Source organism: Helicobacter marmotae, assembly GCF_003364255.1.
Classification (GTDB): Bacteria; Campylobacterota; Campylobacteria; order Campylobacterales; family Helicobacteraceae; genus Helicobacter_C; species Helicobacter_C marmotae.
Genome location: NZ_NXLR01000002.1, coordinates 1 through 206006, shown reverse-complemented (window position 1 = coordinate 206006; position 206006 = coordinate 1). Strand labels below are relative to the sequence as shown.

At 39.9% G+C, this 206006-nt stretch carries 208 protein-coding genes, 5 tRNA genes and 3 pseudogenes; 105 read left to right on the top strand and 111 right to left on the bottom strand.

What is annotated here, in order from left to right; all coding sequences use genetic code 11:
- The coding region (locus CQA63_RS02320) for a glycosyl transferase (protein ID WP_244916260.1) at window positions 1–805 on the top strand (805 nt) is incomplete at its 5' end.
- Between the two features lie 53 nt (window positions 806–858).
- On the opposite strand, the gene hemC is transcribed toward CQA63_RS02320, so the two are convergent.
- The 27 genes from hemC to CQA63_RS09695 all read right to left on the bottom strand — a co-directional run bounded on the left by hemC (window position 859) and on the right by CQA63_RS09695 (window position 27946).
- The gene (gene hemC / locus CQA63_RS02315; protein ID WP_104700667.1) at window positions 859–1812 is read right to left on the bottom strand and encodes a hydroxymethylbilane synthase; all 954 of its coding nucleotides are present in this window, start codon (window positions 1810–1812) and stop codon (window positions 859–861) included.
- A gap of 11 nt (window positions 1813–1823) precedes the next feature.
- Complete coding sequence (locus CQA63_RS02310) at window positions 1824–3581, bottom strand: proline--tRNA ligase (RefSeq protein WP_104700666.1); 1758 nt, start codon at window positions 3579–3581, stop codon at window positions 1824–1826.
- Window positions 3582–3590: 9 nt separating this feature from the next.
- Window positions 3591–4931: a glutamyl-tRNA reductase gene (gene hemA, locus CQA63_RS02305; RefSeq protein ID WP_104700665.1), complete on the bottom strand. Its 1341-nt coding sequence runs from the start codon at window positions 4929–4931 to the stop codon at window positions 3591–3593.
- Window position 4932: 1 nt separating this feature from the next.
- The gene (locus CQA63_RS02300) at window positions 4933–5826 is read right to left on the bottom strand and encodes a polyprenyl synthetase family protein (RefSeq protein ID WP_411710163.1); all 894 of its coding nucleotides are present in this window, start codon (window positions 5824–5826) and stop codon (window positions 4933–4935) included.
- A gap of 26 nt (window positions 5827–5852) precedes the next feature.
- Entirely contained in the window at window positions 5853–6263 is a 411-nt protein-coding gene (locus CQA63_RS02295; protein ID WP_104700664.1) for a hypothetical protein, read from the bottom strand.
- A 19-nt stretch (window positions 6264–6282) separates the two neighbouring features.
- On the bottom strand, window positions 6283–6546 hold the full coding sequence (locus CQA63_RS02290) for a DUF2018 family protein (RefSeq protein WP_104700663.1): 264 nt from the start codon (window positions 6544–6546) through the stop codon (window positions 6283–6285).
- Between the two features lie 3 nt (window positions 6547–6549).
- Entirely contained in the window at window positions 6550–7860 is a 1311-nt protein-coding gene (gene hisD / locus CQA63_RS02285) for a histidinol dehydrogenase (protein ID WP_104700662.1), read from the bottom strand.
- Window positions 7861–7983: 123 nt separating this feature from the next.
- Entirely contained in the window at window positions 7984–8907 is a 924-nt protein-coding gene (locus CQA63_RS02280) for a class II fructose-bisphosphate aldolase (protein WP_104700661.1), read from the bottom strand.
- Window positions 8908–8916: 9 nt separating this feature from the next.
- Window positions 8917–9756, bottom strand: a complete 840-nt coding sequence (locus CQA63_RS02275; RefSeq protein ID WP_104700660.1) for a peptidylprolyl isomerase — start codon at window positions 9754–9756, stop codon at window positions 8917–8919.
- Window positions 9757–9846: 90 nt separating this feature from the next.
- Window positions 9847–10521, bottom strand: a complete 675-nt coding sequence (locus tag CQA63_RS02270; RefSeq protein ID WP_104700659.1) for a uroporphyrinogen-III synthase — start codon at window positions 10519–10521, stop codon at window positions 9847–9849.
- Window positions 10522–10537: 16 nt separating this feature from the next.
- Complete coding sequence (locus CQA63_RS02265; RefSeq protein ID WP_104700658.1) at window positions 10538–11053, bottom strand: HdeD family acid-resistance protein; 516 nt, start codon at window positions 11051–11053, stop codon at window positions 10538–10540.
- Window positions 11054–11055: 2 nt separating this feature from the next.
- On the bottom strand, window positions 11056–12225 hold the full coding sequence (locus CQA63_RS02260) for a peptidoglycan glycosyltransferase FtsW (protein ID WP_104700657.1): 1170 nt from the start codon (window positions 12223–12225) through the stop codon (window positions 11056–11058).
- A gap of 86 nt (window positions 12226–12311) precedes the next feature.
- Window positions 12312–13421, bottom strand: coding sequence for a phosphonoacetaldehyde reductase (locus CQA63_RS02255; protein ID WP_104700656.1), 1110 nt, complete (start codon window positions 13419–13421; stop codon window positions 12312–12314).
- On the bottom strand, window positions 13414–14727 hold the full coding sequence (locus CQA63_RS02250) for a thiamine pyrophosphate-dependent enzyme (protein ID WP_104700655.1): 1314 nt from the start codon (window positions 14725–14727) through the stop codon (window positions 13414–13416). Before CQA63_RS02250 ends, CQA63_RS02255 begins: the two co-directional genes overlap by 8 nt.
- Before the next feature lie 10 nt (window positions 14728–14737).
- Window positions 14738–15343, bottom strand: coding sequence for a TylF/MycF family methyltransferase (locus CQA63_RS02245; protein WP_244916259.1), 606 nt, complete (start codon window positions 15341–15343; stop codon window positions 14738–14740).
- Window positions 15344–15441: 98 nt separating this feature from the next.
- Complete coding sequence (locus tag CQA63_RS10160; protein ID WP_244916258.1) at window positions 15442–15603, bottom strand: nucleoside-diphosphate sugar epimerase/dehydratase; 162 nt, start codon at window positions 15601–15603, stop codon at window positions 15442–15444.
- A 109-nt stretch (window positions 15604–15712) separates the two neighbouring features.
- Entirely contained in the window at window positions 15713–17038 is a 1326-nt protein-coding gene (gene aepX, locus CQA63_RS02240; RefSeq protein WP_104700669.1) for a phosphoenolpyruvate mutase, read from the bottom strand.
- An 89-nt stretch (window positions 17039–17127) separates the two neighbouring features.
- Window positions 17128–17886, bottom strand: a complete 759-nt coding sequence (locus CQA63_RS02235) for a phosphocholine cytidylyltransferase family protein (RefSeq protein WP_104700653.1) — start codon at window positions 17884–17886, stop codon at window positions 17128–17130.
- Window positions 17883–18746, bottom strand: coding sequence for a formyl transferase (locus CQA63_RS02230; protein ID WP_104700652.1), 864 nt, complete (start codon window positions 18744–18746; stop codon window positions 17883–17885). The genes CQA63_RS02235 and CQA63_RS02230 overlap by 4 nt, the downstream gene beginning before the upstream one ends.
- Window positions 18746–19189, bottom strand: a complete 444-nt coding sequence (locus CQA63_RS02225) for a hypothetical protein (protein ID WP_104700651.1) — start codon at window positions 19187–19189, stop codon at window positions 18746–18748. The genes CQA63_RS02230 and CQA63_RS02225 overlap by 1 nt, the downstream gene beginning before the upstream one ends.
- Window positions 19189–19800, bottom strand: coding sequence for a gamma-glutamyl-gamma-aminobutyrate hydrolase family protein (locus CQA63_RS02220; protein WP_104700650.1), 612 nt, complete (start codon window positions 19798–19800; stop codon window positions 19189–19191). The genes CQA63_RS02225 and CQA63_RS02220 overlap by 1 nt, the downstream gene beginning before the upstream one ends.
- The gene (locus CQA63_RS02215) at window positions 19797–22667 is read right to left on the bottom strand and encodes an adenylyl-sulfate kinase (RefSeq protein WP_104700649.1); all 2871 of its coding nucleotides are present in this window, start codon (window positions 22665–22667) and stop codon (window positions 19797–19799) included. The genes CQA63_RS02220 and CQA63_RS02215 overlap by 4 nt, the downstream gene beginning before the upstream one ends.
- Window positions 22668–22715: 48 nt before the next feature.
- On the bottom strand, window positions 22716–23447 hold the full coding sequence (locus CQA63_RS02210; protein ID WP_104700648.1) for a class I SAM-dependent methyltransferase: 732 nt from the start codon (window positions 23445–23447) through the stop codon (window positions 22716–22718).
- A 16-nt stretch (window positions 23448–23463) separates the two neighbouring features.
- Complete coding sequence (locus CQA63_RS10155) at window positions 23464–23994, bottom strand: hypothetical protein (RefSeq protein ID WP_158655523.1); 531 nt, start codon at window positions 23992–23994, stop codon at window positions 23464–23466.
- A complete protein-coding gene (locus tag CQA63_RS02205) occupies window positions 23991–26096 on the bottom strand; it encodes a YidC/Oxa1 family membrane protein insertase (protein WP_244916257.1) in 2106 nt (701 codons plus the stop codon). Before CQA63_RS02205 ends, CQA63_RS10155 begins: the two co-directional genes overlap by 4 nt.
- Complete coding sequence (locus CQA63_RS02200; RefSeq protein WP_233706530.1) at window positions 26090–27511, bottom strand: CDP-glycerol glycerophosphotransferase family protein; 1422 nt, start codon at window positions 27509–27511, stop codon at window positions 26090–26092. Before CQA63_RS02200 ends, CQA63_RS02205 begins: the two co-directional genes overlap by 7 nt.
- Before the next feature lie 273 nt (window positions 27512–27784).
- The gene (locus CQA63_RS09695; protein WP_170128356.1) at window positions 27785–27946 is read right to left on the bottom strand and encodes a hypothetical protein; all 162 of its coding nucleotides are present in this window, start codon (window positions 27944–27946) and stop codon (window positions 27785–27787) included.
- Between the two features lie 17 nt (window positions 27947–27963).
- Here CQA63_RS09695 and CQA63_RS02195 point away from each other — a divergent pair, with 17 nt between their 5' ends.
- Window positions 27964–28473 (top strand): DUF4149 domain-containing protein, encoded by a 510-nt coding sequence (locus tag CQA63_RS02195; RefSeq protein ID WP_104699088.1) that lies wholly within the window; start codon window positions 27964–27966, stop codon window positions 28471–28473.
- Here the strand turns inward: CQA63_RS02195 and CQA63_RS02190 are convergent.
- Window positions 28470–29228: a class I SAM-dependent methyltransferase gene (locus tag CQA63_RS02190; RefSeq protein WP_104699087.1), complete on the bottom strand. Its 759-nt coding sequence runs from the start codon at window positions 29226–29228 to the stop codon at window positions 28470–28472. The two genes, CQA63_RS02195 and CQA63_RS02190, sit on opposite strands and share 4 nt — an antisense overlap.
- A 258-nt stretch (window positions 29229–29486) precedes the next feature.
- Between CQA63_RS02190 and CQA63_RS02185 the strand changes: the two genes are divergently transcribed.
- Window positions 29487–30974 (top strand): glycosyltransferase family 39 protein, encoded by a 1488-nt coding sequence (locus CQA63_RS02185; protein WP_115511815.1) that lies wholly within the window; start codon window positions 29487–29489, stop codon window positions 30972–30974.
- Here CQA63_RS02185 and gltS read toward each other — a convergent pair.
- Entirely contained in the window at window positions 30934–32172 is a 1239-nt protein-coding gene (gene gltS / locus CQA63_RS02180) for a sodium/glutamate symporter (protein WP_267891909.1), read from the bottom strand. The genes CQA63_RS02185 and gltS overlap by 41 nt on opposite strands.
- A gap of 689 nt (window positions 32173–32861) precedes the next feature.
- Between gltS and CQA63_RS02175 the strand changes: the two genes are divergently transcribed.
- Window positions 32862–32937, top strand: a tRNA-Val gene (locus CQA63_RS02175).
- Between the two features lie 15 nt (window positions 32938–32952).
- Here the strand turns inward: CQA63_RS02175 and CQA63_RS02170 are convergent.
- From CQA63_RS02170 to CQA63_RS02145, 6 genes are read right to left on the bottom strand one after another with little or no spacing between them, the layout of a single operon-like run.
- Window positions 32953–34878, bottom strand: a complete 1926-nt coding sequence (locus tag CQA63_RS02170) for a DUF1561 family protein (protein WP_104699083.1) — start codon at window positions 34876–34878, stop codon at window positions 32953–32955.
- Window positions 34879–34913: 35 nt separating this feature from the next.
- Window positions 34914–35498, bottom strand: a complete 585-nt coding sequence (locus CQA63_RS02165) for a pyridoxamine 5'-phosphate oxidase family protein (protein WP_104699082.1) — start codon at window positions 35496–35498, stop codon at window positions 34914–34916.
- Between the two features lie 4 nt (window positions 35499–35502).
- Window positions 35503–36525 carry a uroporphyrinogen decarboxylase gene (hemE, locus tag CQA63_RS02160; protein ID WP_104699081.1) on the bottom strand — a complete coding sequence of 341 codons (1023 nt, stop codon included), beginning with the start codon at window positions 36523–36525 and terminating at the stop codon, window positions 35503–35505.
- Window positions 36526–36546: 21 nt separating this feature from the next.
- Window positions 36547–37572: an aspartate-semialdehyde dehydrogenase gene (locus CQA63_RS02155; RefSeq protein ID WP_104699080.1), complete on the bottom strand. Its 1026-nt coding sequence runs from the start codon at window positions 37570–37572 to the stop codon at window positions 36547–36549.
- Between the two features lie 59 nt (window positions 37573–37631).
- A complete protein-coding gene (locus CQA63_RS02150) occupies window positions 37632–38225 on the bottom strand; it encodes a YigZ family protein (protein ID WP_104699079.1) in 594 nt (197 codons plus the stop codon).
- Window positions 38226–38252: 27 nt separating this feature from the next.
- Complete coding sequence (locus CQA63_RS02145; RefSeq protein WP_233706526.1) at window positions 38253–38711, bottom strand: META domain-containing protein; 459 nt, start codon at window positions 38709–38711, stop codon at window positions 38253–38255.
- A 132-nt stretch (window positions 38712–38843) separates the two neighbouring features.
- On the opposite strand from CQA63_RS02145, the gene CQA63_RS02140 reads away from it, so the two are divergent.
- Entirely contained in the window at window positions 38844–39635 is a 792-nt protein-coding gene (locus tag CQA63_RS02140) for a histidinol-phosphatase (RefSeq protein WP_104699078.1), read from the top strand.
- Here CQA63_RS02140 and CQA63_RS02135 read toward each other — a convergent pair.
- On the bottom strand, window positions 39632–40204 hold the full coding sequence (locus tag CQA63_RS02135; RefSeq protein WP_104699077.1) for an adenylate kinase: 573 nt from the start codon (window positions 40202–40204) through the stop codon (window positions 39632–39634). The genes CQA63_RS02140 and CQA63_RS02135 overlap by 4 nt on opposite strands.
- A 209-nt stretch (window positions 40205–40413) precedes the next feature.
- Between CQA63_RS02135 and CQA63_RS02130 the strand changes: the two genes are divergently transcribed.
- From CQA63_RS02130 to CQA63_RS02110, 5 genes and pseudogenes are all read left to right on the top strand, one after another.
- The gene (locus CQA63_RS02130) at window positions 40414–41802 is read left to right on the top strand and encodes a DUF3373 family protein (RefSeq protein ID WP_104699076.1); all 1389 of its coding nucleotides are present in this window, start codon (window positions 40414–40416) and stop codon (window positions 41800–41802) included.
- 16 nt (window positions 41803–41818) lie between these two features.
- Window positions 41819–42052 carry a hypothetical protein gene (locus tag CQA63_RS02125; RefSeq protein WP_104699075.1) on the top strand — a complete coding sequence of 78 codons (234 nt, stop codon included), beginning with the start codon at window positions 41819–41821 and terminating at the stop codon, window positions 42050–42052.
- Between the two features lie 1322 nt (window positions 42053–43374).
- A pseudogene (locus tag CQA63_RS10540) lies at window positions 43375–43698 on the top strand (methyl-accepting chemotaxis protein); the annotation flags it as partial.
- A gap of 165 nt (window positions 43699–43863) precedes the next feature.
- Window positions 43864–44595 carry a DUF3943 domain-containing protein gene (locus CQA63_RS02115; RefSeq protein WP_104699073.1) on the top strand — a complete coding sequence of 244 codons (732 nt, stop codon included), beginning with the start codon at window positions 43864–43866 and terminating at the stop codon, window positions 44593–44595.
- A complete protein-coding gene (locus tag CQA63_RS02110; protein WP_104699072.1) occupies window positions 44595–45080 on the top strand; it encodes a methylated-DNA--[protein]-cysteine S-methyltransferase in 486 nt (161 codons plus the stop codon). The genes CQA63_RS02115 and CQA63_RS02110 overlap by 1 nt, the downstream gene beginning before the upstream one ends.
- Before the next feature lie 177 nt (window positions 45081–45257).
- On the opposite strand, the gene CQA63_RS09690 is transcribed toward CQA63_RS02110, so the two are convergent.
- Window positions 45258–45431, bottom strand: coding sequence for a hypothetical protein (locus CQA63_RS09690; protein WP_170128355.1), 174 nt, complete (start codon window positions 45429–45431; stop codon window positions 45258–45260).
- A 113-nt stretch (window positions 45432–45544) separates the two neighbouring features.
- Between CQA63_RS09690 and CQA63_RS10350 the strand changes: the two genes are divergently transcribed.
- Window positions 45545–45676 carry a hypothetical protein gene (locus tag CQA63_RS10350; RefSeq protein WP_280524186.1) on the top strand — a complete coding sequence of 44 codons (132 nt, stop codon included), beginning with the start codon at window positions 45545–45547 and terminating at the stop codon, window positions 45674–45676.
- 52 nt (window positions 45677–45728) lie between these two features.
- Window positions 45729–45872 carry a hypothetical protein gene (locus CQA63_RS09685; RefSeq protein ID WP_170128354.1) on the top strand — a complete coding sequence of 48 codons (144 nt, stop codon included), beginning with the start codon at window positions 45729–45731 and terminating at the stop codon, window positions 45870–45872.
- Window positions 45873–46032: 160 nt separating this feature from the next.
- Here CQA63_RS09685 and CQA63_RS02105 read toward each other — a convergent pair whose 3' ends face one another.
- From CQA63_RS02105 to CQA63_RS02090, 4 genes are all read right to left on the bottom strand, one after another.
- Window positions 46033–46500: a hypothetical protein gene (locus CQA63_RS02105; protein ID WP_104700629.1), complete on the bottom strand. Its 468-nt coding sequence runs from the start codon at window positions 46498–46500 to the stop codon at window positions 46033–46035.
- Between the two features lie 64 nt (window positions 46501–46564).
- On the bottom strand, window positions 46565–47980 hold the full coding sequence (locus CQA63_RS02100; protein WP_104700630.1) for a UDP-N-acetylmuramoyl-L-alanyl-D-glutamate--2,6-diaminopimelate ligase: 1416 nt from the start codon (window positions 47978–47980) through the stop codon (window positions 46565–46567).
- Window positions 47952–48584, bottom strand: a complete 633-nt coding sequence (locus tag CQA63_RS02095) for a hypothetical protein (RefSeq protein ID WP_104700631.1) — start codon at window positions 48582–48584, stop codon at window positions 47952–47954. The genes CQA63_RS02100 and CQA63_RS02095 overlap by 29 nt, the downstream gene beginning before the upstream one ends.
- 15 nt (window positions 48585–48599) lie before the next feature.
- Window positions 48600–48872 carry a NifU family protein gene (locus tag CQA63_RS02090; protein ID WP_104700632.1) on the bottom strand — a complete coding sequence of 91 codons (273 nt, stop codon included), beginning with the start codon at window positions 48870–48872 and terminating at the stop codon, window positions 48600–48602.
- A gap of 208 nt (window positions 48873–49080) precedes the next feature.
- On the opposite strand from CQA63_RS02090, the gene CQA63_RS02085 reads away from it, so the two are divergent.
- The 5 genes from CQA63_RS02085 to CQA63_RS02065 are packed head-to-tail and all read left to right on the top strand — an operon-like array spanning window position 49081 to window position 55017.
- Window positions 49081–50082, top strand: a complete 1002-nt coding sequence (locus tag CQA63_RS02085; RefSeq protein ID WP_104700633.1) for a DctP family TRAP transporter solute-binding subunit — start codon at window positions 49081–49083, stop codon at window positions 50080–50082.
- 36 nt (window positions 50083–50118) lie between these two features.
- A complete protein-coding gene (locus CQA63_RS02080) occupies window positions 50119–50736 on the top strand; it encodes a TRAP transporter small permease (protein WP_104700634.1) in 618 nt (205 codons plus the stop codon).
- 10 nt (window positions 50737–50746) lie between these two features.
- A complete protein-coding gene (locus CQA63_RS02075) occupies window positions 50747–52021 on the top strand; it encodes a TRAP transporter large permease (protein WP_104700635.1) in 1275 nt (424 codons plus the stop codon).
- Window positions 52022–52046: 25 nt separating this feature from the next.
- Window positions 52047–53636 (top strand): inorganic phosphate transporter, encoded by a 1590-nt coding sequence (locus CQA63_RS02070; RefSeq protein ID WP_104700636.1) that lies wholly within the window; start codon window positions 52047–52049, stop codon window positions 53634–53636.
- A 58-nt stretch (window positions 53637–53694) separates the two neighbouring features.
- Entirely contained in the window at window positions 53695–55017 is a 1323-nt protein-coding gene (locus tag CQA63_RS02065; protein ID WP_104700637.1) for a hemolysin family protein, read from the top strand.
- 508 nt (window positions 55018–55525) lie between these two features.
- Here the strand turns inward: CQA63_RS02065 and CQA63_RS02055 are convergent.
- The 4 genes from CQA63_RS02055 to obgE form a co-directional block, all read right to left on the bottom strand.
- The gene (locus tag CQA63_RS02055; RefSeq protein WP_104700639.1) at window positions 55526–56083 is read right to left on the bottom strand and encodes a bacteriohemerythrin; all 558 of its coding nucleotides are present in this window, start codon (window positions 56081–56083) and stop codon (window positions 55526–55528) included.
- A 293-nt stretch (window positions 56084–56376) separates the two neighbouring features.
- Complete coding sequence (locus CQA63_RS09390; protein ID WP_147288713.1) at window positions 56377–56664, bottom strand: hypothetical protein; 288 nt, start codon at window positions 56662–56664, stop codon at window positions 56377–56379.
- A gap of 42 nt (window positions 56665–56706) precedes the next feature.
- Complete coding sequence (locus CQA63_RS02050; protein ID WP_104700646.1) at window positions 56707–57318, bottom strand: ribonuclease HII; 612 nt, start codon at window positions 57316–57318, stop codon at window positions 56707–56709.
- A gap of 4 nt (window positions 57319–57322) precedes the next feature.
- Window positions 57323–58354 (bottom strand): GTPase ObgE, encoded by a 1032-nt coding sequence (gene obgE / locus CQA63_RS02045; RefSeq protein ID WP_104700647.1) that lies wholly within the window; start codon window positions 58352–58354, stop codon window positions 57323–57325.
- Window positions 58355–58824: 470 nt separating this feature from the next.
- Between obgE and CQA63_RS02040 the strand changes: the two genes are divergently transcribed.
- From CQA63_RS02040 to CQA63_RS01960, 17 genes are all read left to right on the top strand, one after another.
- Window positions 58825–60000, top strand: coding sequence for a LegC family aminotransferase (locus CQA63_RS02040; RefSeq protein WP_104700640.1), 1176 nt, complete (start codon window positions 58825–58827; stop codon window positions 59998–60000).
- On the top strand, window positions 59997–60761 hold the full coding sequence (locus CQA63_RS02035) for an acetyltransferase (protein WP_104700641.1): 765 nt from the start codon (window positions 59997–59999) through the stop codon (window positions 60759–60761). Before CQA63_RS02040 ends, CQA63_RS02035 begins: the two co-directional genes overlap by 4 nt.
- The gene (locus tag CQA63_RS02030) at window positions 60761–62764 is read left to right on the top strand and encodes a formyltransferase family protein (RefSeq protein ID WP_104700642.1); all 2004 of its coding nucleotides are present in this window, start codon (window positions 60761–60763) and stop codon (window positions 62762–62764) included. The genes CQA63_RS02035 and CQA63_RS02030 overlap by 1 nt, the downstream gene beginning before the upstream one ends.
- On the top strand, window positions 62752–63795 hold the full coding sequence (locus CQA63_RS02025) for a methionyl-tRNA formyltransferase (RefSeq protein WP_115511814.1): 1044 nt from the start codon (window positions 62752–62754) through the stop codon (window positions 63793–63795). Before CQA63_RS02030 ends, CQA63_RS02025 begins: the two co-directional genes overlap by 13 nt.
- A 94-nt stretch (window positions 63796–63889) precedes the next feature.
- A complete protein-coding gene (locus CQA63_RS02020; RefSeq protein WP_104700644.1) occupies window positions 63890–64123 on the top strand; it encodes an acyl carrier protein in 234 nt (77 codons plus the stop codon).
- Window positions 64120–64491, top strand: coding sequence for a VOC family protein (locus tag CQA63_RS02015; protein ID WP_233706674.1), 372 nt, complete (start codon window positions 64120–64122; stop codon window positions 64489–64491). The genes CQA63_RS02020 and CQA63_RS02015 overlap by 4 nt, the downstream gene beginning before the upstream one ends.
- Before the next feature lie 120 nt (window positions 64492–64611).
- Complete coding sequence (locus tag CQA63_RS02010) at window positions 64612–66276, top strand: HAD-IIIC family phosphatase (protein WP_104700645.1); 1665 nt, start codon at window positions 64612–64614, stop codon at window positions 66274–66276.
- Window positions 66273–68411, top strand: a complete 2139-nt coding sequence (locus tag CQA63_RS10035; protein WP_211305730.1) for an acyltransferase — start codon at window positions 66273–66275, stop codon at window positions 68409–68411. Before CQA63_RS02010 ends, CQA63_RS10035 begins: the two co-directional genes overlap by 4 nt.
- The gene (locus CQA63_RS02000; protein WP_104700732.1) at window positions 68408–69523 is read left to right on the top strand and encodes a 3-oxoacyl-[acyl-carrier-protein] synthase III C-terminal domain-containing protein; all 1116 of its coding nucleotides are present in this window, start codon (window positions 68408–68410) and stop codon (window positions 69521–69523) included. Before CQA63_RS10035 ends, CQA63_RS02000 begins: the two co-directional genes overlap by 4 nt.
- On the top strand, window positions 69510–70166 hold the full coding sequence (locus tag CQA63_RS01995; protein ID WP_115511813.1) for a hypothetical protein: 657 nt from the start codon (window positions 69510–69512) through the stop codon (window positions 70164–70166). Before CQA63_RS02000 ends, CQA63_RS01995 begins: the two co-directional genes overlap by 14 nt.
- 36 nt (window positions 70167–70202) lie before the next feature.
- On the top strand, window positions 70203–70430 hold the full coding sequence (locus tag CQA63_RS01990; RefSeq protein ID WP_104699415.1) for an acyl carrier protein: 228 nt from the start codon (window positions 70203–70205) through the stop codon (window positions 70428–70430).
- Complete coding sequence (locus CQA63_RS01985) at window positions 70430–71215, top strand: SDR family NAD(P)-dependent oxidoreductase (RefSeq protein WP_233706553.1); 786 nt, start codon at window positions 70430–70432, stop codon at window positions 71213–71215. Before CQA63_RS01990 ends, CQA63_RS01985 begins: the two co-directional genes overlap by 1 nt.
- The gene (locus CQA63_RS01980) at window positions 71212–71820 is read left to right on the top strand and encodes an acyltransferase (RefSeq protein WP_233706554.1); all 609 of its coding nucleotides are present in this window, start codon (window positions 71212–71214) and stop codon (window positions 71818–71820) included. The genes CQA63_RS01985 and CQA63_RS01980 overlap by 4 nt, the downstream gene beginning before the upstream one ends.
- Window positions 71821–71968: 148 nt before the next feature.
- Window positions 71969–72859: a class I SAM-dependent methyltransferase gene (locus tag CQA63_RS01975; protein ID WP_104699416.1), complete on the top strand. Its 891-nt coding sequence runs from the start codon at window positions 71969–71971 to the stop codon at window positions 72857–72859.
- A gap of 4 nt (window positions 72860–72863) precedes the next feature.
- Window positions 72864–73091 carry an FkbM family methyltransferase gene (locus CQA63_RS01970; RefSeq protein WP_199770682.1) on the top strand — a complete coding sequence of 76 codons (228 nt, stop codon included), beginning with the start codon at window positions 72864–72866 and terminating at the stop codon, window positions 73089–73091.
- A 57-nt stretch (window positions 73092–73148) separates the two neighbouring features.
- A complete protein-coding gene (neuB, locus tag CQA63_RS01965; protein ID WP_104699418.1) occupies window positions 73149–74156 on the top strand; it encodes an N-acetylneuraminate synthase in 1008 nt (335 codons plus the stop codon).
- A 121-nt stretch (window positions 74157–74277) separates the two neighbouring features.
- Window positions 74278–75801 (top strand): hypothetical protein, encoded by a 1524-nt coding sequence (locus CQA63_RS01960; RefSeq protein WP_244916256.1) that lies wholly within the window; start codon window positions 74278–74280, stop codon window positions 75799–75801.
- A 54-nt stretch (window positions 75802–75855) separates the two neighbouring features.
- On the opposite strand, the gene CQA63_RS09680 is transcribed toward CQA63_RS01960, so the two are convergent.
- Window positions 75856–75993, bottom strand: coding sequence for a hypothetical protein (locus CQA63_RS09680; protein WP_158655435.1), 138 nt, complete (start codon window positions 75991–75993; stop codon window positions 75856–75858).
- 150 nt (window positions 75994–76143) lie between these two features.
- On the opposite strand from CQA63_RS09680, the gene neuC (CQA63_RS01955) reads away from it, so the two are divergent.
- Window positions 76144–77307: a UDP-N-acetylglucosamine 2-epimerase gene (gene neuC, locus CQA63_RS01955; protein ID WP_104699419.1), complete on the top strand. Its 1164-nt coding sequence runs from the start codon at window positions 76144–76146 to the stop codon at window positions 77305–77307.
- A gap of 288 nt (window positions 77308–77595) precedes the next feature.
- On the top strand, window positions 77596–77733 hold the full coding sequence (locus CQA63_RS09675) for a hypothetical protein (RefSeq protein WP_170128353.1): 138 nt from the start codon (window positions 77596–77598) through the stop codon (window positions 77731–77733).
- On the opposite strand, the gene CQA63_RS01950 is transcribed toward CQA63_RS09675, so the two are convergent.
- The 7 genes from CQA63_RS01950 to CQA63_RS01920 all read right to left on the bottom strand — a co-directional run bounded on the left by CQA63_RS01950 (window position 77730) and on the right by CQA63_RS01920 (window position 84877).
- Entirely contained in the window at window positions 77730–79031 is a 1302-nt protein-coding gene (locus tag CQA63_RS01950) for a ComEC/Rec2 family competence protein (protein WP_233706556.1), read from the bottom strand. The two genes, CQA63_RS09675 and CQA63_RS01950, sit on opposite strands and share 4 nt — an antisense overlap.
- A 6-nt stretch (window positions 79032–79037) precedes the next feature.
- A complete protein-coding gene (locus CQA63_RS01945; protein ID WP_104699420.1) occupies window positions 79038–80507 on the bottom strand; it encodes a replicative DNA helicase in 1470 nt (489 codons plus the stop codon).
- Window positions 80508–80549: 42 nt separating this feature from the next.
- Entirely contained in the window at window positions 80550–81812 is a 1263-nt protein-coding gene (locus CQA63_RS01940; protein WP_104699480.1) for a sensor histidine kinase, read from the bottom strand.
- 7 nt (window positions 81813–81819) lie between these two features.
- Window positions 81820–82518, bottom strand: coding sequence for a response regulator transcription factor (locus tag CQA63_RS01935; RefSeq protein ID WP_104699421.1), 699 nt, complete (start codon window positions 82516–82518; stop codon window positions 81820–81822).
- A 47-nt stretch (window positions 82519–82565) separates the two neighbouring features.
- Window positions 82566–83000, bottom strand: coding sequence for a DUF1104 domain-containing protein (locus CQA63_RS01930; RefSeq protein ID WP_104699422.1), 435 nt, complete (start codon window positions 82998–83000; stop codon window positions 82566–82568).
- A gap of 313 nt (window positions 83001–83313) precedes the next feature.
- Window positions 83314–84108: a bifunctional hydroxymethylpyrimidine kinase/phosphomethylpyrimidine kinase gene (thiD, locus tag CQA63_RS01925; protein WP_411710122.1), complete on the bottom strand. Its 795-nt coding sequence runs from the start codon at window positions 84106–84108 to the stop codon at window positions 83314–83316.
- An 85-nt stretch (window positions 84109–84193) separates the two neighbouring features.
- Window positions 84194–84877 (bottom strand): DedA family protein, encoded by a 684-nt coding sequence (locus CQA63_RS01920; RefSeq protein ID WP_104699424.1) that lies wholly within the window; start codon window positions 84875–84877, stop codon window positions 84194–84196.
- Window positions 84878–84996: 119 nt separating this feature from the next.
- On the opposite strand from CQA63_RS01920, the gene CQA63_RS01915 reads away from it, so the two are divergent.
- The 10 genes from CQA63_RS01915 to CQA63_RS10345 all read left to right on the top strand — a co-directional run bounded on the left by CQA63_RS01915 (window position 84997) and on the right by CQA63_RS10345 (window position 92550).
- Window positions 84997–85641 carry a carbonic anhydrase gene (locus tag CQA63_RS01915; RefSeq protein WP_104699425.1) on the top strand — a complete coding sequence of 215 codons (645 nt, stop codon included), beginning with the start codon at window positions 84997–84999 and terminating at the stop codon, window positions 85639–85641.
- Window positions 85642–85657: 16 nt separating this feature from the next.
- The gene (gene kdsA / locus CQA63_RS01910; protein ID WP_104699426.1) at window positions 85658–86452 is read left to right on the top strand and encodes a 3-deoxy-8-phosphooctulonate synthase; all 795 of its coding nucleotides are present in this window, start codon (window positions 85658–85660) and stop codon (window positions 86450–86452) included.
- A gap of 36 nt (window positions 86453–86488) precedes the next feature.
- Window positions 86489–86959, top strand: a complete 471-nt coding sequence (gene ribH / locus CQA63_RS01905) for a 6,7-dimethyl-8-ribityllumazine synthase (RefSeq protein WP_104699427.1) — start codon at window positions 86489–86491, stop codon at window positions 86957–86959.
- Between the two features lies 1 nt (window position 86960).
- The gene (nusB, locus tag CQA63_RS01900; protein ID WP_104699428.1) at window positions 86961–87401 is read left to right on the top strand and encodes a transcription antitermination factor NusB; all 441 of its coding nucleotides are present in this window, start codon (window positions 86961–86963) and stop codon (window positions 87399–87401) included.
- The gene (gene pyrF, locus CQA63_RS01895) at window positions 87398–88102 is read left to right on the top strand and encodes an orotidine-5'-phosphate decarboxylase (RefSeq protein WP_104699429.1); all 705 of its coding nucleotides are present in this window, start codon (window positions 87398–87400) and stop codon (window positions 88100–88102) included. The genes nusB and pyrF overlap by 4 nt, the downstream gene beginning before the upstream one ends.
- On the top strand, window positions 88095–89990 hold the full coding sequence (locus CQA63_RS01890) for an Eco57I restriction-modification methylase domain-containing protein (RefSeq protein ID WP_104699430.1): 1896 nt from the start codon (window positions 88095–88097) through the stop codon (window positions 89988–89990). Before pyrF ends, CQA63_RS01890 begins: the two co-directional genes overlap by 8 nt.
- A 17-nt stretch (window positions 89991–90007) precedes the next feature.
- A complete protein-coding gene (panC, locus tag CQA63_RS01885; RefSeq protein ID WP_104699431.1) occupies window positions 90008–90832 on the top strand; it encodes a pantoate--beta-alanine ligase in 825 nt (274 codons plus the stop codon).
- A 13-nt stretch (window positions 90833–90845) separates the two neighbouring features.
- A complete protein-coding gene (locus tag CQA63_RS01880; RefSeq protein ID WP_104699432.1) occupies window positions 90846–92099 on the top strand; it encodes an Opr family porin in 1254 nt (417 codons plus the stop codon).
- Window positions 92100–92225: 126 nt separating this feature from the next.
- The gene (locus tag CQA63_RS09670; RefSeq protein WP_170128352.1) at window positions 92226–92399 is read left to right on the top strand and encodes a hypothetical protein; all 174 of its coding nucleotides are present in this window, start codon (window positions 92226–92228) and stop codon (window positions 92397–92399) included.
- 16 nt (window positions 92400–92415) lie between these two features.
- Entirely contained in the window at window positions 92416–92550 is a 135-nt protein-coding gene (locus CQA63_RS10345; RefSeq protein ID WP_280524185.1) for a hypothetical protein, read from the top strand.
- Window positions 92551–92642: 92 nt separating this feature from the next.
- On the opposite strand, the gene CQA63_RS01875 is transcribed toward CQA63_RS10345, so the two are convergent.
- Both CQA63_RS01875 and CQA63_RS01870 read right to left on the bottom strand, forming a co-directional pair.
- Window positions 92643–92900 carry a hypothetical protein gene (locus tag CQA63_RS01875; protein ID WP_104699433.1) on the bottom strand — a complete coding sequence of 86 codons (258 nt, stop codon included), beginning with the start codon at window positions 92898–92900 and terminating at the stop codon, window positions 92643–92645.
- Window positions 92897–93364: a Panacea domain-containing protein gene (locus tag CQA63_RS01870; protein ID WP_104699434.1), complete on the bottom strand. Its 468-nt coding sequence runs from the start codon at window positions 93362–93364 to the stop codon at window positions 92897–92899. Before CQA63_RS01870 ends, CQA63_RS01875 begins: the two co-directional genes overlap by 4 nt.
- Before the next feature lie 321 nt (window positions 93365–93685).
- Between CQA63_RS01870 and CQA63_RS01865 the strand changes: the two genes are divergently transcribed.
- From CQA63_RS01865 to CQA63_RS01855, 3 genes are all read left to right on the top strand, one after another.
- Window positions 93686–93763: transfer RNA gene (locus CQA63_RS01865), tRNA-Pro, on the top strand.
- 20 nt (window positions 93764–93783) lie between these two features.
- Window positions 93784–93860 (top strand) — tRNA-His (locus tag CQA63_RS01860).
- A 14-nt stretch (window positions 93861–93874) separates the two neighbouring features.
- Window positions 93875–93951 (top strand) — tRNA-Arg (locus CQA63_RS01855).
- 80 nt (window positions 93952–94031) lie between these two features.
- Here the strand turns inward: CQA63_RS01855 and feoB are convergent.
- Both feoB and CQA63_RS09665 read right to left on the bottom strand, forming a co-directional pair.
- Window positions 94032–96200: a ferrous iron transport protein B gene (feoB, locus tag CQA63_RS01850; RefSeq protein ID WP_104699435.1), complete on the bottom strand. Its 2169-nt coding sequence runs from the start codon at window positions 96198–96200 to the stop codon at window positions 94032–94034.
- 36 nt (window positions 96201–96236) lie between these two features.
- Window positions 96237–96401 (bottom strand): hypothetical protein, encoded by a 165-nt coding sequence (locus tag CQA63_RS09665; protein WP_170128351.1) that lies wholly within the window; start codon window positions 96399–96401, stop codon window positions 96237–96239.
- Window positions 96402–96871: 470 nt separating this feature from the next.
- Between CQA63_RS09665 and CQA63_RS01845 the strand changes: the two genes are divergently transcribed.
- Window positions 96872–97324: an ankyrin repeat domain-containing protein gene (locus CQA63_RS01845; protein ID WP_104699436.1), complete on the top strand. Its 453-nt coding sequence runs from the start codon at window positions 96872–96874 to the stop codon at window positions 97322–97324.
- Window positions 97325–97363: 39 nt separating this feature from the next.
- On the opposite strand, the gene CQA63_RS01840 is transcribed toward CQA63_RS01845, so the two are convergent.
- Window positions 97364–98800 carry a catalase gene (locus CQA63_RS01840; RefSeq protein ID WP_104699437.1) on the bottom strand — a complete coding sequence of 479 codons (1437 nt, stop codon included), beginning with the start codon at window positions 98798–98800 and terminating at the stop codon, window positions 97364–97366.
- Window positions 98801–98968: 168 nt separating this feature from the next.
- Between CQA63_RS01840 and ribA the strand changes: the two genes are divergently transcribed.
- The 9 genes from ribA to CQA63_RS01795 all read left to right on the top strand — a co-directional run bounded on the left by ribA (window position 98969) and on the right by CQA63_RS01795 (window position 105909).
- Window positions 98969–99553, top strand: coding sequence for a GTP cyclohydrolase II (gene ribA, locus CQA63_RS01835; protein WP_104699438.1), 585 nt, complete (start codon window positions 98969–98971; stop codon window positions 99551–99553).
- A 39-nt stretch (window positions 99554–99592) separates the two neighbouring features.
- Window positions 99593–100831, top strand: a complete 1239-nt coding sequence (locus tag CQA63_RS01830) for a molybdopterin molybdotransferase MoeA (RefSeq protein ID WP_104699439.1) — start codon at window positions 99593–99595, stop codon at window positions 100829–100831.
- A gap of 68 nt (window positions 100832–100899) precedes the next feature.
- The gene (locus CQA63_RS01825; protein WP_104699440.1) at window positions 100900–101124 is read left to right on the top strand and encodes a MoaD/ThiS family protein; all 225 of its coding nucleotides are present in this window, start codon (window positions 100900–100902) and stop codon (window positions 101122–101124) included.
- The gene (locus CQA63_RS01820; RefSeq protein ID WP_104699441.1) at window positions 101124–101585 is read left to right on the top strand and encodes a molybdopterin synthase catalytic subunit; all 462 of its coding nucleotides are present in this window, start codon (window positions 101124–101126) and stop codon (window positions 101583–101585) included. The genes CQA63_RS01825 and CQA63_RS01820 overlap by 1 nt, the downstream gene beginning before the upstream one ends.
- 10 nt (window positions 101586–101595) lie before the next feature.
- On the top strand, window positions 101596–102144 hold the full coding sequence (mobB, locus tag CQA63_RS01815) for a molybdopterin-guanine dinucleotide biosynthesis protein B (RefSeq protein WP_104699442.1): 549 nt from the start codon (window positions 101596–101598) through the stop codon (window positions 102142–102144).
- An 8-nt stretch (window positions 102145–102152) separates the two neighbouring features.
- The gene (gene mog / locus CQA63_RS01810; RefSeq protein WP_104699481.1) at window positions 102153–102683 is read left to right on the top strand and encodes a molybdopterin adenylyltransferase; all 531 of its coding nucleotides are present in this window, start codon (window positions 102153–102155) and stop codon (window positions 102681–102683) included.
- 13 nt (window positions 102684–102696) lie between these two features.
- Window positions 102697–103173 carry a cyclic pyranopterin monophosphate synthase MoaC gene (gene moaC, locus CQA63_RS01805; protein ID WP_104699443.1) on the top strand — a complete coding sequence of 159 codons (477 nt, stop codon included), beginning with the start codon at window positions 102697–102699 and terminating at the stop codon, window positions 103171–103173.
- Window positions 103151–104629, top strand: coding sequence for a DNA recombination protein RmuC (locus CQA63_RS01800; protein WP_233706557.1), 1479 nt, complete (start codon window positions 103151–103153; stop codon window positions 104627–104629). The genes moaC and CQA63_RS01800 overlap by 23 nt, the downstream gene beginning before the upstream one ends.
- Before the next feature lie 896 nt (window positions 104630–105525).
- Window positions 105526–105909, top strand: coding sequence for a DUF1104 domain-containing protein (locus CQA63_RS01795; RefSeq protein WP_104699444.1), 384 nt, complete (start codon window positions 105526–105528; stop codon window positions 105907–105909).
- A 10-nt stretch (window positions 105910–105919) separates the two neighbouring features.
- On the opposite strand, the gene CQA63_RS01790 is transcribed toward CQA63_RS01795, so the two are convergent.
- The 5 genes from CQA63_RS01790 to CQA63_RS09385 form a co-directional block, all read right to left on the bottom strand.
- Entirely contained in the window at window positions 105920–109021 is a 3102-nt protein-coding gene (locus tag CQA63_RS01790; RefSeq protein ID WP_104699445.1) for an efflux RND transporter permease subunit, read from the bottom strand.
- Entirely contained in the window at window positions 109015–110028 is a 1014-nt protein-coding gene (locus CQA63_RS01785) for an efflux RND transporter periplasmic adaptor subunit (protein WP_104699446.1), read from the bottom strand. Before CQA63_RS01785 ends, CQA63_RS01790 begins: the two co-directional genes overlap by 7 nt.
- A gap of 12 nt (window positions 110029–110040) precedes the next feature.
- Window positions 110041–111258, bottom strand: coding sequence for a TolC family protein (locus tag CQA63_RS01780; protein ID WP_104699447.1), 1218 nt, complete (start codon window positions 111256–111258; stop codon window positions 110041–110043).
- A gap of 58 nt (window positions 111259–111316) precedes the next feature.
- A complete protein-coding gene (locus CQA63_RS01775) occupies window positions 111317–111700 on the bottom strand; it encodes a FixH family protein (RefSeq protein ID WP_233706558.1) in 384 nt (127 codons plus the stop codon).
- Between the two features lie 524 nt (window positions 111701–112224).
- Window positions 112225–112602 carry a hypothetical protein gene (locus CQA63_RS09385; protein WP_147288712.1) on the bottom strand — a complete coding sequence of 126 codons (378 nt, stop codon included), beginning with the start codon at window positions 112600–112602 and terminating at the stop codon, window positions 112225–112227.
- 126 nt (window positions 112603–112728) lie between these two features.
- Here CQA63_RS09385 and CQA63_RS10340 point away from each other — a divergent pair, with 126 nt between their 5' ends.
- The 13 genes from CQA63_RS10340 to CQA63_RS01715 all read left to right on the top strand — a co-directional run bounded on the left by CQA63_RS10340 (window position 112729) and on the right by CQA63_RS01715 (window position 127959).
- Window positions 112729–112857, top strand: a complete 129-nt coding sequence (locus CQA63_RS10340) for a hypothetical protein (protein WP_267891916.1) — start codon at window positions 112729–112731, stop codon at window positions 112855–112857.
- Between the two features lie 26 nt (window positions 112858–112883).
- Window positions 112884–115409, top strand: a complete 2526-nt coding sequence (locus CQA63_RS01770; RefSeq protein ID WP_158655436.1) for a TonB-dependent receptor plug domain-containing protein — start codon at window positions 112884–112886, stop codon at window positions 115407–115409.
- Window positions 115410–115547: 138 nt separating this feature from the next.
- On the top strand, window positions 115548–115868 hold the full coding sequence (gene trxA / locus CQA63_RS01765) for a thioredoxin (protein ID WP_104699449.1): 321 nt from the start codon (window positions 115548–115550) through the stop codon (window positions 115866–115868).
- A 47-nt stretch (window positions 115869–115915) separates the two neighbouring features.
- The gene (locus CQA63_RS01760) at window positions 115916–117481 is read left to right on the top strand and encodes a phosphoethanolamine transferase (RefSeq protein WP_104699450.1); all 1566 of its coding nucleotides are present in this window, start codon (window positions 115916–115918) and stop codon (window positions 117479–117481) included.
- Between the two features lie 183 nt (window positions 117482–117664).
- The gene (locus CQA63_RS01755) at window positions 117665–118825 is read left to right on the top strand and encodes a hydrogenase small subunit (protein ID WP_104699451.1); all 1161 of its coding nucleotides are present in this window, start codon (window positions 117665–117667) and stop codon (window positions 118823–118825) included.
- A gap of 12 nt (window positions 118826–118837) precedes the next feature.
- Window positions 118838–120568, top strand: coding sequence for a nickel-dependent hydrogenase large subunit (locus tag CQA63_RS01750; protein ID WP_104699452.1), 1731 nt, complete (start codon window positions 118838–118840; stop codon window positions 120566–120568).
- 10 nt (window positions 120569–120578) lie between these two features.
- Window positions 120579–121337, top strand: coding sequence for a Ni/Fe-hydrogenase, b-type cytochrome subunit (cybH, locus tag CQA63_RS01745; protein ID WP_104699453.1), 759 nt, complete (start codon window positions 120579–120581; stop codon window positions 121335–121337).
- A complete protein-coding gene (locus tag CQA63_RS01740) occupies window positions 121338–121877 on the top strand; it encodes a HyaD/HybD family hydrogenase maturation endopeptidase (RefSeq protein ID WP_104699454.1) in 540 nt (179 codons plus the stop codon). It abuts the gene before it with no gap.
- On the top strand, window positions 121874–123628 hold the full coding sequence (locus CQA63_RS01735) for a hypothetical protein (RefSeq protein WP_104699455.1): 1755 nt from the start codon (window positions 121874–121876) through the stop codon (window positions 123626–123628). The genes CQA63_RS01740 and CQA63_RS01735 overlap by 4 nt, the downstream gene beginning before the upstream one ends.
- Before the next feature lie 58 nt (window positions 123629–123686).
- Entirely contained in the window at window positions 123687–124454 is a 768-nt protein-coding gene (locus CQA63_RS01730) for an SIMPL domain-containing protein (RefSeq protein WP_104699456.1), read from the top strand.
- A gap of 8 nt (window positions 124455–124462) precedes the next feature.
- Window positions 124463–125614, top strand: a complete 1152-nt coding sequence (locus CQA63_RS01725; protein WP_104699457.1) for a trans-sulfuration enzyme family protein — start codon at window positions 124463–124465, stop codon at window positions 125612–125614.
- A gap of 1 nt (window position 125615) precedes the next feature.
- Entirely contained in the window at window positions 125616–126542 is a 927-nt protein-coding gene (locus tag CQA63_RS01720) for a PLP-dependent cysteine synthase family protein (RefSeq protein ID WP_104699458.1), read from the top strand.
- Window positions 126543–127461: 919 nt separating this feature from the next.
- Window positions 127462–127959, top strand: a complete 498-nt coding sequence (locus CQA63_RS01715; RefSeq protein ID WP_233706563.1) for a PAS domain-containing protein — start codon at window positions 127462–127464, stop codon at window positions 127957–127959.
- A 3-nt stretch (window positions 127960–127962) separates the two neighbouring features.
- On the opposite strand, the gene CQA63_RS01710 is transcribed toward CQA63_RS01715, so the two are convergent.
- The 16 genes from CQA63_RS01710 to CQA63_RS01635 all read right to left on the bottom strand — a co-directional run bounded on the left by CQA63_RS01710 (window position 127963) and on the right by CQA63_RS01635 (window position 144518).
- On the bottom strand, window positions 127963–128811 hold the full coding sequence (locus tag CQA63_RS01710) for an ankyrin repeat domain-containing protein (protein WP_233706559.1): 849 nt from the start codon (window positions 128809–128811) through the stop codon (window positions 127963–127965).
- A 12-nt stretch (window positions 128812–128823) separates the two neighbouring features.
- Entirely contained in the window at window positions 128824–129324 is a 501-nt protein-coding gene (locus CQA63_RS01705) for an HIT family protein (RefSeq protein WP_104699460.1), read from the bottom strand.
- Window positions 129325–129341: 17 nt separating this feature from the next.
- Window positions 129342–130823, bottom strand: coding sequence for a Mur ligase family protein (locus tag CQA63_RS01700; protein WP_104699461.1), 1482 nt, complete (start codon window positions 130821–130823; stop codon window positions 129342–129344).
- A gap of 15 nt (window positions 130824–130838) precedes the next feature.
- The gene (locus CQA63_RS01695; protein ID WP_104699462.1) at window positions 130839–131129 is read right to left on the bottom strand and encodes an acylphosphatase; all 291 of its coding nucleotides are present in this window, start codon (window positions 131127–131129) and stop codon (window positions 130839–130841) included.
- The gene (locus tag CQA63_RS01690) at window positions 131126–131863 is read right to left on the bottom strand and encodes an alpha/beta fold hydrolase (protein WP_104699463.1); all 738 of its coding nucleotides are present in this window, start codon (window positions 131861–131863) and stop codon (window positions 131126–131128) included. Before CQA63_RS01690 ends, CQA63_RS01695 begins: the two co-directional genes overlap by 4 nt.
- Before the next feature lie 4 nt (window positions 131864–131867).
- The gene (locus CQA63_RS01685) at window positions 131868–132920 is read right to left on the bottom strand and encodes a D-alanine--D-alanine ligase (protein ID WP_104699464.1); all 1053 of its coding nucleotides are present in this window, start codon (window positions 132918–132920) and stop codon (window positions 131868–131870) included.
- Window positions 132917–135757, bottom strand: a complete 2841-nt coding sequence (gene uvrA, locus CQA63_RS01680) for an excinuclease ABC subunit UvrA (RefSeq protein ID WP_104699465.1) — start codon at window positions 135755–135757, stop codon at window positions 132917–132919. Before uvrA ends, CQA63_RS01685 begins: the two co-directional genes overlap by 4 nt.
- Window positions 135758–135793: 36 nt before the next feature.
- Window positions 135794–136072 (bottom strand): putative Se/S carrier-like protein, encoded by a 279-nt coding sequence (locus CQA63_RS01675; RefSeq protein ID WP_104699466.1) that lies wholly within the window; start codon window positions 136070–136072, stop codon window positions 135794–135796.
- Between the two features lie 14 nt (window positions 136073–136086).
- Complete coding sequence (gene serA, locus CQA63_RS01670) at window positions 136087–137667, bottom strand: phosphoglycerate dehydrogenase (protein WP_104699467.1); 1581 nt, start codon at window positions 137665–137667, stop codon at window positions 136087–136089.
- A 20-nt stretch (window positions 137668–137687) separates the two neighbouring features.
- Window positions 137688–138152 (bottom strand): hypothetical protein, encoded by a 465-nt coding sequence (locus CQA63_RS01665; protein ID WP_115511812.1) that lies wholly within the window; start codon window positions 138150–138152, stop codon window positions 137688–137690.
- A gap of 16 nt (window positions 138153–138168) precedes the next feature.
- A complete protein-coding gene (locus tag CQA63_RS01660; RefSeq protein WP_104699469.1) occupies window positions 138169–139824 on the bottom strand; it encodes a 30S ribosomal protein S1 in 1656 nt (551 codons plus the stop codon).
- Window positions 139825–139918: 94 nt separating this feature from the next.
- Window positions 139919–140740, bottom strand: a complete 822-nt coding sequence (locus tag CQA63_RS01655) for a 4-hydroxy-3-methylbut-2-enyl diphosphate reductase (RefSeq protein ID WP_104699470.1) — start codon at window positions 140738–140740, stop codon at window positions 139919–139921.
- Window positions 140730–142034, bottom strand: a complete 1305-nt coding sequence (gene aroA, locus CQA63_RS01650) for a 3-phosphoshikimate 1-carboxyvinyltransferase (RefSeq protein ID WP_104699471.1) — start codon at window positions 142032–142034, stop codon at window positions 140730–140732. Before aroA ends, CQA63_RS01655 begins: the two co-directional genes overlap by 11 nt.
- A 42-nt stretch (window positions 142035–142076) precedes the next feature.
- Window positions 142077–143129 carry a sensor histidine kinase gene (locus tag CQA63_RS01645; RefSeq protein WP_104699472.1) on the bottom strand — a complete coding sequence of 351 codons (1053 nt, stop codon included), beginning with the start codon at window positions 143127–143129 and terminating at the stop codon, window positions 142077–142079.
- Window positions 143119–143457 carry a rod-binding protein gene (locus CQA63_RS01640; protein ID WP_104699473.1) on the bottom strand — a complete coding sequence of 113 codons (339 nt, stop codon included), beginning with the start codon at window positions 143455–143457 and terminating at the stop codon, window positions 143119–143121. Before CQA63_RS01640 ends, CQA63_RS01645 begins: the two co-directional genes overlap by 11 nt.
- 29 nt (window positions 143458–143486) lie before the next feature.
- On the bottom strand, window positions 143487–144518 hold the full coding sequence (locus CQA63_RS01635; RefSeq protein WP_411710125.1) for a flagellar basal body P-ring protein FlgI: 1032 nt from the start codon (window positions 144516–144518) through the stop codon (window positions 143487–143489).
- Window positions 144519–144671: 153 nt separating this feature from the next.
- Between CQA63_RS01635 and CQA63_RS01630 the strand changes: the two genes are divergently transcribed.
- From CQA63_RS01630 to CQA63_RS01590, 10 genes are all read left to right on the top strand, one after another.
- Window positions 144672–144749, top strand: a tRNA-Pro gene (locus CQA63_RS01630).
- Window positions 144750–144915: 166 nt separating this feature from the next.
- Complete coding sequence (locus CQA63_RS01625; RefSeq protein ID WP_233706560.1) at window positions 144916–145584, top strand: formyltransferase family protein; 669 nt, start codon at window positions 144916–144918, stop codon at window positions 145582–145584.
- Window positions 145577–145855: a DNA-3-methyladenine glycosylase gene (locus CQA63_RS10150; RefSeq protein WP_233706561.1), complete on the top strand. Its 279-nt coding sequence runs from the start codon at window positions 145577–145579 to the stop codon at window positions 145853–145855. Before CQA63_RS01625 ends, CQA63_RS10150 begins: the two co-directional genes overlap by 8 nt.
- 43 nt (window positions 145856–145898) lie before the next feature.
- Entirely contained in the window at window positions 145899–146630 is a 732-nt protein-coding gene (locus CQA63_RS01620) for a TylF/MycF/NovP-related O-methyltransferase (RefSeq protein ID WP_115511811.1), read from the top strand.
- 127 nt (window positions 146631–146757) lie between these two features.
- Window positions 146758–147867: a class I SAM-dependent methyltransferase gene (locus tag CQA63_RS01610; RefSeq protein WP_244916255.1), complete on the top strand. Its 1110-nt coding sequence runs from the start codon at window positions 146758–146760 to the stop codon at window positions 147865–147867.
- Window positions 147864–148358, top strand: coding sequence for an ATP-grasp domain-containing protein (locus CQA63_RS09660; RefSeq protein WP_170128349.1), 495 nt, complete (start codon window positions 147864–147866; stop codon window positions 148356–148358). The genes CQA63_RS01610 and CQA63_RS09660 overlap by 4 nt, the downstream gene beginning before the upstream one ends.
- Window positions 148355–148786 carry an ATP-grasp domain-containing protein gene (locus CQA63_RS09655; protein ID WP_170128357.1) on the top strand — a complete coding sequence of 144 codons (432 nt, stop codon included), beginning with the start codon at window positions 148355–148357 and terminating at the stop codon, window positions 148784–148786. The genes CQA63_RS09660 and CQA63_RS09655 overlap by 4 nt, the downstream gene beginning before the upstream one ends.
- 31 nt (window positions 148787–148817) lie before the next feature.
- A complete protein-coding gene (locus CQA63_RS01600) occupies window positions 148818–149789 on the top strand; it encodes an NAD-dependent epimerase/dehydratase family protein (RefSeq protein ID WP_104700745.1) in 972 nt (323 codons plus the stop codon).
- The gene (locus CQA63_RS01595) at window positions 149786–150934 is read left to right on the top strand and encodes a DegT/DnrJ/EryC1/StrS family aminotransferase (RefSeq protein WP_104700746.1); all 1149 of its coding nucleotides are present in this window, start codon (window positions 149786–149788) and stop codon (window positions 150932–150934) included. The genes CQA63_RS01600 and CQA63_RS01595 overlap by 4 nt, the downstream gene beginning before the upstream one ends.
- Window positions 150921–151973: an ATP-grasp domain-containing protein gene (locus CQA63_RS01590; protein ID WP_104700747.1), complete on the top strand. Its 1053-nt coding sequence runs from the start codon at window positions 150921–150923 to the stop codon at window positions 151971–151973. Before CQA63_RS01595 ends, CQA63_RS01590 begins: the two co-directional genes overlap by 14 nt.
- Window positions 151974–152010: 37 nt before the next feature.
- On the opposite strand, the gene CQA63_RS09650 is transcribed toward CQA63_RS01590, so the two are convergent.
- Complete coding sequence (locus CQA63_RS09650) at window positions 152011–152172, bottom strand: hypothetical protein (RefSeq protein ID WP_158655534.1); 162 nt, start codon at window positions 152170–152172, stop codon at window positions 152011–152013.
- A gap of 124 nt (window positions 152173–152296) precedes the next feature.
- On the opposite strand from CQA63_RS09650, the gene CQA63_RS01585 reads away from it, so the two are divergent.
- Genes CQA63_RS01585 through neuC (CQA63_RS01570) form a run of 4 tightly spaced genes read left to right on the top strand, consistent with a single transcriptional unit; the run spans window position 152297 to window position 156023 of the window.
- Window positions 152297–152944, top strand: coding sequence for an HAD family hydrolase (locus CQA63_RS01585; RefSeq protein ID WP_104700748.1), 648 nt, complete (start codon window positions 152297–152299; stop codon window positions 152942–152944).
- A complete protein-coding gene (neuC, locus tag CQA63_RS01580; protein WP_104700749.1) occupies window positions 152941–154110 on the top strand; it encodes a UDP-N-acetylglucosamine 2-epimerase in 1170 nt (389 codons plus the stop codon). Before CQA63_RS01585 ends, neuC (CQA63_RS01580) begins: the two co-directional genes overlap by 4 nt.
- Window positions 154088–154840 carry a PIG-L deacetylase family protein gene (locus tag CQA63_RS01575; RefSeq protein ID WP_104700750.1) on the top strand — a complete coding sequence of 251 codons (753 nt, stop codon included), beginning with the start codon at window positions 154088–154090 and terminating at the stop codon, window positions 154838–154840. The genes neuC (CQA63_RS01580) and CQA63_RS01575 overlap by 23 nt, the downstream gene beginning before the upstream one ends.
- Window positions 154788–156023, top strand: coding sequence for a UDP-N-acetylglucosamine 2-epimerase (gene neuC, locus CQA63_RS01570; protein WP_104700751.1), 1236 nt, complete (start codon window positions 154788–154790; stop codon window positions 156021–156023). Before CQA63_RS01575 ends, neuC (CQA63_RS01570) begins: the two co-directional genes overlap by 53 nt.
- A 7-nt stretch (window positions 156024–156030) precedes the next feature.
- On the opposite strand, the gene CQA63_RS09380 is transcribed toward neuC (CQA63_RS01570), so the two are convergent.
- From CQA63_RS09380 to CQA63_RS01545, 4 genes and pseudogenes are all read right to left on the bottom strand, one after another.
- A complete protein-coding gene (locus CQA63_RS09380; protein WP_147288711.1) occupies window positions 156031–156279 on the bottom strand; it encodes a hypothetical protein in 249 nt (82 codons plus the stop codon).
- A gap of 417 nt (window positions 156280–156696) precedes the next feature.
- On the bottom strand, window positions 156697–157434 hold the full coding sequence (locus CQA63_RS01560) for a class I SAM-dependent methyltransferase (RefSeq protein ID WP_115511809.1): 738 nt from the start codon (window positions 157432–157434) through the stop codon (window positions 156697–156699).
- A 1-nt stretch (window position 157435) separates the two neighbouring features.
- A complete protein-coding gene (locus CQA63_RS01555; RefSeq protein ID WP_233706614.1) occupies window positions 157436–158056 on the bottom strand; it encodes a class I SAM-dependent methyltransferase in 621 nt (206 codons plus the stop codon).
- Between the two features lie 406 nt (window positions 158057–158462).
- Window positions 158463–159576: pseudogene (locus CQA63_RS01545) on the bottom strand (N-acetyl sugar amidotransferase).
- A 204-nt stretch (window positions 159577–159780) separates the two neighbouring features.
- On the opposite strand from CQA63_RS01545, the gene CQA63_RS01540 reads away from it, so the two are divergent.
- Window positions 159781–160842: a nucleotidyltransferase family protein gene (locus CQA63_RS01540; RefSeq protein WP_104700030.1), complete on the top strand. Its 1062-nt coding sequence runs from the start codon at window positions 159781–159783 to the stop codon at window positions 160840–160842.
- 305 nt (window positions 160843–161147) lie between these two features.
- Here CQA63_RS01540 and CQA63_RS01535 read toward each other — a convergent pair whose 3' ends face one another.
- The 12 genes from CQA63_RS01535 to CQA63_RS01475 form a co-directional block, all read right to left on the bottom strand.
- The gene (locus CQA63_RS01535) at window positions 161148–162239 is read right to left on the bottom strand and encodes a DegT/DnrJ/EryC1/StrS family aminotransferase (protein WP_104700031.1); all 1092 of its coding nucleotides are present in this window, start codon (window positions 162237–162239) and stop codon (window positions 161148–161150) included.
- A 60-nt stretch (window positions 162240–162299) separates the two neighbouring features.
- Window positions 162300–163367, bottom strand: a complete 1068-nt coding sequence (locus tag CQA63_RS01530; protein WP_104700032.1) for a glycosyltransferase family 2 protein — start codon at window positions 163365–163367, stop codon at window positions 162300–162302.
- A gap of 116 nt (window positions 163368–163483) precedes the next feature.
- On the bottom strand, window positions 163484–164422 hold the full coding sequence (locus CQA63_RS01525) for a glycosyltransferase family 2 protein (protein WP_170128348.1): 939 nt from the start codon (window positions 164420–164422) through the stop codon (window positions 163484–163486).
- On the bottom strand, window positions 164409–165086 hold the full coding sequence (locus tag CQA63_RS01520) for a hypothetical protein (protein ID WP_233706615.1): 678 nt from the start codon (window positions 165084–165086) through the stop codon (window positions 164409–164411). The genes CQA63_RS01525 and CQA63_RS01520 overlap by 14 nt, the downstream gene beginning before the upstream one ends.
- Window positions 165087–165110: 24 nt before the next feature.
- Window positions 165111–165761, bottom strand: coding sequence for a GNAT family N-acetyltransferase (locus tag CQA63_RS01515; protein WP_233706616.1), 651 nt, complete (start codon window positions 165759–165761; stop codon window positions 165111–165113).
- A gap of 84 nt (window positions 165762–165845) precedes the next feature.
- Entirely contained in the window at window positions 165846–166313 is a 468-nt protein-coding gene (locus CQA63_RS01510; protein WP_115511807.1) for an acyltransferase, read from the bottom strand.
- On the bottom strand, window positions 166310–166705 hold the full coding sequence (locus tag CQA63_RS01505) for a sugar 3,4-ketoisomerase (RefSeq protein ID WP_104700035.1): 396 nt from the start codon (window positions 166703–166705) through the stop codon (window positions 166310–166312). Before CQA63_RS01505 ends, CQA63_RS01510 begins: the two co-directional genes overlap by 4 nt.
- On the bottom strand, window positions 166702–167721 hold the full coding sequence (gene rfbB, locus CQA63_RS01500) for a dTDP-glucose 4,6-dehydratase (RefSeq protein WP_104700036.1): 1020 nt from the start codon (window positions 167719–167721) through the stop codon (window positions 166702–166704). The genes CQA63_RS01505 and rfbB overlap by 4 nt, the downstream gene beginning before the upstream one ends.
- A 317-nt stretch (window positions 167722–168038) precedes the next feature.
- Entirely contained in the window at window positions 168039–168293 is a 255-nt protein-coding gene (locus CQA63_RS01495; RefSeq protein WP_104700037.1) for a type II toxin-antitoxin system RelE family toxin, read from the bottom strand.
- Window positions 168293–168511 (bottom strand): DUF6290 family protein, encoded by a 219-nt coding sequence (locus CQA63_RS01490; RefSeq protein ID WP_104700038.1) that lies wholly within the window; start codon window positions 168509–168511, stop codon window positions 168293–168295. The genes CQA63_RS01495 and CQA63_RS01490 overlap by 1 nt, the downstream gene beginning before the upstream one ends.
- A 331-nt stretch (window positions 168512–168842) precedes the next feature.
- Window positions 168843–170282 (bottom strand): L-aspartate oxidase, encoded by a 1440-nt coding sequence (gene nadB / locus CQA63_RS01480; RefSeq protein WP_104700040.1) that lies wholly within the window; start codon window positions 170280–170282, stop codon window positions 168843–168845.
- Window positions 170283–170284: 2 nt separating this feature from the next.
- Complete coding sequence (locus CQA63_RS01475; protein WP_104700041.1) at window positions 170285–170515, bottom strand: hypothetical protein; 231 nt, start codon at window positions 170513–170515, stop codon at window positions 170285–170287.
- Between CQA63_RS01475 and CQA63_RS01470 the strand changes: the two genes are divergently transcribed.
- The 9 genes from CQA63_RS01470 (at window position 170492) to CQA63_RS10480 (ending at window position 179488) form a co-directional block, all read left to right on the top strand.
- Window positions 170492–170962 carry a hypothetical protein gene (locus CQA63_RS01470; protein ID WP_104700042.1) on the top strand — a complete coding sequence of 157 codons (471 nt, stop codon included), beginning with the start codon at window positions 170492–170494 and terminating at the stop codon, window positions 170960–170962. The genes CQA63_RS01475 and CQA63_RS01470 overlap by 24 nt on opposite strands.
- The gene (gene uvrC, locus CQA63_RS01465; RefSeq protein ID WP_104700043.1) at window positions 170952–172790 is read left to right on the top strand and encodes an excinuclease ABC subunit UvrC; all 1839 of its coding nucleotides are present in this window, start codon (window positions 170952–170954) and stop codon (window positions 172788–172790) included. The genes CQA63_RS01470 and uvrC overlap by 11 nt, the downstream gene beginning before the upstream one ends.
- The gene (locus CQA63_RS01460) at window positions 172787–174241 is read left to right on the top strand and encodes a coiled-coil domain-containing protein (RefSeq protein ID WP_104700044.1); all 1455 of its coding nucleotides are present in this window, start codon (window positions 172787–172789) and stop codon (window positions 174239–174241) included. Before uvrC ends, CQA63_RS01460 begins: the two co-directional genes overlap by 4 nt.
- Window positions 174238–175698 (top strand): sensor histidine kinase, encoded by a 1461-nt coding sequence (locus tag CQA63_RS01455; protein WP_104700045.1) that lies wholly within the window; start codon window positions 174238–174240, stop codon window positions 175696–175698. Before CQA63_RS01460 ends, CQA63_RS01455 begins: the two co-directional genes overlap by 4 nt.
- Entirely contained in the window at window positions 175688–176362 is a 675-nt protein-coding gene (locus CQA63_RS01450; protein ID WP_104700046.1) for a response regulator, read from the top strand. The genes CQA63_RS01455 and CQA63_RS01450 overlap by 11 nt, the downstream gene beginning before the upstream one ends.
- Window positions 176363–176522: 160 nt before the next feature.
- Complete coding sequence (rho, locus tag CQA63_RS01445) at window positions 176523–177815, top strand: transcription termination factor Rho (protein WP_104700047.1); 1293 nt, start codon at window positions 176523–176525, stop codon at window positions 177813–177815.
- Window positions 177816–177824: 9 nt separating this feature from the next.
- Window positions 177825–178568, top strand: a complete 744-nt coding sequence (gene murI, locus CQA63_RS01440; protein ID WP_104700048.1) for a glutamate racemase — start codon at window positions 177825–177827, stop codon at window positions 178566–178568.
- A 33-nt stretch (window positions 178569–178601) separates the two neighbouring features.
- Window positions 178602–179216 (top strand): radical SAM protein, encoded by a 615-nt coding sequence (locus tag CQA63_RS01435; protein WP_233706618.1) that lies wholly within the window; start codon window positions 178602–178604, stop codon window positions 179214–179216.
- Complete coding sequence (locus tag CQA63_RS10480) at window positions 179213–179488, top strand: SPASM domain-containing protein (RefSeq protein ID WP_342352868.1); 276 nt, start codon at window positions 179213–179215, stop codon at window positions 179486–179488. The genes CQA63_RS01435 and CQA63_RS10480 overlap by 4 nt, the downstream gene beginning before the upstream one ends.
- Here the strand turns inward: CQA63_RS10480 and CQA63_RS09375 are convergent.
- The 3 genes from CQA63_RS09375 to CQA63_RS01425 form a co-directional block, all read right to left on the bottom strand.
- Complete coding sequence (locus CQA63_RS09375; protein ID WP_147288710.1) at window positions 179483–179767, bottom strand: hypothetical protein; 285 nt, start codon at window positions 179765–179767, stop codon at window positions 179483–179485. The two genes, CQA63_RS10480 and CQA63_RS09375, sit on opposite strands and share 6 nt — an antisense overlap.
- A gap of 564 nt (window positions 179768–180331) precedes the next feature.
- Window positions 180332–180943, bottom strand: coding sequence for a tetratricopeptide repeat protein (locus CQA63_RS01430; protein ID WP_104700049.1), 612 nt, complete (start codon window positions 180941–180943; stop codon window positions 180332–180334).
- Complete coding sequence (locus CQA63_RS01425; RefSeq protein ID WP_104700050.1) at window positions 180940–181569, bottom strand: tetratricopeptide repeat protein; 630 nt, start codon at window positions 181567–181569, stop codon at window positions 180940–180942. Before CQA63_RS01425 ends, CQA63_RS01430 begins: the two co-directional genes overlap by 4 nt.
- A 228-nt stretch (window positions 181570–181797) precedes the next feature.
- On the opposite strand from CQA63_RS01425, the gene traF reads away from it, so the two are divergent.
- The 3 genes from traF to CQA63_RS09370 all read left to right on the top strand — a co-directional run bounded on the left by traF (window position 181798) and on the right by CQA63_RS09370 (window position 184419).
- Window positions 181798–183531 (top strand): conjugal transfer protein TraF, encoded by a 1734-nt coding sequence (traF, locus tag CQA63_RS01420; RefSeq protein ID WP_199770697.1) that lies wholly within the window; start codon window positions 181798–181800, stop codon window positions 183529–183531.
- Window positions 183532–183632: 101 nt separating this feature from the next.
- Complete coding sequence (locus tag CQA63_RS01415) at window positions 183633–184262, top strand: hypothetical protein (RefSeq protein WP_147288709.1); 630 nt, start codon at window positions 183633–183635, stop codon at window positions 184260–184262.
- Entirely contained in the window at window positions 184234–184419 is a 186-nt protein-coding gene (locus CQA63_RS09370; protein ID WP_147288708.1) for a hypothetical protein, read from the top strand. Before CQA63_RS01415 ends, CQA63_RS09370 begins: the two co-directional genes overlap by 29 nt.
- Before the next feature lie 160 nt (window positions 184420–184579).
- Here the strand turns inward: CQA63_RS09370 and CQA63_RS01410 are convergent, their stop codons facing one another.
- Genes CQA63_RS01410 through lolA form a run of 3 tightly spaced genes read right to left on the bottom strand, consistent with a single transcriptional unit; the run spans window position 184580 to window position 188232 of the window.
- On the bottom strand, window positions 184580–186181 hold the full coding sequence (locus CQA63_RS01410) for a bifunctional anthranilate synthase component II/anthranilate phosphoribosyltransferase (RefSeq protein ID WP_104700052.1): 1602 nt from the start codon (window positions 186179–186181) through the stop codon (window positions 184580–184582).
- Entirely contained in the window at window positions 186181–187680 is a 1500-nt protein-coding gene (locus CQA63_RS01405) for an anthranilate synthase component I family protein (protein WP_104700053.1), read from the bottom strand. The genes CQA63_RS01410 and CQA63_RS01405 overlap by 1 nt, the downstream gene beginning before the upstream one ends.
- Before the next feature lie 15 nt (window positions 187681–187695).
- The gene (lolA, locus tag CQA63_RS01400; protein ID WP_104700054.1) at window positions 187696–188232 is read right to left on the bottom strand and encodes a LolA-like outer membrane lipoprotein chaperone; all 537 of its coding nucleotides are present in this window, start codon (window positions 188230–188232) and stop codon (window positions 187696–187698) included.
- Window positions 188233–188334: 102 nt separating this feature from the next.
- Here lolA and secA point away from each other — a divergent pair, with 102 nt between their 5' ends.
- The 3 genes from secA to CQA63_RS01385 all read left to right on the top strand — a co-directional run bounded on the left by secA (window position 188335) and on the right by CQA63_RS01385 (window position 192520).
- A complete protein-coding gene (gene secA / locus CQA63_RS01395) occupies window positions 188335–190881 on the top strand; it encodes a preprotein translocase subunit SecA (RefSeq protein ID WP_104700055.1) in 2547 nt (848 codons plus the stop codon).
- Window positions 190881–192152, top strand: a complete 1272-nt coding sequence (locus CQA63_RS01390) for an ABC transporter permease (RefSeq protein WP_104700056.1) — start codon at window positions 190881–190883, stop codon at window positions 192150–192152. The genes secA and CQA63_RS01390 overlap by 1 nt, the downstream gene beginning before the upstream one ends.
- A 98-nt stretch (window positions 192153–192250) precedes the next feature.
- Complete coding sequence (locus CQA63_RS01385; RefSeq protein WP_104700057.1) at window positions 192251–192520, top strand: RNA recognition motif domain-containing protein; 270 nt, start codon at window positions 192251–192253, stop codon at window positions 192518–192520.
- Here the strand turns inward: CQA63_RS01385 and hypE are convergent.
- The 8 genes and pseudogenes from hypE to hypF form a co-directional block, all read right to left on the bottom strand.
- Window positions 192500–193507, bottom strand: coding sequence for a hydrogenase expression/formation protein HypE (gene hypE, locus CQA63_RS01380; protein ID WP_104700058.1), 1008 nt, complete (start codon window positions 193505–193507; stop codon window positions 192500–192502). The genes CQA63_RS01385 and hypE overlap by 21 nt on opposite strands.
- Window positions 193488–195191 carry an AAA domain-containing protein gene (locus CQA63_RS01375; protein WP_104700059.1) on the bottom strand — a complete coding sequence of 568 codons (1704 nt, stop codon included), beginning with the start codon at window positions 195189–195191 and terminating at the stop codon, window positions 193488–193490. The genes hypE and CQA63_RS01375 overlap by 20 nt, the downstream gene beginning before the upstream one ends.
- Window positions 195191–196321 carry a hydrogenase formation protein HypD gene (gene hypD, locus CQA63_RS09645; protein ID WP_104700060.1) on the bottom strand — a complete coding sequence of 377 codons (1131 nt, stop codon included), beginning with the start codon at window positions 196319–196321 and terminating at the stop codon, window positions 195191–195193. Before hypD ends, CQA63_RS01375 begins: the two co-directional genes overlap by 1 nt.
- A gap of 249 nt (window positions 196322–196570) precedes the next feature.
- A pseudogene (locus CQA63_RS10140) lies at window positions 196571–197083 on the bottom strand (glycosyltransferase family 25 protein); the annotation flags it as partial.
- Window positions 197083–197352, bottom strand: coding sequence for a HypC/HybG/HupF family hydrogenase formation chaperone (locus tag CQA63_RS01365; RefSeq protein ID WP_104700062.1), 270 nt, complete (start codon window positions 197350–197352; stop codon window positions 197083–197085). The pseudogene CQA63_RS10140 and the gene CQA63_RS01365, both read right to left, overlap by 1 nt.
- A gap of 9 nt (window positions 197353–197361) precedes the next feature.
- Entirely contained in the window at window positions 197362–198102 is a 741-nt protein-coding gene (gene hypB / locus CQA63_RS01360) for a hydrogenase nickel incorporation protein HypB (protein WP_104700107.1), read from the bottom strand.
- Window positions 198103–198122: 20 nt separating this feature from the next.
- Complete coding sequence (locus CQA63_RS01355; RefSeq protein ID WP_104700063.1) at window positions 198123–198476, bottom strand: hypothetical protein; 354 nt, start codon at window positions 198474–198476, stop codon at window positions 198123–198125.
- Window positions 198473–200839, bottom strand: a complete 2367-nt coding sequence (hypF, locus tag CQA63_RS01350) for a carbamoyltransferase HypF (protein WP_104700064.1) — start codon at window positions 200837–200839, stop codon at window positions 198473–198475. Before hypF ends, CQA63_RS01355 begins: the two co-directional genes overlap by 4 nt.
- A 124-nt stretch (window positions 200840–200963) precedes the next feature.
- Here hypF and CQA63_RS01345 point away from each other — a divergent pair, with 124 nt between their 5' ends.
- Genes CQA63_RS01345 through CQA63_RS01335 form a run of 3 tightly spaced genes read left to right on the top strand, consistent with a single transcriptional unit; the run spans window position 200964 to window position 204174 of the window.
- A complete protein-coding gene (locus CQA63_RS01345; RefSeq protein ID WP_104700065.1) occupies window positions 200964–202175 on the top strand; it encodes a phosphoglycerate kinase in 1212 nt (403 codons plus the stop codon).
- A 5-nt stretch (window positions 202176–202180) separates the two neighbouring features.
- Window positions 202181–203320 (top strand): MFS transporter, encoded by a 1140-nt coding sequence (locus CQA63_RS01340; protein WP_104700066.1) that lies wholly within the window; start codon window positions 202181–202183, stop codon window positions 203318–203320.
- Window positions 203321–203358: 38 nt separating this feature from the next.
- Window positions 203359–204174, top strand: a complete 816-nt coding sequence (locus tag CQA63_RS01335; protein WP_233706619.1) for a ferritin-like domain-containing protein — start codon at window positions 203359–203361, stop codon at window positions 204172–204174.
- On the opposite strand, the gene CQA63_RS09635 is transcribed toward CQA63_RS01335, so the two are convergent.
- A partial coding sequence (locus tag CQA63_RS09635; RefSeq protein WP_244916254.1) for an LTA synthase family protein occupies window positions 204175–206006 on the bottom strand: 1832 nt, incomplete at its 5' end.

Here is a 206006-nt window from a genome sequence, read left to right as displayed (position 1 = left end):
TGATATGCTAAGTCTTGATTGTATAGAGCAATGTGTAGAACATATTGGGGAGTGTGATATTCTTTGGCATGATTATACTTGTATTTATGAAGATAATATAGCACCGCAAAACACAAGCCTGCTTGAAAATTTAGGATTAAAGCAGAATGATGTAAAAGCACCATTAAAAGCACTAGATTTATGGAAGCATACAGATAGTTTCTCGTGTGTATGTATGGGAGTTTTTCATATATCGCTTTTTGAAAAACTCCGTTTTACTCCTACTATTCAAAGTGAAGATGCCCTCTTTGGTATGCTTGTGTTTGCTAAAGCCAAGAGTATTGAGTTTCTCAACAAACCTTTATATATTTATAGAATGCGCGCAAACTCTACAAGCGACCACACTTTAAGCCAAGCCACCCCGCTACGACCAACACCAGCCTACCTAAGTGACATCGCCTATACATTCTATAATAGCTACAAAATCAAACATTATCACTTCGCCTATTCTTGTGCCTACATTTGTCTAGGACTTTTAGAGTTTATATCTATACTTCATACTTGCCAAAACGAAAGCCCAGCCTACAAAGGCGCATTGAAAACTAAACTCATAGCCTTTTTACAATTAAGGGCAATGTATGCCTTTGGTGGAGTGAGCTTTGAATCTGATCCTAAAAATATACGAGCTTTACTCAAGCCCTTAGAACCTTATATGCAAAAATGCTCTTTTTCCATCAAGCTAGCCTACTATATGCCAAGATTGTATAGAATCTTGCGTTACTTAAAGCAGAGGTGTAAGGCTTTCTTACCTATTTCAAAGACTTAAGCGAAACTATCAAACTTTAATAGCCTATATTTTGTGGCAAAAGTCCCCTCTCCCTAGCGAAAAGCCATATCCTGTGCTCTATTCAAAAGCTCTTTTGCCCCCTTGTTAATAAAACTCTGGGCGAGGCTTTGGGCGAGGCTTTGGGCAGCATTTATATTATCTAGCGCTTCTCCAGCTAAGCATTCTTGCACACTCTCTTGTATATATTCACTTCCATCGGGTAAGCCCACAATAGCTTGCAAGCTAAGCTTTTTATCATTATATTGGGCATGCACGCCTATAGGGACTTGACAGCCCCCGTTGAGCGCTTGTACAAACGCCCTCTCAGCACTCACGCAAAGTGCAGTTGGCTCATGGGTAAGGCTAGCAATCTTATCAAAATAAATATGATCCTTGCACATTTCAATGCCCAATGCCCCCTGCCCCATTGCGGGTATCATAAATGCTAAAGGGGTGATATATTTCACATCTGTTGTATCTAAGCCAAGTCGCTTTATGCCAGCTTGAGCTAAAATAATTGCATCAAACTCCCCTTCTTTAAGCCTTTTTAAACGCGTTTGCACATTACCCCTTAAACTTAACGTATCCAAATCAGGGCGAAGCTTTTTAATCTGCATAGAGCGGCGAAGCGAGGTAGTCCCTACCTTAGCCCCTTTGGGCAAGCTATCAAAATCAGCATAAGCCATACTAAGAAAACTATCTCTACAATCCTCGCGTTCAGTAATAGCAGCTAAAGCTAAATTTCCCACAAAATCCACAGGCACATCTTTTAAGCTATGAACGGCTAAATCAATCTCTTTACCTAAAAGCTTTTCCTCTAACTCCTTGGTGAATAGCCCCTTGCCGCCGATTTTAGCTAATGGCACATCAAGGATTTTATCACCTTGTGTTTTAATAATGCTAATGCTTGATTCTATATGGCACTCATACTTTAGGCGTGCTTGAATATACCGCGCTTGCCACAATGCCAGCGCACTCCCGCGTGTGCCAATCACCAAGCTACTCATATTCTCTCCTTTTAATCCAATGCCTGCATAATGGCTTGAGATAAATGTCTATCTGCCTTAAGCTCTCTTTTTTGTAAGCCTTCGCGTAAAATAAACTCTACCTTGCCCTCACTCAAAGCCTTACCCACAATCAACGCAGAGTAAAAGCCCAAAAGCTCAAAATCTTTCATCTTTACGCCAAAGCGCTCATCACGTTCATCTAAAAGTACATCAACGCCTTGAGATTTAAGCTCTTCATATAATGTAAGGGCAAATTCATATTGTGTGCTATCTTTGGTATTTGAAATAATAATAGCTATGTCAAAAACACTCACTTCCTTACTCCACACACAGCCAAGCTCATCGCTTTTTTGCTCTAAAATCGCAGGGAGAATGCGTGAGATTCCAAAGCCATAGCAGCCCATAATCAACGCCTCTGCTTTACCCTCTTTATTGAGAAAGTGCGCATTTAGGGCTTGAGAGTATTTCGTGCCGAGTTTAAAAATATGCCCCACTTCTATACCTGCGCTATAGCATAGCCTTTGAGCACATTTGGGGCAGCAATCTCCCTCTTTAACAGCTGCTATATCAACATACTCCAAGCCTTCAAATGTGCCCAAATCCACACCCACTAAATGCCAATCTTTTTCATTTGCCCCACATATCAGCTCATTAGCGTCTTTTAAGCTTAAGTCAAAATAAATATGTTCTGATTGTGTAATATGTCTCAAACCATAAGGTCCTATAAAGCCAGCTTCAAGCCCAGCGGCTTTTATCTCCTCTATGCTTGCATCTTCTAAGGATAAAAATGTATCTTTTGCATTAAGGATATTTAACATTTTGGTATCTTCGCCCTCATCATCTCCACGAACGAAAAAGTAAGCCAATTCCGCGCTATTATCCGCTCGCACCGCCTTTTTGACAATGGCTTTAAGTATCCAAAATGTATCCACTTTGAAAAACTCACTTAAAGATTCTATAGTTTTCACTTCAGGGGTAAAAAAGCGAGCAAAAGCCGCCTTAGGAGGATTGCTATCATATTTTACTTCATTTGTTCTAGGTGCAGTGCGGGGCATTCTTTGAGCGATTTCAATATTTGCCCCATAATCGCAAGATTCACATACGACAATAGTATCCTCTCCGCAAGGGGCTAGCACCATAAATTCCTTGCTTCCGCTCCCGCCAATAGCACCAGAATCTGCCTCTACTACCTTAAACTCCACACCCATACGTTCTAAAATCCGCTTATATGTGAGCTCCATAGTTTGAAATTCTCTATCTAAATCCTCCCAAGAGCTATGGAAGCTATAGCCATCTTTCATAATAAACTCTCTTCCGCGCAAAAGCCCAAAGCGTGGGCGCAGCTCATCGCGGAATTTCGTGTGAATCTGATAGAGATGTACAGGGAGTTGTTTATAGCTTCTAATACTATTTTTAGCAATAGAAGTTACCATTTCTTCATGCGTGGGTCCTAGCACAAACTCATTATCTTTCCTATCCTTAAAGCGCAAGAGCTCTCTGCCATATTGCTCATATCGCCCAGATTCCCTCCACAGCTCTGATGGGGTAACAAATCCCATAAGAATTTCTTGAGCCCCACTTGCATTCATCTCTTCTCTCACAATATCTGAAACTTTTCTCAAAAGCTTTTCCCCTAGGGGCAGAAAATTATAAATACCACTTCCAATCTGCTGGATAAACCCGCCCCTCAAAAGGTATTGATGACTTTTCAAAGTAGCGTCTTTTGGCGTATCTTTGAGTGTGCTCACAAAAAGTTGAGAAAATTTCATAACATTCCTTTAAAAAGTAGTATCCCTCTCACATTTATAGCTATTTAGCATAACAATTTCATCATCAATATCAAACATACTTTTCATCGCCTCAATGATAGGATCGCCCTGATGGCTTTCACTCGCTTGCCTTAATCGCATAGTGGGCTGGTGCAAGAATGTATTAAAAGCCCCATGGAGAATCTTCTCCACATTATGGCGATATTCTGCTGGTAAAAATCCTTTTTTAATCGCCCGCTCAAGCTCTTTATGGGCAGATTCTTTAGCTAAAGCACGCATATGCTTAATCACAGGCTCAACACTCAAAGTTTGTAGCCAAGTAAAGAAATTACAAGTAAAAGCCTCTATAATTTTCTTCCCTGCTTTGGCACTCTCCTCCCTTGCTTGTTTATGCTCTTGCACAACTTCTTGTAAATCATCTACGCAAAATACCTCTATATTGTGATATGAGACAGATTGCATATCTCCTGATTCTATATCCCTAGGTAGGGCTAAATCAAACCAATAACGTTTGCTAGCAAGGGTATTTGGCATATCTTGGGTGATAACATAACCCTGTGCGCTTGTGGCGCTAAAAAGCAAGCTAAATTCATCTAAAAGTACCCTTAAATCCTCATAAGGGCGCACCACAATCTTATCTCCCCCTAATTCTAAGGCTAAGTTTTGTGCATTTGCATAAGTGCGACTAAGGAGCGTGATATGTGCTTTTAAATTTAATAAATGCTTGCATACTAAACGTCCCATTTCCCCACTGCCAATGACCAAAACAGGTAACGATTCTAAACTTTGATTATTTGCAGCCAATTTTTGAGCTGCCATAGAAACCGCTGTAGAGGCTACAGAAACGCTATGGGCTGATATTTCTGTTTGTTTGCGCACACTTGCGGCACATTTAAAAGCAAAGTGCATAAGACGAGTCATATCCTTCCCGCATAAAGAATGCTCAAAAGCCAGCTTATAAGCGCTTTTAAGCTGCCCTGTGATTTGCGTTTCTCCTATCACTAAGCTATCAAGGCTTGAAGCCACGCCAAATATATGATAGACCGCATATTCATTCAAACGTACAAGTGCTACTTGCTCTAATGTTTGAATTGCTATGCCACTCTTTTTAGAAAAACATTCATATATATGCTTTTTTGCGACTTTTGTATCATACACACTCAGATAAAGCTCTATGCGATTGCAAGTGCATAATAAAACACTCTCACAAATCACATCGCAGGCATTGACTTCTTGCAAAAATGGCACTATTTGCTCTTCTGGGATACTCAAAGACTCGCGCAAGGAAATATCTACATTTTTATGTGAAAAGCCAACCACCATATATTGCATTTGCATTTTCTCTTGCATACTAACTCCTACGATCAAGCATTTGCGTAATCATATCACGCAGGGTTTGATTATCTTGGCTAGCAATGGCTTGCAAGGCTTTATCAGCAAAGTTTTTAGCACATTGGAGGCTTTTAGCGATAATATCATTATCTTGCATTTGCGTTTTTATCCACTCCTCTTCTTTAGGGCTAAGATTCTTTGCATAATACGAGAGGAGCATTTCTTGTTTATCCTTTTGTAGGCATTCATATAGGTCCATATAAGGGAGTGTAGTCTTGCCCTCTCTAAAATCACTCATCGAGGGCTTACCCAAAGTGGAGGAATCTTGAGTAATATCTAAAATATCATCAATAATTTGAAAGGCAATACCCAAATTTTCTCCATACGTGCTATATATGTCCTTATCTAAACCCTTCAAAATCGCTCCAGATTCTGCCGCGGCAACTATAAGGGCAGCGGTTTTAAGCGAACACATATTGATATAAGCCTCCCTATTAGTATGAAAGCCATTTGAAAGCCTCACATCTTCAATCTCTCCTATTGAGAGGCGCGTTACCGCAAGGGATACACTTTGTGCGATATTCATATCGAGCTTACTTAACTCATAAAATGCCTTAGAATACAGCACATCACCTAGCATAATCGCATTTTTATTCCCAAAACGTGCATTAATAGACAAATCTCCCCTTCTTGTGCTCGCATTATCTATCACATCATCATGTAATAAAGAGGCATTTTGTATCATCTCAATTAAAGCACACACGCGCAACGCCTCTTCACTCACGCCACTAATAGCTAATAAAAGCTTAGAACGAAGCATTTTCCCATATTGCAAATGCTTGCATAAGGCGCTAATATGCTCATTTTGGCACTCTAAAATAAAGGTATTGATATAAGTTTTAATTTGCCCTATTGCGTGCTCCATATTCATATCCATGCTCATGATTGCACTCCTTGCAAAAGCCCCTCATCAAGCACCGCTACACCCGAGCCCTCAATATAAAGATTTAAATGCGCACTCTCTCCTTCAAAAGATTTAAAATACATCGTAAAATATGCTTGATTGCTTTGTTCTGCCCCTCCGAGCGCGATTTTATAGCAGTTGCGTTGATAATCTCTATATAAAAGGAATTGATGATTGAATTTATCATAGTTTAAATGCAGCACGAGGGCTTGGTTTTTAAACAAAGTCCAGCGGAAGCGGAGCTCTTTTTCTACATTGCCTACTTTGAAATGAGCCTTATAGACTTGCTCCTTTTTAAGCTCTACACTCTTCTCCCATAAATGCAAAGGCATCGCAGCAGAGAGTATTTCAAAGCAAAGTAAAAATGGGAAAAAGATTTTACTCAATATTTCACTCCTTAATATTTCACTCATGGTTACTCAATATATTTGCCATTGATTCTATAGCAAGGGCGTTTTTTGCCTCTTGTAAAATATGCAGTATCTCCTCATCAAAACGAGATTGCTCAAAAGCTAATTGCGCATCAACGCCACTTTTTTGCAAAAGTGCTTCATATACCACAATACGTTCAAGCAACGATTCAAGCTCCAGGGCTACAAGCGTGGGGGAGGCATTATGTATAACTTCATACCATTTCTCTAAAGGTGTGCCCTCAAAAAATGCGTCCATTTCTTACTCCTTATTGATTTTCATAGAATCTAATCTTGCTAAAACTGCCTGCGCATGGGCGTCAAGTGATTCGCATTGGGCTAGGGCTACACATGAGCTACCCACTTGTTTTAGAGCCTGCGCAGAAAAGGCGATAATAGAGCTTTTTTTCACAAAATGCTCCACGCTCAAAGGGGAAAAAAACCTAGCACTCCCCCCGGTTGGAAGCGTATGATTAGGACCAGCAAGATAATCTCCTATAGGCTCGCTTGAATACTCTCCTAAAAATATAGCCCCTGCGTGTTTGATATAAGGTAGCACTTCTGCGGGATTGAGAGTGAAAACCTCTAAATGCTCTGGAGCTAGGGCATTAGCAATATCTATACTCTCTTGCAAATTACGCGTATGTATCATCACTGCGCGATTTGCTATGCTTTTTTGCGCTATGGCGACTCTTGGCATAGAGGGGAGAATGTGCTCAATGTGAGATTTTACAGATTCTATAAGGGCACTATCATCACTTATTAAAATCGAGCTTGCCATTTCATCGTGTTCAGCTTGAGAAAGCAAGTCATAAGCGATATATTTTGCATTGGCGTGCTTATCAGCGATAATACCAATCTCACTTGGACCGGCTATCATATCAATATTCACCTCGCCAAATACATGCTTTTTCGCACAAGCGACAAAAATATTCCCCGGACCACTAATAGCATCAACCTTTTTAATCTCCTTTATGCCATAAGCCATAAGCCCTATAGCACTTGCCCCGCCGACTTTATATATCTCTGTAATACCGCATAAATGCAGTGCCCCAAGCAAAAGGGGATTAGGATTATTATGGGGTGTGGGAGAGCAAACTACAATTTCTTTTACCCCTGCTACAATCGCTGGAATGGCATTCATAAGAAGTGAGCTTGGATAGGCAGCCTTACCCCCGGGGATATAAAGCCCTGCACGTTCAATGGGAGTAACCTTGACTCCAAGGATATTGCCATTATCTTCACAATCAATCCAACTCTGTGGCTTTTGCTTTTGATGGAAAGCATAGATTCTATCGTATGCAAGTTTGAGGGCATTTTTCAGATCGCTTGATAGCTCATTATAAGCCTTTAGGCACATACTCGGGGTAATACATATATCCTCAAAACTATTTGCCTGCCAAGAATCAAAGCGAGCAATATGTGATTTGAGGGCTTCTAAGCCATTTGTGGCTATCTCATTAAGCAAGCCCTCTACAATTGAAGAGACTTCTTTCATATCCATTTTACCACGAGCTAAAACTGCTTTAAACTCACTCTCAAAGGATTTAGAAGTAACATCAAGGATTTTCATCATCTCCCCCATAATTATAAGATAAGTGGGAATTATATATGGCTACTCTAAATAGTTAAGAATCTTTATTTAGAGATAAACTTCAGTAGTAACTCCCATTATAAGGGGAGTGAGGGATAGAGGCTATATCTTTTGAGCACTTCCAAGTATGCCCATACGCTCTACCATAACTTGCACGACACTCTCCATAGCGGGAGTAAAAAATTTACGCAAGTCAAATTGCGTATTATCTGCATTGGCGACCTTACGCACTTGAGCGATAAAAGCTATACGCAAATCTGTATCGATATTGACTTTATTAATACCGCCCTTAATGGCTTCTTTTAAGAAATCAAAAGGCACACCTTTACTTCCTTTCAAATCTCCACCGCTGGCTAAAAATGCTTCTCGCACATATTCAGGGATAGCACTTGCCCCATGGAGTACAAGAGGGATATTTGTGCGTCTTTTTACTTCTTGAAGACGTTCAAAATCAAGCTTTGGCTCGCCTTTAAATTTAAAAGCCCCATGACTTGTGCCTATTGCAGGAGCGAGATAATCTACTTTTGTGGTTTTTACAAACTCCTCTGCTTCATCGGGGTTAATTAACACAGCGTCCTTTTCACTTACAGAAATATTATCCTCAATGCCCATAAGCCTCCCCAACTCCGCTTCTACGCTGACACCTTTAGAATGTGCGTATTCTACAACTTCTTGAGTAAGGGCAAGATTCTCATTAAAGGGGTGATGTGAAGCGTCTATCATCACAGAAGTAAAGCCCGCATCAATAGCATTTTTACATGATTGAAAACTCGTGCCATGGTCTAAATGCAAGGCAACAGGAATATGCGGATAACGTTTAGAGAGAATATGAACCATTCCAACTGCCATATCAATGCCCATATATTTAATCGCACCTTCACTTGCTTGGACAATAATAGGCGAGTTTGCTTGATTAGCCGCTATAAATATAGCATTAAGCATTTCAAAATTCACAAAATTAAATGCCCCAACGCCATAGCCTTCTTTATGCGCTTTAAGTAATATTTCACTCCCCGTGATAAGCATGCTTTCTCCCTATTTTGTAATTTCGATTTTAGCTTTTTGACGTAATTCTTGAATCTTTTGCATCATACCGCCTTGGATACTCTGCATTCTTAATTCATTTTCAATGCTTTTTTTGGCTTCATTATAAGGGATAATTTTAGGCTCACTCTTGCGTTCAAGATAAATCACGTGATAACCAAAAGAAGTATGCACAGGCTCTTTAGTATAAGTACCCGGTTTTAGCTCAAAAGCCGCTTTTGAAAAATCTGGGTTCATCATAGAACGTTGAAACACACCTAAATCACCGCCATTTTTTTGCTGTTTTGAAGCTGGATCTATGGATTTTTCATTAGCAAGTTGAATAAAACGTGCCTCTACCTTGCCTTTTGCAGCCTTATCAAGCTCTTTGATGATATTTTTTGCCTCTGCTTCATTATCTACAAGGATATGCCTTGCCTTGCCTTCTTGATTAATAAAAAGCCCCTCATTTTCTTGATAAATCTTGCGGATTTGTGCGTCATTAATGCTAGGGACTTGAATCTTGTCAGCTTGCTTTTTTGTCCATAAATCAATAAGGAGATTGTCTTTAATATTATTAACAATATCTGTGTATTCCTTAGAGTTTTCAAGCTTTTCTTGCTTGGCGGCTTTGAGGATAAGTTGGCGGTTAATAAGCTCATTAATGAGCGCATCTTTTTCCTGCTCACTTAGCTTAGCATAATCAAAATTAGGGATACTTTGCTTGAGTATCTCCATATCTTTATCTGTAATTGCTTTGCCATCAACTGTTGCATAGGTTTTTGCAGACAGCAATGACGCACAAACAAGTAAAACCCCCGCACACAAGTGCTTATTAAAATGTAACCTCATTGTTTCACTCCCTGTTTTAAGATCGATCTTTAAGATAGCCACGATTGTAACACTCAAAGCTAAATAGAGCGTAAGATTAAAGAAAGTTTATCACTTTAGCTCCTCTCTACAAGAGAGCTCTTTAGCAAATGCAATAGAAGCTCCAAAACTTGCATGAGGGCTAAGGATGGCGCAAATATGCTTATCAAAATGTGAAAATGTAGTACGCCCTAAAGCTAGGGCTTTATAGTGGCTATCCCAACCAAAATTCTCTACAAAGCTATGATAGGCACTTGGAGAGGGGAAAATAATAATGCTATGAGGTTTAGGTTTTAAGGATGATGGGAGCTTTTGATAGATATTTTCATACGCAAAGACTTGCTCAAATGAAATGCCATATGCTTTAAATATATTATCTAGCCCGGAGACAATCTTTTTAGCTCGCAAATAAAGCACATTACGTCCTTTTAATAGCGGGCAAATCTCTTCTCCAAATGCCCTCCCCTCCCCACTTTTACCGACAAACTCCACGCAAGCACCATATCCCTTAAGCACTTCCTCACTTTTAGGGCTAATAACAAAGCTTGGTATATGCTTCCAAGCACTTAAATGGGGGGAAGATTCACTTGACTTAGCAAGCGAATGTATCGCATAAGATGAAGTAAAGACAAGGGCATCAATGCCAAGAAGATTATGGGTAATAGGCAAAAACTCTATGCTATTAGTTAAAAGGCATTTGACCCCTTGTATTTCACGAGTTCCTGTGAGGATTACCTCATATCCCATAAATTGTCTTTAGGATTTATCTTAGATTTCTTGTGAGATTCCAAAAATACAGCCCTGCAAGACCGCTAAGAATAAGCACTATGCCTAAAATAAAGCTAATAAATGTAGCAAGCACTGCAGGGAAAAATACAAATAAAACCCCTAGCACGATATAAACCCCTCCCATAATCATAATGCCTGCTTTGAAGTTAGATTCCACAAAGGGGGCGATTTTGTAAGCATGAATACACCATAGCACACCCTTAAAAATCAACCATAAGGCAATAAGCAAGGGGATAAAGTTTTGAGCAATCTCCTCCCCACCAAAAAGCAATACAAGGGCAAAAATACACGAGAGAATGCCATCAAATAAAATCATTCCATAGCGGGCTTGAAGAAAGTAGATAATCTCACCAATACCGCTAAAAAGCATAATAAAGCCAACCAAATAAGCAAGCCATTGCATCGTATCAAGGGGGTTAGCAATACACACAATTCCCAAAATAATTAAAGAAATAGCTAAAGCCAGCCATAATACACGATTAAAGCGCATTTTTACTCCTTTTTGTCAGTCATATTTTTAGAAATAGCCAAAACTAAGCCAATAGCTATACAATTGGCAATGAGCGAACTGCCTCCATAACTTAAAAATGGTACTGCAATACCTTTAACAGGCGTAATACCAGAAATGCCAAAGGCATTAATAATTAATGAAAATCCCAGCAAAAGTGCCACACCCACGCAAAAAAGATAATGCGTCTTATCAGTAGTGCGATTAGCAATGCGAAAAATGCGCAAAAGCACGTAGCCAAAGAGCCCTATAATCCCAAATAATCCTATAAAGCCCAACTCTTCTGTAATGCCAGCTAAGATAATATCTGTATGCACATCGCTTAAAAACCCAAGCTTGATAAAGCCCTCCCCAAGCCCAGAGCCAAAGAATCCTCCGCTTGAGATAGCATTAGCAGCATGATAAATTTGATAGGGCTCAGGCAAGCCACTCACGCGGAGATTTTCAGCCCAGCCCTGCGGTAAAAGAGCCAATACAGAATCTTGTGCGCTTGCCCACCACGACTTGATACGTAAGATTCTATGCGGGCTTGTGATAATAGCTAAAAATGCCGTGCCAATCGTGCATAAAAAGATCACACCAAGCAAGCGCAAACTCCCTCCGGCAAAAAGTAGCATTACACCTAAGGTTAATGCCAAAAGCACTACCTGACCTAAATCATTTTGTAGCACAGCAATAAGCACGACTGCTACAATAAAAAGCACAAGATAGGGTATGAAAATTTTAATCTCATCTTTAATGGATAAATGCACATTACTTACAAATTTACGTGAAAAGCTCCACGCAAGAAAATACACAAAACCAATTTTAAAAAGCTCTGAAGGGGCTAAAGAAATCAAAGGCAGCCTAATCCAACGTTTCGCACCCCCTGCGGAGCTAATAAAGCTTTGAGGAAGAAAGTGCATACCCACCATAAGGATAATAGAAACAATAAAAATCAACAAACCAATGCGTTTAAAATACATATCTACATCAATGCGTGAAATAAGCCAAATAAGCAAAATTCCAAGAGAGGCGGCGATAAATTGACGGATAAAGAAATGAAAGGGAGAATAGTTATAAAAGCTCACAATATAAGCTGATAGAGAATATGACATCACTATGCCAATACAAATTAATAATATAACGGCATAAAAAAGCTTAGAATCTACCATAAAACCCACTTTATATAAAAAAGATTGAACAAACAAAAGCGCGATATTATCAAAACATAAGCAATATGCAAATGATTATATGTGCCCTAGCGCACATAATCTAAAAACTCCTTTTTAATCGCAGGTATGTCCAAAAGGGCATTTTGCGCCCTTGCATTGAGAGTTTTAAAGATCTCCTCTACACAATAGGCATCTAAGCCATAATCTTTGGGATTAGAAGAGATATTAAGTTTGGCAAAAAGCGTATCTATGGGTTGGGCAAAGACCTTTAGAGTGTCATTTATTTCTTTATCTGTGATATGTCGAAGCAATATAGGCAGAGAAAAACTGCAAGCTATGCCATGTGGGATATTAAAGCGCATAGTGATAGGATAGCTAATAGCATGTGCTAGTGCGGTTTGCGTTTGTGAAAATGCCAAACCTGCATAAATACTTGCTAGCATAACGCATTTGCGTGCATAAGTGTAATATGGGGCATTAATTGAGAGCGGGAGGGAGGAGATAATAAGCTCTATAGCCTTAAGGGCGTGCTGTATGGATATAGGGGAGGCATTTTTATTCCACATTGATTCTAAGGCATGAGAGAGTGTATCTAGCCCAGAAGCTAAAGCTATGGAAGTAGGCATATAAGAAAAAAGCTTTTGGTCATAAAAAGCAACTTTTGCATACAAAGCTTCATGCATAAGGGAATATTTTATATTTGCTGCCTTATCCCAAATAGTCGCCCATTTGGTAAGCTCACTACTTGTGCCCGCAGTAGTAGGGAAGCAAAAAATAGGCTTAGATTCTAAATGTGCTATATGTGAAATGGGCTTTAGCTCCCCTCCTTCTTTGTTTTCTTGCAAGCAAAGTTCGCCATTATGCGCACTTACCTCACAAGAGAGAGATAAAAACTTCGCACTATCAAGCACACTGCCTCCACCAAGGGCTATAATAGCCTCAAATCTGTTCCCTTGCTGCTTATGAATATGCTGCATAAATGAAAGCTCGGGATTAGGAGGGATATTCTCCACTATATGGCTTAGCCTATCACCCAAGGCTGTTTGTATTTGCTTAACGATATGGCGCTTTACCCAGCCTTTAGAGGTAACAAGCAAATATCGTTGATATGGCAAGCCCTTTATATACTCTAAGGCATCTTCTAAAGACATATCAAAATGTATTTTCACCGGATTAAAATATGTAAATTCATTCATCTTCTTCCTTTTGCTTTGCTATATAGTGCATAAGTCTTGCCCTCACTTCCTTTGGGGTAATCTTAGGACGACCTAAATTTGCCTTACTCCCCTTAGCAATGCGCAGATAGATAAAATAAGCCCCCTTCTCTTTAGAGCTTAAAAAGTAAGAAAGCGCCTTTTTAAAGCTCTGTAAATCATACGTTCTAAACACATGCCTATAGCCACAACTAAGTGCTATTGAAACAAAATCTACAAAGGGAGAGAGATTAAACTGCCCGCCTGTGCTATCGTGGCTTTGATTATCAAGCAAAATATGGCAGAAATTATCCCTATCCTTGCTGTAGTAGGCATTTGTACTTAAAGTCCCTAGCCGCATAAGCAAGGCAGAATCCCCATCAATAGCAATGACCTTTTGCTTTGTTTTTAGGCTTAAACCCAAGCTTAAGGCGCTCACACAGCCCATGGAGCCCACCATATAAAGCTGATTTGGAGTATCATTAATCTCATAAAGCTCCCTTCCGCATTTGCCTGTAGTGGCGCATAAAAGCGCCTTGTGCTTAAAACCTAAAGACTGGATAATCTCCAAAGCCTCTTGCCGAGTGCTATAGCTTAGAGGCTTTGGAGTACTCTCCTCTGTGTGCATATCATGCAAAATTCCTTTATCTTTATTGTGAAATGTATAATTTAATGGATTGTAAAGTAAATCCACTTTTTGAAATGTTTTATCCCGCACGATAAAAAACACACTCTTCCCGCCATCCAAAATCTCTAATGCCCTTAAAACCTGCTCTTTTGCGGCACTCAAATCTGCCTCCAAAAACATATAGCTTATCTCGCAGGTTTGCAAAAGCTTATCAGTAATCACGCCTAAAAGCTCATGCTGAGGCTCATCTGTGTTTTTACCATTCTCATCTCTCTCCCCGCGTAAAGACACAAAGCCCAAAATAGGAATATCAAAGGTATGATTGAGGCTTGTTAGAGGGCTTAGAGCATTGCTTAAGCCGCTATTTTGCATCAACACCACGCCATAGCCTAATTCAGCTTTTGACGATAAGGGCGGGGGCTGTGATGTATCACTGCAGCCATTACCCTCTATGTCAATTTGTCTTTTGGAGATAAATGGCGGAGTTTGTTTAGAATCTTTAGCGCACAAACTTATGCCGCTTGCTATAGCCACCGCGTCGCCCTCATTATTTGCCATAATAAAGGCATTTTCATTAATCGCATAATTTATTAAAGGCGCAAGATATGAGCAAGGCACGCCCACAAAATCCTTTAATCCCACACTTTGTAAAAACTTCCCAAATGCTTGTGTATCTAGCATAATGCTCCTTTTATGTTTTAATAATCGCTATGCTCAAATTATCTCCAATGGGGATTTTATAAATACTTCCCTCTTTCTTAGAGATAAATTCCAAAACCGCCTCTTTCACGCCCACATAACCTGCTGAAAAATACTCATGGACTAAAATCACACCACCCCTCACCATACGCGGGTAGAAAAACTCCAGCCCCGCTAAAATAGGCTCATACAAATCTGCATCAAGATTCACAAAGCAAAAATGCTCTTCCTCCACTCCCTTACTACTCTCTGGGAACCAACCTTTTTTCACTACACATTGCTCCCTATAAGGCATTTTACCTAGCACTAAATCTATACTCGTGTTTGCAAAATGCCTTTTACCTAAAGCCTTAGCCATTTGTGAGTCATTACTTATATCTTGTGCCCAAAAGCCCTCAAAAGTATCAAAAAGATATAGCTTTTTATGCGGGAAAGAGCTATTAATATATCTAGCAAAGTCACCTCTATACACGCCTAACTCTGCACATGCCCCGTCTAAATTGCCACACTCTTTTGCAAAATCCTCTAAAAATGCCACCCTTGCACGTACGCTTAACTCAATATAGCTTACATCAATCTTTTCTTTTGCTATGCCCATTTCTTGGAGTTGGCTACTTATTTCATAATACCCCGTAAAGGTGCCTACAATGACTTTATCAAAAGCTATTTCTTTTAGCTTATTAGAGGGATATATTTTTACCCCCCCCCCCCGGGGCTTGCTTTATCTAAAAGCACACTCTCCCCTGCTTTTTGCGGGTCATTATCTATAAAAGCCACAATCTTATTTGCTGCATTTTTTACTAAATCTTGGGCGATTAATCTCCCACAATTTCCAGCTCCAAAAATCACTATTTGCATATTTGCTCCTTTGTAATAATGTATATTCTATCCACGAAATGAATAGGAGACACATTATTAGCGCTTGGATTAGCACTTAAGCATTTCTAGTGCTAGAAATGCCTTATACTCAAATTGTACCGGGTATTAAAGAGAGTATATCTTTCACACTCATACAAGAAGATTCTATTTCCTTGCTTCTATCATACTCTAAGATACCTTGAGCGACTTTCTGCATAGCCACAAATGAAGCACGTAGTAGATGATTGGCATAAATGACAATATTTGCCCCCGCTTCTGCTAACTCCTCTGCCCTAATAGCATTAAAACTTGTAGGCACGACCACTATAGGCGTTTTGCTATCCTTAGCGCGAAAAGCCTTTATAAATTCAAGCACTTCATCAGGGCTCTTCTGCCTTGAGTGTATCATTATCCCATCAGCCCCCGCCTCCACATACGCAAAAGCCCGCTTAAGCGCGTCTGCTTGCCCTTTTTCAAGGATTAAAGATTCTATCCGAGCGATAATCATAAAGTCTTTGGTGATTTGTGCCCTCTTACCCGCAGTGATTTTGTCGCAAAATTCTTGTATATCTTCTTGTGTTTGCTCTACTTCATTGCCTAGAAGTGAATTTTTCTTTAGCCCCGTTTTATCTTCAATAATCACCGCACTCACCCCCGTGCGCTCTAGGCTTCTCACACTAAAGACAAAATGCTCTAGCTTCCCGCCTGTATCTGCGTCATAAATGAGCGGTTTGGAGGTTACTTCAAAGATTTCATTAATCGTATTTAAGCGGCTACTTAACTCCACTGCTTCAATATCTGGCTTACCCCGAGATGTAGAATCTGTCAGCGAAGAGCTCCAAAAGCCATCAAACTCTACGGTTTGTCCATTATGAGTAACACTTGTATTTTGCGCAATGAGTGCAGATATAGCAGAATGTGTCTCTAAGATTCGCAAAGGTTTCTTAGCCTCTAAAAGGCGAGCAAGTAAAGAAAGCCTTGCATTTGTGCTAATGCCAATGGCTCTAGCGTCCGCATTAAGCTGTGTAGAGCTAATACCCGGCGTGTATTGTGGCTCGATAAGCTCCCCGCAAGCAAGCTCTTGCAAGGTATCAATCACATTTTGCCTTGTTTTGGTCTGTGTGCCACTTTTCCAATCATCTCCATGCACCACATAGCGAGGCAGCAGAGCGCGGATATTCCCCTCATAGCTTAACGTCTCTTGGGGAATTACTCTATCTATTAAGCTTAAATTCTCCACAACTGCCTTTCTTTGCTCATAATTCATATAAGGCAGGCGTTTATAGGAGGCTATAGCCTTATCTGTAAGCAGCCCTAGCACGACTTCAGCCTTTGGCAGGCTAGAATCAGTATTTGCCTTATCTAGGGCATTAGCATAATCGCGTGCGATTTTTAGGATATTAATATGCCCGGGGTGGATTAAATCCGCCGCCATGGCGACATATACAATATTTGACTTAGGCTTTAAGTGGGTATTTAACGGGGGGGGGGGATAAGAAATACTATTTTGCATATTTGCTCCTTTTATAAAGTATGAATATCTGCGAGATTGGGATAGAGTGCTTCATATAGGGCTACATCGCTTTGGTTATCGCACTCTCCCCAGATTCCACTATAGGGCACGCATGTAATAGCAAAGCCATATTTAAGGCATTCCTGCAAAAGGCTTGTGCTATCAATTTTGGCTATATCTATACCCTTTAACGTATCTATCAGGCTAAAAAGCTCCTTTAAGCCCTTATTTGTGAATTTCAAAAGCCCCATATATTGCCCCTCTATAAGGCGAATATCCTCTACTTTATTGCCAATTTCTTCTAAAATGCCATTTTTCACTCTAAAACTTTCTGCATCGCTTAGAGGGTTCGCAAAACGAGCGCGCCAGAGTGCTAGCCATTGCGTATCATATAAAATGCTTATATCAGCACTATTTTGGGAGAGAGATAAGATAGCGCTACTTTGGTAGAAAATATCGCTATAGCTAATAATGCACTCCTGTGCGGTAAGCAAATATGGCTTGGCACAAAGCAAGGAATACACCATATTCGTATCTGCCCATTGTGGATTCTCATAAGTGTGCAAATGATACTTTTGCACAAAGGGCTCTAGGCTTTTGGCACAATAGCCTCGCACAATACCTATGTCTTTAACCCCCGCTTGGAGCAAAGATTCGATTTGGTATTGCAAAAGTGGCTTATTATAAAGCTCTACTAAACACTTAGGCTTACTATCTGTTAGGCTTCCCATACGGCTTCCGCGCCCAGCAGCGAGAATAAGGGCTTTCATACTTCCTCCTTAAATACACCCAAAAGTGCAAAATGCTTAAGGAGGGGGTGGATTCTATAATACGTGTTATCTGCTTGTGTTATGTCATGCTTTTTGGGGCTAAATGCACCACTCTTTTGCTGTGAGTGCAAGGCTTTAATGAGAGCAAGAGAGCGGATATAAGGCTCAATGGTGGTATCAATATCACTATTTTTTAACCTACAAATAGCAGCTTTATCTAAGCTCACTTCTGCGAGAATATCCCCACCATCAAGCTTATGGCTTAAAAACATCGCACTTGCACAGATTTCCCCATCTTCTAAAAGTGAGTAATAGCAAGTCGTAGAGCCCTTGTAATGAGGCAATTTCCCCGCATGAACATGGATAAAAAACTTACCTTTCTCAAAATAATTATGCTCTAAAATCCCCCCGCCATAGCCTGAATAAATAATATAAGTTTGGCTTAAGCCCATAATCAAGCTAAAAACTGCCTTATCATTAATATCTTTACTTGGGATATGATATATCAAGCAGCCTAAGCCCTCAAGCTCACGCCAAACCTCTGCTAGTGTGCTAGAATCCTCTGCCAAAAACACAACCACACGAGGTAATATACCCTCTTGCAATAAGGCTTGAAGATAGATGTGAGATCTAGCGGTGGGGGCATAAATCATCGCCATATCTTCAAGGAAAGTAATATTTGAAGCACGAGTGAAAGGAAGTGGCGTGCATAAAGGCTCAAAATCGCTTAAAGAGTGAATGAGCTCTTTAAAATCTGCATGCAAATTTTGAGCAGCTTTCTTCTTATAAAGCCCGGCTTTATTTGCTATATACAGCGCGCCTTCTAGCTCCATATCAATACTTTTAGCTAAAAAGGGCATTATACCCCCCCCCCACGTGCGGTATTTGCAAGGGATAATAAAGTATCATTACATTTTAAAAGAGTGTTTAAATAAAGCAAATTCAAACTTTCCATAAAAGCCTCGCCTAAAGCATATGCAAAGCCCACATAAAGCCCCATATCTAAAAATGAACTCTCTTTATTAGGCTTTAAAATAAGCTCTTTTGAGAAGCGAGAAAAGCCCTTATCATAGGACTCATATAGCCTTTTATTGACTTCAAAAGTCTTAATAAGTAGCTTCAGATAGCCCCTATCTTGGCATTTATCATAAAGGCTATTGTTGTAAAGATTTTGAGTAGCCTTATACTCCCCACTAAGCGTGCGAGAAGTTAAATAATCCCTTAAAAAGCCCACCCCATAAAAAGCACTATAGTTATAATGCTGAATCTCTAAGAGATTGTTCTTGGTTATATATGGATACATTATGCCTCCTTCAATTTAGAATCTTGGATATTATGCTTATGCACGCTTTGTGTGATAAATTGCTTAAGAAGTGCCCTATCAGATTCTCTTCTCTCTTCCCTCTCTGGGTGCCACATCACACCAAGGATTTGGCTACTCATAAACGCCTCTATTTCATCATCTACATAGGCTAGTACCTCACAATCTTTAGGGGCTTGGGTAATACAAAAATGATGATAGCTATGCACGTCATGCGTAAGTCTCCCCTGCAAAGTATGGATAGCTTTAATCTTATGTTTGCTTGCTTTAAGCGGGATATTAAAATAATGCGCCACAAGCTGCGCCCCGCGACAAATAGCAAAAACCTTTTTATGTGCTTTAAGCGCATAATCAAGCAGGGCTAATTCAAAATGATCTCGCTTAGGATATGCCCCAATATCATTCCCCCCACTTAGCACGAGCATATCCACTCCCTCAAAAAGCAAAGGGATATGTGCTATTTGTGTGAAAGAGACGGCATAAGAGAGAATCTCACATTCTAATAAAAACTCCTGTAATGCACTATCTAGGCATTCCCACAGCTCCCCATAAGGCTTATAAGCATAGATTCTTTGTGTAGTAATTGCCCTCATATCACCACCACCTTAGAATTAGCACAATCAATCTCTAACATATAGCTTTGGGCATAGAGTGCGAACTTCTCCCCACAGCCAATAACCGCAGGGATACCTAACTCATTAGCACGGATTGCCATATGTGAGTTCGCCCCGCCAAATTCCGTAATAAGCCCAGCAATATGGTGTGAAAAAATCCAATCAAACCCCGGATCAGCACGCGAAATACAAACAATCTTATCCTCTAAATCCACATTTGGATTAGAATCTAGCATTACCACAGGGGCTTGGATACGTTTTTGAGTAATGAAATTGGGGATAGATTGATTGATACAAAAGCACTCTACATCTTTGGCATTCTGTATTAAAGGCGGGAGGATAAGGGCTTGCTGAAGCATATAGGAGCTTTTGCCAGATTGAATGGATTCTAAAAGCAGGCGCTCAAGATTGCTTGAAGTGCTATATGCCTTAAAAAATGTATCCACATCACAATAGCTCATATCTTCTGGGCTAAGAGAATACTCTGCACCAAGGGAGGCTATCAAACTTAAAGCAGAACTTAGATTTTTACTAAATTCAAATTTTGAATACTCCCTCATAGTAATGCCCATAGCAATAAAGTCAAAAAACCCGAGCACATCACAGCAAAGATTATGGGCTTTTAAAAGCTTATCAATAGAGCGCATTTGCTCCAAACTAAGGGCAAAAGTGTTTTTCACACTCTGCAATGGCGGCTTTTGCTTAAAGTAAAATTCAAAACACTCATCATATCTTGGAGAGAGAATATCATACGTCCCAGGGCGCAAATGCCCATATTTAGCCAGAAAGTCCTGCTTACTTAATGTATGCAAATCATCTGTAAGAGACGTCGTAACGCAATGGAGAGATTGTATAAAGCTATCTTTTTGGGCTTTGTCTAAAATACCCTCCTTGATTAAGGCATTTAAAAATCCCATAGCCATAAAGCCCACACGAGCTAGCCCCACAAAGGGCTTTGTGCCATAGTTTTTACAATCTTGCAATAACCAATAAATCTTCTCCACCAAAGGCGCAGGAAAGCCTAGAATCTGCTCTCTTTTAGCAGAGAGAATGCTAAGTTTCTCTATATCTTGGGTGTAAATTTTATGCTCTAAAATATGATTGGTGAGATGTTTTAAGGCGTGTGAAATTTCATCAACTTGGGTGTTATTAAAGCCATATTCTAAGAGTTTATTTAAGGCTTTAGGTGTGTGAAAATAATAACTATCATAGAGGATTTCAAACTCTACTTTATCGTGCCAATGGGGATTTGAAGCTAGCATATCTAAATAAAATTCAACCAACATCTCACTGGTGTTTTCACTCAAATCTTTAGGCAAAAATGAATTAAAGCTTGCCCTTACATCAACATAAGGCTTGCCATGCAAATTATAAATTAAGGGATTAGAACTCACATCTTTATACCCATAGCGTGCCCTTTGTGTCGCATAGATAGAATCTGTAATCAACCGCCCATAGAGAGAAAACGCCAAAGGGCGAGGGTGCAAGCCAATAATTTCAGCTGGATTCCAATCTGGCATAATGCCTAGCATACCCCTAGAGCCATAGAGTGAGGGGTGAGGCTTAAGAATCTCATAAATTTTATTTTGCACTAAGGTAAGTTGGGTGCTGGCATTTGGGTAATCTCTATGGACTTTCAGCACTAAAGGGCGCACTTGCAGACAATATATATCCTCCCCACTTAGGGCAAACTCAACATCCAAAGGGGTATTGGGGATAAGCCCCTCTAGCTCCTTTAGGAGATGGACAATCTTTAGCAAATAAGGATTTCTCAAGGTCTTAAAACTATGGGCTACATAGAATGTCTGGCTTACTCCGCTCCCCTCTGTAACCTCATGTGTGGAGCTACTTGAATACTCTATCACATAATAAGGTGCATTGCTCTTTGGATGGGTATTAAACGCCACGCCCGCACAGATTATATCCTTTAGCATAGGCTGAATGAGCACAAGCTCATCATCACTTACATTATTAATAATTCTTTGAATCTCTTCTTGCGTGCTTGCTTTATATGTTTTAAGCGCCTTAGCATAAGAGTAAAATACATTTTCTATAGCCTCGCTTAAGCCCTCCAAACTCACATCAAGCACACTCTCAAACGCCCCTGCATTGGAGGTATGGGCATTGTCTTCATTTTTTGAAGATGAGCGCACAATAAAGCTTGTATATGCGCTAGAAACTAAGTTTTCTAATAATGGCTTTATGCCTTGTGTATAGTAGTCTTTTTTGCTTATTGTCCATATGGGCAAAATGCGCGCACCCTTTAAAAGCGGAGTGAGATTTAGCAGAGTTTGGGCTTTTGTGCTAAGGATGGGGCTTGGGGACTTAGATACTAAAGTGTGCTTTTTAGCAAAGATATAAGATTCTATACTCTTGGCAATATCTTTTGGGCTATGGGTGGGGTCATAAGGGAGGCACAGGGCGTGAGTTGGAATATCCACCTCTAAATCAAGCCCGCCTACATTTTGAACAAGCCCTTGTGCAAAACGTGTATAAATCCCCGCAGAATCGCGCTCCTTTAATACAGATAAAGGCACATCAAGGAAAATCTCATAATAATCCTCTAAATGTGTGAGGTTGTATTGGCACACTTCTTTAAGCATACCATTTGCGGCAATGATAATAGCCTTATGAGACTGCTCACTAAGCGTTTTGGCAAGCTGGGCATAGCGAATCCCTAAGGCTATACGAGAAGCCCTATCATAGCCACTTTCCTCAAAAATCTCACGCAAATGATTGCCATCAAGCACGAGAGAAGATAAACCCTTTTTGCTAAAAAGATCTTTGAGTGCATGGGCAGCGCTACTTTTCCCCGCGCCATTTAGACCCATAATCCATACTATCATCTCTACAGACCTCTAAGGCTATAAAGATGATAGTGTGGAGAAGTGGCTTTAGGAGTTTGTGCGCACCTTTTTAGCAAAAATGCGGATAAAATAATCATCATCTTTGCCAAATGGGGCAAAGCCTCTATCCTCATCCGCACTAAGAATCTTAAAGCAATAAGTAGGAGCATTATATACCCCCCCCCCCTGCGCATTATCGCAGGCTGGGCGATACCTTAGATTCTCTATGAAGTTTAGAGTATCCTCAAAATTAAGAAATCTCCGATAGTGATTATCATAAATAAACGCCCCGCTTTCATCTAAGATGGCTTCACCCTTGCCATAAAGGGCATTTTTCTCACCCCTTACTTCAATGGCTAAAATACCCTCTTGTGCGCAAAGACTTAAGCTATCTTGCAAGACCTTATCTTGGCTTTTTTTATCTATAGAATGGAGGGTAAAACGAGAATAGATACAATTATACTCTTTAGGGATATGCAAATCCTCTAAATGCGTAAAATCCCCCGCTACAAATTGCGGCGGGGTATAATCTAAAGAGCTTGCCTCATAAGAAGAGGCATAAGTATTAAGATATGCAATCTCTTCTTGCACTTGATCAATAGCCACGACCTCGACTCCATGTCTAGCAAAGTACATACTATCGCGCCCATTCCCACAGCCAAGCTCTAAGAGTCTGTGCCCCTTAGTTAAATAATGCTCCATAACAAAGGTAGCAAAAAGTGAGGCTTGGGCATTGAATCTGTGGCTCGCATAGTAATCACGCCAATAGTTTTTATCCATTCTCTCTCCTTGTAGCTTACTTTATTTGAGTAAAGTCAAAATGCCCTTGCTTTGCTTCTTCTGTAATATCCTGCCAATTCTTAGCATCATAGATATTATCATGGACAAGATAGAGTTTATCAAGCACGAGATTATCTTCTTTGATTTTATAGTTATAATCAGGCTTTGAATGGATTAAAGATCTATGGATTAAAGGTGTTTTAAGAATATTTTTGGGCACATGCGGGCAGCCCTCTTTAAGATTATCGCACACGATGCTAGCGGTATCAAAATCTGCCATTAATCTTGAATCGCGCTTCAAGCTACCCTTAGCATGAAAATCTTTAAACATAAAGAGTATATCTCCTCCATAATAAGGCACAGAAAGTGGGAATCCTATGCTATCAGCCCCGCTATGATCGCTAACTACAATAATCTGGGTATTATCATATATATCATTATCCTTTAGCCATTGTATATAATCTGCAAGATATGAAAGCGCGCAGGCTTCAGAATCGTAGTGTTGATAAAAATATCTCTTCACAGCTAAATCATCAGGATAGCTCATAGAGATACCCCCCCCCCCCCCAGAGGATCTTCCTGTGAATCTTGCCATGCACTGCCTTTGGCGAAAAATTCACATTTATTATTAGCAAAAGATAATGCAAATGGTGGGTGGGTCATCAAAGTGTGGAAAAATTTAAAAGTTGGCTTGCTTGCATTGGTATCTCCTAAATGTGTCAGGGCATATAAACGCGAAGCATAGGCGAGGGCGAGTTTTGTATTGGTGGCGTGTGAGCCAAAGCCATCACTTTTAAAAAGCCAAAAACCATTATTATATATCCGCGGGCGGAAGAAAAGCTCCGGAGAGAAGCGAAATAGCCCAAAACTAGAGAGTTGGATTATCTCATAATGCTTCTCCTCATGCAAAGCCTCAATTAAAGAATCTTGCAAAGAAAGCTCATTGATAAAAAAATGCGCAAACTCATCTTGATTTTCATGGATTTCTACCTTCTCTCCTGTAAGCTGCTTGATTGATTTAGCATTATGATTCATAGCTAGTGGCACCATATATAAAGAAACATCATATCCATTCTCCGCAAAACTCAAAGGGACATTGCTAAAAGCATTTACCATATGCTCCCATAGCGCACCCTCTCTTTGGGCGATATTATAATTTGCATAATATCGCCCTCCTAAAATAGCTGGCACACTCCAAGAAGTCGCATCTCCGCTTGCTAGAGCATTATCAAAAAGCACAAAGCCATCTAAAGAGGTTTTAAACTCAGGGAATTGCGCCAAAAGAGAGGGCATATGCGAGCCACTAAAGGCATCTAACATAAAAATAACGATATTTTTATCATTTTTCGCATAGGATATAGCCTCGCCTTGATATGTGAGATTCTGCTCTGTCTTACTCTCTGTGCCAATAGCATACAACGACACGCTACTTAGCACGATTAAAGATACACTTAGCACACCCATAATGGGCTTTAACCTTTTACCCATAAAAAAGACAAAGCCTACACTCCCTATAAAAGTAAGGAAAGCATAAAGGTATTTTTGCACTCTTAATTCTGCATTGGCAAAACTTAGTTTTTGGAGTATGAAGTTATCCATAGCTCCATAATCCCCCACAAGCACAAACGTATATACCACCCCAATACATAAAATCACACTTAAACCATAACTCATAAGCTTAAGCATAGAAAACTTAAATATAAAAGCCTTATATAAAAAGCTAGAAAGATATATCAGCAAAGATGAAGAGAGAAGAAATATCCCAAAAAGCGCACAAAGGGTATGTAGAGTCTGGGTAGCATCAAATTGTGATACATCACTGCTATACACTGCAAAAGGTGTAAAAACACATATCATAAAGCATATATTGATAATAGCAAGCATAGAGATATGCTGGTAAATTTTGGAATCACTAGTAACCTTGCCTCTATTGTCATTCTGAAGTGAAGTTAAAGAATGAGAAGTGGGGGTTTGGGAGAAAAAGGTATTTTTACACACGCTTTTGCATAAGCTAAAAAGCACATTAGTCGTCCAATACAGCACAAGCACACTCGGCGCACTATAAAGCAAGATAAGGAAAATAATAGCTATACATACCCCTTGTATGCGCCCTGCCCTATCTTTAAAACTATAAAACACATTCACAAGCGTTAAAAGGGTCATAGCAACTGGAAGCAAATGCACAAAAGCAAGTTTGCTTGATATATGCCCTAAAGAATCAGGCTTGCTTAAGTCTTGGATATATAAAAAACTCACACCTTGGAAGTAATCTACATGGCTTACAAGCAAATATATAGCGATAAAAAATGGTATCTGCAATGCCAAACCGCCAAGAGTACCTAAAGCATAAATAGGGTGAAAATGCCTTTGCTTATAGAGTGTGCGGACATAGGAGTTTAGCTCTGCACCTTTAAAAACCCTCTTAAACTCAGCAATCTTGCTATCACAACTCTTTTTAAGGGCATTAAACTTTTGGGCTTTTTTATCAAAAAAAAGTGAAAGTTTTAATAAAAAGCCATTCACGCACAAAGAGAGTAAAATAATGCTGACCCCCAAACTACCAATAAAACTATAAAACAAGCCTATACTCCAATCAAGCACCTGCTCTAAAGGAAAAATAAATACATAATACAATACTTCACTTAGCATACATTCACCTTTTGATAACCCCTATTTAACATTCTCTCTAGTTCCCTTAATCGTGCGATAGAGAGGCTATGAGCCTTTAATTTATTCTCTATCATTTCACGTTCAATCTTAATAAGCTCCAATGCACAAACTCTGCCCGCCTCATGCGGATAACGCCATAAAAGCTCCTTGATTTGAGCTAAATTCGCTCTCTCTTGCAAGGCTTTTTCACAAAGTGCTTTTATATGAGGGAAATCTGCTGGCTTTATCCTACCGCCAACCTTTTCAAGGGCTTTAAATGTCCAAATATCCTCCCTAGGTATATCTGCCATATCATAACCGCTTAAATCCATGTCATTATCAATGCTTATCACAGGCTTGCCCTCCAAGCACACAAAATCAAAAATTACACTTGAAAAATCAGAAATCATTAAATCAGCCTTTGCAAAGGCATATACATTAGAAGTATCCCTATCCCAGCTTACATTACTAAAATTTGAAAGCACATTTTGCAACTGCTCTATATTTGCCCTCTCCACAGGGCTTATGAAGCTTTGCGGATGTGGGCGAATGATAATATTAAATCCACTTTGGGCGAGAGGTAAAAGCAAATCTACTCCATATTTGCTAAGCAAAGTTTCCTTGCCCCAAGAGGGTGAGACAAGGATCGTTGGCACTTTTGATTCTGTGCTGGTTGATTTTGCACTACTTGATTCTGCCTTGGTTGATTGCTGCACTGGAGGGATAGAATCTTTAATCACACTTAGCTCATCTAAATAAGTAGAACCCGTGATAGCTATATGCTTTGGCTTAATATTATGAGCAGATTCTATATTACGTACAAAATCCCTTTGTACTTCATTTGCCACCAATACAGAATCAAAGTAATCCACCCCAAAAACGCGATAAGTCATAGGAGAGAGGGAATGCACGACATGGCAATAATGCCCCACGCCCCTATTGCGTTTAATGTGCAAAACATCTAAGCCCGGCGTGGTTAGCACAAAAATATCAGCCCGCAAAGCATTTAAAAAGCTATAGGCTTTATTCCCCTCACCTATATACACAAACTCGCCCATATTATGGCTATCTTGCTCATTACGTTTCAAGGCGGGGTCATTCAAAGAAGAGGTGTAATACATATAAGGGTGAGAGAAGCTATCAAGTGCATCAAGGATTGGCTTAAAAGTACCATAATATTGTGCCCCCTCGCAATAAAAGACAATTGAGCAATTTTTGTTCTTCCCCATATTTAAAGACTTAATACCAAAAGGCATGGCAATAAGCTTATAAAAGAGATTTTTTACAAAAAACACAAATGAAGCAAAAAGCGCCACACATGAGGAAAGTAAAAGCGAGCCACTTCCCGGGTCAAGATAAGCAAATACCGCACTTGGTGCGAGGCAAATAACCAAAAGTCCTCTAAGTAAAATCACAATAAACCCCAATAAGCAAGATGAATCCATAGATTCTATATAAAGTTTGCAAGAGGTAAATTATAAAACAAAACTTTAAATGTGAAAATGCTTAAAAGAATGAAAGGGAGAATACCAAAAGGCAATGCTAGCCATATTCTTATGCAAAGGGAGTGAGTTTGTTACGTCTTTTGGAGAGCAAATGAAAGCAAAGAATCTCTCTTATCTACTAAAGATTCCAAAGCAATTCTTCACCCCTTAAAAGGAGCAAAGAGATGAGAAACTAATTTCCCTTTATGAAGTAATTTTATCTTGTGGGTTAGATATTGCCTTGCGGGCAGCTAAGTTTGTCGCCTCTTGCAGGCTTTGAGCGTGAAGAATCTCTCTTAAAATCTCACAAAGAGCTTTAAAGGTTAAAAAATATTCATATTTTTCAAATATAATAATGAAAATCAAAAATTAAAGGAGAAAAAATGGATAGTAAAAAACTCTCTCAAACTTTCCATACACTTGATGCAATCTACATTCTCTTGCTTAGCATTGGAGTGGGGTGCATTATGACAAGCGCATTTGCTGCTAGCGTTATTTTTAAGGCTTCAAGCTTTATCCCGCATTTAAGTATCAGCGATAGTGGAGCCATTATGGGGCAGATATTTTTAAAATGTAATTCATATTTTAATTTTCTCGCCATAGCTATTATTATCTATGAGATTGCAAGCTTTCTTTTTGTAAGGCATTTTGCCAACTCGAAGCAAAGGAGATTTTGGCTCTTGCTTGGGGGGATTAATGTAATTTTAATCTTCCTTTTCACACTCTATTACACACCATATATTTTAGATGCACAACATTCAGAGCTCGTGGGTAGTGCCGCATTTGAATCTATGCACAAGCAAAGTGAAATGGTCTTTAAGATTCTGCTTTTTAGCTTAAGCATAGCTGCTTTATGGAGAGGGATTCTCACTACTCGCCCTGCACAAAGCTAAGCCCTACTCGCAATAGCAAATAATGAGCCCCCAAAAGGCGGGCTTAACCTCAAAGTATGACAAATATAATTTTCCACAGCACAAATCCCAAGCAAAGCATTATTTATAATCTTAGGTGGTGGTACATCGCGTAATTCCTTTGTTTTAGCCAAAGAGCTAGCCTTATGGGCTGGATTAAGCAACGCCCTCAAATACAAAAGCGGGGTTATACTTACAAAGAAATATTGTAAAACTTGTATCTTTAGCCCACATGAGTGAAGCACATTTGCAAGAGTAGCCTTTGTATAGCGCCTTTTATGATGTACAAGGCAGTCATGGGCATTCCACAGCCATTTATGTGCCGGGACACTTAAACACAAAAGACTTTTGCTATTACTTTTTAGCATAGATTGCATATTCTTAATAGCCGCTTTATCATCTTCAATATGCTCTATAACATCAAATGCAAAAATACAATCAAATTCATTACTAAATGGCACATCAAGCAAATCCATACAATAAAGCTTTTCTATGCCATAAGTTTTGGCATATTCTAAGCCTTGTGGGTGTATCTCTCCTATGGCAATATTGCAAAAGCCTTGATTAAGAAAATGCCTTGTAACACTCCCTGTGCCAGCTCCTACATCAAGTATATGCACATTTTTAAAATTATCACCATAGAGTTTAGTAAGCATAGAGCTCACTTTCTCATAAATATATTTGCGCCTTGCAATATGCCAAAAATGCTGATTTTCAGCCAAATAAAGCATATCCATACCCTCAAGCGGAAAGTAACTCGTAGAAATAGTAGAATCTAAGCAAAAAGATGGATTATTTAACTGGGGGGGGGGCAGAAGTAAGGGGAGTGAAATACACTATCCCATCTTTAATGTATGAAGGTTTTATTTGCACAACTTCTCCTTATTGAATATTTAAAATACAAAATAATAGCACTTTATAAGCTAATGACACATTTATGATATACTTACCTAACCTATAAAACTTAAGGATAAAAATTAAGGAGATAAGGATAAATGAATACAAAGCAAGTTAAAAATAGCAAGAGTTTATCTCTCTCACTCCTTATTTTATCGCTTGGAATAAGCATCTTTTTGTGCATTGTGTTATGGAATATCAATCGTGAATCTTTCTGGGGAGATGAAGCATTTAGCGTATATTCTATAGGGGGGGGGGGGGGCGAAGATAATTCTTCTATAAAAAACGCATGGGATTTTTCTCGTTTTTGGCGCATTATTTTAGATGATAATCACCCATTTTTATACAATCTTTGTCTTAAGATTTATGCACATTATTTGGGTTATTCTGACTTTACTTTGCGTTTTTTTAGCACATTGTGGATACTCTTTGGCGCACTTATAAGCTATCTCCTCCTTTATAAACATCATTACAAGATTCTTGCTTTGGTATATACTCTGCTCTTCTTGCTCGCACCAAATACCATATACTACGCACAAGAATGCCGTAATTACGCTATGCTCCTCTCTCTAGCAAGTATTTATTGCATACTTTTATATCTTGTTTTTGAATCTATGCGCGGCGCATTAGAGCTCAAACATAAAATGTGGTATTTTGTAGGTATTTTTATATGTGCGGTTGGTATGGTTTTAACGCATTATTATGCCTATGTATTTGTCTTTTGCACAGGGATATTAGCGCTCATTCACTCATATCATCTGAAGTCAAATTTTTATGCGTTTTTTATATGTTTTGGCTTGAGTGCTCTCGTAGGGATTCTTTGGGTTAGCATTCACCATATCTATGGAGGCTTTTTGTATCGCATAGATAGTGAATGGACATATAAGGGAAGTATATATTTTCTGCTTTTTTCTACCCTCCTCTCTGCTTTGGGTAAGTTTGGCTGGGCTTTTGTAATCATTCTTGGCATTATCTGCTTAAAGCAAAAGGGTTTAGCACCATATAAAAAGCTCTTTGTCTTTGCCTATATGATTATTTTAGAATTACTCTGTGTTACTTTGATATTTACTTGCATTTCCCAAACGATGACGCAGCGATATTTTATGGAAATTTATCCACTCATATATCTTTTAATAGCCTCTATGCTTCTTAGCTTTAAGCGTTATTTGGCATATATCGTGTTTGGGCTTATTATAATTCTTGCATTGCATGGAGCATATATAAGCACAAAATACCACAAAGAAGATCTCGCACAAGCAAGCGCATATATCGCTGCACATTTTGACCCTAAGGTGTGCAAATTACCTGTAGGCTGGATAGCATACACGCGGTATTTACCACAATTTGAAGCCATAGAAATGCCTCTTATGCAAGAGCATTGTGATTTAATACTCCTTAGCACTGCTGCAGAAAATGATGTAAATTTCTCACGCATAAAAGTATTCTTGCATAAGTATGGCATTAGCGATGGCTATGAGATTCTCTTCTTTAATGGTGCTATTGTCGTGCAAAAATCTCCCCCAACAAGGCTAAAGGAGGGGAAAGCTATAGCGGAAGAAGCTGCAACATACTTTGAATCACAATAGCATTAATCAAATCAATAAAAAACGCTCCCACTAAAGGCACGATGATAAATGCCATATGGCTTGGTCCATAATGAGAGGTAACCGTTTGCATATTTACCATAGCTGTAGGCGTAGCCCCTAAACCAAACCCACAATGCCCCGCAGCAAGCACCGCAGCATCATAATCCCTCCCGCAGAATCTAAAAGTAACAAATATAGCAAAAAGCACCATACACAAGCCCTGTGCGCTCAAAATAACAATCATCGGCAAGGCTAATGCCCAAAGCTCCCAGAGATTAAGCGTCATCATCGCAAAAGCAAGGAAAAGTGAAAGAGAGACATTCCCTAGCACAGAAACCTCTCTATCAAACACTTGATGAATATTTAACATACTCAAGCCATTACGTAACACTACGCCCACAAAAAGGCAATACACAAATGTAGGGAGATTAAAGCCCGGGAAGATATTTTTACTCAAATCATTAAGCAATGTCCCTATCAACAAACAAAGCGCAATTAATGCCAAAGATTCTACAAAACTTATAGGCGTGATAAGTCGCTCTTTGGTAGGGGTTTCAAAGCCATGGGGATTATCATCATTATGCTCTTTGCCCGGGATATTAAGATTATATTTCTTAATCAAATAACGCGCTGTAGGACCACCAACAAGCCCACCCATAACAAGCCCAAAAGTCGCGCAAGCAAGAGCCACTTCAGTAGCAGCACCAAAATTATAAGGACTAGCCTTAAAAATATCCGCCCATGCGGCTCCTGTGCCATGCCCTCCACTCATAGTAATGCTACCCCCCAGCATACCAAGTAAGGGGCTTTGCCCCATAATGTAGCTTACACCTACGCCAATAAAATTCTGTAAAAAAAGCAAACAAGTAACTACAAGGAGGAAAATAACTAGCATTCTCCCGCCCTTTTTGAGTGAGGCAAAATCCGCACTTAAGCCAATAGATGAGAAAAAGGCAAGCATAAGCGGGTCTTTCAAAGAAGTATCAAACTTGCATTCAATATGAAAAAATTGATAAATACATAAAATCAACAAAGCCACCAAAATACCTCCCACAACAGGCTCGGGGATATTATAATCTTGCAAAATCTTGGTTTTAGAAATAATATAACGTCCTAAAAGGAGTACAAATACCATACACACAAGTGTAAAATAAAAATCAAAGCTAAATGCCTTAAGCCTTGCAGAATCTGCTTGAATATAGCCTTGTGTTATCGCTCCATTAGAGGGCTCTTGGAATTGAATAAGCAAAAACTTATCATTGCCTGATAGCACTTTAATTTCACTTCCTTTTTTGAGTTCAGTAGGTAAATTGCAGCCTTGTATAGGTGCGCTATAAAGTGGAGAATCTTGTGTAATAATATAGTCATTTGCCCATGAAAATACAGAATCTAGGGGAGAATCTTTGCATATATCTGCGCTATTTTGCACACTTTGAGCATATGAGGTGAGTAATAAACATGCGATAAGGAAACATATTTGGATTAATTTTTGCAACATAATCTACTCCTTTATGAATGTGATAATGCCTTATCATATTCCATTTATTTTAACTCCATTCTAATATATGCCCTTTAAGCAGATTTGCCACCCAAACGCCCACAATAAAGCAGAGTGATAGCAAAATCTTGCAAAATGTTTAGTGTATATTGCATGTCTTTTTGTGCAAGAATGTAGCTTACACACAAGGGGAGTGAGTTTGTCGCCTCTTGCGGGAAGGCAACGCTAGAGCGAAGAATCTCCCTTATCTACTAGAAAGCCCACAGAGATTCTTCGGCTCGCGCCTCAGAATGACAATGAGTCTAACCCACAAAAATAATTTAAGAAAAGTTAAATAAACTTAAGATACAATCCACCTCTAATCCTGCTAGCCTTAATCCTGCATATTTGATCGCGTAGCTCAGTTGGTAGAGCACTACCTTGACATGGTAGTGGTCGCTGGTTCAAGTCCAGTCGTGATCACCACTTCTTAAATATTCCCTAAAAAGTATGACATCTCCCTGAAGCGCATTGATTAACAAAACTTGCGCTCGGCAAACTTGCACTTCCTCTTCTATCTTCCCCCTCGCCTGTGCAATTAGCTACCGAAACAAAGTCCTCAAAGCTATTGTGATAGAAAGTATTTGCATTCAATACTCCGACATTTAAAACACGTGCGTGCGGCACAGAGGCAATTTGAGTGAAAATTTGTAAAAGTGAGGAAACATCATTAAGAGGCGTAGTGATTATATTAAAAGTTGCTGGCGTAAGTGTAGCCATATTCGTAGGAAGTATGACTAAGCCTTGATTAAGCCTTATCATCGCCAAAGCATGCCCGACAAAGCGCCCCTCTGGTGTAATAGAAATAGGCAAGACAATAAACACATTGCCGGGCTGGGCGTTTATCATATTTTGAAAGGTAGCGTTAATTTGAGCTTGCGTATTTGCATAGGCAAAAATACTCCAATTGTATTGAGGCAGCATAGAAATAGACGTTGCCAAAGCAAGACTTAGGGTATTTCGTGAAGTATCATCATAGCTTCTTGGTGTGGGTGGAGCAAACCAAGACATCATATCGCTTAAACTCCCATAAAGTAGAGAATTCCGCGCTCGAAAGCTTACAAATGGGTCTATCCCCATCCTTGTATCAAAGAAATACCCCCCGCTACTTCGAGGATTATGAGGGTTTTCAAGGATTTCAGCAAGGATTTGATAAGTATGGAGCAAACACACTCCGCACACACCGCTAATATGCCCCATAGTGCCATCATTTGATCTAGCAATATCCATAAGCCTTTGCCTCCATTGCGGGGTTAAACTAAAATCAGGCACTAAAGGAGGATTTTGTACACTCACGCTCCCAGGAGCAGGACAAAAGGGTAGATTCTCACCTATATTGGCTAAGCTAAAACGCAACCAATCACTTGTTTCTTGGGGAATGCTAAATTCCGATATAGGGGCATTGCTTGTATCTTTGGCTATATAGTCTTTTTTAGCGACATAAGGCACACCCCAATGAATCCCATATCTTGTGAGCCTTAGGACATTATTATCTTTATCTTCAATCCTCACTTTATTCTCACCCACAAGCACGAATTTAAAAAAGGCTTTATTATCAAGCGGAGGTTTAGAATCATCGCACAGCCCCCACTCTACCCAATCCCAATCATTCTTGCCAATTTTTGAATACATACAATACAAAGCCCCGCCCAATGCATCATATTGAGCGATATGCCCGCTTTCGATGTTATAGTATAAGGGCATGGTGTTTTTATCGCTTTGATTGTTTTTAAGAAAATATCTTTGATTACCATCTTTAGTCATCAAATCCCAAGCAATATAAGTAACAATAGAAATATTTCCGGGCGTAGCTAAAGTCTCCTGCCATGACTGCATAGAATCATGCAAGGTATGAGTATGAAATTCCTTATCCTTGCTCCAAACAGCATAGAGATAAGAGCCATCATCTTTAATCATATAGCTTTCATCAAGGCTATAAAATGAGCCATTTTTAAGCTTCCACTGCTGCTTATTATCATTAATCACACAAGGACTAAGCTGCACATAATCATATTCCCTTAAGCCTGTCTGCACAGAACTTGGAGCAGTGATACATAGCCAAGTATTAGAGATATTATATGCCAAACGCGAGAAGACATCATATCTCGCACTTTTTGCCTCACTCAGGGCACAATTTAAAATCCCCACATAAGAGTAATGCTCCGCTCCGATTGAAAAAGTCGGTATATAGCAAAGCTCATATTTATCATGTGTGATTATCTTAATCGCCCTATCTTTGGGCTTATCTGCAAGTTTAGCAGAAGAAGAGGGGCTGTCTTGTTTGAGCAAAATTTTAGCATTTGTGCTGCAAGCTATAAGAGAAAGCCCACATAAAAGGCTAGCAAAAAATGCACAAGATTTTTTCATTCAGTATCCTTAATAAGATTCTATACCAGCACACGCTAAACTCTAAAATTCCTTATAAGCTTAATCGTTTCAAAATCAAGCCTTTCTCCCCGCTTTGCCAAATCCTCACAAATGCTTTCTATGTCTTTCTCACTCATATTTTGCCCAAATTTTGCCTTTGCGCTTAGAGATTCTACCTTGAGCACCCCTGCAAAGACACCTTTTTCATGGTTTTTAAACTGCTCTGCTTCCATAGAAATGTCTCTATGCTCGTATTTTTGCACCAAAGCTTCAAGCATGGCTTTCTTTTTAGCTAAATCCTCCACCACTTCAAACTTACCCTCGATAAAAATGCTAAAGAAAAATTGTGTGGGTATCATAGTGTGATTTAAAAAGCTAGAAGGTATGTAAGCATAAGGCTTTGAAGCACTAAAGCTCACTCTAGGCTCTCTCTTTAAAAGCTCGTATTTGCGTCCTGCCTTTGCCCCGTGGAAATAAATTGCACTATCCTTAAAACAAAAGCTTATAGGGACAGCATAAGGAGCTAAATCATCAGGTATGGCTAAAACTCCAAATTCAATCCGCGATAAAAACTCTTCAATAACCGCTATATCATCTATGGCAAAATCTTTCCTTCTCATATCTTTAACGTTTGGTCTTTTCTTTTAGCATTTTTACAAGCATAATGGCATTCTCACGCGGTAAGTCAGGGAGCATACCATGCCCTAAATTAAAGATATGCCCTGCCTTTTTGCCCATAATGGCAATAATCTCATCAACCCCTTTTTCCATAGATTCCCTATCATATAATCGCGATGGTTCTAAATTCCCCTGCAGGACATATTTACCCCCTAGCTTCTCCTTAGCAAGCTCCATAGGCGTGCCCCAATCCACACCAAAAACATCAAAATCCCCATTAATTTTATCTAAATACCCCGCTATCCCCTTAGGGAAAAGTATCACAGGGATATGTGGATATTTGCTTTTAATATAATGGGCAATATCTTTCATATAATGCCAGCTAAATTCCATATATGCGCTGCATTCAAGCGCACTTGCCCAACTATCAAAAATCTGCACAGCATTTGCCCCTGCGCGAATCTGCCCCTCTAAGTAGAGCTTTAATTCTTCGGTTAAAGATTCTAAAAGTGCCTTTAGTACTTGTGGCTCTCTATAAAGCATAGATTTGCTTTTTGCATAAGTTTTACTCCCTTGCCCTTCTATCATATAAGTTGCCAAAGTCCAAGGAGAACCACAGAATCCTATCAATGCCTTTTGCTTATCTAAATGAGCGCGGACTTGACTTAAAGTATCATACACATAATCTAGTTTTTTATAAGCCCCACTTTGGAGGTTTTTCACATCATTTAAAGTACTGATTGTGTGTTTGAAATGCGGTCCCTCACCCGCTAGAAATGCTAAAGGCAAGCCCATTTCCATAGGTAAGACTAAAATATCGCTAAATACAATAGCGGCATCTACATCAAGTATTTCCACAGGTTGGAGCGTTACCTCACTTGCAAGTGAGACATTCTTACACAAGTTAAGAAAGCTCCCCGCCTTTGCTCTTGTTTGTTTATATTCGCTTAAATATCTTCCAGCTTGGCGCATAAGCCATATAGGCGTATAAGGAGTGGGTTTAGCAAAACACGCATCTATAAAAATCATTCTCTTCCCTTTAATACTTCATCAATCTTGCATTTCTATCCATTTTTGTGCAATACGCACGGCATTTGTAGCCGCACCTACGCGTATTTGGTCTGCTACGCACCATAAATGTAAAATATGTTTATCAAAATTATCTCTACGTATGCGCCCTACATAAGTTTGGTCTGTCTCACTCACAAAGCTAGGCATAGGATAACGCTTGCGTGCTGGCTCATCATAAAGCACAACACTAGGAGCTTGAGAGAGTATCTCACGCACCTTTTTTACATCAATCTCGCCCTCAAATGCAATACTAATAGATTCACTATGGCTGCGTAAAATAGGCACACGCACACAAGTTGCACTCACAGGAAAGGAAGCATGCATAATTTTATGCGTTTCATTAATCATTTTCATTTCTTCTTTTGTGTAGTCATTAGGCATAAATACATCAATATGAGGAATCACATTGAGTGCCAAACGATGAGGGAAGACTTCAGGCTCACTTTCATCAAGTTTAAAGGCAAAAAACGCCTGCATTTGCATAACCAGCTCTTCCATACCGCGTTTGCCCGCACCACTTGCAGCTTGATATGTGCTGACATCTACACGTTTGATACCAAAAGCCTTATGCAAAGGGGCTAAAATATGCACCATTTGTATCGTTGAGCAATTGGGATTAGCGATAATGCCCCTCTTTTGCCATTTTTCAATATCTTCAGGATTCACCTCAGGCACAACAAGAGGTACATCATTATCCATGCGGAAATGACTAGTGTTATCAATCACCAATGCTCCAGCTTTTGCAGCACTTGGAGCGTATTGCTCACTTACCTTACCCCCTGCTGAAAAAAAAGCAATCTCCACACCCTCTTGTGCAAATACTTCATCTGTAGTTTGCAAAATCTTATGCTTTTCGCCCTTAAATGCTATCTCTTTACCTACACTGCGCTCACTTGCCAATGGCACAACGCGCTCAATGGGGAATTCACATTCCTCCAAAACTCTAAAAATTTCTTCGCCAACAGCTCCACTCGCACCGACAACACCCACAATATATTTTTTCAAAACCAATCCTTTATCTCTATCTCTATATAAAGCCCCAGAGTGTAGCAAGTATTATTCAATTAATGGATAATTAGCCCATAAGCCTTTAAAAGCTCTTGAGAGAATGATTCTATCGCACTCTCCTCTCCCTCTATCCTAAGCCTCACAACATCAGCTAAAAACTCATCTTTATATACACTTAAGCCTAATTGTTTTGCTTTATATTCACATTGAGAAATTTTATTATACGCAAGTTCTAAACTTATGCTTTTATGCTTACTAAAAGTATGCAATAAGCCCCGAATCTTGGCAGTTTCTATAACATTTTGAGTAGCAGATGTATAAGCTCTAACAAGCCCACCTACCCCGAGTAACTGCCCGCCAAAATAGCGCACGATAATAACTGCCACATTGATAAGCTCCTCCCCACGCAAAACATTAAGACTTGGCATACCGCTACTGCCCTTAGGCTCTCTATCATCATCAAAAGATTCTATGATTTGGTTATGTTCATTGATGTATCTACTTGCAGAGACAAAATGCACGGCTTTGGGATGTTTGCTGCGCGACAAGGCAAGACATTCACTAAACGCACTAAAAGGAACAAGGAAGCTTAAAAATTTTGAACCTTTCACTTCAAAATAACCTTCCGCTTGAGAAATGAGGGTTTTCATAATATTTGAATAATACTTGCCTTGAAATTATGAAATCAGCTTGAGGTAATATGTCGCATTTTTGCCCTCTAGTCGCATTTGATCATTATGTATATCTTTACGCACGATAAACTCCCCCTCTAAATTTTGCAAAAAGTGGAATTGAAACTCTTGGCTTTCACTTGGGGTGCATATACGGCGAGAAGAGCCACTATGGCTGATAGTAAGCTTTGTACCCTTAATCGCAAAGGTCGCAAAATAATTATTACATATATTAATACCAAAGATTCTATTCTCATCTACATCAAAGCTCATTGTCGCCTGTGTATCCTGCCATATAGGTATAAATGTGCGTCCATCTTGCAAGACAAATTTATACACGCGCCACTGCTTTTCATCTGCTAAGAGAATCTCTTGATTCTCCTTTCGTACTAAATCCACAAAACAAGCACTCATCAATACTAATGCCATAAGGTTTAAACATACAATTTTCAATACAGATTTCACGCTGCCATCCTTTGGTGCTATCCTCGATTACTAAAGTCATTTGCATTCTAAGCCATTTATAAGCAAAGCATTATAGAATTCCTTTACAAACAAACCCCAACCCCCAAACTCTAATGAACTTAAGGCGCTATTATGCACATTGATTTGCACAACCACACAACACTTTGTAATCACGCTACAGGCACTATGGAAGAATACATTAAACGTGCTATCGCTTTAGGTATTGATGTCTTTGGGTTTTCCTGCCATGCGCCTATGGCATTTGATGAAAAATATCGCATGGATAAAAAGCAATTAGCCCACTATTATCAGCACATTATGGAGCTAAAAGAATCCTTTAGAGAGCACATACATATTCTATCTGCCCTAGAAGTAGATTATATATTACACAGAGAAGATTTAATAGAATCTGCCATTTTTGACTATCCTTTTGATTATCTCATTGGTTCGGTGCATTTTTTGGATACTTGGGGATTTGATAATCCCGCCTTTATTGGGGAATATGCCAAACGCGATATGGAACAATGCTGGAGTGATTATCTCCATTCTATTACTTCAATGGCACAAACTGGGCTATTTCAAATCGTAGGGCATTTAGATTTACTTAAACTTTTTGGGCATACCCTGCCCCCCTCGCAAATACGCAACCTCGACCTCACCTTAGAGGCTATAGCTGATAATCATCTTGTGATTGAGCTTAACTCCGCTGGGTGGCGCAAACCTATCAATGAATGCTATCCCGCTCCATTCATACTTGAAAAAGCCTATAAAAAAGGGATTGGCATTACCTTTGGTTCAGACGCCCATAGCATAGAGCAAGTAGGATATAAATATGACTCCTTGTGCAAATTAGCTAAAAGCGTGGGCTATAGCCATATAAGCTACTTTAGGCAAAAACAAGCCATTTGTGTAAAGTTTGATTAAATCTTGCTTTTGATAAAAGATTCCATTTCACTTACTATCGCCTCAATGCTACGTTCGCCATTAATGGCATGGAGGACTTTAGCTTGATTATAAAATGCTTGTATTTCTTTAAGCGGCTGGGTATATACATTCATACGATTATTAAATACCTCTACATTATCATCTGCCCCTCTAGCTCGCCCTAAAACTCTATCCCGTGCGACTTCTTGGCTTACTTGCACCTCTATCACACTCACAAGCTGCACTTGGGATTGTGATTTGAGCTTTTCATCTAAAGCTTTCATCTGCTCTACACTGCGGGGATAACCATCAATGATAATTATATCCTTAGGTGCGTTGCTTATGGCATTTACAATCGTACCAACCACAATATCAAGTGGCACCAGATTCCCTTTACTAATAAAGCTATCAATAATCTTACCTTGCTCACTTCCGCTTGCCACTTCATCGCGTAATAAATCCCCAGTAGAATAATGCACAATGCTCTCTGCATTATTTTGGGCTATGCGCTGTGCGTCTGTCGTTTTACCTGAACCGGGCGCACCAATAATTAAAAACAACTTTTTCATTCTTACTCCTTTAGATTTGTGGATATGCGGGATTCGCTTAAAGCAAGCTAGATTATAATCTATATAAACTTATAAGAAAATATACATTTTTCCATAAAGATTTTGCACAAAACTTCTTATCTCATAACGCATATTTTTAGTAATCTTAAAGCAAAAAATTTAGATAATGCTATCCCTCAAAATCAATAAAAACAGGTAAAGGAGTATCAATGACACAGAACAAACTCATAGCGACACTAGGGGGGGGGCTACTACTTCTCTCTTCTTCTGCAATGGCTGCTAGCATCGAACAAAGAGTAGGACAACTTGAAAAAGATTTAGATGAAATCAATGAACGCGTTGATATGAATGAACTTGCCGCAACGCTTAATAAAGTGAAATTTGGTTTAGAATTTAATACTTCTGTCCATAATGCTACACTTAACAACAAAAGTGCGGGCACAAAAACAAGCTATAACAACCGCTGGATGATGGGACTTTACCTCAATATGAATGCAGATATTAATAAATACACAAAATTCACTGGAAGGCTATCAATGACAAAAGCCTTTGGTGATTTGGAATTTATGACCCCAGTTATCGGCTCACTTGACGCAGGGCGTGCCATAGGTGGGGCAAGCGCTCTATATGTAGAAAGAGCGTATGTAGATATTTATATGGGGCAATATGCCGCCCTCACGCTTGGGAGACTCCCCGGAACTGATGGACCCGGATCAAATCTCCGCAATGGTTCAGCTCGTATGAGCACCTATCCTGCCTTAGCAGTAAATGCGCTAGGTGACGGAGCGGTTTTCACTTTAAAGCCTTATACGAATGCGGCTTTACGCGTGGGATTCTCGAAAGTGTATCAATCATTTAATATTACGGGCAATAGTGCTGCGGGCGATATTTTTGGCACAAAAGACGCAGCCGATGCGAATCTCATCTTTGGTGCGTTTGAAACAGCATTTTTGCCAAGAAGTTTTGGGAAGAGCCTTTTTATGCTAACTTACATTAACCTTGCAAATTACACTATTCCGGGAACATCAATGAGAGCTCTTGCTCAACAAGCCTTGTCCGCACAAAACCAAACGACCACCGTCTCTGGAGCAAGCACTCAAAACGCAGGTGATATGCAATATGTTAATATCCATTTAGAAAATGACAAACTCCTTGGCACAGGGCTAAATTGGTTTGTATCTGGGAGCTATTACAAAGGAAGTAATGCGGATGCCCTCACATATCAAACTTCTGCTTCAGGCACTACAACACAATCTCCTTTAGGTAGGCTATTTGCTGAAGAAAATGGCTGGGCAGTGCATGCGGGCTTAAGATATGACTTTGGTTCATATTTCAAAATTGGTTATGAATACTTCAAGGGAAGCAAATATTGGTATGCGTTCTCTCGCGTAAGTATTAATGACCCATTCAACTTTAGAAATACCCGCGGTAGCGTGCATGATGTGTATGCAATTTGGCAGCTTGATTTAAATCAATTTTTCCGCCTAAGCTATACAAGACAAATACTTGATTATGCTACCCCACTTATCCCTATGGCAACAAATGCGGTAAATGAAGTTAATCAAAATATCGCCCTTGCGTATATTTTGCGATTCTAAAACATAAGGAGTTTATATGAAAAAATATATCGCAACAGCTCTTTTTATTAGTTTTCCTAGTTTTGTGTTTGCTGATTGTGCTCAATTAATGAAAAAATATGACGCCCCAGACCCCGCATCTAAAACAATGGCACAAATTACCCGCTGGCTTAAAAAGGTAGAGAACCCTGCTGACGCAAAGGCACTTGAATCTTGCATGATAGCCCTTGCTGCAGATAATCCTAACAAGGCACAAGTTGCCGGTAAATGACTTATGCCCCAGCCAATGGGGCAATATGCCTTTAAGGAGAAGGAATGCAAGACTTCATTAAACATTTTAAAGATCTCAAACTCTCTACACGTCTCAATATTGGACTAAATATACTCACCGCTCTTATTGTTATTACCGCTCTTTTGTTTTTTGTATTTAAATATTCATTTTCAAGCTTTATACATACTGAAGAATATTCGCTTCAAATCGTGCAAGATAATTTTAATACCCTAGAATCTCTCTCAAATAAAGCAGCCCAACAAATTGATATTATGCAAACACATGTAAAAGAAACCAAAAACTCTATGAATGATATTGAAGATTTAATTGAACAATTTGAATTTATTGGCACGATTAATGCCAAACTCATCAAACTTGTAATTAACCCTAGCGATAGCATAAATAAAAACCTAATCCTACAAATGACAAAAAGTTGGAATGAAAGCTTTATCCGCAATGATGCTGACTTAAAGAGTTTCTACTCTCAAATCAACGCCGCTTTAAATAATAATGACAGCCGTAGCATTGCATTGCGTTTGCAAGGCTATTTTGAAGAAATCTATGCCATTTTGATTGACAAAATCTCTGAAACTTCCACAAATACCAACAAAAAGCTCGCTACCTCTGCTGGAAATCTTGAAAAAATCGCCGCAGGTATGAATGAAAGCTCTCATTCGCTCTCAAGTGTATTGGAAAACTTCTCATCTCTTGCCTCCATACGCGATAGAGCTATTTGGCAGGCAAATCTCATTATGGCTATCCTCATTGTCATCATGATTATTACCATTGCCATTGTGCTAGTGGTGTTTAAAATCTTGCGCAATTTTACACGTGATTCCCAAAGTGTGGTGACATACTTGCAAGATGTCAGCAAAGGCGGTGAAAAGCTCACAGCTGGAGGAACGCTTAAATTAGAACGTGGCAAAGATGATGAATTGCGCATTATTAGTGTGTTTATTAATTCTTTCATTGATAAAATGAAGCAAACCATTGAAATCGCTGGTGAGACAAGTGCAGAAATTGTCAAGCTAAATGACTACATTATAGACTTAAAAAACCATGTCTTTAATATAGGTGAAAAAACACAAGAAAACGCTAAACATGGCAATGAAATCGTAAATGGCTTAGATAAAAATATAGAATCTGCAAGTAACGCACAAGGCACAATCAACCAAAGCAAGGAATACCTTGATACCACAAGCGATAATGTCGCCCAACTCCTCAAAGACATAGACCAAAGCATAGCCAGCCAAGATGAGCTCAATGCCCGCCTTAATACCTTAAGTGAGAGTGTAATGTCTATCCAAAATGTATTAGAGCTTATCTACAATGTATCTGAGCAAACCAATCTCCTAGCCCTCAATGCCGCTATTGAAGCAGCTAGGGCGGGAGAGCATGGCAGGGGCTTTGCTGTAGTGGCAGATGAAGTGAGAAAATTAGCAGAAAATACCCAAAAAAGCCTAAATGAAATAGAGCTTACTATTAAAAGTGTGACTGAAAACCTCGGCAATATTTCCCACACTATACAGGTAAATTCATCAACTTTCGCCACCCTTGCACAAAATGGACAAACCTCAAAAGAAAGCCTTGAAAACATTCAGCATAATATGAATGAAGTGGTGGCAAACATCAATGCACAAAGCCAAGATAGCATTACACTTGCCACACAGACAAAAAATATCATTGATTCTATGAATGTTATTAATAATCTCCTTGGTGAATCCACACAAGTTATTAGCACCGTTATGGAGCGCTCACTCAAGCTGAAAGAAAATGACGCGATTTTAAGTAAAGTTATTCGTGGATTCTAAATGTATCCTCCACTCCATAGAATCTTACTCCTCCTCTGCTTTTCCGTGCTCTTGCTTTTTAGCAATGAGCCAACTCCCCACCCCCATTCTAAGGATTTCTATCAGCCAAGCGATAAACTCACTTACCTTGCCCTAAGCTCTGGCGTTATCCTTGGTGGCACGCTTGTCGGTGCGGGGGTGCTCTACCTTATGCCCGAATCTGTAACAAATTGGAACAAAGATGAAATAGTCAATCTTGGGGCTAATTGGAAAAGGAAAATCTCGCAATCCCCCGTTGTCGATGCTGATGATTGGTTTTTAAACTGGGTTACACATCCTTATTGGGGAGCGGTGTATTATATGCAGCCAAGAGTTGCGGGATTCTCTTGGAGTGAATCTGCCCTTTATAGTATTCTCGCTTCTGCATTTTTCTGGGAATATGGAGTCGAAGCTTTCGCAGAAATCCCATCATGGCAAGACTTAATCATCACACCTGCCATTGGCTCACTCATTGGCGAGCTTTTCTACCGCGCTACACTCTCTATCCACGCTAAGCAAGATACATTGCTAGGCTCTAGAATCTTAGGCAAGAGTGCTTTATTACTTATGGACCCAGTGGGCTTTATTATGCAAAATTTTGGCTTAGCCCATTTATTTGGAGTGTATAACAAAAATGACATTTCAGGTGTCATTATCCCCATTAGCGGGAGAAGTGGCACAGGCTTAAGCCTACAAATCGCTATGAGATTTTAATGCAAGGGGGAGTTTATACCCTGCAATGGGATAAAGATTTTCTCCATTTTGGTATTTATGAACAAAATGGCTATATCACACGCATTGAGTATAACCCAAACCCCCTTGCCCTCGCAGAATCACAGAAAACACCTCTAAGCAATGAATGTGCCAATGAACTTCAAGGCTACTTTGCAGGGGAGCTTTGCTCCTTTAATGTCCCCATTCTCCCGCAAGGAAGTGCATTTGAGTTACGTGTGTGGAGGGCACTCTGTGAGATTCCATATGGTGAGGTAAAAAGCTATAAAGACATCGCTAAAGCCATTAATGCTCCGCGAGCTTCCCGCGCAGTAGGTAATGCCAACCACCATAACCCACTAATGATACTTATCCCCTGTCATCGTGTAGTACATAGTAATGGCACACTTGGAGGCTATGCTTTGGGCTTAGAGTTTAAGGCTAAACTTTTAGGCTTAGAGCAAAGATTCGCCACAAAGAGGCGGTAATAGCAAGTCTTAGCTTTTCTTGCGAAAAAGCAGACTTAAGAACAATATTAAGCCTACCCCGCAAGGGAATTGAGTTTGAAAACACACAGACGAGCAAAGCACAACCAATGAACCTCGCTTATTTCTCATATCTTGCAGGCAAACGTGATGGCTACCAAGGAATCTCTCCCTGAATCATCAGAAAGTCAGCCACTTTGTCATTCTGAGTCTGCACAGCAGGTGAAGAATCTCTGTTGCAGTCGCTAGTGATTCTCTTTTTTCTTTTTCTATAAGGGGGAGGGGCTTGAATTGCGAAGTCGCTCCCTCCCCCTTATATATCCCCCGCCCCGACGACGCTTTAAGAGGTGGCACTTCGTGCGATTTAATTTTATCGCAGTGAGAATATATCTCACTGCTGGGAGACGTTTGGGACTTATTGTCATTCTTAACCCCTGCAAGGGGTGAAGAATCTCTTTTAGCGACTAGTGATTCCTTTAGAGATTCTTCGGTCGCACTTCGTGCTCCCTCAGAATGACAAAGTAACGGAGTCGCTGGTAAATCAAGGAGAGATTCTTCGCCTAAAGGCTCAGAATGACAATAGGATAGGGATTGTCTAGTGGCTTTGCGAAGAGATTCTCCATAACGCCCAAAATGACAAAATAATTTCCCTTGCAGGTGTTTATTATGTGTGGGTTTCCCTTGCGGGTAGCTAAGTTTGTTATGTCTAGAGCTTCAGAATCAAGCGAAGAATCTCTGTCCGAATCACTAGTCGTGCTTTTTGGTGTTTTTGAAAGCAATTCTTTGCCCTCCTAAAGGAGGCTTTAGATATGACAAGGGCAGGAGTTTCTAGTGAAAGCAAAAGATATTCTACAACCTCTGCCATAAGACCAAAAGAGCGGAGTCATTGCTATTTTTGATTTATACTTATATAAACTAGCCGCATTTTATAAAGTGCGAATTTGTATTGCCTAGCCTACTTTACATTAAAGCGACGGCTGCGGCTATTGCACTGAATAATTCTAGCGTGTTTCTTGTATTTGAGAAATACGATAAGTTGATATACTTCATTCCCATTGGGGGCGGGATTTGTTCTTTTGTAAATTTCAAAAGCCACTATCCGCCCCTTAGAGCCCGTGCCAAGAACAAGCCTTCTTCTAAATTTTGCACTAAATTCCCTAAAGCTTATATTGCCTTTTGTCACCTTTGCGTCATATTCTATACCCTCAGCCACAAAGACAACCTCATACTTCACATCTGTTGCCATAAAGCAAACAGGATTAAATCGCACAACTGCGGGATTGAAATATTCCAAGCAACTATTAAACCAACCCTCGACATCTTTAATATTACCTCTGGCAATACCGCTCTTTATGGCTACATCTTTTAAGTGTAAATATTCCTCTGGAATAGCATTATCCCCTACTCTCTGCTTTTTGCTCATTTAAACTCTCCTTTGGTTTTTAACATTAAATATGCCTCCTTGAAGCAGCACAAAAAGTGGCACTTTAGCTTGATATTTTATTAGCAAAATATTCTCTCACCACTTCTCTATCATCAAAGTGAAGTTTCTGCGAACCTATAATTTGATAATCTTCATCACCCTTGCCTAAAATCAACAATACTTCATCGCTATTTAGCTCATCTAAGGCTTTGTGTATCGCCTTTTTGCGATCACTCTCAATATATACATTCTCTCCCTTAGTGATACCTTGAAGTATATCCTCTATGATAGATTGTGCAGATTCTGTGCGAGGATTATCACTTGTGATATAAATCTTATGGGCAAATTGTTGAGCACATGCCCCCATTTTTGGACGTTTTGTTCTATCTCTATCGCCTCCAGCACCAAAAACAACGGCGATTTTAGTATGCCTAAAGCTTTCAAAAATTTGACGCATACCATCTTGTGTATGAGCAAAATCCACAATCACTAATGGGCAAGTATGCACAACCTCCATACGCCCACTCACTCCACCAAAATTCCCCAATGCCTGCGCGATAACATCTAAAGGCTTTGAAGTGAGAATCTTCACTGCTCCAAGCGAAGCAAGGGCATTATAGAGATTATATTTACCATAGAGCCCAACTTCTAATGTGCTATGTTCAGCCCTCCCACCCCTTAGACGCCATGAAATATGCGCATCAATGCCATTTTCTAAAGCATAAGCATCAACACTCAAATGCCCCTTTTTCTCCACACCATAATAAAATGCCTCCCTATCCTTACACTCCGCATAAGGCTCATCTGCGTTAATAAGCTTTGCTCCATACCCAGCAAAAAAGCTATTTTTCACTCGCCTGTACTCTTCTATACTTTTATGATAATCCAAATGATCGCTGGTGATATTTGTAAGTATTTTGAGTGCAAACTTCACTCCCGCAATGCGCCCTTGGCTAATAGCATGGGAGCTTACCTCCATAATAAAAAAATCACATTTTGCACTCATAGCACACAATAAATCATCATAGAGTTCAAGCAAAGTTGGAGTTGTTAAACCTTTTGGCTTGATTTGCCTATCATTCATAAAGAATCCTCTTGTCCCAAGCAACGCCACTTTGAATCCTAAATCAAGCAAGATTGAATATATCATAGCTGCTGTAGTTGTTTTACCATTTGTGCCTGTAATGCCCACCACAGAGATATTTTGCTCCTTGTCTAAAAGCACTTCTGGAAGCTGGGAAGATTCTATAATCGCGAACTTTTCTTGTATGGACTTAGGCATTTGTGCTATAGAATCTTGGAAACTTTGTATAAAAGGGGCATTTTGCTTATAGCTAAGGAGTAAAAGGCTATCAAAGGCTGCAAGATTTATATCTTCACATAAAGTTTCACCCTCTATAAAGGCTTTGGCAACGCGCGTATCATCGGTAATAGCCTGATAAAGCTTATCTTTATACTTTATGCTTCTTGCAATTACCATTTAGCACCTTTTGTAGAATTTTCTCAATTTCACTATCATACGCAATGCCCTTTTTTAGCGTCTCAATATATTCAAGTGATAAATCTTGGTAGTCATTATCTATAAGCTCACTCAAAAATTCATAAAATTCATTTTTATGTGTGAAAACAATCTTTGTGCTAAACATCAAGTCTTCAAATGTTTGTTTAAAATTCTGCCTCTCTTGGGCAATGCGTTTAAAATCTTGGTACAAAATCCCCTCAATGCACTCTGCACGCAAATGCTCAATATCTCTCAATAAAGCAAGCACATTATTGGTATTTTTATCAAGATTCTCTATGGTTTTCAATATCTGCTCTCTCGCCTTTTGCTTGCTCACTTCTTGGGAAAGCAACACTTGATAATATTCATAAAGATTAAGAGCTTGCTCCTCAAAATCTTGGGCTATATCAGAGAGCAGCAGACCAATTAAGGATTCTGTATTATCAGCATCAAGCCCAAGATTGTGTCCAAAGAGCTCAAAAGCTTCTTTGTATCGCCTATGGGTAAAAAGTGCAAATGCCTTTTTGTTATTTTTATTTATCACTGCTCTTGTGCGAGTATCTGTAAGTTTGATATTTTCCATACTTTAAGCCTCATTTTATAGACCAAAATGCGATTCTTGCCCGTGAAGTATATTTACAACGCTAATATCGGGGTGAATCTCTCTTTTTAAACGATCTTCAATAGCGTACTTAAGTGTATTAGATGAGCTTGGGCAACCCTTGCATGCTCCTTCAAGGCGGACATAAACTTTTGATTCTTTAATACCTAGCAAAGTAATATCGCCTCCATCGAGTGTGAGTGTGGGACGCACTTTTTGTATCACCATTTCAACAGGCACCAAAAGCTCTTCATCACTAAAGGGAAACACTCTATCGCTCCTTACTTTAAGTCCAAAATTCGCATTTGCACTTTAGCTTATTTTGTCAAACGCTTTATATAAAATAAATAGAGAATCTAAGAATTGTTTATAAATTACACAAGAAAGCTATTTTTGTAGCGATTGAATAATTTTGTGTGTATTTTAAGGAATCCCCAATTAAAATCAACACTTCAAAAACTAGCAATAGGAGAAATGAATGAAAAAGGTATCAATCCTAGCATTGATAAGTGCAATCAGCTTAGGAATCTTAGGCTGCAGTAATGATAAAACCCAAGAAGTATATAAAGTAAAATTTGCCCATGTTGTCAGTGCAAACACACCAAAAGGGCAGGCAGCTGAGTTTTTTGCTAAACGTGTAGATGAGCTTAGCGGCGGTAAGATTAAGGTAGAAGTATTCCCAAGTGCGCAACTTGTTGATGATGATAAAGTGTTTCAAGAGCTTACTCGCAATAATGTCCAAATGGCGGCACCAAGCTTTTCAAAATTCACCCCCATTGCTAAAGAGTTTAATATCTGGGATGTGCCATTTCTCTTTAGAGATACCACACATCTGCATGATGTTATGGATGGCGAAGTGGGGCAATACTTAAAAGACATTATTTCCAAACGAGGGATTATTGCCCTTGATTATTGGGACGCTGGCTTTAAGCAATTTAGCACAAATAAAAAGCCTATCATTCTCCCCGAAGATGCCAAGGGGCAAAAAATCAGAATCATGAGCTCCAAAGTGCTTGAAGAGCAGATAAAAGCACTTGGTGCTATTCCTCAAGTATTGCCCTTTGGGGAAGTGTATTCGGCACTTTCTACAGGTGTGGTCGATGGAGCTGAAAATCCGCTCTCAAATCTTTATAATTCAAAATTCTATGAAGTACAGAGCTCCATTACACTCTCAAATCATGGCTATTTGGGCTATCTTGTCGTTGTAAGCGATGGATTCTGGAAGCAACTTCCAGATGAGCTCAAGGATATTTTTAAGCAAGCTCTCCATGAAGCCACAGAGTTTGAACGCACTCAAAGTGCAGAGGAAGAAAAGGTATTGCTCGAAAAACTCAAAAAAGATGATGCGACAAAAACACAAATTTATACCCTTAGCCCTGAGCAAATCGCTGTATGGAAAGAAACTATGCAAGCCATTTATCCAAAGTTTTATGACTTAGTGGGGGAAGATTTGATTGAAAAAGTTATGCAAGTCCAATAACTTTATATCATTCTATTAATTCTATTAGGACAGAACATGTTATCTTGGATTGCCAAGCCATTTATCTGGGCTCATTACAGCCCGGGCGTTCAAAAGATTTTCCTCACACTTGATACAATCATAGCCTCTATCAATAAAAATATCGCTGTCATTGGTTTAATGCTTGGTGTGTTAATCACCGCTATAAATGTATTTTGCCGCTATCTTACTGGACTTTTCCCCGATAGTATTCATATTTCACTCACATGGGCAGAAGAAATTGCACGATACTGCTTTTTGTGGTCAGCATTATTTGGTGCAGCATACGGCTTTAGAAAGGGTGTGCATATTAGCGTTACCATGCTTTTAGAGCAATTCCCGCCTAAAATCGCTAAAGGTTGTATGATAGCTATACATACACTCAACTCGCTTTTTCTCGCTTTTATGACTTATACGGGTATTGTGGTGTGTTATGATAACTATCGCCTTGGCTATATGAGCGAAGCCCTGCATAATGTGCCATTATGGATATTCCTACTTTGCCTCCCCTTTGCTTTCTTTGGAGCCACTTACCGCTCTATTGAAAAAATCTATGAAGTATCTTGGATGGAGGCAAATCAAGTAATAAAAAATACAGAAGATGAAATTATTCATGATTCTGTAATTAAAGACTAATGAGGTATGTATGAGTATCGCATATTTATTGTTTGTTTTATTTGGCTTGCTTCTCGTAGGTGTGCCCGTTAGTATTGCATTAGGCGTAAGTGCCATAAGTGCACTTTTTATCTTTACTTCTTATAATGTAGTGGGCTCGGCTGAAATTATGTTTAATGGTCTCAAGCCCGCCCTTATGGCAATACCTATGTTTATTCTTGCTGGCTCCCTTATGAGTAAAGGAAGCTCTGCCCAACGTATTGTAGATTTTGCTAAATCCCTTGTAGGGCATTTGCCCGGTGGTTTGCCTATAAGTGCTATTTTGGCATGTATCATCTTTGCTGCTGTGAGCGGTAGCTCCCCTGCTACGGTTGTCGCCGTAGGATCGGTGATGTTTCTAGCCATTAAAAATGCCGGCTACCCTAAAAGCTATGCTGTAGGGGCGATTACTTCTGCTGGGAGTTTAGGGATTCTCATACCTCCTTCAGTCGTGATGATTGTCTATGGAGTAACCGCTGAAGTTTCTATTGAAAAGCTTTTTATGGCAGGGATCATACCGGGCTTGATGATTGGCATTATGATGATGCTCTATGCCTATGTGGGCGCAAAACGTTTGGGCTTTAAAGCCACAAAACCAGAAAGTCTTGCCCTCCGCTTTAAGAAATTCCGTGAAGCTTTTTGGGCATTACTTATTATCTTTGTTATCATCGGTGGTATTTATGGAGGTATTTTTACCGCTACAGAAGCTGCGGGCATTAGTGCTATATATGCCTTTATTATCTCTGTTTTTGTATATAGAGACATTAAGATAAAGGAGCTCTATTCAGTATTTTTAGACGCGGCAATTACTACAGCGATGATATTTTTCATCATCGGCTTTGCTGTTGTGTTTGCTTATTTTTTAACCTATGAGAGAATCCCTCATATCATCGCAGAATTTCTTGTCGCCCAGCAAATGAGTTGGTGGATGTTCCTTATCTTGGTAAATATCGTTTTATTTATCATGGGGCAGTTTATGGAGCCAAGCTCGGTTATTATGATAATGACACCTTTGCTCTTACCTATTGCGATTGCCCTAGGCATTGACCCCATACATTTTGGTATAGTTATGGTTGTCAATATGGAATTAGGTATGCTTACCCCGCCAGTAGGGCTAAATCTCTTTGTCGCCAGCTCACTCACGGGTTTAGGACTTAAAGATGTGACCACTTCTGTATTGCCTTGGCTTATGGTTATGTTAATAGGCTTACTGCTAATAACATACATTCCAGACATTTCACTTTGGTTACCCAATCAAATCAAATAAGCTTATTACTATTAGGAGGGCTTTTATGGATTTTAAAGATATTAAACATATCGAACAAGCACAAAGTTTTAATCGTAAAGATGGGGTAAAACTCTTTGTTGTACTCATATTTTTCTTAGTCATTTCATTAGTCGCTATTTTTGCCCATACAGGGCATAACACCCTTTTGCTCGTATTTGCTACTATCATTGGCGGGTATATGGCTATGAATATCGGTGCAAATGATGTCGCAAATAATGTAGGTCCAGCTGTGGGATCACATGCTATCACGCTTGTAGGGGCTATTATTATCGCTGCTATTTGTGAGGCAATGGGCGCAGTAATCGCTGGTGGTGAAGTGGTTGAAACAATCAAATCAGGGATTATCGATCCCGAGCATTTATCTGAGCCACGCATTTTTGTCGCCCTTATGCTTGCCGCACTTGCTTCTGGGGCAATTTGGTTACATTTAGCTACGGCTATTGGCGCACCTGTTTCAACGACGCATTCACTTGTAGGGGGTATATTAGGGGCTGGGATTGTCGCTGGTGGTATGGAAGTAGTGAATTGGATAGCCCTTTTGCGCATTGCTTCAAGCTGGATTGTTTCTCCTGTACTAGGAGGTTTAATTGCTGTAATCTTTCTCCTTATTATCAAAAAGAGTATCACCTACAAAGATGATAAACGCGAGGCTGCCAAACGTGTTGTGCCTATATTGATTTTTGTAATGACTTGGGCTTTTAGTCTTTATCTCATTCTCAAAGGTTTAAAAAAGGTTTTACCCACACTCAATATCGGTCTATCAGTAAGCATTAGCTTAGTTATTGCATTTATTGTATTCCTTATTGTACGACCCATCATAGCCAAAAAGGCAGATTCCCTCCTTAATACAAAAGAAGACATTAATTCCCTCTTCACTATCCCTCTTATCTTCGCTGCGGCGCTCTTAAGCTTTGCCCATGGTGCAAATGATGTCGCAAATGCCATTGGACCGCTTGCTGCGATTAATGAGACACTTGCTAATCTTGATTCAATCTCCCCAACAAAGAAAGCAAATGTACCCTTATGGATTATGATTATAGGAGGTCTAGGCATTTCATTAGGATTAGCACTCTATGGTCCTAGGCTTATTCGCACAGTGGGGAGTGAGATCACAGAACTTGATAAAATGAGGGCATTTTGCATTGCTATGAGCGCAGCGCTAACGGTTTTACTTGCCTCACAGCTTGGTTTGCCAGTAAGCTCAACACATATTGCAATAGGTGCGATTTTTGGCGTAGGCTTTCTTCGTGAATATCTCAAAAAACGTTATTATGAAATGCAGCAAACCATTATAGAAGCCCATAAAGGCAAAGATGCACAAGAAGTGGAGGCATTCTTAGAACGTTTCAACAAAGCAAATATTAAGAAAAAGGGTTTAATGCTTGAAGCCCTCAAAAACAATAAAAAGCTCCAAATAACCCCACGTCTTGATAGGAGAGAGCGTAAATCACTCAAAAAAGCCTATAAACAAGAGCTTGTCAAACGTAATGCTATTAATAAGATCATTGCCTCATGGCTTATTACCGTGCCCGTATCGACAATACTCGGTGCATTAACATACTATATCATCATTAGCATTGGCTTTGAACTTTAGTTTTTTAAAAGATTTGATTGACTACAATTGCAATCTTTATCTATTTTAAGGAGATTTTTTGGACCCATATTCGTCGGTTTTGATGTTACTTGTGGCATTGTTTTTAGTATTTCTCAATGCCTTTTTTGTGGTTTCTGAGTTTGCAATTGTTAAGATTCGAAAATCTAAGCTTGAAGAACTTGCAAAAAATAATGTAAAAAACGCTTCTCTAGCATTGAAAATAACCAACTCTCTTGATAGCTATTTAAGTGCAACACAACTTGGCATTACCTTTGCCTCCCTAGCTCTTGGTTGGGTGAGTGAAAATGCCTTTGTGAATCTCATTACCATCCCCTTTAATTCCCTTTTAGAATCTTCGCCAATCCTTGCCCACTCAATCGCTTCTGTGATTGCTTTTATTTTTGTTACACTACTACATGTGGTGCTAGGAGAGCTTGTGCCAAAGTCAATTGCCATTGCTAAAACTGAATCTGTAGTGCTTTTTATCGCACGACCACTCTATAGCTTCTGGCTTATATTTTCTCCACTCATTAGACTTTTTGATTTACTTGCGGCATTTTCACTCAAGCTCATTCGCATTACCCCCGCACGAGAAAATGAAATCGCGCATTCTGATGAAGAGCTTAAGATAATCGTAGGAGAAAGCCTCAAAGGCGGATATTTAGATACTATCGAGGGAGAAATTATTAAAAATGCGGTTGATTTTTCTGACACTCTTGCAAAAGAAATTATGACCCCGCGTAAAGATATGATATGTCTCAATGCCCAAGATGATTATGAAAAAAATATAGAAATTATCTTACAGACCAATCACACACGCTATCCGTATTACCAAGATTCCAAAGACAATATCTTAGGTATGATACATATTCGAGATATTTTTGAAAGCACCATTAAAGGCGATAAATGTAATCTCTCAAAACTTGTGCGAAATATCATTATAGTACCTGAAACTGCACACATCTCAGAAATTCTAACAACTATGAATCGCCAGCAAATCCACACTGCACTTGTTGTAGATGAATATGGCGGCACTTCAGGGCTTCTCACAATGGAGGATATTATAGAAGAGATTATCGGGGATATTTCTGATGAGCATGATACGAAAATTGAAGATATAAGGCAGATTGATAAAGATACTTATGAGATTAATGGCAAACTTGGCTTGGAAAATATTGAAGAAATCTTTAATATTACCTTTAGCAACACAAATGATCATGTTACTATTGGTGGATATGTCTTTGGTTTGTTTGGGCATTTGCCTGTAGTGAATGACAAAATCTCTGATGAGCATTGTGAGTTTGAAGTACTTGAAATGGACGGAGCGAGGATTCAAAAACTCCGCATTAGCGCACATCAGCATAAAACGAGCGAAAGTTGAAGTGATTTCACACAATCCCATCATACAAATAAGCCAAATCTCTCTCCTCTCTTTAAGCAATTCCCTATCTCTAGCTCCTTTATGTTATTAGCTATCAAGTAAAACTCCCTCTAATGCAGCAAAAGCAATTCTTCACTCCCCAGAAAAGGAGTTTTAAGCGACAAAGTTATAATAATTCCAACAGAGATGTTTCACCCCAAAGAGTGCAATATCATAGTTTCTAGGGACTTTTGCTTCTTTGGTGCTTTGGATATAAAAGTTATTAAAGCTATCTTGCTTCTATATTTAGTATGTGGGCTGGTATATTTGATTGTATTTTTGAATCATAGCAATAAAGTTAGTCTTGCGTTGGCTTTTGCGGGATTTGCTAGCGGTTTTATTAGACCTTCTTCACTTTCTTACAAAAGCAAAGAGATAACAACTCCCGCTACCCTTTCCTTAAAAATAACAAAACACGAAATGATAAGCAAACCCCTTAGGGATATTTACTGCCCGAATATGGCTAAAACTATTCTTGCACCTTAAATTGGATTTTTTGATGACATCGTTTGCATTGGACTGGATTTGAAGAATTTTGCACAAACAAATGCACAGATTCTCTCAATTTATGCTCTTTACCCGGGCATGCACAAGTGTAGTAATAATACTTCACCTCACATGTAGCCTGTCGCTCAAACTGCTCCTTGCGGTATTGCTCGATTTTCATATCTTCTTGCAAAATATGGCTTAAAAGCCAATCTTTTGTAATCGTTAAAAGCATTTCTTTAAGCACATTTATGGAATGAATGTTTTTTATCGCATCTGCCATTTCTGCCACAATAGCCCGATGTAGCCTCCTATGCTCCTCTAATTGCGGATACCCTATGCTCTGCATATATTGCTCTTCATCTTTAAAATGTGTCTTCATATAGTGAAAAAACTGCGTGATAATCTCCTTAATCTCAACCGGGCTAGAGCGATTGCTCGCAATTTTATATGCCTTATGAGCAAGCTCAAATAAAGTTTTATGCTGTTCATCAATCACCTCGTGATGAACGCTATATTCATCGCTCCAATCTGGCAGCATACAATCCCTCCACAAGCTTATTCTTAGATATTCTCACGCAATATAAACACACTATTTGTATCGTTTTTTCCTTTAAATTCAAGTAAAACATTCTGCCTTGCTTGCAGAAGCTAAAATGTGAAAATACTTCTTATGAGAGGTAAAATCTATCAGCTTGAAAGGGTGCAATAAGCAAAAATGTTAAGTAGTATCTTTAGTGTTTTTATCATTGATTTAATGTCTTGGTTTGCAAAAAGTGAATTTTTATAAACCGCCTGAAAGCACCTTGCGGGGGGGCACTGCTTTTGACTTTTTTACCTTTTTGGGTGGTTTGGATTTCTCCTACAAAAGGTAGTTCGTTTGTCATTCTGAGCTTGAGAATCAAGCGAAGAATCTCTAAGGGAATCACTAGTCGCCAAGAGAGATTCTTCGGTCGCCATCACGCCCGCCCATAAGGGGTGAGAAGCGTGGTCGGATTCTCTAGTTTCCCCTTGCCCTTGTGCTCTTAAATTTTCTCCCTCGCGTTCCAAGAATCGCTTGAGTGCTTGTGTAACTTTTAGAGAATGTGAGGGATAAGCAAGAGTCTGCGATATTCCCCTCAAATTCTCTAAAAAAGAAGGCAACAAGACTGAATGCCTAACAAACTAACAACACTTAAAACTCCTACGATGATGGGGGCAAAGCCCATATTGTGCTATACTCCGCCTATGCTCTAAAGTCCCATAGCCCTTATTTTTGGCAAGTTTATATTGAGGGTAGAGCTTATCTAATGCTTGCATTTGCCTATCTTTGCAAACCTTTGCTGCCACTGACGCACATGAAATCACCTCCATGAGGGAATCACCCTTAATAAGCGTCTGCATACTCAAGCCTAATGAAAGCGCATTTTGAGAAAGCTCCGCGCCAAAAGTCGTATTACCATCGATAAAAATGCTGAGCTTTTGCGCAATTTGAGCCATCGCTACATAAGCACTTATAGCATCTAGCACTCCTTGTATGCCCTGCCTCATAGCCCAGCTTAAAGAATGCCTATCTATATCTACTGAGCTAATTTCAACCACATATAGTCCTATTTCACCCCTATGATATGCCTCTAGCATAGCTTGATAAATACTCTCGCGCCGCTTTGGGGAGAGGACTTTGCTATCCTTTGCCCTAAAGTTGCTTATAGTATGCTCCTCTCCTATCACCCCAGCGACAAAAAGCCCTCCACATAAGCAGCCCCTCCCTGCTTCATCAATCCCCGCTTGCCACATCAAATTAAGCCCTCATAGCCTTTAAGGCGGTAAAAAGCTGCATTTTGAGCTCCTTTAGCCCCACTCCCTCTAAAGGCGAAACTTCTAAAATAAAGCAAGGTGCATTATGTAGTGTGCCCATATATGCGCTTAATTCATCGCTTAATCTCTTAAACTCTCCTTCAAACTCTGCCCCAAAATGCTTCATATCACTTTTTGAAATCATCACCCCAAAGGGTCGCTGCACTAACAAAGATGAGAACTCACCCAATTCTTTATGCAAAATCTCAAATTGCTCCCTCAAGCTCTGCTCCCTTAAAGGATCAAGCACAAAAAGCAAAAAAGAAGTTCGCTCAATATGCTTTAAAAACTCCAAGCCCAAGCCCCTACCCTCGCTTGCGCCCTGAATGATACCCGGAATATCAGCCATAACAAAGCTATTATAATCATCAATCTCTACTATCCCTAGCTTAGGCGTGAGAGTGGTAAATTCATAATTTGCAATTTCAGGCTTTGCGTTTGAGAGCCTTGAAATAAGCGTAGATTTCCCTACATTGGGAAATCCTACTAAACCCACATCAGCAATAAGCTTTAATTCTAAAATCACATGCCTTTGTGCTCCCTCTAAGCCCTTTTGTGCATAAGTAGGGGCTTGATTGGTCGCATTTTTAAAATGCACATTGCCCAAGCCTCCCTTGCCTCCTTTAAGCAAGCATACCACTTGAGGATAGCTATCCATATCAATAATAAGCTCTTTTGTCTCAAAGTCGCGTATTTGCGTGCCAAGGGGGACTTTAATCACTATATCCGCTCCACTCTTACCCTTACAATTCTTCGCCCCACCGGGCTGCCCATTTTTTGCCTTATAATGCCGCGCTCCGCGAAATTTGGAGAGTGTATCGGTATTATTATCTACCTCCACATACACATCTCCGCCATTCCCTCCATCACCCCCATCAGGTCCCCCTTGTATCACAAACTTTTCCCTACGGAAGCTCACAGCCCCAGCTCCGCCCTTACCTGAAGCGATAAAAATATCTACACTATCAACAAACACAGCCCTTACCTCGCCTTTAAATGCCACTATGCTAGCATAAGAGAAGCACAAATCAGCTAATATGCCTTGCAAGCCTTTTATATGCCCTAACCCCTTAGAGGTTTAAAATCTTTGCTTGAATGCTTATTTTGAAGTATATAGGGCAGAATCTCCTTCAAATCCACTAATGACTCTACCCCTCATTATCCCTCTTGCGGGGCTTTGAGCACGAAGAATCTCTCTCATCTACTAGAGAATCGAGAAGAGATTCTTCACCTCTTTACAAGCCCTAAGACATGAGAAAAAGGGGCAGAGTCGTTAGTGGATTTTACAAAGATTCTTCGGTAGTCACCACGCCCGCCCGCTAGAGGCGACAAACTTAGCTACCCCCGCGAGGAGGCTATTATATGAGCTTTTAGCAAGCATTACATTTTAGACTTAATCTTTTTTGTTACAATGCGGGGTATAAGCTTCACTCACAAAGGGATTCTATGCAAAACAACTTTGAAGAAATTTTTCAATTTATTCGGGAGCAATATTCCACGCCAGAGGGGTTTATCCCGCTTCATGAGCCAAGATTTATAGGAAATGAAAAGGCATATTTAAATCAATGTATTGATAGTGGTTTTGTCTCCAGTGTGGGGGAGTTTGTCAATATTTTTGAGGCAGAAATTGCGAAATTTTGCCACATTAAATATGCCATAGCGACCACCAATGGCACTTGTGCTTTGCATGCCACGCTCCATGCCCTTAATATCAATGCACAATGTGAAGTGCTAACCCAGCCTTTAAGCTTTATTGCCACAAGTAATGCCATAGCCTATACAGGCGCTAGCCCTGTGTATATTGATGTGGATTTGGATACCCTTAGCCTCTCACCTAGAGCCTTGCAAAAATTTTTGCAAACATATGGCAAAAAATGCCAAAACCACACGATTAATAAACAAAGTGGCAAGATTCTCAAAGCTTGCGTGCCTATGCACACTTTTGGTCATCCAGCAAGGATAGAAGAAATCAAGCAAATATGCGATGAATGGGGGATTTTACTTATCGAAGATGCAGCAGAATCGCTAGGGAGCTTCATTACCTCAACTACAAGAAAACACACAGGCACCATTGGAATATGCGGGATTCTAAGCTTTAATGGGAATAAAACCATCACTTGCGGAGGTGGAGGGGCTATCCTCACGCAAGATGAAGCCTTAGCAAAGAGATTAAAGCACCTCACCACCACTGCTAAAATCCCTCACCCTTATGAATATGAGCATGATGAGCTAGGATTTAATTACCGCTTGCCTAACCTCAATGCCGCCCTGTGCGTAGCACAAATTGAGCAATTACCTACATTTCTTGCTGATAAACAATCCCTTGCAAAAAGCTATGAAGCATTTTTTGCAAACTTTGAAGATATTGAATTTATCTCCGCTAGAGCCCACACAGAGCCAAACTTCTGGCTTAATGCAATAAAACTTCCAACAAAAGCCTTAAGGGATAGATTCTTAGAGATGAGTAATGCAGCGGGCATTATGACGCGCCCTATTTGGAAGCTTAATAACCAATGCAATATGTACAAATCTTGCCAAAGCGATGAGTTATGTAATGCCCTAGCCCTGCAAGAATGCATTGTGAATCTCCCTAGTAGTGCGCGAGTGAGAAGCACTCCATGAAGCCACTTTTAGTACTTATTGGCGGAGGCGGGCATGCAAAGGCGTGCATTGATGTTATTGAGCAAGAAAATGTCTACCAAATATATGGAATCCTAGATAGCCTAGCCCTCCAAAAGGGGCAAAAAGAAACCTTAGGCTACCCTATACTTGGCGGAGACGAGCTTTTAGAAGAGCTTTTTTTACATATCAAACACGCTTTCATCGCCATAGGGCAGATAAAGTCCCCCTCCATTCGTGCCCATATTTACCAAAATCTTAAAGCAATTGGCTATCATCTTCCCTCTATTATCTCGCCTCTTGCTTATGTCGCAAAGAGTGCGATTATCCAAGAGGGGAGTATCATTATGCACCATGCACTCATTAATGCGAATGCAAAAATTGGCAAGGCTTGTATTATTAATTCCAAAGCCTTAGTGGAGCATGACTGCCAAGTAGAGGATTTCTGCCATTTATCTACTGGGAGTGTTATTAATGGGCATTGCTTTATCGGCAGAGGGAGCTTTATGGGGAGTAATATGATTTTAGCCCATAATACGCACATTCCGCCAAATTCCCTTATCTATCACAATCCTTTAGAATCGCATTTAGAGCAGAACTTCTCCCAAAAGCAAAAAGATGATATTTTAACGGGGGGGGGGGATAAAGTAAAGGTTTTACTTTACCTTTATGCCATAGCCCTTTTTAGATTTTATATATCCCTAGCAAGGTTGTATAACCCCGCCCATCTTTTGCAAACTCCAATCCCTAGTAGGATGAGATAATGCTAAGCGCCCATAATAAACACTTCCTTTTTGTGGGTAATCGCCTTGAAGTGCTCCATGAAATGCTCCAATCCTGCCCCAATCTCACGATATGCCTTCAAGCTAATACCTATGCCGCAAACTCCTTGCAAAATGAACTTAGCTATGCTCAAAAATTGCATTATTTTGAGTTTTCAAACAAGCAAGAATTGCTAGAGTTGATTACTTCACTTCAATTTGATGTGCTCCTAAGTAATGGCTGCCCCTATATCCTGCCTATATCAGCACTTAAAAAGCTCCACCCCAATGCACTTTTTATTAATTGCCACCCCTCACTTTTACCCAATCTCAAAGGTGCTCACCCCATAAATGGCGCTATCCTCTATAATCAGCCAAGCGGAGCTACTTGCCACATTATGACTGATAAAATTGATTCGGGTGAGATTATCTCACAAGTGCCTGTGTATAATGATAGCAGCACACCCTTAGCCCTCCTCTATCAAATGTGCTTTTTAGCCGAGAGGGAAGCCTTTAAGCTTGCCTTAAAGCGGGATTTTAAAATAGCAGATTCGCTAAGGATAGAATCTAAGCCCTATATTGCATATTTCACCCGCAAAGCCCAAGATTTAGCCCTTGATTTTGCCACTCAAAGCACACAAGAGCTCATCTCAACAATCAAGGCATTTGCTAGAATCGATAAAGGCGCGTATCTTGCGGGGGATAAGACTATATCATTCATAGATGCCAAACTTATTCACAATAAGTTTTTAGATAGAATCTTCAAAGATCGCAGCATTAATGACATACTCTTGCATTATGATAATCACATACTTTGCAAACGCAAGGAAGGGTTTTTAGAGCTAACAAGCAAGGAGAATATTAAGCATTTAGCAGACTTTTCTAAGCAAAATATTCGCTTTGAGCCTATTACTAAGCCTATTTTTAGCACTCAAGACTATAGTAAAGCCCTATCAAATAGAGCGACTTTTGACTTTACTTTCACCCAAGATAAAAAGTGCTTTACAAATACCGCTATAATCGAGCCTATCGCTAATAGCGGCTACTATGATATGAGCTCTCCTTATGGCTATGCGGGCTATATGAGTAATTCAAACCACCAAGCTTTCCTCCACCTTGCCCTAAAAGCACAAGCCAAAAAAGCAAGAGATTTAGGCATTATTGCAGAATTTATCCGCTTTCACCCATTTGCTCCATTCACTCGCTATTTTGCTCCACTGCTTGATTTCTTTAAAAAAGAGCGAGATATTGTCATTGTAAGCACAGATTCAAACCAACGCCTAAGGCATTACTCCCCGCGCTTAAAAACCAAGCTAAGTAAAGCCAGCTCAAGCCTACTAATCGCCCCAAGCAAGAATCTCAACGCCTTTATGACACTCTATACCTCCACTATGGAGCGCAATAAGGCAAGTGCGTTTTACTTTTTCAAACCCTCATATTTTGAGGCACTCCTTCAACTCCCACAAACTCTTATGCTTGAAGCACGATACAAAGGTCAAATTGTCGCTATGGGGATATTTTTATTTGATAGTCTTTGTGGATATTATCATCTAGGTGCTAATGCGAGGCAGAGCTTGCAAGGTAATTTAAATGCCATGGGTGCGCTTTTTGAAGCATTTTTTGAAATCGCTAAAGCAAAGGGATTAAGCTATTGTATCTTAGGAGGTGGGAGAAGCGCTAGTCCGGAGGATTCACTATTTTTATTTAAAAAGCAATTTGCCACTGCTTTAAAGCCCTTTTATATCGGGGGGTATATTTATAATCATCCTATTTATAACCAGCTTAAAGCAAGCGCACAACATTCATCACTCTTCCTCTCCTATAGGGCAAATGAAGTTGCCTTGAAACAAACATCTAACCACGCATTAGAATCTAGCTTGAAACCCGCCTTAAAGCCTACAGGGGGGGGGGGCAGGACATATCCTTATTATAGCTCCACGCGCTATAATAAGCAATCCCTTATATTCCCCCTATCTCAAGAGAGGGGGCAAATGTGCGTAAGCTAAAACCGCTTAAAATAGGCTATTTCGCAGATGGAATCTGGGCACACAATGCCTTTGAAAAACTCATCTCTTGCAACGATTTTCACATTGCTTTTATCACTCCGAGATTCTATAGCACAGATGAAACTCTAAAAACCCTAGCCACAACGTATAATATCCCCTATATTAAAGCAAAAAACATCAATTCCCCCGCATTTTTATCTCAAATTGCGGCATTTGAATGTGATATTTTTGTCTCTATGAGCTTTGATCAAATCTTTAAAGAGCCTCTTATCTCTATGCCCCGCCTTAAAAGCATTAACTGCCACGCGGGCAAACTCCCATTTTATCGCGGACGCAATGTGCTAAATTGGGTGCTTATTAATGATGAAAAGAGCTTTGGCATTAGCGTGCATTATATTGATAGCGGCATTGATACAGGAGATATTATCTTACAAAGGGAGTTCCCTATAAGTGATGAAGATTGCTACAGCACGCTTTTACACACAGCACATACAGAGTGTGCCCAAGTGCTTTTTAGCGCACTTATGCTTTTACATAAAGGAGAGGCAAAACCTATCAAACAAACAGATATACACAAAATAGGATTTTACTGCCCGGCACGTATAGCTGGAGATGAATGGATACATTGGGATAAGCCATCACGTTTTATCTTTAACTTTATCCGTGCGCTCAATGCCCCAGATTTAGGAGCATTAACCCAAGTATGCACGCAAGGAGACACTTTTAAGGTACGTATTTTTAAAGCTCATTTCCTTAGCAATGCCCCCTGCTATATCGCCACGCCCGGGGTGATTGTAGGCATACAAAAAAGAGAGGGGCATAAGCCTATTTTGATAGTAAAAACCCAAGATTCAACCATTAGCATAAGTGAGTACATCACGGAGGCTAAACTTAGAATCGGTGATAGATTCTTTACCCCTATAGGCTATGAGCACAATATTTTAACGGGGGGGGGGGATAAAGTAAAGAATACCCCTATAATTCCCGCTTATCGACCCCATAAAGCTCCCCCAAAAAGGTGGGTAGCATGAGAGTTTTAATCTTCCACATTTTCCATTCTATAGCACTTTATCTTTTGCCTCCATCCAAAGTTTTGTATAAAGAAAATTTTATGAAGGAGTTTTTATGCAAGAGCTAAGTCAAAAAATCTATGCGATTTTAAGTAATATACTTGAAGTGCCCGTTAATGAAAATACACAAGTGAGTATGCAGAACTGCCCAAATTGGAGCTCGCTAGCCCATATTGATATTATTATGAGTATTGAGGAGAGTTTCAATATCGCCTTTAAAGCAGATGAGCTGCCCTATCTTAATACCCAAGAAGCCCTAGTTAGGCGAGTAAGCGAGCTTCTCTCATGAATGCACTTTTAGAGCAATTAAGGGTTCATCACATCGGCATAGCCTGTCATCATATCGCTAATGAATTACCCCTTTTTCAAACCTTAGGCTTTCAGGTAGAAGATAGCTTTAGTGATGAAGCCCAAGGCGTAAAGGGAGTCTTTATCACTCATCATCTAAGCCCCTATCGCTTAGAATTATTAGAAAATCTCCCCGAGGCAACCACCTTAAATAGCTACCTCAAAGCACGCATTAAATGCTACCACATCGCCTTTGAAAGCAAAGATATTCATAGAGATACAGAGCTTATTTTAAACGCCCATAACTCAAATCAAGCACAACAAAAAGATAAAAATTATTTTAACGGGGGGGGGGGATATAATGAATAACTTGCCTAAAAAAGCCCGCTTAATTGTGCCCATTATGAATGCTAGCTATTTTGAAAAGCTTTGTTTTATTATGTTGCCTAATTCCCTGCTTATTGAACTTGTCCTCTTAAGGCGTGCTTTATGAATGTTTTTAGCCCAGACCTCAAGCGCACTCATCTCCTTTGGGCAAACAAAGCCCTAGATTTTAGCCATGCCCTGCCTTTGAATATTCACATACACAGAAACCACGCCTTTGAAGTGATTGAGAGTGTGATAGATGTATTTTTAGCTCGCGCGGGGTTAAAGGTACATTTTACATATTCTGCCTATGATGATTCTTTAAGTTTTAGCTCTTATATGAAAGCAAATGCGGCACTAGAAATCATCTATATTGACCTTATGCGCTATAATCTAGCCTTTGATGTGTTAGCCTTTATCAAAGAGAGGGCTTTAGCCCTTAGGGCTCTAAGCAAAGCGCCTATTATGATACTCCTCCTTGATAAAAAGCCCCTAGATTTGCAAACACTCCAATCTTTGCAAGAGCTAAACATTTTTACTTTCTGTCTTACTTGCCTTTATACCCAAAGAGAGAGCCTACTCCCTAAAATCTATCAGCATCAACACACCCTGCTTGAGCCCACCAAAGAGCCTATAACGGGGACAAAGCTAAGCAATTATGGCTCTTTAGCCATGGCGCAGATTCTAGGTTTAAAGCTTATCCCCGCCCTTACTTTGCCCCATCTTAAAGCTATTGTGTGCGATTTAGATAATACCCTCTATAGTGGCATCTTAGGAGAAGATGGCATACAAGCCCTAGAGCTTAGCCCCTCACATAAAGCCCTCCAAGAGCAAATCCTATTCTATAAAAAGCAAGGCTATCTTCTAGCCCTTTGTTCTAAAAATAATGAAGATGATGTGAAAGCTATGTTTGCTAAACGAAGCGACTTCCCGCTGAAATGGGATGACTTTGACCACACAGCCATTAATTGGAATCCTAAGAGTGAAAATCTCCTATCAATCGCTAAGGCTTTTAACATAGGCGTAAATGCTATGCTTTTTATTGATGATAATATCGCTGAAATCACTCAAGTAGCGCACACAGGAGTGAAATGCTTGCTTGCAAGTAGCCCAAGTGAAGTGCTTTTTAGCCTCTATCTCTACCCCGGGCTTACTAAATTCACATTAAGCACAGAAGATAGCTTGCGTTCAAAAGATATAGCCGCAAATACTACAAGGGCAAATCTACAAAGTTTAGATGATGAAGCATACTTCAAAGAGCTTGCCCTAGAGCTCTCATATAGCATAAACCACCCAAAATATGCCCAAAGAATCTACGAACTCTTAAATAAAACAAATCAATTTATAGCAAACTACACCCGCCCCACACTCTCTCAAGTCCAAAGCTATATCCACTCTAAAGAGCATTGCGTAATCACCCTTAGTATGAGGGATAAACTTAGCGATAGCGGGATTATTGGCGTATGTATAGCCCAAAAGTGTGCAAATGAAATCCATATTTTAGATGTAGTCATAAGCTGCAGGGCTTTAGGCAGGAGGCTGGAGGGCTTTATGCTAAATCTTAGCTTCTCCCTCTGTATCAAAACACTATCAAGCAAAAGTGATGAAGTACTCTTACATTATCAAAAGGGCGAGCGCAATACACCATTTTTACAAGCTTTAAAACAGCTCACACAAGCCCCTAGCCTCATTGAATCTAATGCCAGCGAGCCCAAGAGGATACACATTAAAATCCACAAAAAAGAGCCAAAGGGGCTTCATATCTTCGCAGATAAGGAGAGCGTATGAAACAAGATGAAATAAAAGAATACTTCACCAACCCCCTACTCTATCAGCAATATAATGCAGGATTTTATAGCCCAGAAGAGCTAAAGGACTTTGGATTTAAAAGCTTAGGAGAGAATGTGCTTATCTCTAGGCTTGCACAAATTTACGCCCCGCATAAAATAGCCATAGGCTCAAATGTAAGGATTGATGATTTTGCCATTCTTAGCGGAGCTATCACTCTAGGAAGCTTTATACATATCTCCTCGCATTCTAATATCACAGGGGGCGATGGCATAAGTGCGAGTGTAAGTATGGGGGACTTCTGCTCTCTCTCGCTAGGGAGTAGAATCTTAAGTCTTAGTGATGATTTAAGCGGGGAAGTGCTGATAAATTCGTGCATACCTAGCCAATATAGGCATATCATCGCTAGTCATATACATTTACCTAAACACAACCATATAGCCGCTATGTCGCTTGTGCTGCCTCAAACCACCTTTGAAGAAGGTGCAAATTTAGGACCAAATAGCCTTGCTGGGGGCATAACACTTAAATCGTATGGCTATTATTTTGGTAGCCCAGCACGTCTTCTCAAACTCCTAGATTCTGAAGCTATCAAAATGCGCGAAGCGCAATTTTTAGCCCAATATGAGCAAGATTGTAAAAAGCAGCGGGGGGGGGGGATAAGTAGAACTTTTCTCTCTCACACGCATTATAAAATATATATAACACTGCCTCAATATAAGGCTACTTCAACCTTTTGCAGTGCAACTAAGGAATCTCAACTACTTTCTCATTTTAAGCATTGTAAAGAATCTCTATCAGATTTACTAGCAACTCCGTTAGCTTGTCATGTCTTTAGTCTTGGAAGCAAGGCTGAAGAATTGCTCTTATCCGCTAAAGACTTTTCAAAGGAATCACTAGAAAATCTCTTAAGTTGTCATCACGAGCCCTTTTTAGAGGGCGAAGAATCTCTTTTAGATTTACTAGAAAATCCGTTAGTTTGTCATTCTGAGCGAAGCGAAGAATCTCTGCAAGAATCACTAGTCGCCAAAAGAGATTCTTCACCCCTTGCAGGGGTTCAGAATGACAAACTTTGCTACCCGCAAGGGAAACCCACACATAATAAACACCTGCAAAGGAAATTACTTTGTCATTCTGAGCGTTATGGAGAATCGCTTCGCAAAGCCACTAGACAATCCCTATCTTATTGTCATTCTGAGGGCTTTATGCCCGAAGAATCTCTTTTAGATTTACTAACGACTCTGTTAGTTTGTCATTCTGAGAGAGGGCAGAGCCCGACCGAAGAATCTCTCAAGGAATCACTAGTCGCCAAGAGAGATTCTTCACCCCTTGCAGGGGTTCGTGATGCCAATAAGTCCCAAACGTCTCCCAGCAGTGAGATATATTCTCACTGCGATAAAATTAAATCGCACGAAGTGCCACCTCTTAAAGCGTCGTCGGGGGTGAGAAGTATATCTTCGAACGACATACAAAGTATGGCGGGGGGGATATATAAGGGGGCAAGAGTGTTATTATGGGGTTGGACTTCGCGCACGAGCGAAGCTCTTGCCCCCCATTATTTTATAAAACTTTGCACATTCAAGCCCCTCCCCCTTATAGAAAAAGAAAAAAGGGAATCTACTAGTGATTCCCACAGAGATTCTTCGGTCGTTTCCACTCCCGCTAGACATGACAATGAATCCAACCCGCAAGACAAAATTACCTTGCAAGGGAAGTTATTTTGTCATTCCAAGCATTGCGAAGAATCTCAGCCCGAATCACCAGCGACTCCGTTAGTTTGTCATTCTGAGGGAGCACGAAGTGCGACCGAAGAATCTCTCTTATCTGCTAAAGACTTCTTAACAGAATCACGAGAAAGGCAGTTACTTTGTCATTCTGAGCGAAGCGAAGAATCTCTGCAAGAATCACTAGTCGCTAAAAGAGATTCTTCACCCCTTGCAGGGGTTCAGAATGACAATAGTGGCAGAGTTTCTAGCAATTCTAAAGGAGATTCTTCGGGCTTTCAAGTCCTAAGATATGGCAAACTCATTTCCTTTATGCGCAAGCCACATTATGATGTATTCGGGCAAAAAATGACAATATGCCTTCCCACACAGGAAATCAAAGTAATCAAGGCAAAAAGGAGTATTGCATGAAAGCTACTTTCTCTCACACTTCACTTTTAGCTACTTTCACACTTGTACCACCAAAGGTAATACACATAGATTCCGAGCTAGATACCCTCTACCATGGGGATAAAAAAGCCCTAGAGCGCATTAAAAAGGTTATCGGCTTGCAAACGCGCCATGTAGCAGAGCCTCATATCACTGCAAGCGACATGGCAGAATCTGCTAGCCTTTTACTCTTAGAATCGCTCCATTTTAATAAACAAGACATTGATGCACTGATTTTTGTAACACAAACGCCTGATTATAGCTTGCCTGCGAGTGCGTGCTATCTGCATGGCAAGCTAGGGCTTAGCCAAGCATGCCTATGTTTTGATATAAATCAAGCGTGCGCGGGCTATCTCTATGGCTTGTATATAGCCCATAGCCTTATAGAATCGCATGCAGCAAGGAATGTGCTGTTGCTTTGTGGCGATACACTCTCCCGCCATGTCAATCCCTTAGATAGTAATCTAGCACCCGTTATTGGCGATGGCGTGAGTGCGAGCTTGCTTAGCTTTGAGCGAGAGCCTAGAAATGCTTATTTTGAGCTTGGGAGTGATGGATTGGGCTTTGATAAGCTTATTATCCCCAAAAGTGCCAATAGAATCCCCACAAAAGATATTATCAAAGAGCCTAAAGTATGGGAAGTGAGTGAAAGGAGGCAATTAGATCAGCTCTATATGGACGGCGCAGAGATATTTAGCTTTGCTATCACTAAAGAACCTAAAGCCTTTAAATCTCTCTTTGAATATGCCAACTTAAGCCCAGAAGCGATAGATTATTTCTTCTTTCATCAGGCAAATAAATATATTGTAGATAATATCACGCGCACGCTTGGCTTGCCTCAAAGCAAAGTCCCCAACACCACGACAAACAAATATGGCAATCTCAGCGGCTGCTCTATCCCCGCAACCATTTGCGATACATTAGCCCTAAAGGCAAGTGAGGGCTTAAATGCCCCATTAAAGGTACATTTAGCGGGCTTTGGTGCGGGGCTAAGCTGGGGGAATGCGATATTAGAGCTAAAAAAGGGCTTTATAACGCAAGCCGTAAGCCTCTATGATGATCCATTAAGAGATGCTCCACATGTCAAATACTAAAATGAGCAATATGCCTCACACTCAAGGAGGCTTAGGTTGCTATATATTCACCCTCTTAAAGGGCGAAGAATTGCTATTTACTTCACTAGCAAATCTGCCCTCTTGTCATTCTGAGCTTTCGCAAGAAAGCGAAGAATCTCTCTTATCCGCTAAAGACTCTTTAAACGAATCGCTAAAAAGGCAGCCACTTTGTCATCACGAGCCCCCAATGAGGGGCAAAGAATTGCTTTCAAAAACACCAAAAAGCACGACTAGTGATTCTTGCAGAGATTCTTCGGTCGTTTCACTCCCTCAGAATGACAATAGTGGCAGAGTTTCTAGCAATTCCAAAAGAGATTCTTCGCTTGACTCAAGCTCTAGACATGACAAACTTTGCTACCCGCAGGGGAAACCCACACATAATAAACACCTGCAAGGAAATTTACTTTGTCATTCTGAGCGTAGCGAAGAATCTCAGCCCGAATCACTAGTCGCTAAAAGAGATTCTTCACCCCTTGCAGGGGTTCAGAATGACAAAATAACTTCCCTTGCGGGTAGCCAAGTTTGTCATTCTGAGGGCTTTATGCCCGAAGAATCTCTGCAAGAATCGCCAGTCGCCCACAGCAATTCTTCGCTTCGTGGAGGCTACGCCATGACAACTTAAGAGAGTTTCTAGCGAATCTAAACATAAGGAGTAAATATGACACAAGAAGAATTTTTAGCACATCTAAGCGATGCCTTGCAAAGAGATGAGGCATTAGAGCCAAATATGGAATTAGCACAAATAGAAGAATGGGATAGCCTAGCGCTTATCTCTACTATTGCCCTCTTTGAAAGCCTTTTTAATCAACGTATAAATGGCAATACCCTCTCTGCCTGCCAATATGTCCGCGATATTATCGCCCTAGCCCCGCTAAAAGGCGTATAATGGCAAGCATAGAGCAAAGCAGCATTTTCAAACCCCAATGCTTTATCAATAAGCGGTTTTTAGTTAGCGGGGCAAGCAGTGGCATGGGGGCAGATATTGCTTTAAGCCTAAATTACTTAGGTGCGGAGGTCATAGCCTTAGGGAGAAACACACAAGCATTAGAGGCAAAAAGAGCACTCTCTTGCTATAAGGATAAATTTCACACTCTAGCCAAAGATATAAGCCAAATAGAGGCTTTAGACAAATGGGCTTTGAGTCTCGCTAGAGAATATGGCAGCTTTGATGGTGCCGTGCTATCTGCTGGTATCCAGCAGATAGCACCGATTACATCGGTGCTGTCTGTCGAAAACGCCATCGCGCTTTTTTACACCAATTATTTTGGGAATCTGCAGATTCTAAAAGGCTTATTAGATAAAAGAGCCAAAAGCAAAAGTGGTGCTAGCTTTGTATGGATAAGCTCAAATGCTAGCATAAAGGCACAAAAGGGCTTAAGCAACTATAGTGCTTCAAAAGCAAGTATCAATGCTGCTGTGCGCTCAATCGCCCTTGAAATCGCCCCGCAATATCGTATCAACGCCATAAGCCCGGGCTTTGTGCGAACCGAGATGATAGAATCTTGGAGTGCAGTATATGACAAAGCCTATATAGAATCTATGGATAAATCCTACCCACTAGGCATTGGAGAAGTGGGGCAAATCACGCCCTTAGTGTGCTTTTTACTCAGCCAAGATGCGCAATGGATAAGCGGGCAAAACTTCATTATTGATGGCGGAGGGAGCTTATGAAAGAGTATGCGCTTATTATGGAATCTCAACGCAATAGCGGGCATTACACACAAGAAGAGCTAAAGGATTTTGGCTTTAAAAGCTTAGGAGAAAATGTGCTTATCTCTAGGCTCGCACAAATCTATACCCCGCATAAAATAGCCATAGGCTCAAATGTAAGGATTGATGATTTTGTGATTCTAAGTGGGGCGGTGTATTTGGGGAGTTTTGTGCATTTGGGGGCATTTAGTGCTATCACAGGGGGCGATGGCATAAGTGCAAGTGTAAGCATGGGGGACTTCTGCGGTATGAGTAGCTATGCAAAAATCTTTGCTACAAGCGATGATTTTAGCGGAGGATACCTCATAGGACCTTGTGTGAGTGAAAATATGCGCCATATCAAGGCTTCACACATCATTTTAGAGCGACATTGCCATATTGGTAGCCACTCTCTTGTGCTGCCTAAAAGCAGCTTTGCTATGGGGGCTAGCTTAGGACCTATGAGCTTAAATATGGGGCGCAAACTCAAGGCTTGGCATTATTATTATGGCAATCCAGCAAAGCCCATAGCAGAGATTAATTCCCAAGCGGTGCTTGCAAAGGAAGCGGAGTTTTTATGCAAATAATGAAAAAACGCTAGAGAATCTCTTATTTCACCGCCTCTTAGGGAACATAGGAGGTGAAGAATTCTTAAAGAATCACTAGTTGTTAAAAGCAATTTTTCAGCCCTTGCAGGGGTCCGTGATGACAATAAAAATTAAAAAGGAGACATAAATGTTAGAACAACTTATCCACACCAATTCCTACCCCACTACCCATGAGGTATTGGCTCAACTCAAAGCACAAAACAAGGATATTTATATCTTTGGAGGCATTCAAGGCGGGCATTCATTAGGCTCTATGGTAAGGGATTTTTGCGATGATATGGAGCTAGCAGTAAAGGGGCATATTGTCAATGCAGCCTTTAAGAAAACAAATACCTTTAAAGGTAAGCCTGTTTATAGCCTTGAAGAATGGGAGAATAAAGATATAGCCTTAATTATTGGTATGGCTGATGTCAAGGCAAAGGCAGCCTATCTTAAAAATTTAGGTTTTAAGCATCTTTATTTTTTAAACACTTTTAGAGATGTAAGCTACATTCATACTTGCACACAAGGATTTAAAGCATTTTTTCTTAAAAATCTGCACGCCTTTGAAGAGACTTATCATCTCTTAAGCGATGATTTAAGTAAAGAAGTAATGATAGGCTACCTCCAAGATAGAATCTACAATAATTATACCACATTGACCCGCACGCAAGATAAAAAGGGATTTTTTAGCGATGTGTTAGCATTAGGCGATAATGAAGTGATGGTAGATTGTGGGGCATACGATGGCGATACTTGCCTAGAATTTATCAAATATGTGCCTAATTATAAACAAATCTACGCACTTGAGCCCGATTCTAAACTTATAGGCAAGCTAAGAGAGAACACAAAGCATTTAAATTGCGTGGTTATCCCCAAAGGAGCGGCAGAGAAAAAGGAGGTGATTTATTTTGAGGAATCTCTCTCTGGCACTTCGCGCATAAGTGCTACCGGAGTGGCATTAGAATGCGATAGTATCGATAATATCTTAGGGCAATTAAGAAGTGAATTTTTAACGGGGGGGGGGGATAGAGTATAATCCTGTGAGTTTTGTCAAAATGGATATAGAGGGAGCTGAGCTTAGTGCCCTAAAGGGTGCGGCACAAACCATTGCTACCCACGCCCCCAAACTTGCTATTTGTATGTATCATAAAAAGCAAGATTTTATCACCATCCCTCAATTTATCCTTAGCCTTAACCCAAAGTACAAGCTTTATCTAAGAAATCGCAATCCCTTAGCTGAAGATACAATACTTCTAGCAAAGCTATAGGGGGAATGTTAAGCTTAAAAGGATAGAATCTTGGCTTATTTTTCACAAAGGAGAGATATGGCAAAGGTTATTATTATCGCTGAAGCGGGCGTTAATCATAATGGCGATATACATATCGCAAAAAAGCTCATTGATGTAGCAGCAGAAGCGGGGGCAGATATTGTAAAGTTCCAAACTGCTAAGGCAGAAAATGTCGTTAGTCGTTTTGCAAAAAAAGCAGAATACCAGATAGAAAATACAGGCAAAAGTGATGAATCTCAACTTGAAATGATACAAAAGCTTGTGCTTGATGATAGCGCATGGCAGGAGCTTATCAAGCATTGCAAGCAAAGGGGCATTGCGTTTTTATCCACTCCCTTTGATGTGCAAAGTGCTAAACTCCTCCATAGCCTTGGTTTAGAGACTTTCAAAATTCCTAGTGGAGAAATTACAAATCTCCCATATTTGCGCACTATAGGGGCATTGAAAAAAAGGGTTATCCTCTCTACAGGTATGGCAAATCTTGGCGAGATAGAATCTGCCCTCAATGTCTTAGTGGAATGTGGCACCAAATATGAGGATATTACGCTTTTGCAATGTAATACCGAGTATCCCACGCCATTTTGCGATGTGAATCTCAAAGCTATGCAAACATTACATGATGCCTTTAAGCTGCCTGTGGGGTATTCTGACCACACAGAGGGCATATCTATCCCTCTTGCAGCTGTGGGTATGGGAGCTAGCATTATTGAGAAGCATTTTACTTTAGATAAAAATATGCCAGGACCAGACCATAAAGCAAGCCTTGAGCCAGCAGAGCTTAAAGCAATGGTAAAGGGCATACGCGAAGTAGAGCTAGCACTAGGGGATGGTATCAAAAGAACAAGCCCCTCTGAAGCAAAAAATAAACCTATCGCGCGCAAATCGATCGTAGCTAATCGTGCCATTAAAAAGGGGGAGATTCTCAATGAGGAGAATCTCTATGCTAAACGCCCTGCAGGGGGGATTTCCCCCATGGAATGGGATAGGGTCATTGGTTTAAAGGCGGTGCGAGATTTCGCCCCTGATGAAATGATAGAACTCTAGGAGGAATACATGGCTTTACAACAATTAGATAATACAATGGGGGGGGGGGCATAACAAAGCTTTCCCTCTAAATTTTAGTGGGAATCTCAAAAATGATTGGTGGAAGCTTTTTATTCCATATTTGCTTGCCTTTGGGCTTATGCTCCTTAATACTGAAGGTTATTATTGGGACGATTGGGGGGCTGTGGGGGGCTTTAGCCTGCAAGAAATGGCTGAACAATTTATCCAAAATGGCAATATTTGGTATGGCTATTTTGATTGGATATTTATTAGCGCACAACCTTATGGTATAGCACTTTTTAGGGCTTTTACATTTGTGAGTTTCTTCCTTTGTGGAATGCTTGTGTATGAAATATGCCGCTCTTTAGGCTTACTCTCAAAGCAAGAGCTATTTTTTATCACACTTTTATTTTTACTCCTCCCTTTTAATACTCTCTCTCGCAATGTGCTGATTAATTCTCCTTATACATTCTGCTATTTGCTCTTTTTTGTGGGATTCTATCTTGTGAGCCTTTATGTGCAAAAGAAGCAATGGTTTTACCGCTTAAGTGCGCTAGCTGTGCTTTTTGTGGCTTTTACGATGAATTCTTTACTTGTGTTTTATGCCTTGGTGCTTTTCTACCTCCTCTATATGGAGAAAGCCTATAATACGCTCAAAGACTTTTGCAAATGGATTATAAGGCATATAGATTTCATACTTTTACCTATCATCTTTTATGTGATAAAACTTAGTTTTTTTAAGCCTTTTGGACTTTATGAAGGCTATAACTCTGTGCATTTAAGCGGCTTTTTGAAAGCTTTTATTAAAACGCCTATTTTTTCAGTGCTGCATTTAGCCCATATAGGTTACTTGCTTTTTGGCGTACTGGTGTTTTTACTCATTATAGCTGGGCTTATTATGCTCTATATTCGCTTTAAGCAAAAGCTCATAGAAAAGCGCGATGTGTTGGGGGTAATCATAGGCTTTATGGTGATGTTTTTTGGTATGTTTAGCTATGTGGCGGTATATAAATATGTGCAATTCTCTAACCTCGATGATAGGCATGGGATTTTAGAATCACTTGGGGCAGCGTGTATTATTGTCTTTAGTTTAAATATACTCCTTAAATGCAATATCTCTAAAATACTCGCTCTAAGCCTGCTTAGCCTCTGTGCTATCAGTGTAAATATCATCGCTCAAACGCAGCTTTTTAGCGCATATATGAAGCAGGTAGGGGTTTTTGAAACCCTTATGGATAACCCCACTTTCCTCTCCCATGATACATTTCTTTATCAAGGCTTTGCTGGGCAGGGTATAAGTGATGAGAGCTTTTACCAACTCAATGGCTTATACAAAAAGCTATCAAATAAAAGTGATAAATTTATCGCCCTTGATGCGCAACTTGAAGAAGAGGCTGTGTCATATTGTGGCGAAACTCCTGTATATAACTGCTGGGAATATAAGGGAGATATTTCACACTATGGCTATATTTCTATCACCCCAACACTCAAAGAAGATGGCTTGCTAGGATTTTTATCTATTGGTAAAATGTATCTCTTGCATTTATTTAAGCCACAAACGTTCATACAAAAGGCTAAAAAACGTTATAAAGTCTTGGTATATCCGCCAGAATCTAATAGCGATTCGCCGGCGTCATTGATTTGATGTCTTGCTCGCGGGAGTAAATCCCGCTTCGCGCCTAAAGCCCTGCGGGGGGCACTATTTTAGCCTTTCCTGCCTTTGTGTGGTTTGGGTAACACACGCGGTAGCAAAGTTTGTCATTCTGAGAGAGGGCGTAAGCCCGACCGAAGAATTGCTGTGGGCGACTAGCGATTCTAAAAGAAATTCTTCGGGCATAAAGCCCAAAGATATGACAAAGTGGTAGAGTCTCTAGTGATTTCTAAAATAAGCAATGGAATGGGAGTGTAGATTCTTAAAAGTTTGCACTAAGAGTGAGGCACAAGGCAATATCTGTTATAATTGGCTTATTTTTCACAAAGGAAAGATATGCGTAAAATCTGCATTATTACTGGCACACGCGCAGAATGGGGACTCCTCTCCCCCCTTGCACATAAAATCCACCAAGCAGAGGACTTAGAGCTTCAGCTCATCGCTACGGGTATGCACCTAAGCACGGAATTTGGCTTAACATATAAAGAGATTGACCTCCCTATTAACAAAAAATGTGAGATTATACTTAGCTCCGATACACCTATTGGCATTTCTAAGGCAATGGGCTTAGCACAAATCTCACTTTGTGAAGCATATAGCGAGCTAAAGCCTGATATTATTGTTGTCCTTGGGGATAGGTATGAAATATTTGCCTGCGTGGCAAGCGCGATGATATGCAATATCCCCATAGCCCATTTGCATGGCGGAGAGGCGACTGAGGGGCTCATTGATGAGGCGATTAGACATAGTATTACAAAGATGAGTCATTTGCATTTTGTCGCTACAGAAGCTTACAAAAAGCGGGTAATCCAGCTTGGAGAGAGCCCAGATAGGGTATTTTGCGTAGGTGGATTTGGTATTGATAGCATTAAAACTCTCCCCTTGCTTGCCAAACCCGCTTTAGAAGAATCCCTCAAATTTCGCTTTATGAAGCATAACTTTCTTATTACTTTCCACCCCGTAACATTAGAAGAAAACACCTCAAAAGCACAATTTGCAGAACTTCTTTTAGCCTTAGAGCAATTAAGGGAGAACTATGAAGTAGGCTATATTTTCACAAAAGCTAATGCCGATACCAATGGGCGCATTATTAATGCTATGATCGATACATTTGTAAGCACGCACGAGCATTGCATAGCTTTCACATCAATGGGGCAACTGCGCTATTTAAGTGCGCTAAATTACGTTAGTGGCGTGATAGGGAATAGCTCAAGCGGCTTAGGAGAAGCTCCAAGTTTTAAGATTGCTACAATCGATATAGGCGATAGACAAAAGGGGCGCATTAAGGCAGATTCTGTCCTATCAAGCGAGCCTATAGCCTCCTCTATCCTCCAATGTGCCAAAAAGGCTCTATCACCTGAATTTAAGGCGATATTAAAAAATGTGAAAAACCCATATGGAGAGGGAGGAGCAAGCGATAAAACATTAGCGATTTTAAGAGAATATCCCCTTGAGGGATTGCTAAAAAAAGCTTTTTACAACATAGATTTTCAGCTTTAAGAGGTGGCACTTCGTGCGATTTGATTTTATCTTAGACGACGTTTGGGACTTTTTGGCATCACGAACCCCCGCTAGGGGGTGAAAAATCTCTATTAATGAAAGCCTAGGCGATAGCAAGGTTTCTCGCCTCTTGCGGAGAGCGAAGCGACCAGAAGAATCTCTGTGGGCTTTCTATTAGGTTTTGAGAGAGATTATTCACCTCCACCTCGTGCTCCCGCAAAAGCTAACAAATGGCGGAGTCTCTAGTGGTTCTTGCAGAGATGTTTCGGTCATTACCACTCCCTCAATATGACAAACTTTGCTACCCGTAATAAAATATCAACCTATCAGCTTCAGCGTAGCAAAACATCTCTCTCCGAATCACTAGTCGCAGTTTTTAACGATTCTAAGGCGGATTCTATACCAACCACAAACTTCAAAGACTAAGAGAGATTAAAATACCTAAACACCATATAAGCAAAAAACCCTACCCCCAAAACCTGCAGTACAAAATAAAGTTTCTTTGAATATATCCCCGCTAGGGCACAAAGAGTAAAAATACCCATAAACCACCATGGGGTATAAAACTCTATAGCTTCTAGCCTAAGTGTAAGAGCCCAGCTCAAAAACTCATCACACACAAAGCCAAAGCCACAAATATGGGCGATAAGCATAAAAGGGAAAAACACAACAAAAAGCAAACTTAAAGGAACAGATAACACACACAAAGGCGTAAAATAAGGGAAAAACCAGTGCACAAAAGGCAGCATATCAATAAAAATAAGGGCATTAAACAAAAATGGGATATACAAAAACTTATGCCAAAAGCCTTGAGCGATATGTATATGGGACATAAATAGATAAATAAAAAACACACCGCCAACAGAGAGAAAAAACCCAATACTAAAAATCAAACGAGGGAAAAGTGCCAAGCACAAGCAAACAACGACAAAAAGCAGCTTAAAGCTAATAAGCTTAATCCCACTATATACGACACAAAACCCACAGACTGCCATTACAAAGGCACGCAAAAATGAGGGTGAGAAATCAAGTATAAGCAGATAGATAAAGAGGCAAATAAGCACACACAATGCTATATCAAAATATTTATTACGATAACTCAAAGAAGTATGGAAGATTTTATATATAAGATTCAAACACCCGCCTATCACAAAACTTAAAACGCCCAAATGGAATCCGCTAATAGCAATCAAATGCGCTATGCCTAATTTATTGCTTAAATCACGCCATACTTTAGGGAGAAAATCTGCGATAAAAAGTGTTTTATACAATGAGGCAATAAGGGGGTTATGATGTTGGTCTTCAATATGACGCCTCAATGTATCCCTATAATCTCTCTTTGCCTGCAAACTCATATAATATGTGATAAAAAAGCAACTCCGCAAATATTCTACAAAAGAGCAATCCCCTCTCTTACCATAAATCCTAACAAAACGATAGGTAATATCCTTAATATCTTCTTTGCTTGTACTATAAAATACCTCGCCATTTTCGCCCTTTAGTTTAAAAACATAATATGATGTGCCATTTTTTTCTTTCATATATTGGGCAATGACTTGCGCATAAATCTCTTGTGTGCCCTCTGGTGTGCTATAAGCGGCATATCGCCTATATTCCTCAAATAAACTCCATACTAAAACAAGCACACAAATACAAATAAAAATAATCCACTGCCCTCTGGTGCTAAAAAGCTCTACCTCAAATGGAGAATGAGCGGCTTTCATAGCATATTAAAAAATATTTGGCATATCAATTTGTGGTTGTTGGCTATCTTGCTGTATTTGTTGTAAAAACACTTCCCCATCAATGCTTGTCTCAGTCATATCATGCTCCATTTCTCTTGGCTTATCCTCAAAACGTATAAAACGTTTATTGAATTGAATATCAATGGTTTTTACTTCACCATTACGATTTTTAGCGACAATAATCTCTGTAGGCTCAATTTCACGCTCTTGATGTTCAGGCTTAAAGTCCTTTTCTTTCCCTTCTTTTTTTAATCTCGCATAACGTTCTTTATCTTCACGTTTTTTATACACATCTTCACGATATAAAAACAAAATCACATCAGCATCTTGCTCTATCGCTCCAGAATCTCGCAAATCTGAAAGTGTAGGGCGCTTATCATCGCGACTCTCCACAAGGCGATTAAGCTGGGAGAGTGCGATAATAGGCATATCAAGCTCCCTTGCTAGCATTTTAAGCCCTCGTGAAATCTCGCTAATCTCTGCTTGTTTGTTATACTCGCCCTTTCCTCCATTCATAAGCTGCAAATAATCCACAATAGCTATGCTAATTTCAGGGTGCTGTCTTTTTAAACGTCTCAATCCCCCTTTAAGCTGCGCAATACTCAAAGAAGAGGCATCAACAATATGTAGCGGTTGGGCTGCCATTTTATCCGCCATAGCACTTAATGTGCTTAATTCATCATTGGTAAGATTGGCTGTGCGGAGATTCTGCAGGGCAATTGAGGCTTTAGCACTTAACATTCTCATACCTAATTGCATATAAGGCATCTCAAGGCTAAAAATCACCACGCCTTGATTGCTATCAAGTATATGCTGGGCTAGGTTTAGCACAAAAGTAGTTTTTCCCATAGAAGGACGAGCCCCGATAATAATCAAATCTCCCTTGTTAAAGCCCGTTGTTACGCGATTAAGCTCCCTAAAACCCGTATCAAGCCCAACTATTGTGGTATTACCACGATTTTTTAAGTCCTTAAGATAATCTAGCACATCACTCACCACTTCTTGGGCATTATAGACATTATCTTCTGTTTTGCCAAAAGAAACATCATTTAGCCTACGTTCTACATCATCAATAATCTCATCAACATTTTGGTGATTATCAAGCGACTTCTCGCGTAAAAAATTTGCCAAAGTATGAAGTTCGCGCTTAATGCTTGCCTCTTTTATCTCTCCAATGTATGCCTCAATATTGGCAATAGGATTAATGGCTAGAATCTCCAAAAGCTCTTCTTGTGTGATTTTTTTATGTGCTGGTTTTTTAGCAAGGAGCATTTCAGTATCAATAGGAAAGTTATTTTTACTTAAATAAACACACATTTCAAAAATATCACGATGTGAGGGCAAAAGAAAGTCATCAGCCTTGAGTTCTGCGGCAATTTCTTCAAATTTATCAGGGGAGAAAAAAATAGATGAGAGGACAATCTTTTCAATAGTAATAATAGGCTCTTGTTGCATACACACTCCTTGTAGTCAAAGCCAAATTGTATCTATTTTTCTTTATGCTTCCTTTAGGGTGGGCTTAGCATTCCAAGAGAGTATAAAGCTACTTCCCTGCCCTATCTGGCTTTGCACCTCGATATGAATGTGGTATTCATCACATATACGTTTAATAAGTGTAAGCCCTATGCCAAAGCCGCCTTGAAAGTCATTACAACGTACATATCTATCAAAGATTTTTTTACGCTCTTCTATAGACATACCACAACCGCTATCAGCGATACTCAAATACCCTTGTGCTAATTTAACATCAATCTTACCGCCTTTTTTATTGTATTTAATCGCATTACCTAAAAGATTATCAATGACACAACTCATTTTCTCCACACTAGCAATGATCATACTTGGCTCAATATGAGTTTGCACTTGGATTAACTTTTGCTCAAAAAATGGGGTGAAATATTCCAAACGTTCCCTTAAAAGCTCATGTAAGGCAAGATGCTGCTTTTTATCACTAATAGCATGGGGGAAATTATAGGCGACAAGGTCTTTATAGAGGTGATTTAAGCTTTTTGAAGCAAGCTTAATGCGCTCTATTTTTTGCTTTTGGGCTAATGTGAGATTATCCTCACGCAATGTCTCTATACTCATAAGAATAATGCTTAAGGGCGTATTAATCTCATGGGTGGAATCTTTAATAAAAGCATTGAGTGAATTAATAGTCTCTTGCATGGGTTTAAGTGAGAGCCGCACTAAAAAATACGCAATCACACCAATGACAAAAAGTAAAAGAAGGAAATATACAATCAGCTTAAATTGCAAAAATAATATTTGATTATCTAGCGTGCTATCTTGTATGAAAATTTGATAACGCGGGTTTTTATAGGCTTTTTGGGGCTTTACCTCATCTATTTGCTGCCCTTCTTGCTTTTTACTAAAAGGAGGAGACTTGGGGAATCGCTCATGCATTGATGGCTCTATAATCACCTTATCTCCGCGATAGGCTATGCCCTCTTTATATTCATCATCACTAAGAGTAACATAAAGAGTATCATAAATCACTTTCCCCTTGTGGTTATAGATCCTTAAAGGATAGGCAATATTTGTCTCAATCTGCTTAAAGGCTAGGGGCATATCATCTTTATGCGTGTGTAAAATATCATACACCTCAAGGCTTACCTCCCGTAAATTGCTCACCTGTTGCACAAAGAGATGACGCTTTTCTTTCGCATAAAAAAATCCAAAAAAAACGCATAAAAAAACGCCCGTTGTCCCCAGATAAAGACATAAGATTTTAATAATGGCTTTTTTTGAATTCTCCACTCCCAAACTAATCTCCCTTTTTATCAATCAAATTTTTATCATTAAAGCAATAGCCATGCCCGCGTTGATTTAATATACTATCCTTGCCCAAAATTTTGCGCAAATTTTTCACATACACGCGCAAACTCATCTCACTTGGCTCTTGCTCATAATCCCATAATGTATCAAAAATCGCTTCTTGAGAAACATACTGCCCCTTATGCTGAAGCAAAAGGGATAATAGGAGACTTTCTTTCTGCGTGAGGGGGATAATCGCGCCATTTTTATCATAAAGTAATTGCGAGAGAATGCCAAATTCAAAGCCATTGCTTAATGTAATGCTATCTTGCTGCGTGTGTGAAAACGAACGTTTAAGTAAGGTATTTATACGATATTGAAGTTCAAGGAGCTCAAAGGGCTTTTTAAGATAATCATCGCAGCCCGCATTATAGCCACTCTCTAGGTCGCTAATTCTATCAAGCGAGGTGATAAAAATAGCAGGGGTATCCCTCCCACACTCTCTTAATTCTTTAAGCAGGCTAAAGCCATTGCCAGCGGGCACCTTGACATCTAAAATCCATAAGTCAAAATGCTGCTCGTATGCGGCATTTAAGGCGTCTGTAGCATTATCATATAAGCACACATCATAATTTTGCTCTTGCAAAAACTCTAATAAAATTTCTGAAAGGACAAAATCATCTTCAAGTAATAAAATCTTTGCTGACATCTTTTTCCCTACATTTTATCCACCCTTGGATAGAGGGTGGGATATGATTATTTTTTTGAATCTTTAGAAAGTTTTCGCTCTTTGCAAGAGGATTTGCCATCACCCTTTGCTTTGTCAAAATGTTTATGGAAAGGTAATCCACTCTCTTGCAACTCTTTTACGCTCATAGATTCTATACGCTTTTTCATTGCCTCTTGTGTGGATTTTTTATATTCTCTTAATTGCTTCACACTTAAATTTTCTGTTGCTTTTTCATATTGAGCTTTGAGCTTTTCTTTAAAAGCTTGTGCGTCTTTTTCAGACTTCTTTTTTAAACGTTTTGCAATTTCAATTTGATAATCTGCAAAATCTTCTACTTTCACCACACCAGAAAGCTTAATCAAATCTGCTTCACTTGTTTTGCTAAAATCCGCTGCAAAAATCGCAGAGCATAAAAATGCACTTAAAGCAGTAGCTACTACACATAATTGGAATCTTTTCATACGAACTCCTTATAAGAAATTGTCTCACAGACTTGGGGATTGTATAGCAAGAGTATAAAATCAAAGTGAATTTAAAAGGAGCAATTGGGGCTCATTATGCAAATATTTTTAACTCATAAATTTATTTCTACTCATTCATCTCTACTTGTAGATATAAAGATTCTGCGAGCTTTATAGACAACTCCTTATTGTGCTACATCTAATCTAGCCTACCCATCTAGGCTATTTATCTAATCTCTCTCATCTATCCCTTATTAGCAGGCAGAGAATCACTTTAGAATCGCTAGTGATTTCATTAACATCGCTTCTAACATTATCTAAAAAAATGATTTGTTGGTCCATTGCCTTTGCCAAGCTTGAGTGAGTATAAAATCGCGCCAAACACATAATCTTTAGCGCGTTTAATGGCTTGAAGCACATCAAATCCTAAGGCAAGATTGCACGCAATGGCAGAGCTTAGAGTGCAGCCTGTGCCATGTGTGTTTGTAGTCCCAATTCTCGCAGAATGCAAGATATGAAATGCCCCATTATAAAGCACATCATTGGCATTTTCTAAGCCATGTCCGCCTTTAATAAGCACAGCCTTAGCACCCATTTCATAGAGTGCTTTTGCCCCTTGTCGCATATCTTCTTCACTCTTTATGCTAAAGCCGCAGAGTTCCTCCGCTTCGGGGATATTGGGCGTAAGCACATCACAAAGGGAAATCATCTTTTTTTTAAATGTTTCTCTTGTGTTTTGCGGCATAAGCGGGAAGCCATTTTTAGCAAACATTACAGGGTCTATAACTACATTTTGAGGTTTATAAAACGCCAGATTCTCTGCGATACACTCAATAATGGCATTTGAGCCAAGCATACCTATTTTTGTCGCATAAGGAGGTATGTCTTCAAACACAGCTTTGATTTGGTCATTAATGTATTGCGTGGGAATATCGTGGCTAGAAATCACGCGTGCGGTATTTTCTGCTACGACACTGAGTATCACGCTCATACCAAAGAGCTTATGTGCGCTAAAGGTTTTGAGATCGGCTTGTATCCCGGCTCCCCCACTGCAGTCACTCCCTGCAATGCTTAAAATAGGGATAGCATTTTGTGTATGTGGTTTTATTATATCTTTCATTATATATGCCTTTAGAATAAATGGGTGCTCTATCTATTGCCCTTAAATATGGGGCACATTTGCACTTAAATAACTATTGCTTTTTGCCTTTATTGATATACCAATAGCAGATATAGCCCACTATACACAAAAGCACAAAAGCCAATGTCCATAATCCCGCCTTTTTGACCATACCCCTAAGAGCGAGTTCTTCAGCAGTGGGTGAAAGCGAGGTAAAAGCATGGATTATAGAATCTACATTTATATCTGCAAAAAGCACGCCCGCATAGTAGCCAATCAATGTAAGGATAATGACCCAGATTCCCGCTCCAAGCGAGGTGTAAAAACAAAATTTAGCGAGATTCATTCTTGCTAAACCCGCAGGGAGGGATATATATTGCCTAACAACCGTTATAAGACGCCCTAAAAATGTGCTAATGGGTCCATGTTTAAGGAAAAATTGCTCCATTTTTTGCATAGTTTGCTCTGTGAAGAAAAAGTACTTCCCATAAGTGATAAGGAATTCTCTCCCAAATTTTAAGGCGATATAGTAGTTAAACAAAGCCCCAGCAAGTGAGCCTGCTATGCCACAAAGCACGGCGATAATGGCATTCATTTCACCCTTATAAACTAAATATCCAGCAGGTATCATCACCACTTCTGAGGGAAAGGGAAAAAAGCTTGATTCTAAAAACATCATCGCAAAAATCCCCACATAGCCCAATGTGCCTATAATTTCTACAATCGCATTAATAATGCTTCCAAGTAATTCGCTCAATATTCACTCCTTTGTGCGTATGGTTTAAATGGATTTTGTTATTGTTTTACTTTGATATAATGCCATAAATTTATGCAAACTACATAATAAGAAGCACAATCTCAAGGGGTATTTATTGTATGAAAGAGTTGTTTGAAGGAGCGGTGAAATTCCGCGAAGAGGATTATAATGAACATAAAGCTTTGTATGAAAGTCTCAAAAAACGTCAAGAGCCTCATACATTGCTTATTACCTGCACGGATTCTCGTGTGGTGCCAAATTTGATTACCAACACCTTGCCCGGAGATTTGTTTGTAATACGTAATATGGGGAATATTGTCCCTCCTTATTTAGGAAGTGATAAAGGCATACGTGGCGGATATTTGGCTACCACTTCAGCGATAGAATATGCTTTGAGTATTTTGGATATTAAAAATGTGATTATTTGCGGGCATAGTGATTGTGGGGCTTGCTCGGCGATTTATGAAGATTCACAAAAGTTAGAGAATGCACCTTATGTGAAAAAATGGATAGAGCTTTTAGAGCCTGTGAAACAAAAGGTAGATGAGCTAAAGCCAGCCTCTAAGGCAAAGCGCACATGGCTTATGGAGCAGATGAATATTGAGCATCAATTAGAGAATCTCATCAGTTATCCATTTGTGGAAGAACGTTTTGATAGAGGGGAGCTTAACATCTATGGCTGGTATTACATTATCGAAACAGGAGAGATTTTTAATTATAATATGATACAGCGGGAATTTAAGCCAATTAATAAAATTAAATAGCAACAAGGAGGAAGTGATGATTGTAATGAGCGGACCTTGCGTGATTGAGAGTTATGAAGCCCTAAGCGCAGTAGCAGAGGCATTAAAGCCCTTAAATGAAAATCCTCATATTGATTTTTACTTTAAATCCAGCTTTGATAAGGCAAATCGCACAAGTTTGGAGAGTTATCGCGGACCGGGTTTAGAAGAGGGCATAGAAATATTAGGCGAGATTAAAAAGCAATTTGGCTATAAGATTATCACTGATATTCATGAGAGTTACCAAGCCCCACATATTGCAAAAGTAGCAGATGTGATACAGATTCCTGCATTTTTGTGCCGTCAGACAGATTTGATTGTCGCGGTGGCAAAGACAGAGAGAATTGTAAATATCAAAAAAGGGCAGTTTATGAATCCCGCGGATATGTGCCATAGCGTGCTTAAGGCGATTAAAACGCGCGGAGGAGAGCAAGCCACTTATGAGCAATCTCAAAAATATAATGTATGGCTTACTGAGCGAGGGAGTAGCTTTGGCTATGGGAATCTTGTCGTGGATATGCGCTCTTTGGTGATAATGCGTAAATTTGCACCTGTGATTTTTGATGCTACTCATAGCGTGCAAATGCCCGGAGCAGCAGGAGGCAAAAGTGGGGGTGATAGTTCATTTGTGCCTCCTTTAGCTAAAGCTGCGGCTGTAGTGGGGGTAGATGGGTTTTTTATGGAGACGCATTTAAACCCTAAAGAGGCATTAAGTGATGGACCCAATATGGTGCAGACAGACGCGCTTATACCGCTTGTTGAGCAGCTTTACACACTCAGTCAATTTGCATAATTTCGCACACATAATTTCGCATAAAAGGAGAATGTCATGAATATCATAGAGGGCAAGTTAGGATTATCGGGCGATGAGCGCGTTGCTATTATAAGTGCACGTTTTAATCATTTAATAACAGATAGATTAGTAGAGGGGGCTAAGGATTGCTTTTTACGTCATGGAGGGCGCGATGAGTTGCTTGATTTAGTGCTTGTGCCCGGGGCGTATGAGATACCCTTTGCATTGCAGAGAGTTCTCTCACAAGGTGAATATGATGGCGTGTGTTGTTTGGGGGCAATTATACGAGGCTCTACTCCGCATTTTGACTATGTCTCTGCAGAATCTACAAAGGGCATAGCCAATGTTACACTCAAATATGATGCGCCTGTAACTTTTGGCGTTTTGACAACTGATAGTATAGAGCAAGCCATTGAGAGGGCTGGCACAAAGGCTGGGAATAAGGGCTTTGAAGCTATGGCAGGGCTTATTGAGCTCCTTAATCTCTATAGGAAACTTGGAGTCTAATATGGCTACGCGTACGCAAGCAAGAGAAGCTGTAGTCGGTATGCTCTATGCCTATGATGTAGGCAATGATAGCATTCTACTTCTTGCGCGGAGTATTTTGAATGAAAAGAAGATTAAAAACAAGCAGCAGGACTTCGCCTTCTCTCTCTTGCAAGGTGCGCTCAAACATTTAAATGATATTGATAGGAGCATTACCCCTCATTTGAGAGAGTGGGATTTCTCAAGGCTTGGAGGTATGGAGCGGGCTATGCTAAGGCTTGGGGCGTATGAGATACTCTATACAGATACAGATGTGCCTGTGGTGATTAATGAGGCAGTGGAATTAGGCAAGCTCTATGGCGGAGAAGATAATGCCCCGGCTTTTATTAATGGCGTGCTTGATGCGCTAAGTAAGGCATATAAAAGTAGCAAAGCCGTAGGCGAGAATAAGGGCGAGATATGAAACTTTGTATCGCATTAGATAATCCTACTTTAGAGGAGAATCTTGCTTTGGTAGATTCCCTGCGTCCTCTAGGCAATGCGAGATCGCACATTTGGCTTAAAGTCGGGCTAAGGAGCTTTATCCGCGATGGTATTTATGGTATAGAAGCACTCAAAAAGTATGGTGATTATCGAATCTTCCTTGATTTAAAGCTCTATGACATACCAAATACTATGCTTGGCGCACTAAAAGAGATGTATAAAATAGGCATTGATATGCTTACCATCCACACAAGCTGCGGCTTTGAGGCGATGAGGGCTATAGCAAATCTTAAGGCAGGGTATAATGACTTCCCGCTTATTGTAGGCGTGAGTGCGCTTACAAGCTTTGATGATTTGGGATTTGAAGAGATTTATAATGCTAAGCTCTTCTCCCATACGCTTAAACTCTCAAGCCTTGCTTATAATGCGGGCATTAGCGGCGTGGTGTGCTCTGTGGAAGAGAGCCTAGCGATTAAAAGAGCTACAGACAAGCACTTTTTGACTATCACTCCGGGTATTCGCCCCTTTAATGAAAGCACAGATGATCAAAAACGTGTAGCCACCCTGCAAGATGCCAAGATAGCACAAAGTGATTTTATAGTCATCGGACGCCCTATTTATAAAGCACACAATCCTCTACAAGTAGTAGAGCAGATTCTTAATGAGACTATGAATGAATAGCCAAACTCCCACCATGCCAAATGCAAATCCAAACACAAACACACACGAAGCCCTACAAGCCCTACACACAGAGGCTTATAATGAAATAAATAATGAAGAAGGCTGGGATATAGTACTAGGCAATCCCCCATACGGGGCAAGTTTAAGTAAAGAGGAAAAATCAACCTACAAAGCCCTCTATCCTAATGCTTCATCAAATACCGCACAGATTTTTATTTGCAAGGCGCAAGAGCTTTTAAATGAGAGGGGCATAAATAGCTTTATCGTACCTAAATCTCTTGCTTATGTGAGTAATTGGGAGAAAATAAGAGAGATATTGCTAGCTAATCTAGTCTCCCTCATTGACTGCTCTAAGGCATTTAAGAATGCGAACTTAGAGATGCTTATTTATTTACAAAATGTAGCAAAGAAGCATAAAACATATGGCACAGCGAGCTTTAGATGGCACAAAGCCCTTGCTCTTATTGATAAAGCACTCACTTGCTTATTTGGAAACTTCCCTCTTGCTGTGAAAGAAAAGGAATTGAGGCTTGGAAGTAAAATCGCAAGAAATATGAAGCAAAGTTTGGCAGATTGTGGGGAACATATTTGGGGTGATGTGTTTTATAAGCAAGTAGTGCAAACACCAAGCGATTTTAAGGTGTTGGGAGGTAAAGAAATTCAAAAATATACCCTTAGCAGCACGCCTAAAGGCTATGTGGGCAAAGACTTAATTTTGAGTGATAAGGCAGAGATTAAGCCAAATAGTGTGTTGCTCCAAAGGATTATATCGTGTGCGGCTATGGGTGTGGAGCAAACATCAATTTGTGGAACTATCATAGAAGATAATCCTGCACAATACAGAATCGTTAATACGATTCATCAAATTGTATGCCACCAGCATATCTCTAATCGCTTTATTTTAGGGCTACTCCACTCAAAGCTCATTAATTGGTATGCTTATCACTTTATTTTTAGTAAGGCAAAGATGTCTTTTCAATTTTCAGGTGAGAGCGTCAAATCATTCCCCATCCCCAAAATCACAACTTCCAATCAACACATCGTAGATACAATTATTGCCTTAGTGGAGGAGATTTTAAGGCTTAAGGCAAATTGTGCTGTCTTAGGAGCACAAAGTGGAGGCGAGGAATCTCTGCAAAATCCACACACAACTCAACTCCTTTGTCATTCTGAGCGTAGCGAAGAATCTCTGTCCGAATCACTAGTCACCCACAGAGATTCTTCGGTCGTTTCACTCCCTCAGAATGACAATAAGTCCAACCCGCAAGGGAAAATTACCTTGCAAGGGAAATTAGTTTGTCATTCCAAGCATTGTGCAGAAACTTCGCCCGAATCACCAGTGACTCCGTTAGTTTGTCATTCTGAGGGCTTTATGCCCGAAGAATCTCTCTTATCTACTAGAGACTCCTTAACAGAATCACTAGAAAGGCAGCCACTTTGTCATTCCAAGCATTGCGAAGAATTGCTTTCAAAAACACCAAAAAGCACGACTAGTGATTCTTGCAGAGATTCTTCACCCCTTGCAGGGGTTCAGAATGACAAACTTGGCTACCCGCAAAGGAAATTAGTTTGTCATTCTGAGGGAGGGCAGAGCCCGACCGAAGAATCTCTATACGAATCACTAGTCGCCCACAGAGATTCTTCGCCTGCTATGCAGGCTCAGAATGACAACGGAATAGAATCTGTTAGTAATCCAAACAGCAATTCTTCGACTTTGCCTCGTGATGAGAATATATCTCACACCAGCGAGTTAGAAGCCCAAATTGATGCTTTAGTCTATACCCTCTACAACCTCACTCAAGACGAAATCGCCATTATTGAAAGCAGTGCCCAAAATGCACGTAAAGCCAAGAGCACATCTCATAAAAACACAGAAACATTAGAATAGGAGCTAAAGGAGTTATAATGAAAGTTATCTCTACCATTGAAGAAATGAGGGCATACCGCCGCTCTCTTAGCCAAAGCGTGGGGCTTGTACCTACTATGGGGGCTTTGCATGCGGGGCATATAAGCCTTATGCGGGCATCTTTAGCTCAAAATGCGCATACGATAGTTTCAATCTTTGTCAATCCTACGCAATTTGGGGCAAATGAAGACTTTGATTCATACCCTAGAGATATGCAAAAAGATTTAGCCTTATGCGAGCAAAGCGGCGTGAGCGCGGTGTTTGCCCCTAGTGTGGAAGAAATGTATAGTGAAGATGAAATCACACTTAATCCCCCTAAGGCAATGGGCTATATTTTAGAGGGATTTGATAGACCTAGCCATTTTGCGGGTGTGCTGCAGGTCGTGCTCAAGCTTTTTAACCTCACTCAGCCACATCACGCATATTTTGGGCAAAAGGACGCACAGCAAGTATTACTTATTCAAAAAATGGTACGTGATTTATTTTTACCCATAGTGATTGTGCCCTGCCCCATACAAAGAGATAGCGATAATCTCGCCTTAAGCTCGCGCAATGTCTATTTAAGCGAGCAAGAGCGAAAAAGGGCATTATGTATCCCCAGCACGCTTATGGCGATTCAAAATGAGATAGATAAGGGGCATTATGAAGTAGCCTTTTTAGAATCTATTGTACAAAGTGGCTTAAGCGATGTAGATAGAATCTTCTATGCAGGGTTTTTTAGCCACTCTTTAAAGCCTATTAAAAAGATCGTTAAAGGAGAGAGTATTGTATTAATAGCAGCAAGAGTGGGACAAACGCGACTTTTGGATAATCTATGGATATGAGAGAGGAGAGAGTATGCAAAGAAGCATTATTGTATTTTTAATGATATGTGGCTTATTTGGCAATATATGGGCGTATGATAAGCTTGATGATGCGCTAGAAAATGGCATTTCAAGCGGTGATATTCTCTTTTATGGGAATTACACAAATGGGCGAGATGTCATAAGCGGCGGTATGAAAGATGACTATAATCAAGCAGGCTATATGGTAGGAAGTGTAGGCTTGGCGTATCATTCAGCATTTTGGAAGTATTTGCGCGTGGCAGTGAGTTTCCGTGCGGCAAATATATTATATGAAGATGACAAGCTCTCTCAATGGAGCGCAGGAGCGCTCAGCAATAACCCTAATCGTTATGGGGTGGGCGATGCTTCAAGGGATTTTTATATGAATGAGCGCACTATGCTTGGACAATCTTATATAGAATATTTTGATGGTGATACAAGCATTAAGGCGGGGCGGGTATTTGCAGATTCTGAATGGGCAGATAGGTTAATAGATGGTATCTCTGTGCGCAATCGCTCCTTGCCTAACTTGCTTATTGAAGCTCTGTGGGCAAAACGTAATGGCTATGTGCAATATAATAAAATGACAGGCTTTTATAATGTGAATCCATATAGTTCTTTGGGCTTTAGTCAAGTGAGTTTTAAATACTACATTGGCGATAAATTTAGCATTAAGGTTTATGGGATCGCTAATCCCTCTATATTCTACGCAACGGGAGTAAGGGCAAGTGCAAGATATGAGAGCTCACAATCTTATATTGGCTTAAGCGGGCATTTTGCTACGAGCTTTGAGCAAAATTATGGAATCTCAAATGGAAATAGCGGCAATGGCTATAACACTGATGTAAAGCTCTATGTGGGTGTGAAAGGTATGGCTGAGGCGAGTGCGGGCTATATAGGCAGTGGGGCAAATATTGGCTGGGGGTCGCTTAATACGCTTGGCAATAGCATAAGCCCGTTTTTTATGTGGGGTGGAAGGGCGCTCTTAGAGGGTGTAGATGCGAGCCTGTGGTATGGCAAGGTGATGTTTGCTATTGATAGAGTGAGCTTTGCAATCGTCTATGGCAGCACGAAGTTTCGTACATTAAGCTTGCTAAGTGATATACGCAATCCTTATGATAGGGTCAATGAAGTGAATCTGTTGCTTGATTTTGGATTTACCGAGCATTTAAGTGCGATTTTAAATGTGTTAAATACCCATGGAGGCAGTGAGCGATATTACCCGCATAGCACAAATGCAAATTTAGGCGTGAAACTTGCATTTTGAGAGATTCTAAGAAATGCGCACAAGTGAATCTTGGCAATGAATTTTTGTATTTTGTGAATATTGAAGCTACAGAGATAACTTAAGGGAAAATGAACGCTCAGCCATAAAGCAAACGGGGAATCTCCTTTGGAATCTCTAGTGATTCCATTAAAGATTCTTCGCCTCCACTTGGTGCTCCTAAGATATGACAAACTTTTTAACCATACAGGAACATTACCTTGTCGCCTCTTGCGGGAGGGCGTGATGGCTACCGAAGAATTGCTCTTATCCACTAAAGACTCCTTAAACGAATCATTATAAAGGCAGTTATTTTTTCATGTCTTTGGGCTTTATGCCCGAAAAATCTCTCTTGGCGACTAGTGATTCCCTTAGAGATTCTTCGCCTGTTTCACAGGCTCAGAATGACAAACGAACTACTTTTTTAGAATTCCCAAACCACACAAAAAGGTAAAAAAGTCAAAACTAGTGCCCCCGCTAGTTACTTCAGGCGTGCTAGATGGGGTTTGTTTCACACGAAGCAAGACATTAAATTAATTATACATACTAAAGCATATCCTTAATATTTTCATTTATATAATTTTCTATATAAATTAATAATTTTTCATTGAGTGCCTTGTCTTTAAGTATAACCACACCCTGCAAGCACTGCTTTATTTCATTCTTTGTGATATTGTGTCTATTCTTATCGCTTAGGGGATATAGGGCGTGGGTTATGCTGCCTCTTTGTGTCGTATCTAAAGAGAGTTTAAAATACAACTCTATTTTTAAAAACATCTCCCAGAGACCAATAAACCCACTCATAAATACCTTTTAGCATCTTCCTCTAAAGTTTCTTTGAAGTAAGCTTTTACTGCCTGTAATGGGATTTCTTGCGTAGTGTATTGATTGTAATATTCCTTCCAAGGACCACTATCGTGCGTAAGTGCTACTAATTCGCGTGCAGAAATATTATATTTATAAAATACATAAGGGAGCATATCTAAATGCTTTTGCGTGTAAAGGCTTGCATTAAATTTATCTAGCTCTTTAAAGTCAATGGATAAATCTTTATATTTCTTAAATTTATCATAGACACTCTTAACAACAGGACCATAACGCCAAGCCTCTATCTTATCATTAAATAAAGGCTCATCAAAAACGGCTATATAATGCCCTTGTGCAAGATAAAGGAGCTTTTGCATTTTAAGGTTAGAGATAGTATCGCCCATATTTTCACTTTTAGCCATAAATAAAAAATATAGTGCCACATCAAAAGCCTTTAACATACTCCACCCCCTTAAACTTAATTCAAGGTTTTCATTCTACAATAAAACTTTTAACCCCTTAAAATCCTTTGTGATAAAGCATGAGTTTTTAGCTATAGTTTCATAAAAGGAAATGAGTTCGTCACCTCTCACGCCCTCCCGCAAGAGCAAGAGCTGACAAACTCATTTCCCTTGTGAAGTAGTTTTGTTTTGCGGATTAGACTTCATACCCAAACTCCCAGTGAGTTAAAACCTTAATGTGATAGCAAAGCCTCATAGGAGGGCTTATTCTTGACAAAAAGATAAGGTTGTATTATAATAATCCCCTTTTATTTGTGGTTTCGGGGCGTAGCGCAGTCTGGTTAGCGCACTTGGTTTGGGACCAAGGGGCCGAAGGTTCGAATCCTTTCGCCCCGACCATTCTTACCTCTCATTACATGGTGGGTGTAGCTCAGCTGGTTAGAGCATCAGGTTGTGGCTCTGAGGGTCGTGGGTTCGAACCCCATCACCCACCCCATATATTTCACTTATGCGTTCGTAGCTCAATTGGATAGAGCACCAGACTTCGGATCTGGGGGTTAGGGGTTCGACTCCCTTCGGGCGTACCACTTTATTTAAGCTTCAAACTTCTTGCTTGCATTCTTTTCTTAGATATTAAGCCCTGCAAGAGCATTCTCTTGCCTTTAAGTTAAAGCACATCTAGCAGGTAATGTGTTAAATAAAAGCCTAAAAGCGCAAAAATATATGACACAGCACTTGTAAATAAAAATAAATACAAGATAAACCTTTTGCCCCCAGCTTCTTTGCCAAATACAATAGTCGCCGCAAAGCAAGGATTATAAAACATAATAAACATAATAAATGCAATCGCAGTTGGCATGCTTATATACTTTTGCAGCACATCTCGCAAAGGCGTATCATTATCCTCATCTATCTCATCACCAAGGGCATAAAGCACACCCATACTTGAGATAATCGTTTCCTTAGCTAAAAGCCCATTAAGCAAGGATACAGAGAGCTTCCAGTCAAAATCCATAGGGGCAAAAATAGGCGATATAAACTGCCCTATACGACCCAAATAGCTCTGCTCTACCAACGCAGCCTGATATGCGTGCATAATTTCATCGATTCCTTCTTGCAAGGACTCCTCATCTCCCCCTTGTTTTTCTAAAGCTTGGATAGAATCTTGCATTTGCTGCTCCAAAAGCTCGCTTTTAGGGAACTGCGTCCCCACCCAAATAATCACCGAAGCAAGCAAAATAAAGCTTCCAGCCTTTTTAATATACCCCATAGCTTTCTGCCATAGGCTAAAACCGATTAATTGCACACTTGGCAAACGATATTTAGGCATTTCCATAACAAATGGCTCATCATCTCCCCTAAATGCGGTGAGTTTAAGAATCTTCGCCATACACAACCCCACAAACGCACCAAAAATGTAGATTCCATACAATATATTACCCGCCATACTTGGAGGAAAGAATGCACCAATAAAAAGCGTATATACGGGTAATCTCGCACCACAACTCATAAAATTTATAATAAAAAGTGTGAGCATTCTATCATTGCGGTTTTTTAGCATTCTTGTGCTCATATATGCCGGCACAGAGCAGCCAAAGCCTGTTACAAGCGGTATAAAACTCTTGCCATGTAAGCCAAATTTATGAAAAAAGCCATCGAGTAAAAATGCCACCCTAGCCATATAGCCCGTGCCCTCTAAGAGCACAATCCCAAAAAAAAGTATCAAAATATGGGGTAAAAAGCTTAAAACCGCCCCCACACCAGCAATAATCCCCCCAGAGAGCAAGGAGGCTAAAAATTCATAGGGCAGTGCTTCCTCCACCCAATCACCAAAAGCCTGCATACTCTCTTCAATCCACACCTTAGGAAACTCACCTGCATAAAAAGTTACTTGAAACAACACCCACATTAAAAGCAAAAAGATAGGAATACCGAGATATTTATTAAGCAAAATATGATCAATTCTTTGTGTTAGAGCAAGCTTGGGAGGGGCATTTAAGCCACTCGCTTCCATACTCGCCCCTTTGGCAAAACTTAGCATATCATTATAAAAAATATTGCGTACATTTTTTTCATCACTTTGGGCATAAAGTCTATTAATGCACTTTTGGCTAAAGGCACTAAGCTCCGCCCAACAGCCCTTATCATGCAGACTTTCACTCACAAAGCTATCTTGCTTTAAAAGCTTTAAAGCCACATCGCGCAAATCTTGCACATCTTTGCGTCCTTGCTTTAAAAGATTTTCTACATCAATGTATTGTTTCTCTTTTAAAAATGTATGCAAATGCTCTATCTCTTGCTCTACAAACTCCGTATATATGCGTTTGCTAGGTTTTATACCTTCTGTGCCCACTTTGATTAGAGCATCAAGCAAGTGCTCTATATTCTCCCCATGAAAAGCCGATACGCTCACACATTCCACACCTAGTACATTGCCTAAAAGCGGGGCATTGATATGTATCCCCTCTTTTTGTGCTTCATCACTCATATTGAGGGCTAAACACAGGGGCGTATGAAGCTCTAAAAGCTGCGCACTTAAAAACAAGCAACGTTCTAAATTGGTAGAATCAAGCACATTAAGTATTACATCATAATTTTCTTGCTCTAAATACTGCCTTGTAACGCGCTCTTCAAAGGAATAGTCGTTTAATGAATATGTCCCGGGTAAATCAATAATGCGTAAAATATAGCCCTTATACTCAATCTGGGCTTCTGACTTCTCCACCGTTACACCCGTAAAATTACCGACTTTTAAATGCACTCCGCAGATTCTATTAATTAATGACGTTTTACCTACATTTGGCTGCCCGACACATACAACTCTAATTTCTTTCATGCTTATCCTAATGTTTATTATCTTGTAAATAAAATTCTAACTTAGTTTGGTATCCAAATCAATAAAATTAATATCTATTCTTAGATTAAATCCTTGCTCCTCCTTGCCCAAGCAATACAGACAAAGCACTAAGGGCATAGTTAGCGATTCTTCGCCGTCATTGATTTGATGTCTTGGTTTGTGTGAAATCAATTCACACAAACCGCCTAAAGCCCTGCGGGGGGCACTAGTTTATACCCTTTCCTGCCTTTGGGTAGTTTGGGTAAAGATTGACTTATAACCGCACTTTGTGCGTTTATCAAGTCGTTTTCTAAGGGCTAAGTTGTTTGCCTAAAGCGACTAGCGGGGGGCACTAGTTTTGACTTTTTTACCTTTTTGTGTGGTTTGGGAATTCTAAAAAAAGGGTAGTTATTTTGTCATTCTGAGAGAGGGCGTAAGCGGAGGCGAAGAATCTCTGTGGGCGACTAGTGACTCGGGTAGAGATTCTTCGCTACGCTCTAGACATGACAAGAGGTTTGAATTGCTGGTGATTCTTTAAGAGATGCTTCGGTCGCCATCACGCCCGCCAGCAAGAGGCGACAAACTAACTTTCTTTCTTTAAATTCCAAACTCTCCAAGCTTTTATCGAGTTTTGATAAAATACATTCAATTCACCCTTACAAAGGATACATATGGAGCTTACCCCACAAGATAAGGAAAAACTAGAAGAACTTTGTGCCATGAGTTTTGATATGGCAAGAAATAACGACCACCAATCACTCAAACTGCTTTTAGAAAATGGGCTTAATGTGAATCTAGCAAATCATAAAGGGGATACACTCCTTATGCTTGCAAGCTACCACAATAGTATAGAATGTGTCAAACTACTCCTTACCCATAAGGCAGAAGTGGATAAGGTCAATGACAAAAACCTAACCCCGCTTGCTGGAGTGTGCTTTAAAGGCTATATAGAAGTAGCAAAACTCCTGCTTGAAAATGGCGCAAATCCGGATATAAAAAACCCAATGGGCATGAGCCCTTATGACTTTGCTATTATGTTTCGTAGAAAGGAAATCATCAAGCTACTGCAAAAATATTCAAACAAAAAAATAGGATTTTTCAAACGATTGTGGTTAAGGTTTTAGGAGTGAGGGGAATCTAGGCATAAAGCCTAGATTCAAGGTTTATAAGCCAAGTAGCTCTGCTACACGTTTGCCATAAGCTGGGTCTGCCTTTTTGAAATGCTCAAGCTGACGCTTTTTAATCTCCACAGGCACGCCCTCCATAGCGTCTTTAATATTTTGACACAATGCCTCTTTTTGCTCAGCATTCATTAAACGATACAAATCGCCTGCTTGGCTGTAGTAGTCGCTATTATCATCGCGATGATTGAATTTATCCATAATATCACCACCGGGAATATGTAATGCTGGCTCAAGGGCATTGCTATCTTCAATATAGTCATTAAATATACTTGGATTATAGTTTCTCTCCCCACCAAAATCACCCCTTTGCATAAAGCCATCTCTATGTGTGGTATGCACAGGCGCGATAGAGGCATTTACGGGCAATTGAGAGTGGTTAATCCCTAAGCGATAACGTTGTGTATCCCCATAGCTAAATAATCGCCCTTGCAACATTTTATCTGGGCTATAGCCAATGCCCGGTACGATATTTGCAGGGTTAAAGGCGGCTTGCTCTACTTCTGCAAAATAATTTTGAGGATTCTTATTAAGCTCTAAAATCCCTACTTCAATAAGCGGATAATCCTTATGACTCCAAGTTTTGGTTAAATCAAAAGGATTGAATTTATAAGTGAGGGCTTCCTTTTCAGGCATAATTTGCACGCAGAATCTCCATTTAGGGAAATTGCCTTTTTCTATATTTTCAAACAAATCTTTTTGATGAGATTCTCTATCTTTAGCGATAATCGCCTCTGCCTCTTTATTAGTAAGGTTGTGGATACCTTGCATAGATTTAAAGTGGAACTTCACCCAGAAACGTTCGTTTTTTGCATTAATAAAGCTATAAGTATGGCTACCAAAGCCGTGCATTTCACGATAGCTTCGTGGTATCCCTCTATCACTCATTAAAATTGTTACTTGGTGCAAAGATTCAGGATGCAAACTCCAAAAGTCCCATGCCGCAGTTGAAGAGCGCATATTTGTCTTAGGGTCTCGCTTTTGTGTATGGATAAAATCAGGGAATTTAATCGCATCTTTAATGAAAAACACAGGAGTGTTGTTTCCTACAATATCCCAATTGCCCTCATTGGTATAAAACTTCAATGCAAACCCACGCACATCTCGCTCCGCATCGGCTGCTCCTCTCTCTCCTGCAACGGTAGAGAATCTCAAAAATGCTTTTGTTTTCTTACCAACTTTGTTAAAAATATCTGCTTTTGAATACGCACTAATATCATTTGTGATAGTAAGCTCTCCATAAGCTGCACTTCCTTTAGCATGCACAACCCGTTCTGGTATGCGCTCTCTATCAAAATGTGCAAGCTTCTCTAAAAGCCATGTATCTTGCAAAAGAGTAGGTCCTCTACTTCCTGCTGTAATTGAATTTTGATTATCACCTAATGGCGTGCCTGTAGCTGTTGTAAGCTTCTTTTCCATATTTGCTCCTTTGAATAAATTTGAGTGTCAAATTTAGCTAAAAATAGTTAATAGATAATTATTATCAATTAATAATTTTATGAAATTAAAAAAGATTTAACTAATTAACCTATAATGCCGCTTCACAAATGACACTCTATGCAAATACTATCACCTAAAAGGAAAACAATGAAATATGAAATATCACAACAAGCAAAATTGCCTACACGTTTTGGCGATTTCTTAACTATAAGCTTTCGTGAATATATCGATAGCCACACATCAAAAGAACATTTGATTGTATTTACTCCCTTTTTGGGCAAAACTCCGCTTGTGAGAATCCACTCAGAATGCCTCACCGGAGATGTATTTGGCTCAAAAAAATGCGATTGTGGTCCCGAGCTTGCTTTGGCTATGGAGCAAATTGCTGCCTATAAAGAGGGCGGTATGCTTATTTATTTGCGTCAAGAGGGGCGCGGCATTGGGCTTTTTAATAAAATTAATGCCTATGCCTTGCAAGATAAAGGCTATGACACGGTAGAGGCAAATGAGCAATTAGGCTTTAAAAGCGATGAGAGAAGTTATGAAATCGTGGGTGAAATTTTTAAACATTTCTCTATTACACATATTAACCTCCTCACTAATAACCCGCGTAAAATTAATGCCATAGCACCTTATGCAAAAGTAGTACGTAGTAGTATCATCACCCCTATAAATCCCCATAATCAAGCCTATCTTAATGTCAAAAAGGAAAAATTAGGACATTTGCTTTAGGGCAATGTTAAACACAAAGAGCCTTTACAAGGAGCATTTATGGCAGACTATCCTACACTTATTAGCTATACCCAAGCTTTAGAGATATTGTGCGCAACACCCATAAAAACACTTGGCTCACAACAAGTACATTTTAAAGATTCTCTAAACAGAATCTTAGCCCAAGATATATATGCCCCATGCAATATCCCTGCCTATCCTACTGCTGCTATGGATGGTTATGCGATAAACTTTGAGGATATAGAGGAGTTTTTCACTCAAGGCTTGCAAATCCTCCCCCCTAACAAAGCAGGAAACCCCACACGAGCCACACTCCAACAAGGCTGTGCGATAAAAACATTCACCGGCTCTCTTATGCCTATAAATGCCGATACATTAGTGATTGTCGAGCATGTGCAAGCACAAGGGGAGAAAATCACTCCCAAAGTCTCAAAAGACATGATACAAAGCTCGCAGTGGATTAGACAAGCCGGAGATAATTATAAAAAGGGTGAAGTTCTCCTGCATAAGGGCGATAAAATCGGGGCTTTTGAAATCGGTTTGCTTGCGGAGTTAAATTATAACTTTATCCAAGTGTATCAAAAAGCAAAAGTGGGCATTCTATGCGTGGGCGATGAGATTATAGAAGTGGGAGAAGAAGCAAAATATGATAATGTCGTGCGTAGTGTCAATACGCATCTTTTAGAATCGCTTTTATCACAAATGGGACAAGAGGGGATTGTTTATCCATTGCTCAAAGATGATAAGGCAATGATTAAAGCAGCCTTTGAGAAGGCATTGCAAGAATGCGATATGGTCCTTAGCACAGGTGGCATGAGTATGGGAGATTATGACTACACACAAGCAATTATTAAAGAGCTCTCACACATTCACTTTAAAGGCGTGCGTTTAAAACCGGGCAAGCCTGTAGCCTTTGGGACATATAATGATATACCCATTTTAGGCTTACCTGGATTCCCAAACTCAAGTGCTGTAACTTTCCTACTCTTTGGCTCTCCCCTACTAGCTAGAATGCAAGGCAGAACTCACAAACCCATGCTTTTTGAAGCCACGATATTAGAAGATATTAAAAGAGCAGATACACGTATGGAATTTCGCGCTTGTGAAGTCTATAATGAAAATGGAGCACTCCAAGTAAGCTTTAAGGGTAAAAAAAGCCTGCAAAGCTCGATGATTAATAATCTCACACGCAATAGTGCTCTAGCGATTTTGGAAGAAAATGGGAGTGATTTAAAAGCAGGCGAGGTCGTAAAGATAATGTTTTTAAATCACTTTTAACTTTACATTTGATATGCTTTTTCACAAGCCGTATCAAAGCCACATATAAAGACATATAAGGAATAAAAATGATTCAAGTAGAGTTTTTAGGTCCTATGAGTGATATACCTCCGCGTCAGCTAGAAGTCAAGAATCTAAGCGAATTAAAAGCCATACTCTCACAAGACAAAGCCCTTAGCTCTTGGCTTGAAGTCAGTGCCCTAGCAGTCAATGATGAAATCATCGAAGATATTTCTCACCCGCTAAAAAATGGGGATAAAGTCCTACTCCTCCCCCCTGTGTGTGGTGGCTAATGCTATGGCTTTATCAAGGGGCATTACCCACATCTGAAATATATGCCAAATGCGAGCAAATCGCCCTAGAGCGCAATAATGGTGCTTTGAATGTCTTTACCGGCATTGTGCGAGCAGAAATAGGGCAAAATGGAAAGATAGAGGCACTAAGCTTTGATATTTATAAACCACTTTTGCAAAAATGGTTTGATACATGGCAAGAGCGGGCTAAAGCCCATGATGTTTATATCTGCATGGCACATAGCATAGGCGATGTGATGACGCATAAAAGCTCTTATATGTGTGCTACTATCTCACCTCACCGCACACAATCCCTAGAAGTGTATCGCACCTTTATAGAAGACTTTAAAGCCAACGCTCCTATTTGGAAGTATGATGTGATGAATTCACAGAGAATCTACGCAAAAGAGCGCAGCAAGCCCTTAGCCGGTAGTGGAATCCTCTCTCCAAATATCCCTTGAAGGGGCAAATATGCAAGATTCTAAAAATACTTATAACATCAGCAAAAAGCCCATAGTCTTTGCCTTTAGCGGTAAAAGCAATAGTGGTAAAACAACGCTTATTTGCAAACTCTGCGAATACCTTCATCAATACAAAATCGCCATTATTAAGCATGACCCAAAAGACAAGGCAATGCAAGCCACAAAAGGAAAAGATAGCTATGAGTTTTTACAACGTGCTCAAGCTGTAGCCCTCATCTCCCCTACTCACGCAAGCCTACATTTTAAGCATAAAAAAGCACAAGAGATACAAGCCTTTTATGAGGCATTGGAGCATTTTAAAGATTATGATTATGTCTTTATAGAAGGGCTTAAAAGCCTGCCTTTTATACGCATTGTCGTAGCAAGAGGGGCAATAGAATCTGAATATATCCCCTATGCAAGTGCCTTTGCCATTGATGAGAGTGTGCAAAATGTAGAGATTCTTCCTCGTAGCATACCTATCCTCTCTCTTAATAATATTCCCCAAATCGCAGCATTTATATGCGAGCATTCAAAGATTATTACAAAGGAGGCATAATGCAAAATATGCAAACAATCCATATCGGCGTGCTTGTCTCAAGCGATAGAGCAGCAGAGGGCGTATATGAAGATATATCTGGCAAGGCTATACAAGAGACTTTAAGCCAATTTATCCTTAATCCTTGCCAATATCACTACCATATCATTAGCGATGAACAATCTTTGATAGAATCTTGCCTTAGAGAGCTAAGTGATACACAGCATTGTGATTTAATCGTTACCACAGGTGGAACAGGACCAGCCCCAAGAGATGTAACCCCCGAAGCCACGCAAAATGTATGTGAGAAAATGTTGCCCGGCTTTGGCGAGCTTATGCGGAGTGTGAGCCTCCAATATGTCCCCACAGCCATTCTCTCCCGCCAAAGTGCGGGAGTGCGGGGCAAAAGTCTTATTATCAATCTCCCCGGCAAGCCTAAAAGCATTAGAGAATGCCTAGAAGCGGTATTCCCCGCTGTGCCTTATTGTATAGATTTGATTGGCGGGGGATATATCTATGCCAACACAGAACACACCCAAGCCTACCGCCCCAAAGCCTAAGACAAGGAGCATTATGAATCTTACTCATCTTAACGAACATCACAACCCCACAATGGTCGATGTCAGTAATAAAGCTATCAGTACGCGTGAGGCTTATGCAAGCGGAATTATCACTATGAGCCCACAAGCCTTTGAAGCAGCACTTAATCACACAGGCAAAAAGGGCTCAATCACGCAAACTGCCATTGTCGCAGCCATTATGGGGAGTAAAAAAACAAGCGAGCTTATCCCTATGTGCCATCCTTTAATGATAAATAAAATCAATGTTGATATAACACCTGATGAAAAGAGCCATTCTATCAAGCTTGGTGTGCTGGTAAAATGCGAGGGTAAAACAGGGGTGGAAATGGAAGCCCTAAGTGGTGTAAGCATAGGGCTTTTAACGATCTATGATATGCTTAAAGCCATTGATAAGTGTATGCACATAGATCATATCAAACTTGAATTTAAAAGTGGAGGGAAAAGCGGTGAATTTAGAAACATTAATTGAAATTATTCTAAGCGGCGTTGTAGGAGCAGTAGTTGGGGCTTTATATGTGAAAGTATCGCAGAGTAAGCAAATAAGCGAGCTTAAAGCCCAATATCAACTTGAGCTAGAAAAATATAAACTCGCAAATCAAGATCTGCTAAAAGAGCTTGAGATGGCACAAAAAGACCACGAGCGTTTAGAATCTTCTTCTATGCAGAGTCTCCAGCGCATACAAGAAGAATGCCAAGATCGCGTAAATGACAAGATTGCAGCACTAGAAGAAGCCAAACAAAGAGAGGCAAAACTTAAAGAAGAGCACCAAATACAAATCGCACAAACAAGACAAGATTTGCAAGAGCATTACCGAGAAGCTCTTGATAAGATAGAAAAGCAATATAATACTGCAAAAGAAGAAGCTAAACAGAAAGAAGAGAAGCTTAAAGAAGAGCTAAAAAATGCCTTTAAGGCTTTGAGCGCTGATATTTTAGAACAAAACACACAAAGCTTTAATCAAACTCAAATCCACTCCCTCAAACCACTAAGAGAAGATATAGAGAGATTCTCAAAAGAGCTTAAGGATAATCATCAAAACGCACTAAGAGATCAGACCCAATTACGTACAGAGATTGAAAATCTCAATAAACTTAGCATACAACTCTCCACGGAAGCCAATAACCTAGCCAATGCCCTTAAAGGAAGCAATAAAGCACAAGGCGATTGGGGAGAGCAAATCCTACAAAAAGTGCTTGAAAATAGCGGCTTGAGTGAAGGCAGAGATTATGAGCTCCAAAAAGACCTCAAAGATGATGATGGCAAAAGCCTCCGCCCCGATGCGATTATCAAGCTCCCTAAAAGCAATGGAGAGGAGCGGTGCGTAGTAGTAGATGCCAAAACCTCACTTGAATCTTACACAAAGCTATGCAATGCCAAAGATGAGAAAGAAAGGGAAGTCGCACAAAAAGAGCTAAGTATGTCTATTAAAGCTCACTTTAATAATCTTAGCTCTAAAAACTACCAGTATTACTTGAAAGGGCAAAAGCTTGATTTTGTCTTAATGTTTATCCCTATTGAGGGGGCGTTTTTAGAAGCTATGGCACAAGATATGAGTCTCTATGATGAAGCATATAAAAAAGGAGTTGTGCTCGTATCTCCCACTACGTTTATGGCGCTGCTAAAGGTTATTGCCAATCTATGGCAGTTTGAACATCGCAATAAAAATATTGAGAAAATCTTTACAGAGTTTCAAAAGCTTTTTGGCTCTATTGCTAGATTTGAAAAGGAGTTTCAAAAAATAGGCAATAATATTCAAACACTACAAAACACTTACGAAGAAGTGAAGACAAAATATGAGGGCAAACAGGGTATAAAGCCTAAAAGTGAGAGAATCAATGATCTCCTTAAAAGAGGTAACATAGCCTTAGATACACCATCGCTTGCTATAGAATCTGCACCAAAAGAGGGAGAAGATGAGGAGTAGCCACTTCACCCCCTGTAGAAAGAAGCTATATTGTAATAGTAAAGACCTATAAGCCCAAAAATCTCTATTTGATTCTCTCATCCCAAACCCCCGCTAGGGAGGTGAATAATCTCTCTCAAAACCTACTAGAAAGCCCACAGCAATTCTTCGCCTGATTCTCAAGCGAAGAATTGCTCTTATCCACTAGAGACTTTTCAAAGGAAACACTAGGAAATCTGCCATTTTGTCATGTCTAGAGCGTAGCGAAGAATCTCTCTTGGCGACTAGTGATTCCCACAGAGATTCTTCACCTGCTACGCAGGTTCAGAATGACAAAATAACTACCCTTTTTTAGAATTCCCAAACTACCCAAAAAGGTAAAAAAGTCAAAACTAGTGCCCCCGCTAAGCATTTTAGGCGACAAATTTAAAGCCCTTAAAAAACGACTTGATAGATAAGCGTAAGCTTAGCTATAAGTCAAGCTTTAGGCGGGACGCAAAAATTCACTTTTTGCGTCCCAAGACATTAAATTAAAATAGTGCCCCCCGAAAGGCGCTTTAGGCGCGAAGCGGGATTTACTCCCGCGAGCAAGACATCAAATCAATGACGTGGAGAATCGCTTAAAGAATCACCAGTCGCCAAGAGCAATTCTTCACCCCTTGCAGGGGTTCGTGATGACAAGAGAGGCAAGGTTACTAATGATTCTAGCAAAAATTCGACTATGCCTTTGAGAGATAACAAGGAAAACGCTTAGCCCGCAAGGAAAGCTCTCTTAAAAAACGATAATCTAACTTGCACGAGAGAAATAAGTTTCGTCTCTAGTGGGCAGTATTTCTTAGGAATGAGTATCATTTTATAAGCATTTACGTTAAAGTGCTATAAGAATCTTCTTTTAAATTCATTACAAAGGAGCAGTTATGAAAGTAACTCACATTTTACTTGCAGGGCTATTAGGTATGTCATTTGGCTATGGCATTGATTTGAGTAAGAAAAAGGATAGCGAATTAGTGAAACTTCAAGGCACGCTTAAAGGCGAAGACGCTATTGACTTGGCATTAGAAGTACGCAAAAGAATAGCCAAAATGAATGAAAAGGCTAAAACAAAATTTATGGAAGAAATCAAAGCAAGCTATAACAAAGCGACTGAAAATTGGATAGCTAAAGACCTCCGCGCTTATGAAAAAGAAGTCAAAGATGGCGTAAAAGCTCGCGTAGAAAAAATGGATGAAAAGCAAAAGAAAGAATATGGCTTCAGCCAAGCAAACCAAGCAGATTGTCCTCACTGCGCACATAAACACTAATTCCTAAGATTCATCTCTCCCTGTATTCACGCAGGGAGTGTCCTCCCTCTTTTAACTTCATCAAATAAAAACATACAGGTATAATAAAAAGTGTCAATAACACGCTTGTTATCATACCTCCAAGCATAGGAGCGGCAATCGCCTTACTTATCTCACTCCCCACACCTTGAGAGAACATAATAGGCACTAAAGAGGCGATAATGCTTAAAACCGTCATTAGCTTAGGGCGCACTCTTTTAGCCGCACCTTGCATAATGCACATTTTAAGGCTTAAAGGAGTATTTGGACGCATATCTTTATAGCTTTGCTCTAAATATAAAAGCATCACTATACTTGTCTCAGCCGCAATCCCAAGCAATGCCAGCACTCCCACGACCCCAGCGATACTTAAGTTATAGCCTAGCATATCTATCATCATAAAAGCCCCTAAAATCGCAAAAGGCAGGCTAAAAAAACAAAGGCTTGCATAAGCCCAATTTTTCAAAGCAAGAAAAATCAGCACAAAAATGGCTAAAAGACTTAAGGGGATAATATAGCTTAACGTATCAAGCGCTTTTTGCAAATATTCACTCTCCCCGCTAAATTCATAATAATACCCCTCTGGCAATGCTATATCACTCAATGCTTCTAGGGCTTTTTGTTTGTATGTTTTAGCACTTATGTTTTGCTTAGGCGTAATGTAAATAAAATTCACCCCCAAGCCTTTCTCACTCTTTAGCTCCATGGGGGCATTTATATACTCTATATCCACCAATGCCCCCAAAGGATAGAATCCAAAAGGAGTTTTTACAAAAATCTCTCTTATCCTCTCAATATCATGTCTTTGATAATCCTCTAAACGTATAGAAATAGGATAACTCTCTACCCCATGGATATATCTTGTAATCTCCATACCCCCGAGCGCGGAATTGAGTACATTAAAGATACGCTCTTTTGAAATCCCATAGCGCGCAATCTTTTCATCATTAATATGTAAATCCAAATAATACCCGCTATTTGCCCTCTCTGCAAAGACAGAGAGGCTCTCATCTAAGGCTTTCAAACGTGCTTGTATTTGTAAAGAAATATCTTGTAGCACCTCTCTATTATTCCCATAGAGTTTTATACCCAAAGGCGTGCGAATCCCACTTAATAGCATATCTGTGCGCCCACGTATGGGATATGTCCAAGAGTTGGTAAGCCCAGCAATCTGCAAGGCATCTTCAAACTTATCCCTTAAATCGCTATAAGAGATTTGCTCCTTCCATTGAGATTTAGGCTTTAAATGAATATAAACTTCAAGCATAGATAAAGGGGCTGGGTCTGTGCTTGTATTTGCCCTCCCTACTTTTCCAAAGACAAGCTCTACCTCATCAAAGCTATAGAGAATAGAATCTACCTTTTTAAGATAAGCTAGCCCTGTTTGAATATTCATAGAAACATTACTTACAGGCATATACATCACCACCCCCTCATGAATTTGAGGCATAAACTCCCAACTTAGCTGCTTGTATATATAATAGCCAAATCCCAAAAGCCCCACACACAAAGCTAAAAATATCCACTTCACTTTTAAGATAAACTCCAAAGCCTTGCTATAAGCTTTCACAAAAAAGGCATTAAACATATTTCGCTCTTCAGGGATAATCCTCCCCTTAATGAAATATAACATCAAAATGGGCACAAGTGTAATAGAGAGCAGTGCCCCGCTTAACATCGCAAAAGTCTTACTAAAGGCTAAAGGCGCAAAGAGCCGCTCCTCTTGCCCACTCAAAGCAAAAATGGGTAAAAAGGATACAACGATAATCATCAACGCAAAAAACACAGCTCCCCCTACTTGCTGCGCGCTTGAGAGAATGATCTCATGTCTTTTAGCAGGGATATGAGTATGAGAAAGATTCTTATGGGCATTTTCAATCATCACAATAGCTGCATCTATCATCGCCCCAATGGCAATAGCAATCCCCCCTAAGCTCATAATACTCGCCTGTATGCCAAAAATTGCCATAAGCAAGAGGCTAAAAAGCACACATAAGGGCAAAATAATCACAATAATAAGCGCACTTCTTAGATGAAGAAGGAAAACCGCACAAATCAAAAGCACAATCACGCTTTCTTCTAATAATGTCTGCCAAAGGTTTGAGAGGGAGCGCTCTATGAGCTCACTCCTATCATACACACTTTGAATCTGCACTTCTGGGTTTGATTGATTAAGAGATTGCACACGTCTTTTTAAAGTCTGCAAGGATTCATAGGTATTGCCCCCATGTTTAAAAATCACTATCCCTCCAACGACCTCACCCTGCCCATTTAAATCTACCGCCCCTCTGCGAGGTGCAGGGAGGAGATTAACCCTTGCTATGTCTTTAATATGTAATGGAGCAAAATCAATAGTCTTTACAATAATATTTTCTATATCTCTTAACTCTTGTAAATATCCGCTTGAATGAATGATTTTCTCAAAGCCCTCTTCAAATATCACCCCTCCTCCACTCTCATTATTTGCCTTAGATACCGCAGAAATGACCTCCTCTAAATCCAAGCCATAGCGCACCATTTTTGCATTATCAAGCGTAATTTCATAGTTTTTCACAAAGCCCCCAATGCTTGCTACCTCGCTCACACCATCAATGCCTAAAAACGCGTATTTATAATAAAAATCTTGCAAACTCCTTAACTCTTGCAAATCTTTTGTCTCACTCCTTAGCACATATTGATATGCCCAGCCTACACTAGTCGCATCACTGCCTAAAGAGACTTTTGCACGCGTAGGTAGGGTATTTACACTGCTTAGTTGCTCTAAAACGCGGCTTCGTGCCCAATAAAGATCTGTTTTATCCTTAAAAATCACATAAATAAGCGCATTCTCATAGCTAGAAATCCCCCGCACACTCTCTACATTTGCAATGGACATAAGAGAGCTCACAACCGGGTAAGTTACTTGCTCTTCTATAATCTTTGGACTTTGATTGGCAAATTCCACTTGCACAATCACCTGCGGAGGTGTGAGGTCAGGGAGGGCATCAAGGCTTAGGTATTTGAGTGAAAATACGCTTGATAGCACAAAGAAAAACACAGCTAAAAGCAGGGCAAATCTATGGCTTATGCTTGCATTGATAATCGCATTTACCACTCATAATCTCCATTATTTTGTGCATTAGAATCTAAAATAAAAAGTGCGTTTTTGGCTACCATATCGCCCTCATTTAAACCCTCTAATATCTCATAAAAATCCCTGCCTAAAATCACTCTAGCTTTTACCTCTTTGGGGATAAACTCCCCTCCACTTTGCATAAATACAAAATACTTTCTATCCTTATATAAAAGCGCATTTTTAGGGAGTATCAGCCCATTGTAGGAGGGAGATTCTATAAACACATAGGCAAACATATCGGGGAAAAACTCTAAATTCGCATTAGGGAGGCTAAAGCGCGCTTTAAGGTAGCCATCAAGCACTTGAGGATAGAGCATTTCAAAGTCTATGGGGATTTTCTCCTTATAGCCCTCTATATGCACATAAGCCTTATTATTTGTATGTTGGATAAAGGCAATATCTTCTTGATTGATATTAGCAACCACCCATAATGTATCTAAATTGATGATTCTAAGTATCTCCTCACCCTTTTTTACCCCACTGCCTACATTGATATTTTTAGCAAATACCACGCCACTAACTGGGGCATAAAATCGCACTTGATTAAGAATCTTATGGGTTTTTGCAATAGTGCTAATCTCTTTAGAATCCACTCCTAAAAGCTCTAGCTTCTGGCGGGAGAGGTGGTTTTTAGTCGTGAGAAATTCACTCTGTGCGTCTATAAGCTCAGGGGAATAGAAAGTAAATAAAGGCTCGCCCCGCTCTACCTTTTGATAGGTTTGAGAGACAAAAAGCTCTTGTATAAAGCCATCTGTGCGCATACTTACACTAGAGTTTGCACTCTCTGGGGCTTCAAGCTTAGCATAATAGCGCTTGATGTGGCTAATCTCTCCCTTTGTGGCTTTAACCATAGGGATATTAAAGCCCTCTTGTGCGCTTATCTCCAATACACATACACATAAAAAAGCCATAAAAAACTTTATGCTTTTTGCAAATTTCTTCATATTCATATTGGGTATTTTCATATTTTGCACATCCTTGCTCATCGCTCTCTCCCTCTAGTCTCTCTCGCCCCTAAGAGCCCTTAGATTCCAATAAGCAATATGGAGTGAAGCTAAGGTCTCTAGCCGTAAAATTTCTGTATCAATCTCATCATTTAAGGCATTATAAAACTCAAAAAACGCAGCATTCTGGCTTGTGGAGTGGTGCTTATAGAGGCTTGTTATCTTATGATTTGAAGGCAGGGCTATGGTATCAATAAGCTGATAATTTGCCTCTAAATTTGCAATTTGGGCTAAGAGGCTTTGAGCGGTGTGTTTGAGTTTATTTTGCACTTGGGTAATATCACTTTTATTAGAGAGATATGTGTAATTTTTAGCATGTACAAGCTGCTTTTCTTTACCATAAATAGGCAGGGGAAGCGAAAAAGAGAGGCTAAACATATCTGGGTAATGCTCTCGAAACATATAACTCCCATTTAAAGCTATATCCCCTAAATAGGACTTTTTAGCGAGTTTAAGTGAATCTTGTGCATTTTTTGTGCTTAAAATAGCTATTTGTGCCTCATAATTATCCTCTAAGAGTTGTGAGAGAAACTGCGGGCTTTGCACAAAGGCAATATCCTCACTGCTAGGCGTAGGAGGGCTAAAGCTAAAATGATGCTCAAAGCTCGCTTGACTTAACGCAATGTGTGCATTTTGAAGTTGGTTAGATATATCATTTTGCTTCAAAGTAAGCTTAGCCTTTAGGAGATTGAGTTTATGAATCTGCAAGGGGTTAAAATTACTCGAAGAATGCAAGGCTGCAATGAGAATATCAAGGTTTTTTATCGCTTCTTGGGTAAATGACAAAAGCTGCTCATTCTTTTGTGCATTAATGGATTGGGTAAGGAGTGTGAGGATATATTGGTCTTTTAGGGCTTTAAGCTCTAAAAGCTTTATGCGTGAGGTATTGAATGTAATTTGGGCTTGAATCTGGCGCTTTTGATTAAGATCAAGATTCCCCCCTATGCTTATGGCAATATTTTGCATTTGATTTGCACTAAGATTAAGCGGAGTGGGGACTTCTGCACTATTAATGCCTATGCTAAGCTTGGGACTATCCCATTTGGCTTGGGCTTTGGCTTGGGATTGCAAGGCTTTGATTTCATATTCAAGCACCCTTAGCTTTTCATTCTTCTCAAAATATTCACCTATCACTTCGCTAAATTCTTGGCTAAGAGAGCTGGCAAAAATATTTGAAATAAGGGCAAAAAGCATATAAGCAGACTTATGCATTGTCTTTTCTTTATCTTTAATCTTTGGTCTTTTAGATTTTTAAAATCTTTGAGATTGCTTAAAAGTCAATGCTGCTTCTTGCGCGTTGCTCCCCTCCCTGATACATAAATGAGATTCTAATCTGCCAAGTTCCACCATGAGGCAAACTCACCTGCCCTAGAAACTTAGTATCTTTAGCTTCGAGTTGGGCATTTTCAGTCATTTTTGGCATACCGGGCATTTCAGGCATTATAAAGCTAACCTTAAGCCCCTCTGCCTTTATCAGTGCATGATCTTTTTTAATAGATACTTCAAAACTATTATGCCCGGAAGTGAAGTTTTTAGGGCTTGAGAGAGTGATTTCAAAGTCATCTTTATTGGTAATAACCTTCTCAAAACCATAACTCAAGCTAAATGCCATACACATACATATTAAAACATACTTGATACATCTAAAATCCATAAAATAGCTCCTTGTGTAAATTTGGAATGGGACTCTACAATAAGTTTTTAAACTCTTTTTACACATTACATATAAATATAAGACTTATATTCATAATTTAGTCTATTTTATGAACTTGCTTTATTTGCTTAGATACTATTTGATTTGATGTCTTGCTCGCGGGAGTAAATCCCGCTTCGCGCCTAAAGCCCTGCGGGGGGCACTAGTTTTTACTTTTTTACCTTTGTGTGGTTCGCCTAAAGCTTGACTTATAGCTAAGCTTACGCTTATCTATCAAGTCTTTTTCTAAGGGCTTTATTATAAAAACGCCCGCCCTTTTTTAAAGCGCCCTGCGGGGTGGCATTTCTATTGATTTAATGTCTTGCTCGCGGGAGTAAATCCCGCTTCGCGCCTAAAGCGCCTAGTGGGGGCACTCCTATTAATTTGATGTCTTGGTTTGCAAAAATAAATTTTGCAAACCGCCTAAAGCCCTGCGGGGGGCACTCTATGCTAACTTTTTTGCCCTTTTGGGTGGTTTGGGAATTCTAAAAAAAGGTAGTTATTTTGTCGTTCTGAACCTGCGTAGCAGGTGAAGAATCTCTGTAGGCGACTAGTGACTCGGATAGAGATTCTTCGCTACGCTCAGAATGACACGAGGATTGAATTGCTGGTGATTCTTTAAAAGATTCTTCGCTTCCACTACGCTTTCCCTCGTGATGCCAAGTTAATTTCCTTTGTGAGTGATTGAATTTATTATGTGTGGATTTCCTTTGCAGGGTAATTTTGTCTTGTAGGTTAGATATTTTGTCATTCTGAGCCTGTGAAACAGGTGAAGAATCTCTGTGGGAATCACTAGTCGTGCTTTTTGGTGATACCAATAGTAATTCTTCAGCTTCGCCTAAGATAGGTAGCCAAGTTGTCATATTAAGCAAGGAATCTCTACTCGCACTATGGTTTTATTAATTTATTTTTCATAAAATAAGAATTATTTTTATTTCCTAAGCTAGTTTTTAGCTCGCAGATTCTCAAAATTCTTAAAAAGGCAAGATATGAAAACACAATACCCCTTTGGTGCATTCTTTTATGCTACCATTTTCTCTCTTACACCCCTCCTAGCAAACACGGATATAGAATCTAAGCAACTAGACACGCCCCCCCCCGCAGTCAAAAGCAAGTAACCCTCTCTAAATCTATCGTCCGTGATGTGAGTGATTTAGAGACTTATCAAAGTGGGGAGAGCTTGAGTGAGAGTTTCATAAGCTCTAATCCCACAGGCAATGGTGATATTACCTCTATTTTAAGAGTTTTACCTAATGTGCAATTTGATAATGCTCAAAATAGGAGCACTACTCCGGGTGAAATAGACCCTGCCAATATTAGCATTAGCGGAGGGCTGTTCTACCAAAATAACTTTATGCTCGATGGCTTTAATATGAATAATGATCTCAATACCCATGGAGGGAGCGATTCTAATAATCTTGTTGGTATGCCAAACTCTCGCTCTCAAGGCTTTAATATCGATACTTCGCTTTTAGATTCTATAAGTGTGCAAGATTCTAATATCTCTGCAGCTTATGGGGGATTTACAGGAGGGGTAGTAGAGGCAAATATTAGAAAGCCTAGAAGTGATGGCTGGCATGGGAGCATAAGCTACCAACACACAAGTAATCACTTAACGCATTATTTTATCCACCCAAGTGCAGAAGCTGCCTTTGCTACCTCGAGTGATGAAAGTTATCAACCAGAGTTTAGCAAGCATTTAGTAAAGGCAAATGTAGAGGGCTATATCACACAGAATCTAGGCATTATTGGGGCATTTTCTACCACAAGGAGTTATATCCCGCTTCAAGCCTATAATATCAGCCGCTTTAACGGGGGCACAGAGCTTAATGATACAAAAGAGCAAAAACGTATAAGTGATAACTACTATCTTAAAGCCCATTATAATCCCACAGAGAACTTCACCCTAGAGGCAAATTTAGGCTATATGCCGCAATTTAACACCTATTATAATAATCTAGCTAGAGATAGCTTTAATACCATACAAAGCGGAGGTACTCAAGCAGGACTAAAGGCTATATGGGAAGGCAATGAAGCTACATGGACCAATACTTTAGGCTACTCTAGGCTAGAAAATTCAAGGAAATCTGAATCAAACTTTTATCGTTGGTGGTATGCTAATAGTGTTGATAAAAATTGGGTAGTGCCCACCACCCAAACAGGCTATATATATGAGGGAGGTTATGGAGATATTGAACAACTCCAAAACACACTGAATTTCAAATCAGATTTAAAATTTGAATCTATTGATATATGGCGCACAGCACATACTTTCCGCTTAGGGGCGGAGATAAATTATCAAAACATCAAGCAAAATAGATTGGGCAATACTTATAGTGCTAATGGAGCACCTCAACGGCTAGCTAGCTCTGCGAGCATTACAAATTGCACCCTAGATAGCTTTGGCTTAGATACTTGCTCTTTAGTGCCATTCACTCAAGGAAGCACCACATACAATGGGCAGTATATGAATGGGCTTGTGGTATATAGTGGAGGAGAAGTGAAGCTTGATAGCACTTCTTATGGAATCTACCTTGAAGATGATATTAAGTTTGACTTAGGGGGCTTTGGGGAAGTCAATACACGTTTAGGTTTGCGACTTGATGGTGATGATTATATGGATAAACACACGAGTGCCCCGCGATTTTCACTCAATTACATAACCCCTACAGCACAAAGCTATAAAAGTACATTTATCTTTGGGGCGAATCGCTACTATGGGCGTAATCTCTTCTCTTATCGGCTCTATGATTCTACACTTTCTCAACAGCAAAGATACACAAGAACGCTTAATACCCAGACAAACACCCTCAGTGATTGGACGCTAAATACCGCCTACACAAGCACAAAAGGCACAAGATTTAACCAACTCAATGTCCCTTATGATGATGAGATTATGCTAGGGCTTTCACAGAATCTTTGGCTTTTTAATGCGACATTAAAATACATTCACAGAGAAGGGAGAGATGAAATTACAAGACGCGCAAGGAGTACCAGAAATAATAATGCCCCAGCCCTAAGCGGGTATAGCACAAGCTATAACTTCTACACTAATGATGGCAGCAGCAGGAGTGATATTATTACTTTTATGCTAAGCAATACCGCTCCCATAAATACCTTTGGCTTGAAGCATTACTATCTCCTAGCCTTTGATTGGACAAATACAAAACGCACGTATAATCCCTTTAGCTCTGATGAAGCATATATAGAAAATGAGGATATTATGTATAATGGAGAAATCATCAAATACCGCGATAGACCTACAGATAACTACACTCGCCCCTATACGTTAAGGCTTAATACCACACACACCTTTAGCTTAGGGCGCACAAAATGGCTATGGAATAACTTTTTCCGCTATAGGGCAGGATATGAGAGAATGGTGCTTTTAAGCAGGAATAGTGCTGGATATGATAGTAGCTTTAGTGGCTCTCAATATGGCAAAATGCAATTTAGCGGGGCATTTAATTGGGATATGAGAGTGGGCTTTGAAGTAGATGTATTTAAGGGCAATACACTTTTTGTGAATCTTGATGTGTATAATGTATTAAATAAGCAAAATCTCACCACTACAAGTGGAAGCTCTAGCCTTATTTATGTCTCAAGCACTGCTATTCCTGTATATGAGGTAGGTAGGCAGTTCTGGCTCCAAGTGGGGTATAAGTTTTAAAGCTAAAGAAAAAAATTCGCAAAATGGATAAATTTTTATTAAACACTTAGACATTATTAAACAGGGCAATGTATAATAAATCTATGTCATCGCAAGCCATTGATGACATTATATAAATTTTCGTATGAGGAGACTTCCATGGCTGGATATATAGAATTGAGTAATAATAACTTTGATACAGAAGTGAATGCTAATGGCGTAGCTTTGGTGGATTTTTGGGCACCTTGGTGTAATCCTTGCAAAATGCTTGCCCCTGTAATTGACAAACTTGCACAAGACTATGAAGGAAAAGCAAAAATATGCAAGGTAAATGTTGATGATGAAGCAGAGCTCTCCAAACGTTTTGGTATTAGAAATATCCCTACTATTCTCTTATTTAAAGATGGAGAAGTAAAAGACCAAGTTACAGGAGCACTCCCTGAACAAGCTATCCGCGAAAAGCTTGATGCACTTCTTTAAAACCTACACTCTGCTTTATGCGGAGTGTGATTCTTATATCTTCTCTAATGCGAATATTTCCTAACATCTCTTATCACTATCTCACATGTATTGGTGCACTTTTTATCGCCTTATGTCTAAACAACACGTTTAATGCCACTTTTTATCAAGCTGCTATTGAATCTAACTTTGGCTACCTTAATACTTACATTCAAATACTGCATGCCATAATCTTAATGCTAGGGCTTGAAATACTCTGTGTGCGAGTGAGTGTAAAATATGTGCTAGGCTTTGTGCTTATCCTTAGTAGTATATGTGCATATTATATGGATACCTTAGGCGTAATGATTAATGAAGATATTATCCAAAGCATTATGCAAACACACCTTGAGCAAACCCTTGATATGATGAATTTAGGGCTTATAACTTATGTAGTGGTGTTTGGGATTATCCCTTGCGTGCTGCTTGCGGGCATTAAGCTTACAAAGCCGAGTTTTAGACGTGCTACTAAGCAAAAGGTGATTATTATAAGCCTGCTTTGCATAGCCATAACTCTTAGCTATATAAGCTTAGGCAAAGATATTGTATTTGTCTTCAAAGCGCAAAAACACTTAGAAAATATGCCAAACCCCATTGCCCCTATCCGCTCAAGCTTCCTTTACTATCAACATTCACAAGAAAGCTCTTTTACACCAACGCTTATCGCACAAGATGCGCATTTAGCCCCTAATACCCCGCCTCAAATCGTGCTTTTTGTCATTGGGGAGAGCACAAGAAGTGCGAACTTCTCTCTTAATGGTTATGAGAAAATCACAAATCCCTACACCAGCACCCTTAATGTCATAAGCTTTAAAAACTTCTATTCATGCGGTGTGGTTACAGCCATCTCTGTGCCTTGCCTCCTCACACACTACACGCATAAAACTTACACACATCGAAATCTCTCACTCTATGTAAATAATATCCTTGATATTGCCCAAAGTGTCGGCTATGAAGTATGGTATCTAGGGAATAATGGAGGCAAATGCGTAGGAGGCTGTGATAGGAATCTTACAAATATCCTCCTCTATCCAAGCAATAGCCTTGATGAAGTGATGCTCCCTGATATAGAGCATATCATCAAAAATGCACAAAAAAAGAGGCAAAATACCTTTATTGTCGCTCATCAATATGGCAGCCATGGTGCCTCATACGCTGAGCGCTATCCTAAAGCATTTGAGCATTTTACCCCTGTGTGCAAGCAAAAAGAGCTCTCAAAATGCACTTATGAAGAGATAGTCAATGCCTATGATAACTCTATCCTTTATAACGACTATCTCCTCTCACAAATGGTGGGTATGTTAGAAAATGTATCCATGCCATCTATGCTTTGGTATGTAAGTGACCATGGGGAGAGTTTAGGAGAATTAGGACTATATATGCATGGAGGCTTAAGCTATACCTTTGCGCCAAAATACCAAAAGCATATCCCCTCTATTATGTGGTTTTCCAAATCACAGCAGGCAGAGGCTGCCATCGCAAAAACTCATATAGATTCAGAGTTAAGCCACGATAATGTATTTCATACATTACTCCATATACTCCGCATTCAAACCACAGCTTATGACAAAACACTTGATATTCTCCAGCCATAATCTCATTATAAACCATAGCAAAATTCGCACAAATCCACTCAAATAGCCATAAATATAAATTACTTTTAGTAACTTTAATATTTAAAAATATTTTACTTTTTATTTTTTACAATTTGATTTTCTCTCTCCATTCTTAAAATTAATATAAAATCGCAAAACACACAACAACAAGAAAGGATTGCCATGAAAGCACAAGATGCACATAATGAACTCTTCAAAAAAGCTTCACAAAGGCTAGATGAACTCTCCAGCCTACAAGGATTTAACACCAATAAAGATTTAATGAAAGAATTAGAATCTAAAGGATTCTCACGAAGAGATTTTATCAAATGGTCAGGTATGATGACAGCCGCACTCGCACTTCCTGCGAGCTTTGCTCCACTTACTGCAAAAGCTGCAGAACTTGCTAATCGCCTCCCTGTTGTATGGCTACATATGGCAGAATGCACCGGTTGTAGCGAAAGTCTTTTGCGAAGTGATGCCCCAAGCATAGATTCTCTCATTTTTGATTACATTAGCTTAGAATATCACGAAACCGTTATGGCAGCATCTGGTTGGCAAGCCGAAGCAAATTTAGAACACGCTATAGAAAAATATAGCGGAGAATATATCCTTATGGTAGAGGGTGGTATCCCTAAAGGAAGTAGCGAATTTTACCTTACTATAGGAGGGCATGGACGCACAGGCGCAGAAGAAGCCCGCATAGCCTCAAAGCACGCTAAAGCCATTTTTGCCATTGGTACATGCTCAAGCTTTGGGGGCATACAAGCAGCCTACCCCAACCCCACAAATGCCGTGCCTTTAAGTGAAATCACTAATAGAAAAGTCATTAATGTGCCCGGCTGCCCCCCAAGTGAAAAGAACATCGTAGGGAATGTGTTGCATTTTATCCTCTTTGGCGAATTGCCCGCACTTGATGCTTACAATCGCCCCACATGGGCTTATGGATTGCGAATCCACGATTTATGCGAAAGAAGAGGTCGCTTTGACGCAGGGCAGTTTGTAGAACATTTTGGTGATGAAAATGCAGAAAAAGGCTACTGCCTCTATAAAGTAGGCTGCAAAGGTCCATATACCTTTAACAACTGCTCTAAATTGCGATTTAACCAACACACAAACTGGCCTATTGGCGCAGGGCATGGCTGCATAGGCTGCAGTGAGCCAAAATTTTGGGATACGATGAATCCATTTGAAGAGCCCATTGGGAATCGCCTCTATGCCACAAGTTTTAATGGCATGGGCGCGGATAAAACAGCAGATACCATTGGAGCAGTCATACTTGGGGCTGCTGCTATCGGTATAGCCGCACATGCAATCATTAGTTCAACACAAAACGCCAAATAGTAAGGAGAGAAAATGACAAAACGTATAATAGTAGATCCAATCACCAGAATCGAAGGGCACTTGCGCATTGAAGTAATTATAGATGAAAATAATGTTATCCAAGATGCGTTCTCTACTTCAACATTATGGCGAGGCATAGAAACCATTGTAAAAAACCGCGACCCTCGCGATGCAGGGTTTTTAGTGCAAAGAATATGCGGCGTATGTACATATTCTCACTATAAGGCAGGGGTTGTCGCTGTGGAAAATGCACTTAATATTAAGCCACCCCTTAATGCAACCCTTACTCGCACTTTGATGAATATATCCCTCTTCCTCCATGACCACGCTGTGCATTTTTATACCTTGCATGGACTCGATTGGTGCGATATTACCTCTGCTCTCAAGGCAGATTGTGCAAAAGCAGCAAAGCTTGCGTTTAAATACACTTCTAATCCTATCTGTGCAGGAGAGAGTGATCTCAAAGCCGTTCAAGAGAGAGTGGCGACTTTTGTTAAACAAGGCGCACTTGGTCCATTTGCTAACGCATATTGGGGGAATAAGGCATATCGCTTTAATCCTGAGCAAAATCTCATCGTGCTTTCACATTATCTCAAACTCCTTGAAGTACAACGCGTTATCGCACAAATGATGGCAATCTTTGGAGCTAAGAATCCACATCCACAAAGTCTTACCGTTGGGGGTATTACTTCTGTTATGGATATACTTGATCCTAGTCGTTTAGGAGAATGGCTAACTAAATATAAAGAAGTTGGTGATTTTATTAATCGTGCGTATTGGGCAGATATTGTTATGGCAGCAGAAGCCTATAAAGACGAAGATTCTGTGCTGAAAGGCTGTGGGGTAAAAAACTTCATTAGCTTCCAAGAAATGCAAGTAGGAGCGGAGGAATTTTTATTAAGTAGTGGTGTTGTGAAAAATGGCGATTTAAGCAAAGTATATCCCATTGATGAAGATAAAATCACAGAAGAAGCCTTGCACTCATGGTATGCGGATAATGAACCACTCCACCCATATGATGGGAAGACAAATCCCCAATACACAGGCTTTAAAGACGCCCAAACCATCGGACCTGATGGCAAACTTGTAGATTCTAAAATCATTGATGAAAATGGCAAATACTCTTGGATTAAATCACCAAGATATGATGGCGAGCCTATGGAGGTAGGACCTCTTGCTAGCGTAGTAGTAGGCTATGCAAGCGGTAATCCATATATTGTGAAAGTAGTAGATGAGTTCCTAAAAGCCACAGGTCTTCCTACAGAGGCACTCTTTAGCACACTAGGGAGAACGGCTGCAAGAGCCATTGAGTGCAAAATCATAGCCGATAATGGTATCCTTGCTTTTAATGCACTTGTAGCAAATATTGCTTCAGGTGATAAAAAGACTTGTGCCCCTTATGTGATTGATAAAACCAAAGAATATAAGGGACGCTACATTGGTAATGTGCCGCGAGGTATGCTTAGCCACTGGGTGCGCATTAAAAATGGTGTGGTTGAAAACTATCAAGCTGTGGTCCCCTCCACATGGAATGCAGGACCAATCGATGCTAGAGGGCAAAAAGGTCCATATGAGATGAGTTTGATTGGCACACAAGTAAAGGACATCACGCAACCTTTAGAAATTATCCGCCATATTCACTCATTTGACCCATGTATTGCTTGTGCTGTGCATGTTATGGATACTAAAGGCAATGAACTTAGTCAATACAAAGTAGAGCCTTCATTTGCTAGACTTCGCTAAAGGAGAGAGTATGAGCAAGGTTGAAATGTTTAAAAAAGAGCTCCATATGCACGAGGAGTTTTCCGGTCTCACTCGTTTATTTCATTGGTTGAGGGCAATGTGTATTTTCACACTTATTGCCACAGGATTCTATATCGCGTATCCTTTTATTATGTCTCAACCTGAAGTTACACAAGCCACACTACAGGGCACAATACAAGGAAAGGTAGTCATAGAGCAAGATATGGGCGTAGTATCTACCTCATATATGCAAGCCTATATTCGTAATGTGCATTTGATTATGGGCTTTATATTGATTGCTATTTCTTGCTTTAGAGTGTATCTCTTTTTCTTTGATAAAAAGTCTTTGCCAGAGCGAATCTCTTTTGCTCAAGTGAAAGACCCAAAAGTATGGATAGCACAAATCAAAGCCTATCTCTTTTTAGGCAATCACCCCCATATCAATGGCGCGTATAATCCGTTGCAATTTATCACATACCTTTGCCTTGGGATACTCGTATTCCTTATATCGCTAACTGGTGTTGTGCTCTATTATAATGTCTATGATGATGGGCTTGGGGCTATTTTGGCTTTTTGCTTCAAATGGGTAGAAGTGCTTTTTGGCGGTTTATCAAATGTGCGCAATTTTCATCATATCCTCACTTGGGCTTTTGTAATTTTCATTCCCGTGCATATTTATCTTGCCGTGTGGAATTCTATTAAATACCCCAATGGCGGAATAGATTCTATTATAAGCGGTATGCGATATACTGATGATGTAAAAATTTAAATGAAGATTCTCGTGCTTGGCATTGGCAATATCCTCTTTGGTGATGAGGGTATTGGCGTGCATTTAAGTAATTTTTTAAAACTCAACTACAAATTCACAGGAGCAAATGAAGTAGATTTTGTCGATGGTGGCACACTTGCTACTATGCTTATCCCCCTTATTACTTCATACGATAAAGTGCTTATACTTGATTGTGTGAGTGTGGATAATGCCCAAATTGGCGATGTGTATTACTTTGACTTTGATAATGTGCCTCATATCATCACGTGGGCAGGGAGTGCGCATGAAGTAGAAATGCTTCAAACACTAAGACTTACTGCCATTAGTGGGGATTTACCCCCCGTTAAAATCATTGGCATAATCCCTGAAGTCATAGGAGAAGACACCGCATTCACCCTCTCTCCTGCTGTGAAAGAGGGAGCAAAGCTTATGGAAAAGCTTGCCCTAGAATTCTTAGCTCAAAATGGCATAAACGCAGAAAGAATTGATGATAGAGATTTGCAAGAAGTCGCAAATGGCTCATTTAGAGGCTATGAATGATTTATGACTTTAGCTTTTCTAACACAAGCAAAGATGAATCTTTCTTTCTCTATATTCTTGCCCAAAGTGCGCAAAATCTACACCTAAATGCCTTTTTTTATACTCATAATCAACAAACACATTGCTTTATCCCTGATTTAGCCGCACTCCTAAGCACACAAGAAGATTCCCCTAGCCACAACTTATTGCAAAGCTTTTGTAAGCAGGATATAAACTACGCCCAAAACATCTTAGCATTTGCCAATGATATGGCACAAAATCTCCCGCTTTCTCTTTACTTTGCATTTTTAGAGCTTAAGCCTATAACACCGCCACAAGCCTTTTATGAAGCTCTTAATACATTACAACCCCAAGCAAGCCTAAAGGAGATTTTCACACACACTTTCAGACTTCTTTTCCCACAATGCCCTAAAGATACTCCCTTAAATGACCACTTACATATCATCGCTTCATTTCACACACCTAAAACCTACTACTATACCCCAGCACAAACTTCAGAGATTCTTAACCCTCTGCATGAACATTTTGCAAAGCTTAATCCCCCCTCTGCTGTGCATAAAAAACTTTTAGAAAAAGATAAGGCATATTTTATAAATATTGTTAATGAGCTCAAAGCAGGAAAAGATGTGCCCTTTTGCACAACTTTTGGCACGAAGCTTCTCTCACTTGCGCCTAAAGAAGATACGCACACCACGCTTTTATGTGATATTGCCTCGCTTAAAACTTATTTCCGCACACACCAAGCACGCATTGATATACTTGCAAGTTTTGAAAAGCCCACTACTCGCCTCGTGCCAAAAGAAGTCTTTGAAAGTCAATTCCCTCTGGATAAATGCGGATTAACACAAGTTGGTTTGCCATATGATATGCCTTTAGCCATTATTGGAGCCTTACTTTTGCAAGATGAAATTGGCTATTTCTTTCTCTCGCCTTGCGATAAAGAGCCAGATTTTGACTTCAAGCATTCGCAAAGACCTATAACCCAAAATCTTGCTATTGCCCAAAATGGTATTTTTATTGATACATATATCACACCAGATAACACCCTCCATTCTCTTATAGAATCACATCTCAAAGCAGAGCCGGGGGAAGCTTGCCTTGTTGCCTATCTTAGCTCAAGGCATCCTAGTGCGTTTCTTATTCAAAGAGAGGGCTCTAAGATTCTCCTTAATATCGCGTTTGAAACCAACCCTCGCCTGATCCTTGAAGATATTGCACGCTCTTATAAAAGTGGCGATGAGCTTTTAAAAAACTTTGGCAAACATTTCCCAGAGCTCTTATCTGCTGCCCTTAATATGCCACCAACTCCAAAACCCTCAAATAATCTCCTAGACATACTTGATAGCGCAGCATTTGTGCTAGGGCTTAAAACCCCACATCAAAGCACAAGCGATAAAAATGCGCTTTTTTATCATGCCTACCGCTTTGTACGCGAGAGGGGACCACGCATTGATTATAAGCTATTACGAGAAGATAATACGCTTTTACTTGATTATAATCGCATTATCCGCTCCTGTATGAGCTTTAAATGTGCAAAAATGGAAGATGAGATTCTAAGTTTTGGCGCGCTTGATTCCTTAAGTGAATTTGTCGCCACACTTGCACGAGACACTTTAACAAACTTAGCCCTTAATAAAATACTTTTACTAGGAGATATGCTAAGCAATCATATTTTTTTAGATAAAATCTTAGAATACCTCCCTAAAAACATACAATTACTCCTGCCTAAAGACGGATTGATTGATTACTGATACATTACCTAAAAAGGCTAGAATCCACGCCATTTGCACCCCAAAACAAGGAGAGAAAATGAAATCTTTTATATACCTCATAGGTTTTGCAATCTTAATTAGTGCTTGCAGTGAGCAAAAGGGCACACTTCATAGCAATGAATGCCTGCAGGATACGCTCTGTTTATATAAAAATGTATCTTTCTCTCAACATATTATGCCTAATGCCTATAAAGCGAGTATCCGCATTACAGAAAGTGATACATTGCGCAAAGGAGGCGAGATAGCCCCAAATGTCAAAAAAGACATAGCCAATACCCTTAATGACATACTTGCCCTAAGTAAAGAACATGGCTTTTGCGAGGGGGGGAATCACGAATTGCGCCCAAATATCCAATATAAAGACGGAGCAGCAAGAGACACCGTGGGCTATACGTTGAATTTCAACCTTGAATGCGATGTACCGAGTAAAAAGAAAAAAGACTATGATACGCTCATTGCAGATATTGACAAACTCATTAATCAAAACAAATATTTAAGTTTCCTTGCACCAAATGTAAGCATTATAGCCACACCGCAAGCATGGCAAGAGGCACAAGATAAAGCCTTTGCCGGGGCGCTTGGCTTAGCTAGAGAAAAAGAAGAACATTACTCCAAAACACTCAAGCAAAAATGCACACTTATAAGCGCTGATGGCTTAAATAATAACTCCATACAAGCAGATTTTCCTAGAAATGCCAAAGCGACAAGTAATATGAGCGCTTATGCAGACACAAGTTGGGAGCTCCCCATACCAAAAGAGCTAGAAATCACAGCAAAAATCCAAGTGAAATACATTTGCAAATAAGGATAGATATGAAAAGCACATTTGATACACTTCTTATACATGGTGGTATGACTACAGACCCACATACAGGCGCGGTTAATCGCCCTATATATCAAACCTCCACTTATGCCCAAAACGCCTTAGGTGAGCATTTAGGCTATGAATATTCCCGCACCAAAAACCCCACACGTGATGGAATTGAGAGTTTAATTGCAGAATGTGAGGGAGGTAAATTTGGCTTTGCCTTTGCCTCAGGTATGGCAGCTATTGGTTGCGTGCTTAGTCTTTTTAAAAGCGGAGATTGCATTATTATTTCACAAAATGTCTATGGAGGCACTTTTAGAATCTTAGACAAAGTATTTTCAAACTTCAACATCAGCTATAAAATCGTAGATACAACCAATATCTCCGCACTTGAATCTGAAATAACCAAAGAAGTAAAAGCCATTCTTATAGAAAGTCCAGCTAACCCCTTGCTTAATGTTACACCCTTAGCACAAGTAAGCGAGCTCTGTAAGAAAAAGGGGATTATAAGCATTGTAGATAATACCTTTATGACCCCCTATTTGCAAAAGCCCTTAGCTCTTGGCATTGATATTGTGCTACATTCTGCTACAAAATATCTAGGCGGGCATAGCGACCTTATAGCCGGGCTTGTGGTTGTAAATGATAGCGCACTTGCAGAGAGGATTGGCTTTTTGCAAAATAGTATCGGGGGTATCTTAGCGCCTTTTGATAGCTTCCTTTTAATACGAGGTATGAAGACACTTGGGCTTCGTATGCAAAGACATTGTGAAAATGCCCTCTTCCTTGCAGAGCATTTAAGCCAACACCAAGCCATTAAAAGAGTGTATTATCCGGGTTTAGCAAGTGATTTAGGCTATAAGATTCAAAGCACACAAGCACGTGCTGGTGGAGGTATGCTAAGCTTTGAGCTTAAAGATAACTATGATTATAGAATCTTCTTTAAATCAACCTCTATCATCGCCCTAGCTGAAAGCCTTGGCGGAGTGGAATCGCTTCTTTGCCACCCCGCTTCAATGACACATGCCTCAATCCCAAAAAACATACGCCAAAGTATGGGCATAACTGATAATCTCATTCGTTTATCAGTAGGTATTGAATATGCACAAGACTTGCTTGATGATATAAATCAGGCTATCAAGTCTTCAAAGATATAAAATGCTTATTCATTCGGCACTTGAACTTATTGGCAACACGCCCATTTTAGAACTGACACATTTAAAGATTCCAAATAATAATCGCATTTTTGCCAAGCTTGAATCACATAATCCCGCAGGCGGAGTGAAAGACCGCGTAGCCCTCTATATATTTCAAAAACTCTATGATGAGGGCAAACTCACGCAAGATTCTGTAGTGATTGAAGCTACTGCGGGAAACACAGGGCTTGGCATTGCCTTTGTCGCTAAGCATTTTCATATTAAATCCATTCTTGTTGTACCTGATAAATTTGCGGTTGAAAAGCAGATTCTCGCACGTGCGCTAGGAGCGGAGGTGATTAATACCCCAAAAGAGAGTGGCATACAAGGGGCAATTGATAAAGCAAAGGAACTTCTCCAAACCACACCGCATGCCTTTAGCCTTAATCAATTTGAGAATCCTCAAAATCCAGAAGCACACTACTTCACCACCGCAGCAGAAATTTATGCTGATATGCAAACCTTGCAACCTATACACTCACCCGTTTTTGATTATTTTGTTTGCGGAGCTGGAAGTGGAGGGAGCTTTAGTGGGTCTATGCGTTATTTTAAGGAACAAGATTTGAGGATACAAGGGGTGCTATGCGACCCCATAGGCTCAGTCATTGGTGGAGGAGTTGAGGGCTGTGCGAATATTGAGGGTATTGGTAATAATGTCATACCCAAAACAATGGACACTTCACTCATGGATAGAGTGCAAAAAATTAGTGATGAGCAAGCATATGAGGGAGTGAGAATCCTAGCTAGAGAAGAGGGTATTTTAGCGGGTATTTCATCGGGGGCTTGTTTGCAAGCCTCACTTAATCTTGCTAAAGAAGTGCATAATAGCCTTATTGTAACGCTTTTTGCCGATGATTTAAGTCGTTATTTTTCTAAACATCTCTTTTAAAAGGTTTGCATATAAGCTTGTAAAACAAAGTAGCCAAGAATATTTTATTTATAAGATATTTATAGGCAGAGTTTAAATTGTTTTTAGAAATGAAGTTATTTTATCAGCCCTAGTGTGAGCGAAGATGAAGAATTTATAAGGGAATCACTAGAGACTCTACCTCATTGTCATCACGAGGGAATGGGCACGACCGAAGAATTGCTGTGGGCGACTAGTGATTCCTTTGTGAATTCTTCGGGCATAAAGCCCGCAAGACATGACAAAATAACTGCCTTTTTAGTGTTTCTGTTAAGGAGTCTTTAGCGGATAAGAGAGATTCTTCGCCTGTTTCACAGGCTCAGAATGACAAACGAACTACCTTTTGTAGGAGAAACCAAAACCACCCAAAAGGGTAGAAAAGTAAAAGTTAGTGCCCCCCGCTAAGCATTTTAGGCGACAAACTTAAAGCCCTTAGAAAAAGACTTGATAGATAAGCGTAGCTTAGCTATAAGTCAATCTTTAGGGGGTTTGTGTAAATTTACTTTACACAAACCAAGATATTAAATCAATCTAAATCACTACTCAAGCCTACAGCAATTCTTCGCCCACCAAAGAAAGCAAAGACATAGCAAATCCGCCAGTGAGTGAAAAATATGCCACTTTACAATCAAACCAATAACCCTAAACACTAAAGCTACATTGAAAGCCCGCAAATCACCACATATAGATTCTAAGCAAGCCTTTAGAGTGCTTATGTAATAATCAATCTTAAAATATATAAATAAAGGAGCTAAGAATGAGTAATCTAGCTACCGCAGAGGAATTGCACAACACCTTTTCCCAACTCATTTCCCCCAATGAAGCTAAGCAAGAAAAAAATAAAGCACATAGCACAGCTCCGCTAAAGTCGCGCTCACCCCTTAAGCAAGAATCAAAAGAAATTTACCTAGAAGAAAATAGCCTTATAACCTCCAAAACAGATTTAAAAGGGCTTATTACTTACGGGAATGCTGATTTTGTGCATTTTAGTGGCTTTAAGGAGGAAGAGTTTTTAGGCAAACCTCATAATATCATCAGGCATAAAGATATGCCACAAATTGCCTTTAAACTCCTGTGGGATAATATCAAAAATGGTAAGGAGTTTTTTGCTTTTGTGAAAAATAACTCGCGTACTCAAGCGTTTTATTGGGTATTTGCCAATATTACCCCCTCATACGATAAGCAAAAAAATATCATTGGCTACTATTCTGTGAGGCGTCGCCCGAGTAAAAAAGGCATAGCCTTTATAAGCGATGTATATGCCAAACTCCTCCAAGCAGAGGCACAAGGGGGTATGAATGCCTCCCTTGCACTCTTAGAACAAATGCTAAAAGAAGCACAAACAACATATGATGAGCTAATTATTGCCCTGCAAAATACAGGAGAGGGCTATCACTAGAGCTTACCAAAGCTTCAATTCTGCATTTGTCTTTTTGTAGAGATTCTTATTTTTCCCACCTATGTCGTATTCGAGTGCAAACCCATATTTAATATCTGTTGTGCCTGATTTTTTCAATTTAATATTTTCATAAATAGAACTAGGGATTTTAAGGCTTGTAATGGTAGCACTTGTATTGGGGGCGATTCGTTTAGAGACTTCAGCTTCATTGATAAGATCCCCATCAATATAAAGGGCAACATATTGCACATTGATAACTTTATCACTTTGATTTGCGACCTGAATACTCACATTGCCATTTCCTAGATTAAATGAAGAGGCATTGAGGGTAACATCTGCATTTTTAATGCTTACTGCGGGCAAAGAACGCGAAGCCAAAATATAACGTGCAGGCGTATCGCCCTTATGATTTTGTGCATACATATCAGCTCCATTAGAGAGGAGGAGCTTTATCATTTCTGGATTCTTTTTCATCACGGCATAATGCAGGGGGGTATTCCCTAAATGCTCATCAGCGACTTTTACCTTAGCGCCTTTGTCAATCAAAGCCTTCGCAAATTTATAGTTATTTAATGCCACCACCTTAAGCAATGCCGTTTCACCATGACATACCGCATTCACATCAGCCCCACGTTCAATAAGCAAATACACGATTTCAAGGTTACCCTTGCGTGCTGCATCATATAAAGGCGTATTCCCACGTAATCTCGCCTCAATATCCGCCCCAAGGCTGATACCCTTACGCACTTCAGTATAGTTATTGCTAAAAAGCAAATAATTATATCTATCATTTGCCCCATAGCAAATGCCTATTAAACTAAGTATCAGTATATAAACTCTTATGCTATTCATCGCTTCACCTCCTTAAAGAGTAAAATGCTTCGCGCTTAATGCCTTGACTTTCTCATATATGCTATCAAAATCCATACCAAAGGTACGCACCTCTGCAATACTTGTCATAAAATTTGTATCGCCAATATAACGTGGCACAAAGTGGATATGCAAATGCTGGGGTATGCCCGCCCCACCTGCCTTTTTTACATTTAAGCCCATATTCACCCCTTGTGCGCCATATTCATAAAGAAGCTCCATTGCCTTATGTGAAAGACTATGGAGATGAAGCCACACCTCTAAGGGAAGCTTCTCTGGGGAATCACAATGCCTTAATGGTAAAAGCATAAAATGCCCGGGCGTATAGGGATAGAGATTCATTACCCCAAAGACAAGGCTATCGCGATAGATAACATAATTTTGCCTATCATCTTTAGGGGTATTAGCGATATTACAAAATACACAATCCTCCCCCGTATGCGGGCTTGATTGGCTAAAGTATTTACTCCTCCAAGGGGCGTAGATTCTATCCATATATCTCCTTATATCCCTTAGATATAGCTTGGGGCGTCGTTGCTAAAGAGCACTAAATCTTGTGGCAAGGAGCAGGATTTAAGCATATCTTCAAGCATACTCTTATCTTTAAGGACAATTTTTTGCGCATTATGGATATGTTTGCAAAGGAGCTTGCTGTTAAGCTCGCCTGTGATAATAGCAATATCAAACACCCCATCAATAGCCTTAGCAAGCTCTATATTCGCCTCTTTGCTGCTCTCTACAATACCGGGCGTTACAATAATCTTACGCCCATTATAGAGAGAAGATAGCCTAATAGCCTCTTTCATACCCTTCAGATTCCCATTAAAACTATCATCAAGGATAAGCTTTTGATTGGTTTGTATTTTATTTAAGCGATGAGGGATAGGCTCCAATCTACTCACTGCCTTTTGTATATCCTCCACTCTCAAACCTAGCTCAATCCCCATATAAATCGCCGCACTCAAATTAATAACATTAAAACGTCCAAGTATCATAGTCGCAAATTCATACCATTGCTCTTTAATGTAAAGTTCAAATTTAATGCCATTTAAATCAGATACAACATTACGGATATTTTCTGGGAAGAATACAAATTTCTTTGTCATATTTGTTTGCATATTTGGGGGTTTGGGATTATCTTTAAAAATAAAGGCTTTTTTTAATCGCGTACTTTGCAAAAGCTCATATTTTGTCTCTACGATATTATCAAGACTTTTAAAATATTCTAAATGCTGCTCTCCTATCTCACCAATCACCGCATAATGAGGATTAAGAAATTCGGCAATGAGGGCTATATCTCCTTTCAATCTCGCACCTGCTTCGGCAATATAAATCTCTGTCGTGTAGTCTAAATTCGCATTAATATCTGCCACTATACCTGTGTGTGTATTCACACTACGAGGCGTAGCATATACGCGATATTTTTCTTTGAGAATCTGAGAGAGAAAGTTTTTAATACTTGTTTTGCCATAGCTTCCTGTTACGCAAATAATCATAAGCCTAGACATAATATCAAGCTTTTCTTTAGCAAGTGCGATATAGCGATTAAGCAGTGTATTTTCATAAATACGCGATACGACAAGGGCAACTAAAGGCGGGATTAAATCAAGCAAAGTACTTGCTACGCCTAAAATATGGCATAGCACCTCATTAAACACCATAAAAATTAAAAAAATCACACTAAATCGAATAACACGCGGGGTAAAATTCAGCCTTTTATCAAGCTTAAAATTCCAAATAGCCATCATCAAAGCATATATCACGCTTAAAGCAATAAGCATATAATTCCCTTGAGGGCTTGGGATAAAAAATGCCACCACATACACTACAAGCGGCAATACACAATAATAAATATGCCACATATATTTATGGTGCATACACACCACTCTTTTAACGCTATAGTTATACCATTGTAGATTGGTTATCATATAGTAGGTAGCACAAATGACAAATATCCATTGGGCTATCACATCAATAATTAATACATTTTCCATACGCTTTCCTATTGATTATTTAAGAATTTCAAAGTTTTCTAAGGCTTCATTAAGCTCTAATAATGCTGATTGTATTTCTCTCACATCGCTTGCAATGCTCCCAACTCTCAAAATCTTCTCTAAATCCTCTAAGGCTTGCTTACTCCCTTGTGCGACTACGCGCACGCTTCCATTAGGGAGATTGCGTATATGCCCGCTAAGGAGCACTTCTTGGGCATTTATAGAATCTACTTTTGCCTTAATAAAACGGCGGAATCCCACACCCTGCACACGTCCAAAAATAATAAATTCTCTGCATTCTTTCATTGCTCACTCCTATATAATCTCTCAATTTCAGCACCCTGCTTTAAGAAAAAGTAATGATCCCCCTCTAAGGGGTAAAAACATTGATTAGGTATCAAGGCACAGAGGGCTTTACCGCTATCAAGCGGAGTAGCACTATCTCCCTTACCCCAAAAAATATACGCCCTGCCTTGATATTGGCTAAATAATAATGAAAAATCCTCATCAACAACATTTTTAAAAGTCTGATACATACCCTCATTCATATTTTGCACATCTAAAGAGCGGAATCTCCTCCCCAAAGCAGCAAACTTGCATTTGTTTAAAACTTTTGCAAGCGCTATCTTACATCTCACACCAAAAGGCTTAGCCCTTGGGATACCAGCTGAAGAAAGGAGTATCATCTCTTTTGCTTGACAAAGCAAAGCAACCTTACCGCCAAAGCTATGCCCCACGATGAGGCACTCTTTAAGCGCCCTAGCGCTTATATCGCTAAAAAATAACTTCACAATATTGGCATAATCTTGCGTATAAAGAGGCTTTGTATTAGGGCTATTGCCAAATCCGGGCATATCTATATAAATATGCTCATATTCTCCAAAATATCTTTCAAAAGCAAGTTTCATAATTTCTTTATTACTTCCCCAACCATGCAAAAATAGCATTAAAGGAGGGGATTTAGATACTATGAGTGGTTTGCGCTTCTCATAGCTTATATCAAAATACTCGCCTTGATACTCTATACGTCTTTGTGCCATTGATTTATTTTCCCTTAACGTGATGAATGCGCTCAATATATTTATAGTTAATGTTAATGCTATGTTTTTTAGGCAAACTCTGTGCGAGCTCATGTAAAGCGAATTTAAAATCACTAAAAAGATAATTCGCCATAGATCCGGGCACGGGGTTAATTTCATTCAAATACACTTCATTATCCATCACAAAAAAATCACATCGTATCAACGCCCCCTCAAAGGCATTTTCATAAAGTTTTGCAAAATTTTGCTTTAGCTGTTCTTCTAATGCTTGGCTAATATCTGCCTTTAGAACTTGCGCTGTGCGTGAGAAGTCTAAATATTTGTTTTCAAAATCAAGCATTTCCTTTTTGCTGGGCTCTTCGATAATAGAATATCTAAACTCACTCTGTGTGCCATTTTTAATCTTATATCCTGCGAGATTATATTCTTTAATGCCGCTTTTAAAGCACTCTAGCACGATACTATCATCATATTCAAAGGCTAAATCCATAGCATACTCTAAGTCTTTTGCTTCATTAACAACACTCACACCTATAGAGCTACCAAGCCGTGCGGGCTTTAAGATTAAAGGATATGGCAAGCGAGAGAGGGGCGCACTTTGGCGGGTTAGAAGCTCATAATCAAGTGTTTTTACCCCCCTAGCATTTGCATAGAGCTTTGTTAAAGCCTTATTAAAGCTCATCACACTTGCCTCAATACGTGGTCCAATAAAAGGTATATTATAAAACTCAAGTAATGCTCCCATACTGCCATCTTCGCCATCTGCACCATGTATAAGATTAATCACCACCCCAGCAGGTAAGGTGCGCATACCAAAAAGGGATTTTTGAGCAAATCTGCCATGGTGTAAGAAAATCTCTGTGCATTTTTTATATGCCCCTTGAGTGAAGTATTTTGACTTCATACAATCAGCGGGGATAAGATAGAATCTATGCTCACTATCTAAGAAAATAAAATGCCCTATGCAATCGCCTAATACTTTCTTTAATGCAATCGCACTTACAATGCTAATTTCATGCTCATAGCTCACACCACCAAATAGCACATCAAATTTCATTTTTGCTCCTTTTTGAGTAATCTTTTATCACGCGCTAATTCTTGGGAGAGAAACTTCCCTGTGTAGCTGCCACTTTTGGTATGGTTTTTACTCACTTCTGCTACAGAGCCACAAGCGACAACCCTCCCGCCACCAGAGCCTCCCTCAGGTCCAATATCAATAATATAATCTGCATTTTTAATCATGTCTAAATTATGCTCAATGACAATCACAGAATTACCTAAATCTACTAAATGATGAAGTACTTTTGTAAGCCTATCTACATCTGCAAAATGCAAGCCCGTAGTAGGCTCATCAAGTATATAAAGTGTTTGCCCCGTATCTTTGCGGCTAAGCTCTTTAGCGAGCTTAATTCTCTGGGCTTCCCCGCCGCTTAGAGTAATGGCATTTTGCCCTAAGGTAATGTAGCCTAAGCCTACATCTTGCAATGTTTGCAATCTTTGAGCGATCTTTGGCACTTTAGCAAAAAACTCTAGCGCATAATCCACACTCATATTAAGCACATCAGCAATATTTTTGCCTTTATAGGTGATTTCAAGTGTTTGGGGATTATATTTAGCGCCTTTACACGCATCGCATTTCACCATAATATCAGGCAAGAAGTGCATTTCAATTTTAATCTCCCCCTCACCTTGGCATTTCTCACATCGCCCCCCTTTAACATTAAAGCTAAATCGCCCTAGCCCATAGCCACGCAATTTTGATTCTTTAGTTTCTGCAAAAAGCGTGCGTATATCTTGCATAACTCCCGTATATGTCGCAGGATTGCTTCTAGGAGTGCGCCCGATAGGACTTTGATCAAGATAAATCACCTTATCTAAATGCTCTAAGCCCACTATCTCTACGCCATCGCATTTTTGCACCTTTTTTGCATTATTTAAAAGCTCTTGTGCCACAGGGAGTAATGTCTGCAAAATAAGAGAGCTTTTACCCGAGCCACTTACGCCCGTTACACACACAAATTGTGAAAGCGGGATAGAGACATTGAGATTTTTTATATTATGAATATTGACATTATGTATATGTAGCCATTGTGTAATCTCTCGCTTATGAGGATAGGATATAACTTTTGTGCCTTTGATATATTGGGCGGTTAGGGTATTTGAGCCTAAAAGCTCTTTAACATTCCCACTAAATACTACTTCACCCCCGCGCAAACCCGCCTCTGGTCCAATATCGACAATATAATCCGCATTAAGGATCGTCTCTTTATCATGTTCTACCACAATGACAGAATTCCCTTTCTCCTGTAAGCCTCTTAGGGTTTTAATCAATCGCAAGGTATCACGCTCATGTAAGCCAATGCTTGGCTCATCAAGCACATACATCACACCTGTAAGCCCACTGCCAATTTGACTAGCAATGCGGATTCTTTGCGATTCTCCCCCGCTAATACTCCGCGCATCTCTCCCCAATGTGAGATACCCCAATCCCACATCATAGAGGAAAAACAATCTCTCATGTATTTCTTTTAAAATGGGCTCTGCAATCACTTTATCTTGCTTACTCAAATACTCAAAGTTGCTTCTATCATTAAAAAACTCATATACTTTCTCTATAGGTAAATCAATCAGCTCGCCTAAGCCCAAACCTCCTACCTTTACGCTTAAAGATTCTGCCCTTAAGCGATGTCCCTTGCAAGTGGGACATATTTTCTCCGTTGTATAATCACCCAATTCTCGCTCATCTTTAAACATATCATAAGCAATTTGCAAAATTCCCTTCCAAGGGCGCTTCAGCTTACTCCCCCTCCAAGTCATTTCTACTTCATTTTCCCACCCATACAGCAAGGCACTCTGCTGGGAGGCGCTTAGCTCTTCAAAGCTAAGCGCTGGATCTATCTTCGCCCCCTTGCAAAAGGCGTAAAAAAGCTCTGCATAATAATTGCGATTAAAGCCAAAAATAATTTTAATGCCGCCTTTAGAGAGTGGTTGGGATTTATCAAGGATTTTTTTTAAATCAATACCATATTTTGCCCCAAGCCCTAAACAATCCTCACACGCCCCCTTAGGTGAATTAAAAGAAAACAAAAGTGGCTCTAATTCTTCAAAGCTTACCTTACATCTAAAGCACGCAAAATGCTCTGAATAATGCAAAAGCCTTTTATCATCGCCATTGGTAAGCTCCACCTCAATTTCGCCATAAGATTCTTTAAGTGCTTTTTCTACGCCTTGTGCGATACGCGTTTGATTTTCTGGGCTATTGAGTACTCTATCAATCACGACTTTAATAGTGTGTTTTTTATTTTTAGCAAGCTCTATTTCCTCATCAAGGCGCACCATAACGCCATCAATCATCGCACGCACATAGCCCTTTTGACGCAAAGATTCGATTTTGTCATGGAAACTTCCTTTTTTTTCTTTAATAATAGGTGCAAGGAGTATCATCTTTGCATTACTAGGGAGTTTTAGAATCTGCTCAATAATATCTGTGCTGCTCATGTGCGAGATTCTATCTCCACAGATATGGCAATGCTGCTCTCCCACACGTGCATAAAGCAAGCGGAAATAATCATAAATCTCTGTAATGGTCCCAACCGTTGAACGGGGGTTTTTACTCGTTGTTTTTTGATCAATAGCAATAGCAGGGGTAAGCCCCTCAATCTTATCCACATCGGGCTTACCCACTTTATCCAAAAACTGCCGTGCATAGCTTGAGAGCGATTCTATATATCGTCTTTGACCTTCAGCATAGAGTGTATCAAAAGCAAGGGTAGATTTACCAGAGCCTGAAAGCCCAGTGAATACGACAAGTTGATTTTTAGGAATAGTGAGATTAATGTTTTTGAGATTATTCTCGCGTGCACCGCTAATATGGATATGATTATAATCCTTCAATATATGTCCTTTGGTATGCTTATTTATGTGTAAAAGCTAGAGTTGCATTATATCGTGCTTAATGTGCTTTTGTGCTAATAGCATAATAAGCAAGTCTTTAAATTCTCTCTCACGCTCTGCACAAAGCCCCCATCCTCCCTCTATATACAAAGCAAGAGTGCAATTATTACTATACTCCTTAGGGGTTGGCACAAGTTGGCATTTAAAATCAAATTCCCCCAATAAAGGAGAGCTTAAAACCCTCTGCGCTCCAAAGGCACTAAAAGAGTTTTCAAACACAAGATAAGCCCTAAAAGGCTTAAGCTTAGCTGGCATAATGTTTTAGATTCTTAGAGATTAAGCATTGTAACGCTCAAGCAGGCTGGTATTTCTGCAAGCTGTTTAAGTGCGAGTTCTGGCACTTGAGTATCTACAATAATCACTGCCATAGCCTCTTTATTCTGCCTTGCAAGGCGGAAGTCTGCGATATTGACTTTATGATTCCCTAAAATGCTACCCACAAGCCCAATTACTCCGGGGACATCAGTATTTCTAAAAAGTATCATACTGCCCTTTGGTTCAATATCAAACTGAAATTGATTAATCGAAGTAAGGCGCAAATGCTTATCCTCAAACACCGTCCCGCTTAAAGCAATACTCTCATTTTGTGTATTTAGAGTAAGACAGATGTGATTTTTATAGGTATCACTTTGCTCTTTGGTAGAAATCTCTATATCAATACCCCGCTCTTTAGCGATAAATGGTGCATTGACATAATTAATCTTATCACCCAAGCTTGCATTAAGCGCCCCCACAAGCCCAAAAGTCTGTAAAGAATCTATATAGGCACTTATCTCACCTTGAGCTTGTATATGAATAGATGTAATCACCCCCTTATTTGCCTGCACAGCCAAAAAACCTAATTTTTGCATAAGCTCAAGATAAGGTTTTACCATTTTTGGGAGTTCAGATTCTTTCACGGGGAGATTAAGGGCATTAGGGTAGCTCGAGCCACGAGCGGCTTCAATAGCTGCCTCCGCTGCTTGAATGGAGATTTTCTCTTGAGATTCTAAAGTATTTGCACCGATATGAGGCGTTACATAGACATTAGGCAAATCAAGCAGGGCATTATCAATAGCCGGCTCTTTATTAAACACATCGAGCCCTGCCCATTTGACTTTACCATTTTTAAGCGCTTGGTATAAATCCGCCTCATTATAGAGCCCGCCCCTTGCGCAATTAATGAGTATCACGCCATCTTTCATTTTAGCAAATTCACTTGCTTTAATCATATCTTTTGTTTGAGCATTTTTAGGCGTATGGATTGTGATAATATCGCATGAGAGAATATCATCAAAATTCTTTGTGTAAGCAATGCCTAAATCCGTAGCTTTAGATGGCAAAATATAAGGATCATAAGCGAGTACTTCCATTTCAAAGGCTTTAGCACGAATGCCCACACGAGAGCCGATATTCCCAAAGCCAATAATCCCTAGCTTTTTACCCTTTAATTCCACGCCATACCAATCCTCACGTTTCCATTTACGCTCATTTTTAAGCTGGGCATTGGCTCCGGGGAAATTCCTTAGGGCATTAATAAGATGAGCCATTGTAAGCTCCACTGCAGCTATCGTATTAGCCGTTGGCACATTCATTACCACAACACCCTTACGTGAGCAACCATCAATATCGACATTATCAACGCCCACACCCGCGCGCACTACAGCTCTAATCTGCCCTGAGCTTGCTAGAAAATGCTCATCAACATCAGTCGAGCTCCTTGTAATTACCACATCAGCATTGGTGATTTTTTTTAATAATTCATCTTTAGGCAGGCTAGCAAGATTCTCCATTTGAATATCACTTTGGGCATTGAGCAAATCAAGCCCACTTTGGTGGATATGGTCACAAACAATGACTTTATATTTCATACTCTACTCCTTTTTGTAGTTTATTGCACACTATATTCTAAGCGGTAGTATTGCAAATCCTCTAATAGTTTTTTATATAGCACTTCATTATCAACAAACACCATAAGTTTTAGCGTCTCACCTGATTTATAATATGCAGATTCTATGCGATTTTGAGCCAAAACCTGCTTGAGACAAGCAAATTTATATTCATCAAGCCCATCAATACTGATGGCTGATGGAGCGATATGTTTAGAATCTTCTGAAGCAAAATCAAAGCGAACGCTTAATTCCGTAGCAGGATAAGCATAAGGGATCTCATCATTATTAGGCAATAATTCAAACCAATGTTCATCTCTATAGGCTAATGCCCCACCCACTTGAGGAAGCTCCATAGGCTGGGCATAAAATGGAGGGGAAGTAGAGATTCTATCAAGATAGATAACACCATAAATCCCCCCGCCTATAACGACCAAAAGCCCTGCAAGGAATGTGAGCTTTTTCATTATTTCCTACATTCTCCTATAGGCGATTCTTTAACTTATCGCCTAGTGTCATCTTTTCTTCAAAATTGATAGCCTTAAGCGTTTCTTTTTCTTTTTGTCTCTCTAATCTCTTCACAGAAGCTCGCACGCGATTATTTTCTTCATCAATATGAGCTATTACACACTCGATATTCTCGCCTACTTTGATGTCTTCTTTTTTTAGCGGGTAAATGTCTTCATTGCGAATAAGGGCTTCCATACCATCAACTTTAATAAACACGCCAAAATCCTTAATATCGAGCACCTCGCCATGCACGACATCATCAATCTTATGCGTTTTGCCAAATTCCTTTGCTGGAGAATCCGTAAAGACTTTATGAGAGAGGGAGATTCTTTCATTCTCTTTATCTATTTTAATAATTTTTACTTCAATTTCATCTCCCACTTGCATGGTATCTTTGCATTTAACATTCTTGCCCCAAGAGGCATCTTCATTATGCAAAAGCCCATCAACACCGCCTAAATCTACAAATGCCCCAAAATCCGTTAAAGTAGCGACTTTCCCCTTAATCACAGAGCCTACTTGATGTGTTTTGCTAAATTTTATAAATGGCTTATCAAGGAGCTTCTTAAGCGAAACGCGCAATTTTTTATTCTGTGTGTCAATTTCAATAATTTCAACATCAATCTCCTGCCCTATGCTAAGATAACTTGAGGGGTGCTTGATATTTTTATCCCATGAAATCTCAGATATATGCAAAAACCCTTCAATATCATTACCCAAATCTACAAATACCCCATAGGGCTCGATATTACTCACACTCACCTTGATAGCATAGCCCACTTCAAGCTCTTTTTCTATTTCTTTCCATGGATCATCGCCAAGTGCTTTCATAGAGAGAGAAAGTCTGCGCTTTTTTTCATCATATTCAAGCACTTTAACCATTACCTCATCATTTTCGCGGAAATGCTTTTCAGGATTAATAGGTCCTTTGTGGCTAAGCTCAGTATAATGCACAAGCCCCTCTACCCCACATACATCTACAAAAATCCCAAATGGAGCAATTTTCTTTATAATGCCCTTGTGTGCGCCATCATTTTCAAGTAATTTTGCACTGAGCTCCTTGCGATGTTTGTCATCAAGTTCAAAAAACCTTTTACGAGATACGATAATGGAATTTTTCTCTTTATCAATGTGAGTAATGGCAACCTTATAGACTTTATTCATTGCCTTATCATCTTCGCGGATAGCAGAATCTCTACGTGGCATAAACACATCTACACCATCATATTCTAAGATATAGCCGCCTTTATTTTTTTTGATAACTTTTGCCTCGATAATTTTGTCTTTATAATCATCTGCGAGTTGTGCGATTTTCTCAACAATCTTTTTACTTTTTTGTGCCTTTGTATATGAAGCATGCGGTCCATTGCGACCGGGTGATACAAAAACTTCAATCTTGTCATTTTTATTAAAGAGCAACTTGCCGTTTTGGTCAGTAATTTCAGAAATTTTCAGTCTTGCTTCACACTTTTCTCCGGCAATGGCTACCATTGCATATTCATTATCAATCTCTACAATCTCGCCTACCTGTATCGCCCCGTGGATAGTCTGTTTCTCATTCTGCTCCAACAAACTCTCAAAATCTTCTTCCTCGCTGACAAAGTCATCATGTTCCAAATTTACTAACATCTTAAGCGCCCTTTATGTGTGAAATTAAAATACTTAATATATTCTATCAAAGCAAACCTTATACCATACCTTAAGAATCCTCCCTCAACAAATGCTAAATTTGCTCAATCCTTTTATGCACACTTTGGATAATCCAATCTGGTGTAGAAGCCCCCGCTGCAAGACCACATATTGTTTTCCCCATAAACCACTGCTCTTCTAGCTCATCTTGGTCTTCAACCAAATAGCTATCCACACAATGATCTTGGGCAATTTTAAGGAGCTGCTTGGTATTGGAGGAATTCTTCCCCCCTACAATAATCATTATATCCACCTCTTTACTCAGCTCAAACACCGCCCTTTGATTCTCAAATGTCGCATTACAAATGGTATTAAATACACGCAATTCATTGACCTTTGAAGCGAGCAAGCCCACAAGCTTGCCAAACTGCTCTGGTTGTTTGGTTGTTTGGGAGACTACAGCGACTTTCTTTTTAAATTTATAATCCATAGCCTCACTCACATTGCCTACAATCACTACATTTTCACCATAGCTTGCTACTCCCTTGACTTCTGGGTGATTACTATCACCAAAAATAATAATCTGATAGCCCTCTTTAGACATTTGCTCGACTATATTTTGAGGTTTTGTTACAAAAGGACAAGTCGCATCAATAATCTTAATCCCGCGCGTTTTAAGGGTTTGCAAATCTTCTTTAGTAATGCCATGCGTGCGCACAATGACCTTATTTGAGCTCTGGGCTTGCTCTAGGCTCTCGCTCAAACTCACATCAAAATCCCGCTGTAAGCGTTCTATCTCCCTTGAATTATGAATTAATGGACCAAAAGTCGTAGCATGGGCATTATTCTCGGCAATAGCAATAGCCCTCTTCACGCCAAAGCAAAAGCCATATTTTTGCGCTAATCTAACTTTCATAAACATTCTCCACAGATGTAATATGCGATAAATGCTTCAAAAATTGAGGAAAAGACACATCAATACAAGCACTATCTCTTACTTCACCACCACATGCAAGAAGTGCTATGGCAAAACTCATAGCGATACGATGATCGCCAAAAGAATCTACCTTAGCGCTTTTTAACTCCCCTCCATACACGCTAAAGCCATCTTCAAACTCCTCGCATTCAATACCCATAGCGCGCAAATTGGTAATAATGGCGTGGATTCTATCACTCTCTTTAACGCGCAGCTCCTTGGCATTACGCACAGAAGATACTCCCTCTGCTATGGCAAAGCAAATGCTAAGGGCGGGTATTTCATCAATAAGCCATGCTAGTGCATGCTCTATCTTTATGCCCTTTAAAGCCTTGCCTAACACTTCAATATCGCCTATTTCCTCATATGCACAATCATACCTATGGTATGTAACTTCTGCGCCCATTCTTTGCAAAACCTCAAATGCCTCAATGCGCGTTTTATTTAAAAGTACATTTTTTAACTTCACTCTAGAGCGGAGCACACAAGCAGCAAGGGCAAAATAAAATGCACTTGAGGGATCAGCTGGGATTTTGAGACTAAAAGGCTCTAAGGCTTGCTCTAAGGAATCAAAAACTACTTCATATCCGCCATTTTCATACACTTTAGTCTGCATTTTTACACCCATAGCTTGGAGCATATTTTCTGTATGATTACGGCTTAAAAAGGGCTCATAAAATCGCGAGCGACCCCGTGAATGCAAGCCAGCAAGTATCATCGCACTTTTGACTTGTGCTGAAGCAATCTTACTTGTGTAATCAAAAGATTCTAGCCTTGCTCCTTTGATACTTAAAGGCGCGTAGGCATTACCCTCTCTACCGCTAATACAAGCCCCAATATTATTTAATGGCGTAGTAATACGACTCATAGGGCGCTCATTTAAATACTTATCCCCACTTAGCACAAAATGCCCATTCACGCCACTTAATAACCCCGCAAACAAACGCATAGCCGTGCCTGCATTCCCACAATCAAGTATGCTATGAGGCTCTTTGATTAATTGAGGAGGGGTAAAAATAAAAGCCTTGCCCTCTTCTTCTACCTTAAGCCCTAAGGCACGTGCAATGTCTAAGGTATGGAGTGTATCCTCACCCATAAGATACCCCTCCACCTTACACGGGGCTTTTGCCAAAAGTGCAAAAATCGCACTCCTATGTGAAATAGATTTATCCGTAGCTATACAATCAAGCTCAAGTTCAAAACTCCTTGCAGGCTTTATCTTTGTAATCCGCATTTCCTCTCCTTGCATAAGCTGCTATATTATAACAGCACGCTTTTAGCTTTTAGCAATTTTGACATAAAAAGATTTATGCTCCCTCTCATCTTCAAGCAAGATAACACCATTATGTGCTTGGATAATTTGCCAAGAGAGCGCTAAGCCTAAGCCATTCCCTTTGAGTTTGGTTGTCTTAAATGGCTCAAAAAGCATATTTTTATCCATAATGCCAACTCCATTATCATAAAAGACAAAACACCAAAAATCTTCTTCTTCAACAAAACTCACATGCACTACTCCACTCTCACATTCCCCCTCTTCAATCGCGTCAATGGCGTTAGATAGGAAGTTTTGCAGCACAATATTTAATAAATCAAAATCTGCTAATATTGCTAAATCCCTATGCTTCTCTAACTCAAAGATAAAATCAATAGGCTTAGAATATGTATAATACCCCACACTTTGGCTAAGCTCATTTTCAAAATCACTCAAAGCATATAACGCACGATTTGCCTTTACGCCCTTTGCCCAAAGTAAAGTCGTATTAATCAGCCGCTCTACACGCCATATAGCCTTTTTAATCTCTATCACAAGCGGTTTGGCTTCTACTTGAGTTCGTTTCAAAAGTGTAGAGGTAAGCAGTGAGATAGAGCCTATAGGATTACGAATCTCATGGGCAAGATGTGCAGAGATTTGCCCCATAGAAGCAAGGCGCTCTTGACGTTTTTGATTAGTAATATTGGTAGCACTTATAAGCTTTTTGTCATTTTTGGTATTCACTTGCAAGAGATAGAACTGATCCCCATAAGCTACTTCTCTCTCACCCTCGCATAAATGCCCAACCCCCTCAAATATATCTGCAATCTCCCTTGAAGCGGCATTTTGATAAAAAACACTTCCATCAGATTCCAACACACAAATAGCCTGCGGGAGCAGCTCTAGCACCCACTCATAGAGTGCCTTTAGGCTATTAAATTCATTCTGTAGCCTTTTAAATTCCTCTTCTGTGCCATAGGTGCTTTGTATTAATGTAGCGAGAGATTCTAATAAAACACTCTTATCACTGCTGCTAAGATGTTTTAGAATCTCAGGGTTAATAAGGCTATTTTCCATACGGATTTTTACTTGCAAACTTGCTTGATGTGGCTTTGCCCTCCCTTTCTTGCTCTTTAAGGAAGTTAAATAAAAGCTCACTATAGCCAAAGCTCCCGCTTAGCTCTTGGCTTAATTGGTCAATATACATAGAATGGTATATATCGCTGCCAGGCTCTTTAGGATAGAGCGGATTGTCATTTTTAATAGCATTCTCAAGCATAAATTTAAGCAAAATAGATTCAAAATTATCTGTCTGCTCTCTTAGGGCTTTATCTTCTTTTGCTAAATGCCCCTCATTTAAGGCTTTGTTATAGTTCATAATCGCCATAGAATTATCAATACGCATTACTTCTCCTTTGATGGAATCTTAAGTATCTACATCACTTCAATTTCTGCACGCAACGCCCCTGATTTTTTCATACTCTCAAGGATTGAAATCACATTACGTGGGCTCGCACCCATTTTTTGCAATGCTTTGACAACATTTGAAACCGTGGGTTTTGTGCCATTAGTACTAGAAATAGTGCCTTGGGCTTTGCTTAATACCGCCCCATCTTCAAGCAATAGGGCATCTTTATCTTCTAATGCCTGATCAGAGATTTTAATAGTAATATCCCCATGAGTAATCACCACAGGCTCTACTACAATCCCCACTCCCGCGATAATCGTGCCTGATCGTTCATCAATAACGATGCGCTCTTTATGTGAATAATCTATCTCTACTTCTTCTACTAATGCCAAAAATTCCACCATACTTAAATGCTCTGGCTTAGTAAGTTTAATCGTGCGTGCATCGACAGCGAGCGCAACGGCGTCTGAAAACACGCTATTTAAAGTCTGCTGAATCTTAATGGCATTTTGCAAATCTGAATTCTTAAGGCTTAAGGTCGCATTTTGCTGATTATACAGACTATAGCCTATCTCACGCTCCACACTTGCCCCGCCTATGATACTGCCTGATAGCGCACTTGTGCTATCACCTAAGAGAAGATTCCCTTGTGCTAGGGCGTAGATATTGCCATCAACCCCGCTTAAAGGCGTCATAATCAGTGTGCCTCCATTAATGGACTTTGCATCACCAATGGAAGATACAAGTATATCAAGCTTATCGCCCTGCCTCGCAAATGGCGGCAAATTAGCCGTTACCATAACGGCTGCGACATTTTTAGACTTAATATCATTGGCTGAAAGCTTTACATTAACGCTCTCCAGCATATTTGCCACACTCTGCATCGTAAATTTTGAGCCACTTTTATCACCCGTGCCATTAAGCCCTATCACCAAACCATAGCCCACAAGGCTATTTTCTCTAATGCCCACAATTTGGGCTATTTGTGAGATTTTCTGCCCATAGAGGCAAGAGCAGAAAAAAGCCAAACTTAAGATTCCATAGAATATAAATTTTATTTTGTGCATAATCATTCCTTGCTTCCTGCGTGATTATCTCTTAAGTTTAAGCAAATTACATTCCATAGGCTTATGCTCCTCAAGCTAGACAGATTAATAAAATTTGCTATAATGCCAAGCTTACATAGCCTAGCATATTGCTTATAGGCACATCGGAGTATAGCGCAGCCTGATTAGCGCGCACCCTTGGGGTGGGTGAGGTCGTGGGTTTGAATCCCGCTACTCCGACCATTCTAACAATTCCTTAAACCATAAACAACTTGCACTTTTAGCTAACATTCCTTGCTATCTCACCCGCTATTCTTTACTTTTTTAAACCTTTATTAAAGCCTTTAAATGCGTGGTTAAATCCTTAATGCTATACTCCCTAAATCAATTCCACATAAAGGACTGCTTGTTGAAAATCTTTTTTATAGGTTGTGTGGCATTTTCTTATACTTCACTCCAAACGCTCCTTAAGCTATCAAAGGACATTGATATAGAGCTTGTGGGCGTAGCGACTAAAGAGCATTCAAGCTTTAATGCAGACTTTTGTAATCTTTCACCCCTTTGCCTTGAATATAATATCCCCTTTATTTATGCTAAAAATATCAATGCTGCAGAGATATTAGCCTTTATTCATAATTGCAAGCCAGATATTATCTACTGCTTTGGTTGGAGTGAGCTTATCAAGCCCCCGCTCTTGCAAGCTTATCCAATCATAGGCTACCACCCCTCACATCTCCCTTTTAATCGCGGACGCCACCCGGTCATTTGGGCTTTATTTTTAGGGCTTAAAGAGAGTGCTTCGAGCTTTTTTGTAATGGATAGCGGTGCGGATAGTGGGGAAATTCTCTCCCAAGAGCCTTTTAAAATAACTCCGGAAGATAACGCCCAGAGCCTTTGTGAAAAAATAGAATCCCTAGCCCAAAAACAAATTTGCTCTTTCACTAGAGCCATCACTCAAAGAGTAGATTCTATTAAGCGGGGGGGGGGGCAATACAACATTTGCTCAAGTCCTACATTCCCTCTGCTCCCCGCAAGATCATTCTCTTGCCAATCTCTGGCGAAAGCGAGGGGTGCGTGATGGCATAGTTGATTTTAGAATGAGTGCGGAGGGTATTTACAACCTTATCCGCGCCTTAAGTAAGCCATATGTCGGAGCGGAGGTACTCTATAATGATTCATATTATAAAGTATGGGAAGCAAAGATTGTAGAAGTCAATTTACCTCATATCGAACCGGGCAAGGTTTTAAAAGTGGATTCTCAAGGTATCTTAGCCAAAGCCTATGATAAAGGCATTTTGCTAACTCATCATGAGATAGCACCCCTGCCAAAGGAGGGAGATTACTTCTAACTTCCCCTCACGCTCCTAAGCCCTCAAGTAAAAGGAGCGTGAAATGCAAAAAGCCATTATCTACGGAGCAGGCACTCGTGGCAAACAAGTAGCCCTGCATATACTTTTAGACTACCACATTCTTGCTTTTGTGGATAGCAATCCAGCCAAAGTGGGAATGTCCATTCAAATCCAAGACAAAACCTATCCTATCATTAGCCCACAAGAGATAAATGGGCTTAAATTTGATATGCTTTTTATTGGCACTTATGATATTAATGGAGTGAAGCAAACTCTCTCAACTCTCAACATTCCCGCACATAAAATTAACACCCAACTAGCAGATACCTATATCCACGCGCGCATAGCCTTTATCTACAATCTCTCTTGGCTTTTAAATCAAAGAAAAGTGCAAGGAGCTTGTGCAGAGCTTGGCGTGCATAGAGGGGATAGTGCGAGACATATTAATCGCGCTTTTAATAAGCGATTGCTGTATTTATGCGATACCTTTGAGGGCTTTGATAGCAGAGATTGTGAATATGATAATGCCGCTTGTTTATCAAATGCCAAAGTAGGCGAGTTTGGAGATACCTCACTCTCCCTTGTACAAAGCAAAATGCCCCATTTAGAAAATGTGCGCTTTGTGAAAGGCTATTTCCCAGAGAGCGCAAAAATCATTCCAAAAGATGAGAAATTTGCCTTTGTGAATCTTGATGTAGATTTATATCAGCCTATTCTAGCCGGGTGTGAGTTCTTCTATCCGCGATTAACGGGGGGGGGGGATAATCTTAATTGATGATTATTTTAACCCCACATATGAGGGGACAAAAAAGGCAGTTGATGAATTTGCCAAAGCCCACAATCTCACGCCCCTACCTATTGGGGATAGCTTGAGCATTATGTTTCATAAAAAGGAGTAAAACATGCAAGATATAAAAGCAAAACAATGGAATGAAAGTTATGCAAGGGGAGAAAATGCGATTTTCTACCCGCATGAAGAAGTCGTGCGCTTTTTAAATCGCTTTATTCGAAAAAGGATAGATGAAACGCATTTTAGCGATATTATCTACCGCGGGGACTTTTATCACTCCGGTATAGGCATTAGCAAAAATGGAGAAATTATTGAATCTGCCCCTAATACCAACACAACAGATTCTAAAAGCCCCCTATATCATAATGATTCGCACAAAGCCTGCGTGAATTCTTCGCTTGATTCTCAAGCTCTAAGACATGACAACAAGTCCAACCCGCAAGACAAAATTACCTCACAAAGGAAATTAGTTTGGCATCACGAGGGCTTTATGCCCGAAGAATCTCTCTTATCTACCAGAGACTCTCTAAGTGAATCACTAGCGACCAATAAAGATTCCCATAATAAACCAAAAACACCCAACCCCTTAAAAGAATCCCCCTTCACCCAAGCATACCAAATCACCCAAGCTTCTAAAAGCAGCGGGGGGGGGGGATATAATGAACTTCTTCCTTTGCGGGGGCTTGACTTTGGCTGCGGAATTGGAAGGCAGAGTATTTTAATGAGTGAGTTTAAGATTCAAAGTTTTGGGATAGACATTGCTCAAAATGCGCTAACTCAAGCCAAAGCCCTTGCCAAAAAGCATAATGCCAATGTGGATTTTAGGCTCTATGATGGGCAGCATATACCTTTTGAAGATGAGTTTTTTGACTTCACTTTGAGCTATGGGGTGTTAGATTCCCTCCCTTTTAGCCTAGCTCAAAGCCTAATGAAAGAAATCGCAAGAGTAAGCAAGACTTACTTTTTCTGCTCGCTTATTGGAGAGCAAAGCACAAGTGGCTTTTCAAATATCCACACGCAAAGCTTTAATGGCGAAATAGAAGTGCAAGAAGCCCATGAGAGGGGCACTATACAAAGCTTTTTTGATTATGAAAAGATTCTAAAACTTTTTTCCAACACGTCTTTTGAGATTATCTCCTTAGAGCTGAAATCATATTTAGACATACTCAAAAATACCACACAAAGTCGCTACTACATCGTATGTAAAAAGGCAAATATATGAAAAAACCTCTAAAAATCCTTACCGAAGCCAGTGGCTGCCTCACCAGCTCTTATATCATTGAAGCTATCAAGCAAGCAGGGCATATTGCGTGTGCGAGTGATATTGATAGCTTTAATGCCGCAAAAATAGAGGCTGATGAGTTTATCCTTATGCCCAAGGCAAATGACCCAAACTTATGGGAGAAAACGCTCAATCTCTGCTTAAAGCATCATATTGATGTAGTCCTCCCCACACTTGATGAGAGCCTTTTAGGCTGGAGTGAGCGCATAGAGATGTTTGCCAAACACCATATCTCTGTGCTCCTCTCCCCTCCGCACACCATTGCAACCTTTATAGACAAATGGCAAAGCTATAAATTTTTTAAAAAAATCCATATCCCCACGCCAAAAAGCGCGCTCTATAAGCACTATGGCATTGTAAAGCCCCGTTTTGGGAGAGGAGGAGTCGGCATAGCTAAAGGGAGTGATTTTTTAACGGGGGGGGGGGGATAAATGAAAAAGATTCCTACCTTACCCAAGAGGAAATCACAGGGCAAGAATACACAATCGACTGCCTTTTTGACCCCAAGGGAGAGCCTCTATATATTATCCCTAGAGCACGCATTGTGGTGCGCGATGGCAAATCCACTAAAGGTGAGGTGTGCTATGTCAAGTCCCTAAATGAATATATTTTAAAAATAGCCAAACATATTTCATTTGTAGGGGCTATTAATGCACAAGCATTTATCACACAAGCAGGAGAAGTTTATTTTATAGAAATCAACCCCCGATTAGGTGGAGGCTCTGCCCTTAGCTTTGCAGCGAGTGAGAATTGGGTAGAAGCGATGATAGAGATGTTTATTTATCATCAACCACACACGCCAAAGCCTATTTCATACGGGCTAAAAATGGCAAGGAGTTATAAGGAAGTATATTTCTAATATTTCTCCTTGCTACACACAAGGAGAATATATGCAGAATTATATTTTAGTCACAGGGGCTAGCGGATTTGTAGGCGCAAGCTTATGCCAAAGCCTCCTAGCCCAAGGGCATAAAGTATTGGGTATCGGGCGTAAAGACGCTTATAACACTCACCTCCACCCCAAAGAGAGGGGCTTTTTAAGCCCTGAAACATTAAATCATCATAACTTCAAATATGAGCGACTTGAGCTAAAGAATCTTGATGATTCTATGCTTAGAAAATATGAGTTTTCTCTTGCATTTCATCTGGCTTCTATGGTAGAATACGCGAGTCTTGAATATACTGAATATACTGAATATACGATTACGCCTACGCTTAAGCTCATTGACTTTGCACTTCAAGCTAAGATTCCCAAAATCATCTTTACTTCAACTGCCTCTGTGTATGCACCCCCGCCGGCTTTAAGCCTTGCACCCTATATTATTAATGAAAGTTCTCCTATTTCACCATCTAGCTATTATGGCTTAGCCAAATACACGTGTGAGAAACTCCTAGAAATAGCCACTTTAAAGCATAAAACCCTAAATGTAGCTACCTTGCGCTTTCCTGCGCTTTTTGGGCTAAACCACTTAGGCGGGGTTATTTATGAGTTTGCTAAAAGTGCGTGGGAAAATAGCAATATTGAGCTTTTTAGCAATGGAGAAGTCCTGCGCAATGTGCTTTATATAGATTATGCGATACAAGCTCTATTACTCGCTGCAAGGGCAGAAATCAAGGGCTATGAATGCTTTTGCATAGGTAGTGCTAACTCTCAAAGCACCGCCTTTATAGCAAGCACACTTATTGATGCGCTACATTCTCGCTCCAAGCTTATGCTAAGCCCTAAACCCTCCCCTAACCCCTTTAATGCGCAATTTGATTTAACCAAAGCCAAAGCCCAGCTAGGCTTTGAGCCCCCAAGCATAGAATCTACCCTCAAATCCTATGCTAAAGCCATTTTTATACAAGGAGGCTTAGTATGAAACGCTATGTAAGTGCTATGCCTTATTTTAGCCAAAGGCAGATTATGCAGATTCTATCCCAAACGCGCGCTATGCTAAAAGGCGCAGATAAGCTCTCTATGGGGGAGCACGTAAGGGCATTTGAAGAGGCTTTTGCGCTTTATTGCGGGGTGAGGCAAGGGATTGCCACAAGTTCGTGCTCTTGTGCGCTTGATGTGGTATTTAAAGCCCTAAAGCTTCAAGCAGGCGATGAAGTGATTGTGCCTACACAAACATTCTTTGCCAACGCAAGCTCGGTGCTCCTTAATGGCATAACACTAAGGCTTGTAGGCGTAAATAAAGACTTTATGCTAACCCAAGAACTCATAGAATCTGCCCTTACCCCACAAGTCAAAGCCATAGTTATAGTGCATTTTGCCGGGCTTATAAGCCCTGATATTTTCCATATTGCCAACCTCGCCAAACAACGGCAGATTACGCTTATTGAAGACTGCTCCCATGCACATGGTGCAATCGCCATTGATACAAAAGGAGTAGCGCATAAGGCAGGGAGCATTGGCGATGTGGGGGTATTTAGCTTCTATAGCACAAAGATTCTCACCACAGGCGAGGGAGGTATGATTATGAGTAATCACAAAACCTTTATTAATACGTGCCGAGCTATAGCTAATCGCGGGCTAAAACCACAAAGTGTAATAGAAGACTTTACTACCTTAGGGAATAACTACAGAATGCCAAGTTTTAGCGCTATTTTAGGGCTAGCGGGGTTAGAGCATTTAGAAAAAGCCCTAGACAAACGCGAGAGGCTAACCCTTGCATATAAAAGGCATTTAAGGGCACTTATAGATAATGGCACACTTCGCTTTCAAGCTATCCCTAAGGGCTTTAGGCATAGCTTTTGGAGATGTATTGTATTTTTGCATAAACATAAAGCAAGTGCTATTCTCACAGCCCTTAAATCTAAGCAAATCCACGCAGACGCCCCATATAAGCCACTTTTACATAAACAACCCTTTTTGCAACACCATCCTTTGGTTTGTGCTACCCCATCTTGTGAAGAAGTAGAGCAAAACCATATCTCCCTCCCCTTGCATGAGGGACTCACACTCAAAGATATAGCCTTTATCTCAAATACACTCAAAGAGGTGCTCCATGCAAAAGCTTAGAATCTTAGTTACCACTATAGGCGGGCTTACAAGCCCTGATTGCCTCTTTGCTCTTGCAAATAATGGCGAGAGAGAGGTATTTCTCTGCGGGTGTGATAGCTTTAGCGGAGCGTGCGGGAGGGAGTTTGTAGATGTTTTTATACAATCCCCAAATAGCGCAGAATCAAAAGAAAAATTCTGTGAATTCATTATGCAAGTGAGCAAAAAGTATCACATAGATATTATTATCCCTTGTGGGAATGATGATAACCTAGCTCTAAGTGAGTATAAAAGTCATTTTGACATTCCTATTATGGTTGGGGATTATAAGGATTTACTCATCGCGTATGATAAGCTTGCTGTCTATGAAAGGCTCTCCTCCACCCTCCCTCAATATGCCCCTAAATTTTTTGCTATCTCTAGCTTTGATGGGCTTATGCAAGCTATCCACACGCTGGGCTACCCGCAGAAAAAATGCGTGATTAAGCCGCGATTTGGCAGGGGTGGCAGAGGCGTGTATATCCTCTCTTCTCCCCATTTGGAGCTTTTTAGCATAAAGCCTAATAATGAAGTGCCTCTTAGCTTTTTTAAAGAAGCACTTCAAGCAAAAGAGGGCTTTGAAGCACTTGAAGAACTTATTGTCATGGAGTATCTCCATGAGCCTTTTGTATCTGCGTATTCCCTCTGCCTTAAGGGGGAAAATCTCCTTACAATGGAGCATATACGTGAATGGGGGAATGCCTCTCAAACATATCGGGGGCTTGTGCGCTATAACCAAAGCCTAGAGGAGCTCTGCGGGGCGGTTATTAGAGAGTTTAAGCTTGATTATACCAATAATATGGAGCTTGCCTATAGCACAGATAATCGCCTTGTGCTTTTTGACTTAAATCCAAGATTAGGGGCAAGCAGCGGAGTGGATACATACTTAGGGCTAAACTTCCCCTACCTTGCGCTAAAGCTTGCCTTAGGCGAGCCTATAGCCATTGATAAATCTGCCTTAAAGCATAAAAGTTTTCGATTCTATCGCTATTTTACGCAATGGTGGGAAAATGTGCCATAAGGGGAGTAAGGAGGAAAATAAGGAGGGAGAAATAAGCCTACCTTGCAGGGGAAATGAGTTTGTCAGCTCTTGCAGGCGGGCGTGATGGCAAACTTCGTGCCCCTATAGAGTAGGCTAACCCTCTTGTAAAGGAAATTAACTTGTCATTCTGAGGGAGCATAGCGACCGAAGAATCTCTCCCTGAATCACTAGGACTCAAAAGAGACTTTTCAGCTTTTCGTAAGAATTGACAAACGCATTTCCTTAATGGCTACTAGCCTTAGCTTAATGCAATCAGTAAGGAATTCTGCTAGAATCTACCAAAATTCACAAAAAGGATAAAAATGCGCTTTAAGGCTATCATTTGTGACTTAGATAATACCCTCTATGATGAAAATATATTACTGCAAGCAGTCTGTTCGCATTTTTGTGAAAAACATGCAATAAACACAGCCTTAGCTACAAATATCACTGATTCGCACTTCCGCCTGCATTCAAAGGATATTTTTGGCGATTGGCTTAAGGGCTTTGACTTTTATACACCAAGTAGGCAAGAGGAGCTTTTTAGCCTCTATGCAAGTATGCCTACTGCCCTTAGCCTCTATGAAGATGCCAAAGCATTTTTAGAGGCTATGCAAGAGGGTGGTATAAAAGTGGGGATTCTCACTAATGGCAATATTCAAGCCCAAACTCATAAAATAGCCCTGCTGCAACTAGAGGCATTTCCTATAGAATATGCTAGAATCCTTGGCAAAGAGTATGAAAAGCCCCATATTAGTGCCTTTGAGAGAATCTTAGACAAACTCCAGCTTACAGCTAAAGATTGTGCCTTTGTGGGAGATAATCCACTCACTGATATAGCAGGTGCAAATAATGCGGGCATATATAGTATATGGCTTAAACGTGGCTACAATCGCCTCCTCCCTTGCTCTTATGCAAAGGCAGAAATCACGCATTTTAGCCAATTACACCAATTAATGGAGGTTATATGACAAAAAAAATTCTAGCCCTAAGTGGCATACGAAGCGAATATGATATTTTATATCCCATTCTCAAAGCCTTTGAGAGGGCGGGCTTTGAAGTGCATGTAGCTATAGCAAACGCCCACCTAAGCGACATACATGGCAACACGTATCAAAAAATAGAATCTGATGGCTTTAAAATAGCTGATAAAATCGACTGCCTCTTAAGCACTGATAGACTTACACAAAGAAGCAAGGGTGTGGGACTACTCATAGCGGGACTTACGCAATGTGTAGAGCGCATAAAGCCAGACTTTTTACTTGTGCTAGGCGATAGAGAAGAGAGTATTGCCACTTGTGTAGTGGGAAATTATATGGATATTTTAACCATTCATTGCGGAGGCGGCGACCCTGTATATGGTAATGCTGATGATCCCATTCGCTTTGCTTGCTCTAAGCTTGCTCATATTCACTGCACCACAGCCCAAGAATACGCTCAAAATCTCATTAAAATTGGGGAAGAACCTTGGAGGATTATATGTAGTGGGAATCCCTCTTATGCCAATATCGCCAACACTCCGCAACTCTCACGCGAGCAATTAAGCAAAGCCCTAGATTTTGATATAGCAAATAAAGACTATATCGTGCTGCTTAAGCACCCTTTAAGCTCAGAAGTAAATGACGCCAAAGCCCAAATGCAAATCGCTATAGAATCTTGTGCGAATTTTGCTAGGGAGCATAATCTGCTTGTAGTTGGCATATATCCTAATACTGACCCGGGCAGTTATCAAATTATGGAGGCTATTAAGGAGGCAGAGGCGGCTTATAAGGAAGTGAGATTCTATAAAACTTTGCCTAGAGAGGTGTTTATTAATCTTATCCGTAATACCCTCACTTTAGCGGGTAACTCAAGTATGGGTATCCTAGAAGCGCCCTTTTATAAACTCCCTGTGGTAAATATTGGCAATCGCCAAAAGGGGCGATTAAACGCAGGGAATGTGCATTTTGTCCCTCACAAAAAGCAAGATATTATGCAAGCCTTAGAGAAAGCTTGCTTTGATAAAGACTATAGGGCAGATGTAGCAAGCCTCCCTAACCCTTATGGCGATGAGCATGCTGCGGAGAAAATCGTAGATTTCATAAAAAGCATTGATAGCACTCAAAGGAAATGGTATGTCAAAACACAACTTTGCTAAAGATATTCTTGTTATCTCCACTCACCCCGATGATGAAACACTAGGGGCTGGGGGGACACTTTTAAAACATAGGGCAAATGGAGATAGAATCCACTGCATTTTTTGCACAGATATTTTTAAAGAAGATGGTTTCTCCCAAGAGACTATCGCTAAAAGGGAGGCAGAGATACAAGCTGTGAGTAAGGCATATAGCTTTGAGAGTGTGCATAGATTAGGGCTTAAGACTGCCAAATGTGATACCTACCCAAAAGGTATGATTATTGAAAAGCTATCTATTATATTTCGCTCTATCTGCCCTCAAGTGGTATATCTGCCCTTTGCCTATGATGTGCATAGTGATCATAGAGTGATATTTGAATGTGCTTTTGCTTGCACAAAGTCATTTCGCTATCCTAGCATTGAGCGCGTGCTGATGATGGAGACCTTAAGCGAGAGTGAGTTCGCCCCTGCTTTAGCGGCACAAAGCTTTATCCCTAATGTTTTTGTAGATATAAGTCCATATTTTGAGCAAAAATGCGCCATTATGGCACTTTATGAAAGCGAAGTCGCACCCCTGCCGTTTCCGCGCGCGCTAAAAAACATACAAGCCCTAGCCACCCTCCGCGGAAGCAGCCGGGGCGGAGATTTCAGACATTCACAACAAAAAGGTATTTATTTTAACGGGGGGGGGGGAATAGATGAAACTCCTCTCTACGCCGAAGCCTTTATGCTCCTCAAAGAAAAGTCCTAAAACAATCGCCCTAATCACGGGCACCCGCGCAGAATGGGGGCTACTCTACCCCCTTGCAAAAGCCTTAGATACATCTGCTATTTTCACATTAAATCTCATCGTTACAGGGGCGCATTTATGCAAAGCCCTAGGCGATACGTATAAAGAAATCCAATCTGATGGCTTTCATATCACGCATAAAATCCCTATTTTAGATGATTTAGGCACAAATGCCCTAAATAGCGCTCAAAGTATAGCAAATGCGATTGTCGCCTTTAGTGAGTACTTCGCACAAAATACGCCCGATATGGTTGTGCTTTTGGGGGATAGATATGAGGCTTTCGGGGTAGCCATAGCTGCAGCTAACTTAAATATCCCCATAGCTCATATTAATGGAGGGGAGAGCACGCAAGGGGCAAATGATGAATATATGCGCCATTGCATAAGTAAAATGAGTTATCTGCATTTCCCTAGTACAGAGCTTTATGCCAAACGTATAATCCAACTTGGCGAAGACCCAAAAAGGGTGTTTAATGTAGGCTCTCTAGCGGTAGAAAATATCCATAATACACCCCTCCTACCTAAGCCCACTTTAGCCAAAAAGCTACATATAAATGAAGCATTTTTAGATAAATTTTGCGTTCTTACATTTCACCCCACGACTTTAGAATCCACAAACCCCGCTAAAGAAATTACCCTTTTAATCCAAGCACTTCTTCAAAGCGATTACAACATACTCGCCACAAAGGCAAATGCAGACGCCGGGGGATGGGCTATCAATGACTTGCTTAGCTTATATGCTAAAACATATAGCAAAAGGCTTGTATTATGCGCGAGTTTGGGTAGAGTGATGTATCTCTCCGCTCTAAAATGTGCAAGTTTTGTGATTGGCAATAGCTCAAGTGGCTTAAGTGAAGCCCCTATACTTAAAGTTCCAACTATTAACATTGGCAATCGCCAAAAGGGGCGCTATATGCCAGATTCTGTGCTCTGTATAAATCCAAATTTACACGATAAAAAGCGCTATATGCAAGAAGTGCTTGATGCTATCGCCACGCTCCAAAGCCCAAGCTATCAAAGCACTCTTAGCCACCCGCACCCCTTTGGGGAGGGCAAGAGCGCAGAGAAGATTACAAAAGTGCTAGAAGATACATTTCAATATGGAGAAATCAACCTCCAAAAGGCATTTTATGATATACATTAGAAATGCTTTATTTTATTGCCCTAACACACAGCCGAAAATCTCTAAGCAAATCACTAGTCACCCACAACAAGTCTTCACCCCTTAGCGGGGGTTTAGAATGACAAGGAGGCAAAGTCGCTAGTGATTCTCTTTTTTCTTTTTCTATAAGGGGGAGGGGCTTGAATGTGCAAGTATGGGCAAGAGCTTCGCTCGTGCGCGAAGTCGCTCCCTCCCCCTTATATATCCCCCACCCCGACGACGCCTTAAGAGGTGGCACTTCGTGCGATTTAATTTTATCCTAGACGAGAATATATCTCACTGCTGAAAGACATTTGGGACTTGTTGTCATTCTGAGGGAGCACGAAGTGCGACCGAAGAATCTCTTTCAAACCTACTAGAAAGCCCACAGAGATTCTTCGGTCGTTTCACTCCCTCAGAATGACAAAATAATAGCATTTACTAGAAATCCAAAAAGCAATTCTTCACCCCTTGCAGGGGTTCGTGATGCCAAAAAATAATTTACCTTGCGGGTAGCCAAGTTTATCTCCTCTAGCGGGAGTGGTAATAACCGAAGAATCTCTAATAAAACTTCTAGCAATTCTAAGGGAAATTCCTCACGCTCAAAGCCCCGCAAGAGGCGACAATAAGTCCTTATCTTATTCTAGCAATAAAGCACATATTCAATCAAAATACATTAAATCGCGCGGATTTCAGCCAAAGAAAACTCATGCAAAAGCCCTAGACCATTGATAATAGCACGTTTGCCATTTTCTAATTTAAACGTCCAAGTACGCAGGGGATCGGCAGTTTTAGCAATATCAATGCCGATGCTAAAATCATCATAAAATTTACAAGCAAAGCCTAAATCCTTGAAAATATTTCTTACACTCTGCTTGCTGTGGAGATTCCAGCCTGATTCTAAATGTGTAGCACCTACAGGACGTGCCTTTATCAATACATCAATATCATAAGGATTAAAGCACGCCCAGATATAGCCCACGCCATTTTGCCCAATAAGGCTAGAGAAGTGCTTGAGTGGCAATCTTAAATCATCAAAAATCCCAATCACACCATTTAAAAACACCACATCAAAACGTTCTTGCCCGAGATTCTCCCCGGTATTTATATCCCCCACCCATAATGTAGGCACCTCTCTACCTAAAGCCTTAAAATCATCAGTGCATTTTTGCAATAAGCTTGGTAAAATATCCATACCAAAAAGCTTAGCCGCAGGAAATATATCACCTAAAAAATACAAAAAATCACCATTAGAGCAACCTATATCTAAGATACTATGAGGGCTATACCCCCCCCCCCCCGCGGCTTGCAGGCTTTGCCTTAGCTTGTGGGCGATGTATTTAAAGCTCTCTTTTGGGCTACTTTTATAACTCTCATTTGCGTAAAATTCATCATGTGTGCGCTTAATTTGCATATTACTCCTTTTGTCCAATAAAAATATAATGATGTGAGCTTCCCTCACAACTATAGGGTTCATAGAGCTCAAAGCTGTTATACTCACCTATATAGAGCGGCTTAAATGGCGCAAAAATCTCTTTAAGCTCATCTGTGCTATCAACAAAGCGTATATAACTCACTTCTTCAAGCCTACCCTTTAGACTTACTTCACTCAAGCCATTATCTAATACCTTTGTGATACATTTGTTATAGCCATTTTGCCTGCTCATCATGGTAAAAAAGCATATACCACCCTTAGAGCTCATCTCATAAAATTCATCTACCTGCCTTCTTAAATGCGTATTGTTAAGATAATACAAACTCTGATTAGCAAAAATCATATCAAAGCTTAAGGGGGCACTATTTTTGTCTATGAAAAGATTCTTTAGACTTTGATTGGGGCTAATTAAGCGCGCTCTATCTCCTATTTGAGCTTTAGCTAAATCTATAGCTTGGCTAATAATATCCACACCATAGACCTCAAAGCCCCTCTCTTGGAAATACTGCGCATGTACTCCATTACCACAACCAAAATCAAGTATCCTCCCGCCCTTTAAACCTAAACTATAGAGACAAATTCTTTGATAGAATCTAATCACATGCCCCTCAGGATAGCATATCCCATAGCCTTTGGCGTATTTATCTACATAAGCATTCTTACTTGAAATCTCTAGAGTTTTACTGCTAAGAGAAGGTGTATGCCCCCCCCCCCGCGGCTTAGCGGGGTTAAAGTGTTGTTTTTCATTTGTTCTCCTTTATATTTGCTTGTATATTTGCTTGGCTTGTGCCTTGCAATGATTTTTAGCATTGCTTTTTGGTTTTTAGCTTATTGTCGGCTCTTTGCTTACACAAGATGGCGAAGAATCTCTAATGGAATCCAAAAGGTGCGGCTAGTGATTTAGGCATATTTGGGTATAGATGTTTGGCTCACTACGCTCCATCAATATGACAAACTTTGCTACCCGCAATGCTAATTGGATTGTCATTCTAAAGACTCATAAAGCCTTATTTCTCCCATACAGGGTTTTTAAGCACCCATTTGCCAAAACTATCTTTTGTGAAAATATCACGATTATAGAATTTATCGATAATTGCCCAGAATTCACTCTCCTTATAGCCCGCAAATTGGCAAAAATCTTGCACTGCCTTTGGGTCAAGATTATGGTCTCTAAGCCTTACTAACTCTATGGCTTGCTCCCTATCTATCATACCATAGCGGATAAAGCGCGCAGCATAGTCTGTAGCACACGCATGCCCAAATTTAGGATACTTCATCCACGCATGCACAAGATACCCCATAGAATCTACTTGGTCAAATTGCTCAGCGCACATCGTTCTATCCCATTCTCCAACCAAATCATGGAAGCCGCGACTTTTGGCAAAAATGTAGTTTGAATATGAATTCCAAGGGACGAAATATGAAAGATAAATAGGATCGATTTGCTTAAAAGCTAACGGGGGGGGGGGCTATAGTTAAGTCTAAGTCTTTAATTGAAATATTTTCATCAACAAGTTCTTCTAAAGCTATATCACTTGCTACGCCATTACTTAAAATTTCTCTCGCGCTATATGTTTCCTCACTATCGCCGCCGCCGTATTCATAGCTGACATTCTCGCCATAAACAAGCAAAGGTGTATTAAACTTCAAAGCCATATGAATAGGGTAAGTATAAATCAGTCTATCAATAAACCAAGTGGGCTTGCCATATTTTTCAAACGTTTTGCGCATTAATGCCTTTTGCGTGCGAATATCGGGCTTTAGGGTGATAAGATGACAGCCAAATTCCCTAGAAATATTACGCAAATTATGCTTGCCTGCCTCAGTCATTGAGAAATTATCCTCCACAGAGAATAAAATAGGATTCATACCCATAACTTCCTTCATCATATATGTTTGAAAATGTGAATCTTTCCCGCCACTTACAGCAATAGCACAATCCCAAGAGTTACCATTGCTCCCGCGATATTTATCACAAAGCGTTTTGAACTCCTCAAATCTCGCTTCATAATTCACTTGCTTTTTACGCTCGTGATTCTTACATGGCATACACACGCCATCTTTATCAAAGCTAATACCCGGACGCGTATCGGGCATAACGCACTTTTTACAATATTTCATTACTACTCCTTTTAGTGAAAATGAGGCTAAATTCTAGCTTGAAAAAATTAATTTGAGTGTTCTTTACGCCTTTCTGGCTTGCTTCAATAATTCTTAAAGATACCTTAAAGCTAAGGGCTTTATCAGCGCATTAATTTAAATTTATGTGTTATAATCCCCGCTCAAAATCCCCAAAATAAGCACTTTTAGCATTAAAGGCAATATATGCAAGATATTAAAAAACTCTCCATTCTCCCAACTACCACCCTCCAAGAAGCCTTAAAGATATTGGGCATTTATGATGGAGTGCGCTTGCTTGTGGTCGTTGATAAAGATGATAATTTTTTAGGCATTATCACAGACCCAGACATTCGCCGCGGGCTTACCAAGGGCTTAAATCTGCAAAGCCCCGTAGAATCTATAATCCAAAAATCTCCAATTACTGCTTCAATTAATGATAGTAAGCAAAAGCTTATTAGCTTATCTGCCAAACATAATATCTATGAAATACCCATAAGAGACCAGAATGGGCGTATTGTCGCTATAGAATCTATCTCTTCGCTCCTTAGAGATACCCGATTTGATAATACGATTGTCATTATGGCTGGAGGGCTAGGTATGCGCTTGCGTCCACTTACAGAATCTCTCCCTAAACCCATGCTTAAGGTGGGTTCAAAGCCTATCTTGCAGATTATTTTAGAGCGTTTCAAGGCTCAAGGCTTTAGTAATATTGTCCTTTGCGTGAATTACAAATCTCATATTATTGAAGATTATTTTGGCGATGGAGGGCGCTTTGGGCTAAATATCATCTACATTAAGGAGCAAAAGCGCTTAGGGACTGCGGGGGCTTTAAGCTTGATTGATAAAGAGGTGCTAGACCAAGGGAGGGATAAAAGCTTCTTTGTGATGAATGGGGATATATTAAGCGATATTGACTTTACAAAAATGCTCTCTTTCCATAATCAAAAGAATGCCCACGCGACTATGGGGGTTAGGGAGTTTAGCGTGCAAGTGCCTTATGGCGTGGTAGAATGTGAGGGAGATAAAATCACCTCTTTGGTAGAAAAGCCCATACAAAATGTTTTAGTCAATGCGGGTATTTACTGCCTTGATAGCGAAGTCCTACCACTCATACCCAAAGATACATTTTTTGATATGCCTAGCCTCTTTAATGCCTTGCTTCAACGTGGAGGCTACACAACACTCTCATATCTCCTCACAGATTATTGGATCGATATTGGTGCACATGAAGAATATGAAAGGGCAAAAAATGAATTTAGATTTTAAGGGGGGGGGTTCTTCGCTTGTTTCACAGGCTCTAGGCATGACAAAGCATTTACTAGTAATTTCAAAAAGCAATTCTCCACACTAAAGGGTTCAATGACAAACTAATTTGCCTTTGTTGAAGTTCAGCCTCTTTGCTTCAAAAGCCTTAAAGATACCTCTACACTTTATGGGCTTTTAGCAAAATTGGGGGTGAGTAAGAGTCTGCGATACCCTAAAAATCTTTAATCTGCACAATGAAGTATTAAAACTCTCAAGATTCCCTAAAAGTAATGTGAGATTCTTTCAAATATAACGCCCTATAACACTTAAGGCTTAAAGCCATTGATAGCTTCAATGACTATTTGCACTTCTTTAGTGCTCATCACAGGGCTTATAGGGAGAGAGAGCACTTCTTTATGGAGCTGCTCTGTAATGGGTAAATGAAGATGATTGTATTCCTTATAGGCTGCTTGCTTATGCGGAGGGATAGGGTAGTGAATAAGTGTTTCTATCCCCTTTTGCGCTAAATAGCTTTGTAATTGCTCCCTTTGAGTACAACGTACCACAAAGAGATGCCACACATGCCCCTCCTCACTTGCACATTGAGGGAGGATAATATGTGTATTATGGATATGGTTTCGATATAAGCGTGCAATCTCTTTTCGTCTTTTATTATCACTCTCTAGCATTCTAAGCTTTATGCGTAGAAACGCCGCTTGGAGCTCATCAAGCCTTGAATTTAAGCCTTTATATATATTCTCATATTTGATATGTGAGCCATAATTCCCTAAGGCTTCAAGCTTTTTAGCTAAAGCTTCATCTTGTGTAACTACCGCCCCACCATCGCCTAATGCCCCTAGATTTTTCCCCGGATAAAATGAGAATCCACCCACATCACCTAATGCCCCTGCCATTTTGCCCTGATACACCGCCCCATGAGCTTGAGCGCAATCCTCTATAATAGAGAGTTTATATTTTTGTGCAATATCCCAAATCTTTTGCATTTGAGCTACTTGCCCATAGAGATGCACGACCATAATCGCCTTTGTGCGCGGAGTGATATGAGATTCAATAGCATTGACATCAATATTATAATCCTCCAAACTTGGCTCTACAAATACAGGTGTGCAGCCACTATCACTAATAGCCAAAATAGAGGCGATATAAGTATTTGCCCCTACGATAATCTCATCTCCCGCCCCTAAATCAAGGGCTTTAATAGCTAGACGCAGTGCATCTAAGCCATTGGCACAGCCTATGCTATGCTTTACCCCACAATATGCCCCAAACTCCCGCCCAAAAGCCTTATTTTGCTCTCCGCGTACATACCAGCCACTCTCTAGCACCGCTTTTGTGGCAGACTCAAACTCTGCTTGAAATCGTTTATTAATTTTGACTAAATCTAAAAATGCTACCATTTCTCTCACCTTTGATTTATTATAAACTTGCTATATATTTCATATATCCACACCCAAAGCCTATAGTACAAGCAAACATAGTGCAAAAAGCAAGAACACAAGAGCAAAAATCGAGCTTATAATACATCGCTTTTTATACTTTTTATATTTTTGATAGTGTAAATCTAGGTTTGCATTTAGCTTATGGGCTAGGGCTAAAAATGCCTTAAAGTCAAACCCATATGTTTTATAAAGCTCTTGGCTTCCCTTTTGAGTAGCACAAGATTCCATAATTTGCCAATACCCCCACATTTTGCGCATTAAAATAGGTGAGGTTAGAGCGATTTGCCCTAAAATAAAGCCCTTATGCTCTTCTTTGTAGCCTAAACCCAGCTCGCCTAACTCTTTAGCAAATACATTTTGCACTAAAGTAGAGGGCATAGAGAGATAGCAATCTAAAAGTTTAGGGATTTCCATATTTTCTCTATTGGTGGTGGCTTCTACCCTATGAGAGATATTACTCCCTCCTCCCACGCGATAGCAGACAATCGCCTCATCTAATCGCACAATCTCCCCATGAAGCAAAAGCTTAATATGCATTTGCGTATCTTGCTGATTGCACATTGCCCTATCAAGCGGATAGAGGATATGTTGAAATACCTCACGTCTTATAGACATACCCGGGGAGGCAAGGGGCGTGCCTTTAAGGAAAAGATGAGCTAAATACTCCTCCCTGCTTTTGTGCTTTAGCCGCACTTGTTTTGAGCTTTTGTGATTATTTATATCCATTTCTCTAAGCGTTGGGTAAATCGCCGCTGCATTTGGGTTTGCCTCCCAAGCTTGCTTGAAAACCTCTAGGGCGTGAGGTTCTAGCGCATCATCACTCGCGCAAAAGACTAAATACTCCCCGCTCGCGTGCATAAAAGCCGTATTTAAAGCAGCATTTATGCCTTGATTAAACTCATGTCTTATTAATTTAATGCGACTATCCTTATAGGCTAAAATCCGCTCTACATTCTCATCACTTGAGCAATCATCTACAATAAGAAGCTCAAAATCACCAAAACTTTGAGCAAGTAAAGATTCTATAAAATACCCTACATAGTCTTGGTGATTAAAGCTGGGTGTGAGGATAGAAAATAAAGTCATATTGTTATGCTCCTTTTGCAAGCTTGTAGCATTAGCATGCTCCCTTTTTTGCTAAAAAATGTTGAATATATCTATCCATTGCTTGGAGCATTTTATACTTTAGCTTTGTATTCTTACTACGCATGGCTATGAGTGCATTTTTTGCTGGGGGGGGGGGGGGAAGAGATAAAGAATTTACCAAGCTTTCTTAACTCCTCTAAATATGCCATATCTATATGCTCATTTTCTAAGACTTCATGCAATGGCACAGAGGTTAAAAGCCTATAATTCCTATAAGCAAAGTATAAAAGCTCCACATAACGCGCCTCAAAATACAAATACATATCTTTATAAAACATCGCATTTAATAGTCTCTGCCTCTGCGTACTCAGACTTTGAAAAATCCCATTGCTAGTGATACGATACACACTATCCACTTCCGCGCTAAAATAGCTCTCCCCCTCATGGAGGGCAAGGAGATTTCTAAAGCTATCCCCACGATATGAAACCTCGCAACTCTCACTCTCTAATGTGCGCATTTTTTTAGGCACGCCATTTTTAAAAACCACATTTCTATACACTGCACTTGAAGTATGCCCCATAAATGCCCTTTGTGCTAAAAAATCGCTAAAACTACAGCTCCTTGCCTCTCCTTTAATATATAAAGCCAACGCTCCATCTTGCTTTAGAATCTGTGTATTGCCCGTGTAAATGCTATAGCTTCTATGCTGCTCTAAAAAATCTAAAGCCTTTTGCAATTTATCAGTACTTAGCCAATAATCATCTGGGTCTAGCACGCAAAAGTAATTACTCTTTATCATCTCATAAGCGCGCAAAATATTTTTATAGAGTTTTTGGTTTGTTTTTGATGGCAAAAGATAGATATTACTATGGGCTTTCATATAAGCTTTAATAATCTCTAAGCTCCCATCAGAGCTGCAGTCATCAGCGATAATCACACAATAGCTATAGCTACACTTTTGTGCCAAGATAGAATCTAGGCATTGAGTGATAAAGCTTGCGCGATTATAGCTAGGGACAATAATGCTTATATCCGCTTCATTAGTAGCAATCATACTTAAACTCCTCATACACCTGCTGCACTCTTTGCTTGTCTAAATGATCTTTTATCTTAAATTCCGCCAATGTATCGCAAGTATCTACAATATCCACAAACTCTAAGATTCTATGATATTGTGGGCGGTTGTTAAAATCATGCACGAGAATTGTTGTGTCTTTCACACAATGATACAAGGTTGCTAGCACACAAGCCACACGAAATCTCCCATCAATAAATACGAGCTTAAAATCTTTATTGAAACTAAAAGCCCTTTGTGAATATTCCGGATAAAATGCCCTTTTCTCATCATTTATCGGTATGCCCCAATCCCCCACCTCACCAATATCAATATGCTCTATATGCAGCCTTCCTAAAGCAATGGCATTTTTAAGAATCTCCCATTGTGTAATGTGCTCTATCCATTGCATACTAGACTCCACACTTGTAATGTCTAAATCTGAATATAAAGTAGCCAAAAATGTAGAGCCTCCAGAGCCAAATTCTAAATAGCATACACGCCCCCCCCCCGCGGTCATTTTCTTAAATTTCGCAGTCAAATACGCCCTTTCATTATTTGAGAGTTGTATGGGATAAAGTGTCGGCTCGCTTCTTTGCCAATCTTCTTTCAAAGCCTTTTGTAAAGCCTTTTGCTTTTTATGTGCTTCGTAAAATTTTAACATCACGTTTCTCCTTGGTTTTGTATTTTAGAGATATTTTGCATATCGCTTTTTGGCTTGCTTAAAATCATCGCAAGAGAAATTAAAATAATAATTTATCTCATCTTCTCCCACTACCTTAGCCCCAAAACGTTTATGGAATGCTACCACTCTTTGATTGTCTTTTCTCACATCAAAATGTGCTTTTGCAAATGCTAATGTAAAAAACGCAAATTCATATATGCAAAGGGCAGATTCTATCGCGCATACCTTTGGCGCACCCTCTCTAATAATCCAACTCCCCCAGCAAAAGCTATCCCCTCTAAAGTCATACATTCTCACCAAACCAAAGGGTTCTAAAGACTTAGATTCTATAACAAAATAAAACTCTCTCCCCTCCTGCTCTCTGTGCTTATACTCACTTATCCAGCGCCGCTGGCTAGCACAATCTATACTAGAGAGATATTGAGCTTTTTTAGAATCTCCCCTTAAAGAGACGATAAACTCCGCATCATCTAACTCAATAAGTCGCAAATTAATACTTCTCCCCTCTATTTTATGTCGAGTAATGGCATACCTTGTGCATTTATCACTATTGTACGCATTTCCCTCTTTTTGCAATGTAGATTCAATTTTACCCTTTCTCTTTTCCTTATTTTTGCTTTTATCCCCATATTCTACGCCTTTAAACTCCCTCATTAGACTTGTTTGCCTCTCATCGTATATGAAGAAATAAAGAACAAAGAAGGCAAAATAGAGAGAAGAAAATAACACCTTAAGGCATTAATGCCCCCCCCCCCGCAGGGGAGTGCTTAACATCTGAATCTTGCATATAACCAAAGTATTTGCTGGCACATCTTTAGTAATTACCGCCCCCGCACCTATTAGGGCATTCTCCCCTATGCTCACCCCGGGTAAAATCACCGCCCCCGCCCCAATGCTCGCGCCCTTTTTGATAATAGTCTTTGAAAAAGCTTGAGGATAGATTTTAGAGCGTGGGTATTTGTCATTACTAAAGCTCACATTAGGACCAATAAATACATTATCTTCAATCCTTGTGCCATCCCAGAGTTGCACACCGCATTTAATGGTTACATTATCACCAATGCACACATCATTCTCAATAAAGCAATGCGCGCAGATATTGCAATTCTCCCCTATGCGTGCATTTGCTAACACCACGCAAAATTGCCAAATACGCGTATTTGCCCCTATATGAGGGCTTTGCACGTCTGAAAGTGGGTGTATCATCTCACCTCCTTTAAAAACTGCTCATAGTCTCTTATATATTCGCCCTCATCATAATAATCACTTGCTAAAATCATAAGCTTTGCCCCGTATGAGAAATTTCTCATCTCTCGCCATATATTTGTGCCAATGTATAGCCCTATATCAGGGCGATTTAGCCATATAGATTCCCTCTTTTTGCCATTATCAAGTACAAACTCACACGCCCCGCAAATAGCTATCACAACCTGTTCTAAATGCTTGTGAGCGTGCTTGCCCCGCACTTCATTGGGAGTGGTGTCATAAATATAATATACCCTTTTGATACTAAATGGTATATTCCTCTCTCCCTCTAAGGCTACAAGCTTCCCCCTGCTATCAGCCTTAGGGGCTAAGTCTAACAAGCGATAATTCATCTTAAGTCCTTATATAAATTAAGATAATAGGCTAAAGTCTTTTCCATACCAGATTCAAAACTCTCTTGTGGCTGCCAAGTAAGGGCTTTTGCAATCTTAGTAGAATCTATGCCATATCGCCTATCATGCCCAGCCCTATCCTGCACAAAGCTTATTTGCTCGCGATACGACCCTGCCTTTTTAGGAGCTAATCTATCAAGCTGTGTGCAAATATAATGTGCAATCTCTATATTTTGCTTCTCGCAATTCCCTCCTATGCAAAAGCTCTCCCCAAAATATGAGGAATGAAACACCATATCAATAGCCCTGCAATGATCCTCCACATAGAGCCAATCGCGCACATTTTTACCATCTCCATAGATAGGAATATCCCTCTGCATGAGGGCGTTACGGATAATAGTAGGGATAAGCTTTTCATTATGCTGCTTTGGTCCATAATTATTAGAGCAATTAGTAACAAAGCTTTTAAGCCCATAAGTGTGAAAATAGCTTCTCACAAGCATATCGCTACTTGCCTTAGAGGCAGAATATGGCGAGTTTGGCGCATAGGGAGAAGATTCACTAAATAAGCCGCTAACCCCCAAAGAGCCAAAGACCTCATCAGTACTGATATGGTGGAAAACACAATGGGCTTTATTTGCTTTAGGTTTATGGGGTGCGCTAAACCAAGCCAAATAGGCATTATGCAAGAGATTAAAAGTGCCATTGATGTTTGTTTGCACAAAGCTAGCAGGATTACTAATAGAGTTATCCACATGCGAGCACGCAGCAAAATGTATCACATACTCAATCTCAAACTTTGCAAAAAGCTCTTTTATCAATGCTTCATCACAAATATCACCCCGTATAAAGGTATAGTTTTGATGTTTCTCTACCCCGTGGAGATTAGCAAGATTCCCAGCATAAGTCAGTAAGTCAATATTGATTATGTGGTAATTGGGATATTTTGCTAAAAAATAGAGGATAAAATTACTCCCTATAAACCCCGCTCCCCCTGTGATTAAAATATTTTTCATACAACCCTCTTTTTGCTTTTACTCTTTTTGCATTATACTCTAATATCTTTGCTTATGGGCTTAGCTTAAATGATGAAATGTCGTTACCAGCCATTGGGGGAGCATAAAATAGAGGTGGAGAATCTCTGTGGGATTCTATAGTAGATAAGGGAGATTCTTCGGCTCACGCTCTAAACATGACAAAATAATTTACCTTGCGGGTAACTAAGTTTGTCATGTTGAGCATTTGCAAAATGCGAAACATCTCTGCTCAAATCACTAGTCGCACTTCTTGCATATCTTTTAGTCATTCTTTTATTGAAAGTGAATGGTACGAATTAATACGATTCTTTTCTGTGGCTTATGCTAAAGGCATAGATAATAAGTTCTCTATCAAGTATTTCACAAATAATGCGGTAATCTCCCACGCGATAACGCCAAAACCCTCCCAAATTCCCAATTAAGGGCTTACCTTTACATCGTGGATTTTCTAGGGTTTCTAGCTCTTGTGTAAAGTCTTTTATACGCTTTTGCGTGATTATGTCAAGCTTTTTGAATTGCTTTTGGGCTTTCTTGGAATACACAAACTGCATTAAATACCCAACTCTTTATAAAATTCATTAGCTGCCTTGCCGCTCTCCCCATTTATGCGCTCCTTGCGCCCCTCATAGGCTATGCTAAGGTCTTCTAACTCCTCTATATAGGCTAAAAGTGCCTTTTGCATAAGCTCCTTTTGTGTGGTGTTCTGCTCTTTAGCAAACTTTTTGTAAAGCTTTTCTATGTTGTTAGGTAAATCAAGCGTAATACTCATAGCCTCTCCCTTAAAACTTAAGATAATCCATTATAGCATTATTAGATTTTTCAAACCTTGCAATTTTTGCTTAAATTTAGCCTTAAAGCTTTGTGAATTTATGGGAAATATGCTTTTTGGGTGTGCGTTAGTTCTTCGCACTAGATATGGTAATGAGGCTAAACCTACCCTCGAGGGAAATGAGTTTGTCATGTCTTCACCCCCGCAAAAGGGGGGAGAATTTGGGCTTTCTAGTAGGTTTAAAAGAGATTCTTTAGCCCAGCTCTCGCAAGGCTAAAGATATGAGAATAAATCTAACCTGCAAGACAAATGAACCTTTTGCAAGCACCCCTTAATCTATGCGGAAATGCGCACCTTTGCTTTCTTTACGTGCTAAGGCGGAGCTAACGATCTTTTTTGCTACAAGAAGTCTTAATCGTAGCATACGCCCGATGTTTGATTCAAGCATTACTTCAATCCCACCTAATGCCGAATCTAAGCTACTTTGAGAGCGGATTATGCCCACCTTATCCCACATAATTTCACGCAAAACATTCTTTAGCTTCACATCGCCCTCTTTCTCTAGCTCCTCTTGGCACAATGGAAAATGTGCAACGCGTGTGCGAATGGGGTTATCCACAATATGCTGGGCTACAATCTTGCCAAAGACAAGCCCCTCAAGTAAAGAATTAGAAGCCAAACGATTAGCCCCATGCACGCCATTACACGCGCATTCTCCCACGGCATAGAGATTACTCATACCCTTAACAAGCCCATTTTTTTCCACAGCTATGCCCCCCATTGAATAATGAAACGCAGGAGCAATAGGAATGCGCTCTTGTGGAACATCTAAATATGTGCTTAAATCGCGATAAATATTAGGAAAGCGGCTTTTAAAGCCCGCCTTAGAAAACACACTTACATCTAAAAACGCTCTTTTTTTGTGCTTAGTGCAATAATCCATAATCCCGCGTGCGACTATATCTCGGGGTGCAAGCTCCCCACGACTATCATAATCAAACAAAAAGCGCACTCCATCTTCACTAACAATGACTCCCCCCTCCCCGCGCACAGCTTCAGAGATGAGATATTTCCTTGCTTGAGGGTTTGAGACATAAGCTGTAGGGTGAAACTGCAGCATTTCCATATCTTGCAAGGCAAGATTATGCTCTAAAATAATCCCATGCAAATCGCTGCTAATGGTATAGGCATTGGTATGGTATTTAAATAACCCTCCAACCCCTCCACTTGCGATCACTATATGATTAGCATAGAGATTATGGACGCCTAATTTTGTCTGCACGCATACGCCATAGCATTTATCCTCTTCAATGAGCAAATCCACGACCTCTGCGTTTTTCCACAAAGTGGCTTTGAGGGAATTAATAAGATGAGTATGGAGATTTCTCCCTGTAGCATCACCTCCTGCATGGACTATACGCGCCTTGCTATGCCCACCCTCTTTAGCATAAAGCAAGCGATTATGTCTATCTCTATCAAGCTCAAATCCGCTCTCTATAAGCCCTTTTAGCACTTCAAGGCTATTATGGGTAAGTATTTCTACGCATGCTTTGTCATTGAGATTAGAGCCCGCTAGCAGTGTATCTTTGCTATGTGAGGCTATATCTTTTGCATCTCTTGCTATGCTAATACCCCCTTGTGCGTAAAAGGTATTACACTCCCAAGGTTGGGCTTTACACAAAATAAGCACCTTTAAATGAGGAGGCAAGGCAGCGGCACAATACAAGCCCGCTACGCCCGCACCGATAATAATCACATCATATTCTCCCATATTTACTCCTCGCTTTGTGCATGGCTTGGGGCTGGTTTAGAATCTATCTCTTGGAATAAGATTTTCTGCTCTTTTCTCTCCGGGAGTTCTGCTTGTGAATCTAGGGAAGTTTCCCCAAGAGGGGTTTGCTGATAAAATGGAGCTGCCTTATAGCCACAGCCTCCGCTAAGAAAGGCAAAAATAAACGCCAAATATGCTAAAATCACTTTATGAAAACAACGACTATGGCTCATATACTCTCCAATATTACAAAGGACTATCCAACTCTAGGATATAAGCTTAAAGAACAAAGCGAAATCACACATTTTAAAAATACCTTTCTTACGCCTATTCAAAGAGAGCAGCTCCTTTTTATCACACTCAAAAATAATACATTGCTTTTTGCTTTTAAACATAAGGCTTTGTGTGTAGAATTTAATCATTATAAGCACAAACAAATAATAGAGAGTTTAAAACAGCACAAAGAGCACTTTCCTATCCTAAGTGCTATCCAAAAAATACACGCCTATGTGCCAAGCCATATTCTCTGCCCTCCGCCTAAACCTCAATACTTGCTTACATTCTATGAGCATTCTGATGGGAGCTTTAAGAATCTCGCACAAAATGAGCAGATTCATAAAAAAATAGAGGCGTTGCGCTTAAGCATAAAACGACGATGGGAAGCACAAAATGGAAAGTGAAACGTCGCATTTGCTTTTTAGCCTTGCGAACTTGCCTGCACAATCTGGCATTTACCAATACTTTGATAAGCAAGGCAACCTCCTTTATATAGGCAAAGCAAAAAATCTCAAAAATCGCATTAAAAGCTACTTTAGCATTGATAAAACACATATTAGCCCTAAGCCAAACTTAAGCCCTAGAATCACCCTTATGGTATCTCAAATCGCTTCCATTCACACGCTTTTAACCAATAATGAGCAAGACGCACTTATCCTTGAAAACTCCCTTATTAAAAGCCTCAAACCTAAATATAATATCCTTTTACGCGATGATAAAACCTACCCCTATATTTATATTGATAAATCCCTGCCCTACCCTCGATTTGACATCACACGCTGCATACTCAATAAGCCTAAGATTCGCTACTTTGGACCTTTTGTAAGTGGGGCTAGGGATCTCCTTGATAGCCTCTATGACATCTTACCCCTTGTGCAAAAACGTTCCTGCATAAGAGGTAAAAAAGCCTGTATGTTCTTTGAAATACAAAAATGCCTAGCCCCTTGTGAGGGGAAAATCTCACCACAAGCATATGCCAATCTCATCACAAAGGGCATACATTTAATTGAAAACAAAAAAGCCCTTTTAGCAATTTTAGAAAGCAAAATGCACACCCTCTCAGAATCTTTGCAGTTTGAAGAAGCTGCCAAAATACGCGATAGAATCCACAAAATCGCTCAAATGAAAAACCAATCGATTATTGATATATTAAGCGGAGATTATGATGTATTTATCTTGGCTAAAGATGATAGACAAGATTCAGATATTGCTAGCCATATTTTGCTAAGACTTTTTATCCGCAATGGACGCATTATCTCTAGCGATTTCTCCATTTTGCACCAAGATATATTTGAAGAGAATCTCCAAGAGCTCTACACTCAAGCCCTTTTAAATGCCTATAAAGCCCCTATGCCCCTTATGCCTAAAGAAATTTTAATACCTGATTTTGACTTTAAAGACTTATTATCCTTACAGCAGGTATTACAAGCCCAAACACAAAGTAAAGTGAAAATACTCCAGCCCAAAAAAGGCAAGAAAAAGGAGATTCTCTCTTTAGGATTAAAAAACGCCCTTGAAATACTCTCCCTCCATAAAAAGGAGCATAATGAGCATGAGATTCTCTCCAGTTTGCAAGCATTATGCAAGCTTCACTCCACTCCTTATAGAATCGAAGTCTTTGATACCTCTCATCATAGCGGCACACATAATGTCGGGGCAATGGTTGTATATGAAGATATGCGTTTTATAAGCGCAAAATACCGCAGATATGAGCTTAGCGCAAGTGATGAATACTCACAAATGAGAGAAATGTTAAGTCGCCGATGTGCGAAGTTTGAATCTTCTCCCCCACCAGATTTATGGCTGCTTGATGGAGGCAAGGCACAAATTAATATAGCCCTTGAAGTCTTGCAAAGTGTGGGAGCAAATGTTGATGTAATGGCTATTGCAAAATTTAAACACAATGCCAAAGCCTACCGCGCTAAGGGGAATGTGCTTGATATATTACGCACACAAGATGGGGAATTTAAACTAAAAGCAAATGATAAGAGACTACAATTGTGCCAAAAGCTACGTGATGAGGCTCATCGATATGCTATAAGTTATCATCGCTATAAGAAAGTCAAGGCAAGTAATAAGGTGCAAATTATGGGGGCAAACCAATATAGCAAAGCACAAATAAAAAGGCTTTTAGAGTATTTTGGCTCTTTTGAAGGGTTGCAAAATGCGACAAAAACAGAGATTGAATCTGTGCTGAAAAAACGACAAAATCACAATAAAGAATCCCTATGAATAGCATATATGACACGACTTTAGGCATTCTATCAAAACATTTTAGCCAATGCCAAACCATCATAGAAGCCAAGCAAGCTAGCCAAGATGAGCTTTTAAAACTTTTACAAGACAATCCAGATTCAGAAAATGACATTCGCTTAGCTATTTTGCATTTTTATCATCAAAAGGGGCTAAGCTCCTTTGTGCGCTATGATAAACACCAACTGCAAATTATCACGCGCATTAAAAACCACACACATAATATTTATATACAAAAAATTTGTGAGTTTTTAAGAAAGCATAAAAGCACGCTTTATATCCAACAGCCCCAAAAAAGCGATTTTGACGAGCTTTTTGCATTTATAGATAGCACATTTGATTCACAAACCCAAAGCACAAAGCGAGATATGATTAAAACTGCTCTAAGAAGTGTATTTGGCATAAAAGCACGTGATGGATTGTTTTTCAAAAATGGGAATGTTACATTAAAAAAATTTGATCAAAAAATCGTGCAAATTAATAGTGAAATCCGCCAAATTAGCGCCAAAATGCACATTAATGTACTCAATAATGAAGATATTCACCTGATTGAAAAGGCGCTCCAATCAGTGAATATCCAAAGTATTATTATGCAAAATACCATTCAAATCCTAGAGCATGATATTGATTTAGGAAGTATTGATAATGTCCTTTTTAATCAACGATTTCTCTTTTTCTCTATACAAAAGCTCCGTTTATTCCTTGAAGAACTGCCTTTGGGTGGGGTAGATTCGCTTGCTAAGAGTATGTATTGCATGGGATTAGCCCAGCAATATGCATGGGTGATGTTTGAAATTGTGGCTAAAGAGCTTTTAGAATTATGTGCTAAAAATAATGCCCATGCCATTGCTTTTCTTGAATTTTATAATGGCGGGTCTATCGCATTAGGCGAGAGGGTCTATACCAAGCCGCCTATTATTGATAAAAATGGCAATCTCTACACTTTAGGGCTTATCCAAGAAATTCTGCATAATAAAAGCATTGTAGAGGTTGATATTCAAACCATGCAAACGCAAGTAGATACGCTTGAAGAGCAAATCTACACACTCACAAATCAACTCAAACAAGATGAGCTAAAATTAAAAGACTATGAGCATAAAATCCAAGCATATAAAGAAGAGCTAGAAGCAAAAAATAAGGAATTGCGCCTGCTTGTGGATAAAAAATCCCCAAAAAAGGAAGTGGATAGCTTAAGTAAGAAAATTAATGCCCTTATCGTAGAGAAATCTCAACTTATCACAGATGAAGAAAAAATACAAAAAAACCAAGCCAGCCTTGATAAACAGCATATGAGCTTGCTGCTTTCTCAACAAGAAGTGCAAACTAAAATTAGCTACGCGCTTAAAACCCATAAACAACAATTCTTGCAATATGACTTGCTTTTACGTGCATTAGGCAATGCCCTAGAACGTGGGAAGGAAATTGTATGAAAACACTTTTGCATTCCATTTTAAATAGAATCTCATTTGAAGCTAAAACTACTATTTTAGTATGGATTATTGTTGTAGGTTTTGGGCTTATAGTGAGTGTAGGAGTGCTTGCACTCATAGGGCTAAAAAGTGAGTTTGATATAAACTCATCTCAAAATCACAATATCCACACCCTTATGCTGCTTATACAGAGTGATACCCAAGATAAACAGCACCTGCCGCATTTACTCCATGTATGGGAGCAATACAAACTCCAAAATACCAACACACGACTAGATAGTGCGAGTATTCATTTACGCAAATGGTATGCACAAACCTTTATGCCAGATGAATATCAGCAAATCCAAGATATTGTCTCTCAAAAATATATGCTTATAGAATCTATTGATAAAGCCTTTATCCAGCAAAATATAGCTGCTTTGCCTGCATTACTTAAAGAGCAGATTTTGCTCTCTTTTGATATGGCGTTTTATGGTAAGCAAATCACTGATTCACTCTATCACAATACCTTTATTGTGTTGGCAATTTTTATGTGCATTGTCTTTGCAACTATTATTATCCTCTCACTCTCCATACGACGCTCGATTAATACCAATCATCTTCTTTTAGAGCAACTGGTGCATTCTAAGACAAAAGAACTCCAAATCCTTAATGCAAATTTGCAAAAATCTATCGATCATGAAGTAGAGCAAAGTCGTAAAAAAGATTTGATTATGTATCAACAAGCGCGCCTTGCTTCTATGGGTGAAATGATACAAAACATCGCCCATCAATGGAGGCAGCCCCTTAACTCCCTTATGGTGCTTATACAGAGCTTTAAAAGCAAAGCTATGCAAAATAAACTTGAAGTAGATTTTGTCTTGCAACAAACCCAATATGGTATGAAAATCGCCACAGAAATGTCAAATACGATTGAAAACTTTCGCAATTTTTTCCGCCCAGAGACCAATACTGAGCTCTTTGAGCCTTATGCAAGTATCCATGACGCAATAGAGTTATTAAAGGAGCAATTAAGGGAGAATCTCATCTCTATCCATGTGAGCGAGCCTGAAAAGCATATCAGCATTAAAGGCTATCAAAATTCCTTTATGCAGGTCATTTTAATCCTTATTAATAATGCCATTGACGCACTTAAATTAAAGATTCAAAACGAAGATAATTTTGACACACCATGTATAGAAATTTTATTATATAAGGTAGGATATAATATCACTCTTTGCGTGAAAGATAATGCCGGAGGTATCCACCTAGAAGATAATTCAAAGGTGTTTGAGCCTTATTTTACCACTAAGCATAAATCCGCAGGCACAGGTGTTGGTCTCTATATGGCAAAGCAAATCATTGAGCGGCAGTTCAATGGCAGTATCAATGTATCAAATACACAATGGAATACAAACTATTTTGGAGCAGAATTTACTATCAACATACCAGCACAAAAGGACATTAATGAAACTTGACGCACTAAGCAAACTGACTATTCTTTATGCAGAAGATGATATTGACACCGCAAATCTAACAAGTATGGTGCTTGAAGACTATGTAGGACGTCTTTTAATAGCCAAAAATGGGCAAGAAGCCCTAAGTCTTTTTAAACTTCATAAGGTTGATTTAGTCCTTACTGATATTTTAATGCCTAAAATGAATGGAATTGAACTCATCAATGCCATACGTCACTCAACCACGCATCCGGATGTGCCTGTTGTTATCACTACCGCGCACACCGAGACAAAATACCTCCTTGATGCGATCCGCTTACGCGTAGATGGCTATATCTTAAAACCTATAAATATTGAAGAATTGCTACACGTGCTCAACAAAGCCATATTGCCATTTTTGCAAGCTGATGAAATTGCTTCAAAAAATCTTTTGATTAATGCCATCTCTACCTTTGTAGGGGGTAAGAAGATCGCCATTATCCAGTTTTTACTCGCAAATTGTGACGAAGATAATATTTTTTATGGCTCTTATGAAAATATCATCTCTCATCTCAATGTCAGCAAGCCCACTATTGTAAAAACATTTAAACAACTCATCGATACGGGCATATTGATTAAAATTAAAAATAAAGTCTATAAAATCCACCCTGATTTAAACAAAAATATCAAAGATAATATCCCCTAAAAGGGGCTCATCTCTTGACACACAAAAAAGCTTTATATATAATCGCACTTTTTTGTGTATAGCACCAAAAGAACTCCTTTAAAGTCATTTATACCATTCACACCAAAGATTCTATAAATACTTTAAACTTCTTAATCTTCGCTTGAACTAAGGGAATTTTATGGCAGATAATAAACGAACTCACACGCCTGTAGAAGGCTACCAGCTTGAAGAACTCCGAACTAAGAGTATCAAATACCTCATTAGTATCGCCGAAGAAGTAGGTGTAGAGAATCCAAGCGATTATCGCAGGCAAGATTTAATTTTTGAGATTCTCAAAGCCCAAGTCAATCAGGGGGGATATATCCTTTTTTCAGGTATTTTAGAAATCACCAATGAAGGCTATGGCTTTTTACGTGCGCTTACAGAAAGCCTTGCTGATAGCCAAAATGACACATATGTCTCTCAATCCCAGATTCGCCGCTTTGCCTTACGTAATGGTGATATTGTTACAGGGCAAGTGCGCCCTCCAAAAGACCAAGAGCGCTATTATGCCTTGCTGAAAATTGAAGCCATCAACTATATGTCGCTTGAAGAAATTAAAAACCGCCCCCTCTTTGATAATCTCACTCCACTTTTTCCCCACGAGCAGCTAAAGCTTGAATATGAGCAAAGCAAAGTTACAGGCAGAATGCTTGATCTCTTTAGCCCCATTGGTAAGGGGCAGCGCGCCCTTATCGTAGCCCCGCCACGTACAGGTAAAACAGAGCTTATGAAAGAATTAGCCCATGGCATTGCTAAAAACCACTCCGAAGTCGAGCTTATGGTGCTTTTAGTCGATGAGCGTCCTGAAGAAGTTACAGATATGGAGCGAAGTGTGCAGGGGCAGGTATTTAGCTCTACATTTGATATGCCAGCTACCAATCATATCCGCGTAGCAGATTTGGTTATTGAGAGCGCTAAACGCAAGGTTGAAATGGGCAAAGATGTGGTGATACTTTTAGATTCTATCACGCGGCTTGCTCGAGCATATAATGCTGCGACCCCATCAAGTGGGAAAGTCCTAAGTGGTGGTGTAGATGCAAACGCACTGCATAAGCCCAAACGATTTTTTGGTGCAGCGCGTAATATCGAGCAAGGTGGGAGTCTTACGATCATTGCTACAGCACTCATAGAGACAGGCTCACGTATGGATGAAGTGATATTTGAAGAATTCAAAGGCACAGGTAATAGTGAAATCGTCCTGGCCCGCTCCATTGCTGATAGGAGAATCTACCCCGCATTTGATGTCCTTAAAAGCGGTACGCGCAAAGACGACCTCCTCCTTGGCAAGGACAATCTCACAAAAATATGGATGCTTCGCAATGTTATGCACACAATGGATGATGTCGAAGCCCTTAGCTTTATTTACTCAAAAATGAAGCAAACGCGTGATAATGAAGAGTTTTTAAATATGATGAACACTCAAGAATAAGGATTATTTATGCGAGCTGGCGTATTTGATAGCGGTGTGGGTGGGCTAAGTGTCCTTAAAAGCCTAATCAACGCCAAGCTTTTTAAAGAAATCATCTATTATGGTGATACCGCACGCGTCCCTTATGGTGTGAAAGATAAACAAACCATCGTGCAATTCTCCCTTGAAGCCCTTGACTTTTTCGCCCCACATCATATTGATATTTTAATCGTAGCGTGTAATACCGTGAGTGCATACGCCCTAGAAGAAATGCAAGCAAAATGCTCTATTCCTATTGTGGGTGTGATAGAGCCCGGAGTCCTAGCTGTGCAAAACAAACTCACAGATACAGATTCTCAAATTTTAATCATTGCCACACGTGCGACTATCGCCTCAAGCCAATATGAAACAAGATTGCGCAATATTGGATTTTGGAATCTCACAAGCCTAGCCACAGGGCTTTTTGTCCCCATTGTGGAGGAGGGATTGCTAGAGGGTGCAGTGTTAGAGAGTGCCTTTGATTACTACTTTAGCTCTCTTGCCACACCGCCTAAGGCTATTATTTTAGGCTGCACGCATTTCCCGCTTATCGCCCCTGCCCTTAGCTCATATTTTAAGAATCAGAGCATTCTTATTCATTCAGGCGAGGCGATTGTGGAGTATTTAGAGCGGCATTTACATCTCTCATCACGTTATGGACTTGAATCGCTACAATTCTATGCCAGCGATAATCCTGCCATGCTTACACAAATCGCCCAAAAGTGGCTAAGCTAACGCTAAATGCTAATACTCAAATAAGGAGCGATAATGAAAAAATACAAGAAAAAAATCAATTTTGATGTTTGCACTTTTTGCAACCATGCGTGCGATTTCTGCTCAAATCCGGATAAACGCACTAAAAAAGCCAAAACAAGCTATAAAGATTTTATGCAAGCTATGGATAATGTTTTAACCTATGTATCAACTGATGAGCTAGGGCTATCTGCTAAGGGTGAGGTATGCTTAAATGAAGATTTAGAAGCCATTATTTGGCATTGCAAACATATCTATAAAATCCCTTATGTGTATATAAGCTCTAATGGCGCGCTTATGAATCCAGCGCGAGCCAAAGCCCTGCTGCAAAGTGGCTTAGATTCTATAAAATTCTCTATTAATGCCATAGACCCACTGCATTATAAAGCCATACATGGCAGAGATGATTTTCAAAAAGTGATTGATAATTTTTACGCACTTTTAACATTAAAAGAGCAGGAATTCCCGCATTTGAAGCTCTTTATAAGCTCCGTGCTCACCCCCTATAATACACAAGATCCTAAAAATGCGTTTTTAAAAATCTTTGGTAAGAGGGCATATTTGATTAATGCGATATTGCCCTATAAGCGCGTAATCACACATAAAGAGCATTTAACGGGGGGGGGATAAAGCAAACATCGCATAATCCCTCTCATATCGCTACTCTAAAAACCTATCACAAACCCCTCTGTCATACCCCATTTGATGAAATTTACATTAACGCTGATTGCTCTCTCATTCTGTGTTGCAAAGACTATTTTAATAGTATTAATTTTGGCTCTTTACTTACCCATGATTTTTTAGAGCTCTATACCTGCAAGGCTTTTGAAGATATTAGATATATGCAAAAAACAGGCAATTTCCCTCCATATCACTTGTGCAAACAATGTTTAGGATTATAGAATGAAACAACAAGGCAACCCCGAAATATCTCTAAGCGAATCACCAGTCGTGCTTTTTGGTGTTTTTGAAAGCGATTCTCTAGCAGATAAGAGAGATTCTTCGGTCGCACTTCGTGCTCCCTCAGAATGACAAAGTAAATTTCCTTGCAGGTGTTTATTATGTGTGGGTTTCCCTTGCGGGTAGCAAAGTTTGTCATTCTGAGGGGCTTCAGCCCCGAAGAATCTCTGTGGGCGACTAGTGATTCCTTTAGAGATTCTTCGCAATGCTTGGAATGACAAACTTGGAGAGTCGTTAGCGAATCTCTTTTTTCTTTTTCTATAAGAGGGAGGGGCTTAAATGTGCAAGTATGGGCTGGTGCTATGCACAAGCGCGAAGTCCAACATACAACTAATGCCCTTACCCCCTTATATATCCCCCACAAGGGCGTCGCCTTAAGAGGTGGCACTTCGTGCGATTGTTTCTCATCGCAGTGAAGACTTGCTTCATTGCTGGGAGAGGTTGGGGACTTGCTCCATAAGGGTAATGAGTTTGGCATCACGAGCCCCTGATAAGGGGTGAAGAATTGCTTTTTGATTCACTAGAGACTCTCTTAAGTTGTCATTCTGAGGGAAGGCGCAAGCCCGACCGAAGAATCTCTTTTGGCGACTAGTGATTCCTTTAGAGATTCTTCGCCTAAAGGCTCAGAATGACAAACGAACTACCTTTTGTAGGAGAAACCCAAACCACCCAAAAAGGTAAAAAAGTCAAAAATAGCGCCCCCCGCAGGGCTTTAGGCGGTTTGTGTGAATTCATTTCACACAAACCAAGATATTAAATTAATAGAATTAATAAAGAAATTACTCCTACTGATAATACTTACTATAAAGCTCGCAAGCCTCCAAATACCCCATATAGCAACTCTGCTCATATAAATGAAGTGCAGCTTGTTTATCCTTTTTGACACCTTTGCCCTTAAGATAGAGCGAAGCAAGATTCATACAACCAGCCACAGAGCCGTGCTGACAAGCACGGCGATAGAGCTTTGAAGCATCTATATAGCTTCTACTCACAAACTTCCCCTCTTGACTTAACGCACCCAGATTATTGCAGCCATCGGGCTCTTGCATTGAACAAGCAAGTTTATAAAGCTGCACACTCACACTTATATTTTGCTTCACACCAAGCCCATTTTGATACAAAACCCCAAGCTTGCTACATGCCTTAAAAACCTCATTATCGCAAGCCATTTTGTAATAATACGCCGCCTTAGGATACCAATGCACATCATTCCAACCATTGCTATACTCCTCTCCTGCCAAGTAGCAATCCTCCATAATGCCACTATCACAGCCCCTCACATAAGGGGCAATGTGCTCTAACATCTCTATGCTTTGTTGATTTTCCATAGCTTCATCAGAGAGTTGTGCACCTAATGCAAGGGCTATGACTATGCTAAGTATTGCTAATACTCTCATTTTCGCTCTTCAAGGTTTTTGTATAACTCACAACCATTTTGGAATCCAAAATCACATGCAAGCCCATAAAATTCTTTTGCTTTGAGTTTATTTCTTTTCACGCCCTTACCTTTATGAAAAAGTTCAGCAAGGTTAAAGCACGCCTTGTCATCTTGGGCTAAACACGCATCACTATAATACAAGGCAGCTTGCTTATAGTCCCTTTTAAGCCCTATACCCTCCTCAAACATCACACCTACATTATTGCACGCCCTGCCATAGCCACCCTGACATGCATACGTATATAAATGTAATATTTCTGTAGAATCTTGGGCTTTTACAAGCCCTAAATGATACAAAACTCCAAGTGAATTACAAGCTGGGTAATGCCCTAACTCACAAGCCATTTTATAATAGAGCTCACTCACAAAATAATCCTGCCCTACACCACTACCTTGAGCATACAATCTCCCAAGCCCATAACATGCAGCTGCATTTTGGGCATTACATGCTTTCGCGTATAAAAAGACTGCCTCCTCTATCTCTCCATTACGCCATGCACTATAAGCATCTTGCAAATCTGCCTCACTCGCCACCAAATGAGCTAACACAAAGCACAATGAGCATAACCACAGAATCTTTCTCATTATCTTGCACCCTATATCCTTATATATTTTCCCTCTACGCTTCCCTATGCTAAAAGTGTTCCTTTTATTCAAGTTTATTTTGCGTTTATTGGCGAGGTTTATTAATGGTAAAATAAAAAATACAGGTTTAAAAACTATTGCAAAAAACTTTGTTACAATACCCCAACAAATCACAATGATTTTTCTCTTAAGAAAGTTTCGTCTTACCTCAATATAAAAGGTTTAAAAATGTTTATCAAAAATAAAATGATTGTATTATTGATGTTAGCACTTAATGGCTATGGTTTAGAATTTGGCTCTATGGGGCAAGTCTCTATGGGTATGGGCGGGGCAGGTGTAGCCCTTAAAGATTCTGCATGGGGGCTTTATTACAACCCTGCTTTGCTTGGTGCTGATAGAAGAGGGAAGTTTGGCTATAGCTTTGGAGTACAAATCAAAGAGCAAAACCTCCTAGAGCTTGCAAGCATTGATGTAGATAATTTAAAAAACCTCCCCCAAACGCTTACAAACCAGCTCACAAGCCCAAATGTGGGGGGTAAGAGCGTAACTATAGATGGAAAGTCAGTCAATGGTGCATTGGGTGGTATGCTCGACGCACTTTTTCCTGATAGCGGAGGGAATATCACTAAAGATAATGTACAAACCCTTGTTACAGAAATCACAGGCTCAAGTCAAACGTGTACAGATATAAGCACTTGTTGGGACTTTATTAAAGACCCCCAAGCACAAAATAAATTAAAAGACAAACTTACTTCAGCCGCTGCAGAGGGAGGTTCGCCACTTGTGGGGGCGGTTATTTCTGGTATCGATCCAAATAAAATCACTGAGCTTGCTAAAGAGGCTACAGGAGGGAATTTTGATGCTGAAACATTATTTGAAAAAGTAGGAGAAATCACCCTTGCTAAGGGATCAGATTCTTCTATAGATAGGCTTTTGAATGATTTTGAGACAATCAATAACGCCCTAAAAGCCAATGATCTCAATGTCGTTAGCCAAAATGGCTTTGTGATACAAATTCCCGGAAGTAAGACATCTCGCCGCATAGAAAGTGATGAAATAGGCAGCATTGATATACAAGATATAGATTCTGGGCGCGGTGCAATAGGCGTTGGTGTCTTTGCCTCAGCCTTTAGCAATGCTTCAGCACAAATTGACCCAAACAATAACCAATTGATTTTTGACCTTGGTGGTAAGTATTATGATGTAAGCGTAAATGGGAATGCCATTACATTAAAATACAATGCGAGTAAAACTAACTTAGATGGCTCTATAATGAATGAAAATGCCAATCACCTACTTTATGCCAATGCCTTAGCCCTAATAGAAGTCCCTATAGGCTATGGGCATACGCTCTTTACTCCCGCAGGTGATGTAAATATAGGTATAGCCCTTAAATTCATACAAGCCATGGGCTATGGGCAAAAGCTTAACTTTAGCGTAGGGAAGTTTCCTAGCATTTCTTTTGATAAAAATGATGTAGATATGTCTCAAACCTTTGGGGTAGATTTGGGCGTGCTTTATAGCCCAAACTTACTTGAAAATCTCCATATCGGGCTTGTGCTAAAAAACATCAACGCCCCTGTGATTAAGCGCACAAATGTAGATGATGTTACGCTTAATCGGCAATTACGCGCTGGGGTAAGCTATGTGCTTAAAGACTTCCTTACCTTTGCCTTTGATGCAGACCTCCTGCCAAATAACACCCTCTCCCTCCAAAGCCCTAAAAGCCAATTCATAGGAGGAGGGGTTATGGCTAACTTTAAAAAGGTAGATTTTAGATTAGGGGCTATGCAAGATATGAGATCAAATGCCAGAGAGGGTATGATACTCACAGGCGGGATTAATCTCTTGGGATTCTTAGATGTAGCATTACAATATGGCTTAGGCAGAAACTTCACCATAGAGGGTATAAATATATCAAACTATATGAATGTGCATATAGGAGGGCAATTTAGCTTCTAAGATTTTTAGCCATAAGGGCTTTTTTAAACTCTTCATATCTTCACATATTCACAAAATCTGGGGCAAAGCCCCCAACTTGAGACTTCCGCAAATGTAAAGTTTTGTCATACCTTTTGTGGGCTTTATGCCTGAAGAATCTCTCTTGGCTACTAGAGACTTTTCAAACAACACTCAAGACTCCAACAGAATTTCTTCGCTTCGCTCTAGATATGACAAAAAGTCCTAAACTTCCCCTAGCAGTGAAGTCTATCTATAAAGCGACATACAAGTATGGCTGGGGGATATATAAGGGGGCAAGAGTGTTATTGTGGAGCATTATTATGGGGTTGGAGCTTGCCTGCACAAGTAAAGTATATAAGCCTCATTATTTTATAAAACTTTGCACATTTAAGCCCATCGGTCTTATAGAAAAAGAAAAAAGAGAATCACTAACGACTCTCCAAGTTTGTCATTCCAAGCATTGCGAAGAATCTCTAAAGGAATCACTAGTCGCCAAAAGCAATTCTTCGGGCTTACAAGCCCTAAGACATGACAATAGTAGCAGAGTTTCTAGTAATTCTAACAGAGATTCTTCGCTTGATTCTCAAGCTCAGAATGACAACGGGATAAAATCTACTAGAAATCCAAAAAGCAATGATTCACAGAAAGCCCACAGCAATTCTTCACCCCTTGCAGGGGTTCAGAATGACAAAATAATTTCCCTTGCGGGTAGGCCAAGTTTGTCATTCTGAGGGAGGGCGTAGCCTGACCGAAGAATCTCTCTTATCCGCTAAAGACTCTTTAGAGGAAACACCAGAAAGGCAGTTACTTTGTCATTCTAAGCCCCCAATAAAGGACGAAGAATTGCTGTTGGATTTACTAGTAACCTCCGTTACTTTGTCATTCTGAGCCTTTAGGCGAAGAATCTCTCTTATCTGCTAGAGAATCGCTTTCAAAAACACCAAAAAGCACGACTGGCGATTCGCTTAGAGATACTTCGGGGTTGCCTTGTTGTTTCATTCTATAATCCTAAGCATTGTTTGCACAAGTGATATGGAGGGAAATTGCCCTATTTATTATGACTTAATCTTGCAAAATCTTCTAATACCTTAAGAACTTTCTTAGATTCTATAATATCTCTTGCAAGGAAATAACCCTCTTTAATGCTGCCTGCCCTCCCCGCAAGGTAAAGTGCCCCACCCGTATTAAGAGCTACAAGCTGGGTTTTAGGAGAGTGAAGAGACTTGGCATGGAAAATCTCAAGGCTAATGCGCTTGTTTTCTGCTACATCACCCCCGCAAAGCTCCGCAAAAGGCACAAACTCTAGCCCTATCTCATTGGGATTAAAAACATAAGTCTTTATAGTGCCATTATCAAGCTCTGTAATCTGTGTGGGCGCACAAAGTGAAATCTCATCATAGCCATCAAATCCACTCACAACCATAGCCCTTTTAATCCCCAAAATAGCAAGGGCTTTAGCCATAATCTCCGTATAAGCCTTATCAAACACGCCAATAAATTGATGGGTAACATTGGCTGGATTTGAGAGAGGACCCACAAGATTAAAAGCTGTCTTAAATCCTAGTGAAGCCCTAGCAGGCGCAGCAAAGCGCATAGCCGCATGAAACTTTTGCGCAAAAAGAAAGGTAATGCCTATCTCATCATACACCTTTCTGCACGTTTGCACGTCCATATTCACATTCACCCCAAGGGCTTGAAGCAAATCTGCCGAACCAGATTTAGAAGTAATCGCTCTATTGCCATGTTTAACTACCTTTACTCCAGCAGCCCCAAGCAGCAAAGCAGCGGTAGTAGAGACATTAAAGGTTTTATTAGGACTACCGCCTGTGCCTACTATATCTAGCCTTATCTCATCGCTTTTAGGCAGGCTAAAGGCGATAGTCTTTTTCTTTAGCACACTTGCAAACCCCGCTAACTCCTCTGCATTCACACCCTTAATTTCAAGGCTTGTAAGTATGCTACCAATTTGTGCATCGCTCATATTCCCCTCTGTAATCTCATCCATGACATCATAAGCCTCTTTAAAGCTAAGACTCTTCCCTTGCATAGTGCTTTTAAGATATTGCTTAATGGGGATCATCTCTCGCCTATAATGCAAGAAGTTTAAAAGCATTTTCTCACCCTCAAGTGTGCCAATAGATTCTGGGTGGAATTGCACGCCAACAAGATGATGATGTTTATGCTCAATCGCCATAATCTCGCCATCTTCACTCCATGCACTCACTTCAAAGCATTCAGGTAATTGATGAGCCTTCCCCACAAGTGAGTGATAGCGCACAATGGGGGTAAGCGGATTAACATTGCGGAAAAGCCCCTTTTGATTATGATGTAATGGCTCCACTTTACCATGCACGATGTGCTTAGCATTGACAATATCCATACCAAAAGCCGCCATAATGGCTTGATGCCCCAAGCAAATACCTAAAATAGGATATATACCTTGAAGTTCTTGCACAATTTGCACAGAAATGCCCGCTTCTTTGGGGGTTTTAGGACCCGGACCGATGATAATATATTGCGGGGAAAGGGCATGTATCTCTTCAATACTAATCTTATCGCTTCGCACGACCTTTAGGGGAAAGCCAAATTTATAAAATGCTTGATAGATGTTATATGTAAAGGAATCATAATTATCAATGAGTAAAATCATCATTTCTCCTTTGTAAGCATAGCAAGCATAGAGCGGACTTTATTTTGTGTCTCTACATATTCTGCACTCGGGATAGAATCTTGCACAATGCCCGCCCCAGAGCGCAAATAATAAATGCCATTTTGATACACTGCTGTGCGAATAGCAATAGCAAAGTCCATATCTTCATCATAGGTGAAATACCCCACCGCTCCGCCATATATGCCCCTTGAGTGTGTTTCTAAAGATTCTATAGTTTTGATAGCTTCTATTTTGGGCGCACCGCTTAAAGTCCCTGCTGGAAACACTGCTTTAAAGGCGTCTCGCTTCTCAAAACGCTCTCTATCAAGCTTGCCTTGCACTTCTGAGACAATGTGCATAACATGCGAATATCGCTCTATCTTATTTCTTGCGACAACACTCACACCACCGCCTACACTGACCTTGCCCGCGTCATTACGCGCTAAGTCAAGGAGCATTAAATGCTCGGCATTTTCTTTAACATCAGATAAAAGCTCAGATTCCAACTCTAAATCTTGGGCAACACTTTTGCCTCTAGGGCGCGTACCCGCAATAGGACGAAGTGTGAAAAGGCTTTCATCTTTAATGGTTTTAAGTCGTATCATAATCTCCGGGCTTGCGCCTAAAAGCACAAAATTATCAAATTGATAGTAAAACATATAGGGGCTAGGATTGAGATGACGTAAATGCCTATAGGCTTCTAATGGCGGGAGTGAAGAGATGATATTCATATATTGGCTTGGCACACATTGAAGCAAGCTCCCCTGATAAATCGCCTCTTTAATCTGCATTACCATTTGTTCATATTCATCTTGACTTGTGGCATTCTCTATAATATATGCTTGGGTCTCTGCCCCATCCATAAAAGTTTGATGGGAAGCTTGATGGGGATTTTGATTCTGCAGAGTGGAGATAATCTCATCGACCCTTTGAGTAGGGTTAATCTCTTCTCTCTCATAAGCATAGCTTACACTTACAATATGTAGCCTATCAAATAAATGATCAAAGACTAAAAAATCCCTCCCAAAGATAAAGCCACATTCTGGCACATCATAAAGCGGAGGATTGCTAAAATGCACTTCTTCAATTTCAGCAAAAAACTCATATCCTATATACCCTGCCCCACCAAGAGGGAGGGGTAAATGAGGGGGGATGGTTTCAATGGGATTAGGAGCAAGAGAGCGCACAAAAGCAAGAGATTCTAAAAAATCTCCACTTAAAGCATTGCTATTCACATCAGGTTTATAATCGGCTAATGCCTCTTTTAAGGGCTTTTTTATCTTGCCATATTTGAGTATATGCTCGCCATTTTCTTTATATACAGAAAATGCCTCATGCACAATCATAAGAGAATATCTATCCTTGCCTGTTTCATTATAGGCAGATTCTAAAAGTACTTTTGCATTTAATGCCCCAAACGCCCCTAATGGCGTAAGATTATCGCATAATATTTCCTTATGGGCTATCAGCGCCCCCCTAGCATTGCTAAAATCAAACATCACTCTCTCCTTAAACTAACGCGCCTTAAGCTCTAGCACCTCTACATCACTTGGAGCTACAAACACAAAAACGGCATCATCAATCTTAACATTAAGCTTTACATTGCTTAGTACAAGCTCACTTTTAGTCCCCATAGTATCTACAAAGTAAATACTTTTTGGCTTATTCTCTCTATCTACAACAAGTGTATATTCTATACCATCAACTGCCGTGCGATATGTGCCATCTTCATACTTTTTGGCAGATTTAATAATGGATATAAAATCACTCTTGCTATTGAGTGTAGAGAGGCTCACTTGCTCTAAACTTGGCTCATAAATTGCTACCTTATTATCATTCATATAAATTTCTTTTTTAAAGGGCATTTGATAGTCCCATTTGACTTTATTGGGTGATTTGCCTAGAATCTTGCCCTTATAATATACATTTGCTCCATCTTCATTATAAATGTATTGCTCAAAATCCGCTTGTATGCTTTGAATATCTTCCCCCCAAGCAAAAAGCCTCCCGCAACAAATCACAAAGACCATACCTGCTTTTATTATCCACATTTTATATTCCTTAAGTATTCCTTAACGCACACAAAGATTTTACCGAAACTCTGTAAAAGTATGTTAGAATTATGCCCAATTTTCTACCTAAAGGGCGTATCTATGTTGCAATCTCTCATCTCAAAATTTCTAGGCTCACGTAATACTAAACTCATTAAACAATATCAAAAAGAAGTACAAAAAATCAATGCCTTAGAATCTCTCTATCAAACTATGAGTGATGAGCAACTCCAAAATGCCTTTAATGAGCTCAAAATCAAAGTCCAAAATGCACAAGAGAGTTTGCAATCAGTCCTTCATGAGAGTTTTGCCATTACACGAGAAGCAAGCAAACGCGTGCTTGGTATGCGGCATTTTGATGTGCAGCTTATAGGTGGTATGGTGCTAAATGACGGGCGCATTGCGGAGATGAAAACAGGAGAGGGCAAAACACTTGTAGCTACACTTGCTGTATGCCTCAATGCACTTTGTGGCAGGGGCGTGCATGTGGTCACAGTGAATGACTATCTTGCCAATCGAGACGCCAAAGAGCTAGAGCCACTTTATAATTTTCTAGGCTTTAGCGTTGGGGTTATTACTAGCGAATTACGTGATGATACCTTGCGTTTAAACGCCTATGCAAGCGACATTGTATATGGCACTAATAATGAATTTGGCTTTGATTACTTGCGTGATAATATGAAATACGACCTTGCACAAAAGGTACAAAGGGAGCATTATTTTGCCATTATCGATGAAGTAGATTCTATTTTAATTGATGAAGCAAGGACCCCGCTTATTATCTCCGGACCTGTAAATCGCACATTAGAGCATTATCATTTTGCCAATAGTGTCGCCCAAGAGCTGAAAAATGAAATAGACTTTAGCATTGATGAAAAAAATCGTGTGATTTTACTTAGCGAAGAGGGTATCAAAAAGGCTGAGCTGCTTTTTAAAGTAGATAATCTCTATAGCATAGAAAATGCCGCCCTCTCTCATCATCTTGACCAAGCCCTTAAGGCAAACTATCTTTTTATTAAAGATAAGGACTATGTAGTCCAAGATAATGAAGTGGTGATTGTTGATGAATTTACAGGGCGCTTAAGCGAGGGGAGACGCTTTAGTGAGGGCTTGCACCAAGCCATTGAAGCTAAAGAAAAAGTAGATATTAAAGAAGAAAGTCAAACTTTAGCAGATATTACATTTCAAAACTACTTCCGCCTTTATGAAAAACTCTCAGGTATGACAGGCACAGCCCAAACTGAAGCAAGCGAATTTTTACAAATTTATAATCTCGAAGTAGTGAGTATCCCCACAAACGTCCCCGTGCAGCGCAAAGATTTAAATGACCTCATCTACAAAAGTGAGAAAGAAAAGTTCAATGCCCTTATTAGTAAAATTACTGAGCTCCACAAAAAGGGGCAACCTGTGCTTGTAGGGACAGCAAGTATTGAAAAAAGTGAGATTTTACATGAATTGCTAAAAAAGCAGAGAATCCCCCACACCGTGCTTAATGCTAAGCAACACAGCAAAGAAGCAGAGATTATTAAAGACGCAGGAGTGAAAGGTGCGGTAACCATTGCTACCAATATGGCAGGACGTGGTGTTGATATTAAAATCACTGATGAAATCCGCTCCCTTGGCGGGCTCTATATCATCGGCACAGAAAGGCATGAGAGCCGTAGAATCGATAATCAACTTCGCGGGAGAGCCGGACGACAAGGCGACCCGGGGGTAAGCCAATTCTACTTGAGTTTAGAAGATTCGCTTTTGCGGATATTTGGTAGTGATAAAATTAAAACCATTATGGAAAAGCTCGGGCTAAAAGATGGCGAACATATAGAATCTTCTCTAGTAACTCGCTCGGTAGAGAGTGCGCAAAAAAAGGTAGAAAATCTCCATTTTGAATCACGCAAACACCTCCTTGAATATGATGATGTAGCCAATGAACAACGCAAAGCTGTATATAAACTCCGCAATGAGCTCCTTGATGAGCAATGCTCTTTAGATGAACGTATTAAAACTAATCGCGAGATTACAGCCCAATCTCTCCTCTATAAAGCACAAATCCTCCCCGGTGATAGCTATGATAGCCTAAGCCTATCCACGCTTAAAGCCCAACTGAAAGAAGAGTTAGGACTAGAGCTACAAAATAGCGAAGGTTTGGATTATGATGATTTGCTCTCCCAAGTCATCACACAAATGGAGCAAAGCTATGAGGGCAAAATGTCAAAGCTTGAGGCAGCGCAGAGAAAGGAGATTGAACGTATTATATATTTGCAAGTGCTTGATAGCTCATGGCGTGAGCACCTCTACACAATGGATAATCTCAAAACAGGTATAGGCTTGCGCGGTTATAATCAAAAAGACCCCCTTGTGGAATATAAAAAGGAAAGCTACAACCTTTTTTTAGAATTTGTAGAGAATCTCAAAATAGAAACGACTAAAATGCTAAGTATTATTCAACTACGAGAAAAAGAGGAGCAAGCAGCAAACAAAATGCTTCAAAATATGCAAGAAGATTTGGAAGAAGATTTTCAAGCCTTTAGCACAAACAATGCTACACAAAAGCCCAAAATCTCTCGTAATGACCCATGCCCCTGTGGCAGTGGTAAAAAGTACAAACTCTGCCATGGTAAAAGCGGACCCAAAAAGGGGTTGCTCGCTTAATGAACGCCCTCACACTCTACCTTCTGCCGCGATATTTGCGCTTTGATAAAACACAACCTTTTATATCTATCACAGCTTTATTGGCATTTTTTGGTGTGGGCATAGGGGTTATGGTGCTATGTGTAGCCATGGCTATTATGAATGGTATGTCAAAGGAATTTGAGCGCAAGCTTTTTGTAATGAACTACCCTTTAAGCGTGTATTCTACCACCCATGCGGGCGTAGATGATATGATCTTACAAGCCCTAAAAGAGCAATTCCCCGATTTTCTCTTTAGCCCATATTTACGCTATCAAGCAGTAGCAAAAGTAAATAATAGTATGAATGCGGCTATGGTCTTTGGTGTAGATATGTATGCAGAATCTCAAATCAATGAAGTAGTAAGCAAGGCTTTTGAACCCTCGCACCAAATACCAACAGAGCAAGAAAGGGAAGCGTTTAAAACACAAGCTATCAATACCTTTAAGAATAAAACTTTTTCTATCCTCGTGGGTAAAGGGCTTGAGGAGCATTTTAACTTACAAGTAGATGATAAGCTTGATTTCTTTTTTACACAGCTTGAGCCATCTGGCTTTAGCTACACACCCATTAATAAACGTTTTGCTATCGCAGGATTTTTTGAATCGGGACTTAGGGCATATGATGAAGCCTATACTTACACAAACCTAGAAGCCCTGCAAAAAATCCGCCGCATACCTGATGGCGTATATGATGGGATACATATTTACACTCCAAATCCTATGCAAGACATTCACGCTATAAGTGCATTTTTAAAACTCCATTTTCCAAATCGAGCCGGCATTGAGGGCTGGTGGCAGCAAAATGGGAACTTTTTTTCAGCTTTAGAGCTTGAAAAGCGCGCACTTTTTATCGTGCTTATGCTGATTATTGTTATGGCGAGTCTCAATATCATCAGTTCTCTTCTTATGGTGGTTATGAATCGCCGCAAAGAAATCGCTTTGCTTCTCTCACTTGGTGCAAGCAGACAAGAGATTAGAAAAACCTTTTTCTGGGTAGGCAATACCATTGGGCTAAGCGGGATTATGCTAGGCATTGTGCTTACAGGCATTGCTATGTATGTGCTTGATACCTTTCCTATTATCTCACTTCCTGCAGATGTATATGGCAGCTCTAAGCTACCACTTGATTTATCTTGGCTTGACTTTAGCCTTACTATCATAGGCGCTAGTCTTATTGTATGCCTCTCATCATACTACCCTGCCAAAAAGGCTGCTTTGATAGATACCTTGCAAGTTTTACGCAACGAGTAGTATTATTACATACATTTTAAGAATCTTATAAGTAAATAAATCTTAGCATTAATGAAGCCTCTATAAATGGAGGGGTTATTTACTTTTTAGGAGTTCTTTTGAAAACACTTTATGTAGGAAATTTAGTATATGCGGTTACAAATGAGGAGCTAAAAGAGCTTTTCTCTCAATTTGGTGAAGTTTTTTCTGTAAAGCTTATTAATGATAGAGAAAGCGGCAAGCCTAAGGGCTTTGGCTTTATAGAAATGCAAGATGAAGATGCACTAAAAGCCATAGAGGCACTTGATTCAAAGGACTTTAGAGGGCGAACTTTACATGTAAATGAGGCGCGAGCACGAAAGTTTGCCCTAGCAGATTCTAGGGAGTAACTCTCCCTGTGGATATTCTATATATGATTTCCCACCCCATGGATTTAGCATTATTGCCCTAGAGTGCTTTATATCCTTTGCTTTACCCACCACACGTCCAATCACACAAGCATTTTTCCCTAATTCATGCTTGTTTAAAGCTTTTAAAATATTCTTACTTTCACTTGCTTTTACAGCCATTACGCACACGCCCTCATTAGCCAAACTTAATGGCTCTAAACCAAGTATCTCACATACTCCCCGCACTTGCTCTAATATAGGAATATGCTCTTGCATAATCTCCATTTCTACGCAAGCCCCTCTGCACCATTCATTCAGCACCGCAGCAAGCCCTCCCCTTGTGGCATCGCGCATAGTGTGTATCTCATAGTCACATAAAGATGAGATAAGTGGATAGAGTTGTACGCAATCACTCTTTAAATCACTCTCCAATGCAATCTCATTCCTTGAGCAAAACAATGCAGCCCCATGCGTGCCTATGGGCGCACTTAGGATAATCTCATCACCCACCTCTATATTGCTTATATGCCAATTTGCTTGCATTTTGCCAATAGCAGTAGTGTTAATATAAATTTTATCCGCATTACCTTTTGGGACGACTTTTGTATCCCCTGAGAGAATCTTTAGCTCCCCATGGAGTGCCTCGATTCTAATAGAGTGTAAAATTTTTTTCAACATTGCTATTTCAAAACCCTCTTCTAAAACCAAGCCCAAAGTTAAATAGCAAGGCTTAGCCCCACGCATAGCTACATCATTACTTGAGCCACACACACATAATTTCCCTATATCCCCCCCGGGGAAAAAGATAGGATTCACCACATAGCTATCTGTGCTTATCGCATAGCTCTTCGCTCCGCTAAACACCCCTGCATCTTCCCCACCATCAATAATCAACTCACCAAGCTCTTTGTATATAAGCTCTGAAATAAGAGTATGAGACTCCACTCCTCCGCTCCCATGAGAGAGGCTAATATGCGTATTTTTCATTTTGACTCCTTGAAGTGCCTATAAGCTTAGATTCTTGTAAAATTGCCCAAAGGAGCTGATCTGTTTGCTTACTCCAAAAGGCATAATCACACACGATAAAAAGCCGCTTTTTAGCACGTGATATAGCTACATTGAGTGCATAAAGTGCATGCAACTGCCTAGAATCTGTCAAATGATAATGCAAAGAGACAGGAGAGAGAATCACATTATCAAACTCCTGCCCCTGCGAACCATGAATAGTAAAAACCCTATCACGTCCCAAATATTGCATAAGCCGCTTTCTCTGCTTGACAAAAGGCGTAATCACCGCATAATCATCTCTAGCTAAATGCTCACATAATCGCTTGCACATCAAAGCCTCACTCTCGCTGATATGCTTCTCTTGCTCTCTTTTAGCACCGCTATCATAAACCAAAAGCTCCATGTGGCTATCAAGCCCTCTTAAACCTATATGATAAATATATTTATCTAAGATTTTTGCAAGATTATCTCCATAGCGATGAGTTTGAGAGAGTTTGCTTACAATCATATCATCTAAAGGCGGCATATCAGAGCTATTTTGCGCTAAGGCTGCAAGCTTATAGGGCTTTTCTCCTTTGCAAAAAGATTCTAAAAAAAGTGAAGAGAGATTCCATATAAAGGCATTATGATTGCCCTCTTGGTTCATCTCTTCTAGGGGCATTTCGCACACAGGGGAGAGCTGCTTATGATCCCCAAAGAATGCAAGGGGCGTATTATCCACGCATAAGGCACAAGCTTTAATTAATGGTGCATATGCGCATTCATCTAAAAAAATATGTGCAAAACTTAGCTCCAAACTCTCATATCGTTTAATAAATCCATCTAAGGTAACGCCCACAACAAGCGCATCTTTTAGTCGAGTTTTAAGCGTATCTTGGAAGCTAAATAAATCTGTCTGCTTGTTTTGCTTAAACAAACTTGGGTCGCATGTTTGCGGATAGGCATTGATATATTGCAGTGTAGGCATACCTAAACGTAATATCATACTCCTCTCTAGCCCTAATGTGTCAAATTGCGCAATAAGGGTTTTTAGCACTTGCTCAAGGGCATTATTGGTACTTGCAATGATAGCCACTCTCTTGCCCTCTTTAATATAATACAACAACGCTTGGAAAAGCACAGCTTGCGTCTTACCCGTGCCCGGAGGTCCCCATACATAACTTAGAGGGTGATTTAGCACTGAAAAAAGGGCTTGATTTTGCTCTTGGCTTAGAGTATCAATAAAGGCAATTTGCTTTTGAGCAATGCCATCACACAGAGCTACCTCATCACCATAATTTTCAAAAAAATCAATCACATTTTGAACTAAAAACTTCAAATCGCTAAAAAGCCTTAAAGGCAGAGATTTTTTGATAGATTTTACAATTAGGGCTTTACTTGTATCTTCTAGCTTGATATGGAGCATTTTTCTCTCTTCATCATAAAATGCGAGCTTAAACTCACCCTCTTCTGCAATGCTATAAAATTGATCGCCTATATTTAAAAGCAAGGTCGCACTTAATTTCAAATCCATATCGCCAACACTGCTTTTAAAGGCAACAATAAGCTCATCATTAGCACATTGATAATGTTTAATGCTAATCTCACTCAAGCCCAAATTATGCTCACAAAGATAGTCATAATAAATATGGGCAGCATTTAAAAGTGTGTGTTTTATATCCATTAGCGCAATATACCGCCATATTTATAATACGCCGCGCAAGCCCCCTCACTGCTTACCATACAGCTTCCTAAAGGATTACTTGGAGTGCAAGCTTTAGCAAATACCTTACAATCAGTAGGCTTAGCCTGCCCGCGTAAAATATCCCCGCAACGACAGGCTTTATTATCAGGGATATATGCCTTGCTTAAAATGCCATCAAAAGCTAGCTCTGCGTCTAAATGGGCATATTCTGGCTTTAATTTCAAAGCAGATTCTCTAATTTCCCCTAACCCCCTCCATTCAAAGCTATCTCGCTTCTCAAAATAACGTCCTATTAAGGCTTGAGCCTTGAGATTACCCTCCATACTCACTACGCGCTTGTATTGAATCTCTAGCTTATTTTGAGCATTTAAGGCTTGGCTTACAATCATATAAATACTCTCCATCATATCTACAGGCTCAAATCCGCTTACTACCACAGGCAAGGCATATCTCTCTACAATTTCCTTATAAATCTTTGCCCCGCTAATCACGCTAACATGAGAAGGTGCAATTAAGGCATTAATCGCACACATCTTATCGCTTAAAATCACATGTAAGGGCGGAGGGACAAGCACATGGTTAATGTGAAAAAGCACATTGGTAAGCCCCTCTTGTAGTACATGCTCTATAATTGCTGCACTCATAGGTGTAGTTGTCTCAAACCCAATGGCAAAAAACACTACACGCTTATCTCTATTGGCTTTAGCTATCTCTAGCACCTGCATAGGTGAATACACAAAACGCACATCAGCTCCCTTTGCCCTAGCATCTGCTAAGCTCCCATGCGTTCCGGGGATTTTTATCATATCTCCTAGTGTGATTAAAATCACATCTTTTTGCATAGCAATTTCATAGGCTTGATTAATGCGATTTTTAGGCATAATGCACACAGGGCAGCCCGGTCCATGTATGAAGTTGATATTTTTAGGCAAAAGGCTTAAAAGCCCATAGCGCATAAGCGTATGCGTATGCCCTCCACAAACCTCCATAATATAAAGAGGCTTAGGGAGGGATAAAGAGAGCTTTTCTATCTTTTTGCTATAGGCTAAAATCACATCTTTATCGCGGAAATTTTCAATTAAATGAAATGGTTTTTTGCGATCTAGCATAGCATACCCCCCCCCCCCCAGCGAATTTAGAGCATCTTTTGGCATAAGAAGTGTTTTCTTAAAAAAGCTCAAATAAAGCATCTTTCTGAGTTGAAAATACAATCTTGAGAACTCTCGGGGAATCTTCAAATACCATGCTACCTTACTCCAGCGCCCTTCTATGGTTGTAGGCATATACTTTTCTGCCAAAATAGGCTTAATGCAAATATTAGGGATATGATGAATATAATACATATCCATATAATCATCTACCGGGCAAAACCACGAAGAAGCACCATTGATAAATGCCCTTGCCGCAGTGGGTGTAAGGTAATAACCCTGCGTGCCTGCAAGCGGAGCAAAGCCGATATAAAAATCATCTGGCAATATATAGAGTTTGGCATTGATCTTTGTATACATAAGGCGCACATATACATACCCACTTTTGGCGATATGATTCAAATTCTTATAAAAGCCCTTAAATATCTCCACATCATCTTCAAGCACCACTATAGGCTCATTTAACTCAATGCACTTTTCCCACAAGCGATAATGACTCCCAAAGCACGCCCTCTCTCCATCACTCATAGGCTTACCTCGAAATAACAAACTCTTCAAAGGGGAGTATTGCTTAAAGCTCAAATGCTCGCCCTTTGAGGCATCAATAGCGTTAAAAAATACTATTTCATAATGCCCCTGCTCCTCTTTAATGCGAGCAAGCTGCCTTAGCATAGAATCTTTGCGTTCCTTTATGCGGGGGAGATTCACAACAAATATCTTCATCACTCCAGCCTTGCATTTGCCATTGCCAGCTCTTGGTCTTCTTCTTGCATACTTTGGAGTATCTCATCATAAAGCTCCAAACTCTCCTTAGCACTTTGCTCATCAATCTTACTTACCGCATAGCCAATATGCAAAAGCACCCAATCCCCCACTTCTACTGCCTCATCAAGTAAATCCAAGCTCGCCTCGCGCTTCACTCCTAGCGTATCTACTATGGCTATATTATTGTCCTTTATCTCTGTAACCTTAGAAGGAATAGCTAAACACATACGTTCTCCTTAAAATTGATGAGTAGAATGGTAATTTTGCGCACACTTTTGCGTGATAAAATCATACACCGCTTGAATGCTTTTAGCATCTTTACTACTTGTTAGGAAAATAGGCACATTCGCCCTCAAAGTATCTAAATCGCGGCGCACATTATCTACACTGAAGTCAAAATGCTCTATCAAATCTGCCTTAGTGATAATCACCGCATCAGCACACATAAACATCGTAGGATATTTCAACACCTTATCATCGCCCTCAGGTGTGGAGAGAAAGACCATATTCAAGCTTGCCCCCACATCATAACTTGCTGGGCATACTAAATTCCCCACATTTTCAATAAACAAATAATCCATTTGCCCCATATCGCACTGCTTTTGCAGCTCTTTAAAGCCAGATTCTATCATCGCTGCCTCTAAATGGCAGGCTTCCCCTGTGGTAATTTGATACGCACTCACACCCTTATCTTCAAGTCTTTTGGCATCGCGATTTGTCTCTAAATCCCCCTCTAACACGCAAAAACGCATATCTGTAGAAGTAGATAAGGATTCTAAAAAAGTTGTTTTCCCACTGCCCGGAGAGCTCATAAGGTTAATTACATAAAGCCCTAGCTCCTTATATTGTGTGCGAAGCTCTTGGGCTTTGAGATCATTTTTAGAGAGTATTTTATGCACAATCTCTACAGATTTTTTACTCAAATTTGGATTGTTTTTTAATCGCTCATCGCGACGTTTGAAGTCTTTATTTTGCATTTGTGTATCATTTTTTTGCATCACATCTCCTCTTCATATTGTGTTTGTTTGAGTTTGTCATATTGGCAGACTAGCAAAACATTGCTTTTAAAATGGCTCGTAATGTTATCTTGTGGGTTAGAAGTATTATCAGTCCTAGTGGGAGCTCCCTTTGTGGGGGTAGGCTTATTGTGATTGTGAGGGGCTTTAGTCCCGAAGAATTGCTGTGGGCTTTCCAGTAAGTTTAAAAGAGATTCTTCGCCTCCTAAAGGAGGCTCAGAATGACAAAATAACTGCCTTTGTAGGTGATTAAGTATTTCATCTGTGAATTCCCCTTGTTGGGTAATTGTATCGTGTGGAGAATAAAGAAAATTATTACCTAAAACTTCTCTCATACTTGTGCCTTAAAATTACGCGCTCCAAAAACCGCTTGCCCAAAGCTAATGTTTGCGTCATTGCATGGCAAGACTTGGTGCATATAAAATGGAATGCACTCCTTAGTGAATAAATCTTGGATTTTATCACAAAGAAACTTATTTTGAAACACACCCCCGCTAAAATATACCCTTAAAGTGTGCTGGGTTTGTAGTGCTTGCGGGCTAGCTTTAGCCAAAGAGAGGGCAATATAAGCAAGGCTTTCAAGGAATCTTCTCGCCGCCCTTTTAGGCTTAGCCCTCTCTTGGAGCAAGCCTAAAAGTATGTCTTTAAAAATAATCACACCATTTTGCATCTCAAACCCATAAGGCTCGATACAATCCCCTTCTTCTTGGTGCTCTTGCATATCTTGCAAGGCATACGATTCTAATAACGCCCCGCTCTCCCCCTCATAGCTTTGCGTTTGCAATAAGCCTAAGATATAAGCTGCCCCATCAATAATCCTTCCAAGTGAGCTTGTTTGCTTATATACACCACTTTTGTAGGCATTTTGCAGTACTTGCATTTCTAATGAGCTAAAATGAAAGAGCTCTTCACAAAATACATCATAATGCCACATCATACTCAAAGCTAATTTGCCAATATCCTTTATCCCGCTCTCCCCTCCTAAAAGTGTGAAATAATCAAAATGATAAATTCTCTGCATTTGCTGCTCTAAGCTTGCACCTGGCTGATACAAAAAGCACTCTCCACCCCAAATACAAGCATCTTCACCAAGTCCAGTGCCATCCCATATAATGCCAAGTCCGGGCTCATCTAAGCCTTTATGCTCTGCTAAGATAGCATAAAAATGCGCCTTATGATGAGAGAGGGCATAGAGGTGAGTGTTTTGCTCTGCTAAGTCTTGTGCTTTTTGCGTAGAGATGTATTGCGGGTGTAAATCATGTACAATCAAAGCTATATCTTGCTTATAAAGCCCGCGAAAAAATGCGCTTACCTCATCATATCGCTTTATAGAATCTACACTTTGCAAATCCCCAATATATGGGCTAATGCACGCTTGATTGCTGCTATCAATGAAGCAAAGATTTGATTTTTGCTGTGCGCCTACACCCATAACCAACCCTGCTTTTATGCCTTTTTGAGGAAGATAGAGGGGCGCATAGCCTCTAGCTAAGCGCAAAGGGCGCATAGCCCCCGCCATAAAGCGCACGATACTATCATCAACACCATGACTAATGCTTCGATTATAGCTTAAGATTACATCTGCTATAGGATTAAGTGTATAGAGCTTTTCTACAAGCTCATCTGTTTTAGTGATAATGGGTTCAGAGGCAAGATTAGCGCTCGTAAAAACAATGGGCTTGTCTAAATAGTCAAAAAGCAAAGACATAATGCCATTATAGGGCAAGATAACTCCCAAAGTGTGCAATCTTGGGGCTATTAATGCTAAGCTCTCCTCATCTAACACCCCTCCTTTTTGAAAATGCCTCTCACAAAGCACAATAGGCGCTTGTGGGGAGAGGAGGGCTTGTTTTTCACACTCATAGAGTTTGACTAGGCTTTCAATCTGTGCTATATCTTTAAACATCAAGGCAAATGGCTTTTTAGGGCGGTTTTTCCTCTGGCGCAAGGTAGAGAGGGCTTGCTTATTACTCGCATCAACGATTAAATTAAACCCGCCCACGCCCTTAATAGCAACGATTTTGCCCGCCTTAATTACTTGTGCTATTTCTTGGATTAAAAGTATGTCATCTGTGGCAGATTCTGGCTTAAAAGTGCCGTTTTTATCGATACGATAAAGCCTAATAGCACAGCTTAGGCATGAGGTAGGTTGAGCGTGGAATCTACGATTAGAAGCAGTACTATAATCACTCTGGCAGTCTTTGCATAAGGGGAAATTACGCATAGTTGTGTGGATTCTATCATAAGGCAGGGCATTAATAATAGAATAACGCGCCCCACAATATGTGCAGGTAGTAAAAGCGTATTGATAGAATCTCCCTTTTGTTCTCATATCTTTTAAGCACTCTTCACATAAGCGCATATCAGGGGGTAAAAAGCAGGGGCTAAGTGTGCTTTGGCTTTGAGATTCTCTAATTTCAAAACCCGGGGGGATAGATTCTTTATATATCGATTCTTTACTTGGAGTGATATGATAAGAGCTCACATACGCATGTGGAGGCATAGTCTTTAAAAGTGTATCTAGGAAATTTTCTATCTGGCTTTTATGCCTTACTTCAAGGTAAATAACCACCCTATCATAGCAATTTTGCACATATCCATGTAAGCCCATCTCACAAGCAAGATGATACACAAATGGGCGAAACCCCACCCCCTGTATAATGCCAAAAAGTTCTATGCTATAGCCTTGTGTTTTCATAGATGTAGTATAACACCTTGATTGCAAATTGATGATTTATGGACTTTAGAGCGTTTAGCTTAGCTGTATAAAGATAAATCACACAAATATGCTAAAATGCCCCATTTTATAAAGAGGAGCGAAGATGAAAGAAGCAGGCATTGAACTGATGAAAAACACAAAAAGCGTGCGAGATATTGAAGTCAAGAATAAAAGAGTGCTTATCCGCGTGGATTTTAATGTGCCTATGGATGAAGATTTTGATATTTCTGATGATACGCGTATAAGAGAAGCCCTGCCTACTATCAATCACTGCATTGATAACCATGCTAAAAGCATAGTGCTTGTAAGCCATTTAGGACGCCCTAAGGGGAAAATGCCAGAATTTTCACTTAAGCATGTCATTAAGCGCGTAGAGAGGCTTTTAGGGCGGGATGTTGCCTTTGCAGAAAATATAGAATCTGCCCAAGCCTTGCAAGAGGGAGCAAAAAGAGAACATAATGTGATTTTGCTTGAAAATATTAGATTCTATGAAGGGGAAGAAAAAAATAGTGATGAGCTCTCCTCTAAGCTTGCTACACTCTGTGATATATATGTCAATGACGCCTTTGGCACAAGCCATAGAGCACACTCAAGCACTTGCGGCATAGCCAAATACGCCAAAGAATGCGTAGCCGGATTATTGCTTAAAAAAGAAATTGATTCATTTGCCAAAGCTATGGCAAACCCCTTAAAACCTGTTTTACTTATCGTAGGAGGCAGCAAGGTCAGCTCCAAACTCGCCCTTTTGCATAATATCCTTGATGTGGTGGATAAAATCATCATTGGCGGGGCGATGAGCAATACATTCCTTAAAGCATTAGGCTTTGATATGCAAAAGTCTCTTGTAGAAGATGATTTAGTTACAGAAGCCTACAATATACTTAACCATGCTAAAGAAAAAAAGGTCAAAATCTATCTCCCCGTTGATGTAGTCAGCACAGATAATATTAAAGATCATCGCAATATTAAAATCACTCCCGCACAAGACATACCAGAGGGATTTATGGCAGTAGATATGGGTCCTGCGACAAGCAAGCTTTTTAGCGAAGTGGTGCGAGACTCTCAAACGATTATTTGGAATGGACCGCTTGGGATTTATGAGATTCAAGCGTTTTCACGCGGGACTTTTAATTTAGCCCATGCGGTGAGTGATACCTATGCCTTTAGCCTTATAGGCGGAGGCGATACCGCAGATGCCATTGATAAGGCAGGCGAGAGAGATAATATGAGCTTCATCTCAACAGGCGGAGGGGCGAGCTTAGAGCTCCTTGAAGGGAAGATACTCCCTGCGTTTGAAGTGCTTGAGCGCAAGTAAGCATAATGAGCACGAAAGCTATAGCTTGCATTGTTTATATAGCTATCATCACGTTATCAAGCGTGTATATCACGCAGCCGCTTCTCCCACTCCTTGCATGGGAGTTTCACACCTCTATATATAATATTTCAGCCATTACTTCTATTACACTTTTGCCTATGGCATTTGCACCACTTTTATATGGATATTTTTTAGAAAACTACCCATCTAAAGCCATTTTGACCATTTCATTATTGCTTGTAGGGATTTTCCAGCTTCTCCTTGCATTGTGTGAAAACTTCATGCTCTTTTTATGTTTGCGCTTTTTGCAATCTCTCTTTTTCCCCGCTATCCTCACCGCACTTTTAACGATTCTCACACGTTTGCAAAGCCAATCTTTACAGCTAAATATCAGTATCTATATCGCCTCAACCATAGCAGGAGGCTTGCTAGGGAGAGTAGGTGGGGCAAGTTTAAGTGATATATTTTCATGGCAGATATGCTTTATTGCACTCGGGGTAAGCTTACTTCTAAGTGCATTGCTTGCGTTTATTTATATCAACCCAACTCACACTCGCTTGCAGCCAATTACCTTTAAACAAATGCTGCCCTTTCTCTCTAATAAAACATCACTTATTATTCTCTCTAGTGTGTTTGTTATGTTTTTTAGCTTTCAAGCCCTGCTCAATACCCTCCCCTTTCATGCAAAAGACATATTCCCTAGTATTAGTCAAAATCAAATCGGGGCACTTTATTGGGGATATAGCATAGGCATATTTACTTCTCTTGGGGCTTCTTGGCTCACTCAATTATTAGGCGGGCGATATAAATGCGTTTTTATCAGCCTTAATCTCTTTGCCCTAAGCCTATGTATATTCCTTATAGATTCCCTCCCGTGGATATATGCAGGTGTGTTTGCTATGTGTATTGGCTCATTTTTGGCTCATTCTGTCTTAAGTGCGATTAATAACGCCCTAAGTGCTGAGCATAAAGCCGTGCTAAGTGGCTTGTATCTTAGCTTTTATTATATGGGTGGGGCATTGGGCTCTTATCTCTCATCATTTATATATCAAATGCTAGGTTGGCGACCTCTTATCTGCGCTCTCGCCCTTTTATTAAGCACCACTTCAGTGCTATTCTACACCCATATGAGAAAACTTCAATGAGGGCTTCAATGGGGGCTTTATGAGGGGAGGGGCTTTATATGTCTTGTAATATGTTCTTTGATATGCTTTTTGACATTATCAACGCCAAAAGCATTACCCAAAAGCTTCAACTCCTTGAAGAATTTACTCAAATAAGCACATCTTTGCTGCTCTCTACGCCTACTTCATCTCACCCTCCCCGCACACTTACAGAGCCTTCTTATAAAACATTTTGCTCTATTATTCACCCCACTAAAATCCGCAGAGTAAAAGCGATAAAAAGCCCTCAAGCATTGGCTAAAGTGCTCCATTCCATAGTGCATATAGAATATAGCGCGATTGATTTAGCCCTTGATGCGATGTATCGCTTTAGAGATTTGCCCTTAAGCTTTTATACAGATTGGCTTGCAGTCGCACTAGAAGAAAAGCTCCATTTTAGCCTTTTAAGAGAATCTCTCAATGCGCTAGGCTATGAATATGGAGACTTCCCTGTGCATGCACAGCTTTTTTACGCACAAAAGGCTACGCTTAGCTTGCATGAGAGAATGGCACTCCTCCATAGAGGAGCAGAAGCCAATGGGCTTGATGCCAACCCGTTTTTAGTAGCCAAAATCCAAAAATTTGAGCATAGCCTCACACCGCAGATTCTAAACACGCTTGAACTTATCCTTAAAGATGAAATTACACATGTCAAAAAGGGCGATAAATGGTGGCGCTATAAACATAACTCCGCCAATGCCCAAAGCTTCCTCTCCACACTTGAGCGCTTCAAATCCCTCTATGCCTTGCCTAAGATACTCAATATAAAGGCGCGATTGATGGCTGGATTCTCCCAAATAGAATTAGATATGCTAGAGCAGGCAAGCAAACATTAGCTAATCTGGGGTATATATCTTAAATTTCAAAGGATTCAATACATCGCCCTCCACTTCCCATATCTTTTCAAAAATCAAGTGATTAGCTCTTTGCGCACTTTGCGTCCAATGCACATTGAGTGTATGGATAAGCTTCCTCACACCTTGTGGATAAGTTTTTAAAATATTAGGCTCTTGGCAGGCTTTAAGCTCATCACACAGAATGCCATACACATCAGCATTACTCATAAAACGCCAATCTGTCTTTAACGCCCCCTTTGCGTGAAAGTTTTTAATCATCAAAAGCGGATTAGGGTTATTGCCTATAGATGGCTTATAGGGCATATTATGCTCTATAATGTCATTATAGCTATGATCGCTCACAAGCACTATCATCGTATTATCATAAATACCTTCACGCTTTAGTAACTCAAGCATATATATACTCTCTTTAATGGCGCATAGCTCATTATCATAATGGCGCGCATTGGGCAAAAAGGCTTGATAGCCCTTAGGAATGGTGCTGCTATAATCTAGCTTAGGCAGGCAAGTGTGCGCATCAAGCATAAATGGATAATGGCTATGCATAGTGTGGATATATTTAAAGCTTTTGCCTTGAGTTGGAGATACCTTAAAATCTCTCACAATCATAGGGAGTTGCGCGGCATTTTTCACTCCATTAATAAAAGAGCCAATTTGCACTGAAGAGCCAAAAAGCCATGAGTAATTACCAAATTCAAAGTCTTTATAGATTCTTAATCGAAAAACATAAGGACTAAAGTAAAATAAGCCTATAGATAGCATTTCACCTATGGGGCGATTATGCGCTCTTTTTGCGCTAATTATATCCTCTACTCCGCTAAAAGCCTCATAAGCTGGGGTATAACTTTCTCTATCATCATAAATGCTGATATTGGGAGCAGAATCTGCTGCAGACAAATAGGGCATACCAAATGAAGCGATATGAAATCCAGCATTTTGAAAATCTCTATAACTTTCTTTAAGGGCTTTAGCAGAGGCAAGGGCGTATTCTTGCAGGCTTAAGTGCTGATTATTAAACGCAGAGAGCTTATGCCCGGTGAGAATAGTATGGGCTGTCCTTGAAGTATGCCCATCAAGGGATAGGGTATTAGGATAATACACAAAGCCCTCCAAACTCTCCTTAAACTCGGGGAATTGCTCTAAAATCACTCTCAAATGCGAGCCGCTAAACCCATCAAAAAGCAAAACTATTACATTTTGCGATTTGCTACTTAAGGTTGTTAGCTCATTATGAAAGCTTGGAAGCAACTCTTCATAAGACTTACTCTTATATGAAAGAGGAGGAGGGAGGGAGTTAATGGTATCTCTAAAAATACTCACACAGCTTAGAATCCACACAACAAATAACCCCACAAACATAGCCTTTAAGCCCGCTAAAAAATATCTCTTTATATAAAATAAGCAAGCTATCAACACACAAGAGAGTATTCCTATAAGCAAATCTACATATTTGCTAAACTCAGAAGCGATTGAGTGAGGATTTTTAAAGATAAAATTATCAATTTGTGAATACGCCTCCCCCGTTAGGACATTATAATCAAGCACAAACGTATATACCACCCCAATACATAAAATCACACTTAAACCATAACTCATAAGCTTAAGCATAGAAAACTTAAATATAAAAGCCTTATATAAAAAGCTAGAAAGATATATCAGCAAAGATGAAGAGAGAAGAAATATCCCAAAAAGCGCACAAAGGGTATTTAGACTCTGAGTAGCATCAAATTGTGATACATCACTGCTATACACTGCAAAAGGTGTAAAAACACATATCATAAAGCATATATTGATAATAGCAAGCATAGAGA

What these genes read in the sequence shown, in the direction of transcription:
- hemC (WP_104700667.1), bottom strand. Translation starts at nt 1,812, where the DNA reads ATGAGTAGCTTGGTGATTGGCACACGCGGGAGTGCGCTGGCATTGTGG.
- CQA63_RS02310 (WP_104700666.1), bottom strand. Translation starts at nt 3,581, where the DNA reads ATGAAATTTTCTCAACTTTTTGTGAGCACACTCAAAGATACGCCAAAA.
- hemA (WP_104700665.1), bottom strand. Translation starts at nt 4,931, where the DNA reads ATGCAAGAGAAAATGCAAATGCAATATATGGTGGTTGGCTTTTCACAT.
- CQA63_RS02290 (WP_104700663.1), bottom strand. Translation starts at nt 6,546, where the DNA reads ATGGACGCATTTTTTGAGGGCACACCTTTAGAGAAATGGTATGAAGTT.
- hisD (WP_104700662.1), bottom strand. Translation starts at nt 7,860, where the DNA reads ATGAAAATCCTTGATGTTACTTCTAAATCCTTTGAGAGTGAGTTTAAA.
- CQA63_RS02280 (WP_104700661.1), bottom strand. Translation starts at nt 8,907, where the DNA reads ATGCTTATCACGGGGAGTGAAATATTACTTAAAGCGCATAAAGAAGGC.
- CQA63_RS02275 (WP_104700660.1), bottom strand. Translation starts at nt 9,756, where the DNA reads ATGAGGTTACATTTTAATAAGCACTTGTGTGCGGGGGTTTTACTTGTT.
- CQA63_RS02270 (WP_104700659.1), bottom strand. Translation starts at nt 10,521, where the DNA reads ATGGGATATGAGGTAATCCTCACAGGAACTCGTGAAATACAAGGGGTC.
- CQA63_RS02265 (WP_104700658.1), bottom strand. Translation starts at nt 11,053, where the DNA reads ATGCGCTTTAATCGTGTATTATGGCTGGCTTTAGCTATTTCTTTAATT.
- CQA63_RS02260 (WP_104700657.1), bottom strand. Translation starts at nt 12,225, where the DNA reads ATGGTAGATTCTAAGCTTTTTTATGCCGTTATATTATTAATTTGTATT.
- CQA63_RS02255 (WP_104700656.1), bottom strand. Translation starts at nt 13,421, where the DNA reads ATGAATGAATTTACATATTTTAATCCGGTGAAAATACATTTTGATATG.
- CQA63_RS02250 (WP_104700655.1), bottom strand. Translation starts at nt 14,727, where the DNA reads ATGCTAGATACACAAGCATTTGGGAAGTTTTTACAAAGTGTGGGATTA.
- CQA63_RS02245 (WP_244916259.1), bottom strand. Translation starts at nt 15,343, where the DNA reads ATGGGCATAGCAAAAGAAAAGATTGATGTAAGCTATATTGAGTTAAGC.
- CQA63_RS10160 (WP_244916258.1), bottom strand. Translation starts at nt 15,603, where the DNA reads ATGCAAATAGTGATTTTTGGAGCTGGAAATTGTGGGAGATTAATCGCC.
- aepX (WP_104700669.1), bottom strand. Translation starts at nt 17,038, where the DNA reads ATGGCGGCGGATTTAATCCACCCCGGGCATATTAATATCCTAAAAATC.
- CQA63_RS02235 (WP_104700653.1), bottom strand. Translation starts at nt 17,886, where the DNA reads ATGAAAGCCCTTATTCTCGCTGCTGGGCGCGGAAGCCGTATGGGAAGC.
- CQA63_RS02230 (WP_104700652.1), bottom strand. Translation starts at nt 18,746, where the DNA reads ATGCCCTTTTTAGCTAAAAGTATTGATATGGAGCTAGAAGGCGCGCTG.
- CQA63_RS02225 (WP_104700651.1), bottom strand. Translation starts at nt 19,189, where the DNA reads ATGTATCCATATATAACCAAGAACAATCTCTTAGAGATTCAGCATTAT.
- CQA63_RS02220 (WP_104700650.1), bottom strand. Translation starts at nt 19,800, where the DNA reads ATGAGGGCAATTACTACACAAAGAATCTATGCTTATAAGCCTTATGGG.
- CQA63_RS02215 (WP_104700649.1), bottom strand. Translation starts at nt 22,667, where the DNA reads ATGATAGTATGGATTATGGGTCTAAATGGCGCGGGGAAAAGTAGCGCT.
- CQA63_RS02210 (WP_104700648.1), bottom strand. Translation starts at nt 23,447, where the DNA reads ATGGATAAAAACTATTGGCGTGATTACTATGCGAGCCACAGATTCAAT.
- CQA63_RS10155 (WP_158655523.1), bottom strand. Translation starts at nt 23,994, where the DNA reads ATGAGCTATCCTGATGATTTAGCTGTGAAGAGATATTTTTATCAACAC.
- CQA63_RS02205 (WP_244916257.1), bottom strand. Translation starts at nt 26,096, where the DNA reads ATGCTAAGTGAAGTATTGTATTATGTATTTATTTTTCCTTTAGAGCAG.
- CQA63_RS02195 (WP_104699088.1), top strand. Translation starts at nt 27,964, where the DNA reads ATGGATAGTAAAAAACTCTCTCAAACTTTCCATACACTTGATGCAATC.
- CQA63_RS02190 (WP_104699087.1), bottom strand. Translation starts at nt 29,228, where the DNA reads ATGGATATGCTTTATTTGGCTGAAAATCAGCATTTTTGGCATATTGCA.
- CQA63_RS02185 (WP_115511815.1), top strand. Translation starts at nt 29,487, where the DNA reads ATGAATACAAAGCAAGTTAAAAATAGCAAGAGTTTATCTCTCTCACTC.
- CQA63_RS02170 (WP_104699083.1), bottom strand. Translation starts at nt 34,878, where the DNA reads ATGAAAAAATCTTGTGCATTTTTTGCTAGCCTTTTATGTGGGCTTTCT.
- CQA63_RS02165 (WP_104699082.1), bottom strand. Translation starts at nt 35,498, where the DNA reads ATGAGAAGGAAAGATTTTGCCATAGATGATATAGCGGTTATTGAAGAG.
- hemE (WP_104699081.1), bottom strand. Translation starts at nt 36,525, where the DNA reads ATGATTTTTATAGATGCGTGTTTTGCTAAACCCACTCCTTATACGCCT.
- CQA63_RS02150 (WP_104699079.1), bottom strand. Translation starts at nt 38,225, where the DNA reads ATGAAAACCCTCATTTCTCAAGCGGAAGGTTATTTTGAAGTGAAAGGT.
- CQA63_RS02140 (WP_104699078.1), top strand. Translation starts at nt 38,844, where the DNA reads ATGCACATTGATTTGCACAACCACACAACACTTTGTAATCACGCTACA.
- CQA63_RS02135 (WP_104699077.1), bottom strand. Translation starts at nt 40,204, where the DNA reads ATGAAAAAGTTGTTTTTAATTATTGGTGCGCCCGGTTCAGGTAAAACG.
- CQA63_RS02130 (WP_104699076.1), top strand. Translation starts at nt 40,414, where the DNA reads ATGACACAGAACAAACTCATAGCGACACTAGGGGGGGGGCTACTACTT.
- CQA63_RS02125 (WP_104699075.1), top strand. Translation starts at nt 41,819, where the DNA reads ATGAAAAAATATATCGCAACAGCTCTTTTTATTAGTTTTCCTAGTTTT.
- CQA63_RS02115 (WP_104699073.1), top strand. Translation starts at nt 43,864, where the DNA reads ATGTATCCTCCACTCCATAGAATCTTACTCCTCCTCTGCTTTTCCGTG.
- CQA63_RS02110 (WP_104699072.1), top strand. Translation starts at nt 44,595, where the DNA reads ATGCAAGGGGGAGTTTATACCCTGCAATGGGATAAAGATTTTCTCCAT.
- CQA63_RS02105 (WP_104700629.1), bottom strand. Translation starts at nt 46,500, where the DNA reads ATGAGCAAAAAGCAGAGAGTAGGGGATAATGCTATTCCAGAGGAATAT.
- CQA63_RS02100 (WP_104700630.1), bottom strand. Translation starts at nt 47,980, where the DNA reads ATGGTAATTGCAAGAAGCATAAAGTATAAAGATAAGCTTTATCAGGCT.
- CQA63_RS02095 (WP_104700631.1), bottom strand. Translation starts at nt 48,584, where the DNA reads ATGGAAAATATCAAACTTACAGATACTCGCACAAGAGCAGTGATAAAT.
- CQA63_RS02085 (WP_104700633.1), top strand. Translation starts at nt 49,081, where the DNA reads ATGAAAAAGGTATCAATCCTAGCATTGATAAGTGCAATCAGCTTAGGA.
- CQA63_RS02080 (WP_104700634.1), top strand. Translation starts at nt 50,119, where the DNA reads ATGTTATCTTGGATTGCCAAGCCATTTATCTGGGCTCATTACAGCCCG.
- CQA63_RS02075 (WP_104700635.1), top strand. Translation starts at nt 50,747, where the DNA reads ATGAGTATCGCATATTTATTGTTTGTTTTATTTGGCTTGCTTCTCGTA.
- CQA63_RS02070 (WP_104700636.1), top strand. Translation starts at nt 52,047, where the DNA reads ATGGATTTTAAAGATATTAAACATATCGAACAAGCACAAAGTTTTAAT.
- CQA63_RS02055 (WP_104700639.1), bottom strand. Translation starts at nt 56,083, where the DNA reads ATGCTGCCAGATTGGAGCGATGAATATAGCGTTCATCACGAGGTGATT.
- CQA63_RS02050 (WP_104700646.1), bottom strand. Translation starts at nt 57,318, where the DNA reads ATGTGGCAAGCGGGGATTGATGAAGCAGGGAGGGGCTGCTTATGTGGA.
- CQA63_RS02040 (WP_104700640.1), top strand. Translation starts at nt 58,825, where the DNA reads ATGCAAAACAACTTTGAAGAAATTTTTCAATTTATTCGGGAGCAATAT.
- CQA63_RS02035 (WP_104700641.1), top strand. Translation starts at nt 59,997, where the DNA reads ATGAAGCCACTTTTAGTACTTATTGGCGGAGGCGGGCATGCAAAGGCG.
- CQA63_RS02030 (WP_104700642.1), top strand. Translation starts at nt 60,761, where the DNA reads ATGCTAAGCGCCCATAATAAACACTTCCTTTTTGTGGGTAATCGCCTT.
- CQA63_RS02020 (WP_104700644.1), top strand. Translation starts at nt 63,890, where the DNA reads ATGCAAGAGCTAAGTCAAAAAATCTATGCGATTTTAAGTAATATACTT.
- CQA63_RS02015 (WP_233706674.1), top strand. Translation starts at nt 64,120, where the DNA reads ATGAATGCACTTTTAGAGCAATTAAGGGTTCATCACATCGGCATAGCC.
- CQA63_RS02010 (WP_104700645.1), top strand. Translation starts at nt 64,612, where the DNA reads ATGAATGTTTTTAGCCCAGACCTCAAGCGCACTCATCTCCTTTGGGCA.
- CQA63_RS10035 (WP_211305730.1), top strand. Translation starts at nt 66,273, where the DNA reads ATGAAACAAGATGAAATAAAAGAATACTTCACCAACCCCCTACTCTAT.
- CQA63_RS02000 (WP_104700732.1), top strand. Translation starts at nt 68,408, where the DNA reads ATGAAAGCTACTTTCTCTCACACTTCACTTTTAGCTACTTTCACACTT.
- CQA63_RS01995 (WP_115511813.1), top strand. Translation starts at nt 69,510, where the DNA reads ATGTCAAATACTAAAATGAGCAATATGCCTCACACTCAAGGAGGCTTA.
- CQA63_RS01990 (WP_104699415.1), top strand. Translation starts at nt 70,203, where the DNA reads ATGACACAAGAAGAATTTTTAGCACATCTAAGCGATGCCTTGCAAAGA.
- CQA63_RS01985 (WP_233706553.1), top strand. Translation starts at nt 70,430, where the DNA reads ATGGCAAGCATAGAGCAAAGCAGCATTTTCAAACCCCAATGCTTTATC.
- CQA63_RS01980 (WP_233706554.1), top strand. Translation starts at nt 71,212, where the DNA reads ATGAAAGAGTATGCGCTTATTATGGAATCTCAACGCAATAGCGGGCAT.
- CQA63_RS01975 (WP_104699416.1), top strand. Translation starts at nt 71,969, where the DNA reads ATGTTAGAACAACTTATCCACACCAATTCCTACCCCACTACCCATGAG.
- neuB (WP_104699418.1), top strand. Translation starts at nt 73,149, where the DNA reads ATGGCAAAGGTTATTATTATCGCTGAAGCGGGCGTTAATCATAATGGC.
- CQA63_RS09680 (WP_158655435.1), bottom strand. Translation starts at nt 75,993, where the DNA reads ATGCCCGAAGAATTTCTTTTAGAATCGCTAGTCGCCCACAGCAATTCT.
- neuC (WP_104699419.1), top strand. Translation starts at nt 76,144, where the DNA reads ATGCGTAAAATCTGCATTATTACTGGCACACGCGCAGAATGGGGACTC.
- CQA63_RS09675 (WP_170128353.1), top strand. Translation starts at nt 77,596, where the DNA reads ATGACAAACTTTGCTACCCGTAATAAAATATCAACCTATCAGCTTCAG.
- CQA63_RS01950 (WP_233706556.1), bottom strand. Translation starts at nt 79,031, where the DNA reads ATGAAAGCCGCTCATTCTCCATTTGAGGTAGAGCTTTTTAGCACCAGA.
- CQA63_RS01945 (WP_104699420.1), bottom strand. Translation starts at nt 80,507, where the DNA reads ATGCAACAAGAGCCTATTATTACTATTGAAAAGATTGTCCTCTCATCT.
- CQA63_RS01935 (WP_104699421.1), bottom strand. Translation starts at nt 82,518, where the DNA reads ATGTCAGCAAAGATTTTATTACTTGAAGATGATTTTGTCCTTTCAGAA.
- CQA63_RS01930 (WP_104699422.1), bottom strand. Translation starts at nt 83,000, where the DNA reads ATGAAAAGATTCCAATTATGTGTAGTAGCTACTGCTTTAAGTGCATTT.
- CQA63_RS01915 (WP_104699425.1), top strand. Translation starts at nt 84,997, where the DNA reads ATGAAAGAGTTGTTTGAAGGAGCGGTGAAATTCCGCGAAGAGGATTAT.
- kdsA (WP_104699426.1), top strand. Translation starts at nt 85,658, where the DNA reads ATGATTGTAATGAGCGGACCTTGCGTGATTGAGAGTTATGAAGCCCTA.
- ribH (WP_104699427.1), top strand. Translation starts at nt 86,489, where the DNA reads ATGAATATCATAGAGGGCAAGTTAGGATTATCGGGCGATGAGCGCGTT.
- nusB (WP_104699428.1), top strand. Translation starts at nt 86,961, where the DNA reads ATGGCTACGCGTACGCAAGCAAGAGAAGCTGTAGTCGGTATGCTCTAT.
- pyrF (WP_104699429.1), top strand. Translation starts at nt 87,398, where the DNA reads ATGAAACTTTGTATCGCATTAGATAATCCTACTTTAGAGGAGAATCTT.
- CQA63_RS01890 (WP_104699430.1), top strand. Translation starts at nt 88,095, where the DNA reads ATGAATAGCCAAACTCCCACCATGCCAAATGCAAATCCAAACACAAAC.
- panC (WP_104699431.1), top strand. Translation starts at nt 90,008, where the DNA reads ATGAAAGTTATCTCTACCATTGAAGAAATGAGGGCATACCGCCGCTCT.
- CQA63_RS01880 (WP_104699432.1), top strand. Translation starts at nt 90,846, where the DNA reads ATGCAAAGAAGCATTATTGTATTTTTAATGATATGTGGCTTATTTGGC.
- CQA63_RS10345 (WP_280524185.1), top strand. Translation starts at nt 92,416, where the DNA reads ATGTCTTTGGGCTTTATGCCCGAAAAATCTCTCTTGGCGACTAGTGAT.
- CQA63_RS01875 (WP_104699433.1), bottom strand. Translation starts at nt 92,900, where the DNA reads ATGAGTGGGTTTATTGGTCTCTGGGAGATGTTTTTAAAAATAGAGTTG.
- CQA63_RS01870 (WP_104699434.1), bottom strand. Translation starts at nt 93,364, where the DNA reads ATGTTAAAGGCTTTTGATGTGGCACTATATTTTTTATTTATGGCTAAA.
- feoB (WP_104699435.1), bottom strand. Translation starts at nt 96,200, where the DNA reads ATGAAAGAAATTAGAGTTGTATGTGTCGGGCAGCCAAATGTAGGTAAA.
- CQA63_RS01845 (WP_104699436.1), top strand. Translation starts at nt 96,872, where the DNA reads ATGGAGCTTACCCCACAAGATAAGGAAAAACTAGAAGAACTTTGTGCC.
- CQA63_RS01840 (WP_104699437.1), bottom strand. Translation starts at nt 98,800, where the DNA reads ATGGAAAAGAAGCTTACAACAGCTACAGGCACGCCATTAGGTGATAAT.
- ribA (WP_104699438.1), top strand. Translation starts at nt 98,969, where the DNA reads ATGAAATATGAAATATCACAACAAGCAAAATTGCCTACACGTTTTGGC.
- CQA63_RS01830 (WP_104699439.1), top strand. Translation starts at nt 99,593, where the DNA reads ATGGCAGACTATCCTACACTTATTAGCTATACCCAAGCTTTAGAGATA.
- CQA63_RS01825 (WP_104699440.1), top strand. Translation starts at nt 100,900, where the DNA reads ATGATTCAAGTAGAGTTTTTAGGTCCTATGAGTGATATACCTCCGCGT.
- CQA63_RS01820 (WP_104699441.1), top strand. Translation starts at nt 101,124, where the DNA reads ATGCTATGGCTTTATCAAGGGGCATTACCCACATCTGAAATATATGCC.
- mobB (WP_104699442.1), top strand. Translation starts at nt 101,596, where the DNA reads ATGCAAGATTCTAAAAATACTTATAACATCAGCAAAAAGCCCATAGTC.
- mog (WP_104699481.1), top strand. Translation starts at nt 102,153, where the DNA reads ATGCAAACAATCCATATCGGCGTGCTTGTCTCAAGCGATAGAGCAGCA.
- moaC (WP_104699443.1), top strand. Translation starts at nt 102,697, where the DNA reads ATGAATCTTACTCATCTTAACGAACATCACAACCCCACAATGGTCGAT.
- CQA63_RS01795 (WP_104699444.1), top strand. Translation starts at nt 105,526, where the DNA reads ATGAAAGTAACTCACATTTTACTTGCAGGGCTATTAGGTATGTCATTT.
- CQA63_RS01785 (WP_104699446.1), bottom strand. Translation starts at nt 110,028, where the DNA reads ATGAGCAAGGATGTGCAAAATATGAAAATACCCAATATGAATATGAAG.
- CQA63_RS01780 (WP_104699447.1), bottom strand. Translation starts at nt 111,258, where the DNA reads ATGCATAAGTCTGCTTATATGCTTTTTGCCCTTATTTCAAATATTTTT.
- CQA63_RS01775 (WP_233706558.1), bottom strand. Translation starts at nt 111,700, where the DNA reads ATGGATTTTAGATGTATCAAGTATGTTTTAATATGTATGTGTATGGCA.
- CQA63_RS09385 (WP_147288712.1), bottom strand. Translation starts at nt 112,602, where the DNA reads ATGACAACTTGGCTACCTATCTTAGGCGAAGCTGAAGAATTACTATTG.
- CQA63_RS10340 (WP_267891916.1), top strand. Translation starts at nt 112,729, where the DNA reads ATGAAAACACAATACCCCTTTGGTGCATTCTTTTATGCTACCATTTTC.
- trxA (WP_104699449.1), top strand. Translation starts at nt 115,548, where the DNA reads ATGGCTGGATATATAGAATTGAGTAATAATAACTTTGATACAGAAGTG.
- CQA63_RS01760 (WP_104699450.1), top strand. Translation starts at nt 115,916, where the DNA reads ATGCGAATATTTCCTAACATCTCTTATCACTATCTCACATGTATTGGT.
- CQA63_RS01755 (WP_104699451.1), top strand. Translation starts at nt 117,665, where the DNA reads ATGAAAGCACAAGATGCACATAATGAACTCTTCAAAAAAGCTTCACAA.
- CQA63_RS01750 (WP_104699452.1), top strand. Translation starts at nt 118,838, where the DNA reads ATGACAAAACGTATAATAGTAGATCCAATCACCAGAATCGAAGGGCAC.
- cybH (WP_104699453.1), top strand. Translation starts at nt 120,579, where the DNA reads ATGAGCAAGGTTGAAATGTTTAAAAAAGAGCTCCATATGCACGAGGAG.
- CQA63_RS01740 (WP_104699454.1), top strand. Translation starts at nt 121,338, where the DNA reads ATGAAGATTCTCGTGCTTGGCATTGGCAATATCCTCTTTGGTGATGAG.
- CQA63_RS01735 (WP_104699455.1), top strand. Translation starts at nt 121,874, where the DNA reads ATGATTTATGACTTTAGCTTTTCTAACACAAGCAAAGATGAATCTTTC.
- CQA63_RS01730 (WP_104699456.1), top strand. Translation starts at nt 123,687, where the DNA reads ATGAAATCTTTTATATACCTCATAGGTTTTGCAATCTTAATTAGTGCT.
- CQA63_RS01725 (WP_104699457.1), top strand. Translation starts at nt 124,463, where the DNA reads ATGAAAAGCACATTTGATACACTTCTTATACATGGTGGTATGACTACA.
- CQA63_RS01720 (WP_104699458.1), top strand. Translation starts at nt 125,616, where the DNA reads ATGCTTATTCATTCGGCACTTGAACTTATTGGCAACACGCCCATTTTA.
- CQA63_RS01710 (WP_233706559.1), bottom strand. Translation starts at nt 128,811, where the DNA reads ATGAATAGCATAAGAGTTTATATACTGATACTTAGTTTAATAGGCATT.
- CQA63_RS01705 (WP_104699460.1), bottom strand. Translation starts at nt 129,324, where the DNA reads ATGGATAGAATCTACGCCCCTTGGAGGAGTAAATACTTTAGCCAATCA.
- CQA63_RS01700 (WP_104699461.1), bottom strand. Translation starts at nt 130,823, where the DNA reads ATGGAAAATGTATTAATTATTGATGTGATAGCCCAATGGATATTTGTC.
- CQA63_RS01695 (WP_104699462.1), bottom strand. Translation starts at nt 131,129, where the DNA reads ATGAAAGAATGCAGAGAATTTATTATTTTTGGACGTGTGCAGGGTGTG.
- CQA63_RS01690 (WP_104699463.1), bottom strand. Translation starts at nt 131,863, where the DNA reads ATGGCACAAAGACGTATAGAGTATCAAGGCGAGTATTTTGATATAAGC.
- CQA63_RS01685 (WP_104699464.1), bottom strand. Translation starts at nt 132,920, where the DNA reads ATGAAATTTGATGTGCTATTTGGTGGTGTGAGCTATGAGCATGAAATT.
- CQA63_RS01675 (WP_104699466.1), bottom strand. Translation starts at nt 136,072, where the DNA reads ATGCCAGCTAAGCTTAAGCCTTTTAGGGCTTATCTTGTGTTTGAAAAC.
- serA (WP_104699467.1), bottom strand. Translation starts at nt 137,667, where the DNA reads ATGAAATATAAAGTCATTGTTTGTGACCATATCCACCAAAGTGGGCTT.
- CQA63_RS01665 (WP_115511812.1), bottom strand. Translation starts at nt 138,152, where the DNA reads ATGAAAAAGCTCACATTCCTTGCAGGGCTTTTGGTCGTTATAGGCGGG.
- CQA63_RS01660 (WP_104699469.1), bottom strand. Translation starts at nt 139,824, where the DNA reads ATGTTAGTAAATTTGGAACATGATGACTTTGTCAGCGAGGAAGAAGAT.
- CQA63_RS01655 (WP_104699470.1), bottom strand. Translation starts at nt 140,740, where the DNA reads ATGAAAGTTAGATTAGCGCAAAAATATGGCTTTTGCTTTGGCGTGAAG.
- aroA (WP_104699471.1), bottom strand. Translation starts at nt 142,034, where the DNA reads ATGCGGATTACAAAGATAAAGCCTGCAAGGAGTTTTGAACTTGAGCTT.
- CQA63_RS01645 (WP_104699472.1), bottom strand. Translation starts at nt 143,129, where the DNA reads ATGGAAAATAGCCTTATTAACCCTGAGATTCTAAAACATCTTAGCAGC.
- CQA63_RS01640 (WP_104699473.1), bottom strand. Translation starts at nt 143,457, where the DNA reads ATGCGTATTGATAATTCTATGGCGATTATGAACTATAACAAAGCCTTA.
- CQA63_RS01620 (WP_115511811.1), top strand. Translation starts at nt 145,899, where the DNA reads ATGCAAAAAGCCATTATCTACGGAGCAGGCACTCGTGGCAAACAAGTA.
- CQA63_RS01610 (WP_244916255.1), top strand. Translation starts at nt 146,758, where the DNA reads ATGCAAGATATAAAAGCAAAACAATGGAATGAAAGTTATGCAAGGGGA.
- CQA63_RS09660 (WP_170128349.1), top strand. Translation starts at nt 147,864, where the DNA reads ATGAAAAAACCTCTAAAAATCCTTACCGAAGCCAGTGGCTGCCTCACC.
- CQA63_RS01600 (WP_104700745.1), top strand. Translation starts at nt 148,818, where the DNA reads ATGCAGAATTATATTTTAGTCACAGGGGCTAGCGGATTTGTAGGCGCA.
- CQA63_RS01595 (WP_104700746.1), top strand. Translation starts at nt 149,786, where the DNA reads ATGAAACGCTATGTAAGTGCTATGCCTTATTTTAGCCAAAGGCAGATT.
- CQA63_RS01590 (WP_104700747.1), top strand. Translation starts at nt 150,921, where the DNA reads ATGCAAAAGCTTAGAATCTTAGTTACCACTATAGGCGGGCTTACAAGC.
- CQA63_RS01585 (WP_104700748.1), top strand. Translation starts at nt 152,297, where the DNA reads ATGCGCTTTAAGGCTATCATTTGTGACTTAGATAATACCCTCTATGAT.
- neuC (WP_104700749.1), top strand. Translation starts at nt 152,941, where the DNA reads ATGACAAAAAAAATTCTAGCCCTAAGTGGCATACGAAGCGAATATGAT.
- CQA63_RS01575 (WP_104700750.1), top strand. Translation starts at nt 154,088, where the DNA reads ATGTCAAAACACAACTTTGCTAAAGATATTCTTGTTATCTCCACTCAC.
- neuC (WP_104700751.1), top strand. Translation starts at nt 154,788, where the DNA reads ATGAAACTCCTCTCTACGCCGAAGCCTTTATGCTCCTCAAAGAAAAGT.
- CQA63_RS01560 (WP_115511809.1), bottom strand. Translation starts at nt 157,434, where the DNA reads ATGCAAATTAAGCGCACACATGATGAATTTTACGCAAATGAGAGTTAT.
- CQA63_RS01540 (WP_104700030.1), top strand. Translation starts at nt 159,781, where the DNA reads ATGCAAGATATTAAAAAACTCTCCATTCTCCCAACTACCACCCTCCAA.
- CQA63_RS01535 (WP_104700031.1), bottom strand. Translation starts at nt 162,239, where the DNA reads ATGGTAGCATTTTTAGATTTAGTCAAAATTAATAAACGATTTCAAGCA.
- CQA63_RS01530 (WP_104700032.1), bottom strand. Translation starts at nt 163,367, where the DNA reads ATGACTTTATTTTCTATCCTCACACCCAGCTTTAATCACCAAGACTAT.
- CQA63_RS01525 (WP_170128348.1), bottom strand. Translation starts at nt 164,422, where the DNA reads ATGATTGCTACTAATGAAGCGGATATAAGCATTATTGTCCCTAGCTAT.
- CQA63_RS01520 (WP_233706615.1), bottom strand. Translation starts at nt 165,086, where the DNA reads ATGTTAAAATTTTACGAAGCACATAAAAAGCAAAAGGCTTTACAAAAG.
- CQA63_RS01515 (WP_233706616.1), bottom strand. Translation starts at nt 165,761, where the DNA reads ATGAGGGAGTTTAAAGGCGTAGAATATGGGGATAAAAGCAAAAATAAG.
- CQA63_RS01510 (WP_115511807.1), bottom strand. Translation starts at nt 166,313, where the DNA reads ATGATACACCCACTTTCAGACGTGCAAAGCCCTCATATAGGGGCAAAT.
- CQA63_RS01505 (WP_104700035.1), bottom strand. Translation starts at nt 166,705, where the DNA reads ATGAATTATCGCTTGTTAGACTTAGCCCCTAAGGCTGATAGCAGGGGG.
- rfbB (WP_104700036.1), bottom strand. Translation starts at nt 167,721, where the DNA reads ATGAAAAATATTTTAATCACAGGGGGAGCGGGGTTTATAGGGAGTAAT.
- CQA63_RS01495 (WP_104700037.1), bottom strand. Translation starts at nt 168,293, where the DNA reads ATGCAGTTTGTGTATTCCAAGAAAGCCCAAAAGCAATTCAAAAAGCTT.
- CQA63_RS01490 (WP_104700038.1), bottom strand. Translation starts at nt 168,511, where the DNA reads ATGAGTATTACGCTTGATTTACCTAACAACATAGAAAAGCTTTACAAA.
- nadB (WP_104700040.1), bottom strand. Translation starts at nt 170,282, where the DNA reads ATGGGAGAATATGATGTGATTATTATCGGTGCGGGCGTAGCGGGCTTG.
- CQA63_RS01470 (WP_104700042.1), top strand. Translation starts at nt 170,492, where the DNA reads ATGAAAACAACGACTATGGCTCATATACTCTCCAATATTACAAAGGAC.
- CQA63_RS01475 (WP_104700041.1), bottom strand. Translation starts at nt 170,515, where the DNA reads ATGAGCCATAGTCGTTGTTTTCATAAAGTGATTTTAGCATATTTGGCG.
- uvrC (WP_104700043.1), top strand. Translation starts at nt 170,952, where the DNA reads ATGGAAAGTGAAACGTCGCATTTGCTTTTTAGCCTTGCGAACTTGCCT.
- CQA63_RS01460 (WP_104700044.1), top strand. Translation starts at nt 172,787, where the DNA reads ATGAATAGCATATATGACACGACTTTAGGCATTCTATCAAAACATTTT.
- CQA63_RS01455 (WP_104700045.1), top strand. Translation starts at nt 174,238, where the DNA reads ATGAAAACACTTTTGCATTCCATTTTAAATAGAATCTCATTTGAAGCT.
- CQA63_RS01450 (WP_104700046.1), top strand. Translation starts at nt 175,688, where the DNA reads ATGAAACTTGACGCACTAAGCAAACTGACTATTCTTTATGCAGAAGAT.
- rho (WP_104700047.1), top strand. Translation starts at nt 176,523, where the DNA reads ATGGCAGATAATAAACGAACTCACACGCCTGTAGAAGGCTACCAGCTT.
- murI (WP_104700048.1), top strand. Translation starts at nt 177,825, where the DNA reads ATGCGAGCTGGCGTATTTGATAGCGGTGTGGGTGGGCTAAGTGTCCTT.
- CQA63_RS01435 (WP_233706618.1), top strand. Translation starts at nt 178,602, where the DNA reads ATGAAAAAATACAAGAAAAAAATCAATTTTGATGTTTGCACTTTTTGC.
- CQA63_RS01430 (WP_104700049.1), bottom strand. Translation starts at nt 180,943, where the DNA reads ATGAGAGTATTAGCAATACTTAGCATAGTCATAGCCCTTGCATTAGGT.
- CQA63_RS01425 (WP_104700050.1), bottom strand. Translation starts at nt 181,569, where the DNA reads ATGAGAAAGATTCTGTGGTTATGCTCATTGTGCTTTGTGTTAGCTCAT.
- traF (WP_199770697.1), top strand. Translation starts at nt 181,798, where the DNA reads ATGTTTATCAAAAATAAAATGATTGTATTATTGATGTTAGCACTTAAT.
- CQA63_RS01410 (WP_104700052.1), bottom strand. Translation starts at nt 186,181, where the DNA reads ATGATTTTACTCATTGATAATTATGATTCCTTTACATATAACATCTAT.
- CQA63_RS01405 (WP_104700053.1), bottom strand. Translation starts at nt 187,680, where the DNA reads ATGTTTGATTTTAGCAATGCTAGGGGGGCGCTGATAGCCCATAAGGAA.
- lolA (WP_104700054.1), bottom strand. Translation starts at nt 188,232, where the DNA reads ATGTGGATAATAAAAGCAGGTATGGTCTTTGTGATTTGTTGCGGGAGG.
- secA (WP_104700055.1), top strand. Translation starts at nt 188,335, where the DNA reads ATGTTGCAATCTCTCATCTCAAAATTTCTAGGCTCACGTAATACTAAA.
- CQA63_RS01390 (WP_104700056.1), top strand. Translation starts at nt 190,881, where the DNA reads ATGAACGCCCTCACACTCTACCTTCTGCCGCGATATTTGCGCTTTGAT.
- hypE (WP_104700058.1), bottom strand. Translation starts at nt 193,507, where the DNA reads ATGAAAAATACGCATATTAGCCTCTCTCATGGGAGCGGAGGAGTGGAG.
- CQA63_RS01375 (WP_104700059.1), bottom strand. Translation starts at nt 195,191, where the DNA reads ATGGATATAAAACACACACTTTTAAATGCTGCCCATATTTATTATGAC.
- hypD (WP_104700060.1), bottom strand. Translation starts at nt 196,321, where the DNA reads ATGCTAGATCGCAAAAAACCATTTCATTTAATTGAAAATTTCCGCGAT.
- CQA63_RS01365 (WP_104700062.1), bottom strand. Translation starts at nt 197,352, where the DNA reads ATGTGTTTAGCTATTCCTTCTAAGGTTACAGAGATAAAGGACAATAAT.
- hypB (WP_104700107.1), bottom strand. Translation starts at nt 198,102, where the DNA reads ATGCAAAATAAAGACTTCAAACGTCGCGATGAGCGATTAAAAAACAAT.
- CQA63_RS01355 (WP_104700063.1), bottom strand. Translation starts at nt 198,476, where the DNA reads ATGAGAGAAGTTTTAGGTAATAATTTTCTTTATTCTCCACACGATACA.
- hypF (WP_104700064.1), bottom strand. Translation starts at nt 200,839, where the DNA reads ATGAAAACACAAGGCTATAGCATAGAACTTTTTGGCATTATACAGGGG.
- CQA63_RS01345 (WP_104700065.1), top strand. Translation starts at nt 200,964, where the DNA reads ATGAAAGAAGCAGGCATTGAACTGATGAAAAACACAAAAAGCGTGCGA.
- CQA63_RS01340 (WP_104700066.1), top strand. Translation starts at nt 202,181, where the DNA reads ATGAGCACGAAAGCTATAGCTTGCATTGTTTATATAGCTATCATCACG.
- CQA63_RS01335 (WP_233706619.1), top strand. Translation starts at nt 203,359, where the DNA reads ATGTCTTGTAATATGTTCTTTGATATGCTTTTTGACATTATCAACGCC.